Origin of the sequence: Paeniglutamicibacter selenitireducens, from assembly GCF_051550675.1 — a bacterium.
Lineage (GTDB): Bacteria > Actinomycetota > Actinomycetes > Actinomycetales > Micrococcaceae > Paeniglutamicibacter.
The window spans coordinates 1-191,227 of the sequence record NZ_JBPULF010000009.1; the positions used below are offsets into that span (position 1 = coordinate 1).

At 65.4% G+C, this 191,227-nt stretch carries 175 protein-coding genes, 3 tRNA genes, 2 pseudogenes and 3 riboswitches; of the genes and pseudogenes, 85 read left to right on the top strand and 95 right to left on the bottom strand.

The window, feature by feature from the left end; translation table 11 throughout:
- Window positions 1-257 precede the first annotated feature (257 nt).
- On the top strand, window positions 258-1,265 hold the full coding sequence (locus tag ACSYDW_RS14720; RefSeq protein WP_438339486.1) for an NAD(P)H-dependent flavin oxidoreductase: 1,008 nt from the start codon (window positions 258-260) through the stop codon (window positions 1,263-1,265).
- Window positions 1,266-1,292: 27 nt separating this feature from the next.
- On the opposite strand, the gene panC is transcribed toward ACSYDW_RS14720, so the two are convergent.
- The 14 genes from panC to dacB form a co-directional block, all read right to left on the bottom strand.
- Window positions 1,293-2,228, bottom strand: a complete 936-nt coding sequence (panC, locus tag ACSYDW_RS14725; RefSeq protein ID WP_438339487.1) for a pantoate--beta-alanine ligase — start codon at window positions 2,226-2,228, stop codon at window positions 1,293-1,295.
- Window positions 2,229-2,298: 70 nt separating this feature from the next.
- Window positions 2,299-3,192: a Rossmann-like and DUF2520 domain-containing protein gene (locus ACSYDW_RS14730; protein WP_438339488.1), complete on the bottom strand. Its 894-nt coding sequence runs from the start codon at window positions 3,190-3,192 to the stop codon at window positions 2,299-2,301.
- Complete coding sequence (locus ACSYDW_RS14735; RefSeq protein ID WP_438339489.1) at window positions 3,192-4,733, bottom strand: PH domain-containing protein; 1,542 nt, start codon at window positions 4,731-4,733, stop codon at window positions 3,192-3,194. Before ACSYDW_RS14735 ends, ACSYDW_RS14730 begins: the two co-directional genes overlap by 1 nt.
- The gene (locus tag ACSYDW_RS14740) at window positions 4,730-5,242 is read right to left on the bottom strand and encodes a PH domain-containing protein (RefSeq protein WP_438339490.1); all 513 of its coding nucleotides are present in this window, start codon (window positions 5,240-5,242) and stop codon (window positions 4,730-4,732) included. The genes ACSYDW_RS14735 and ACSYDW_RS14740 overlap by 4 nt, the downstream gene beginning before the upstream one ends.
- Window positions 5,223-5,723, bottom strand: a complete 501-nt coding sequence (locus ACSYDW_RS14745) for a DUF3180 domain-containing protein (RefSeq protein WP_438339491.1) — start codon at window positions 5,721-5,723, stop codon at window positions 5,223-5,225. The genes ACSYDW_RS14740 and ACSYDW_RS14745 overlap by 20 nt, the downstream gene beginning before the upstream one ends.
- Window positions 5,720-6,229 (bottom strand): 2-amino-4-hydroxy-6-hydroxymethyldihydropteridine diphosphokinase, encoded by a 510-nt coding sequence (gene folK, locus ACSYDW_RS14750; protein WP_438339492.1) that lies wholly within the window; start codon window positions 6,227-6,229, stop codon window positions 5,720-5,722. The genes ACSYDW_RS14745 and folK overlap by 4 nt, the downstream gene beginning before the upstream one ends.
- The gene (gene folB, locus ACSYDW_RS14755; protein WP_438339493.1) at window positions 6,226-6,594 is read right to left on the bottom strand and encodes a dihydroneopterin aldolase; all 369 of its coding nucleotides are present in this window, start codon (window positions 6,592-6,594) and stop codon (window positions 6,226-6,228) included. Before folB ends, folK begins: the two co-directional genes overlap by 4 nt.
- A gap of 11 nt (window positions 6,595-6,605) precedes the next feature.
- Window positions 6,606-7,523, bottom strand: coding sequence for a dihydropteroate synthase (gene folP / locus ACSYDW_RS14760; RefSeq protein WP_438339494.1), 918 nt, complete (start codon window positions 7,521-7,523; stop codon window positions 6,606-6,608).
- Window positions 7,524-7,531: 8 nt separating this feature from the next.
- Complete coding sequence (gene folE, locus ACSYDW_RS14765; RefSeq protein ID WP_438339495.1) at window positions 7,532-8,143, bottom strand: GTP cyclohydrolase I FolE; 612 nt, start codon at window positions 8,141-8,143, stop codon at window positions 7,532-7,534.
- Between the two features lie 32 nt (window positions 8,144-8,175).
- Window positions 8,176-10,131, bottom strand: a complete 1,956-nt coding sequence (gene ftsH, locus ACSYDW_RS14770) for an ATP-dependent zinc metalloprotease FtsH (RefSeq protein ID WP_438339496.1) — start codon at window positions 10,129-10,131, stop codon at window positions 8,176-8,178.
- Window positions 10,132-10,361: 230 nt separating this feature from the next.
- Window positions 10,362-10,913 carry a hypoxanthine phosphoribosyltransferase gene (hpt, locus tag ACSYDW_RS14775; RefSeq protein ID WP_387529707.1) on the bottom strand — a complete coding sequence of 184 codons (552 nt, stop codon included), beginning with the start codon at window positions 10,911-10,913 and terminating at the stop codon, window positions 10,362-10,364.
- A gap of 156 nt (window positions 10,914-11,069) precedes the next feature.
- Window positions 11,070-12,080, bottom strand: coding sequence for a tRNA lysidine(34) synthetase TilS (gene tilS, locus ACSYDW_RS14780; protein WP_438339497.1), 1,011 nt, complete (start codon window positions 12,078-12,080; stop codon window positions 11,070-11,072).
- Between the two features lie 7 nt (window positions 12,081-12,087).
- The gene (locus ACSYDW_RS14785; RefSeq protein WP_438339498.1) at window positions 12,088-13,218 is read right to left on the bottom strand and encodes a zinc-dependent metalloprotease; all 1,131 of its coding nucleotides are present in this window, start codon (window positions 13,216-13,218) and stop codon (window positions 12,088-12,090) included.
- A gap of 82 nt (window positions 13,219-13,300) precedes the next feature.
- The gene (gene dacB / locus ACSYDW_RS14790; protein ID WP_438339499.1) at window positions 13,301-14,755 is read right to left on the bottom strand and encodes a D-alanyl-D-alanine carboxypeptidase/D-alanyl-D-alanine endopeptidase; all 1,455 of its coding nucleotides are present in this window, start codon (window positions 14,753-14,755) and stop codon (window positions 13,301-13,303) included.
- A 103-nt stretch (window positions 14,756-14,858) separates the two neighbouring features.
- Between dacB and ACSYDW_RS14795 the strand changes: the two genes are divergently transcribed.
- Complete coding sequence (locus ACSYDW_RS14795) at window positions 14,859-15,344, top strand: inorganic diphosphatase (protein ID WP_438339500.1); 486 nt, start codon at window positions 14,859-14,861, stop codon at window positions 15,342-15,344.
- Window positions 15,345-15,468: 124 nt separating this feature from the next.
- Here ACSYDW_RS14795 and yczR read toward each other — a convergent pair whose 3' ends face one another.
- Window positions 15,469-16,881, bottom strand: a complete 1,413-nt coding sequence (gene yczR, locus ACSYDW_RS14800; protein ID WP_438339501.1) for a MocR-like transcription factor YczR — start codon at window positions 16,879-16,881, stop codon at window positions 15,469-15,471.
- 60 nt (window positions 16,882-16,941) lie between these two features.
- Here yczR and yczE point away from each other — a divergent pair, with 60 nt between their 5' ends.
- From yczE to ACSYDW_RS14815, 3 genes are all read left to right on the top strand, one after another.
- Window positions 16,942-17,631 (top strand): membrane protein YczE, encoded by a 690-nt coding sequence (yczE, locus tag ACSYDW_RS14805; protein WP_438339502.1) that lies wholly within the window; start codon window positions 16,942-16,944, stop codon window positions 17,629-17,631.
- A gap of 81 nt (window positions 17,632-17,712) precedes the next feature.
- Complete coding sequence (locus ACSYDW_RS14810; protein WP_438339503.1) at window positions 17,713-18,327, top strand: hypothetical protein; 615 nt, start codon at window positions 17,713-17,715, stop codon at window positions 18,325-18,327.
- Window positions 18,328-18,461: 134 nt separating this feature from the next.
- Entirely contained in the window at window positions 18,462-18,878 is a 417-nt protein-coding gene (locus tag ACSYDW_RS14815; RefSeq protein ID WP_438339504.1) for a DUF1761 domain-containing protein, read from the top strand.
- Between the two features lie 9 nt (window positions 18,879-18,887).
- Here ACSYDW_RS14815 and ACSYDW_RS14820 read toward each other — a convergent pair whose 3' ends face one another.
- The 3 genes from ACSYDW_RS14820 to serS form a co-directional block, all read right to left on the bottom strand.
- Window positions 18,888-19,319 carry a hypothetical protein gene (locus ACSYDW_RS14820; RefSeq protein WP_438339505.1) on the bottom strand — a complete coding sequence of 144 codons (432 nt, stop codon included), beginning with the start codon at window positions 19,317-19,319 and terminating at the stop codon, window positions 18,888-18,890.
- Between the two features lie 246 nt (window positions 19,320-19,565).
- Complete coding sequence (locus ACSYDW_RS14825; RefSeq protein WP_438339506.1) at window positions 19,566-20,417, bottom strand: HAD family hydrolase; 852 nt, start codon at window positions 20,415-20,417, stop codon at window positions 19,566-19,568.
- 194 nt (window positions 20,418-20,611) lie between these two features.
- The gene (gene serS / locus ACSYDW_RS14830) at window positions 20,612-21,898 is read right to left on the bottom strand and encodes a serine--tRNA ligase (RefSeq protein ID WP_438339507.1); all 1,287 of its coding nucleotides are present in this window, start codon (window positions 21,896-21,898) and stop codon (window positions 20,612-20,614) included.
- Between the two features lie 38 nt (window positions 21,899-21,936).
- Here serS and ACSYDW_RS14835 point away from each other — a divergent pair, with 38 nt between their 5' ends.
- Entirely contained in the window at window positions 21,937-22,980 is a 1,044-nt protein-coding gene (locus tag ACSYDW_RS14835; protein ID WP_438339508.1) for a diacylglycerol/lipid kinase family protein, read from the top strand.
- Here the strand turns inward: ACSYDW_RS14835 and pheA are convergent.
- Both pheA and ACSYDW_RS14845 read right to left on the bottom strand, forming a co-directional pair.
- On the bottom strand, window positions 22,977-23,906 hold the full coding sequence (pheA, locus tag ACSYDW_RS14840) for a prephenate dehydratase (RefSeq protein WP_438339509.1): 930 nt from the start codon (window positions 23,904-23,906) through the stop codon (window positions 22,977-22,979). The two genes, ACSYDW_RS14835 and pheA, sit on opposite strands and share 4 nt — an antisense overlap.
- Window positions 23,903-24,229 carry a rhodanese-like domain-containing protein gene (locus tag ACSYDW_RS14845; RefSeq protein ID WP_438339510.1) on the bottom strand — a complete coding sequence of 109 codons (327 nt, stop codon included), beginning with the start codon at window positions 24,227-24,229 and terminating at the stop codon, window positions 23,903-23,905. The genes pheA and ACSYDW_RS14845 overlap by 4 nt, the downstream gene beginning before the upstream one ends.
- A 202-nt stretch (window positions 24,230-24,431) precedes the next feature.
- On the opposite strand from ACSYDW_RS14845, the gene ACSYDW_RS14850 reads away from it, so the two are divergent.
- A complete protein-coding gene (locus ACSYDW_RS14850) occupies window positions 24,432-25,817 on the top strand; it encodes an amidase (RefSeq protein ID WP_438339511.1) in 1,386 nt (461 codons plus the stop codon).
- A gap of 51 nt (window positions 25,818-25,868) precedes the next feature.
- Window positions 25,869-27,326, top strand: coding sequence for a peptide MFS transporter (locus tag ACSYDW_RS14855; protein WP_438339512.1), 1,458 nt, complete (start codon window positions 25,869-25,871; stop codon window positions 27,324-27,326).
- Window positions 27,327-27,429: 103 nt separating this feature from the next.
- Here ACSYDW_RS14855 and ACSYDW_RS14860 read toward each other — a convergent pair whose 3' ends face one another.
- A complete protein-coding gene (locus ACSYDW_RS14860; protein ID WP_438339513.1) occupies window positions 27,430-27,984 on the bottom strand; it encodes a DUF4190 domain-containing protein in 555 nt (184 codons plus the stop codon).
- A 122-nt stretch (window positions 27,985-28,106) separates the two neighbouring features.
- Between ACSYDW_RS14860 and ACSYDW_RS14865 the strand changes: the two genes are divergently transcribed.
- From ACSYDW_RS14865 to pgm, 3 genes are read left to right on the top strand one after another with little or no spacing between them, the layout of a single operon-like run.
- Window positions 28,107-29,291 (top strand): M4 family metallopeptidase, encoded by a 1,185-nt coding sequence (locus ACSYDW_RS14865; protein ID WP_438339514.1) that lies wholly within the window; start codon window positions 28,107-28,109, stop codon window positions 29,289-29,291.
- Between the two features lie 4 nt (window positions 29,292-29,295).
- Entirely contained in the window at window positions 29,296-29,595 is a 300-nt protein-coding gene (locus ACSYDW_RS14870) for a protealysin inhibitor emfourin (RefSeq protein ID WP_438339515.1), read from the top strand.
- A gap of 38 nt (window positions 29,596-29,633) precedes the next feature.
- On the top strand, window positions 29,634-31,274 hold the full coding sequence (pgm, locus tag ACSYDW_RS14875) for a phosphoglucomutase (alpha-D-glucose-1,6-bisphosphate-dependent) (protein ID WP_438339516.1): 1,641 nt from the start codon (window positions 29,634-29,636) through the stop codon (window positions 31,272-31,274).
- Window positions 31,275-31,367: 93 nt separating this feature from the next.
- Here pgm and ACSYDW_RS14880 read toward each other — a convergent pair whose 3' ends face one another.
- Entirely contained in the window at window positions 31,368-32,831 is a 1,464-nt protein-coding gene (locus ACSYDW_RS14880; RefSeq protein WP_438339517.1) for an aldehyde dehydrogenase family protein, read from the bottom strand.
- A gap of 108 nt (window positions 32,832-32,939) precedes the next feature.
- Window positions 32,940-33,039, top strand: a riboswitch (TPP riboswitch).
- Between ACSYDW_RS14880 and thiM the strand changes: the two genes are divergently transcribed.
- From thiM to ACSYDW_RS14900, 4 genes are all read left to right on the top strand, one after another.
- Window positions 33,031-33,849, top strand: a complete 819-nt coding sequence (gene thiM, locus ACSYDW_RS14885) for a hydroxyethylthiazole kinase (RefSeq protein ID WP_438339518.1) — start codon at window positions 33,031-33,033, stop codon at window positions 33,847-33,849. It overlaps the preceding riboswitch by 9 nt.
- Complete coding sequence (gene thiE / locus ACSYDW_RS14890) at window positions 33,846-34,508, top strand: thiamine phosphate synthase (RefSeq protein WP_438339519.1); 663 nt, start codon at window positions 33,846-33,848, stop codon at window positions 34,506-34,508. The genes thiM and thiE overlap by 4 nt, the downstream gene beginning before the upstream one ends.
- Entirely contained in the window at window positions 34,505-36,001 is a 1,497-nt protein-coding gene (locus ACSYDW_RS14895; protein ID WP_438339520.1) for a bifunctional hydroxymethylpyrimidine kinase/phosphomethylpyrimidine kinase, read from the top strand. The genes thiE and ACSYDW_RS14895 overlap by 4 nt, the downstream gene beginning before the upstream one ends.
- Before the next feature lie 99 nt (window positions 36,002-36,100).
- On the top strand, window positions 36,101-37,423 hold the full coding sequence (locus tag ACSYDW_RS14900; protein WP_438339521.1) for a uracil-xanthine permease family protein: 1,323 nt from the start codon (window positions 36,101-36,103) through the stop codon (window positions 37,421-37,423).
- A gap of 78 nt (window positions 37,424-37,501) precedes the next feature.
- On the opposite strand, the gene ACSYDW_RS14905 is transcribed toward ACSYDW_RS14900, so the two are convergent.
- Entirely contained in the window at window positions 37,502-40,765 is a 3,264-nt protein-coding gene (locus ACSYDW_RS14905) for an HAD-IA family hydrolase (protein ID WP_438339522.1), read from the bottom strand.
- Window positions 40,766-41,180: 415 nt separating this feature from the next.
- On the opposite strand from ACSYDW_RS14905, the gene ACSYDW_RS14910 reads away from it, so the two are divergent.
- Window positions 41,181-42,032, top strand: a complete 852-nt coding sequence (locus ACSYDW_RS14910; RefSeq protein WP_438339523.1) for a hypothetical protein — start codon at window positions 41,181-41,183, stop codon at window positions 42,030-42,032.
- A 140-nt stretch (window positions 42,033-42,172) separates the two neighbouring features.
- Here the strand turns inward: ACSYDW_RS14910 and ACSYDW_RS14915 are convergent.
- The 4 genes and pseudogenes from ACSYDW_RS14915 to ACSYDW_RS14930 form a co-directional block, all read right to left on the bottom strand.
- Window positions 42,173-43,066 (bottom strand): annotated as a pseudogene (locus tag ACSYDW_RS14915) (IS982 family transposase).
- A 217-nt stretch (window positions 43,067-43,283) separates the two neighbouring features.
- Window positions 43,284-43,919, bottom strand: coding sequence for an ATP-binding cassette domain-containing protein (locus tag ACSYDW_RS14920; protein WP_438339524.1), 636 nt, complete (start codon window positions 43,917-43,919; stop codon window positions 43,284-43,286).
- Window positions 43,916-45,961, bottom strand: coding sequence for a bacteriocin-associated integral membrane family protein (locus ACSYDW_RS14925; protein ID WP_438339525.1), 2,046 nt, complete (start codon window positions 45,959-45,961; stop codon window positions 43,916-43,918). Before ACSYDW_RS14925 ends, ACSYDW_RS14920 begins: the two co-directional genes overlap by 4 nt.
- A 65-nt stretch (window positions 45,962-46,026) precedes the next feature.
- Window positions 46,027-46,350, bottom strand: coding sequence for a lactococcin 972 family bacteriocin (locus tag ACSYDW_RS14930; RefSeq protein WP_438339526.1), 324 nt, complete (start codon window positions 46,348-46,350; stop codon window positions 46,027-46,029).
- Between the two features lie 622 nt (window positions 46,351-46,972).
- Between ACSYDW_RS14930 and ACSYDW_RS14935 the strand changes: the two are divergent.
- Window positions 46,973-48,158, top strand: a pseudogene (locus ACSYDW_RS14935) (IS110 family RNA-guided transposase); the annotation flags it as partial.
- 686 nt (window positions 48,159-48,844) lie between these two features.
- Here ACSYDW_RS14935 and ACSYDW_RS14940 read toward each other — a convergent pair.
- The 6 genes from ACSYDW_RS14940 to ACSYDW_RS14965 all read right to left on the bottom strand — a co-directional run bounded on the left by ACSYDW_RS14940 (window position 48,845) and on the right by ACSYDW_RS14965 (window position 54,033).
- Window positions 48,845-49,663 carry a glycerophosphodiester phosphodiesterase family protein gene (locus ACSYDW_RS14940; protein ID WP_438339527.1) on the bottom strand — a complete coding sequence of 273 codons (819 nt, stop codon included), beginning with the start codon at window positions 49,661-49,663 and terminating at the stop codon, window positions 48,845-48,847.
- Between the two features lie 46 nt (window positions 49,664-49,709).
- Window positions 49,710-50,534 carry an HAD family hydrolase gene (locus ACSYDW_RS14945; RefSeq protein ID WP_438339528.1) on the bottom strand — a complete coding sequence of 275 codons (825 nt, stop codon included), beginning with the start codon at window positions 50,532-50,534 and terminating at the stop codon, window positions 49,710-49,712.
- A 20-nt stretch (window positions 50,535-50,554) separates the two neighbouring features.
- The gene (locus tag ACSYDW_RS14950) at window positions 50,555-51,466 is read right to left on the bottom strand and encodes a carbohydrate kinase family protein (protein WP_438339529.1); all 912 of its coding nucleotides are present in this window, start codon (window positions 51,464-51,466) and stop codon (window positions 50,555-50,557) included.
- 75 nt (window positions 51,467-51,541) lie between these two features.
- Window positions 51,542-52,267 carry an alpha/beta hydrolase family protein gene (locus ACSYDW_RS14955; RefSeq protein ID WP_438339530.1) on the bottom strand — a complete coding sequence of 242 codons (726 nt, stop codon included), beginning with the start codon at window positions 52,265-52,267 and terminating at the stop codon, window positions 51,542-51,544.
- Window positions 52,268-52,344: 77 nt separating this feature from the next.
- The gene (locus ACSYDW_RS14960; RefSeq protein WP_438339531.1) at window positions 52,345-53,154 is read right to left on the bottom strand and encodes an enoyl-CoA hydratase/isomerase family protein; all 810 of its coding nucleotides are present in this window, start codon (window positions 53,152-53,154) and stop codon (window positions 52,345-52,347) included.
- A gap of 114 nt (window positions 53,155-53,268) precedes the next feature.
- On the bottom strand, window positions 53,269-54,033 hold the full coding sequence (locus tag ACSYDW_RS14965) for a LysR family transcriptional regulator substrate-binding protein (protein WP_438339532.1): 765 nt from the start codon (window positions 54,031-54,033) through the stop codon (window positions 53,269-53,271).
- A gap of 29 nt (window positions 54,034-54,062) precedes the next feature.
- Between ACSYDW_RS14965 and ACSYDW_RS14970 the strand changes: the two genes are divergently transcribed.
- Window positions 54,063-54,449, top strand: coding sequence for a DUF5997 family protein (locus ACSYDW_RS14970; RefSeq protein WP_438339533.1), 387 nt, complete (start codon window positions 54,063-54,065; stop codon window positions 54,447-54,449).
- A 24-nt stretch (window positions 54,450-54,473) separates the two neighbouring features.
- Here ACSYDW_RS14970 and ACSYDW_RS14975 read toward each other — a convergent pair whose 3' ends face one another.
- Together ACSYDW_RS14975 and ACSYDW_RS14980 are read right to left on the bottom strand one after the other, a co-directional pair.
- On the bottom strand, window positions 54,474-54,905 hold the full coding sequence (locus ACSYDW_RS14975) for a universal stress protein (protein WP_438339534.1): 432 nt from the start codon (window positions 54,903-54,905) through the stop codon (window positions 54,474-54,476).
- Between the two features lie 64 nt (window positions 54,906-54,969).
- Window positions 54,970-55,668 carry a dienelactone hydrolase family protein gene (locus ACSYDW_RS14980; protein WP_438339535.1) on the bottom strand — a complete coding sequence of 233 codons (699 nt, stop codon included), beginning with the start codon at window positions 55,666-55,668 and terminating at the stop codon, window positions 54,970-54,972.
- Window positions 55,669-55,937: 269 nt separating this feature from the next.
- On the opposite strand from ACSYDW_RS14980, the gene aqpZ reads away from it, so the two are divergent.
- Window positions 55,938-56,690, top strand: coding sequence for an aquaporin Z (aqpZ, locus tag ACSYDW_RS14985; RefSeq protein WP_438339536.1), 753 nt, complete (start codon window positions 55,938-55,940; stop codon window positions 56,688-56,690).
- Window positions 56,691-56,895: 205 nt separating this feature from the next.
- Here the strand turns inward: aqpZ and ACSYDW_RS14990 are convergent.
- Window positions 56,896-56,979, bottom strand: a tRNA-Leu gene (locus tag ACSYDW_RS14990).
- A gap of 282 nt (window positions 56,980-57,261) precedes the next feature.
- On the opposite strand from ACSYDW_RS14990, the gene ACSYDW_RS14995 reads away from it, so the two are divergent.
- From ACSYDW_RS14995 to pknB, 7 genes are read left to right on the top strand one after another with little or no spacing between them, the layout of a single operon-like run.
- Window positions 57,262-58,008 (top strand): FHA domain-containing protein, encoded by a 747-nt coding sequence (locus ACSYDW_RS14995; protein WP_438339537.1) that lies wholly within the window; start codon window positions 57,262-57,264, stop codon window positions 58,006-58,008.
- Entirely contained in the window at window positions 58,005-58,487 is a 483-nt protein-coding gene (locus ACSYDW_RS15000; RefSeq protein ID WP_438339538.1) for an FHA domain-containing protein FhaB/FipA, read from the top strand. The genes ACSYDW_RS14995 and ACSYDW_RS15000 overlap by 4 nt, the downstream gene beginning before the upstream one ends.
- Window positions 58,488-58,489: 2 nt before the next feature.
- Window positions 58,490-59,908: a PP2C family protein-serine/threonine phosphatase gene (locus tag ACSYDW_RS15005; RefSeq protein WP_438339539.1), complete on the top strand. Its 1,419-nt coding sequence runs from the start codon at window positions 58,490-58,492 to the stop codon at window positions 59,906-59,908.
- The gene (locus tag ACSYDW_RS15010) at window positions 59,905-61,299 is read left to right on the top strand and encodes an FtsW/RodA/SpoVE family cell cycle protein (RefSeq protein WP_438339540.1); all 1,395 of its coding nucleotides are present in this window, start codon (window positions 59,905-59,907) and stop codon (window positions 61,297-61,299) included. Before ACSYDW_RS15005 ends, ACSYDW_RS15010 begins: the two co-directional genes overlap by 4 nt.
- Window positions 61,296-62,741 (top strand): penicillin-binding transpeptidase domain-containing protein, encoded by a 1,446-nt coding sequence (locus ACSYDW_RS15015; RefSeq protein WP_438339541.1) that lies wholly within the window; start codon window positions 61,296-61,298, stop codon window positions 62,739-62,741. Before ACSYDW_RS15010 ends, ACSYDW_RS15015 begins: the two co-directional genes overlap by 4 nt.
- Window positions 62,738-64,504 carry a protein kinase domain-containing protein gene (locus ACSYDW_RS15020; RefSeq protein WP_438339542.1) on the top strand — a complete coding sequence of 589 codons (1,767 nt, stop codon included), beginning with the start codon at window positions 62,738-62,740 and terminating at the stop codon, window positions 64,502-64,504. Before ACSYDW_RS15015 ends, ACSYDW_RS15020 begins: the two co-directional genes overlap by 4 nt.
- A 20-nt stretch (window positions 64,505-64,524) precedes the next feature.
- Window positions 64,525-66,477 carry a Stk1 family PASTA domain-containing Ser/Thr kinase gene (pknB, locus tag ACSYDW_RS15025; protein ID WP_438339543.1) on the top strand — a complete coding sequence of 651 codons (1,953 nt, stop codon included), beginning with the start codon at window positions 64,525-64,527 and terminating at the stop codon, window positions 66,475-66,477.
- A gap of 106 nt (window positions 66,478-66,583) precedes the next feature.
- On the opposite strand, the gene ACSYDW_RS15030 is transcribed toward pknB, so the two are convergent.
- Both ACSYDW_RS15030 and ACSYDW_RS15035 read right to left on the bottom strand, forming a co-directional pair.
- The gene (locus tag ACSYDW_RS15030; RefSeq protein ID WP_438339544.1) at window positions 66,584-67,234 is read right to left on the bottom strand and encodes an anthranilate synthase component II; all 651 of its coding nucleotides are present in this window, start codon (window positions 67,232-67,234) and stop codon (window positions 66,584-66,586) included.
- 182 nt (window positions 67,235-67,416) lie between these two features.
- Window positions 67,417-68,154, bottom strand: coding sequence for a class E sortase (locus tag ACSYDW_RS15035; protein WP_438339545.1), 738 nt, complete (start codon window positions 68,152-68,154; stop codon window positions 67,417-67,419).
- Window positions 68,155-68,327: 173 nt separating this feature from the next.
- Between ACSYDW_RS15035 and ACSYDW_RS15040 the strand changes: the two genes are divergently transcribed.
- Together ACSYDW_RS15040 and ACSYDW_RS15045 are read left to right on the top strand one after the other, a co-directional pair.
- The gene (locus ACSYDW_RS15040) at window positions 68,328-68,579 is read left to right on the top strand and encodes a cell division protein CrgA (RefSeq protein WP_438339546.1); all 252 of its coding nucleotides are present in this window, start codon (window positions 68,328-68,330) and stop codon (window positions 68,577-68,579) included.
- Between the two features lie 239 nt (window positions 68,580-68,818).
- A complete protein-coding gene (locus ACSYDW_RS15045) occupies window positions 68,819-69,442 on the top strand; it encodes a DUF3817 domain-containing protein (protein ID WP_438339547.1) in 624 nt (207 codons plus the stop codon).
- Between the two features lie 29 nt (window positions 69,443-69,471).
- On the opposite strand, the gene ACSYDW_RS15050 is transcribed toward ACSYDW_RS15045, so the two are convergent.
- Together ACSYDW_RS15050 and ACSYDW_RS15055 are read right to left on the bottom strand one after the other, a co-directional pair.
- Entirely contained in the window at window positions 69,472-70,005 is a 534-nt protein-coding gene (locus ACSYDW_RS15050) for a DUF4442 domain-containing protein (protein ID WP_438339548.1), read from the bottom strand.
- Window positions 70,006-70,047: 42 nt separating this feature from the next.
- Complete coding sequence (locus ACSYDW_RS15055; protein WP_438339549.1) at window positions 70,048-70,962, bottom strand: ArgP/LysG family DNA-binding transcriptional regulator; 915 nt, start codon at window positions 70,960-70,962, stop codon at window positions 70,048-70,050.
- Between the two features lie 77 nt (window positions 70,963-71,039).
- Here ACSYDW_RS15055 and ACSYDW_RS15060 point away from each other — a divergent pair, with 77 nt between their 5' ends.
- Window positions 71,040-71,651: a LysE/ArgO family amino acid transporter gene (locus tag ACSYDW_RS15060; protein WP_438339655.1), complete on the top strand. Its 612-nt coding sequence runs from the start codon at window positions 71,040-71,042 to the stop codon at window positions 71,649-71,651.
- On the opposite strand, the gene ACSYDW_RS15065 is transcribed toward ACSYDW_RS15060, so the two are convergent.
- From ACSYDW_RS15065 to ACSYDW_RS15075, 3 genes are all read right to left on the bottom strand, one after another.
- On the bottom strand, window positions 71,628-72,647 hold the full coding sequence (locus tag ACSYDW_RS15065) for a GNAT family N-acetyltransferase (RefSeq protein WP_438339550.1): 1,020 nt from the start codon (window positions 72,645-72,647) through the stop codon (window positions 71,628-71,630). The genes ACSYDW_RS15060 and ACSYDW_RS15065 overlap by 24 nt on opposite strands.
- 585 nt (window positions 72,648-73,232) lie before the next feature.
- Window positions 73,233-73,943, bottom strand: a complete 711-nt coding sequence (locus ACSYDW_RS15070) for a rhomboid family intramembrane serine protease (RefSeq protein ID WP_438339551.1) — start codon at window positions 73,941-73,943, stop codon at window positions 73,233-73,235.
- A gap of 386 nt (window positions 73,944-74,329) precedes the next feature.
- Window positions 74,330-74,875 carry a peptidylprolyl isomerase gene (locus ACSYDW_RS15075; protein WP_438339552.1) on the bottom strand — a complete coding sequence of 182 codons (546 nt, stop codon included), beginning with the start codon at window positions 74,873-74,875 and terminating at the stop codon, window positions 74,330-74,332.
- 162 nt (window positions 74,876-75,037) lie between these two features.
- Here ACSYDW_RS15075 and ACSYDW_RS15080 point away from each other — a divergent pair, with 162 nt between their 5' ends.
- Window positions 75,038-76,057, top strand: a complete 1,020-nt coding sequence (locus tag ACSYDW_RS15080) for a hypothetical protein (protein WP_438339553.1) — start codon at window positions 75,038-75,040, stop codon at window positions 76,055-76,057.
- Window positions 76,058-76,226: 169 nt separating this feature from the next.
- On the opposite strand, the gene ACSYDW_RS15085 is transcribed toward ACSYDW_RS15080, so the two are convergent.
- From ACSYDW_RS15085 to dnaA, 11 genes are all read right to left on the bottom strand, one after another.
- Window positions 76,227-77,132 carry a DMT family transporter gene (locus ACSYDW_RS15085; RefSeq protein ID WP_438339554.1) on the bottom strand — a complete coding sequence of 302 codons (906 nt, stop codon included), beginning with the start codon at window positions 77,130-77,132 and terminating at the stop codon, window positions 76,227-76,229.
- A gap of 107 nt (window positions 77,133-77,239) precedes the next feature.
- Window positions 77,240-77,312: transfer RNA gene (locus ACSYDW_RS15090), tRNA-Ala, on the bottom strand.
- Between the two features lie 8 nt (window positions 77,313-77,320).
- Window positions 77,321-77,437: a DLW-39 family protein gene (locus ACSYDW_RS15095; protein ID WP_438339555.1), complete on the bottom strand. Its 117-nt coding sequence runs from the start codon at window positions 77,435-77,437 to the stop codon at window positions 77,321-77,323.
- 41 nt (window positions 77,438-77,478) lie between these two features.
- Window positions 77,479-77,552 (bottom strand) — tRNA-Ile (locus ACSYDW_RS15100).
- A gap of 122 nt (window positions 77,553-77,674) precedes the next feature.
- Complete coding sequence (locus ACSYDW_RS15105) at window positions 77,675-78,283, bottom strand: DUF3566 domain-containing protein (protein WP_438339556.1); 609 nt, start codon at window positions 78,281-78,283, stop codon at window positions 77,675-77,677.
- Window positions 78,280-80,970, bottom strand: coding sequence for a DNA gyrase subunit A (gyrA, locus tag ACSYDW_RS15110; RefSeq protein ID WP_438339557.1), 2,691 nt, complete (start codon window positions 80,968-80,970; stop codon window positions 78,280-78,282). The genes ACSYDW_RS15105 and gyrA overlap by 4 nt, the downstream gene beginning before the upstream one ends.
- Window positions 80,971-81,027: 57 nt before the next feature.
- Complete coding sequence (gene gyrB / locus ACSYDW_RS15115; RefSeq protein WP_438339558.1) at window positions 81,028-83,121, bottom strand: DNA topoisomerase (ATP-hydrolyzing) subunit B; 2,094 nt, start codon at window positions 83,119-83,121, stop codon at window positions 81,028-81,030.
- Window positions 83,122-83,380: 259 nt separating this feature from the next.
- The gene (locus ACSYDW_RS15120) at window positions 83,381-83,929 is read right to left on the bottom strand and encodes a DciA family protein (protein WP_438339559.1); all 549 of its coding nucleotides are present in this window, start codon (window positions 83,927-83,929) and stop codon (window positions 83,381-83,383) included.
- Window positions 83,926-85,128, bottom strand: a complete 1,203-nt coding sequence (gene recF, locus ACSYDW_RS15125; RefSeq protein WP_438339560.1) for a DNA replication/repair protein RecF — start codon at window positions 85,126-85,128, stop codon at window positions 83,926-83,928. Before recF ends, ACSYDW_RS15120 begins: the two co-directional genes overlap by 4 nt.
- Window positions 85,129-85,283: 155 nt before the next feature.
- On the bottom strand, window positions 85,284-86,414 hold the full coding sequence (gene dnaN / locus ACSYDW_RS15130; RefSeq protein WP_438339561.1) for a DNA polymerase III subunit beta: 1,131 nt from the start codon (window positions 86,412-86,414) through the stop codon (window positions 85,284-85,286).
- A gap of 788 nt (window positions 86,415-87,202) precedes the next feature.
- Window positions 87,203-88,615 (bottom strand): chromosomal replication initiator protein DnaA, encoded by a 1,413-nt coding sequence (gene dnaA / locus ACSYDW_RS15135; protein WP_438339562.1) that lies wholly within the window; start codon window positions 88,613-88,615, stop codon window positions 87,203-87,205.
- 501 nt (window positions 88,616-89,116) lie between these two features.
- On the opposite strand from dnaA, the gene rpmH reads away from it, so the two are divergent.
- The 8 genes from rpmH (at window position 89,117) to ACSYDW_RS15175 (ending at window position 94,940) form a co-directional block, all read left to right on the top strand.
- Window positions 89,117-89,254: a 50S ribosomal protein L34 gene (rpmH, locus tag ACSYDW_RS15140; RefSeq protein ID WP_003800212.1), complete on the top strand. Its 138-nt coding sequence runs from the start codon at window positions 89,117-89,119 to the stop codon at window positions 89,252-89,254.
- A gap of 75 nt (window positions 89,255-89,329) precedes the next feature.
- On the top strand, window positions 89,330-89,698 hold the full coding sequence (gene rnpA, locus ACSYDW_RS15145) for a ribonuclease P protein component (protein ID WP_438339563.1): 369 nt from the start codon (window positions 89,330-89,332) through the stop codon (window positions 89,696-89,698).
- Window positions 89,682-90,041: a membrane protein insertion efficiency factor YidD gene (gene yidD, locus ACSYDW_RS15150; RefSeq protein WP_438339564.1), complete on the top strand. Its 360-nt coding sequence runs from the start codon at window positions 89,682-89,684 to the stop codon at window positions 90,039-90,041. Before rnpA ends, yidD begins: the two co-directional genes overlap by 17 nt.
- A 15-nt stretch (window positions 90,042-90,056) precedes the next feature.
- Entirely contained in the window at window positions 90,057-91,025 is a 969-nt protein-coding gene (gene yidC / locus ACSYDW_RS15155) for a membrane protein insertase YidC (protein ID WP_438339565.1), read from the top strand.
- 2 nt (window positions 91,026-91,027) lie between these two features.
- Window positions 91,028-91,573, top strand: coding sequence for a Jag family protein (locus tag ACSYDW_RS15160; RefSeq protein ID WP_438339566.1), 546 nt, complete (start codon window positions 91,028-91,030; stop codon window positions 91,571-91,573).
- Between the two features lie 25 nt (window positions 91,574-91,598).
- Entirely contained in the window at window positions 91,599-92,240 is a 642-nt protein-coding gene (gene rsmG, locus ACSYDW_RS15165; RefSeq protein ID WP_438339567.1) for a 16S rRNA (guanine(527)-N(7))-methyltransferase RsmG, read from the top strand.
- A 65-nt stretch (window positions 92,241-92,305) separates the two neighbouring features.
- Window positions 92,306-93,433 carry a ParA family protein gene (locus ACSYDW_RS15170; RefSeq protein ID WP_438339568.1) on the top strand — a complete coding sequence of 376 codons (1,128 nt, stop codon included), beginning with the start codon at window positions 92,306-92,308 and terminating at the stop codon, window positions 93,431-93,433.
- A gap of 286 nt (window positions 93,434-93,719) precedes the next feature.
- Window positions 93,720-94,940: a ParB/RepB/Spo0J family partition protein gene (locus ACSYDW_RS15175; RefSeq protein WP_438339569.1), complete on the top strand. Its 1,221-nt coding sequence runs from the start codon at window positions 93,720-93,722 to the stop codon at window positions 94,938-94,940.
- Between the two features lie 9,852 nt (window positions 94,941-104,792).
- Here the strand turns inward: ACSYDW_RS15175 and trxA are convergent.
- The 5 genes from trxA to ACSYDW_RS15200 form a co-directional block, all read right to left on the bottom strand.
- Entirely contained in the window at window positions 104,793-105,167 is a 375-nt protein-coding gene (trxA, locus tag ACSYDW_RS15180) for a thioredoxin (protein WP_497198340.1), read from the bottom strand.
- Window positions 105,167-106,150: a thioredoxin-disulfide reductase gene (gene trxB / locus ACSYDW_RS15185; protein WP_438339571.1), complete on the bottom strand. Its 984-nt coding sequence runs from the start codon at window positions 106,148-106,150 to the stop codon at window positions 105,167-105,169. Before trxB ends, trxA begins: the two co-directional genes overlap by 1 nt.
- 110 nt (window positions 106,151-106,260) lie before the next feature.
- A complete protein-coding gene (locus ACSYDW_RS15190; RefSeq protein WP_438339572.1) occupies window positions 106,261-107,757 on the bottom strand; it encodes a protein kinase family protein in 1,497 nt (498 codons plus the stop codon).
- A 130-nt stretch (window positions 107,758-107,887) separates the two neighbouring features.
- Complete coding sequence (gene murJ / locus ACSYDW_RS15195) at window positions 107,888-109,621, bottom strand: murein biosynthesis integral membrane protein MurJ (RefSeq protein WP_438339573.1); 1,734 nt, start codon at window positions 109,619-109,621, stop codon at window positions 107,888-107,890.
- Window positions 109,605-110,150: an NUDIX hydrolase gene (locus ACSYDW_RS15200; RefSeq protein ID WP_438339574.1), complete on the bottom strand. Its 546-nt coding sequence runs from the start codon at window positions 110,148-110,150 to the stop codon at window positions 109,605-109,607. The genes murJ and ACSYDW_RS15200 overlap by 17 nt, the downstream gene beginning before the upstream one ends.
- A gap of 168 nt (window positions 110,151-110,318) precedes the next feature.
- On the opposite strand from ACSYDW_RS15200, the gene ACSYDW_RS15205 reads away from it, so the two are divergent.
- The 3 genes from ACSYDW_RS15205 to ACSYDW_RS15215 all read left to right on the top strand — a co-directional run bounded on the left by ACSYDW_RS15205 (window position 110,319) and on the right by ACSYDW_RS15215 (window position 113,899).
- A complete protein-coding gene (locus ACSYDW_RS15205) occupies window positions 110,319-111,761 on the top strand; it encodes a CCA tRNA nucleotidyltransferase (RefSeq protein WP_438339575.1) in 1,443 nt (480 codons plus the stop codon).
- A 490-nt stretch (window positions 111,762-112,251) separates the two neighbouring features.
- A complete protein-coding gene (locus ACSYDW_RS15210; protein ID WP_438339576.1) occupies window positions 112,252-113,304 on the top strand; it encodes a hypothetical protein in 1,053 nt (350 codons plus the stop codon).
- Window positions 113,305-113,743: 439 nt separating this feature from the next.
- A complete protein-coding gene (locus tag ACSYDW_RS15215; RefSeq protein WP_438339577.1) occupies window positions 113,744-113,899 on the top strand; it encodes a hypothetical protein in 156 nt (51 codons plus the stop codon).
- A 270-nt stretch (window positions 113,900-114,169) separates the two neighbouring features.
- Here the strand turns inward: ACSYDW_RS15215 and ACSYDW_RS15220 are convergent, their stop codons facing one another.
- Entirely contained in the window at window positions 114,170-115,054 is an 885-nt protein-coding gene (locus ACSYDW_RS15220; RefSeq protein ID WP_438339578.1) for a Cof-type HAD-IIB family hydrolase, read from the bottom strand.
- A gap of 200 nt (window positions 115,055-115,254) precedes the next feature.
- Between ACSYDW_RS15220 and ACSYDW_RS15225 the strand changes: the two genes are divergently transcribed.
- Window positions 115,255-116,916: a formate--tetrahydrofolate ligase gene (locus ACSYDW_RS15225; protein ID WP_438339579.1), complete on the top strand. Its 1,662-nt coding sequence runs from the start codon at window positions 115,255-115,257 to the stop codon at window positions 116,914-116,916.
- Between the two features lie 87 nt (window positions 116,917-117,003).
- On the opposite strand, the gene ACSYDW_RS15230 is transcribed toward ACSYDW_RS15225, so the two are convergent.
- The 7 genes from ACSYDW_RS15230 to ACSYDW_RS15260 all read right to left on the bottom strand — a co-directional run bounded on the left by ACSYDW_RS15230 (window position 117,004) and on the right by ACSYDW_RS15260 (window position 125,172).
- Window positions 117,004-118,089: an inositol-3-phosphate synthase gene (locus ACSYDW_RS15230; RefSeq protein WP_438339580.1), complete on the bottom strand. Its 1,086-nt coding sequence runs from the start codon at window positions 118,087-118,089 to the stop codon at window positions 117,004-117,006.
- A 148-nt stretch (window positions 118,090-118,237) separates the two neighbouring features.
- Complete coding sequence (locus ACSYDW_RS15235) at window positions 118,238-119,467, bottom strand: DUF6716 putative glycosyltransferase (protein WP_438339581.1); 1,230 nt, start codon at window positions 119,465-119,467, stop codon at window positions 118,238-118,240.
- Window positions 119,464-120,480 (bottom strand): hypothetical protein, encoded by a 1,017-nt coding sequence (locus ACSYDW_RS15240; RefSeq protein ID WP_438339582.1) that lies wholly within the window; start codon window positions 120,478-120,480, stop codon window positions 119,464-119,466. The genes ACSYDW_RS15235 and ACSYDW_RS15240 overlap by 4 nt, the downstream gene beginning before the upstream one ends.
- Window positions 120,467-121,849, bottom strand: coding sequence for a polysialyltransferase family glycosyltransferase (locus tag ACSYDW_RS15245; RefSeq protein ID WP_438339583.1), 1,383 nt, complete (start codon window positions 121,847-121,849; stop codon window positions 120,467-120,469). The genes ACSYDW_RS15240 and ACSYDW_RS15245 overlap by 14 nt, the downstream gene beginning before the upstream one ends.
- Window positions 121,846-122,841, bottom strand: coding sequence for a glycosyltransferase family 2 protein (locus tag ACSYDW_RS15250; protein ID WP_438339584.1), 996 nt, complete (start codon window positions 122,839-122,841; stop codon window positions 121,846-121,848). The genes ACSYDW_RS15245 and ACSYDW_RS15250 overlap by 4 nt, the downstream gene beginning before the upstream one ends.
- A 122-nt stretch (window positions 122,842-122,963) precedes the next feature.
- Window positions 122,964-123,857 carry an N-acetylneuraminate synthase family protein gene (locus ACSYDW_RS15255; protein ID WP_438339585.1) on the bottom strand — a complete coding sequence of 298 codons (894 nt, stop codon included), beginning with the start codon at window positions 123,855-123,857 and terminating at the stop codon, window positions 122,964-122,966.
- Between the two features lie 97 nt (window positions 123,858-123,954).
- Window positions 123,955-125,172 carry a cytidylyltransferase domain-containing protein gene (locus tag ACSYDW_RS15260; protein ID WP_438339586.1) on the bottom strand — a complete coding sequence of 406 codons (1,218 nt, stop codon included), beginning with the start codon at window positions 125,170-125,172 and terminating at the stop codon, window positions 123,955-123,957.
- A 313-nt stretch (window positions 125,173-125,485) separates the two neighbouring features.
- Between ACSYDW_RS15260 and ACSYDW_RS15265 the strand changes: the two genes are divergently transcribed.
- The 4 genes from ACSYDW_RS15265 (at window position 125,486) to ACSYDW_RS15280 (ending at window position 127,924) form a co-directional block, all read left to right on the top strand.
- Complete coding sequence (locus ACSYDW_RS15265) at window positions 125,486-125,938, top strand: MarR family winged helix-turn-helix transcriptional regulator (protein WP_438339587.1); 453 nt, start codon at window positions 125,486-125,488, stop codon at window positions 125,936-125,938.
- Window positions 125,939-126,087: 149 nt separating this feature from the next.
- Window positions 126,088-126,333 carry a hypothetical protein gene (locus ACSYDW_RS15270; protein ID WP_438339588.1) on the top strand — a complete coding sequence of 82 codons (246 nt, stop codon included), beginning with the start codon at window positions 126,088-126,090 and terminating at the stop codon, window positions 126,331-126,333.
- 336 nt (window positions 126,334-126,669) lie between these two features.
- Complete coding sequence (locus tag ACSYDW_RS15275; protein WP_438339589.1) at window positions 126,670-126,969, top strand: DUF4193 family protein; 300 nt, start codon at window positions 126,670-126,672, stop codon at window positions 126,967-126,969.
- 295 nt (window positions 126,970-127,264) lie between these two features.
- On the top strand, window positions 127,265-127,924 hold the full coding sequence (locus tag ACSYDW_RS15280) for a 4a-hydroxytetrahydrobiopterin dehydratase (protein WP_438339590.1): 660 nt from the start codon (window positions 127,265-127,267) through the stop codon (window positions 127,922-127,924).
- A 27-nt stretch (window positions 127,925-127,951) separates the two neighbouring features.
- Here the strand turns inward: ACSYDW_RS15280 and ACSYDW_RS15285 are convergent, their stop codons facing one another.
- Window positions 127,952-128,224: a DNA gyrase subunit A gene (locus ACSYDW_RS15285; protein WP_438339591.1), complete on the bottom strand. Its 273-nt coding sequence runs from the start codon at window positions 128,222-128,224 to the stop codon at window positions 127,952-127,954.
- A 196-nt stretch (window positions 128,225-128,420) separates the two neighbouring features.
- Here ACSYDW_RS15285 and panD point away from each other — a divergent pair, with 196 nt between their 5' ends.
- Entirely contained in the window at window positions 128,421-128,846 is a 426-nt protein-coding gene (panD, locus tag ACSYDW_RS15290) for an aspartate 1-decarboxylase (protein WP_438339592.1), read from the top strand.
- An 80-nt stretch (window positions 128,847-128,926) separates the two neighbouring features.
- Window positions 128,927-130,615: a long-chain-fatty-acid--CoA ligase gene (locus ACSYDW_RS15295; RefSeq protein ID WP_438339593.1), complete on the top strand. Its 1,689-nt coding sequence runs from the start codon at window positions 128,927-128,929 to the stop codon at window positions 130,613-130,615.
- Window positions 130,616-130,639: 24 nt separating this feature from the next.
- Here ACSYDW_RS15295 and ACSYDW_RS15300 read toward each other — a convergent pair whose 3' ends face one another.
- On the bottom strand, window positions 130,640-131,470 hold the full coding sequence (locus tag ACSYDW_RS15300) for a MerR family transcriptional regulator (RefSeq protein ID WP_438339594.1): 831 nt from the start codon (window positions 131,468-131,470) through the stop codon (window positions 130,640-130,642).
- A 223-nt stretch (window positions 131,471-131,693) separates the two neighbouring features.
- Between ACSYDW_RS15300 and lhgD the strand changes: the two genes are divergently transcribed.
- A complete protein-coding gene (lhgD, locus tag ACSYDW_RS15305; RefSeq protein WP_438339595.1) occupies window positions 131,694-132,902 on the top strand; it encodes an L-2-hydroxyglutarate dehydrogenase in 1,209 nt (402 codons plus the stop codon).
- Window positions 132,903-132,973: 71 nt separating this feature from the next.
- A riboswitch (guanidine-III (ykkC-III) riboswitch) is annotated at window positions 132,974-133,038 on the top strand.
- A gap of 11 nt (window positions 133,039-133,049) precedes the next feature.
- Complete coding sequence (locus ACSYDW_RS15310) at window positions 133,050-133,364, top strand: DMT family transporter (protein ID WP_438339596.1); 315 nt, start codon at window positions 133,050-133,052, stop codon at window positions 133,362-133,364.
- Here ACSYDW_RS15310 and ACSYDW_RS15315 read toward each other — a convergent pair.
- Entirely contained in the window at window positions 133,361-134,014 is a 654-nt protein-coding gene (locus tag ACSYDW_RS15315; RefSeq protein ID WP_438339597.1) for a TetR/AcrR family transcriptional regulator C-terminal domain-containing protein, read from the bottom strand. The genes ACSYDW_RS15310 and ACSYDW_RS15315 overlap by 4 nt on opposite strands.
- Window positions 134,015-134,277: 263 nt before the next feature.
- On the opposite strand from ACSYDW_RS15315, the gene ACSYDW_RS15320 reads away from it, so the two are divergent.
- From ACSYDW_RS15320 to ACSYDW_RS15365, 10 genes are all read left to right on the top strand, one after another.
- Entirely contained in the window at window positions 134,278-135,582 is a 1,305-nt protein-coding gene (locus ACSYDW_RS15320; protein WP_438339598.1) for an MFS transporter, read from the top strand.
- 70 nt (window positions 135,583-135,652) lie between these two features.
- Window positions 135,653-137,305 (top strand): amidohydrolase, encoded by a 1,653-nt coding sequence (locus ACSYDW_RS15325; RefSeq protein ID WP_438339599.1) that lies wholly within the window; start codon window positions 135,653-135,655, stop codon window positions 137,303-137,305.
- A gap of 224 nt (window positions 137,306-137,529) precedes the next feature.
- Window positions 137,530-138,753, top strand: a complete 1,224-nt coding sequence (thiO, locus tag ACSYDW_RS15330; protein ID WP_438339600.1) for a glycine oxidase ThiO — start codon at window positions 137,530-137,532, stop codon at window positions 138,751-138,753.
- Window positions 138,750-138,989: a sulfur carrier protein ThiS gene (gene thiS, locus ACSYDW_RS15335; RefSeq protein WP_438339601.1), complete on the top strand. Its 240-nt coding sequence runs from the start codon at window positions 138,750-138,752 to the stop codon at window positions 138,987-138,989. The genes thiO and thiS overlap by 4 nt, the downstream gene beginning before the upstream one ends.
- Before the next feature lie 94 nt (window positions 138,990-139,083).
- Window positions 139,084-139,887, top strand: a complete 804-nt coding sequence (locus tag ACSYDW_RS15340; RefSeq protein WP_438339602.1) for a thiazole synthase — start codon at window positions 139,084-139,086, stop codon at window positions 139,885-139,887.
- 178 nt (window positions 139,888-140,065) lie between these two features.
- A complete protein-coding gene (gene moeB / locus ACSYDW_RS15345; protein WP_438339603.1) occupies window positions 140,066-141,262 on the top strand; it encodes a molybdopterin-synthase adenylyltransferase MoeB in 1,197 nt (398 codons plus the stop codon).
- 141 nt (window positions 141,263-141,403) lie between these two features.
- Window positions 141,404-142,012 (top strand): J domain-containing protein, encoded by a 609-nt coding sequence (locus tag ACSYDW_RS15350; RefSeq protein ID WP_438339604.1) that lies wholly within the window; start codon window positions 141,404-141,406, stop codon window positions 142,010-142,012.
- Between the two features lie 120 nt (window positions 142,013-142,132).
- The gene (locus ACSYDW_RS15355) at window positions 142,133-142,543 is read left to right on the top strand and encodes a DUF302 domain-containing protein (RefSeq protein ID WP_438339605.1); all 411 of its coding nucleotides are present in this window, start codon (window positions 142,133-142,135) and stop codon (window positions 142,541-142,543) included.
- Between the two features lie 75 nt (window positions 142,544-142,618).
- A complete protein-coding gene (locus ACSYDW_RS15360) occupies window positions 142,619-143,572 on the top strand; it encodes an acyl-CoA thioesterase (RefSeq protein WP_438339606.1) in 954 nt (317 codons plus the stop codon).
- 150 nt (window positions 143,573-143,722) lie between these two features.
- Window positions 143,723-144,454, top strand: coding sequence for a DUF6308 family protein (locus ACSYDW_RS15365; protein ID WP_438339607.1), 732 nt, complete (start codon window positions 143,723-143,725; stop codon window positions 144,452-144,454).
- Window positions 144,455-144,458: 4 nt separating this feature from the next.
- Here ACSYDW_RS15365 and ACSYDW_RS15370 read toward each other — a convergent pair whose 3' ends face one another.
- On the bottom strand, window positions 144,459-145,031 hold the full coding sequence (locus ACSYDW_RS15370; protein WP_438339608.1) for a hypothetical protein: 573 nt from the start codon (window positions 145,029-145,031) through the stop codon (window positions 144,459-144,461).
- A gap of 197 nt (window positions 145,032-145,228) precedes the next feature.
- On the opposite strand from ACSYDW_RS15370, the gene ACSYDW_RS15375 reads away from it, so the two are divergent.
- The 4 genes from ACSYDW_RS15375 to ACSYDW_RS15390 all read left to right on the top strand — a co-directional run bounded on the left by ACSYDW_RS15375 (window position 145,229) and on the right by ACSYDW_RS15390 (window position 150,079).
- Entirely contained in the window at window positions 145,229-146,668 is a 1,440-nt protein-coding gene (locus ACSYDW_RS15375; RefSeq protein ID WP_438339609.1) for a glycosyltransferase family 87 protein, read from the top strand.
- Complete coding sequence (locus tag ACSYDW_RS15380; RefSeq protein WP_438339610.1) at window positions 146,658-148,070, top strand: phytoene desaturase family protein; 1,413 nt, start codon at window positions 146,658-146,660, stop codon at window positions 148,068-148,070. Before ACSYDW_RS15375 ends, ACSYDW_RS15380 begins: the two co-directional genes overlap by 11 nt.
- A gap of 67 nt (window positions 148,071-148,137) precedes the next feature.
- On the top strand, window positions 148,138-149,451 hold the full coding sequence (locus ACSYDW_RS15385; protein ID WP_438339611.1) for a sensor histidine kinase: 1,314 nt from the start codon (window positions 148,138-148,140) through the stop codon (window positions 149,449-149,451).
- On the top strand, window positions 149,444-150,079 hold the full coding sequence (locus tag ACSYDW_RS15390) for a response regulator (RefSeq protein WP_438339612.1): 636 nt from the start codon (window positions 149,444-149,446) through the stop codon (window positions 150,077-150,079). The genes ACSYDW_RS15385 and ACSYDW_RS15390 overlap by 8 nt, the downstream gene beginning before the upstream one ends.
- Before the next feature lie 35 nt (window positions 150,080-150,114).
- On the opposite strand, the gene ACSYDW_RS15395 is transcribed toward ACSYDW_RS15390, so the two are convergent.
- From ACSYDW_RS15395 to ACSYDW_RS15405, 3 genes are all read right to left on the bottom strand, one after another.
- Window positions 150,115-150,804, bottom strand: coding sequence for an SGNH/GDSL hydrolase family protein (locus ACSYDW_RS15395; RefSeq protein ID WP_438339613.1), 690 nt, complete (start codon window positions 150,802-150,804; stop codon window positions 150,115-150,117).
- A 282-nt stretch (window positions 150,805-151,086) separates the two neighbouring features.
- Window positions 151,087-151,467 (bottom strand): hypothetical protein, encoded by a 381-nt coding sequence (locus ACSYDW_RS15400; RefSeq protein ID WP_438339614.1) that lies wholly within the window; start codon window positions 151,465-151,467, stop codon window positions 151,087-151,089.
- A gap of 304 nt (window positions 151,468-151,771) precedes the next feature.
- Window positions 151,772-152,800 (bottom strand): CPBP family intramembrane glutamic endopeptidase, encoded by a 1,029-nt coding sequence (locus ACSYDW_RS15405; RefSeq protein WP_438339615.1) that lies wholly within the window; start codon window positions 152,798-152,800, stop codon window positions 151,772-151,774.
- 132 nt (window positions 152,801-152,932) lie between these two features.
- Here ACSYDW_RS15405 and ACSYDW_RS15410 point away from each other — a divergent pair, with 132 nt between their 5' ends.
- From ACSYDW_RS15410 to ACSYDW_RS15475, 14 genes are all read left to right on the top strand, one after another.
- Complete coding sequence (locus tag ACSYDW_RS15410; protein ID WP_438339616.1) at window positions 152,933-154,162, top strand: sensor histidine kinase; 1,230 nt, start codon at window positions 152,933-152,935, stop codon at window positions 154,160-154,162.
- Window positions 154,150-154,818, top strand: coding sequence for a response regulator (locus ACSYDW_RS15415; protein WP_438339617.1), 669 nt, complete (start codon window positions 154,150-154,152; stop codon window positions 154,816-154,818). Before ACSYDW_RS15410 ends, ACSYDW_RS15415 begins: the two co-directional genes overlap by 13 nt.
- Window positions 154,819-154,935: 117 nt before the next feature.
- Window positions 154,936-155,886 (top strand): ABC transporter ATP-binding protein, encoded by a 951-nt coding sequence (locus ACSYDW_RS15420; RefSeq protein ID WP_438339618.1) that lies wholly within the window; start codon window positions 154,936-154,938, stop codon window positions 155,884-155,886.
- Window positions 155,883-156,743: an ABC transporter permease gene (locus tag ACSYDW_RS15425; RefSeq protein ID WP_438339619.1), complete on the top strand. Its 861-nt coding sequence runs from the start codon at window positions 155,883-155,885 to the stop codon at window positions 156,741-156,743. Before ACSYDW_RS15420 ends, ACSYDW_RS15425 begins: the two co-directional genes overlap by 4 nt.
- Before the next feature lie 31 nt (window positions 156,744-156,774).
- The gene (locus ACSYDW_RS15430) at window positions 156,775-158,136 is read left to right on the top strand and encodes a sensor histidine kinase (protein ID WP_438339620.1); all 1,362 of its coding nucleotides are present in this window, start codon (window positions 156,775-156,777) and stop codon (window positions 158,134-158,136) included.
- Window positions 158,133-158,849, top strand: coding sequence for a response regulator (locus ACSYDW_RS15435; RefSeq protein WP_438339621.1), 717 nt, complete (start codon window positions 158,133-158,135; stop codon window positions 158,847-158,849). Before ACSYDW_RS15430 ends, ACSYDW_RS15435 begins: the two co-directional genes overlap by 4 nt.
- A gap of 8 nt (window positions 158,850-158,857) precedes the next feature.
- Window positions 158,858-159,022 carry a hypothetical protein gene (locus ACSYDW_RS15440; RefSeq protein WP_438339622.1) on the top strand — a complete coding sequence of 55 codons (165 nt, stop codon included), beginning with the start codon at window positions 158,858-158,860 and terminating at the stop codon, window positions 159,020-159,022.
- An 84-nt stretch (window positions 159,023-159,106) separates the two neighbouring features.
- Complete coding sequence (locus ACSYDW_RS15445) at window positions 159,107-160,387, top strand: M18 family aminopeptidase (RefSeq protein ID WP_438339623.1); 1,281 nt, start codon at window positions 159,107-159,109, stop codon at window positions 160,385-160,387.
- A 61-nt stretch (window positions 160,388-160,448) separates the two neighbouring features.
- A complete protein-coding gene (locus tag ACSYDW_RS15450) occupies window positions 160,449-162,605 on the top strand; it encodes an acyltransferase family protein (RefSeq protein ID WP_438339624.1) in 2,157 nt (718 codons plus the stop codon).
- Window positions 162,606-162,765: 160 nt separating this feature from the next.
- On the top strand, window positions 162,766-163,071 hold the full coding sequence (gene rpsF / locus ACSYDW_RS15455; protein WP_210001023.1) for a 30S ribosomal protein S6: 306 nt from the start codon (window positions 162,766-162,768) through the stop codon (window positions 163,069-163,071).
- 46 nt (window positions 163,072-163,117) lie between these two features.
- A complete protein-coding gene (locus tag ACSYDW_RS15460) occupies window positions 163,118-163,708 on the top strand; it encodes a single-stranded DNA-binding protein (RefSeq protein WP_438339625.1) in 591 nt (196 codons plus the stop codon).
- Window positions 163,709-163,770: 62 nt separating this feature from the next.
- Complete coding sequence (gene rpsR, locus ACSYDW_RS15465) at window positions 163,771-164,010, top strand: 30S ribosomal protein S18 (RefSeq protein ID WP_007269381.1); 240 nt, start codon at window positions 163,771-163,773, stop codon at window positions 164,008-164,010.
- A 15-nt stretch (window positions 164,011-164,025) separates the two neighbouring features.
- On the top strand, window positions 164,026-164,481 hold the full coding sequence (rplI, locus tag ACSYDW_RS15470; RefSeq protein WP_438339626.1) for a 50S ribosomal protein L9: 456 nt from the start codon (window positions 164,026-164,028) through the stop codon (window positions 164,479-164,481).
- 261 nt (window positions 164,482-164,742) lie between these two features.
- Window positions 164,743-164,855, top strand: a riboswitch (SAM riboswitch).
- A gap of 72 nt (window positions 164,856-164,927) precedes the next feature.
- Window positions 164,928-165,437 (top strand): flavin reductase family protein, encoded by a 510-nt coding sequence (locus tag ACSYDW_RS15475; protein ID WP_438339627.1) that lies wholly within the window; start codon window positions 164,928-164,930, stop codon window positions 165,435-165,437.
- A gap of 110 nt (window positions 165,438-165,547) precedes the next feature.
- On the opposite strand, the gene ACSYDW_RS15480 is transcribed toward ACSYDW_RS15475, so the two are convergent.
- Window positions 165,548-165,973, bottom strand: a complete 426-nt coding sequence (locus ACSYDW_RS15480) for a DUF1801 domain-containing protein (protein ID WP_438339628.1) — start codon at window positions 165,971-165,973, stop codon at window positions 165,548-165,550.
- Window positions 165,974-166,486: 513 nt separating this feature from the next.
- Between ACSYDW_RS15480 and dnaB the strand changes: the two genes are divergently transcribed.
- Complete coding sequence (gene dnaB / locus ACSYDW_RS15485) at window positions 166,487-167,860, top strand: replicative DNA helicase (protein WP_438339629.1); 1,374 nt, start codon at window positions 166,487-166,489, stop codon at window positions 167,858-167,860.
- Between the two features lie 77 nt (window positions 167,861-167,937).
- On the opposite strand, the gene ACSYDW_RS15490 is transcribed toward dnaB, so the two are convergent.
- Window positions 167,938-168,375 (bottom strand): SRPBCC family protein, encoded by a 438-nt coding sequence (locus tag ACSYDW_RS15490; protein WP_438339630.1) that lies wholly within the window; start codon window positions 168,373-168,375, stop codon window positions 167,938-167,940.
- A gap of 123 nt (window positions 168,376-168,498) precedes the next feature.
- Here ACSYDW_RS15490 and ACSYDW_RS15495 point away from each other — a divergent pair, with 123 nt between their 5' ends.
- Together ACSYDW_RS15495 and ACSYDW_RS15500 are read left to right on the top strand one after the other, a co-directional pair.
- Complete coding sequence (locus ACSYDW_RS15495) at window positions 168,499-169,914, top strand: MFS transporter (RefSeq protein WP_438339631.1); 1,416 nt, start codon at window positions 168,499-168,501, stop codon at window positions 169,912-169,914.
- Window positions 169,901-170,092, top strand: a complete 192-nt coding sequence (locus tag ACSYDW_RS15500) for a helix-hairpin-helix domain-containing protein (protein ID WP_438339632.1) — start codon at window positions 169,901-169,903, stop codon at window positions 170,090-170,092. The genes ACSYDW_RS15495 and ACSYDW_RS15500 overlap by 14 nt, the downstream gene beginning before the upstream one ends.
- A gap of 36 nt (window positions 170,093-170,128) precedes the next feature.
- Here ACSYDW_RS15500 and ACSYDW_RS15505 read toward each other — a convergent pair whose 3' ends face one another.
- The 12 genes from ACSYDW_RS15505 to ACSYDW_RS15560 form a co-directional block, all read right to left on the bottom strand.
- A complete protein-coding gene (locus ACSYDW_RS15505) occupies window positions 170,129-170,461 on the bottom strand; it encodes a GNAT family N-acetyltransferase (protein ID WP_438339633.1) in 333 nt (110 codons plus the stop codon).
- A gap of 10 nt (window positions 170,462-170,471) precedes the next feature.
- Window positions 170,472-170,867, bottom strand: coding sequence for a ribonuclease E inhibitor RraB (locus ACSYDW_RS15510; protein ID WP_438339634.1), 396 nt, complete (start codon window positions 170,865-170,867; stop codon window positions 170,472-170,474).
- Window positions 170,868-170,918: 51 nt separating this feature from the next.
- On the bottom strand, window positions 170,919-171,926 hold the full coding sequence (locus ACSYDW_RS15515) for a pirin family protein (protein WP_438339635.1): 1,008 nt from the start codon (window positions 171,924-171,926) through the stop codon (window positions 170,919-170,921).
- Window positions 171,927-172,015: 89 nt separating this feature from the next.
- A complete protein-coding gene (locus tag ACSYDW_RS15520) occupies window positions 172,016-173,479 on the bottom strand; it encodes a rhamnulokinase (protein WP_438339636.1) in 1,464 nt (487 codons plus the stop codon).
- A gap of 7 nt (window positions 173,480-173,486) precedes the next feature.
- Window positions 173,487-175,523, bottom strand: coding sequence for a bifunctional aldolase/short-chain dehydrogenase (locus ACSYDW_RS15525; protein ID WP_438339637.1), 2,037 nt, complete (start codon window positions 175,521-175,523; stop codon window positions 173,487-173,489).
- Window positions 175,524-175,578: 55 nt separating this feature from the next.
- Complete coding sequence (gene rhaI / locus ACSYDW_RS15530) at window positions 175,579-176,751, bottom strand: L-rhamnose isomerase (RefSeq protein ID WP_438339638.1); 1,173 nt, start codon at window positions 176,749-176,751, stop codon at window positions 175,579-175,581.
- Window positions 176,748-177,113, bottom strand: a complete 366-nt coding sequence (locus ACSYDW_RS15535) for an L-rhamnose mutarotase (RefSeq protein ID WP_438339639.1) — start codon at window positions 177,111-177,113, stop codon at window positions 176,748-176,750. The genes rhaI and ACSYDW_RS15535 overlap by 4 nt, the downstream gene beginning before the upstream one ends.
- 4 nt (window positions 177,114-177,117) lie before the next feature.
- Window positions 177,118-178,563 carry an arabinose isomerase gene (locus ACSYDW_RS15540; RefSeq protein WP_438339640.1) on the bottom strand — a complete coding sequence of 482 codons (1,446 nt, stop codon included), beginning with the start codon at window positions 178,561-178,563 and terminating at the stop codon, window positions 177,118-177,120.
- A gap of 141 nt (window positions 178,564-178,704) precedes the next feature.
- Window positions 178,705-179,772, bottom strand: a complete 1,068-nt coding sequence (gene rhaS / locus ACSYDW_RS15545) for a rhamnose ABC transporter substrate-binding protein (protein WP_438339641.1) — start codon at window positions 179,770-179,772, stop codon at window positions 178,705-178,707.
- A 62-nt stretch (window positions 179,773-179,834) separates the two neighbouring features.
- Window positions 179,835-180,905: an ABC transporter permease gene (locus ACSYDW_RS15550; protein WP_438339642.1), complete on the bottom strand. Its 1,071-nt coding sequence runs from the start codon at window positions 180,903-180,905 to the stop codon at window positions 179,835-179,837.
- Entirely contained in the window at window positions 180,898-181,950 is a 1,053-nt protein-coding gene (locus ACSYDW_RS15555; RefSeq protein ID WP_438339643.1) for an ABC transporter permease, read from the bottom strand. Before ACSYDW_RS15555 ends, ACSYDW_RS15550 begins: the two co-directional genes overlap by 8 nt.
- On the bottom strand, window positions 181,947-183,470 hold the full coding sequence (locus ACSYDW_RS15560; RefSeq protein ID WP_438339644.1) for a sugar ABC transporter ATP-binding protein: 1,524 nt from the start codon (window positions 183,468-183,470) through the stop codon (window positions 181,947-181,949). Before ACSYDW_RS15560 ends, ACSYDW_RS15555 begins: the two co-directional genes overlap by 4 nt.
- A 192-nt stretch (window positions 183,471-183,662) precedes the next feature.
- Here ACSYDW_RS15560 and ACSYDW_RS15565 point away from each other — a divergent pair, with 192 nt between their 5' ends.
- Window positions 183,663-184,676 (top strand): LacI family DNA-binding transcriptional regulator, encoded by a 1,014-nt coding sequence (locus ACSYDW_RS15565; protein WP_438339645.1) that lies wholly within the window; start codon window positions 183,663-183,665, stop codon window positions 184,674-184,676.
- A gap of 24 nt (window positions 184,677-184,700) precedes the next feature.
- Here the strand turns inward: ACSYDW_RS15565 and ACSYDW_RS15570 are convergent, their stop codons facing one another.
- From ACSYDW_RS15570 to ACSYDW_RS15580, 3 genes are all read right to left on the bottom strand, one after another.
- On the bottom strand, window positions 184,701-184,988 hold the full coding sequence (locus ACSYDW_RS15570; protein ID WP_438339646.1) for a MoaD/ThiS family protein: 288 nt from the start codon (window positions 184,986-184,988) through the stop codon (window positions 184,701-184,703).
- A 2-nt stretch (window positions 184,989-184,990) separates the two neighbouring features.
- The gene (locus ACSYDW_RS15575; RefSeq protein WP_438339647.1) at window positions 184,991-186,094 is read right to left on the bottom strand and encodes a WD40/YVTN/BNR-like repeat-containing protein; all 1,104 of its coding nucleotides are present in this window, start codon (window positions 186,092-186,094) and stop codon (window positions 184,991-184,993) included.
- 65 nt (window positions 186,095-186,159) lie between these two features.
- Window positions 186,160-186,825 carry an HAD-IA family hydrolase gene (locus ACSYDW_RS15580; protein ID WP_438339648.1) on the bottom strand — a complete coding sequence of 222 codons (666 nt, stop codon included), beginning with the start codon at window positions 186,823-186,825 and terminating at the stop codon, window positions 186,160-186,162.
- Window positions 186,826-186,909: 84 nt separating this feature from the next.
- Here ACSYDW_RS15580 and ACSYDW_RS15585 point away from each other — a divergent pair, with 84 nt between their 5' ends.
- Window positions 186,910-187,338, top strand: coding sequence for a YybH family protein (locus tag ACSYDW_RS15585; protein WP_438339649.1), 429 nt, complete (start codon window positions 186,910-186,912; stop codon window positions 187,336-187,338).
- On the opposite strand, the gene ACSYDW_RS15590 is transcribed toward ACSYDW_RS15585, so the two are convergent.
- A complete protein-coding gene (locus tag ACSYDW_RS15590; protein ID WP_438339650.1) occupies window positions 187,335-187,670 on the bottom strand; it encodes a YnfA family protein in 336 nt (111 codons plus the stop codon). The genes ACSYDW_RS15585 and ACSYDW_RS15590 overlap by 4 nt on opposite strands.
- A gap of 84 nt (window positions 187,671-187,754) precedes the next feature.
- Between ACSYDW_RS15590 and ACSYDW_RS15595 the strand changes: the two genes are divergently transcribed.
- Window positions 187,755-188,204, top strand: coding sequence for an SRPBCC family protein (locus ACSYDW_RS15595; RefSeq protein WP_438339651.1), 450 nt, complete (start codon window positions 187,755-187,757; stop codon window positions 188,202-188,204).
- On the opposite strand, the gene ACSYDW_RS15600 is transcribed toward ACSYDW_RS15595, so the two are convergent.
- The 3 genes from ACSYDW_RS15600 to ACSYDW_RS15610 all read right to left on the bottom strand — a co-directional run bounded on the left by ACSYDW_RS15600 (window position 188,201) and on the right by ACSYDW_RS15610 (window position 190,800).
- Window positions 188,201-188,977: an SDR family oxidoreductase gene (locus ACSYDW_RS15600; RefSeq protein WP_438339652.1), complete on the bottom strand. Its 777-nt coding sequence runs from the start codon at window positions 188,975-188,977 to the stop codon at window positions 188,201-188,203. The genes ACSYDW_RS15595 and ACSYDW_RS15600 overlap by 4 nt on opposite strands.
- Before the next feature lie 173 nt (window positions 188,978-189,150).
- Window positions 189,151-189,645, bottom strand: a complete 495-nt coding sequence (locus ACSYDW_RS15605; protein WP_438339653.1) for an FBP domain-containing protein — start codon at window positions 189,643-189,645, stop codon at window positions 189,151-189,153.
- A 300-nt stretch (window positions 189,646-189,945) separates the two neighbouring features.
- Window positions 189,946-190,800, bottom strand: a complete 855-nt coding sequence (locus tag ACSYDW_RS15610; protein ID WP_438339654.1) for a formylglycine-generating enzyme family protein — start codon at window positions 190,798-190,800, stop codon at window positions 189,946-189,948.
- A 251-nt stretch (window positions 190,801-191,051) separates the two neighbouring features.
- Between ACSYDW_RS15610 and ACSYDW_RS18970 the strand changes: the two genes are divergently transcribed.
- Window positions 191,052-191,227: pyruvate dehydrogenase E1 component-related protein (locus ACSYDW_RS18970; RefSeq protein ID WP_497198341.1), on the top strand; the 176-nt coding region annotated here is incomplete at its 3' end.

Below are 191,227 nucleotides of genomic sequence, written 5' to 3' on the forward strand. Positions count from 1 at the left end.
GTCCCTCCGGAATCCTTCGCATCCATCCCCCGCCGCCACCCTTTCGGGCTGCGCTGCGGTGTCCGGCGCGAGAAACAACTCTACGCCCCTTTGCCCCGGAAGTCCAAACAGCCACCTCCCACGCAGCGACCATTCAAAATCCGCGTAAAGACGGGACTCTAGGGCTCCCCGATGGCGGCAAGGCCTCCATCCCCGCCATTTCGGCATGTGGGTTCTGCATCACAGTCGATCGGCTCCACCGGTCATAGACTCGTGGAATGGAAGGATCTTCGCCTCGGGACACTGGAACACGGCCGTCGGCAGACGCACTGCAACACCGCCTCGGGTACACCGAGCCCATCTTCAATGCGTCGATGGCCGGTGCTGCGGGCGGCGCCCTTGCTGCCGCAGTATCCGCAGCAGGAGGGTTTGGCATGCTGGGCATCGGCGGAAACGACGCCGGCGATTGGATCGACCGGCAGTCCCTGCTTGCGTCATCGGTTTCCCGCCCATGGGGTGCAGGCCTGATGGCATGGGTCCTTGAGAAGTCACTCGACCCCCTGCACCGGGTACTTGCACATGGGCCGTCCTTCATCTGCGTCAGTTTCGGCGACCCCGGCCCCCCTGCCGCCGCTGCGCATGCGGCAGGCGCATGGGTCGGAATGCAGGTGGGCAATGCGGCGGAACTGGAACGTGCGCTTCAGTCGGACATCGACGTGGTCATCTGCCGGGGCAGCGAAGGCGGCGGGCACGGACGCAACGAGGTTGCAACACTTCCCTTGCTGCAATTGGCTCTCACGAGCACGGACAAACCGGTCATTGCCGCCGGCGGCATCGCCACCGCCGAGGGTGTGGCGGCAGTTCTGGGTGCCGGGGCGGCGGCCGCGTGGATCGGAACCAGGTTCGCCACGGCCACCGAGTCCCTGAGCCATGCGAACACCAAGCGGGCGATCGGCAGTGCGGGCATCGACGACACCGTGTACACGAGGGCCTTCGACATCGCCCAACGCATTGCCTGGCCGGTCGAGTACGGCGGCCGGGCACTGCGCAACGACTTCAGCGATGCCTGGGCCGATGACATCGAAAGGCTCGGTGCCGAGGTGGGGCTGGACGACGGGATTACCCGTGCCCTCGAGGAGGCGCGGGCCGCAGGGGACACAAGCACCGCCCCGGTGTATGCCGGGCAGTCGGCGGGCCTGTCGAATGCCGGTGAGGACGCCGCCCGGATCATGGCGGACCTTGCCGGTTTCCGCGGGCTGCTTCGCCGGGCAGCGGACCGCTGGTAGTGCCGCGAGGCCGGCACCCGACAGCCGCTAGTAGCCCAGCGGCATGTTGTCGATCAAGCGCACCTGGCCGACCTTCGCCGCCACGAGCAGCAGGCCCTCGCCGGTGAAGGGGGTTTCCCGGCAGTTGAACGCGAGCTCCTGCAGGGTATTCGGGTCGACGAGTTCGAAGTAGTCGAGTTCCACCAGCGGTTCGGCATCGAAGAGCGCCACCGCGTCGTCCAGGAACAGCGGCTCGTGGCGGTCGGCGCGTGCCTTGATGGTGCTCATGGCCCGGAAGATGACGAGTGCGGCCTCGGCCTGCTCGGGGGTGAGGAACTGGTTGCGGCTGGAGAGCGCCAGTCCCTGCGCGGTGCGGATGATCGGCACCGACCGGACCTGGACCGGGTAGTTCAGGTCCTTGACCATCCGGTTGATCAGCACCAGCTGCTGGGCGTCCTTCTGCCCGAAGTAGGCGCGGTAGTCCACGGGAACGGGGCAGCTCGCCGGGGGCATGGCCAGGTGCAGCAGCTTCGCAACGACCGCGAGCATCCCGTCGAAGTGCCCGGGTCGGGATGCGCCCTCGAAGGTGGCGCCCAGCGCGCCGGAGTCCAGCTTCACCAGCGGGCGGCCGTCCGGGTAGATCTCGGCGGCCTCCGGCACGAACACGATGTCGGCCCCGGCGCGGGCCAGGATCTGCACGTCGGCATCCAGGGTGCGTGGATAGCGTTGGTAGTCCGCGGCGTCGTTGAACTGGAGTTCGTTGACGAAGATGCTGACCACCAACACGTCGTTCTGCGCGCGGGCCGCTGCCACCAGCGATTCGTGCCCCGAATGCAGGGCCCCCATGGTGGGGACAAGGCCCAGGCCCGCCCTGCCGCCGGTCGGCGCGGCAAGCGCCAGCCTTCCGGCGATGGCCTCGGACAGTTCCCGGGCCGTGCGGACCACCAGCGGTTCGTGGGTGTTTTTGCCAGCGTCGTTGCTCATCGTCCCAGTTTAACGCCGGGTGCACCGGTGTCCCGACGGCAGCTTGGACCCGGCCGGGCCCCGGGAATGATCAGTGCGCGGCGCCGTCGATCGCGGCCAACAGCGCCTCCAAGGTGTCCGCTCCGATCAGCCCGCGGGCGTGGGCACGCAGCGCTGTGGCGCGGCTCATGGCCAGGTAACCCTCGCGGGTGTCCCGGTCCACCCCGGGGGCCTCCAGGGCGGCCCGGTGCCCGGCGACGGTCTGCACGTCCCCGCGGGCGACGGGTCCGGTCAGCGCACCTTCCCCGGAGGCCAGGGCGTTCTCCAGGGAGGCGCGCATCAGCGGCGCGAGCACCCGTTCGGGGTGTTCGATGCCGATGCCGGCCAGCAGCCCGGCGGCCTGGCCGGCGATCGTGACAAGGTGGTTGGAGGCGTGGGCCAGCGCCGCGTGGTAGCGCACGCGGTCATCCTCCTCGATGGCCACGGGTTCCCCGCCCATCTCCACCACGAGTGCCTGGGCGATGGGCAGCACCATGTTCGGTGCCGTGACCCCGAAGGCGCAGTCGTTGAGGCGTTCCAGGTCCATGCTCATGCCGGTGAACGTCATGGCCGGGTGGATGGCCAGGGCGATGGCGCCGGCCCGGCTCGCCGGTGCCAGCACCCCGGTGCCGTAGCGGCCCGCGGTGTGCACCACCAGCTGCCCGGCCTGCCAGTGCCCGGCCTCGGCAAGCCCCGAGACAAGTCCGGCCAGCGCGTCGTCGGGTACCGCAAGCAGCACCAGCTCCGCACGCCGCAGGATTTCCGGGATCTCCAGCACCGGGACACCGGGCAGCAGCAGCTCGGCGCGTTCCCTCGAGGCGTCGGAGACGGCGTGCACGCCGACGACCTGGTGCCCGGCGGCACGCAGCGCGGCGCCGAGCACCGCACCGACCTTGCCCGCACCGATGATTCCGACGCCCAGGCGCCCGGGCCGCGATGCCTTCATCAGGCTTCCTCCAACCAGTGGTTCGTGTCTTTTTTCTTGCGCGCGACGGCCGCGCGGTCTGACTGGGCCAGGAAGAGCGCCCGCGCCTCGTCGAGGTCCATCTGGTGCACGACGGGTACCACCGGTCCGGCGATCGTGGCCAACCGCAGCTCCGCCACACCGAAATGCCTGGCCAGCGGGCCCTGGTGCAGGCGGATGCCCTGGGTGCGCTCGTGCGGGACGATGGCCGCGGTGCGGTGGAGGGCGCCGCCGCGGGCCACCAGTGCTGTGTCCGTGACGGCGTAGCCCTGCCGCCGGTGGGCCAGCGGGGACAGCGGGCGAACCCGCAGCGGGGACACGGTGAAACCCTGCCCCGTGCCGCTGCCGTTGATGGCCGCAGCGAAGAACTCGCGCGCTGCCGGGGTCCCGGGATCGGGAAGCACCACGGAGAGCACCGCCAGCACGTCCTCGTAGGTTCCCACGGGAAGCAGCACCGAGCGTTCCTCGGAGTCCTCGGCACCGGCGCCCCCGATGCCCGCCACGTTCACGGCGACCTTGTACCAGCCGAAGCGGCGCCAGAAGAACGGTGCGCTGACCTTGATGGCCTGCACGCGGCCCGGCGGCACCGTCTGGTGGCGGGTGTCCAACAGGCCGTAGCTCAGCCGCAACCCGTCGGCGCTGGTGGCGGCCTTGAAGTTGTACCCGGTGTTGATGTGGTTCCAGAGGACACCACCCAGGCCCAGGAATGCGGGGATCAGGTAGAAGGCCGTGAACCCGTCGATCGTCGACATGGCCACGGCCAGGCCGGCGGCACCGAGCACCAGCACCACGGTGGCCGGGCGCAGCAGCAAGGAGCCGACCAGGCGCCCCAGCGGGACGGTCGCCACGACGTGCTCGCTGGCTTCCTGCAGCGATCCGGCCGGGGTTGCCGGCGCCGGGGCGGCGGGCAAGCCGGCTCCGGCTTCGGGGGCGGGTGCCAGGCCCTGCCCGGTCCGGGTCGCGCCCGGGGGAAGGCCGGTTGCCGCCGGCGCCTCGGCGGCCTTCAGCCCGGCCGCGCGGGCCAGGATCTCGTTGCGCAGCTGCTGGGCCTCGGACAGCCTGATGTAGGCCAGGTTCATCGCCGCGGAGCCCGAGTCGGCGACGTCGAAGCGCAGTTCGGCGAGCCCGAAGATGCGGGCCACCAGGGGCTGGGCGATGTCGATCGACTGCACCCTGTCGATGCGGGCCTGGCGCTGCTGGCGGAAGACCATCCCGGAGTTCACGTTCACGTGGCGGTCGGTGACCTGGTACTTGGTGAACCACCAGGAGCCCAGGAAGCCCAGCAGGATCAGCACCAGGATGCCGGAGCCGATCAGGATGGGGACCAGCAGGGAGCCGCCGGCGACGAAATCCTCGCCCGGGTAGGCCTCTTCCTCGCCGAAGAACGACGAGAGCGTGTTTTGGCCGTAGACGAAGGCCACGGCAACCACGGCGAGCCAGCCGCGCACCAGCGGGGAGACTGGGTGGACGCGCTGCCACGGTGGGGGGCCGGGCTGCGCGGCCCCGCCGGCGGGCAGGCTCACAGCCCGGCCAATCGCGATTCGCCGCGGGCGGCCAGCTGTTCGCGCAGACGGGTCCCCTCGGCCATCGGGAGCCCTGGGATCTCGGCTGTGGCATCGGCTGCCGCGGTGTGCAGCTTGACCTTGCACAGCCCCAGCATCCTGTCGACCGGGCCGACGGCCACGTCGACGAACTGCATGCGCCCGTAGGGAACCACCAGGACCTTCTGGAACATCAGGCCGTGGCGCACCAGCAGGTCGTCGTCGCGTTCCGCGTACCCGATGGCCGCCACCTGGCGCGGGATCACGGCCAGCCGGATGAGCTCGGCTACCAGCACGAGCGCCGGCAGCCCGATGCCCAGCCACAGCGGGTAGCCCGGCCACAGGCCGGTCAGCTGCAGGACCAGGGGGACGCAGAGCACCGCGAGGGTGATCAGCACGGAGATTCCCCAACCGACCATGCGGACCTTCGCGTACTGCGGGGACACCCGCTTCCACTGGATCCCGGCCGGGTCAATTGGTTCCTGCGGCATAGCCTTCCTCGTCCTTGCCCTTGGTGCGACCCTCCGGGCTGGTGGGCTCCTCCGGGGGAAGTTTGCAGAACTGTTCCACAACCCATCCAACGATAGCCATCGCCAGCGCCCCGCCGATCATCAGCAAGGATGATTTCACCGCGTTGCTGCCCGTCCCGGAGGCGCCCAGCAGGCCGATCAGGATTCCGGCATGCCAGCCGGCGATCGCACTGCCGGCGTAGGTGCAGGCCTGCGCCAGCACCAGGGTGCGGGCCGCAGCGATCGGATTGATCGCCGACTTGGTCTTCCCGCCGGTGTACCGTTTCACGCGGATGCCCATGGCCAGGGCCAGCACCGTGGCGGCACCCATGGTCAGCAGCGAGGTCCAGTGCAGCACCGGGGCCGCATAGCCGTTGGAGGCCGCCAGGGACTGCATGATGTAGCCAGTCGCCGCGGCCACGGCCAGCACCGTCGCCACCCACAACGGACGCAGTGAATTCATGCCGACGGGGCCCCGTCCGCGTACCGGGCCACGTCGGGGCTGTCCGCGGCCGCGGCGGCCAGTGCGGCGACAGGGGTGCCGGCGAGCACCGCGTCGGGTTCCATCCACAGCCACGGCACCAGCACGAACCCGCGGATCCGGGCGCGCGGGTGCGGCAGGGTCAGCACCGGGTCGTCGCTGCTGGTTTCCCCGTAGGTGATCACGTCGACGTCGAGGGTGCGCGGGCCCCAGCGGACCTCGCGGGTGCGCAGGTGGGTCTGCTCGACGGCCTGGCAGGCGGCCAGCAGTTCCAGCGGGGCCAGGTCGGTCTCGACGCGCACCACGAGGTTCAGGAAGTCGGGTTGCCCTGCGGGGCCGCCCACCGGCTTTGTCACTGCCGTCGGGGAGACGGAGACCAGCTCGATCCCGTCGGTGGCCGCGATCTCGGCGACGGCCGCCTCGAGCGTTCCCGCGCGCTCGCCCAGGTTGGAGCCCAGGGCGAGGACGCAGGAGGCCGTCGGGGTCATGCGCGCTCCCTGTGGATGTGGATGCGCACATCGGTGAACGGGACGGGGATCGGCGCCTGGGGCTTGTGCACCGTGACCTCCACGGCGGAGACCACGGCGAACTCCTTGAGGATCGCCGCGGCGGTCTTCTCCGCGAGGGTCTCGATCAGGTCCCAGGGTCCGTCCTGGATCTGCGCGACAACGAGTTCGCCCAATTCCCCGTAGTGCGCGGTGTCGGCGACGTTGTCGCTGGCCGCAGCCGGGCGGATGTCGGTGTGCAGCACGACATCGAGCGTGAACGGCTGGCCGTCGCGCTTCTCGCTCTCGAACACACCGTGGTGCCCGATCGCCGTGATGCCGGTGAGTGTGATGGTGTCGGTGCGCATGCCCGTGCCCCCTACTTCGTCGTGACGGTGGCCGCGGACCAGGCGCGGGCCACCTTGACGGCGTCGAGGTTGGAGGCGACGTCGTGCACGCGCACGCCCCAGGCCCCGTGGGCCGCGGCGAGGGCGGTGGTCGCGGTGGTCGCGGCGTCGCGCTCGGCCGGGGCGGCGGGCTTGCCGTCCACCGTCAACAGCGAACCGAGGAAGCGCTTGCGGCTGGTGCCCACCAGGACGCGGTGGCCCAGCTCGGTGAAGCGGTCGAGGGAACGCAGCAGTTCCCAGTTGTGCTCGGCGTCCTTGGCGAAGCCGAGACCCGGGTCAAGGATCAGCTGCTCGGTCTTGACGCCGGCGGCCGTGAAGCGCTCGCGCAGGGCGGCGAGTTCCTCGATGACCTCCGTGACGACGTCGGCGTAGTTCGCCTCCGTCTCCATGGTGGCGGCGTCACCGCGGCGGTGCATGAGCACGTAGGGGGCACCGGTCTCGGCGATCAGCGCGGGCATGTCCGGCTCGTGGGTCAGGCCCGAGACGTCGTTGATGATGTGTGCGCCGGCGGCAAGCGCGGCGCGGGCGGTGGAGGTGTGCATGGTGTCGACTGAGATGATCGCGCCGGCCTTGGCCAGCGCCGTGATCACCGGGATGATGCGGGCCTGCTCGGTGGCCGGGTCCACCGGATCCGCGCCGGGGCGCGTGGATTCGCCCCCGATGTCGATGATGTCCGCCCCGCCGTAGTACATGCGCAGGCCGTGGGCGACGGCGTCGTCGAGCTTGGTGTACTTGCCGCCGTCGGAGAACGAGTCCTCGGTGATGTTCAGGATTCCCATGACCAGGGTGCGGTCGTCGGGCAGGTCCGCCAGGGTGCGGGCGGTGGTCTTGCGGATGACCGGCAGCGGGCTGGTGGCCGGGCCGGTTCCGGGGATCGCTCCAAGTGACAAGGTGACTCCTACTTTCCGAGGATGAGGCTCATGGCTTCCGCGCGGGTCGCCGACTCGCGCAACTGTCCGCGCACGGCACTGGTGACGGTCTTGGCCCCGGGCTTGCGGACCCCGCGCATCGACATGCACATGTGTTCGCATTCGACGACGACGATCGCGCCGCGCGGCTCGAGGTGTTCCATCAGGGCGTCGACGATCTGGGTGGTCAGGCGCTCCTGCACCTGGGGGCGGCGGGCAAAGACCTCAACGAGCCGGGCGAGCTTGCTCAGTCCGGTGACCTTGCCCTCCGGGCCCGGGATGTAGCCGATGTGCGCGCTGCCGTGGAAGGGGACCAGGTGGTGTTCGCAGGTCGAGTAGAAGGGGATGTCCTTGACCAGCACCAGTTCGTCGTGCTCGATGTCGAAGGTGGTGCCCAGGTGGTCCGCGGGGTCCTCGTGGAGGCCCGCGAAGAACTCCGTGTAGGCCTTGGCCACCCGCTTGGGGGTGTCCTTCAGCCCGTCGCGGTCCGGGTCCTCGCCGATGGCGTGCAGGATTTCCCGCACTGCCTTTTCGATGCGCACCACATCAACGGTGCCGGGATTCCCGACGTTGGCTTCTTCTAGCTGATCGATCTCGTTCACCTTCCCGATAATAGCCGAGCGCGCTGCGCGGGCTATTCCCCGGCCGTCTCGACGACGTCGGCACCCTGCTGGCGGCCGGCCATTTCCTGGGGGCTGAGCACCGGTCCCTCGGTGTGCACCGGGCGGGTGTCCTTGCTCAGCCAGACCTCGCGCTCGGGGCGCTTGACGAGGTCGTGGAAGACCTCCTCGATCTCCTTCTGGTTCAGCGTCTCGTGCTCCAGCAGGGCCAGGGCGAGGCGGTCCAGCACGTGGCGGTTCTCCGTCAGCGCGGCGTAGGCCTCGTCGTGGGCGGTGTCGATCAGCGAACGCACTTCCTCGTCGACAACGTTGGCCATGGCGTCGGAGTAGTCGCGGCTGGCGGGCTGGCCGTACATGGCGTCGCCGGAGGAGGAACCGAGCTTCACGGCGCCGATGCGCTCGGACATGCCGTAGTCGGTGACCATCTTGCGGGCCGTCGCCGTGGCCTTCTCAATGTCGTTGGAGGCACCGGTGGACGGGTCGTGGAAGACGATTTCCTCGGCCACGCGGCCGCCCATGGCGTAGGCCATCTGGTCGAGCAGTTCGTTGCGGGTGACCGAGTACTTGTCGTCGTCCGGGACAACCATGGTGTAGCCCAGCGCGCGGCCGCGCGGCAGGATCGTGACCTTGGTGACCGGTGCGGTCTGGCGCATGGCCGCGGCCACCAGGGCGTGGCCACCCTCGTGGTAGGCGGTGATCTTGCGTTCGTGTTCCTTCATCAGGCGGCTGCGCTTCTGCGGGCCGGCCATGACGCGGTCGATGGCCTCGTCCAGGGCGCGGTCGTCGATCAGCTGGGCGTTGGAACGCGCGGTGAGCAGCGCGGCCTCGTTGAGCACGTTGGCCAGGTCGGCGCCGGTGTAGCCCGGGGTCTTCTTGGCGACGGCCTTGAGGTCGACGTTGGTGGCCATCGGCTTGCCCTGGGCGTGGACCTTGAGGATCTGTTCGCGGCCGATCATGTCCGGTGCTTCCACCGGGATCTGGCGGTCGAAGCGGCCCGGGCGCAGCAGCGCCGGGTCAAGCACGTCCGGGCGGTTGGTGGCGGCGATGAGGATGACGTTGCTGGTGGCGTCGAAGCCGTCCATCTCGACGAGCAGCTGGTTGAGGGTCTGCTCGCGTTCGTCGTTGCCGCCGCCGATGCCGGCACCGCGGTGGCGTCCCACGGCGTCGATCTCGTCGACGAAGATGATGGCCGGGGAGTTCGCCTTGGCCTGCTCGAACAGGTCGCGGACGCGCGAGGCGCCCACGCCGACGAACATCTCGACGAAGTCGGAACCGGAAATGGAGTAGAAGGGGACCCCGGCCTCGCCGGCGACGGCCTTGGCCAGCAGGGTCTTGCCGGTGCCCGGAGGACCGTAGAGCAGGACGCCCTTGGGGATCTTCGCCCCGACGGCCTGGAACTTGCCCGGCTCGCGGAGGAATTCCTTGATCTCGTGGAGTTCCTCCACTGCCTCGTCGGCGCCGGCGACGTCGACGAAGGTCACCTGCGGCATGTCCTTGGTGATCAGCTTGGCACGGGACTTGCCGAACTGCATGACCTTGGAGCCGCCGCCCTGGGAACGGGCGAGGATGAACCAGAAGAGGCCCGCGATCAGGATGAAGGGGATCAGCACGCCCAGCATGGACAGGAACCAGTTGTTCTGGACCGGCTGGTCGGTGTAGCCGGTGAGGTTGGCGCCGTTGACGGCGTCGACGACCTGGGTTCCGCGGGGGTAGGAGTAGTAGAACGAGACGTTCTTGCCCTTGTCGACCCCTGCGACGGTCAGGTTTTCCTTCAGCGTCAGGTCAACGCGCTGCTCGCCGTCGAAGATCTTCGCCTCGGAGACCTTGTCGTCCTTGAGCAGCTGCATGCCCACACTCGTGTCGATGCGGCCGTTGCTGCCGCCCAGGAGCGTCGGAAGGAATATCAGCAGCACTGCGGCGCCCAGCAGTACCCAAACGATCCAGCTATTAAAGATCTTCTTCGCGTTCATTGATTGGGGGTCCCGCCCCATCCCTCCTGCTTTCGGACGCATGTTCGCCCGGGCGCCCGGGCGACGCCACTACCTTCTACACGTTAATAAGTAAACGCCCTATTGGGATTCTACGGATGGGCCGCGGGATAAGTTCCCCTTTGGGCGTAAGAAGACCCCTGGCCGTCCCCGCGCGGGCGGGAACGGCCAGGGGCCACATGCATATTCGGTTGCGGGTCCGGAACCCTGCGCTATGCGTAGACGTGCGGCGCCAGGGTGCCGATGAAGTCCAGGTTGCGGTACTTCTCGTCGAAGTCCAGGCCGTAGCCGACGACGAATTCGTTCGGGATCTCCATGCCGACGTACTTCACGTCGATCTCGACCTTTGCGGCTTCTGGCTTGCGCAGCAGGGTGCAGATCTCGACCGAGGCCGGGCCGCGGGATTCGAGGTTCGCCTGCAGCCAGGAAAGGGTCAGGCCGGAGTCGATGATGTCCTCGACGATCAGCACGTGCTTGCCCAGCAGGTCGGTGTCGAGGTCCTTGAGGATGCGCACGACGCCCGAGGACTGCGTGCCCGAACCGTAGGAGGAAACTGCCATCCAGTCCATGGTGACGTGCGAGTGCAGTGCACGCACGAGATCCGCCATGACCATGACCGCGCCCTTGAGGACGCCTACAACCAGGATGTCCCGGCCTTCGTAGTCGGCGTCGATCTGGGCTGCAAGCTCCTGGATCTTGGCCTGGATTTCTTCCTTGGTGTAGAGGACATGCGCGAGGTCGGCGCTGACGTCTTTCGAATCCACGAGGGCTCCTGGTTCTGGGGTCGGGGATGGACCGGTCGAAGGTTTTCTACTCAAGAACTAGAGTGCCACAGTCGACGGGCCGGTGGGGAGCACCGCCGGGCAATCTGCCGCTACTTGGCGGTAGCAAGCGTCCCAATGTGAGGCAATTCTCACTGCTTAGGCGGGCGCGGGCATCGTCCGGGTGAATTTCAGCGTGGCCCGGGACCTTCCGGCGGTTCGGTTTGCGGGGATCCTGAGGGCCTGGACGTACCCCTCCAGCTGCACCGGCCCCGGGGACCGCGAGTTGAAGACCAGCGCCCGCACCGCGGCAACCCGCTCGAAGTCCGGGGCCGGGGCCCCGAGTTCGCGGACCGCCAGGCGCAGCACCCGCGAACGCAGTGCCTCGGGCAGCGCGCGCAGCGCGGCCAGGTCCAGGTCCACGGTGCCGGGGTCCGAGGTTCCGCGCACCGCCGCGAGTTCCCTTTCCGCCAACGCCTCGAGGTACTCGGCGTCATGCCGGGCCAGGGACGCTGTGCGGGCCAGGGATTCGGGGATGCCCGGGCCGAGCACCTCGCCCAGCACCGGCATCAGCAGGTGCCTGACGCGGTTGCGCAGGTATTTCGGGTCGGCGTTCGTCGGGTCCACCCAAAAGTCCAGGGATTCGTGGGCGCAGATTTCCTCCATGGCCGCCCGGCCCATGCCCAGCAGCGGGCGCAGGAACGGTCCGCGCTCCGCCGGCATTCCGGCCAGCGACAGGGTCCCGGATCCGCGGCCGAGGCCCAGCAGCACCTGTTCGGCCTGGTCGTCGAGGGTGTGCCCCAGCAGGATCCGGGTGGCCCCGGTGGTTTCAAGTGCCTGCTCGTAGGCCGCATAGCGGGCCGCGCGGGCGGCCTGCTCACTGTCCCGGGCGACGTCGACAGGCACCACCAACACGGGGTCGAGGCCCAGGCCGCGACATTGCGCGGCCGCCCGGGCTGCCACGGCACCGCTGCCGGGCTGCATCCGGTGGTCCACCACCACGGCGCCTGCGCGCAGGTGCCCCTTGCGGTTAAGGAAGGCCGCGGCGGCGGCCAGCGCCAGGGAGTCGGCGCCTCCGCTGCAGGCGACAAGGACGAAGTCCCCGGGCGAGGTGGCGGTGCGGATGGCGGTGCGGGCCGCGGCCAGGGCCCGGGGAAGGTTTCCTCCCATGCCCGCCCTAGGCGGTGCCGGCGGCGCTGATCCGCGCGGCCCATTGCTCGGGGTTGTGGAGTTCGGTTTCCGTGGGTAGGTTCTCCGCGCGTTCCCAGACCTTGTTGAAGGTTTCCATGCCCAGCAGGGCAACGGCGCGGGTCACGAATCGCTGGCCGTCGGCGTATTGGCGCATCTTGGCGTCCATTCCCAGCAGCTTGCGGATCCACTTTTCGAGGGGGCTCCGGTCCTTGCCGCGCCCGCCGAAGCGCTGGCGGATGGTCTTGACGCTGGGGACGATGCTCGCATCGACGGCGTCCATCACCACGTTCGCATGTCCCTCAAGCAGCGACATCACTGCAGTGACATGGGACAGGATTTCCTTTTGCTCGCTGCTTTGGAGGGCCGAGAGCAGCCCGAGGGAGGACTCGCCGTCCGGCTGCCCGGGGACCGGGGGCCCGCCCTTCGTCCGGCCGCCGCCCAGGGACCCCGCGGCGGCCTTGATCCGCTCGCCGAGGGCCTCCGGTTCGGCCAGCATCGACTCGAGAAGCCGCGAAATCTTGCCGCGCAGGTGCTCGCGGAGCCAGGGGGCCGCCGCGAACTGCACGCGGTGCGTTTGTTCGTGCAGGGCCACCCAGAGCCTGAAGTCGTCGGTGTCGACCTTCAGCTCGCGTTCGACGGCAACGATGTTGGGGGCCACGAGCACCAGCCTTCCGCCCGGCGGGACATCGCGGCGCAGCATTCCTGCGAAGGGGTCGTACTGGCCAAGAACCTTCGAGGAGAGGAAGGCGAGGATCGCGCCCATTTCCACGCCGGTGGCAGTGGAAGACAGGACCTGGGTGGTTTCGCTGATCCTTGCACCGCGGCTTTTCGCCAGCGCACTCATGGCCGGGTCCAGCAGCGCCTCGAAGCTGTGCACATTGGCGCGGGCCCAGCCCGGACGGTCCACGATGAGGACCTGGGAATCACGCAGGTCGCGGGCAGCGTCGAGACCGGTGATCCGGTGGACATGGTCGACGGCGGCATCGGCCTTGAGCCGCAGGTCGGCGACTACCTCGTCGATTTCGGCACCGCTGAGCCTGGGCCCGGCACCGACAAGCGTTGCCGCGGTGTTGGCCGCGAGCTCCCAATTGATCAGCCGGAAGTCGGTGGTATCCATGCACCCCATCCCATCACGATTACCCGCGGCGGGGGCGGATTGCGCGTCAAGCAAAATATGCTGCCCGGGCCATGCCTTCGGTTCAGCGGCAGCCGCAGCCGGTCAGGTAGCTTGCAGCCGCGTCGAGGACGTCCTTGTGCGGGGCCAGTTCGCCGGTGTCCGAGTGGATCATGAAGGAAAAGGCCAACGCCCGTCCGCCCCGGGTGGTGGTGATGCCGGTGAGGCTCGAAACATCGACAAGCGAACCGGTCTTTGCCCTGACGATGCCCTTGGTGCCGGGGGCGCCCAACCTGGCTCCCAGCGTTCCCGTGGCCCCGGCGACGGGCAGTTGGTAGCTGAGCTGGCGCAGTGCCGCGTGCTCGGAGGTGGCGGCGAAGGCCAGGGCATCGGCCAGGGTCTTCGGGGAGACCCTGTTCCGATCGGACAGCCCCGAGGTGTCGACGAGTTCCAAGGCGTCGGCGTGGATGCCGAGGCTGCCGATGGCTTCCTGCACCGCCCGGGCCCCGTGCTGGTAGTCCCCCGGGTTTCCCTGCGCAACGGCGGTGAGCCGGCCGAGGCTCTCGGCGACGTAGTTGTCGGATTCCTCGAGCATGAAGCGGACCTGCTCGCCCAGCGGCGCCGAGGAGACACTCGCCAGTTCGGTGGCGCCGTCGCCGGCCGCGCCACGCTCGATGCCCTGCGCCAGGGTCGGCGCATCGTCTTCCTTGCCGAGGGCGGTGCGCAGAGACGTGGCGAAGGACGCTGCCGCGGCCATGGCCGGGTCCTCGACCCGAGGGGACTTCGCTCCGGCATCGGCGCGGGCCCCGTACATCGCCAGTGGTGCAACGGCGGAAATGTTGTTGGTGGTCACCAGCGACTTGTCCCAGTCCGGGTTGAGCGCCGGGCCGGTGAAGAGCGAGTCGTCGAGGACAAGTGTCAGCTCCTCGCCCGATCCACCTGCGGCTTGCGCCTTGAGGATTTCCCTGGCGGTTTCCTCGGCGAGGGTTTCCAGCCCGGCACGGCCGCTGACAGTTGCCGAGCCCTTGCCCGAGCCAAGCAGGACATCTCCCCCGCCGACCAGCACCAGGGTATGCGGGTCCTTCAGCAGCACCCGGGTGCTGAATTGGTGCTCCTCGCCCAGCACCTCGGTCGCCGCGATGGCCGTGAGAACCTTCAGGCTCGAAGCCGGGATCCCGGCCTGCGAGCCGGAACGAGAGTGGAGTTCCTCGCCCGTTGCGACATCGACGACGCTGGCCGTCACCGTGGCGTCGGGTTTGGCCGAGGAGAAGATCTTCTCGAGCCCGGAGTCCAGGACGCCGCTGTCCGGTTGCGGGGCCCCGGGCGAAAGCGGCGGCAGTGCCGTGGGAGTCGCCGCCGACACCATCGGCGGAACCGGCTGCGCCTCGACCTCGTCGGGTGCCCCGACGCCCACCGCCAGGGGAACGAGGAACAGTGCCACCAGCCCGAGGGCAACACCCAGTGCCGGCAGCAGTATCCAGGTGGCCCACCGCGGGCGTGCGCGCTTCAATGCAAAATCCCCGAAATCGTCGTAGTCCATGTGCGCCATATACCCTTAAGCGCAGCACCCATAAGACTAGACGGCAATCGGATGCGCCCGCGTCCGCACGTGCCCCTGGTCACGAGAGTCGAGGAGACTTTTAATGAGCCACGACGTCACCATCGAGATCCCTGCCGGATCCCGCGTGAAGTACGAGATCGACCACGAGACCCACCGCCTGCGTCTGGATCGCGTGCTCTTCACCTCCATGCAGTACCCGACCCACTACGGCTACTTCGATGACACCCTGGGCGAAGACGGCGATCCGCTGGACGCACTGGTCTTCATCCCGGGCGTGGACCTGTTCCCGGGCGTTGTCGTCGAATCTCGCCCGATCGCCGTGTTCAACATGACCGACGACGGTGGCGGAGATGCCAAGCTCGTGTGTGTTCCGGCCGACAAGCGCTTCGACCACATCCAGGAGTTCGAGGACCTCGACGAGTGGCTCGTCAAGGAAATCGAGCACTTCTTCACCCGCTACAAGGACCTGGAGCCGGGCAAGTGGGTCAAGGCCGAGGGCTGGCTGGGCCGCGCCGAGGCCGAGGCCGAGCTCGAGCGCTCGATCGAGCGTTTCAAGGCCCAGGCCTAAGGAACTTCCGGCGGTGCGCCGCCGTTGGGACGGGGTTGGTTTCCTCTCGCACATGCGAGAGGAAACCAACCCCGTTTGTCTTTCTCCCGCACTATCCGCCCCGGTTGCGCAACGGTCCGCGCGGCTAGGCCACGGCGGCCCAGGCACCGGCCAGCAGCGGGAGCGCCACCTCGAGTTCGGTGCGGTCCAACGCATACGGCACGCGCAACCAGCGGTCCAGGCCGTGGTCGTCCACGGCAAAGACCGACCCGGGGGTCAACGCCAAGCCGGATTTCCGGGCTTCTGCCGCAAGCGCCATGGAGCGCGGTGCCGGCAGGTTGCACCAGAGCGACATGCCCCCGGGCTGCTTCCGGATTTTCCATTCGGGCATCCGCTCGGCCAGGGCCGCGTGCAGCCAATCGCGGTTCCCGCGCAGCCTGGTGCGCGTCGCTTCATCGATTCCCGCCCGTTCGGTGATGAGCAGGCTGAGCACGATTTGTTCGAGGACCGGCGCGCCGAGGTCCATGGTGGCACGGCCCTGGTGGATCGCGCCCACCAGTGCGTGCGGTGCCCTGATCCAGCCAAGGCGCAGCCCTCCCCAGTAGGTCTTGCTCGCACTTCCCACGGTGATGATGTTGTTCGAGTACTTGGCCATGGGCGCGACATCGGGCCGGGAATCAAGCCACAACTCGGCGTTAGTTTCATCAACGATGCCGTGCGCGCCGCTGCGGTCAAGCGCCCGGGACCAGCGTTCCCTGCCCTCGTCCCCGAGCAGCGTCCCGGTGGGGTTGTGGAAGTCCGGCAGACACAGCATGGCACTGAATCCGCCCCGCCCGAGGGCCGCTTCGATGCCCGGAATGTCGCTTCCCTCGGGGCCGATGGGCAGCACTGTCATTCTGGCGCCGTGCTGCCGCAGCGACGACACCGAATTGGGGTAGCTGGGGCTTTCGGCAAGCACCCTCGCCCCGGGCGCAAGGACGGAACGGGCGATGCTTGCCACGCCCGAGAGCGCGCCTGCCGTGACGATGATTTGGTCGGGGCTGGTGGGCAGCCCCCGGCGCTCGTAGTCCTGGGCAATCGCCTCGCGCAGCACGGGCAGACCCAGGGGGTAGTAGCCCATGCCCCCGATGTAGCCAGGGAGCTGGTCGAGGGCACGCTCGAAATAGCCGGCAAGGCCGGTGGGCGCCGTTGGCGCGCCGCAGGTCAGGTCGATGCCGTTCGGCGCGGCCAGCTCCACGGAACCGGCCGTGAGCGGTTCTGAACCGCCCCCGACGTTGCCGCCGGGGATCGTGACCTGTGTTCCGGAACCCCGGCGGGCCTCTGCGAAGCCGCGTTCGCGCAGTTCCTGGTAGGCGCGCGTGACAGTGGTTCGGCTCAGGCCAAGGGCCCCCACCAGCTCGCGTTCACTGGGCAGCATCGTTCCGTGCAGCACCCGCCCGTTGGTGACCAGCTGGCGGATTCCCTCAGCCAGCCACGAGTAGGCGGGTTGCTCGCCGATCCTCTCGCCCAGCATGTTGCTGAGTCGGCGTGCCGGCAATTGGCGCTGGGTCATGCTCATGGGTCCAGTTTCCATCAATTGGCACTTTTTTCCAAGGCCACTTTATCGGAAACTTGATACATGACAAAACGCAACACCCCAGAACTCGCCAGGCTGGCCCCCCTTGAACAACTCCGTGCGGGGCGCCTGCCGTACCGCATCGTCCAACTCTTCGTCGGACTCACGCTCTTCGGCTTGGCCATGGCCGGATTCGTCCGCGCGGGGCTGGGGTTGGCCCCGTGGGACGTCCTGCACTATGGAGTCACGCTGCACACCGGATTGAGCCTGGGCACCGTGGTCATCATCTTTGGTTTCATCGTCCTGCTGCTATGGATTCCGTTGAAGCAGATGCCCGGGCTGGGAACCATCGCCAACGTGCTGTGGCTCGGCATCGCCGCTGACATCGGCCTCGCGGTCATCCCCCAAGCCGAAGGCCTGGCCTCGCAGCTGGCCCTTTTCGCAGGCTCGCTGCTGGTCAACGGGCTGGGCGGCGGACTCTACATCGGCAGCCAGCTGGGCCCGGGCCCGCGCGACGGTTTGATGACCGGCCTACATGCCCGGACGGGAATAAGCCTGCGGCTGGCTCGCACGGGGGTCGAGGTCCTGGTGCTTGTCATCGGCTGGTTCCTCGGCGGAATCGTTGGGTTCGGAACGATCCTCTATGCGGTGTCGATCGGACCTGTGACGCAGTTCTTCCTGCGTTACTGCATCATCGACCTTCCACGAAAGGCGCCGGCCGAAGCTGTACAGGCCGAATCCCCCTTGGGCTAGCGACAATGTCCCTGCGAACCGCATCCGACCTCGTCGGGCGCGGTTCGCAGGGGTGCACGCTGTTCCCTGCATAATTGGGGTGTGTACGTAGTGACCTTAAGACAACGTGATCGCCGCGAGAACGGGGACCTCGGCGGCGAATTGCTCCAGGCGCTGTCCGGCGTTCCCTCCGCGACGCCGTTCCAGCGTTCAGGACCAACGCTCATCGTGGGCTCACCCGAAACCGCCGAGGACGCCGTGGACTCGGTTCTTCGAGCCCTGCGCCTACGCAATTGGGCGGTGGGACTGGGGGTGGGCAGCCTCTACGAGCCGGTTCCCCGCGAGGCGGAGTACCTGCAGGGCTCCGCGCTGGGCCACGCGCAAACCGCTGTCGAAAAAGCCGAACACACCGGCGACCGCGTCCCGCTGGGTGTTGTCGGCCCCGATATGCAGCTGGCCGGGGAAACCGAGGCGGTGTTGCGCCTGCTGGGCCGGATCGTTTCCACCCGCAGCAGCGCCGAGTGGGCCGTGCTGGACCTGCTGACACCCGGGATGCGCGGCCAGCAGAAGCTTGTTGCCGCGGAACTGGGCATCAGCGCGCAGGCCGTCTCGAGGGCCGTCGTGAGATCGGCCTGGGTCGAGGAATGGGCAGCCCGGCCTGCGGCGGCCCGACTCCTGAGATGGATCGACGCGCCCGGAGCCACTCCGGGGGTCTAGGATGCCCCCTGCACCACTCTCTGCGTGTTGACCTGTGGTCTTTCAGACGTAGGATCGACATACCCACATCACGAAAGGCCCGGGAGGGGACGGACGGTCCTCGCATCTCCGGGTCATTGCCCCAGGAGCGCACCATGGTCCCCGACATCAATTGGCTTGCAGTTGTCGCAGCCACCGTTTCCACCATGGTGGTCGGATCGATTTGGTACACCCCGAAGGTTTTCGGGAACTACTGGATGCGGGTGGCCAAGGTAACACCGGGCGAGGCCAAGAGCGCGGTGCTACCCATCCTGGTGACCCTCGTGGTGAGCTTCATCAGCGCCTGGGTGCTGGCCGGCGCGACGTACTTGTCCTTCTCGTTTTACGGCGGATCGTTCCTGGCCAACGCGTTGCTCACGGCCTTGATCCTCTGGGGTGGCTTCACCGCCGCGCGTTTCATCACCCATGACGCGTTCGAGGGGCGGCCGGTGGGCCTGACAATCCTCAACTGCCTGCACGAGCTGGTGACCTTCATGGTGATGGCACTGATCATCGGGCTCTTCGGGATCTAGCCCGGCCCGCTATCCCGCGGAGGTCTGGGCCGGCAGGGGTTCCTGAACGAACTCAAGCCACCCGACCGTGTACTTCCCCCCGCGTTCGAAGACGTCGAAGGCCCTCCCCTCGGGATGGCTCGGGGTTTCCAGCATTAGTTGGGACCATCCGCCGAGGCTCGAATCAGGCACGGGTTTCACCGTGTACCCATCGGCTACGCCGAGGTCGATGAACTCCTGGGAAAGCCGCGGGAACTGGGCACCAACGGTGTCGGTTCCCCCCGTCGTGGTGACGCGGCAGACTTCGATCTGGTCACCCGCAATCGTCGCGTCGATGAGGTGGTCCATCGCCTGCTCGGCGCTTGGCTGTCCGGTGTTGCAGACGATGTCGGGGGAAGCACATCCGGTCAGCAGCGCTCCCGCTCCAAGCAGGGACAGGGCGAGTATTCCGGCACGTTTCATGGGTTTAAGCATAGCCATTGAATGCCCCAACGGTTTTCCGCGCATCGTTCCGGGAACGGCTCTTGCCCAGCGAAGAGCACCCGGCAGGATACCGGGACTTCGGAGGATTTCGGGTGAACCACAGTGGTATCGTCATCGAATCGATTTAAAATAGGGCGCCCTTTGGCTATGCGCGGCTCCGCGCACACGCAGTGCGCCCGCCGCGTCAAAATCCCATGGCGGACGCACTGGCCTCGGAAGCGGAGTCTAGTCCCCCGAGCGTTCCAGGATGTTTCGGAGGACAACTGCCAGACCGTCGTCGTCCACGCCGGCCGTGATCTCGTCGGCAGATTCCTTCACCTCGTCGGGGGCCTGGCCCATGGCCACCCCGCGGAAGGCCCAGCCGAGCATCTCGATGTCGTTGCGGCCATCTCCCACGGCGACGGTCTGTTCGATGTCGTAGCCGAGGCGCTCGCGCAGGACCTCGAGGCCGCTGGCCTTCGTGACGCCCTCGGCGGCGATGTCCAGCCACGCCGTCCAGCCCACCGAGTAGGTGACGCCGGCGAGGCCCATCACGCTGACCGCCTCGCCGAACTCCTCGGCGGTGGCGTCGGTCGAGAAAACGACAAGGCGCACCGCGGTGGCCTCGAGCATTTCGTCAATTGTCACGGGGTTCGCGACGACGCCGAAGCTGGCATCCTGGAAACGCTCGGTGGAGAGGAACCTGCCCTGGTCGTCTTCCAGCGCGTACTTGGCGGTGGGCAGCGATTCGCGCAGCGCGTGCAGCGCGGGGGCCGGGTCGAAGGTCTTGCGCTCGATGACCTCGTAGCCTTCCTCGAGGCCAGCATCGAGGCGGACCGTCACCCCGCCGTTGCAACACACTGCGTAACCGTTCTCGATGCCGAGCATGCGGATCACCGGCAGCGTGGCCCCGAGGGAGCGGCCGGTGGAAATCACGACCTCGTGCCCCGCAGCAACGACGGCCCTCGCGGAATCCTTCACGGCCCGGCTCATCGCTCCGTCGTGGTTCACCAGGGTGCCATCCACGTCGAGGCAGATCATGTACTTTTCGTTTGCTTGCGACCGGTCTTCGATGCCGGTTCTTGTCATAACTGTCATTCATCCAGTGAAGCACCAATGACGGATTTTCGTCATGAGCTGGGGCACACGGCCGGTGAAATCCTCATGAACCCGCGGTTAAAGGCGCAGGGCACCGCATTCCCGGTCGCCGGTTCGCACCCCCTCCGGGGGCGGAACCGAATGTGCGGACCGTTCTGCGGCGCCCTGCGGACACCCGTGGAGTCGGCTGCGGCCTAGACCAGCGGCATGACTTCCATGCCGCCCAGGTACGGACGCAGCGCCGCAGGCACGTTCACGGTGCCGTCGGCGTTCTGGTGGTGCTCGAGGATCGCGACGATCCAGCGCGTGGTGGCCAGGGTGCCGTTGAGCGTAGCCACCGAGCGGGTCTTGCCCGGCTTGCCGTCAGCACCGATTTCGCGTTCGCGGATGTTCAGGCGGCGGGCCTGGAAGGTGGTGCAGTTGGAGGTGGAGGTCAGTTCGCGGTACGCGTCCTGGGTCGGGACCCAGGCTTCGCAGTCGAACTTGCGCGCAGCGCTCATGCCCAGGTCGCCCGCAGCGGTGTCGATGACGCGGTAGGGCAGCTCGACCTTGGCCAGCATTTCCTCTTCCCAGGCCAGCAACTTGGCGTGTTCGGCGGCAGCGTCCTCGGGGGAGCAGTAGACGAACATTTCCAGCTTGTTGAACTGGTGCACGCGGATGATGCCGCGGGTGTCCTTGCCCGCGGATCCGGCCTCACGGCGGTAGCAGGAGGACCAGCCGGCGTAGCGGGTCGGTCCGTCGCTCAGGTCGAGGATCTCGTTGGCGTGGTAGCCGGCGAGGGCGACCTCCGAGGTGCCGACCAGGTACATGTCGTCGCGCTCGAGCTTGTAGATCTCGTCGTCGTGCTCGACGTCGAAGCCGGTGCCCTGCATGGTCTCCGGGCGCACCAGGGTGGGGGTGATCATCGGGATGAACCCGTTCTGCACCGCCTGGTCCAGGGCCATGTTCATGAGGGCGATTTCAAGGCGTGCGCCGATCCCCTTGAGGAAGTAAAAGCGCGATCCCGAGACCTTTGCACCGCGTTCCATGTCGATGGCACCGAGCAGTTCGCCCAGTTCGAGGTGGTCGCGGGGCTCGAAGCCGTCGGCGGAGAAGTCGCGCGGGGTTCCCACGTGCTTGACGACCGTGAAGTCGTCCTCGCCGCCGGCCGGGACGCCGTCCTGGATGAGGTTCGGGATGGAACGCTGCAGCGCGGTGTAGGCTGCCGTCGCCTCGTCCGAAGCGGCCTGGGCTGCCTTGACGTTCTGGGACAATTCCTTGACCTCGGCGAGCAGGGCCTGCTTTTCCTCGCCCTTGGCGGCACCGACCTTCTTGCTGAAGGCATTCTGTTGGGCCCGGAGCGCCTCAAAGGATGCGATCGACTCGCGGCGCCGGGTGTCGGCGTCCAAAATCGCATCAATCAGGGACTCATCCGCCCCACGGGCGCGCTGCGAGGCGCGGAAGGTATCTGGATTTTCACTGAGTAGTTTTACGTCGATCACGACCTAAGCCTAGCAATCCCGGTTAGGCTGAGTGGACTATGCAACGCAATCGACTTTTTGTCCTGGCTGCAGCCGGCGCCGCGGGCGCCGCTGCGACGTTGAGCTGGCTCTCCGTGCGTAGGCTCGCGGACCGCAACAAACCGCAGGCGCTGGCGCCGAAGGTCGGCGTCACCACCTCCGCCCGCAAGATTGCGCTGGTCCTCAATCCCACGAAGGCCGGCACCTCGGAAGCAGTCGCGGCCGTCGAGCATGTGTGCGCCGAAGCGGGTCTCGCCGCACCCCTGGTCTTCGAATCCGAACCCGACGACCCCGGACAGGGGGCGGCCCGGCGGGCGCTGGATGCCGGATGCGACGTCGTCATCGCTGCCGGCGGCGACGGGACCGTGCGCGCCGTCGCCGAGGTCCTCCGGGACACCGAGGCCTGCCTGGGGCTCATTCCGCTGGGCACGGGAAACCTGCTGGCCAGGAACGTGGAGGTTCCTCTCGACGACATTGCCACCGCGGCCTTCGGGGCGGTTCGCGGCCCCATGCGCACCATCGACACCGGCAGCATCAGGCTCGAGCACGTCGACGGCACCGAAAGCGAACATGCGTTCCTGGTGATCGCCGGGGTCGGCAGCGACGCGGACGTCATGGACGACACCAACGAGGAACTCAAGGCGAAGGTGGGCTGGCTCGCGTACTCGGAGGCCGGATTCCGGCACCTGCCGGGCAAGCGCAAGAAGATCACCGTTGCCCTCGACGGCGGCTCCGAGCAGACACGCAGCGTCCGTTCGGTCCTCTTCGCCAACTGCGGCAAGCTGCAGGGCCTGGACCTGGTGCCCGAGGCAAAGATCGACGACGGCGTCCTTGACGTAGTCGTCCTCAGCCCGCGCAGCGCCGCAGGTTGGGGCTGGATCTTCCTGAAGACTGCGTTCCGGACCCGCGGCGCGATCCCGGTCATGGGCTTCTACCCGACAGCGTCCCTGTCGCTTCGCTGCCACGAACCGATGAACACGCAGATCGACGGGGACGCCACGGGCCTGGTGAACGGGCTCCACGTCGACGTGAAGCCCGCTTCACTCAAGATCCGCCTGGTCTAGCGCAGCAAGCGCGCCTTCAGTCCCCCGACCCAGCTTTGGGCGCGGTCGAAGGCCTCGTCGGAGTTGTGGGCGTCCACGGAGGAGGAAAGCCCCGCGGCGGCCGGGTACGACCCGAGGAAACGCAGGTCCGGGCACACCCGGTGCAGGCCTGTCAGCGCATCGGCGACCCGCGCCTGGGCCACGTGGCCGTCCACATCCACCGAGAAGAAGTAGCGACCCATGCCCTCGCCCGTGGGGCGGGATTCGATGCGGCTGAGGTTCACGCCGCGGACCACGAACTGCTCGAGGATCTCCATCAGTGCGCCGGGCCGGTCCTCGGCCAACGGCAGGATCACCGTGCTCTTGTCGATGCCGGAGGGCGCCGGGATCGGGCCCGGGCGGGTGACAAGGATGAAACGGGTGACGGCACCCTTGTAGTCCTCGATTTCCTCGCGCAGCACCTTCAGCCCGCGCTCCTGCGCCACCAGGGGCGAACAGATGGCGGCGTCGTGGCCCGATTCCCCGTCAAGCAATGCCACGGCTCCGGCCGCGGTCGACGAGGCGGGAATGAATTCCGCCTGTGGAATATTCGTTTCGACCCAGCCGCGGCACTGGGCCCAGGCATGCCCGTGGGTCGAAATGGTGCGGATCTGCTCCAGCGAGTCGATGTTCCCGCGCACGGCCAGCACAAAGGTGATCGGGACAAGCGCCTCGGCGACGATCTGCAGCGCCTCGCCCTTGGCAATGGCGTCAAGGGTCGTTGAGACCCCGCCCTCCACCGAGTTCTCGATGGGGACCATTGCCGCATCAGCCGAGCCGGAACGGACCTTGTCCAATGCCGCGTTGACGTTCGCCGCGGGGATGCGCTCGGAGGTCCGTGCGTCGGGAACCTGCAGCAGCGCAGCCTCGGTGAAGGTCCCTGCCGGACCCAGGTAGGTATAGATCATCGGACCGTTGGCTCCTGGCCGTTCTCGCTCTGCATCGGCAATCCGGCTTCGAGCCAGTCGCCCATGCCCCCGGCGACGAACAGGGCCGAATAGCCCTGGGACACCAGCCATCCGGTGGCCTGCACCGCGCGGCCGCCGGTCCGGCACACCACGTAGGTGTCGACGTCGGGGTCGAGTTCCTCGAAGCGGCCCGGCAACTCCCCCAACGGAATATGCATGGCGCCCGCCGCGTGGCCCTCGTTCCACTCGTAGTCCTCGCGCACGTCAAGGACCAGGGCACCGTCCGGAACCTGCTTGACGGAAACCGTTTCAAAATCACTCATGCTTCTCCTTGCACAGGCGGCCTACCACTTCTGCGATCCAGCCTATCGCTCCCCCGTCCACGGTTCCCTTTTGCGTCGCGCCTGCGGCACCGGCGACGTGCCGCTTCGGGCGACTCGTACTAATGTCGAGATACCGGTGCCGCTGCCGTCTGCGGCCTCCCGGCACGCATTCAGCACCCGTCCCCGACCGGAGGAAACCACCATGAGCGAGATTTCTGGATTCACGGCACTGGAACTCCGTGATGCGCTCGCGGCCGGGGAGGTTTCCGCACGCGAGGCGGGAGAACATTTCCTGGGCCGCATCGAGGCTCTCAACCCATCGCTGGGCTCCTTCGTCACGGTGACCGCTGAACGGGCCATGGACGCAGCGTGGCGTGCCGACGAGGAATTCGCCGCACGTCGGGAACCACTGCGTCCGCTGCACGGCATGCCGCTGGCCTACAAGGACCTCCTGGATGTCGCGGGCGTTCCCACGACCTACGGCACCGCGGCGCTTCCGGCTGTGGACGCGGCCCAGGACAACGCCCTGGTGGCCACGCTCTCGAAGGCCGGCACGATCTCCCTCGGGAAGACCCAGGTCCCGGAATTCGGCCTGAGCTGCCACTCGGAAAACGACATTGCTCCGCCGGCCCGGAATCCCCTGAACCCTGCCTTGTCCGCCGGCGGTTCCAGCGGCGGCGAGGCAGCGGCGGTGGCCGCCGGCATGCTTCCCTTCGGCCCGGGCAACGACGGCGGCGGGTCGGTGCGCATTCCCGCCTCGGCCTGCGGGCTGGTCGGCCTGAAGCCGGGGCTCGGAACCATCCCGAGCGACGTGCTGGATGGAACGACCGACGCCTTCGGTGCACCGCGGTTGACGGTGTCCGGCCCCCTGGCGAGGACTGCCCTTGACGCGGCCCTGCTCATGGACGCCATGGTCGACCCTGGGCAGGGCACGATCCTGGAGTTGCTGCGATCCGGCGGCATCGATTCCCTGCGCGGGCTGCGCATCGGCGTCAGCACCGACAGCCCGTTCGCCTCGGCCTACCGGATTGCGCTGTCCCCCGAATCGCACGCGGCCCTGAACCTGGCCATCGAGACCCTGAACCGGCATGAACACCACATCGAGGAGGCGGAAATCTACTACGACGCCCGCTATCCCGAGACGTTCTCCACCGTGTGGACCTCGGGCCTGGCCTCCGCGCCGTTGCCTCCGGGCAGCGAGTCGAAGCTGGGGACGCTGGCGCGCTCCTTCCGCGAGCGGGCCACCAAGCGGGAGGCCGCGGTCTCATGGGCCGCTGCCGCAACGCTGGTGGAGATCGCCGCCGACTTCCGCACGCAGTGGGGTCGTTACGACGTGGTGCTGACCCCGGCGATGGCCCACACTCCCCCGGAAATCGGCTACTACACCTCGCAGGACGCCGACACCGACTACATGCGCCAGTGCCAGTACACGCCCTTCACCTCCATGGTGAATGTCTCCGGATTGCCGGCCATCACGGTTCCCACGCTGACAACCGCCGACGGGTTGTCCATGGGAGTGCAGCTCATCGGGCGGGCCGGCTCCGAGGTACAGCTGCTGGCCCTCGCGGCGCAACTTTCCGGAATGTGAGATTGGTCAACAAAGTAGGCATGACGCGCCTCACAGGAGAAAAATTGAACCATGTCTACAACCACCCTGCCTAAGGATCAGTCCTCGACTGGTTTCTTCGGCCACCCCCGCACGCTGGCGAACCTCTTCAGCATCGAGATGTGGGAACGCTTCTCCTTCTACGGCATGCAAGCGATCCTCGCGTACTACATGTACTTCTCGGTTTCCGAAGGCGGACTCGGACTCCCCAAGGAACTGGCGCTCTCGCTGGTCGGCGCCTACGGCGGCGCCGTCTACCTGAGCACCATCCTCGGCGCCTGGGTCGCCGACCGCCTCCTCGGATCCGAAAAGGTCCTTCTGTACGCGGCCTTCATGATCATGGCCGGCCACATCGGCCTCGCCGTCATCCCCGGCGCCGCAGGCCTGGCCGTCGGCCTGGTCCTCGTGGCCATCGGCTCCGGCGGCCTGAAGGCCAACGCGACGGCACTGGTGGGCTCCCTGTACTCCAAGGAAGACACGCGCCGCGATGCCGGCTTCTCCATCTTCTACATGGGCGTGAACATCGGCGGCTTCCTCGGCCCGATCCTGACCGGTTTCCTGCAGAAGTCCTGGGGCTTCCACGTGGGCTTCGCCGCCGCGGCCATCGGCATGGCCGTCGGCGTCGTCATCTACATGATGGGCCGCAAGAACCTGCCCGCATCCGTCCAGCAGGTCATCAACCCGCTGCCGGCCAAGGACCGCAAGAAGTACCTCGGGATCCTGGCCGGGTTCGTCGTCCTGGTCGTGGCGCTCTTCGCGCTGAAGATCGTCACCGTTGAAACCCTGGCCGTGACCATCGCCTACGCGGTCATCATCGCCTCGGTCGTCTACTTCACGATCATGCTGCGCTCCAAGCGCATCACGAGCACCGAACGCAAGCACGTGCTGGCCTTCATCCCGCTGTACATCGCCTCGGCCGCGTTCTGGGCGCTGTTCCAGCAGCAGTTCACGTTCATTGCCGTGTACTCGCAGGAACGCCTGGACCGCTCGCTGTTCGGCTGGGAAGTCCCGGCCTCCTGGGTCCAGTCGATCAACCCGGTCTTCATCATCATCCTGGCGGCAGCCTTCGCCGCCATGTGGACCAAGATGGGCACCCGCCAGCCGGGCACCGTGGTCAAGTTCTCGCTCTCGCTGTTCATCGTGGGCCTGGCCTTCCTGGCCTTCATCCCGCTTGAGTCCTTCGAGAAGACCCCGCTGCTGGCCCTGGCGGGCATCCTGCTGCTCTGCACCGTGGCCGAGCTGCTGCTGAGCCCGATCGGCCAGTCCGTGACCACCAAGCTGGCCCCGGCCGTGTTCGGCACGCAGATGATCGCGCTGTTCTTCCTGTCCATTTCGCTGGGCACCACCCTCGCCGGCATCCTCGCCGGCTTCTACACCGAGGGCAACGAGATCGCCTACTTCCTCTCCCTCGGCGGAACCGCGATCGTCCTGGGCCTCGCCCTGGCCATCGGCGCACGTCCGCTGAAGAAGCTGATGGGCGACGTCCGCTAAGGCGCACGCCGACCCGACGCAAAACGGTGGTTCCGCAGAAGCGGAACCACCGTTTTTTGTTCCTGCGGACGGGTTCGCGGGATTCCCCGCGGCTTACGCCCGCCTAGGCTCCGAGGGTTGCAACTCCCGCAAACGCCGCGGCGAGGCCCGCGATGGCCAGGAACCCGATGGCGAGGCCGACGTAGCCCGTGACGAGGCCGGCAATGGCAAAACCGCGGTGCGGCCGCTCGCGGCGCAACGACAGGTGCCCGCACACCACGGCCGCCAGCTGCGGCAGGAACAGCATGCCGCTTGTGACAAGCCCGAGGATGCCGGCCACCATCGACACAATGCCCAGCACGTTCGAAACGCCCGTGGCCTGCGGCTGGTGCATGGGTGGCTGGTGCAGGGGCGGCTGGTACATCGGCTGCGGCTGGTGCCCTGCCTGCGGGTTTCCCTGCGGCGGGTAGGGAGGCTGGTTCACGTACGGGTTCTGCGGGGTGCCGGGCGGGGCGTACAACGGCTGGTCCCCGTAGGGGTTCCCGACGGGACCCGGCAGGCTGCCCGGCTGGCTTCCGGGTGCGGGAGCCGGCGTGGCGCCCTGCGACCACCTCGGGTCATGCGGGTCGGAAAAGGACGGCCCGTTCCCGTCGTTGTTCGCGTCCTTCGCGTCGTTCATGGCCAGCTCCCAACGGCAACCGCGGGCGGCCTTCGCGCGCGGTTTCACCCTCCACTGTATCCATCCGGCCACCACAGCGGGTTCACACCGGCCACTCAGGATCCGGTGGAAGAGTTGGCTCCATGGCCAACTCAACCATGATGGGATCCCCGAACGACCACAGCCAACACCGGGCGGTGCCGCCGTACCTGCTCGCATCGCTGGCGGCCTGCGACGGGGCCTGGGAAGCACCGGCATCGGTGCGCGAATTCATCGCCCGTCCGCCCGCCGGCGAGGAAACGGACCCCGTCGGGCCCCGGATGCGCACCCGCATCGCCGCCCGCGCCCGGCAGACGCTGCTGCTCGACCAGGCCCTGCGCCACGAACGCCAGATGGGGGAAGCCCCCGGCCGTGCGATCCTCTTCGACCCCTCCGGGCGCCTGGAACGCACGATCAGCGATGCGCAGGGCATCGAGGTGACCCCCGGCGTCCCGGCCCGTTCCGAGGGCGAGCCGCCCGTCGGGGACGCGGACGTCAACCGGGCCTACGACGGGCTCGGTGCGGTCCACGCGTTCCTCGCCGAACAGTTCAGGCGCTCCAGCCTGGACGGGGCGGGCCTGGCCCTGCGCGGCACCGTGCACTACGGGAACGAGTACGACAACGCGTTCTGGGACGGCACGCAGATGGTCATGGGCGACGGGGACGGGGAGATCTTCAATTCCTTCACTTCCTCGCTCAGCGTGATCGCCCACGAGCTGGGCCACGGGTTGCTCCAATACACGACAAACCTGAAGTACCGGGGCCAGTCCGGGGCCCTTAACGAATCCATCGCCGACGTCCTGGGGGCGCTCGTGGAGCAGTTCGTCGCCGGCCAGGACGCCGCCGATGCCAGCTGGCTCATCGGCGAGGGGCTGTTCCACCCGCGGGTCAATGCCAAGGGACTGAGGTCGATGGCCGCGCCGGGCACCGCCTACGACGACCCCATCATGGGGCGCGACCCGCAGCCCGCCCACATGGACGGCTACATCCACACCGGCGAGGACTCCGGCGGCGTGCACCTGAACTCCGGCATCCCCAACCACGCGTTCTACCTCTTCGCCACGGCACTCGGCGGTCGAGCCTGGGAACGGGCGGGATCCGTGTGGTTCAACGTGATAGCTTCCGGCTCGCTCCCGGAGGACGCCGACTTCGCGGCCTTCGCCGGGCACACCCTCCAGCAGGCCCGCCGGGGGCACGGCGCCGGCTCGGTGGAGGAGAAGGCGCTGGCCGCGGCCTGGGCCGGGGTGGGGGTCGTTCCCCTGGCCCTCGACGAACGGGAAGCCGCGTAGGGCCATGAACGAGCTGTTCATCGTGCAGGTGCGGCGCAGCGGCGGGGTGGCGGGCCTTTCCCGCACCGGCGTCCTGGAACTCCACGTCCACGACTCCCCGCCGGAGGACGAACCCTGGGTGCGCCTGGCGCGCGGGGCCCTGGAACAGCTCCGCGGCCTCGACGCCGAGGCCGATCCCGGGCCGGTCCGAGACGCATTCACCTGGTTCCTGTCCATCGACGGCGAGGGCCACCGGGTCCCGGACACCCTGCTGACCGGGCCCGCCCGCCAACTGGCCGAGCACGTCATCAAGACGGCCCGGTGAACCGCGGCCGCCGGGGGGCCGCATGAGAACATGGGTTCATGTCCCATCCCCGAGCCGGCACCCCGGCAACGCCAGCTGACCTGATCGACCTTTCCGCGGTTCGCGACGCCTACTTCTCCATCCACCCGGACCCGGCGGACCCCGCCCAGCAGGTGGCCTTCGGGACCTCCGGGCACCGCGGCAGCTCGCTGAACGGTTCCTTCAACGAGGACCACATCGCCGCCATCACCCAGGCCATCGTGGAGTACCGCGCCGGCCAGGGGATCGCCGGGCCGCTCTTCGTGGGCAAGGACACCCACGCGCTCTCGGACCCCGCCCAGGACACCGTGCTGGAGGTCCTGGCCGGGAACGGCGTGGCGATCCGGACCGACGCGCGCAACGGCTGGACCCCCACCCCGGCGCTCAGCCACGCGGTTCTCGTGCACAACGGGGACCCCTCGGCGGCCCGCGCGGACGGCATCCTCATCACCCCCTCGCACAACCCGCCGGCCGACGGCGGCCTGAAGTACAACCCGCCGCACGGCGGCCCCGCGGACACCGACGCCACCTCGTGGATCGCCGGCCGCGCCAACGAGCTGCTCGCCGCCGGGCTGCGCGGGGTGAAGCGCACCCCGCTGGGTGCCGCCCGGCTGGCCGGGGCCATCGGCTCCTTCGACTTCATGTCCGCCTACGTCAACGACCTGCCCTCGGTGCTTGACCTGGACGCGATCCGCAACGCGGGCGTGCGCATCGGCGCCGACCCGATGGGCGGGGCCTCCGTGGACTACTGGGCGGCGATCGCCGACACCCACGGGCTCGACCTCACGGTGGTGAACCCGGAGGTGGACCCGCGCTTCTCGTTCATGACGCTGGATACCGACGGCAAGATCCGCATGGACTGCTCCTCGCCCGCCGCCATGGCCTCGCTGATCGCCCGCCGCGGCTCCTTCGACATCGCCACGGGCAACGACGCCGATGCCGACCGCCACGGCATCGTCACCCCGGATGCCGGGCTGATGAACCCGAACCACTTCCTGGCCGTCGCCATCGACTACCTCTACGCCAACCGCACCGGGTGGCGCGCCGACGCCTCGATCGGCAAGACCCTTGTCTCCTCCTCGATGATCGACCGAGTCGCCGCGGGCCTCGGTCGCAGGCTCGTGGAGGTCCCGGTGGGCTTCAAGTGGTTCGTGCCGGGCCTGCTGGACGGCTCCGGCGCCTTCGGCGGCGAGGAATCCGCCGGCGCCTCCTTCCTGCGCAAGGACGGCACGGCGTGGACCACCGACAAGGACGGCATCATCATGGCCCTGCTGGCCAGCGAGATCACCGCAACCACCGGCTCCACCCCGTCCGCGCACTACGCACGCCTTGTCGAGGCCCACGGCGCGCCCAGCTACGCGCGCATCGATGCCCCCGCAACCCGCGAGCAGAAGGCGCGGCTCGGCAGCCTTTCGGCAAGCGACGTTTCGGCGGATGTGCTGGCCGGCGAGCCGATCACGGCGCGCCTGACCGAGGCCCCGGGCAACGGGGCGCGGATCGGCGGCCTGAAGGTCACCACGCAGAACGCCTGGTTTGCCGCGCGCCCCTCGGGCACCGAGGACGTGTACAAGATCTATGCCGAGTCCTTCCTCGGCGACGGGCACCTGGCCCGGGTGCAGGCCGAGGCGAAGACGATCGTCGACTCGGTCCTCGGCGCCTAGCCAAGCATCCCGGAAGCCACACATGAGGGCGGCCGGCGGGAACCACGTCGGTTCGCGCCGGCCGCCCTCGTCGTTGCACGGATTCCCGCGCTGCTACAGCAGCTTGTCGATGATCTTGGACTTCGCCCAGGTGTACGGCGGGTAGATGGCCTTGAGCGTGTCGGCGACCGCGGTCTTGACCATGACCGGGCGCATCTGCGAGAGCCGCTCGAAGCCGTGGCGGCCGTGGTAGGAACCCATGCCGGAGGCCCCGACGCCGCCGAAGGGCAGCGCTGGGACTGCAAGGTGCAGGTTCGGGGCGTTGTGCACTATCGCCCCGGCGCGTACCTGGTCGCCGAACGAGGACTGCAGCCGCGGGTTCTCGCTGAACAGGTAGGCCGCCAGCGGGTTGGGGCGGGAGTTGATGAAGCGCACCGCCGCGTCGAAGCTGTCCACCTTGAGGATCGGCAGGATCGGCCCGAAGATCTCCTCCTGCATGAGCGGGGAATCCGGGTCGACGTTGACCATCACCGTGGGCTCGATCTTCAGCGCCGCCTCGTCGTAGCCGCCGCCGAACACCACCTCCCCCTGGCCCAGGTAGGAGACCAGCCGGTCGAAGTGCGCCCGGTTCACGATCCGCCCGTAGTCGCGGCTCTGCAGCGGGGACTTGCCGTAGAACCCCGTGATGGCCTTGGCCAGCTGCTTCTCCAGGGCCTCTGCAGCGTTCCCGACGGCCAGCACGTAGTCCGGCGCCACGCATGTCTGCCCGGCGTTCATGAACTTCCCATAGGCCAGGCGCCGGGCCACCGCCGCGTGGGAGCCGTCCATCACCACAGCCGGGGACTTCCCGCCGAGTTCCAGGGTGACAGGCGTGAGGTGTTCGGCCGCGGCGCGCGCCACCACCTTTCCGACCTTTTCCCCGCCGGTGAAGAAGATATGGTCGAACTGCTGCTCGAGGAGCACCTTGCTGGTGCCGGCGCCGCCCTGGACCACGGCGTAGGCACGCTGGTCGAGGAACTGCGGGATCAGCTTGCCCAGGGCGATCGAGGTGGCGGGGGCCAGCTCGGAGGGCTTGAGCACCGCCGTGTTGCCGGCGGCGATGGCGGCCACCAGCGGGGCGAGCATCAGCTGCAGCGGGTAGTTCCACGGGCCGATGACCAGCACCACGCCGAGCGGCTGCGGCTCGATCTTTGCCGCGGCCGGGTGCAGCGCCAGCGGGATCTTCACGGCCTTGGATTCCATCCACTCCGAGAGGTGCAGCTGGGCGTGGTCGATCTCCGCGCGCACCATGTCGATCTCGGTCAGCTTCGCCTCGACGGCACTCTTGCCCAGGTCGTCGGCCAGCGCATCGAGGAAGTCCTGCTGGTGCGCATCGAGCATGCGCTCCAGGGCCTTGAGCTGCGAGGCCCTGAAGCGCCGCGGGTGCGCCAGGCGCGTGGAGACCACGTCGTGCATGGCCTCCACGATCTCGACGATGCGGGCCGGGTCCTCCGCAACGACCCGGGGAAGCTCAAGCTCGTTCGAGGCCGCGCTCCCCAGGGGAGCCACGGGTTCGGAAGTGTAAGGAAAAATGCCCATACCCAGAGCCTACGGCGCACCGGGCCGCGGTGGACAGTCTGCCGCGCCCGGGGGTGCGGCCCGGCGACACGCATTGCGCCGGGGCCCGGGCCGTGGGATAGGCTCGCGCATAGTGACACGGGGTGTCCGGCGCCTGCGCCGCACTGAGATAAGACCCGTCGCACCTGATCTAGTTCGTACTAGCGGAGGGATGTTGCTAATGGAATCCATTGCGCCTTCATTTGTTCTAAGCCCCGGCGGGCTGGCCGACTGTGTGTCGGCCCTGCGCGCCTCGACCCCCTTGGTCCAGTGCATCACCAACACCGTGGTCGCCAACTTCACGGCGAACGTGCTGCTGGCCTCCGGCGCCTCGCCGGCCATGGTGGACCTGCCCGGGGAGGCCGGCGATTTCGCCGCGCTCGCCTCTGGCACCCTGGTCAACCTGGGCACCCCGTACGCCGAGCAGCGTGCCGGGGCCCTTGAGGCCGTCGCCGCCGCCAACGCCGCGGGCACCCCGTGGGTGCTTGACCCGGTGGCCGTCGGCGCCCTGGGCATCCGCACCAAGCTGGCCTTCGAGCTGGCCGGGATGTCCCCCGGCCTCATCCGCGGCAACGCCTCGGAAATCATGGTGCTTGCCGAGTCCGGCAGCGGCGGGCGCGGCGTCGAATCCACGGATTCGGTGGAATCCGCGGCCGACCATGCCCGCGCACTGGCCCTGCGCACCGGGGCCGTGGTTGCGGTCTCCGGACCGAGCGACCTGGTGACCGACGGGGTGCGGACCGTGCTGGTGCACGGCGGCAGCGCCCTGCTGACGCGCGTGACGGGCGGCGGGTGCGCCCTCGGGGCCATCTGTGCCGCGTTCCTGGCGGTGCACGACGACGCGCTGGTGGCGACCGTCGCCGCCCACGCGTTCTACTCGGCAGCCGCCGAACGCGCCGAGGCCCTCGCCCAGGGGCCCGGATCCTTCGCGGCACACTTCCTGGACGCGCTCTCGCTGGTCGGCCCGCAGGACGTCTCGGGAAAGGCGGTGCAGGCATGATGCGCGATCCCGGTGTCTACCTGGTGGCCGATTCGGCCTCGACAGCAGGCCGCCCGCTGGAGGAGGTCGTCGCCGCTGCCGTCGCCGGCGGCGTGCGGGTGATCCAGCTGCGCTGCAAGGACATGCCCGCCGCCCGGTTCCTGGAGGTGGTCCGCAAGTGCGCGGTGCACACCGAGGGTCGGGCCGACCTGCTGGTCAACGACCGGGTCGACGTGTTCCTGGCCGCCCGCGCCGCGGGCGCCAGCGTGCAGGGTGTGCACATCGGCCAGTCCGACCTCCCCGCGGACCTGGTCCGCCAACTCATCGGCCCCGACGCGGTACTGGGCCTGAGCGCTTCCAAGGACGCGCAGATCGCCGCGGCCAACGAGCTTGAGGCCCGCTCCCCCGGAACCATCGACTACCTGGGTGTCGGCGCCGTGCACGCCACCCCCACCAAGAAGGACCACCCGGAGCCGATCGGCCACGCGGGACTGGCCCGTGCCGTCGGCCTGAGCCGGCTGCCCGTCGTGGCCATCGGCGGCCTTGGCCTCTCCGATGTCCGGGGCATCGCCGTCGGCGGTGCCGCAGGCATGGCAGTGGTCCGCGCGATCTGCGCGGCCCCCGACCCGCAGGCGGCCGGCGCCGAACTGCTCGGCGCCTGGACGGAGGCAACCCGATGAGCCGCGCAACACGGGAAGGCACCCGGGACACCGTCCGGAACATCCTCTCCGTCGCGGGTTCCGACCCCTCCGGCGGGGCCGGCATCCAGGCGGACCTGAAGTCGATAGCCGCCTGCGGCGGCTACGGGATGGCCGTCGTCAGTGCGCTCACGGCGCAGAACACCCACGGGGTGCGTTCGGTACACGTGCCTCCGGCGCGCTTCCTGGACGAGCAGCTGCGTGCGGTCTCCGATGACATAGCGATCGACGCCGTCAAGATCGGCATGCTGGCCAACACCGAGGTCATCGACACCCTCACCGCCTGGCTGGCCGACCTGCGCCGCACCGGCCCGGTGCCGGTGGTCCTGGACCCGGTGATGGTCGCCACCAGCGGCGACCGGCTGCTTGACGCCGAGGCCGAGGATTCCCTGCGCCGGCTCATGGAACACGCCGACGTGCTGACCCCGAACATCCCCGAGCTCGCGGTTCTTGCCCGCGCACCGCTGGCCACCACCTGGGAGGAGGTCATCGCCCAGGCCCGCGGGGTGGCGGCCGAGTATTCGGTGCTGGTGCTGGCCAAGGGCGGGCACCTGGAAGGCGCCGAGTGCCCCGATGCGCTCATCGACGCCGCGGGCCTGCTGCACGAGGTCGTTTCCCCGCGCCTTGACACAGCGAACACGCACGGAACCGGGTGCTCCTTCTCCTCGGCGCTTGCAACGTTCCACGCGCGGACCGGGGACTGGACGGCCTCGCTGATCGCCGCCAAGCGCTGGCTGACCTCGGCGATCGCCGGGGCGGACGACCTCCGGGTGGGCAGCGGGCACGGCCCGGTGAACCACCTGGGGCCGCTCTGGGCCGGGCAGAAGCCGGCCTCCGCCGAGGACTCCATGTGGCTGTGGTGGGAGGCCATCGAGCCGATCCGCACCGGCATCGACGAGCTGGCCTTCATCCGCGGGCTCAAGGACGGCACGCTGGGGCGCGCCGACTTCGAGGACTACCTGGGCCAGGACGCCCTGTATCTGCGCACCTACGCGCGGGTCATGTCCCGGGCCTCGGAGCTGGCCCCGGAGACCGTCGACCAGCGGTTCTGGGCGGCGAACGCCAGCGGCTGCCTGGAGGAGGAACTCGCGCTGCACCGCGGGCGGCTTGACGAGCGGGTTCCGGCGCCCAGCGGCACCACCACCGCCTACCTGAACCACCTGCTCTCCTGCTCCGACGACTACCCGGTGCTGGTAGCGGCCCTGCTGCCGTGCTTCTGGATCTACCAGGACGTCGGGGCGCGGCTTGCCGCGGCGAACCACGCCGCGCACCCGTACAACGACTGGCTCTCCACCTACGCCTCCCCCGGGTTCGACGAGTCGACGGCCCGGGCCATCGAGGTGTGCCGGAGGCTTTTCGATGCCGCCGACGAGCGGACCCGGCGGAACATGTGGATTGCGTTCGAGGCCTCGAGCGCGCACGAGCTGCACTTCTTCGCGCAGACCGCCGCCGACCTCCAGGGTGCCGATCGCTGAACCGGTGGGTAAAATGCCAAACGGGTTTCGCGTTGCTTCGTTCCACGTGAAACCCGTTCGGCACCCCCCGCCCTGAACTCTCGCGCCCGGAAGGCACCCATGAGCAACCGATTCGGCTTCGGCTGGAAACTGCACGGCAACGGCAAGACCATCACCCCCGGGACGGTGGTTGCCCCCGACGAGCGGCTGGCCTGGCCGCAGACCATCTCCATCGGCGTGCAGCACGTCATGGCGATGTTCGGTTCCACCGTGCTGGTCCCGGCCATCACCGGTTTCCCGGCCACCACCACGCTCTTCTTCTCCGGCGTCGGCACCCTGCTCTTCCTGGTGATCACCGCCGGGAAGGTGCCCAGCTACCTGGGCTCCTCCTTCGCCTTCCTGGCCCCGGTGTCCGCCGCCATGGCCTCCGGCTACGGCATGGCAGGTGCGTTGGGCGGCATCGTTGTCTCCGGCGCCGCGCTGTTCATCGTCGGCCTGGTCGTCCAGAAATCCGGCACCGGCTGGATCCACGCGCTGATGCCGCCGGTGGTCATGGGCACCATCGTGGCACTGATCGGCCTGAACCTTGCCTCGGCGACGCTCAAGCCGATGCAGGAGTTCCCGCTGACCACCTTCGCCACGGTGCTGGCCATCGCGGTGTCGGCGGTGCTGTTCAAGGGCCTGCTGGGCCGCCTCTCCATCCTCGTCGGGCTCGTCGTCGGCTACCTGGTGGCGCTGGCCCAGGGCCAGGTCGACTTCCAGCCGATCGCCGAGGCTGCGGTCTTCGGCCTTCCGGCGTTCACCGCCCCGACCTTCCACCTGGACACCCTGCTGGTCTTCCTGCCGGTGGTGTTCGTGCTGATCGCCGAGAACATCGGCCATGTGAAGACCGTTGCCCTGATGACGGGCCGCGACCTCGACGCCGTCAACGGGCGCGCACTGATGGCCGACGGCGCGGCGACGATGCTCGCCGGCTTCGGCGGCGGCTCCGGCACCACCACCTACGCGGAGAACATCGGCGTCATGGCCTCCTCCCGCGTGTACTCGACGGCCGCCTACTGGGTGGCCGGTTGCGTGGCGATGGCCCTGGCGTTCTTCCCGAAGTTCGGCGCCGTCATCAACACCATCCCGGCCGGCGTTTCCGGCGGTGCGGGCATCGTGCTCTACGGCATGATCGGCATCATCGGCGCGCGCCTCTGGGTGCAGAACAAGGTCGACTTCTCCAACCCGATCAACCTGATGACCGCCGGAACCGGCCTGATCATCGCCATCGCCGTCACGCAGAGCCTGCAGTTCGGTTCGCTGCAGCTCGGCGGCATCGCCCTGGGCACCATCGCGACGCTCGTGGTCTTCCACCTGATGCGCACCATCGCCCGCGCCCGCGGCACCGAGCCCACCGACACCGAGGAACTCGGCGGGGCCACCCACTCGAAGATCGGCTGACCTGCCGCAACGCCAAAGCCCGGCGGGGGGTCCCTGGGGATCCCCCGCCGGGCTTCTGCGTACCCGGGGCAGTTGAGCTCAGTTGACGACGATCGGTGGCTCCGCCCGCAGCTCCTCCTCGTGCGTGAGCTTCTTGATGCTGGAGGTCAGCGGCGAGCCGTCCTCGCGCTGCATGGCGAACACCGCGTCGATGCTGGGGGCGCCCTCCAGCACGGGGCCCTGGCCTTGCAGCGGGATGTCCAGGCGGGGGGTTTCCCGATCCAGACGGTGCTCGGTGCCGCGCACGAAGAAGACCACGGGCAATTCGCCCTCGGTCGTCCCCGCCGCGAGCTCCGCGGTGAACACGTCGGGTTCCACGCGGATCCGGACGGTGTTCTCGCGCCAGCGCAGGGGGAACTCCAGGGAGTTCCAGCCGATCGGCAGCCGCGGGTCGAAGCGCAGCTCACCGGTGTCGTCGCGCAGGCCCGCGAACCCGTGGACCAGCGCGGCCCAGACGCCGCCGGTGGAGGCCACGTGCACGCCGTCGGCGGTGTTCCCGTGCAGGTTTTGCAGGTCGACGTTCAATGCGTGCTCGAAGTACTCGTAGGCCAGCTCACGGTAGCCGACCTCGGCGGCAAGGATCGACTGCACCGTTGCCGAAAGCGTCGAGTCGCCGGTGGTCAGCGGATCGTAGTAGTCGAAGTCGGCCCGCTTTTCCTCGTCGCTGAAGTCCGAGGAGCGCAGCCACAGCGCCATCACGGTGTCCGCCTGCTTGAGCACCTGGAATCGGTAGATCACCAGCGGGTGGTAGTGCAGCAGCAGCGGCCGGTGGCTGGCCGGGGTCCCCGCCACGTCCCACACTTCGCGGTTGAGGAAGCCCGCATCCTGGGGGTGGATTCCCACGGATTCGGAGAACGGGATGTGCATGGCGTCGGCGGCCCGCTGCCACTGGATGACCTCCTCTGGAGTCAGCGAAAGCTCGCCGGCGATGCGCTCGTGGTCCGCCGGGAACTCCGCGGCCAGGTACCCCATGAGCCGCACCGCGTAGTGCAGGTTGAAGCGGGCCATGACGTTGGTGAAGGTGTTGTCGTTGACCACCGCTGTGTACTCGTCGGGACCCGTCACCCCATGGATGTGGAAGCTCGGGCCCTGCGCGCTGTCGCGCCAGAAGCCCAGGGAGCTCCACATCCGTGCGGTCTCAACGACGATTTCCGCGCCGCCGTTGAGCATCAGGCCGGAGTCTCCGCTGGCCCTCACGTACCTGGCCAGCGAATACACCACGTCCGCGTTGATGTGGTACTGGGCGGTTCCCGCCGGGTAGTAGGCGCTGGCTTCCTCCCCGTTGATGGTGCGCCAGGGGAAGAGGATGCCGTGCTCATTGAGTGTCGCCGCCCGCCGGCGCGCGGCAGGGATCATGCTCACGCGGGCCCGCAGGGCGTTTCGGGCCCACTGCGGGTTGGTGTAGGTCAGGAACGGAAGCACGTAGATTTCCGTGTCCCAGAAGTAGTGCCCGCTGTACCCGTCCCCGGACACGCCCTTGGCGGAGATCCCCATGCCGTCGGCGCGCGCCGAGGCCTGGGCCAGCTGGTAGAGGTTCCAGCGGATGGACCGCTGCAGCAGCGGGTCGGCATCCACCACCACGTCCGCGTGGTCCCAGAACTCGCCCAGGAACTCGCGCTGCTTCCAGAAGAGTTCGTCGGCCCCGCGCGGGACAAGGTGCTTCAGCGCCCTGACGCCCCGAGTCGTCATTTCCTCCGTGGTGTGGCGGCGCGAGCTGTGGTACGTGGCGAACTTGTCCATGTGCAGCGCCTGGTCGCGGTCCAGGTAGACCGAAACGTTGCAGTCGGCCCTGGCATCCGTGAGGACGTGGGCCTTCTCGATCTCCGGTTCGCCGCCGGCAACCCTGACGACGTGTTGCACGGCCGCCGCCACGGACATGTTCGACCCCTTGACGTAGTAGCTCAGGGCCGCGATCCCTCCGTCCGCGTACGTCCCGCCCGGCTGGAGGCTTTCGGCCCCGCTGTCCTCGCGTTTCCGCGGGTCGAAGGCCGGTTCCCCGGCGTCCGCCTCGGCCGGGGTGATCACCGGCGACCCGGTGGCCTGCCCGACCAGCGAGGACTGCACGAACACGTGCCCGGGGGCGTCGAGCAGCCTGACGCTGATGCGGAACAGGGCAAGGTGCCGCTCGGAGAAGGACACCATGCTGCGGGTCCGGACCGAGACCCGGTGGCCCTCCGCCGTGCGCCACAGCGTGTCGGAGATGAGCGTTCCGTCCTTGAAATCGAGCCGGAGGTCGTCCTTAAGGATTTCCGTCCGGCCGATCTCCAGGGCCTCGTCGTTGATGTAAACGCGAACGGTCCTGGCGTCGGGAGCGGCGACCATCGTCTGCCCGGTTTCGGCCAGCCCGAAGGCGGACTCGGCATGGCGGATCTTCCACGTCTCGTGAAGTCCGTTGATGAACATCCCCTTGACGCAATCACCGGTTCCCAGCGAGTTCCCGCGCATGCCCAGGAAGCCGTTGCCCAGCGAGTACACAGTTTGCTCGACTGAGGAATCCGTTGGCCTCGGATGTTCCCGGCCGTAGGACCAGGAATCCCGGTTCCAGGCGTCCCGCGCCTTCTTGCCGACGAGCTCGCCGAGGTCCCCAACCACCACGTCGGCCCCGGCCTCGCGCAGTGCCTGAGGCGACTGGTCGCGGGCGACGCCGACCACCAACCCGAAGCCGCCCGAGGCCCCTGCCTGGACACCGGAAATGGCGTCCTCGATCACCACGCATTCGTTGACGGACCACCCTAGGTCATGGGCTGCCGCCTTGAAGGTGTCCGGGGCCGGCTTTCCCGGCAGGCCGCGTTTGGAAGCCTGCAGCCCGCCGAGGACGACGCTGAATTCGCCGCGCAACCCGGCTGCCTCCAGGACGTCTTCCGCGTTCCGGGACGACGACACCACGGCGACATCCACGCCGGCCTCCTGGACTTGCCGCAGGTAGTCCAGCGATCCCGGGTACGGGGAGATGCCTTGTTCGTCCAGGATGGCCCGGAAGACGTCGTTCTTGCGGTTGCCCAGGGAACACACCGATGTTGTTCCCGGGGCATCGTTCTCGTGCCCCCACGGCAGGTCGATGCCGCGGTCCTGGAGCACTGCAGCAACGCCCTCGTAGCGCGGCCGGCCGTCCACGAGGCGGAAGTAGTCCTCCTCGGTATAGGCCCGCGGTTCGCCCCGCGCGGCGAAGAAGTCGCTGAAGAGCTGCCTCCAGGCTTCACGGTGGACCTCGGCCGTAGGTGTCAGGACCCCATCCAAGTCAAAAAGCACTGCCTTGAAGTCCCGATGCCGATAAGGCACGGCGGGGGCGAAGGGTTCACGCATATTGGCATCATCCATTCCGTGTCGATCGAAGCACCTCGACCGCCGGGAATGCGCGATCAGCGAGTCAAGGAATTCCCTGTGGTCCTCGATTCGGAGGTAGGCCAAGCCTAACCACCCTCGCTGGCGGTAAACACAAAATTACTGCAATGGACCTTAAAGTTCGATGAAAGTTTGGCCGTGGCGCATCCAGGTCGCACCACTCGATCCACTCACCGGCCGTGCCCCGCGGGAGACCTCACAGAAAAGTCGATGGTTCTCTGGATACCATGTACGGGTGGCTGAGTGGATGAAGACATGGGCGGACGAAGAGTGGCGGTTCGATGTTGAGGCGTGGATCGACATGGCCTGCGAGACATATGCAATAAACCGCATATCGCCTATTCAGGTAGGTATTCCATCTATTCGTTCCATCCATGTGAATGTTGAGACAGATGCAGGACAGCTTTTCTTCAAGGCACTCGCGCCCGGCCAGCTGTTTGAGGCGCGCCTGACTGCCGCAGCCGCGAGCCTGGCGCCGGAACATTTGGTCATGCCCATGGCCATAGACCCCGAGCGGGGCTGGATGCTCAGCCCCGACTACGGCTCAACCCTCGATGAGCTGGCTCCGACGCCGGAGCTCTGGGCTCGCGCGCTGGGTTCCCTGGGCCGCCTGCAGAACAGTCTCGTGGACTACGAGGAACCCCTTTTCGATGCCGGGCTACAGGTCATGGACCCGCAGTGGCTGCCCGAGGAATTCAACAACGCCCTGATGCTGCATGCCTCGCTGCCGGCGGAGCACCCGCTGGGGATTCCGGCCCGCGATGCCGACCACGCGTTCGAGGTTTTCGGTGAGATCGAGGAGGCCTGCCGGAAGCTTGGAGCCGGGCCCATCCCGCTGAGCCTGGAATACGGTTCCTTCGACCTGCGCAGGGCGTTCGTACCCACCGATGAAGTCGCAGCGCCGCGCCTGTTGAACCTGTCCGATGCCCACTGGGCGCATCCCTTTGCGTCGTTGGGCCGGGCCATCGATCGCATGCGCATCGATTTCCGGACGGACGCCGACGATCCGCGCATCATGCAGGCCATCGGGGCGTACCTTTCCGAGTGGCACGCCTACGGAACGCCCGACGAGCTCTACGAGCTTGTGGCGCCGGCGGTGAGAATCGCGCCCCTGCACGTCCACGAGACATGGCTGAGGCTGTTGGCCGAAGCTGGAACGGCCGAAATGCGCCGCTGGGCCCCGCGCGCGCTGGAACCGCTGGCCGTCCTGGCCGTGCCGAGCCCGTAGCAAGGCGCTGGCGCCCCAGCTTTTAGCCTTCGTGGGCGTTTTGCGGCCAGTTTCTGATGATCCCTCCGTCATGTGGAGAACGGACGATTCGGAATAGACGACATGGAGAACGGCCACTAGATGATTAATTCCCATTGGTTTCAGTGGTCGTGGGCGGTCAGGGAGCGTTTGCGAGGTGCGTTGGTTTTCCAGTTGTGCCGGATTCCTGCAGCGAAAGCCAGTAACTTCGATGCGACGCGTGCGCAGAGGCCTTCGAGGGTCCTGGCGCCGTGGTGTTCGAGGCCGAGTTGGCCTTTGAGGGTGTCGAAGATGGACTCGATCCATTGGCGGATGCCGCCAAACTTCCCGAAGCGGGGCTTTTCGTCTTCGCGGTCAGCTCGTAGGAGGAGAGCGCCGAGGTCCTCGGTGATGAACCGTGCAAAATCACGGCCGGCAAAGCCTTTGTCGGCGAGGATTACTTGCCTATTGCGTACCAAGTGGTGGTCGTGACGCAATACGGCCTCAGTGACTTCGCGTTACCCGAGTTTTGGGTTTGCCAAACCCCAAATGCCCGGCATCCCGTCGGGGGTGCCGACCAGGTAGAGGCGTGCCCCCCAGAAGTAGCGGGAATGCGAGGCGCAGTATCCGTAGCCTTCGTCACCTGCAAGGTCGGAGCGTTTGACCGTTTCACGGCTGGTGCCGCACGGAACCGGGGTCGAATCCAGCAGTCGGAGGGTTTCGTGCCTAGAAGCTACGTCTTTGGCCAGGGCGGTGATCACCACACCGATCAGTGCTCCGGCGGCACGCACTCGTTTGTAGTATCCCGATTGCTGCGGGATTCCGGGGACAACATCGCCTAGGTGGGTGCGGGCATAACGGACCCAGCATGATTCTGGGGAATGGCCATGCAGCAGATGCTGGGCCACGACCAGGCAGAGGAGCTCGTCATCGCTCAAGACTGCTTTTCGGCTGGGTTTGCTCGATTTGTCATATCCCAAATCCAGCAGAACACGATCGGTGAGTAGGACGTAGGGTGTGGTCAGGAGGGTGTTCAGCTTTTGGGTTTACATACGAGGCCTAGTACTCTCCGCTAGCGAAGGACAGGGCCAGGGAACATGTTCCCTGGCCCTGTATTGACCTAAACATCGATTAGGGCTACATCATCTAGGGCGTCGCGGCGTTTCGAATGTGCCCGATCAAGTTTGCGCCCGGTGGGCTTTGAGGTATCCAGGCAAGGGATCTAGACTAGTTCAGCGATTCGCGTCTTGACGATTAGCTCAGCGATACAACCTCGGAACATGCGTTAATGACGTCCCGGGAATGCGTGGCGATAATGATGGCAGTACCTTCACCGGCGATCCTTGCCAGTTCGCGCAGGACCATTTCGGAGTTCGCCGCGTCTAGTGCCCCTGTCGGCTCGTCAGCAAGAATCACGGCAGGCTTCTTGACCAGGAGCCGGGCAAGGGCCACGCGCTGCTGCTCGCCCCCTGAGAGTCTAAAGACGGTTTCCTTTCCTCTGCCTTCGAGACCGACCCGGGCCAAGGCATCTTCGAAATCCGCTGTCCTCCGTGCGGCGCGCCCGCGCGCTGCGATCGCCACCTCGAGGTTTTCATCGACAGTGGAGTTTTCGATCAGTGCGTAGTTCTGGAAGATGTAGCCCAGCGAATCGCGCCTGAACTTCCGTCTTCCTTCCGGGCCCAAACGGGATATTTCCCGGCTGCCCACCATGATGGACCCCTCGTTCAAGGTTTCCAACAGTCCAATGCAGTTGAGGATTGTCGACTTCCCTGCACCAGATCGCCCAGTCAATGCTGTCATCTGGCCGGACGGAACATGGAACGAGAGGTCTTCGAAAAGGACCCTGCCCCCGAAGGCCTTGGTTGCCCCGGTAACGACGATGTTGCTCATGCGGTCTCCTCGGATTGTGTGCGAATCATCAGGCGAGTGCGAACATGTACGAGGCCAAACAAGAGGCCGAAATTCAGAAAGGCAACAAGTAACACGGCCCATGGTTGCCATGTGTAAATTGCCAGATCGGTGCCCCTCGCGATCCCGGGGCCGGCCCCGGATCGGTAGAGGGCAAGAATAGAGGTAACTCGTGCCGTTGCCCAGCATGCGACGACGGCTAGAAGGATCGATTCGGCTGCGAACAGCCATCGGTGTGTCGACAGGAAAGTCCATCCGTGAAGGTGCCTGACCAGGATCGACTGCGCGTTTCCGCGAACGTGGATCTGTGCCAGGCCAACTGCGGTGGCCAGCAGGACACACAGGGCAACGACCATGCTGGTCGCCTTGACCCGCAGTTCCGTCATCTGTGTGGCGTATTCGTCTGCGGCGGATTGGGCCACCGGGATATATGCCGAAATCCACGGCCCCAGAAACCTAGTTGGAGTGTTCCGGACGGCCTCATGGGAATCGGTCATCAGGACCCGTCCCTGGCTGGCGTATGCCATGTAGTCGTCGTCGCGGATCAGTCCTGTCTTCGGGTCGACCACGACGAGCACGATGTTGCTCACCCACGCCGGCCTTTGGTGGGCATCCGGTCGAGGCTCATAGAGGAAGTGCGACTGGCCTGCTTGGATCGGATCGACGTCGAGCGCTTCGATAGTCAGAGGTTCCCCAGTTGAGGTATCTCCCAGGAATGTGAGGACGTCATCGGTCGTTCTGGAGGACCCCTCAGGGAGCAGTATCTTGAGCTTGCCAGGAGCTGGTGCCAGGACCCGATTGCCAGCGTGATCGACTACCACATTCGACGCGAGGTAGGTTTTATTCACCAAGAGCACATCGGGCGGAGCGTCCGTCGCGTTTGGGTCCAGTGACATGGGCAATGCAAGGATGGTGCGGCCGGCTTCGTCTTCCTTTTTCAGCCAGGCACCGGAATCGAAGGCAAGTCTGTCCATCTCGTCCGGGGGCACATTGGACTCGAACCTGATACTTGCAGCTTCCCCTGCGGCAGCAAGATCTTCCCGCGCCTGGCCCGCCTCCGTCGCGCTTCCCGCCGCGGCGAATGTAGCGGCCAGAAGCGACACAGCAAGAACCAGGCCAGGTACGCGGATGAGGTATGCCACGGGAACCGCAACCCGGAACCCGAGCCGTCCCTTGATCCCATCAACAAGCCGGGATCCCCAAACCAGCCGCACTGCTGTGGCATGGACGCCGAGAGCGAGGGACAGGCACACGAGGAAGACGACCGTTGAGACTGTAACTAGGCCTCCGAGCTGATTGAGCCCGTTGTAGAACCACAATCCGGTCAGGCCGCACCCAACAACGGCCAAGATAGACAGCAGTCCCGCAGGTGAAGCCTGTCGAAAATCTCGCAGAACGGCCGTGTGCTTTTGGACGCCATGGAGCCGTTGGATCGCGTATGATTTGACTCCCGCAAAGACGGAAAGCCCCACAAGGAGCGCGATCAGAAGCATCACAACCTGGGTTGGTGAAGCAAACGGTCCGCCGACAAACCAGCTGATTGCCTGCACGTCCGACACTGTATCCAGCTCCGTGGCGTAGCCCAATTCCGCAAAGGCTGCCGAGACGACTGCGGCTGCACTGGGTGACCCCAAGACGTAGTAGCGCCCTCGTGGGTCGATACTGTCCAAGTCCGTTACCGGGTGCACGACCGTCTTCATTGTCGCGCCGAACGACGGGTAACCATCCGCCAGCCATCGGGCTTCTGGTTGGCTGGGATGGCCGGCTGCGACATACAGGTGCCGAACATTCGAACTGTGAAGGTCCCGTACTTCACGGATGACAGCAGCGTCGGTGGTCTCGGCGAGGCCTTGGACCAGTCGTGGAAGACCTTGACCGCCTGTGGTGACCGTTTGGCCCGTAACGAGGACCGGCGTTGCTCCGGGGAGCGTCGATTCGTCTGCCATTTTGGTGAATGTAAATCCAGCCAGCGCCGCGTAGATTGCTGCGACTGCGATTGCCAAGCTAAGCCCGGTATTCTTCATCGATGCTCCTCCTTATCGGGCCGGTGGGGCCACGGCCGTGTGCCCCACCAGCAATGTACCGATGCCTAGCAGGTGCGGTAGTACGCGTGCTTCGAACCGCCCCAAATCGAGTAGACCGATTCGGCGTATGCGCGCTGTCCCGGCTGCACGCACGCCGAACGCTTGAGGCCGCCGACATCGCCTTGAGCACTTGATCCATGCTTCTTGGTGTAGTGCTCGTACCGTGACCAGACGTATCCCTGTGTGAACGACTTGGGCGATGTTCCATGGTTAAAACTGGGAGCCAGGGGCGGCGTTGCAGCCATCGCGGCTGCAGCAGGGACGATTAGTGTTAGTCCTATCGCAGCAATGGCGATCTTGCTGGCGCTACGTTTTAGGATGTTGGACATATTAATCTCCTCTGTCTGAAAAATCTGCCCGGTGGGGCATCGACATGAAAGATTACTATACCGAGAGAACTAAATACAAAATCTTCACAATTGGCAATCACTACCTGGCACACATTTGGCCCCGCGGAGACCTCCAACGAAAGTCGATCAGTATCTTTACAAAGGAAGCGAACGTTCTCAGTCGTGGCAAAATACATTTATCGATTTGTTATAATTCAATGATGGATTGCTTCTACCGGCGGCCGTGCTTTGGCGAACAAATCCCCTTTGCGGTTTATGTGGCCACTGTGCTCGCCTGAACCGCTCATCCTGCACATAGCCAAACGTTGCCCTAAGTTGCCTCCGTCACCCTTTTTGGTGATCCCGAAATCGAACACCGTGCGAGAGGATGGGATCGCTGGCCTGTCGGTCCCGGCATGATTCAGCCCCCAGCCAGCCATGGTCCGGGGTGCTGTCACCGGGATTCGATAGGCACCAGGGATATCGCGAGTAGGGGCCGGAGCAGAACAGGGAACCAGGGTTCAGGTCGGTCGTAACGTGGATGCCCGGGCTTTGGCGCCGCAGGGACAAGCCAGCATTCGTTTCATCCGTGAGCACGTGGCCAGTTTTCGGAGGGTGCATATTGATCCAAGACGATGAGTCCATCGACGTCTTCATCGGCGTCGATGTCGGCAAGACCAACCACCACGCGGTGGCCCTGAACCGGGCCGGGAAGAAGCTCCTGGACAAGGCCCTGCCGCAGGACGAATCCAAGCTTCGGGACATCATCCAGTCGCTGGCCCGGCACGGGCGGTTGCTGTTCGTGGTGGACCAGCCGGCGACCATCGGCGCCCTGCCGGTCGCCGTCGCCCAGTCCGAGGGAATCCCGGTCGGGTACCTGCCGGGGCTGGCCATGCGCCGGGTTGCCGACCTGCACCCGGGTGAGGCGAAGACCGATGCCCGCGACGCCTTCATCATCGCCAACGCTGCCCGCCCCCTCCCGCAGACCCTGCGCTCGGTACAGGTGGCCGACGAGCAGGTCGCCGAACTGTCGATGCTCTGCGGCTTCGACGACGACCTAGCCAAGCAGGCCACCGCAACCTCCAACCGGATCCGCGGGTTTCACCTGCGATCCACCCGGCCCTGGAACGGGCCATCGGCCCGCACCTGGACCACCAGGCCATGCCCGAACTGCTGGCCAAATACCCGACCCCGGCCGCCCTGCGGAAGGCCGGCAAGGCCCGGGTGGAAACGCTCATGCGCAAGCACGCGCCCCGGGTGGGGAAACGCTGGACCGCGGAGATCTTCACGGCCCTGGACGAGCAAACCGTGGTGGTCTCGAAGGACCTCGGCGGCCGGGATCGTGCTGCCGCAACTGGCACTCGCCCTGGCCCAAACGAGGGCCGCCCGCGCCGAGGTGCTGGCCCAGGTAAAGAAACTCGTGGAGGCCCACCCTCTTCACCAGCTCCTGACATCCATGCCAGCGGTCGGTGTCAGGACCGAAGCGAAGCATCCTCACCGAGGTCGTCGGCAATGATTTCAAGACCGCAGGACACCTGGGATCCTACGCAGGGCTGGCCCCTGTCACGTGGCGCTCCGGGACCTCCATCCGGGGTGACCATTCCTCGAGGAAGGCCACCTGGGTCCTCAATCGCGCTTTGTTCCTGTCGGCGTTGGCGGCACTCAAATGCAAGGACCGAAGTTCCCGGGCCTACTATGACCGCAAGCGGGCCGAAGGCACGAAGCACAACCAAGCCGTCATCGCCCTGGCCCGTCGCCGCTGCAACGTCCTGTTCGCGATGCTGCGCTACGGGGCGCTCTACGACCCAACCGAAACACAGCCAGCCTGTACAAGCCCGCCCAACGACAAGGGGTCCGGTTCAACATGCGAACCGGACCACTCAGCAACGCCTTCTGGAACACCAAGGAATTCTGCTCAAACCCGGGAAAGCCCATGACGAACCAGATAGCCCCTAGTGCACACACCTTGAACGAGCAGGTACACCGAGGAAGAATCTTAGCCGGCGGCGAGAACCGCACGAATCGTACCGCTCTTCAGAGCCAACGCAGAGATAGTTCCACAGAGGGTCAACCAGGCTTCTATTGCAGAACCGGTGTACCCGTATGCTCGAGGGCAGTGTAGATCGGTCTCAGCAATTCCAATCATGCGGCTCAGATCCTTCGTACGGTTATCGCGCCTATCCCCGAGTATTAAGTCAGTCGAGGACTTCTGCGAGCTTTGCGTCGTCGGACAGCCATCGAATCGCTGAACCAGGCTGAGCACGTACCCCGGAGACCACAAAACCCGCCGCGGGTACACGAGACTTAGCACATCCAAACCCGGCGACACCCTAGAGATGTACACCACGTCGCAGATTCCAGACCGTCCGTTCTCCGCAAGACGGCAGGGGTGTTACGAACTTGGCAACAAAAGAGTTCTTCCCGCCAACCAGTCATGTACGTACGAAATCTACGAAGTCACTATTGGTGCTAAAGCGCGAAGATTCTCACGGCCCTATGAGTTCAACACACTATTTTGCGGCCAGTGTCCCCGCTCGCGCATGACCGATGCCAAGACGTCGGCGCGGTCGCTCATGATGCCGTCGACACCCAGATCCAGCAGCCGGTGCATCCGGGGGGCGTCGTTGACGACCCAGACATGGACCTGGATGCCCGCCTCGTGCGCGTGGCGCACAAATGACTTCGTCACCACCTGGAACGTCCCATGGGATTCAGGGACCTGCAGGGCGGCAAATGCGCCAAGCCCGCGGCTCGGCAGCCGAACCAGCTTGCCCAGAACGGCTGCCGCCCCGACTCCAATCACGCCCGGACTCGTCGCCACCGGGCGGCTCAGGAAGCGCTCCGCCGCGGCCCGGCGCCGCCCGAGGAAGGAGGCGACAAGGACCCTGTCGTGGGCACCATGCCGCTCGATGGCCGCGGCAAGCAGCCTGGCGCTGGGCCCGTCCTTCACATCGACGTTGAAATGCGCCTCCGGGAACTCCAGCAGCAGTTCCTCGAAAGTGGGCACCGGCTCCCCCGATACGCGAAGCCCGCGAATCTCGGCGGCGCTGAGGTCAGCGATGTTTCCGGTGGTTCCGGTCAACCGCTCCAGGGCTTCGTCGTGGAAAACCACCAGCACACCATCACGGCTGGTGTGCACGTCCGTTTCGAGATAGCGGAACCCCAAGTCGTAGGCCGCGCGGAATGCCTTGAGCGTGTTTTCCTCGCCGTCGGGTGCGAACCCGCGGTGCGAGAAGGCCAGCGGCTGCCCCTGGAGAGCCCGGTTCGGGGTGTTCAGCAAGTAGGGTGCCGAGCCAACGCGGGATGTTTTCATGAACCTGCCTTTGGTCTGGTGCGGGCTTGGTCGGAAGCGGCTTGGGCTATTTCCGGGGCGGTTCGGCGGATTCCAGGATTGCCTCAATGACCTGGGCCACGCCGTCATCCTCGACACCAGGGGCCGTGAAGGTGGCAGCGTCAAGGGCGGTCTGGTGTCCGGAAGCCATGGCGTAGCCGTAGCCGGCCCAGGCGAGCATTTCGCGGTCGTTGGGCATGTCCCCGAAGGCCGCTACCTCGCTGGAATCGATTCCCAGTTCGCTGGCGTAGTTCGCGAGAGCCACTGACTTGTTGATCTGTGCATGCGCCATTTCCAGGAGTGAAACGTTGTGCGCCGAATGCGTCACCGTGACGAGCGAAGCAAGGTCCTCTGCCACTGCGGCCAGGAAATCGTCGGAGTTCCGAGTCCGAGACTTGGCGAGGAACTTCACCACTCCCTGTTCGTTGAGCAGTGTTGAGCGCAGGTCAAGCAGCTCGTGGCGCGAAATGATTTCCAGCTCGTGGGGCTCTGCGAACCCCACCTCAAGGTGGAGTCCGCCGGTGGTCTCGGCGGCAAAGGTGGCCGTCGGTTCGGCCTTCGTGATGATCTCGCGGGTCCGTTGGAGGATCTCGACGTCGATGGTCTGGGCCCAGATCAGCTTCTCCTGCTCAAGGTCGTAGAGTACGGCCCCGTTTGAACAGATGACGGTGCCCAGATGCCCAAAGGCCTCCCGAACCGGCGCCAGCCAACGGAATGGGCGACCTGTGACGAACACGATGCTGATACCGCGCTCACGGGCCCGCCGGAAAGCATCTATGGTGCGTACCGAGATACTTCCGTCTTCACGGATGATGGTTCCGTCCAGGTCGCTGGCGATCAAACGCACATTCACGGCAGGTAGTGCCCTTTCCGCTAGCGGATTTCGTCCCGGAACGGCGGGTTCGCCCCGGCCCGGGAAACGGTGATCGCGGCGGCCCGTGCCGCATAGTCGAGAATTTCTGCCAGCGTGCCGGTGTCCAGCTTGTGGAGCCTCCCCCGCTGCCCGCTGCCGAGCAATCCTCGGTCGGCCAGTGCTGAGATCATTGCCGAAATGAATGAATCCCCGGCACCCACGGTGTCTGCGACGTCTACCAACGGGGCATCCGCCCGCGCCGTGCCGGACGCGACGAGTCCCCAAGGGCCGCGTGAGCCGTAGGTTGCCACGACCATCGCCGGGCCAAGGTCGAGCCAGGCTGCCGCAGTGTCCTCGACGCTGCGCTGCGGGTAGAGCCATTCCAAGTCGGAATCGGATGCCCGGACAACATCCGCGAGGGCGACGAACTGTTCGACCTTGGCCACGGCGTCTGAATGGTCGGTGATCAGCGATGGCCTGATGTTCGGGTCGTACGAGATCGTGGCGTGGGGCCGGGCCCGTTCGATGAGCCGGAGCACCTTTTGCGCGCCGGGCTCGACCATGGTGGCCAACGATCCCGTGTGGACGACCTCTGCATCGGCCAATGCCGGCGTATCCGGCGAAATCTGCGGGAGGTCCCAGAGGAGGTCAAAGCTGTAGGCCGCGGCCCCGACGGGGTCGAGGATGCCCCGCGCGGTGGACGTAGGGTACCCGTCCTCGCCGCAGACGTGCTGCACGCTGTTGGATGCCAGCTGCTCCTGGATCATCCTGCCGTATTCGTCCGCCCCCCAACGACCGATGAACGTCACGGGGTGGCCCAAACGCGCCAGGCCGACGGCAACGTTCAGCGGGCTGCCCCCGACGAAGGAACGCGGTGCGCTGATGCCGCCCGAGAGCACATCGACCAAGGCCTCGCCAATGACGGTTAGCACATCCGACTCCTCACCGATTTGTCATGAGTCTTCAATATACCGTTCAGATGACCGCGGGCAGGGGTTACGCCGGGGCTACGCGCCGCTGTAACTGCCCGTCTCGAATGCGATGAGCCCCTCGACACACATTTCCCAGGCCCTGTCCCCCGGGGTGATGAGCCCGTAGTGGTCACCCTCGAATTCAAGGTATTCGACGACTTCCCCGGCGGCCGCGGCACGCGCGGCAACGGACCTGGCCAGCGCCACCGGAACATCCTCGTCCGAGGTTCCGTGAAGCATGAGAAGCGGTATTCCAGGCGGGATGCGCTTGGCCGGATCCGCCCACTCCCACCGCACCGGGTCTTCCTCCGGGGTGCAGCCCATCAGGACACTCGCCGCGTTGTCGCTCAGGGCCAGTGATTCCGCCAGGGCAAGATCAAGCACTCCTGCCTGGGAAATCACCCCGTCAAGGCAATGCATGGATTCCGGGAGGGCACCGGGGGCGTCGTCCGGCAGCAGATGCCGTCCCGCGAGCCACAATGCCAGATGGCCCCCGGCGGAATGACCGATGCCAATCCGAAGCCCGGGCTCGAGTTGCGCTTCCTCAAGCGCGGATCCCAAGCCGTCCATTCCAGCGGCCACGTCGAGGAACGTCTCCGGCCAGCCACCGTCGCCACCGGCGGTGCGCCGGTACTCCAGGTTCCACACCACGTGGCCGCGCTCGCGCAGGTCACGAGCCAGCGGGCGGCCGTATTCCGCGCCATAGGCCTGTCGCCAGAATCCACCGTGGATGATCACAGCGATTGCAGTGTGTGACCGCACGTCGGGAACCCACAGTTCAGCGTACTGGCTTGGGTGTTCCCCGTAATCGAAGCGCTGAGGCGCGTAGGAGGGTTCCACTAGCGCCCCGGGAACTCCGGTGCGCGCTTCGCGACGAATGCGGCGCGTCCCTCGACCGAGTCGGCGGTCTCGAACGCCTTCATGAAGGACCGGACCTCGGCCTCCAGGCCGTCGACAATGTTCAGGCCGGCAATCTCGTTGATCGCGTCCTTTGCGTTGGACACTGCGGTGGGCGCCTTGGCCGCGATCTCCTCGATGGTGCTGCGCGCACCGGCCAGAAGCGATTCGACGTCATCGAAGACCTGGTTGACAAGGCCGATGCGCAAAGCCTCGGCGGCCTTGATGCGGCGGCCCGTGAAGATCAGTTCCCGGGCCATGCCGATTCCAACACGCTGTTGCAGCCGTACCGACCCGCCAAAACCGGGAACCAGACCGAGGTTCACTTCGGGCTGTCCGAAACTTGCGTTTGCCGAGGCGTAAAGGAAGTCGCAGGCCATCGCCAGTTCGCAACCTCCACCGAGGGCAAATCCGTTGACCGCGGCGATGACAGGCACGGGCAGTGCCTCAAGTCGCAGGGTCACTTCATGCATTCGGCGCCCGTAGGCTGCCGCTGCGGCAGCATCCATGGAGTTCATTTCCACGATGTTCGCACCGGCCACGAACGATTTCTCACCGGACCCGGTGATGATCACTCCACGCACAGGCCACTGGGCGTCGCGCCCGATTCCTCCCAGCACTCCCGTCAGCGCGTGCAGGTCTTCGACGACTGCCGACGCCAAGGCGTTGAGTGACTCTGGCTGGTTGATGCTCACCAGCAGCGCATTGCCCTGCTTTTCAACGAGCAGCGTCCGATAGGTTCCGAAGTCCACGTACACTCCCTTGTGATTGGTATCTCACCCCAGCGTCTCACGAGTGACGCACACGCGCAGATTCCACTCCGGCGTGTTAGCCGGGGTTAACTGCGTGTTGATGGAGCCGGAGATCTACCGTTTGCCGCCGCGGCCGGCAGGTTTTCCGCCACGCTTCGGGCCGGGCTTTCGCCCGGTGCGGGCAGCGGATTTCTTCTTGGCTTCCGCCTTTTTTGCGGCTTTTGCCTGCTCGGACTGCGCGGACTGGCGGCGCTTCCGTGCAACCTCCGCATCTTCCTGCTGTTTCTGCGCGACCGAGGCCTGGCGTGAGGAGTTCTCTCCGCGACCACGGACAACGCCAATGAATTCAGCAATCGTCGGGTCTTCCGGTTCGTCCCCCACCGGGGCGACCCACGCGATACCGATGCTTGTTGTCGGAACATCGGAAAGTTCCTTGTGGATCACGTCTTTGCGGTGGTGCAGGCGGGCGACACTGAGCGGCAACACGAGCAGGCCTGCTCCGGAAGAACAGACCTCCATGGCCATCGCCGTCCCACCGACCTCTTCGGGGTAATCGGCAAGGTCGAGAAAGTTCTGGTCGGACAAGTCCGCCAGAGCAACGGGCTCATCGTAGAGCTCCAGGTCGTGGTCCTTGGCAGCGCACACCACCGGCTGCTCCTCGTAAAGAGGAATCACATGGATCTGGGGCGTCTTCGGGGACTCCCCCGTCTTGAACCTGACAAAGACTGCATCTGATTCTTGGCTTGCGAGCCTCCCCATGATGTCTTTCCCGTCGTAGCGGAGTGCCGTCAGGGGGGTTTGGGGATATCGTTCGTTCCAGCGCGTCAGCCACTTGCCAGGGGTGACCCCCGGTACATAGGCGATTTTTAGTCCTACCACCACCCCAGCGTACCGGTACGCTTGGGGATATGAGTGAGAAAACCCCACAGAGCATGAAGCCGGCAACTGCCGCAAAGAAATTGGGCATCTACCTGCCAGCAGCTCCGGCCGAGTTCCAAGAGGGCTCAGTCACGAGGGCTCAGTACAACGAGCTTCTGTCCAATCCCCCGGCCTGGCTGGAGGACTTGCGCGCCAACGGACCGCATCCCCGCCCGGTTGTAGCCCACAAGCTCAACGTATCGATCGCCGGTCTGGCCCGAGCCGAAATCACCGAAGCGCTGACCACGGCCCAGATCGAGGCCCTGCTGGCGGACCGTCCGGACTGGCTCCAGCAGGAGCGCGCCTCTCTGGCCGCAGTTCGGGCCGAAGAGAAGCGCGTGCGCGATGCTGCGGCCGCCAAGGGCGACCGCAGCTAACTGCGCGTCATTCGAGGTCGGTGTCTACTTCACGGTCTTGACGATGTAGACATCGCACGGGGCTGCGTGTGCCACGGAAGTGGCCACGGAGCCAAGCACACGGCCGAGGCCTTTCATGCCCACGTTTCCAACGACGATCAATGTGGCATCAAGGCGCTCCGCCTCGGCAACCAGGACTTCCTGCGGCTTGCCGTGCGCGGCCGTGGCGCTGACCCTGGCCGTCGGTTCGGTCAGGCGCAGGCTTGCCGCGCACTGCTCGGCAAGCTTCTCCGCCTGCTCGGCGTCATCCAAGATCCAGGTGTCGGTGCCGATCTTGACAACTTCGGTGTTGTCCGAGGCATGCGCGGTCACTACGACCAATTCTGCATCCATGTTGACCGCGATCCGGGCCGCACGTTCGGCCGCACGCTGCGCTGTGTCGCTGCCGTCTACGCCGACGATGATTGTTTCTGCCATGTTCTAACGCTCCTTGGGGTTCTTGCCGCTTGTGGCGGCGGGTGTTTGTTGTGGGTAAATCTGACTACACGATGTTCCGCTTAAGGAAATCCACGGCCCGACCCCAGGCCAAACGCGCCTGTTCCGGACGGTAGTTTCCAACCGGATTCTCATCGTTGTGGAATGCATGCGGTGCGTCGTAGTAGTAAAACGTGACATCGGCACCCGACTCTTCACGGATTCGTTGCTCCTGGGCCCGTGCTGCGTCGACCGGATAGAAGTCATCAGCCTCGGCGTAGTGACCCTGGATCTTGGCACGGACACCTGAATATACCTGGGGCACGGCCTGGCCGACCCCATAGAACGGAACAGCCGCCGCGATTTTCTCGCCTTGCTGCGCCGCCAGTGACAAAACGAATCCACCACCCATGCAGAAGCCGATGGCCCCGACCTTTTCGCTGGTTACGGCCTCAAGCGACAGCAAGTAGTCGACAGCTCCTGCGAGCAGTTCGGCTCCGACTTCCGCCGGGAGCTCGCTCATCATTTGTGCGGCTTCCTCACCGTCGTGGGTGATCCAACCGCCCATGAGATCCGGCGCGAGGGCGACGAATCCCTCTGCCGCCAATCTATCCGCAACGTCGCGGATGTGGTCGGTCAAGCCCCACCATTCCTGGATGACAATGACTCCGGGTCCACGGCCCCCATCCGGCATCGCAAGGTATCCATGCGAGGTCTGGCCTCGGGACGGAAACGATACATTCTGATGTGGTGTCTTAGACGCCATGGTCTGCGGCCCCTGTCATTTTCATTCGCTCTGACGTTTGAATGCTTGAACACCTCCCAGTCTATGCACCAAGAAAGTCAGCTCACATTCCAAATCGCCGGGCTCCGTCCCGTAACTTTCATGTCGCAGCCCGGCGGCGAACCATCCAATGAATATTGGGGAAATGCCCGTGTTCCGTCCGCCTGAATGGACGCTGGTGGCAATAGCGTGGAAATCGTTAGTACCGCGCACTGTTTCTCTACACACCGGAGCTACTTATGTCTCAAACAATGTCGTCCCGTCTTGCAGCCGAGTTTCTCGGCACCGGAGTCTTGGTCTTCGGCGGCTGTGGTGCCGCAATATTCTCTGCCAAGGTTGTCCAATCCAACTCCATCAACATGGGCATTGGGTTCCTCGGCGTAGCACTGGCCTTCGGCCTAACCGTCTTGGTCATGGTTTACGCCGTTGGCCACATCTCCGGCGGCCACTTTAATCCTGCCGTGACGTTTGGTGCGGCACTGGCAGGACGTATCGAATGGAAGGCAGTACCTGCCTACATGGCCACTCAGGTCATCGGGGCCTCGGTTGCAGCTTTGGCGCTCTTTGCCATCGCAAACGGCAAGGACGGTTTCGATCCGGTGGCCTCGGGATTCGCCTCCAACGGGTATGCCGAGCGCTCACCTGATGGATACAGCATGCTTGCGGCCCTGCTGGCCGAGATTATCCTGACAGCGGTCTTCCTGTTCGTCATCCTTGGATCCACCGACAAGCGCGCTCCCAAGGGGTTCGCGGGCATCTCGATTGGTCTCTCATTGACCCTGATCCACCTGGTTTCAATTCCCATCACCAACACCTCCGTCAATCCCGCGCGTTCCCTCGGAGTGGCATGGTTCGCAGGGCCGGAGGCACTTGGCCAGGTTTGGCTGTTTGTTGTCGCCCCGCTTGTCGGCGCGGCGATCGCAGGGTTGAGCTACCCCTTGCTCTTTGCCTCCACAGCAGTGGATGCAGCGCGGGAGGAAGAGGTCGTGGATTCCACAAAGTAGCGAACCGCATTTCTGCCGAAGCTACTCGCGAGGGCGCACCATTTCCTGCATGGGGCAGGGGCGGTGCGCCCTCACGCGTTGCTGGCGCTAAGGCACGGGCAACCTGCAGCCTTGAGAACCCTCATAACGCAGGACAGTGCCGCCCCAAGAACACCGGGCAAACGGAAAGGCCCCCGGTTCAAAACCGGGGGCCTTTCCTCATATGTGCGCGAAGGGGGACTTGAACCCCCACGCCCTTGCGAGCACTGGCACCTGAAGCCAGCGCGTCTACCAATTCCGCCATTCGCGCATATCTCATTCCGCTTCGGCCATTGACCTCTGCAGCGAGATCAATCATATACACCTATTGACGGAAAGTGCTAATCGAGAACGCGTTTGTGATCAGAGGCACATTTTGGCAACCTTCGCGCCTCGTGGTTCGTTGCTATGCAGGGGGCAATTTTGACCACATTTCATCCCACACAAAGGCAAGACCAGTAGTATCAAAGGTGGTGTAGAGCATCCATGCCCTGCGCACAGTCGCCAGAAATGGCGAAACAATGCGAGTAGAACCAAGGAAGGGAGCGAAGCGATGGGTCTGATCGACAATGTTGAACGCGGACTAGAGAAGCTTGTCACTAGCGTCTTCCGTGGCACCAGCGGCTCGGAAGTAAAGCCGGTTGAAATTGCTTCCCGGTTGCGGAATTCCATGGACGCGAAGTCCATGACGATCTCCCAGGGCCGCACCCTGGCACCCAACCACTTCACGGTGCGTCTGTCCGATACCGATTTCGCGAAGGCCCGCGAATGGGGCGCGCCCCTCGCCCAGGAGCTTTGTTCCATTGCCATGGAGCACGCCAAGAGCCAGGGCTACACCCTCCACGGAGGCATCGAGGTCAATTTTCGAAAAGACCTTGATCTCAAGGACGGAATCTTTGAAATCGACGCAATTGCCACCGAATCGAGCCGGCAAGAGTCCCGTCAGGCACCAACGGCTCCCCCCGCACCGCCGGAACCGCCTCGAGGTCCTGCCCAGATGCAGCGAGTTTTGGACATCGCCGGGCAGCGCTATGCGCTGAACCATGCAAGCATCGTCCTGGGCCGATCTGCCGAAACGGACATCCCGATTGACGATCCAGGCGTCTCTCGCAGGCACCTGAAGATTGAACAACGCGGCAACACCACGTGGGCCGTAGACATGGGTTCGACCAACGGAAGCTTCGTTAACGGCCAGCGCATCGCCGGAGAAACCGAACTTTTCGACGGGTCGAACATCTCCATGGGACAGACTCGCATTACCTTTAGACTCCTACCCCAAGCACAAGGAGGCCGCGCGTGAACGATCTCGTATTCACCGTCCTGCGGCTCGGATTCCTCATTCTTCTGTGGCTCTTGATCCTCAGCGTCATGGGTGCCCTGCGCCGAGACCTTGCCATTGGCGGCAAGGCCCGCACCGGCGCGCCCACTGCGCGTGAAATTCGGAAGAATCCGGCCCTTTCCCCTGCACCCGAGGCACCTGCCAAGCAGCAGGCAAACACGTTGGTGATTCTGGAAGGGCCGCTCACCGGCTTGGAGCACCAGCTCACAGCAAGTCCCATCCTGTTGGGGCGCGCCCAGGAAGCAACGATTGTCCTTGAGGACGACTACGCCTCGGGACGCCATGCACGGCTGTTCCCCCAGGGAACCCGCTGGTTCATCGAGGACCTGGGCTCGACCAACGGCACCTTCCTGGGCGATGCGCAACTTACCCGGGCCCAACCCGTTGAGCTTGGCCAAAAGATCCGAATCGGTAAAACGGTTATGGAGCTGAGGCCCTAACCATGGCGTTGATGCTGAAATTTGCGGCGCGGTCGGATGTTGGCAAGGTCCGCTCCAAGAATGACGACTCCGCCTATGTCGGCCGATACCTAGCCGTCGTTGCCGATGGCATGGGCGGCCACGTCGGTGGCGACGTTGCCAGCGCATCGACGGTGCTGGATCTCGTGCATCTTGATGTCCCTGACACGCCGGATGCCGAAACAGTGCTGCCCGACGAGATCCAGGCCGCAAACCTGGTGCTCAACGAGCTGGTGAATGCCAACCCGAAGCTTTCGGGCATGGGAACCACCGTCACAGCCATGCTGCTGACCGGGGACGTCCTCCAGTTCGCACACATTGGAGACTCACGCGCCTACAGGCTCAAGAACGGTGTCTTTGAACAGGTTAGCCGCGACCACACGTTCGTCCAGAGGCTTGTCGACGAGGGTCGTTTGCGGCCGGAGGAAGCCGAGATGCACCCGCACAAGAATGTCTTGCTGCGTGTTCTCGGCGATTCCGATGCCAGCCCGGAACTTGATATCGATCAGTATCCGGTGGAAGCCGGCGAACGGTGGATGCTGTGTTCCGACGGACTCAACGCCGTTGTTCCGGACTCCATCACCGAGCGGATCATGCGCGGAACGGCCTCCCTTGAGGAGACCGCAAACGACCTGGTGGAAACCACGCTGGCCCATGGTTCACCTGACAACGTCACGATTGTGGTCTTTGAAGTGGTCGAAGCCGATCCGGACACCGGCCCGCCGCCCGAGGAAACCGCTGTCTCGAACACCGAACCGGCGCCGGATACAGGACAGCTCACCATTGCCGCAGAGGGCGGTCTCGAAGCCGGTGCTGCCCTGATCCGCCATGAAATGTCAAAGCGCCCCCACCTGCTGGTGGGAGCCGCCCAACTGGCCACCGAAACAGGGAAAATCCCTGTTGTGACCCAGCGCTCGGGCGAAAAGCGTGCTGCGGCAATCCTCACCCACAAGGCGCCCGGGGGCCCCGCTGAAATCCCCGAAGATTCCGAGCCAGGCGAGCGCCGTCAAAAGCGCTGGTTGGTTCCCGCGTTCCTGGCCCTCATGGGCCTGATCCTTGCTGCAGTGTGCCTCTGGGGCTATCTATGGACCCAGACTCAGTATTTCGTGGGAAACCACGACGGAAATGTCGCGATCTTCAAGGGCGTGTCCCAGGATCTCGGCCCCCTCAAGCTTTCCCATGTGGATGCGGTGACGGAAATCCCCCTGGATGCACTGCCCGAGTACACCCGCCAGCGCATCGAATCCTCACTACCTGCCCGGGACCTCGCCCACGCACAGATGATCGTCAATGAGCTGACAGTGACGGTGAGGCAGAACTGCCCCGTGGTAGTACCCGAGAACCCCGGATCACCCGCGGTGACGACTCCGCTGCCCCCTTACTGTCAGGAGACCAGACCGTGAGCGAGCTAGAGACTGCACCGGTTCCACGCCGCAACTTGGAACTATTGCTCCTGCTTCTTGCCCTAACCGTTGCCATGGCCGCCTACTACCTGGTGGGCATCAACAGCGATGACGGACTGAGCGAGGAGTTCATCACCCAGGGACTCTTCCTGGCTGGCCTTGCACTCGTTTTCCACGTGGTTCTGCGCATCTGGGCAAAGTATGCCGATCCGATCATTCTTCCTGTTACCGTTGCTCTCAACGGCATCGGGCTCGCCATGATCCACAGAATCGACCTTGCCCGGAATGACAACCAGGCCTTCCGCCAGATCTTGTGGACCGGCGTTGCCATGGTGGTTGCCATGGTCGTCCTGTGGGCGATCCGCGACCACCGCGTCTTAAGGCGATTTACCTACACGGCCTTGGCCGCATCCATTATCTTGCTGCTACTGCCAATGCTGCCGGGAAACGTTCCGATCAACGGGGCCCGGATCTGGGTAAGAATAGGCAACAGCCTGACATTCCAGCCGGGTGAGCTCGCAAAGATCACCCTGGCCATATTCTTTGCCGGGTATCTTTCATCGAACCGCGAGCTGATCCTGTTGGCGGGCAAAAAGATCGGTCCGCTGCAGTTGCCTCGCCTGCGCGATCTAGGTCCCATGGTGGTGGCCTGGCTCCTGAGCATAGGTGTGCTGGTAATCCAGCGCGACCTCGGATCCTCGATCCTCCTCTTTGGCCTGTTCATGGTCATGATCTACGTTGCAACGGCCCGCGTGAGCTGGATCGTGATCGGCATGCTCATGCTTGCCGCTGGCGGTATCTTCGCGTACCTGACGATGGGCCACGTGACACGACGGATCGACGGCTGGCTGAATGCCTTCGATCCCGAGATCTACTACGCCGTAGGTGGAAGCAGGCAGATCGTCGAGGGCCTCTTCGGCATGGGTGACGGTGGACTGCTTGGAACAGGTCTGGGCAACGGCAGCCCGTACATGGTTCCGCTGGCCAACAGCGACATGATCGTTGCCGCGTTGGGCGAAGAGCTCGGTCTCATCGGACTGTCGGCCATCGTGTTGATGTACCTGATCCTGATCAGCCGTGGCATGCGCGCAGCCCTGGGTTCCCGCGATGCCTTCGGCAAACTGCTTGCCACCGGTTTGTCCTTCACTTTGGGCCTCCAGTGCTTCGTGGTCATCGGTGGCGTGACCCGGCTTATTCCGCTGACCGGCCTCACGACGCCGTTCATGGCGGCCGGCGGCTCGTCCCTGCTAGCCAACTGGATCATCGTCGCTCTCTTGCTGTTGATTTCCCACAACTCACGCCGCCCCATGCAAGCCGGGCTTTCCGCAACCGCCGAGGTGGCCACGGAGGCACCCCGGCGACAGAAAACTACCAAGGAGGCGAAGCGATGAATCAAGCAATCCGAAACACCTGGATCGCTGTGGCGATGCTCTTCGTCCTTTGCCTAGGCGCCCTGAGCTATGTGCAGTTCTTCGCCGCAGAGGACCTGAACAACAACGCCCTGAATAAGCGCCAGCTTTTCCGTGAATTCGATTTGCCACGCGGAGCCATACTTGTCGACGGAAAGCCGATCGCCGAGTCGAAGCCGTCCGAGGGCCAGTTCAAATACCAGCGTGTCTACACGGACCCCGAGCTCTACGCATTCCTGACGGGGTTCTACTCGCTGACCAACGGTTCCACCCAACTCGAGTCCGTGATGAACGACGAACTCACCGGGCAAAGCCAGGACCAGTTCTTCGACAGGATGATCAACCTCTTCTCAGGGCAGGCAAACGAGGGGGCATCCGTCGAGCTGACCATCGACGGCAAGCTGCAGGAGTACGTGTACAGCTTGATCCCGGACGGAACCCGGGGAACCATCATCGTTTCGGAACCCAAGACCGGAAACATCTTGGCCATGGCTTCCAAACCGAGCTACGACACCAACCTCCTGGCGGTTCAAAGCTCAAAAGAAGCCGCTGCAAACATGAAGAAGCTGCTGAAGGTTCCCGGGCTGAGCCCGTACGTGAATCCCGCATTGGGAAACCTGGCGGCTCCGGGTTCAACGTTCAAGGTCCTGGATCTGGTTGCGGCGATTGAGTCCGGAAAGTACGACGCGGACACCGTGATGAAGAACCCTGCGCGGGTGACACTGCCCGGTAGCTCGGCCACGCTGGGAAACTTCTACGCTGGAATCTGTTCAGCTAAGTCGGAGGCAACTTTGTCCTTCATCGTGGCCCAAAGTTGCAACACCCCATTCGTGGAAATCAGCAAGGAACTTGGTGCCGAGGCGTTTGAAAAGGTCACCACGAACTTCGGCTTCGGCCAGGAGTTGAAGATACCGTTGCGGGTTGTCCCCAGCGTCTTCCCACCGGACCTCGATCCGGCGGCCCTGGCCCAATCCGTGATCGGCCAGCGGGACGTCAAGGCAACCGCAATGCAGATGAACATGGTTGCCATGGGCATCGCCAACGACGGCAAGATCATGCAGCCGAACCTGATCAAGCAGGTGATCGCCCCGGACTTGAAGGTACTCTCGGAGACCAAACCCAAGGAATTCTCCACCGCCACCAGCAAGGACGTTGCAGACCAGGTCACCGACCTGATGCGTGAGCCGGTCAAGAGCGGGACCGCCATGAGGGCTCAGGTTCCTGGCCTGGATATTGCGGCCAAGACCGGAACCGCGCAAATCGGGGGATCCGATTTGGTGAATTCCTGGATCACCGGCTTTGCTCCGGCGAACGATCCTGAAGTGGCTGTGACAATTCTGTTTGAGAAAATTGATTACAAGACTGGTTCCTCGTTGACCAGTCCCAACCTGAAGAAGATCCTAGAGGCGGTGTTCAACCAGTGAGGCCAATTTCCGGTATCACCCTGGGCGGTCGATACAAGCTGACCGACCGTATTGCCATTGGCGGCATGGGTGAGGTATGGAGGGCCCGGGACCAGGTCCTCGGCCGCCTGGTGGCTATCAAGATCCTCAAGGAGGAATACACCGGCGATCCGGGCTTCCTCCAGAGGTTCCGTGTTGAGGCCCGGCACACTGCGCTGCTCAACCACAACGGCATCGCCAGCGTCTTCGACTACGGGGAAGAAGAGGGATCTGCCTACCTGGTCATGGAACTCGTTCCCGGCCAACCACTTTCCACAATCATCGAACGTGAACGCGTGCTGTCTTCTGACCGTACCCTCTCGATCATTTCCCAGACGGCGAAGGCCCTTGCGGCTGCCCATGTCCAGGGTCTTGTCCACCGCGACGTGAAACCGGGAAACATCCTGATGCTGCCAGACGGCCGCGTAAAGATCACCGACTTCGGCATCGCGCGCATTGCCGACCAGGTTCCCTTGACCGCAACCGGACAGGTCATGGGCACTGCCCAGTACCTGGCACCCGAACAGGCCACCGGCCAGCAGGCTACCGGCAGCTCCGACATCTACGCGCTCGGCGTCATCGGCTACGAGCTGTTGGCCGGCCGTCGTCCGTTCACTGGCGAGTCGCAGATTGCCATTGCGCTGGCACAGGTCAATGACACCCCTCCGCCGCTGCCCGAGTCCATTCCGGTGCCGGTTCGCTCATTGATCATGTCAATGCTCGCCAAGGACCCTGCGGACCGGCCGGCCGACGCCGAGGCATTGGCGGTTGCGGCAGACGCGATTCGCGCAGGAAACCCGGAGACGGCCACCATGGCCGTACCCGGGATGCTGCTCTTCTCCGGTTCGGACCTGGCGACCCAGGCCCTGGGCCAGGCTCCGATTACGCAGGGTAACGAGACGGTTGCCCTCGAGCCGGTGGACGGTGCGGTTTCCGCTGCCGCCCCGGCCACCAACGCGATGCCGCAGGTTCACACGCCAAGTTCGGCCCAGGATGCACCCGAGAACTTTGATTCACTTCTTGGCGCCACCCAGCCCTGGGAGCCGGAGGGGGAGCCTGCCTACGAGCAGGCCGACAGCGTTACTCCGGTCAAGAAGCGACGCAGCCCTTGGACCACGCCCCTGATTGCGCTGATCGTTTTGATCGCCTTTGCCGTGATCGGCGCCTTGCTGCTACCGATGCTCACCGGGGGGAACAAGCCGGTCGAAACTTCCGCGACAACGAGCGCAACCACAACTGAAGCGACAGAGAGCAGCGAACCGACGACCGAACCCACGACCGAATCACCTTCCAGCTCGCCGACGGAATCGGCGACCGAGTCGGCGACGGCCCAGAAGGTCGGTACACCGAGGCTCTCCGGGCTGACTGTCGATGAAGCCGAAACAAAGCTCAAGGATCTCGGTCTGGTGCCTAAGTCGCTGGACCCGGTGAACGACCGACGTCCGTTCGGCACCGTCATCGAGCAGTTCCCGGCCGCTGGCGTCAAGGTCGAACCGGGAACGCAGGTTTCCTACCGGTGGTCCTTGGGCCCTGCCCAGACGGTGGAACCGGAACCGAGCGAAACGGAAGCAACCCAGTCAACGGAGGAATCTGCGACGACTGATCCAACGGAGGAATCCACGGGGGAGCCCACCGACGAGGCCCCGACCACCGGTTCCGCCGCGTCCGAGTCGCCCAAGGCCAAGGGAGCCGGTGCCGGGACCCCCGGCAAGGACAAGAACCCACCGGATCCGGTGACAGACTAGATGATTGTGGTGAATAACCGGTGACCGCAGAACGCATCCTGAACGGTCGCTACATCGTAGGGGAACTGATCGGCCGCGGCGGAATGGCAGATGTCCACTTGGGAACCGACAAGGTTCTGGGCAGGAAGGTCGCCATCAAGCTCTTGCGACCCGAAATGTCACGTGAACCGATGGTCCAGGCTCGATTCCGGCGTGAAGCAAAGGCCGTTGCCGGCCTGAACCACCCGAATATCGTCTCCGTGTACGACACGGGCGAAGAGAACCGCGAAATCAATGGCTCCGCCGTCGACCTGCCCTTCATCGTCATGGAATACGTCTCTGGCCGCACGTTGCGCGACCTGCACAAATCCGGCGAGATTACCGTCGAACTTGCGGTCGAGTATGTCCTGGGCGTCCTTGAGGCGTTGGAGCACTCGCACGCCATGGGGATCGTTCACCGCGACATCAAGCCCGCAAACATCATGGTGACCAGCCAGGGCGCACTCAAGGTCATGGACTTCGGCATTGCCCGGGCGATGGCAGATTCCTCGAGCACCATGACTCAGACGCAAACCGTGGTGGGCACCGCCCAGTACCTGTCCCCGGAGCAAGCGCGGGGGGAAATGGTCGATGCCCGAACAGACCTCTATTCCACCGGTTGCCTCCTGTACGAACTGCTGACCGGCCGCCCCCCGTTTACGGGGGATTCTCCGGTGTCTGTTGCCTACCAGCACGTGGGGGAGCATGCCCCCGCGCCCAGCACGCTTCGGAGCACGCTGCCCCCCATCTACGACGATGTGGTGCTCAAGGCGCTGGCAAAGGACCGCGAGGACCGCTACACGGACGCGCACGCCTTCGCAGTTGCGTTGCGCGATGCCCGCAACGGGAAGCCGCTGCCGGCGGACGAGCTGACGGCCGTCCTGCCGCAGGGGAGCGTTCCCGCGACCGTGAGCGCCTTTGCCGCGATTGCGGAGGAACCCGATCAGACCTTCCACACGGGATACCTCCAACCGGTGGCAGCCGAACAGCAGTGGGCCGAGGAACCGGTGTGGGAACAGGGACGTTCGGAGCCGGTCGACGACTACCGGGCCAAGTCCAAGAAGGCGTGGACAGTGGTGCTCTCGATCTTCATGGTCCTGGCCCTTGCCGTCGGAGGCTTGTTCTTCTACAACTGGATGCAAGCCGAGGCGGCGCGGAACGCGCTGGTGACGGTACCTTCCCTCGTCAACATGACCCAAGCGGAAGCAGAATCCGCACTTACCCGGTTGGAGCTGAAGGCGGTTCCGGAACCGGTCTTTGACGACATCGTGAAATCCGGCTCCGTCGTCTCCAGCAACCCCGGTGCCCAGCAGCAGCTCGTCAAGGGAAGCGCTGTGACGCTCTTGGTCTCCAAGGGTCCAGAAAGCCTGAAGATCCCGGACTCACTTGAAGGATCGACCGAGGTGACAGCGCGGGAGACCTTGAAGGACCTGGGGTTCACCGTCGGCTCCGTGACAAGGCAGAACCATCCGACGATTCCCGCTGGTTCCGTGGTGCAAACCGAGCCGTCACTGGGCAGCCAGGTGAAGTCGGGAAGCAAGATCGACTTGATCCTGTCCACGGGCCTTGTCGTTGTTCCCCAGCTGCTCAACCTCACGGAAGACGAGGCCAGGGATCTGCTCTCCGACCCCAAGCTTGGGCTGAGCTTGAAGGTTGTCGTGGAGGAACACCCGGTGGCCGAGCCGGGGACCATCACGGGGCAGGATCCGAATAGTGGGTTGACTTCGCCACAGGGTGGCACAGTGACAGTCACTATTGCCAAGGAACCGGCGGAGGAAACCACAACCCCCACCGACGATTCCTCCGATCCGGCGACCGATGACCCGGAATTCCTGGAGGACCCGACCGGAGCCGATGCAGATCCAGGGTTCTTCGACGAATCCTCCAACAGGAGTTTCAACGACGAAGAAATCCAGGACAGTTGGAGCCGCGGGAACGGCTTTTCGGACGAATAACACCCCTGGCGGCGGTACACCTGACCATGCCGCCCCGATTAAGTAGAACCCGCCCGGATTGCCAATCCGGGCGGGTTCTACTGCGATGCTGGGGAGCCGGGTGCTGCTAGTGTCCGGTCTCCCGGATCAGCGGGCTGAGCGTTGCCGCGTGCGCCGCTGCTCCAGCATGGCCGAGGGATTCCAGCCAGTTACCGAGCATCAGGTAGCCGCCTTCGGTCAGGACGGATTCCGGGTGGAACTGCACCCCCCAGAGCGGTGCTGTGCGGTGAGCCAGGCCCATGACGACCCCGTGCTCGGTCTCCGCCGTGATCTCCAGGCATTCGGGGATGCTCGAGCGCACGGCTGCCAGCGAGTGGTACCTGGTAGCGGTGAACGGGCTCGGGATCCCGGCGAAGATCGGGTGTTCCGTGTGGAACACGGGTGAAGTCTTGCCGTGCATCAGTTCCTCGGCGTGCGTGACAACTCCGCCATAGGCCTCTGCCAGGGACTGGTGTCCCAGGCAGACGCCGAGCATTGGCTTGAGCGCAGTGCCGCACCACTTGATCATCTCGATGCAGACGCCGGCCTCGGCCGGGTTGCCGGGTCCGGGGGAAACCAGCACGCCGTCGCGGGCCTCGGCCAGTTCGATGACTTCCGCCAGGGAAAGGTCGTCGTTGCGAACTACGGTGGTTTCTGCGCCCAGCTCCTGAAGGTAGCCCACCAAGGTGTACACGAAGCTGTCATAGTTGTCGATCACAAGGATCTTGGGTGCGCTCACAGCAGCATCAAGCCAATCGTCGATTCGGTCCACGGGCTGTATTGGCTCAGCCACGGGAAAACATAGTTCATCAGCAATAGTACGACTGCGACGAGCAGAGCCGTTGCCTGGATGACCCGAAACCACAGCGGACCCGGGAGATGTGTGAATATCCACGCATACATTCTCTGGTGCTCCCTTTGTTAGTTCTTCATCGTCTGGTGGACAACATCGGCGATTTCCTTCGGGGGACCCGCCTCGGAAGGCCGCCATGAGGTGAGTTCCGCGTACGCGATGATTCGCATCCGAGTCGTGAACGGCGGATGGCAGCTGGTCATCGTGAGGATAGAGGCCGTTGGGTCCTGGTCCGGTTCGTGCGGTACGGGAAGCAGCACCTCGCCCTGGGACGGATGGACGATCTCGGTGTTCCGCCACTCATAGGTGTAGAAGCCCTCACGCGTCTGCAGGTAGATCTTGTCGCCGGTTTCAAACTTGTCGATATCCCAGAACACCTGCCCGTGCGTCTGCCGGTGGCCCGCAACCGCAAAGTTCCCGAGCTCTCCGGGCGCCTGGGTGTCCGGGTAGTGGCCGATGCCCACGGAGTTCAGAACCTCGGGACCGACCCCGTTGGTCACCGGGTGGGCGTAGTCTTTGCCGAAACGGGGGATATAGAAGATGCCGAAGGTTTCCCCGTCGGGGATCTTGGCAACGGGTGCGGTTCCGAAGTCGTCGCCTCCGGTGTCCCCGACCGCGAGTTCCTGGGCAAACTGTGAGGTTGCCTGGTTCTGGGCGCGGTTCGCGTCGATGTTCGTCCACCACAATTCCCAAGCAACAAAGAGGAGGGCGATGATGCCGAGGGTAATGAGAATTTCCCCGAACACGCCAAGCAGACGCTGACCGACGGATGCTTTGGTCCGCAGCCGAGTCTCGGATCCTGTCATGGGGGCTCCCTCGTGCTTTCGCGGGGCGACCGAGAACCCGGAAACCTCCAGCTTGAGCAGATAGTATTAGCAGTGGGTGGCACGGGAATTGCTTTCCATACCGCCTCTCTAGCCTACCGTTCGGACAACCATCCATTGGAGCCGTCCGAATACTGAAGACTCAAGGAGATGCAGTGCCAGAATCCAAGACCCGTCGGAAGAACCGCAAGCCGCAGGGCACCGGCGGGGCTCGCACCTATGACAAGCCACTGCCCAAGTGGTACAAGCCGGTGATGTTCGGCCTGATGATCCTGGGGTTGGTGTGGATTATGGTCTACTACATTTCCCTGACGCTATTCCCGATCCCCACGATCGGCGGATGGAACATCGTGATCGGGTTTGGCATTGCCATGGTTGGGTTCTTCATGACGACTGGATGGCGGTAGCCACCCACCCCGTGGGCCAGGGGCGGACCCTCGGGCCCTCGGGCCCTCTGCGAGGAGAGCGTCCTAGGTGGGTGCCCTGCCCACTGCCGTACGCGACGGGAAAGTCGCTGGATCCAGGCGCCGCGTCGTCGGCTTCTTCAAGGGAAAAAATTCCGTATTTCATGCCAAGTGAATCGTTCGACTGTCGGTTCATTTGGTATTGAAAGGTCCCGAGGAGACCGTCAGATCCGGCCCAGTACATGGTTCAGGCACACCTGTCCGGATTCGGCTACCTCCCAATCCAGTACTGCAATTGCAGTTCGCTGGTCAATACGGCCCCGAAAAACTTCTTGAAAGGCAGCAGCTACATGGTTCGCCCCGAGCCCTCGGTAGATTCATCCTCCGTCGTCCAGCCAGCACCGTCAAAGCTTTCGCCAAAGCGTCTCTATGGATTCCTTGCGGCCGCCGAGATGGTGACCTGGGCACTTTTGATCTTTGCGATGATCATGAAGTATGGCGCCGGCCGGCCGGAGTTCGTCAGCGTTTTCGGCATGATGCATGGCGTCGTCTTCATCGGTTACGGCTTGGTGACTCTCTTTGTTTGGGCCAACGAAAGATGGAGCGTCTCCCGGGGAGTCTTGGGATTGGCGACCGCCATCATCCCGTTCGCTACCTTGCCGTTCGAACGTTCGGTCTTGCGTCGCGGGTTGCTCAGCGACATCTGGCGCTTGGCCCCAGGAGGCGATGTGCCACAGGGTTTTGTCGAGAAGATCCAAGCCACCGCATTGCGCCGCCCCTGGATTGCTGCCGCCGTTGGCGTCGTCTTGGTCGCAGGGATCACCACGATCCTGTTGATCATCGGACCCCCGGGCGGAAGCAAGTAGCAACCGCCACGACCCGGCCACCTGGACGCCTAGTGCGATTCCAAGGCCGGGTTTTTCTTGCGTACGTACACTTCCTTGCGCACCGTTGCCACCGCGTCTCCGACTTCGTCAAGGATCTCGACGTCAAACCATGCTGTCGCTTTGCCGCAATTTGCAACCTCGCTCCGCAGTTCGCCAAGACGCCCCTCGTCCAGCTCGAAGCGACAAGTCAGCGTGCCGTGACCAGGTTTTCGAAACCGTATTTCAGCAGCCTTGTCCCAAACGATATGCCCGGATCCCACATTGTGAAGCACCATCATCATCCAAAACGGATCCGTCATCGAAAAGAGCGAACCGCCGAAGTGTGTGCCAACGTAGTTCATGTTCCACGGCCGCTGGCGCATCTTCACGGTTACGGTCCGCCAGTCTGCTGATATTTCCTGTACCTTGATGCCGGCACCCCAGAATGGCGGCCAGAGGGACATGCCGTGTTTGACGACCTGCGGATGGCCGGCAATTTTGGGGATGGATCGTCGAAGGCCATCGAGAATCGATGCCTTGGGATTCCGGCGGATGTCTTCCATGGATCCACCCTAAGCCCACTTGTTACTAATTAGTAGCTTTGTTCATCGGTTCTTGGGCCCACCCAACCCGGCGTACGCCGCAGCCTCGACGACCAGGTCCGTCAGCATGTCTAGCGCGCGGGACGGAATCTTCCAACGTTGCCAGTACAACTGCACCCGGCTTTCCCACTCGGGACATATCGGAAGTAGCGACCCGTCCTTGGGATCCTGGATCTCCGGGATCATGCCCCATCCCAGCGAAGCGGCCACCGCGGCAACGTATTGCCGCGAATCCGGAACGAAGTGCACCACCGGGGCACCATGAAGTTCATTTCCCGCCAGCCTCCTGCGCATTGAAAGCTGAAGACCGTCACTCCTGTCGAAACTGACCATGGGCGCGGCTGCCAGTTCGCCAACAGGATCGACCCCCGGGAGCCATCGCCCGACAAAGTCCGCAGACGCCATGGCCCGGTATGACATTGTCCCAAGCGGGACGGACATACACCCCTGCACCGGGCTGCTATTTGTCGTCACGGCTCCCATCACCTGCCCAGAGCGCAAAAGCTCAGTGGAATGTGCTTCGTCGTGCCGCAGGATCTCACAGGCCACAAGGTCCTGCCGCGCCAGCCCATGAAGCACCGGGGTGAACCAGCTGGCCAGGGAATCCGAGTTCACGGCAATACTGACCTTGGAAGGCGGCAAGGACAAGGATTCATCCTGGGACATCCTCAATTGCCGACGTGCCTCGGTAGACAGAAGCTCGGTTTCACGCGCCAAACGCAGCAGCACGTCGCCGCTGGGCGTGGACTGGATGGGCCTCGACCGAATGAACAGGACACTTCCGACCTGCTTTTCCAGGCCTTTCAGACGCTGACTCACGGCCGATGCAGTGATGTTGAGTTCACGCGCCGCGCGTTCCAGCGTGCCGGCCTCAAGAACCGCTTTGAAGGTGTGCAGTTGTTCCGTCGAGAAGTCCATGCTTAGAGATTCTAATCAAGGATAAGAATAATTAGTTCGACATCCGCTAGAGGCTCCCATAAATTCGATGGGTGACTATATTTCCTCTGCTGACCGGTCTTGCCACAGGACTCTCCCTGATTGTGGCCATTGGTTCACAAAATGCCTTCGTCCTGCGACAAGGCATTCGGCGTGAACATGTGGGCGCCACAGTGCTTATCTGCATGCTCTCCGATATCGCGCTTATCTTTGCCGGCATTGCCGGGCTCGGGGCCCTCCTCGGCGTAGCTCCGTGGTTCATCACCGCTGCAAGGCTTGGGGGAGCCGGATTCCTGGGTGCCTATGCATTTTTCGCTGCCCGGCGGGCACTCAATCCACAAGCACTGACCCCGGTCAATGACGAGTCCGGCAGCACCCTGCGCTCCGTCGTTCTTACAACACTTGCACTCACGTGGCTGAATCCCCATGTCTATCTCGACACCGTGGTGTTGCTGGGATCCATCGCCGCAGCCCAAGGCCCTTCGGGTCAATGGTTGTTCGGCGCGGGAGCGGCTCTTGGAAGTATCTTGTGGTTCAGCGCGCTTGGGTTCGGAGCCCGTTACCTAAGAGGGTTCTTTGCCAGCCCCTTGTCCTGGCGCGTCCTGGACGGGATCATTGCCATCATCATGTTCATCCTGGCACTGACTTTACTTCTCCCGCTCATCGCATAGTCCCACGCCCGGACGGGATGCTTCGGAACCCTGCAGGATGGTCTTCCTGTACATGGTCCCTGTGCGCGTGATGGTGAACCCCAACCTCTCGTACAAACCAACTGCCCCGGTGGGGCTTTGTGCATCGACGCTCAATCCAACTTCGACAAAGCCATCGGCCAGCGCCGCGGCAATGACCTCAGACATCATGGCACCGGCATACCCGTTCCCGCGCGCATGGCGCGCCGTCCCGACGCGTGCTATATACAACTCGTTTGGAACCCATTCAGAGCTAAGAACGTAGGCCAACGCCGTTGGCCCGCAGCCCCCTGGCTGGTCCTCTGCCAGGATCCTGGACCGTTCTGCCCGGAAGGTCCGGGCAGATGTCATCGCATCCCATTCTTCCGCGGACTTTGGGGTGGATCCCCAGTGGTCCGCGAACGCCTCGTTGTCGAGCCGGCGGATCTCTTCCGCCCACTCATCCGAGTAGGGAAACACGGAGAGGGATCCACTTTTGCCAAGATCTGTGACTGATTCTTGGAAGCGTTCCACCGTGACCGACATGTCCTGAAAATACCGGGCCGGGGCATATCCCCGGGACTCGGCCAAGACGCCGGCGCTATGCCCCGGCGCATTCCCCCACATGTCTGCTGCCACAGGGGCACCCGGATGCAACTGTTCCGACTTTTCCATGGCACGGGACTCCATGATGTCCATCATTTTCGTTCCGACGCCTCGACCACGGTAGTCGATATGGACACCACCGGTGATCGATGCCCGGGAAAGGCCTTCACGAAGTTGCTGCCCGACTCTCAATTGGCAGAATCCCACAAGCCGGCTGCCGTCCCATACGGCCACAGTATCGCGCTCAGGTTCCATTCCCGGCTCGTTGAGTTCTTCGAGCAGGTCTTCTGGCTCGTAAAGCTCATCGGTGCGATCAACAACGGCCAGGTGGTTGGTTAGCTCAGACCATGCTTGGACATTTTCGCTTCGTATCCGGCCATAGAGCAGGTTCAACGCCAACACCCTTTCCTCAATCACCGACCACGGGCATACCCCTTGAGTCGATTCAAACTACCGCACCTTTGGCTCCAGTCAAAGGAATAGATTCGCTATTGCCCAAAGAACAACCTTCGTGGCCGCCGCATAGCAGGGCACACTGTGCACACAAGTTATCCACAGCTGGGGAAAAGGCTGTGGGTTGCGTCGCAAGAGCCGTGATTTTCACCGAGACCGCGCACATCTGCCTCCAATCCGAGCATTGGTGGCAAGTTATTAACACTGTGGACAAGGTGTGTGGAAAACGGCTTTTCCCGAGCTCGAAAATGGCCATGTTCCGCTAATTCTCGCGGACTAGATCATACTTTCGAAAACTTCACCTCCAAGGCCCGTGCATTCGGATCATGGATAGATACACAGGTTGTGCACTAAGTTATCCACAGCTGTGGATTGAACTGTGCATATTAGGAGTAGGTTCTCAGTAAATCCTTCAAATCGGCGTTTTCGCGGCTCCAAATGCCCTTGCCGGACGAGCGAATTACACGGGTGTGAGTTATTAACAGTGTGGATAACGGCTGTGGATAGATCTTTGAACCTGCTCGGCTATCTAAGCGGAAGTCGAACGTTGGCCGCCCCCCAGAACGTCAGGGCAACCAGAAGCAGCACCACCAGTGCCAGCCCAGCCCATTGCATCGTTGAACGACGTGGTCCCTTGGGTGCATAGGCAAAGATCCCTGCACACGCCGCGCCAAGAACCAGTCCGCCTATGTGCGCTTCCCACGCGATCCCCGGTATAACGAACCCGATCGCCAGGTTTATCGCAACCAGAACCGCAATCTGAACCACCGGTACCCCGCGTGACCTCAGCAGCACGAACATGGCTGCGAATAGGCCAAAGACTGCACCCGAGGCCCCGACGACGGAAGACAACGGATCGGCAATCAACAAGACAGCGACCGATCCGCCCAAAGCGGATATCAGGTAGAGCGCAAGGAACCTCAAGCGCCCCAACATCGGCTCGAGCACGCGCCCGCAGATGTACAAGGCATACATGTTGAACGCAATGTGGCCGATGAAATTGGGGGAGTGGGCGAATGCCGAAGTCAGCATGCGCCATGGCTCGGATGGCCCGTAGGGGCTCGTGAAGATACCGGCGTACATGAGTTCAGAGGTCAAGCCCGAGATCAGTAGTTGCAGGCCGAACACCACGACGTTGATGCCGATCAGGACGTAGGTCACCAGAGGGCGGCCGTCGGTGGCCTTGCCGCCGAACACGGTCCGGGTTGTCGGAATGTTGCGGTTCGCTTCTCTCACGCAATCAATGCACTGCGTCCCTACTGCGGCGGTCACCTGGCATTCAGGACAAACAGGACGTCCACATCGCTGGCACGTGACGTAGGAGATGCGATCGGTATGCCGTGGGCATACCGGCGGCGAAAAGGCCGGGTCTTGGTTGGAAAGTCCGTACGACATGGAATAACGCTCCTGCTTGGTTTAGCTCATCAGACTTGGAAGAATCTATGACCATCTTGCCCCATGAGGCCCGGGGTTCCTGCGCTGCCGGGAGCACCCCGCAGCGCCATTTCCGATCCATGGGAGATGAAACGAAAACGGCTCCGCATGCCAACCGCCGAAGCAATGTTGGTATGCGGAGCCGCCGGGATTCCTGACGCAGAAATCTCTACGCCATCATTGAATTCCTAGAGCTCGACGATGTCGATGCTGGAAATGACAACGTCCTCCAGCGGCTTGTCACGGCCATCGGTGGCGGTGGCGTTGAGCGCATCGACGACCTTGCGCGAGCCGGCATCGGTGACATCACCGAAGATGGTGTGCTTGCCCTGCAGCCAGGTGGTCGGGACCGAGGTGATGAAGAACTGGGAACCGTTGGTGCCCTTGCCCATCTGGATTCCGGCGTTGGCCATGGCCAGCTTGTACGGCTCGCGGAAGTCGAGGTCTGGGTTGATCTCGTCATCGAAGCGGTAGCCCGGGCCGCCGATGCCCTGGCCCAGCGGGTCGCCACCCTGGATCATGAAGTCGGCAATGATGCGGTGGAAGATCGTGCCGTTGTACAGCGGGGTGTTGACCTTTTCCTCGCCGCTCTGCGGGTCGCTCCAGGTCTGCTCGCCGGTGGAGAGCCCGATGAAGTTCTTGACAGTCTTCGGGGCGTGGTTGCCGAAGAGGTTGACGACGATGTCGCCCAAGTTGGTGTGGATGGTCGCGGTGTGCGTAGGGATTGCAGTCATGCAATTTATTCTTCCACGAGCCCCGCAAGGCCGTAAACGAATGGCTACGCGTTCAGTGAACACGGGTGACTGCCACCGATGTATGCCCGGGTGGTAATGGCTGGATGCCTTCGCACGTCGTAGGCTAGGACGAAGCTACCGAAACGATCAAAGGGGTTCACTATGAAGTCGGAACGTATTGCTCGAGACTTTGGTGAAAGCGTTGCAACAGGCGCGGAACAGGCACTGGACTGGGCGGCACCCAAGATAGACACCGCCGTCAAGTGGGCCGTTCCACGCATCGAAAAGGGCATAGAGACAGCTTCCCCAAAGATCCAGGAGGGCCTCAGCTGGGCCGCTCAGGAGCTTTCGGATACCGTCGCAAAAGTAACCCCGCTGTTGCAGGAATCCCTTGAACGAGTGGGGCCCAAGATCAGTGCGGCAATCGATGAGGCGACGCCTCGGGTGCAGAAGGCTGTGGACAGGGCAACCCCTGCCCTGACCGAAGCCATGGACAAGGCTGCCCCGGCCTTGGCTCACGCCCGCGAAACGGTCATGAACGAGTACATTCCCGTGGCAAACGAGAAGATCAGCCAGGCTGCCCAGTTCACCGCCCGCAAGATTGAAGAGGCGCAGATTCCCGCTGCCCTGAACAGCTTTGCGGAGTCGCTGACCCCTGAGCCGGAAACGATCGAACGAGTGCAGCAGGCAGCAACCGCTGCCGTAGAGACGACAGCCAAGGAGCTAGAAAACGTGCAGAAACCAGCCAAGAAGAAAAAACCAGCCAAGAAGAAAAAGGGCCTGCTGATCTTTGCAATCATCGCCGCGGCCGGAACCGCTGCAGTTGCCGCATGGCGGGCTTCCAAGCCCATCGACGACCCGTGGAAGACCCCTGCTCCGGTGGAGCCGACTACCGTTCGGGCGAACTCTGCAAAGGAATCGTCGGCCACAGTCAGCGAAGTCCGCGAGAGCGTTGCAAAGTCCGCTGCAGAAGCCAAGGAGAAGGCCGAATCGGCTTTCAAGGAGGCAAAGGACGAAGCAAAGGAAGCCCTCGACTCGGTCAAGGAGGAACTGAGCGAGGCCGCCACCAAGGCAAAGCACAAGGCCGATGAAGCCCTTTCCTCGGTTGAGGACAAGTTCGACGAAGTGGTTTCCGGCATCAAGTCCGAGATCCCCAAGCCCTCCCCGCGGCCCAAGAAGTAGGCCTCAAGGGAAAACCTGAAGGAGGGCGGCGTGTTTGTCGGGATTCATTGAAATCCGCCAAACACGCCGTCCTTCTTCGTTCGTCGGGTCCACCGCGGGACAGCCAAACCGGACCCCTCGTTGGCACCCCGCCCTGCAGAACGGGCGACAGACGGCTTCAGCGAGTCGTTCAGTGCCCCTTGGAGACACTCTGGGGTTTTATGCCAGGGCTCTTGGGCAGCCCCCTGCCTTGGCCGCGCACAACGAGCACCAGGCCCGCGAGGATGATGCCCAAGCCAAGCGCTGTTCCGGCCGGCAGGTTCTGTCCAAGGAAAACGGCCGCCAGCAACGCAGCACCCGGGATTTCCAGCAAGATGAGTGTGGATACGGTCAGGGGGCCAAGGCTGGAAACCAGATGGTTGAATGCCGAATGCCCCAACACCTGCGACACCAAGGCCAACGCAAGGATCCCAAGCCACCCACGGGCATCAAACCCCCATACCGGGACTCCGAACGCCAGACAGATGGCCAGAAGAACAATCGAGGTCATGCCGTAGCAAAGCGTCGTGTACGTGCTCGTCGTCATCGTGGCACGGGCCTTCGCCCCGGCCAAGGTGTAGGCCGCGGCAAGCATGCCTCCGGCAAGGGCCAGTAGATCGCCGATCAACGCGGTGCTGCCCGAACCGATGTCGAATCCTGTCATGACCAACACCCCGGCGAAGGCAAGCAAAATACCAAGGCCTACCCGCCAGCCGTACTTCGTGCCTCTCAGGAACTGGAACAGGGCGATCCAGGCGGCCTGCAAGCAGACCAGTGCCGTTGCTGCAGCAACGGTGGTCAGGCGGATGGAGATCATGAAGCACACGAAGTGCAGGGCCAGGGAGAGCGCGGCAACCGCGCTCCAGCCCCATTCCCTGCGCCGCAGGCGCCCGAAGGACCGGGGATCGGACACCACGGCGGGAACCGCCATGACGGCGGTGCCAATGGCATTGCGCCACAGGGCCATGGAGAGCGCCGGTACGGCCGGGAAGGCGGCAATGATCGGCCCCGAAGCGGACACCCCGAGGACACCGATGATTGCAAGAAGTATGTTCACGATTCCGCTCCTTGGATCCGGTGTGCCCCCCCTGAACGCGGGTCCGGGCGATTTGGCCTGGGACATGCAAAAGGCCCGGAACATTCGTTCCGGGCCTTTTGTTTCGGTGGAGACTAGGGGGGTCGAACCCCTGACCTGAAGCTTGCAAAGCTACCGCTCTACCAACTGAGCTAAGTCCCCTTATGAATTCATACTACCTTATCGGTACCATGACTCCAGCCGGCCTTGTGGGCCGAGGCTTCCTTCAACTTGCGATAGCCTACTATGCCTGCGGCAATTGCCACCAGCACCAGAAGTTTCCGCATGGGATACTTCCTTTCACCTACCGTTCGGATGAGGGAATCCGTGGGCGTACCAGGACTTGAACCTGGGACCTCTTCGTTATCAGCGAAGCGCTCTAACCGCCTGAGCTATACGCCCTCTTTGTTCCCGCCGGGAACGAGATAAAACTTTACATGAGAAACGGCCAAAGAAACAAATCGGCCCCCGGGGCGGACTTGCACAAGCCGCCCCAGGGGCCGAAAATCGCGTGATTCCGGCGATTAATCGTCCGTCAACGTCACGCCAATTCCACCGACAAGGGTCGATGAGAGGTTGTAAAGCACTGCTGCCAGCATCGAAAGCACTGTGAGTAGCACCACATTCACTACGGCGATGATCGTTGCGAAGGATGCAACCTGGCCCAGCGACGCGATCTTCGTGAGGTCGAAGTCCGATTCGGTCCCGATGATCTCACGCAGCAAGCCGTTGATGCTGTTGAAGATACCGGTCAGATCCAGGATGGACCAGAAGACGACCGATGCGACGACGGTAACGATGCCGAGTGCCACGGAGAGGAGGAACGCCATCTTCAGGACCGACCACGGGTCGACCTTGGAGATCAGCAGACGGGCCTTGCGGACCTTGGCCTTCGGCGCGGGGCGAACCAGCTGCTGTGGCTGCGGGCGGGCACCGGACGCACCCGCCGGGCGCTGGCCCGCGGGGCGCGGCGCGGAGCCGGCCGGGCGCGGGGCGCCGGCAGGGCGCTGTGCCGTTCCGGGGCGCGGTGCTCCGCCTGCCGGACGGGGTGCGCCTACTGGGGTCTGTCGCGGCGCTGCGGGACGGGCGCCACCAGTGCCGCCCGCCGGGCGGGGGGTATTCGGGGTGCTCACGCGTTACCTCCGTCGTTGGTGGCCTCGTCGTTTTGCTCAAGGTTTTCCTGAGTTTCCGCCGGGTTTTCGTCGCCCGCTGGAGCCTCGGAGGCCGTTTCGTGTGTCTTTTCCGCGTTCAACGGTACTGCATCTTCCTCGGTGTTCTCTCCGAGTCCGCGTTCGGTGTTCTTCGCCACCGCGATGATGCGGTCCTTCTTTTCCGGCTTGGCGAAGATGACTCCCATGGTGTCGCGGCCCTTGGCCGGAACCTGGTTCACGTCTGAACGGACAACCTTGCCGCCCTCCATGACGACGAGGACTTCGTCCTCGTCGTGCACGATCAGCGCGCCGACCAGATCTCCGCGCTCCTCGGCCAGCTTGGCCACCTTGATGCCGATGCCGCCGCGCGACTGCACCCGGTATTCCTCGACCGAGGTGCGCTTGGCGTAGCCGCCCTCTGTGACGACAAACACGTAGGAATCCTCGGTGACGACGTCGGCCGCCAGCAATTCGTCCTCGTCGCGGAACTTCATGCCGGTGACGCCGGACGTGGCGCGGCCCATCGGGCGCAGCGCGTCGTCGGTGGCGGTGAAGCGCACCGATTGGCCCTTGCGGGAAACCAGCATGAGGTCGTCGGTCTCGGAGATCAGCTGTGCGGAGACGAGCTCGTCGCCCTCGCGCAGGTTGATGGCGATGACGCCGGCCGAGCGGTTGGTGTCGTAGTCCGCCAGACGGGTCTTCTTCACCAGGCCGTTGCGGGTGGCCAGCACCAGGTACGGCGCCTGCTCGTAGTCGCGCAGGTCAAGCACCTGGGCGATGTGCTCGTCCGGCTGGAAGGCCATCACGTTTGCCACGTGCTGGCCCTTGGCGTCGCGGCCGGCCTCGGCGAGCTCGTAGCACTTGGTGCGGTACACGCGGCCGTGGTTGGTGAAGAACAGCAGCCAGTTGTGCGTGGTGGTGACGAAGAAGTGCTCGACGACGTCGTCCCCGCGCAGCTGGGCGCCCTTGATGCCCTTGCCGCCGCGGTGCTGCGAACGGTAGTTGTCCGAGCGGGTGCGCTTGACGTAGCCGCCGCGGGTGATGGTGACGACCATTTCCTCCTCGGGGATCAGGTCCTCGACGCTCATGTCCCCGTCGTAGCCCATGAGCACCTTGGTGCGGCGGTCGTCGCCGTGCTTCTCGACGATCTCGGCGAGTTCCTCGGAGATGATGGTGCGCTGGCGCTGCGGGTCGGCGATGATCGTCTTGAATTCGGCGATCATGCCCTCGAGCTCGGCGTGGCGGTCCTGGAGCTTCTGGCGTTCCAGGGCGGCCAGGCGGCGCAGCTGCATGTCGAGGATGGCTCGGGCCTGGTCGGCATCGATATCCAGCAGTTCCATCAGCCCGTCGCGTGCCGCGTCGGTGGTGGGGGAGCGGCGGATCAGCGCGATGACCTCGTCGAGCGCATCCAGGGCCTTGAGCAGGCCGCGCAGGATGTGTGCCTCCTCCTCCGCCCTGCGCAGGCGGAACTGCGTGCGGCGGATGATGACTTCCATCTGGTGGGTCACCCAGTGGCGGATGAACGCATCGAGCGAGAGCGTGCGCGGCACGCCGTCGACGATCGCGAGCATGTTCGCGGAGAAGTTGTCCTGCAGCTGCGTGTGCTTGTACAGGTTGTTCAGCACGACCTTGGCCACGGCGTCGCGCTTGAGCACTATCACCAGGCGCTGGCCGGTGCGGCCGGAGGTCTCGTCGCGCAGGTCGGCGATGCCGGTGATCTTTCCGTCCTTGACCAGCTCGGCGATCTTCACCGCGAGGTTGTCCGGGTTGGCCTGGTAGGGCAGCTCGGTGACCACCAGGCAGGTGCGGCCCTGGAGTTCCTCGACGGAGACCACGGCGCGCATGGTGATGGAGCCGCGGCCGGTGCGGTAGGCGTCGGCGATGCCCTTGGTGCCCAGGATCATGGCGCCGGTGGGGAAGTCCGGGCCCTTGATGCGCAGCATCAGTTCCTCGAGCAGTTCCTCGCGGCCGGCATCCGGGTTCTCCAGGTACCACTGCACGCCGGAGGCGACCTCGCGCAGGTTGTGCGGCGGGATGTTGGTGGCCATGCCGACGGCGATGCCGGAGGAGCCATTGACCAGGAGGTTCGGGAAACGCGCCGGCAGGATCGTCGGTTCCTGGTTCTTGCCGTCGTAGTTGTCCTGGAAGTCGACGGTGTCCTCGTTGATGTCGCGGACCATTTCCATGGCCAGCTGCGACATCTTGGTTTCCGTGTAACGCGGGGCGGCAGCGCCGTCGTTGCCGGGGGAGCCGAAGTTGCCCTGGCCCAGCGCCAGCGGGTAGCGCATGGTCCAGTCCTGGATCAGGCGCACCAGGGCGTCGTAGATCGCGGTGTCGCCGTGCGGGTGGTACTGGCCCATGACCTCGCCGACCACGCGGGCGCACTTGTTGTAGGAGCGCTCCGGGCGGTAGCCGCCGTCGTACATCGCGTAGATCACGCGGCGGTGCACGGGCTTCAGGCCGTCGCGCACGTCCGGCAGCGCGCGGCCCACGATGACCGCCATGGCGTAGTCAAGGTAGGACCGCTGCATTTCGGTCTGCAGGTCGATCTGGTCGATCTTGTCGTTGCCGGCCGGGACCGCTACGGCGTCGTCGATCACCGCGCCCTCAACGATTTCCTCGTTGGCGCCGGCGCCGTCCTGCGGGTTTTCGGGAGTCTGATCGCTCATCGATTGCTTCCTCTGGTCAAAGTCTGTGTGTGAACGTTTCGGCGGCGGGATTCCGGACTAGATGTCCAGGAAGCGCACGTCCTTGGCGTTCTGCTGGATGAAGTTTCGACGCGATTCGACGTCCTCGCCCATCAGCACGGAGAAGATCTGGTCCGCGGCGGCGGCGTCGTCCACGGTGATCTGGCGCAGCGTGCGGTGCTCCGGGTCCATGGTGGTGTCCCAGAGTTCCGAGTAGTCCATCTCGCCCAGGCCCTTGTAGCGCTGGATGCCGTTGTCCTTGGGCAGGCGCTTGTTCTTCGCCGCACCGGCGGTCAGCGCCGCATCGCGTTCCTTGTCCGAGTACACGTACTCGTGCGGGGAGTTTGACCACTTGATGCGGTACAGCGGAGGCATGGCCAGGTAGACGTAGCCGTTCTCGATCAGCGGGCGCATGAAGCGGAAGAGCAGGGTCAGCAGCAGCGTGGTGATGTGCTGGCCGTCGACGTCGGCATCGGCCATCAGCACGATCTTGTGGTAGCGCAGCTTGGCCATGTCGAATTCCTCGCCGATGCCCGTGCCGAACGCGGTGATCATCGACTGGACCTCGCTGTTGCCCAGTGCGCGGTCAAGGCGTGCCCGCTCCACGTTCAGGATCTTGCCGCGCAGCGGCAGGATGGCCTGGGTGTGCGGGTTGCGTCCGCGCTTGGCCGAGCCGCCGGCGGAGTCGCCCTCCACGATGAAGACCTCGCACTCGGAGGGGTTCTTCGAGGAGCAGTCCGAGAGCTTGCCGGGCATGCCGAAGGATTCCAGCGGGGACTTGCGGCGGGCGTTGTCACGGGCCTTGCGTGCGGCAAGGCGCGCCTGCGAGGCGAGCTGGGCCTTGCGGATGATGTCGCGCGCGGTGTTCGGGTTGCGCTCGAGCCAGTCGCCGAGTTCCTCGTTGACGACGCCCTGGACGAAGCCCTTGGCCACGGAGTTGCCCAGCTTGGTCTTGGTCTGGCCCTCGAACTGCGGCTCGGAGAGCTTCACGGAGATGACAGCGGTCAGGCCCTCGCGGATGTCGTCGCCGGTGAGGTTCTCGTCCTTCTCGCGCAGGATGGTCTTCTCGCGGGCGTAGCGGTTGATCAGCGAGGTCATCGCGGCGCGGAAGCCCTCTTCGTGGGTGCCGCCCTCGTGGGTGTTGATGGTGTTCGCGTAGGTGTGCACCGACTCCGAGTAGGCGTTGGTCCACTGCATGGCGATCTCGACGCTGATGCCCTTGGAGGAGTCCTCGGACTCGAAGGCGATGACGTCCTCGTGGACAAGTTCGACCTTCTTGGAGGAGTTCAGGTGCTTGACGTAGTCGAGCAGTCCGTCCTTGTAGAGGTAGTCGACGACGCGGTGCTTCGGGGTGGCGTCGCCGGACTCGTCGTCCTCGGTGGCGATCTCGTCGGCATCGACCTCGAGGGTGCGCTCGTCGGTGAGCGTGATGCGCAGGCCCTTGTTCAGGAAGGCCATCTGCTGGAAGCGGGCGCGCAGCGTCTCGAAGTCGAACTCAACGGTCTCGAAGATGGAGGCATCGGGGTAGAACGTCTGCATGGTGCCCGTGGCTTCGGTGTCCTCGCCCTTGACGAGGGTGCCCTGGGGCTTGCCGCCGTCGGCGAAGGACATCCGCCAGACGCTGCCCTGGCGCCGGATTTCGGTGTCGACGCGGGAGGAGAGGGCGTTCACGACGGAGATGCCCACACCGTGCAGGCCGCCGGAAACCGCGTAGCCGCCGCCGCCGAACTTGCCGCCGGCATGCAGGATGGTCATGACGACCTCGACCGTCGGCTTGCCCTCGGTGGGGTGGATGTCCACGGGGATGCCGCGGCCGTTGTCCTCGACGCGGACGCCCCCGTCGGCCTGCATGGTGACCTTGATGGTGTCGCAGTAGCCGGCCAGGGCCTCGTCGACAGAGTTGTCGACGACCTCGTAGACCAGGTGGTGGAGCCCGCGCGGGCCGGTGGAACCGATGTACATGCCCGGGCGCTTGCGCACTGCCTCGAGCCCCTCGAGGACCGTGATGTCCTGGGCGCCGTAGGTGTGTTCCACCTTTCCGTTGACGCTGTCTTCAGGTTGCCCGGCCGCGGGTGTTGCGCTGCCTTCGACGGAATCGATTGGTTCCTGGGGTGTGGTGTTATCGGTAGACACAGGTGCTACAGACTCCTCAAACAGTGGAAGGCCGAACACCGGAGGTGCCCGAGCGTGAACCGGCATCTCCCCGCGCAGGGGAAACGCCCTGCCTCCGATTCTACCGTGCAGCACCAAATTTTCCGGGCATTGACCACCCCCAACATGCTGTAAATGGCCACCAAATGCACTCAGGAGCGACCAGTCCATCCTCAAACGGGTGGGTATGTGCCATGCGGCCCCCCGGAGCGCCAGTGAGCCAGCTACGCGCTTGGGATTTTCACCCGTAGGTGTCCCGCGGGCCACGGCCCTTGACGCTGCGTCCCCCGTGCCGCCAGCTCGGCGCGGCGGGCCCGAGGACGCGGATGACGGTGATCACGCCCTGGCCGAGTTCCTTGTCGAAGTGCTTGAGAAGCTCGTGGGAGAGCAGGCGCATCTGTGTGGCCCAGGTCGTCGAGTCGCAGCGCACCACGACCGTGGAATCCTCGAAGGACTCCGGGGTGCAGTGTGCGGCGATTTGCGGCCCGACGAGTTCGGCCCAGCGCGAGAGCACCGACCCGACGGCGACCGGCTCGCTCCACCCGCGGTCGCGCACGATCTTGCCGAAGAGGTTCCCGATCTCCTGCGGATCCCGGCCGTCCGAGTACTTGGCGGGGGCGCTGCTGGCCTTGCGGCGCTGCTTGCGCACCGCGGCGTTCTCCTCGAACCGTGCCGCCTTGGCCGCATCGATCCGCGCTTCGCCGCGGCTCTGCGCCGCCTCGCGCATCCTGTTGAGGATGGCACGCGATGCGTCGAGGGCCTCCGGCTTGTGCGGATCGTTCTCGCTCACGAGTGGACCCGGCCCGGGCTGACCTTCAGGAATGTCCCGCCCAGTTCCTCGGGAACGTCGCTGGCCACCGCGGCCGTGACGATGACCTGTTCGGCGCCGGCCACGATCGAGGCGAGGCGCGTGCGGCGTGTGGCGTCAAGTTCGGCAAAGACGTCGTCGAGGATCAGGATCGGCCCTGCGCCCGGGCGCGGATCGTCCTGGCCAAACACCTTGTAGGCGGCCAGCCGCAGGGCCAGACAGAGCGACCAGGTTTCGCCGTGGGAGGCATAGCCTTTCGCCGGGGCAGTACCCAAGCGCCACAGGACGTCGTCGCGGTGCGGCCCGACCAAGGTGATTCCGCGTTCAAGTTCCTTGCCGCGCTTCTTGAGCAACGCTGCGACGAACATCTCCTCGAGCTCCGGCACCGTGGCATCGAGCAATGCCGCGGGGGCCACGAGGGTGGGGTCAGATTCCGCAACGGAGCCGGGGTCCTGCGTGGAATCCTCGTCGAAGTCCTCGACGATTGTCGATTGGTAGAAGGCGGAGGCGGTCTTGTTGGCGTCGGCCAGCGACGCATAGGCAGCGGCCATGTAGGGGGAGACCATCTCCAGCATGTCCAGGCGCCCGCGCAAAAGCCGCGCCCCGGTCTGTGCCAGGTGGGTGTCCCACACATCGAGGGTTGATTCGTGAGCGGTGGAGAGCTTTCCGCCGGCGCGGGCCGACTTCAGCAAGGCGTTGCGCTGCTTCAGGACCCGCTCGTAATCGCCACGGGTCGCGGCCTCGCCCGGGCGCAGCGCTACGAGCAGTTCGTCAAGGAACCTGCGGCGGTTGGAGGGATCCCCCTTGACCAGCGCCAGGTCTTCCGGGGCGAACAAGACGGTCCGGACGATGCCGAGGATTTCGCGCGCACGGACCGGATTCGCACGATTGATGCGAGCCCTGTTGGTCTTGCCCGCAGTGATCTCCACCTCAAGCGTGGTGACCTGTTTTGCCCGATGGATTCGTGCGCGGACCAGGGCCCTTTCGGTGCCGAAGCGCAACAGGGGGCCGTCGTTGGTGACCCTGTGGGAGGACAACGACGCCAGGTAGCCGATGGCCTCGACGATGTTGGTTTTCCCGACGCCGTTGGAACCGACAAGCACGTTGGTGCCTGGCCCCAGCTCTACATCGGCTTGCGCATACGAGCGAAAGTCGGTGAGAGAGACATGTGAGATGTACACCTGGACGTCCTGCTATGAGATCGCACACCCCGGCAGGGGCGGCCTGATGGTGAATCGTGAATTGTCACTGAAGGGTGTGTTCGACCGCCCCGGTTGGAGCGATCGTGGGGCGGCCGAACACGTGACCACGCGGCGGAAAATTCCCGCGGGGTGATCTAGTTGGGCAAGTTTGGAAGGCGAACCGGCATGACCAGGTAGCGGTATTCGTCGCTGTCGGAACCGTCGAGGGAAGACTGCGCGGTCATCATTGCCGGCTTCGGAGCGCTGGTGAACGAGAACCGGACGAACTCGCTGTTGAAGGCGTTGAGGCCCTCGCTCAAGTATGCCGGATTGAACGCCACGGTGATTTCTTCGCCGTCGATCTGCGCCTCGATGGCTTCCTCCGCCTGGGCGTCTTCGCCGGTTCCTGCGTCCAGGGACAGCTGCCCACCGGTGAAGGAAAGCCTGACGGGGGTGTTCCGTTCCGCAACCACGGCCACGCGCCGGACAGCTTCGATCAAGTCGGAAGTGCGCACGGTAGCGTGGATCGGCGTGTTTTCGGGGAAGAGGGAGCGGATTTTCGGGTAGTCGCCATCGACCAGCAGCGAGGTAGTACGGCGGTTCCCGCTTTCGAACCCGATCAATTCATTGCCTTCGCCCAAAGCGATCTTCAGTTCGCCGGCTGAACCCAAGGTCTTGGCGACTTCGTTCAAGGTCTTGGCCTTGACGAGCGCTGACGTGGAAATGCCTGCCTGTGCCGGCTTCCAACGGACCTCGCGCATGGCCAGGCGGTAGCGGTCGGTGGCCAGGAAGGTGATCAAATCATCTTCGATTTCCATCTTCACGCCGGTGAGGATCGGAAGGGTGTCGTCCTTCGACGCCGCGACGATGACCTGGTTGATGGCCTGGGCGAATGCCTCGCCATCGACAACGCCAGTGACCTCTGGGAGCACCGGAAGTTCCGGGTACTCGGCAACCGGCATGGTTGCCAGGTGGAAGCGGCTTCGACCACAGGTAAGAGTTACCTTGGTGCCATCGGTTTCAAGGGTTGCCGTTGACTGGGGCAGGCTACGGCAAATCTCAGCCAGTAGCTTTCCCGATACGAGGATGGTTCCCTCTTCTGCAACGTCTGCCGCAATCTCAAGGTGCGCAGAGATTTCGTAGTCGAAACCTGCCAAGGACACGATGCCGTTTGCAGCCGTGATCAAGATTCCGGAAAGTACCGGAGAAGGCGGGCGCTGGGAGAGTGAACGGGCGGTCCAGGATACGGCTTCGGCCAATACATCCTTTTCAACGCTGAACTTCACGAAGTGGTCCGCCTTTCACGACGAAGTCGACAGTACTTGAAAGCAAGCTTAGCGGTTCCCTGTAGGACGGGAAGAACGCTCGGCGGAGCTCTCAAGGTGGTGGGGTCTTGGGTTGTCTTGCGTATTCGGGCATTGAATCTTTGTGCCCCGGCAACAACATGGAGTCTGAGCTTACCGGCTTTTGGCGCTGGATGCTTTTGATCTGCTAATTCGACTCTCGTGAGGAACATTCTCCAGGATGCGAGCAGAAATGGCTGCATGTTGGGTTCACTCGAAACCAGGAGTGCTTTTCGCTCAAGCGAACATCTTGGATGTCGACGGTGGTCGTGATTGAGCGGGCCAAGGCATAAACAGTGGCTCGTGATCCCACGCGAAGGCATGGCAAAGATCTGTCGCCTGATGCTGCGAAATTGCTTTGGCGGAAACACGTGGGGCCCGGTCCATCGAAACCAATGGGCTTCGTTCAAAAACACCGATTTCGTCGATTCGCGCCGGATGAGGGCAAAACAGGACTTGTTATTTGGATGAAGTAGAAATTTGGGATTAGTAGTGTTAATAACCCCTGTGGATACTGTGGATAAGCCCGCACACCCGTGAAGGTACGCCGATTATGCATGTGCACAACATGTGATTGGCCGTGGAACTGAGTGTCACGGTGTCGTGGACAACTTTCCGCGTGATTTAAGGGATCCACAGCAATGTGGGTACTTATCCGCAGGGACTACGGTGTAGTCCACTTAACCGTCCACAGCTTTATCCACACCTGTGGTTAACGAATTTCGGCGCGCTTAGCCTTCGCGCTGCCTCTGCTTGATGCGGTTGGTCAATTCAGTCACCTGGTTGAAGATGGCGCGGCGTTCAGCCATGAGTTCACGGATCTTTCGATCGGCATGGATCACCGTTGTGTGGTCGCGCCCACCTAGTTCCTGGCCGATCTTCGGCAAAGACATATCGGTAAGTTCACGAAGCAGGTACATGGCAATTTGCCGGGCGGTCACCAGCGTGCGTGTCCGGGATTTGCTGTTGAGTTCTTCGATGGTGAGGTTGAAGTACTCGGCCGTCTGAGCAACGATCGTTGCCGGGGTGATTTCTTGGGCGCCCTCATCCGTGATCAAGTCCTTGAGAACCGTTTCAGCCAGGCTCATGTCGACCGACTGGTTGTTCAGCGAAGCAAAAGCCGTGACGCGAATCAGAGCGCCCTCAAGTTCACGGATATTGGTGGAAATCTTCGACGCGATGTATTCCATGACTTCGTCTGGAGCCGAGAGGTTCTCCGCGTTGGCCTTCTTGCGGAGAATGGCTATGCGGGTTTCCAGCTCGGGGGGCTGAATATCGGTCAGCAATCCCCACTCGAAACGAGACCTCATGCGGTCTTCGAAGCCGGCCAATTGCTTGGGAGGAAGGTCGGACGTAATCACAACCTGCTTGTTGTGGTTATGCAACGCATTGAACGTGTGGAAGAACTCTTCCTGGGTGGCATCTTTGTTGGCCAAGAACTGGATGTCGTCGATAAGCAAGATATCGACGTTGCGGTATGTCTGCTTGAAGCTGGCACCTTCATCGTCACGGATGGAGTTGATGAAGTCGTTGGTGAACTCCTCGGAATTTACGTAGCGGACGCGAATTCCGTTGTAGAGGTGTCGAGCGTAGTGGCCGATTGCATGCAGCAGGTGCGTCTTCCCGAGCCCTGAATCACCATAGATGAACAGCGGGTTGTAGGCCTTTGCCGGAGCTTCTGCCACAGCAACGGCTGCTGCATGGGCGAAGCGGTTTGAAGAACCGATGACGAAGGTGTCAAAAATGTACTTGGGGTTTAGCCGGCCGAATTCTTGTGAATTCGAGGGCGGAGCCGGCTGCGGCAGCGCATCGCTGATGCGGGCTTTGGGCACCGGCGGCTGTTCAACCGGCGCAGCGACAACTTCCTCTGGGATCAGATCCGAATCGATGCTGAACGCACACCGAATATCGGCTTGGAAGACCAGCTTGAGAGATTCTTCCAAGGGCTCCTTGAGCTGGGTTTGGAGAACGTCGCGGGTCAATTCGTTGGGAACCGCCAGCAAAAGGGTGGAACCAATGAGCCCCTGTGGCTGGGCCAGAGCGGCGAAGGCGCGCTGCATAGGCGTGACGCGATCATCTTGTTCGATGTGGCGTACTACCTGGCGCCAGGAACTGCCGACGCTGTTCGACTCGTCCGTGCTCATTTTTGGGCCCCTTCGATCAAATTCGGCGACCACATGGCCGACGAATGGGGACTATAACTACGGAACCCCAACGGATAGATTCTAACGGTCATCCACAGCGTTATGCACAGTCGGTGGATAACTTGTGGTGGATAACGCATCGGGGCTTGCAAATCTGCGGTTCCATAAGTAAATATTGACTTCTAGGATGCGCGTGTCAGGGCCGCCTTTGATCCCGAAGCGGCGATTATCAACTGCAGTATCCACAATTGAGACCACAATGTGCACAGGGTGCGCCAGGGCCGTCGTTGGCCCCAATTTGACGTACCTTCTCCAGCTCCCCTATCGTTGTGTAGTCCTATGTGTGCACTTTTGGCACTGTTGGCGACTTCGAAATTCGTACCGAATCCCGAAAGTCCCCGGCAATCCAAGAGGCGCCACCGAATACGAGCGTCGGCCTGTTCTTCCCTTTTTAGTAGCAACGGGTAAGGCGCATCACATGATCGTCTTGGAGTTACTACCGTGAGCAAGCGGACTTTTCAGCCGAATAACCGTCGTCGTGCCAAGAAGCACGGTTTCCGACTTCGTATGCGTACCCGTGCAGGCCGCGCCATCCTGGCAGCCCGCCGTGGCAAGGGCCGTACCGAACTTTCTGCATAACCATTAAGCACTACTGTCCTGAGATAGCGCAGGTTTTCGTGGGTTCTTTGTTTATCAGACACGACGCGTGACGTCGTGTTGCCAAAGAACCAACGACTGCGCCTCTCGCAGGACTTTACAGCCACTGTACGTTCCGGCGCCCGCACTGGGCGCCGGAACGTAGTGCTATATGCACGGGTTCGTACTGACGAACCCCAGGGCGATAACCGTTTTGGTTTCATCGTTTCCAAGGCCGTTGGCAATGCCGTGCACCGCAACCTCGTCAAGCGACGGATGCGAGCATTGGCCGCGCAGATACCTGCGAAAGCCAACGGTCTCGATTTCGTGTTCCGGGCCTTGCCCGGATCCTCCGATATCGAATGGAATGAACTTAGCCAACAGGTCTCTTCCGGACTTGAATCGGTTGTCCGCAAGGCAGGTGCCAAGCATGAAAAAGGACTCTAAACCCCGGACCGGGATTGTTTGGTTCCTGATTGATATACCCAGGAACCTTCTCATTGGGTTCCTCATGGCTTATCGAAAGATCATTTCGCCCGTTTACGGCGATGTTTGTCGATACTTTCCCAGCTGCTCGGCCTATGGTCTCGAAGCAGTGACGGCACATGGCGCTATCAAAGGCATCGGGTTAACCTCCTGGCGTGTCTTAAGATGTAATCCGTTTAGTCATGGCGGGATCGACTACGTTCCCGAAGGCAAACGGATTTGGCCAGAAGGCAAGACCCCCAAGATCATGGTGTTGAATCATCCTCCGATTCCCGCCGACGAAGACGCCGCAGACGCGGCCTGAGGAGCATGACCGGTAATGACTAACTTCTTTGACATGATACTGAGCCCGTTTCGGTACGTAGTCTCGTGGATCCTGTGGGCCTTCCATGAACTGTTCACCATGATCGGCCTTGATCCGAACTCTGGTTGGACGTGGACGCTGTCCATCATCTTCCTGGTCCTCCTGATCCGTACCGCTCTGATACCTGTCTTCGTCAAGCAGATCAAGGCACAGCGTGCGATGCAGGCACTGCAGCCTGATCTGCGCAAGCTTCAGGCCAAATACAAGGGCAAGAAGGACCAGCTCTCCCAACAGGCCATGATCGCCGAACAGCGTGCGCTGTTCAAGAAGCACAAGACCAACCCGCTGTCTTCGTGCCTTCCGATGCTGATCCAGATGCCGTTCTTCTTCGCGTTGTTCACGGTCTTGAACAACGCAGCCAAGGCCAGCAGCTCCAACGAGGGCATCGGGGCCCTGACTGCGGATCACATCAAGAGCTTCGACCAGTCTTCGATTTTCGGTGCCCGGCTTTCCGACACCTTCCTGAACACCATTAACTCCGGTTCGCCAAGCGCCGCTGTGATCATCGTTGCCCTCGTCATGATTCTGGCCATGACTGCTTCCCAGTTCATCACCCAGAAGCAGATCATGTCGAAGAACATGACCAAGGAAGCCCTCGAAGGCCCCTTCATGCAGCAGCAGAAGATCATGCTGTACATCCTTCCCCTCGTCTTCGGCATTGGCGGCATCAACTTCCCGATCGGCGTGCTGATCTACTGGACCGCAACCAACCTGTGGACCTTGGGTCAGCAGTTCTACGTCATTCGAAACAACCCGACCCCGGGGTCCCAGGCCGAACGCGAACTCAACGAACGCCGTGCCTCGAAGGGCCTTCCGCCGCTCGGCCAGAAGAAGACCGATGCAGCTGCAGCAGCAGCCGTCGTCGTTGAGGAACCCAAGGCCCAGCGCGTACAGCCACAGCGTAAGAACAGGAAGAAGAAGTAGCCATGAGCGATGTTGATCAGAGCGTAGTTTCCGACCCTGCAGATACCGACGTCGAGGAGCCAAGCAACACAACCAGCAGTATCGAAGAGGAAGGCGACATTGCCGCCGACTACCTCGAAGAGCTGCTTGATATTGCTGACCTTGACGGCGACATCGACATCGAAGTTCGCGGCGGTCGGACCTACATCTCGATCGTCGGCGAAGCAGAGGACGAAAAAGCCCTCCAGCGCCTTGTGGGAGCCAACGGAGAGATCCTGGATTCCCTTCAGGAGTTGACCCGGTTGGCCGTACTGACTGCCACTGGCAACCGTTCGCGCCTGGTGCTGGACATTACCGGCTACCGTCAGGGCCGCACCGGTGAACTCGAGCGCATTGCCGAAGCAGCAGTCCAGAAGGTTCGCGAGACCGGCGAAGAAGTCCCCCTGGAGCCGATGAGCGCCTACGAGCGCAAGTTGGTGCACGACTTCGTTGCGTCGCTCGGAATGCACAGTGAGTCCGATGGCGAAGGAAGCCGCCGCCACATCGTCGTATCAAACGACGACGCCTAAGCACACAATCAAGGAACTCCCTTTTATGAGCAACGAAGTTGAACTGACAGCTGAGGAACGCGAGGCGGCCAATACCGTCTTCGGTGACCGACTGAGCCTTGCTGAGCGCTACGTGCAGCATCTGGCGACCTCGGGCATGGAACGCGGCCTGCTGGGCCCGCGTGAAGTCCCACGGCTGTGGTCCCGCCACGTCTTGAACTGCGCGGTCGTTGCAAACCTGATCGACGAAGGTTCCCATGTTGCGGACGTGGGAAGCGGGGCCGGCCTGCCGGGGCTCACTTTTGCCCTGGCGCGGGCCGACCTCGAGTTGACCCTCATCGAACCGCTTGAGCGTCGCTGCATCTGGCTGCACGAGGTCGTAGAGGATCTTGGCCTCGACAACGTCACGATCATGCGCGGGCGGGCCGAACAGGTCGTTGAGCACGTGAACGCCGATTTCGCCACCGCCCGCGCAGTCTCCGCACTGACAAACCTGGCCGGCCTTACGATCCCCCTGCTTCATGGCAAGGGTACTGTGCTGGCGATCAAGGGTCGCTCGGCGGGTGAAGAAGTGGAGAAGGCCTCGAAGGTGATTCGCCGCCTCGGAGGCAAAAGCACTGAAGTCGTCACCGTTGGCGAAGAGATCCTCGCTGAACCGACCACCGTGGTACGCATCCACGTCGCCTAGAGCTTTAGCGATAGGCTGTATCAGGTGGCATAGCGCCACCTACTGGGTTAGTAGAAAGAACCGTTTTGAAGCGAAGCGTCAACAAGATTCCACCGTTTGCAGCCCTTTTCGCTTCATTCAGTTCACCCGACAACAAAGAACAACCTGAAGAGATTGTTTTGCCACAGGCAAAGCATGTTTCACGTGAAACAATCTTCTCAGCGCATCTGGAACTGGATGCGGATGAAGCGGTTGAACTGACCGATTCCGATGGAGAGGACATAGTGGTGACGAGGGAACCTGCGCCAGCACCAAACGTTTTCGATACGACTGACGACAGCTCACCGCTTGCTAGCCAGCTGGCCAGTGAACACAAGCGTCGCGAACGCTTGAGCAGCCGCAAGCTGCCCAAGCCGCCGACGACTCGGTACATGACTGTCAGCAACCAAAAGGGTGGCGTGGGTAAGACCACGACGACCGTCAATATCGCTGCCGCATTGGCCATTGCCGGGCTCAACGTCCTGGTGATCGACATCGATCCGCAGGGCAACGCTTCGACGGCGCTCGGTGTCGAGCACCATGCAGATGTGGACAGCATCTACGATGTCTTGATCAACGACCTTCCGCTTTCGGAAGTGGTCGCACCTTGCCCGGATATCGAGCACTTGACGGTCGCGCCGGCGACCATCCACTTGGCTGGAGCCGAGATCGAACTCGTCTCTCTCGTGGCCCGCGAGCAGCGCCTCCGGAGGGCCTTGGACCAGTACGCAAAGTACCGCGAGTCCAATGGCATGGAGCGCCTGGACTACGTCTTCATTGACTGCCCCCCGAGCCTTGGGCTTCTAACCGTCAACGCCTTCGTGGCCGCGCGTGAGGTCTTGATTCCGATCCAATGTGAGTACTACGCGTTGGAGGGCCTGAGCCAGCTCCTTAAGAATATTGAGATGATTCAGAAACACCTGAATGCAGATCTCACGGTATCCACGATCTTGCTGACGATGTATGACGGGCGCACCAACCTGGCAGCACAAGTTGCCAGCGAAGTTCGCGAGCACTTCCCGAACCAGGTCCTCCAGGCATTGATTCCAAGGAGCGTCAGGATCTCGGAAGCTCCTAGCTACCAGCAGACTGTCATTACCTATGACTCCAGCTCAACCGGCGCGCTTTCCTATCTGGAAGCGGCAGCAGAGATTGCAGAACGTACCAATCACTAGCTGTTTTCGAGGTCGTGCCGTCAATCATATTGACCGCGCGGCCTCGAGTCCGGTGCTTCTGACGAGGGTTCGCTAAAGCATGCAATTAGAGTTGATCTGGTCTTTAATCTGAAATTTGTTGATCCTAAGCTCGCATGATGATTGTCCCTACCCCGGGTAGGGGCAATAGTGGTCTTGGAAGGGTCAAAGGCCACACCCAAGAGCCGCGTCCGAAACAATCTAACGCTTACAAGTAGAATTGCCTTGAGTTCAAGGTAGCAATGGTGTCGAAAGGGAGATGCATCCAATGTCGGAGAAACGACGTGGTTTAGGACGAGGTCTTGGTGCGTTGATTTCCAGCAGCCCTGCCGCCGACACTGAGGAGGAAACTCCTCAGAATGTTTCACGTGAAACATCGAAGACGGCGGTTGTGAGCACACCCGCTACCCCTGGACCAGCAGCCCCGAAACGAAAGACCTCCAGCGGAACCGCGGCGGCCAAGAAGGTTCGGCCGGTAGACATGTTCTTCGTCCCGGGTAAGACCGAGGAGGAAGCTGCGGCCGAGAAGAATACGGCCTCTACGAGTGCCTCGACTCCGTCGGCGAATGCGAAGAAGCGTCGCGCTCAGATGCCTGGCCTCATTGCAGCTTCGGGTGGCCGTGCGGGGGAGAGCCTCACTGAGCCAGATCCGAGCGAGCTCGTTGCAGTTCCTGGGGCTACGTTCGCGGAGCTTTCCGTTAATCAGATTCACCCGAACCGCAAGCAGCCCCGTTCCTACTTCGACGAAGAACACATGGACGAACTCGTCCACTCGATTCGCGAAGTCGGCCTCCTTCAACCGATCGTCGTTCGTCCGTCGCGTGAAGACGACAAGGAACCGTACGAAATTGTCATGGGTGAGCGCCGATGGCGTGCAACTCAGGCAGCCGGCCTTACAACGATCCCTGCGATTGTTCGCGAGACCCACGACGTCGACCTGTTGCGCGACGCTTTGCTGGAAAACCTGCATCGTTCGCAGCTGAACCCGCTCGAAGAGGCAGCTGCCTACCAGCAGTTGCTGAGCGAGTTTGATTGCACACAAGAAGTGCTGTCCGAAAGGATCGGGCGGTCTCGCTCGCAGATCTCGAACACAATCCGGCTCATGAAATTGCCTGCGCTGGTCCAGCGTCGGGTGGCCGCCGGCGTCATTTCCGCGGGCCATGCTCGAGCACTTCTTGGCTTGGCCGATGCCATCGCAATTGAGCAGCTCGCCCAGCGCATCGTGAACGAAGGCATGTCGGTCCGGGCCACAGAGGAAGCGGTGGCGCTCAGTGCGGGCCAGGAGAAGGCCAGCAAGACGGCGGAACCGAAGCAAAGCCCCCGTCACGAACGACTCGACTTCTTGGCCAACTCGCTCTCTGATCGACTGGACACGAATGTGAAAATCACGCTTGGTGCCCGCAAGGGCAAGGTCAGCATCGAGTTCGCGAGCGTTGATGACCTTAACCGAATCATGAGTGTTCTGACACCTGAAGGCACGGATAAGTAGGTCCAGCTCTACGCAAATGGTGCGAGTGTTTCACGTGAAACACTCGCACCATTTGCGTATGTCCCTTCGTCCAAACCGGAGAAAGATGATTGCGGTCCCGCGACGACTTTCCGTGTGGCCCACTGAAGAAGGGGAAGCCTCGCACCGAAACGACCCCTGATGACTCGCGGGTGGAGGCGGGTCCATATCCGGATGTTCGTGGCACGGGCGATGACCTGCTGCGCCGTTGGAGAGCAGTCCCATCCGACTCGAACCGTGGGCATTGCAAGGAATCCGCTGCTTAGTGCTTGCGAACCTATCAGGGGAGCGCGGCGCCTCTGCAGCTCGTTCAGGTGAGAAACCGTGAAGAGCGCGGGCTTATCCGGAGCCTCAGCCAACGAGCGCCAAGCCGAACTCCATCCGCTGTTTGATGCGCTCAACGTTCCAGGGCGCCGTCGCCGGGCACGGCCCAAGGACGCCTTGGGGATCGTATGGAATCCGGACATGGTTCCCTCACTGTCGACTCCACCGTGATGGTTCCGGATCACATCGCCCACGGAGCTATTCACGGGAAGCCGAAGACATCGGGGAAGGCGGGGGATAGGGGGTCCTTCCGACCAGTACGGTGCATGCACTCAATCGCGCATGGGCCGCCCCACGCGACAGGTGATTGCGTGAGTCGGCCTGCTAATGAAAGGGAAACCCTTCGGAGCACCGTGTCGAGACAGACCTGCTCTCCACGGTGTTTCACGTGAAACATGAGTATTCGACGACAAGGCACCACGCAACAGTGCGCTTGGAAGCTACCCCTGTGCAAGGCAAGCGGCACGTGAACGGGCCGCCATATGACCCAAGCTGCCCCACGTGTGTTGAACGGCCGCAAGAAGCTCTGCCGGTCCGCCATGTCCAGCCTCGATCTGGGAGGTATTGCGGATGGTTTCTGTCCGTGACAGGGCCACGGTATACGCAGGGTCCGATTCGCCTGTGCAGGATCGCCCTGAGGCGCTGGGCAGGAAGTCTAGGAAATATCGATGTCGAGCCTGTGCTTGAGCGGCAATCTGAACCATTTTTCGATGGCAGCGTCCTCCAGCGATCACTCCGCGCCCAAACGAACGTGACCGATGGTGGTGGGCGGTGTTGATGATCCATCACGCAGGCCTTTCTGCCCCGAGGGAATGGAACCGTGAGACGCAGAAGCCGGAGGGTGAAGTGACGCCAGACCAGCTCTTCGGAGCGCATTGTGTGGGGGACGGTCTCACTGGCAGCTCCCGACGTGGTCCGCCGCATCGCGATTCTCACCTCTTCCGGGAGTAGCGAAATGCATCTTGGCTTGTAGTCGACTAACGGTCAGCATCCGGACACGTTGGCGCACAGTGTGGGAATGCCGCTTGCCGACAACCTCGTGACTCGGAACAGTTGCCTTGAATGCTCTCCCGAGGAGAGGTTCGCATTCCAAAAAGTATGGTCGCTATTCGAGAACTCGTGTCGCTCCCGGCGGCGAATCCTTATCGCGCGGACAAGTTGCCACCTGCTCCTTCGCGAGCCCCCCAATGCTGTGGTGGAGGTTCATCCGGGAAGGTCTGGACCCACTCCCGGAGGATCAGCCGAAGGATTCCCGGCATCTGTCTTGTCTGGCCGCTCGTTCGGGTCTCAGCGCATTCTCGAACAACCCGGGGACACTTTGGGTCAATGGCCGGGAGATTTCGTCGGATACCGTGAAATTCTTGATCGACGCAGGCGTCTGCCCCGCCTGCGTCGAACTAGCGTATGCCGGTGTAGGGCACTGGGAGCTTCGTTCGCACGATGTGAACTGCAGGAAATGGGAAGCGCTTTGAGAGTCTGACGATGGTGATTGGTCCACAGCTTCCCCGGCAAGAGCGGGGTCAGCAGCTCGGCTCCGGGGACCATACCTGTAGACGTGACCGTCGACTGCGGGCTCTCACAGCCGACGGCTTCGAATGCGGATGACTCAACAAGAGCGATGGGTTGGGGCACTTCCGCGAATGTTTGATCCGGTAGAGTTCGGTGTTCGCATCCGGCCCGTTGCTGACCGCAGTCTCCGACCGGAGCTTGCGGGAGCTCGTAGACAGCGATTGCTCAAGTACACGAGGGAAACGGATGTACCCACACCGTGTACTGCGTGGACGTTGCGGAGTGCCCTCGGTCAACGAAGAACGGTGAATCGTGCCGACGATAGACGCAGCCGCCGTCATTCAGCCCAACCGAGCACGAATGCTGGAGGCGCGTGGCCATTGTTCAGTGGTTTCAACCTGGATGGGCCCATCCCAAGCCGTTCCCCTTGGGCATGAACATTGTTGCCATGTTGTTCATAGCGCACGCCGGCAGAATATCAGCAGCATTCCGCCCAGATATGTTCGCCTGCTCATTCCGAGTGGTCCGTCAACGAGGTTTGCTATGGGGGCGGAGCTAGAGACGTCCTCGAAGGCCATGCGAACGCCGAAGGGTGATAGTCAGGCAATGCCGGAGCAGACGGATAGGTCGATTGCCTTCCGCTTCGTGGCAGCGCATGCGTCCAGACGATCAAGCAGAAGACTACCGGGCCGCGCTGTATCGATGCACCGTATCCATCACTCATCTCCCATGAGCGGGCAGGTCGGATGGGGCGGGCAAACCACTACCGGGGAGCGAGACAGTGCGCGAATGTACAAGAGGCAACGATGTCCGGCCCGGACGCTAGCGCGCGTCGGGTAGAGCGCCGACGACCCGCCCGCCGAGTCGCACTGGAATGAACGTAGCCTAGCCATCGACGTTCTGAATGCCCAGCTTCTTCCAGCTTTCCACCTCCTGTACCCTGCGGAGCATTTGAAGGCCCCTCAGGGGCGCGTGAGGTGCAAGGAATGACAAGAGAGCCCAGAATTGACCATGCACCGCCCAGAGAGGCCTTCAATGCCCGCGGAGTCGCGAGTTCTGGCCGTCGGATGTCTACCGGACGAGAATGTGCTGCCTGAAGCGTGAACGGATTGCCCCAAGACAGCACAGCAGCCAAGTACCTTGTCGATTCGGATTGCGGGTGGGCCAGAGAGAGGCACTGTGGGCTAGCGGCCACGACATGATTGATCAATCTAGAAACTACGGACAGGCAGGATAGTGAACGACATGGGTTTCCAAAATCCCGTGCCGGAGGATTGATGTGCCTGGATCCTTCCGGCCTCCTCAGGACTAACAGCAACCAGGCCGGCGGCAGGATTCGGAAGAAGGACGAACCGCACTGGTTCAACGAAACGTCGTCGTTCATTAAGCGATGGACCGAAAAGATCCCGATACAGAGTCATGGACACGTGGCCAGGGACTCGGCGGGCTTGCCTGGCATCCGCAACAGTCCATGCCACGGAAGGCGAGCGGAGCGGAGACAACGGCAGGTGTCCCATGAATCTCGAAAACAGGCGCGGCGGAACCATGCTCTCCATTGGGTCCGGGCATTCAACCAGGAGTGACAAGCAATGAATCGGCGCCCGAAGGGATATCCACGGGGGTCTCATTTGCGTCTAGCCGCACTTTCGATGAAAGAGGCGATGCAGCGCTTTCCCCATAGTCGTGCGGCTTTCAACCGTCGACTGAGGGTTCTCGATGGGTGGGCCCGCGCGACGAGAAGGCCAAGACCACTGGGGGGGGACTTCGCGATAGGGAATACTCGCTGTCATGGGAAATCATCCGCAAGTGGTGGTCGATGCCATGGATATTTCCATCGAGGATCTCCAGCGGCTTGATGGGGGAATAGTATCCCAAGTATCTGATCAGGCCGATGGTTCCCGCTCTTCGTGCACATGTGTCGGCTTCAGCTCTCGCTCTCGGCGAGATGGTGGACCCTCCAGATTCAGACAGCAGACAAGGACGCGTCCATCGTCGGCAGGATAGAAAACTCCGCCTTTCGATCTCGCGTTGGTGCGAGCAGAGGCCCGTCTTGGACATTCGTTGGGCCCGTGGCCGCGCAGTGGCATTGCGCGGAGCAGTTCGTCCGGCAGGCGCAAAGCGGTTCCTCGCACGACCCCTGTTCATGACCGCGAGACAACTCGCGCTTCCCACTGCGGACCCAACGCATACCATCGATGGCAACACAAGTTGAATACCGCTTGCTCGTGCCGCTTCCCGCTTTCAGCGACAGCAGGAAGCCCACCTTTGAACAAGTACGGACGGAACACGAATCCCGGACTTCCCATACAGCAGGGCTAGGGCGGCGAAATTGAGCAATACTGCTGGCACGAATAGTTCTGGCCAGGATCAAGTGGGGGAGGACGGTGCTTGCCCTACGTTGGTGGGCGGGGGGTGCTGCCGGACAACGCCACCTGGTACCGCCGCGTTTGCCTGTCTGCGGCCAGCCGGCACGGGCCTGGCCCAGAACCCGGAGACAACAGACCGAGGGTTTCCACTTCGTCGAGCCGGCTGCTAGATGAGGGCATCAGCCACCAACGACGTTCATGCCTCGGCCTTCCAGTCGGAGCGGTGTTCATGTGGATGACAGTGTGTCCGGCATGCCCGCTGCTAGGTCGTCTAATACTTCCTCTTGTGGGGAGCCCTCGATACTCCTGTGGCGGCCCCTTGGAGAAGATGTGCATGTTCTCCTGGGGTACCCCAATTGCATTGCTGGATGCTGCTGTCGCGAACATGCGGCCGACCACGTAGCGAGCTGGTACTGCCCAGAGACGGGCCGATTGCCCAGTAGGAGGCAATGGGCACGGTGAAGTCCCGGAAGGACCAAACAGCCTCCATCCTGCCGGAGGCAGGGGTCGTTGTCGGATCGCACTACCGGGCGGTGGCTCTGCAGACACCTTGACTCCCATGGAACGTCGCAGCGGCTGAGCGGTGCTCTTGACGCAGTAGCGCAGAACGACCGGTACCAGCGGTTCGGCTCGCACGTCTGCTCCTACGCGGTCTTGGACAGTATCATCCACAACGCCATCCCGATTGATATCGGGGGCAACAACATGAGAGAGAAGATCGGCGCCGTTCAGGAATAGATGGAAGCGTTGGAGGCGGGCAGCCCCAACGCCGGGCGGTACTGGTTCCCGCCGGCACTACCGGTGGCACCCAAAGTGAATTGTGGGTGGTCCCCAAAGCGTCGAATAGTGAGACGTCGTAGGTCGTCCTTCAGGTGATGTTCGGGAACATTCCTGAGGGTCAGCAGACAATGCTCGCTCGCTTTGTGTGAGTCTGATGCTCGGGAGCGAGTGGCAGCTCGCCATGCCGATATCTTCAAACGGCGAGTGGTTCCACAGGACCATGGCTTGGCGACAGCCTCGCGGATCGGACAGCTTATGCGTATCGAAGCCGGATGCCCGTCGCGTTGCCGTGTGAGATGTCAGGCGATGGATCCCCGATGCCGCGATTAATTTCCAATACGAGTGGGCTGCTCCCGGTGCATCAGTTCCGGCACGCGATGTTTCTGCAAACAACTTAGATGTACCGAGTTCTTGGATCGTGGGAATGGCGTCCAGTGTTGCCGGATGTACGAGCGTCCTTCGCACCTGGTGCCGTCGAAGCGGGGGCATCCCCGAACGGAGACATGATCTTCGCATTTGATTCCGGCAAGGAAGGAAAGTCAGGGGGAGCATCGGGCGGTTCCCTGATCAAAGCAAGCTGTCGCAAAGACCTGTTTGTGTTCTCTGACAAGTTGATGAAGTCGCATGGTTTTGCCCGGGGTCAACAATGTATGGGCTCTGCCGGGAGTCGAGCGTCCGCGTGTGGGGCGCCAATGGAACAGGCGCGGCCTGGATTGGTCATTGGATCGGCCAACACATTCGTTGCCATCTCCTCGGGATATCTTCGTATGCCCTAAAGGAACGGCCGATGAAGATAGCAAGGGCGGTCGTGCCTGGGATACTGCTAGGTTCAAGGACTCGCCCCTGCTTTCCCTATTCCATTCCATGTTTCAGCTGCCGTGAAATCGCAGGGTGATGCTCAGGGAAGAGCCGGTTCCAAGTTTGAACAGGGATGGTCACTGATCTGCGATCCGAAAGTGGAAGCCCTCGAGCACAGTTCTCCATCGGTAGGACCACGCAATGCACCTTGCCGAAACGACTGCGGCAACGTGCCGGAATGGTCGTTGCGCCTCATCGCCGTGACAGCTGCCGTCACGTTCCAGATCTACCGACGACCCTGCCACCGGTCGGTCCCCGGGATACAAGGCAAGATCGATCCCGTGCCGGACGAGGCAGCAAGGATTAACTGGAGCGGGGGACACAGGTCAGATGCAACGGCGGCCCACGCAGCTGTCCGGTTTCGGCCCTGTTTCTGGCACACCTCGGGCACTGGATGTGCAGGGCATCCTTGCATGTAGCACTCGTGTAGGAGGGTTATCCCGCGGGATCCGAAAACCGTCACCGGGGGTCAGTGAATCCAGCGCCAGAGGGATATCGGGCTGCGTCCATGCGGCTGCCACCGCGCATTGTCTGGGTGATGGGGAATTGACGGGATGGGCGTGGCGAGGGTGACCCCTTCGATCCCGCATCGGCACTCGAACCTGTGGCCCATGCATTCGGGAAGACGGGGACGGTCGAAATCGGTCGAGCTGGATGACTGGCGCACAACAGAAACATCGACGTCGTGGTCACCGGTACCGGGGTCGAACCGTGTGGGAGACACCGTCGAGACCGCCCTCTTATGGCAGTCTGGACGAATTGGAGTGAGGTCGGGCAATCACTTTCGGATCATGTTTCACGTGAAACAACCTTGTAAGTGAGGCCGAGTAAACACCCGCTGCAACTTTGGACGCATTGAATTTGTACGTTTCACGTGAAACATGGCCGGTCCGATGTCGTCGCGAACCACGCCCACGACTTCCAATCAAGACACCCGGGACTGCTTCGGCACGACGCCCCAAGGCGGCCGGCATGGAATCGCAGCGGGTGGAGATAGCCGCGAAGACCACATGCAATGCCCTCACATACCCTGCCTCGAGGCAGGGCACTGGGTCCTTTTTGGTGGGGATACTCGGCGCGCAGACGTTCCGGCGATCATGACTTAAGTCTTTCGAAGATGTGGTGACCACGTGGCGCCAGGCGGGACATCGGCGCGGATCTCACAGGGCAGCCCCCACCCTTCATTTCGAGACACCGAGCCCACCGTGGAACACCGTTCTCGCTCTTGACCCAGGGGTTTCTGGAGTGAGGCCCAGCGCAGGCCGTGGAGCGGGTTCTGGCAGCTGCAATTGCGGGCTCTCCGCGGGAGGGGGGAAGTGTTGATAAAGCGAGTGCTGACGGCCTGGATGCATATGCCCAGAAATTGCCAGTGCCGATTCATGCCAGCCACCAACGTACGTGAGGGATGCTGAGCCAAGCACCCACGGACACTGTGGTCGACATAGTGTCGTACTGGACCATGCAGTGCGCTTTCGGATTCTAGACTGCCCGTGGAGAGTAGCTGCGGACGGGCATCCTGAACCCTTGCAACCCACTCGTGCGGAGAATTCGTGGCCGGTCAAGTATGCCTGCGGTCTCGCGTCAGCGGCGCCCGTGACGCGTCGATGCGGAAGGTGAAAGGCATCAAGCCATTGCAACGCATAGAAGCTCCTCGCCCAACCGCGGAGTCTCAGGAATCTGTGGTTACTTGAATGAACTCGGTGGCGTCCGGCTATCGGGTAAAAGGGCGGACCACTGCCAGTGTCCAGAAGACTCGAGCGCTTGTCGAGGAACCCATTTGTCGTCGGGGAATTGGAGCCCTCGGATTCCCGAGGCCGCGCGATGCCGGACCGAACAATAGGTGGAGGTCGCACGTCGGGGAGGGGCTAACAGTTGCTACCATCCCGCGACCCACTCGAGATGCTGAGCCCGCTCACATGACGGGAAGAGCCCTAGTGGCAGCAATCATGAAAGAGCGCCAGCTGAAGGCAAGTCCCATTTGCCACTGGCACACAACGCCGTTGCCATTGGGCGGCCACAGTGCTGGCATGGTGGGACGGACAAGTGCCTGCATGCGGTGTTTACCCCTCGATATGCCGGTGTTGAAGGCCTCCTCCCGAACCTGCCCGGGGCAGTTGGTTCGTTGTAGCGAATCGGAATTCGGCCCGTTTGAAGGGTCTTGGAAAACATGGATCCTCTTGATGCTTCCGATCCGCGCAGGGCGGTTCAAGCTTCCGAGGACCCCGTCACCCGTGTGGTGGCCTCCGAGCTGGAACCGCCCGCGATCGACTAAAGAATGGCGAATTCCCGGGACGGGTATTTGCAGACGTGGCTCCCTGGGATCCGGCACACCGGGGTAGCGGCTGGTCGACACGCTTCACCTGACAATCGCCGAGTCCGATGTGGCGGCATTCAGTGCCTGCAGAGGGCAGCTCCAAGTCATGTGGGCGTCAGGGCGTGGCGGATGGATCCAGCACGTCGTCATCCGTTGAGCGACCGTCTTGGACAAGGTCAATCCGGTTCTATTCGTGGCATGGCTTGCCTGACTGCGGTTGAGCGTTGCCCCGGTCTTGCAGGAGCATTGGCAGCGCCGGAAAGCACGTACCGGATCCTAGGCCAACACCGCCCCTCGCGCCGGACGTCAACGTAGAAGCCGAAGCGTCCTCCGTTCCCTGCGGAGTCACGGCGTTGGCCAGGAAACCGGTGTGCTCAGCACCCACGCTCAGGATCGAGCACGAGGGAGTTGCTGCCTCTCGCGCGTGCTTGCGCGATCAGGAGCGCATTGGTTCGACTAACCAAGACCTCTTGGCCGGCAGCGGGCGTAGCTAAGAACCGATGCCGTCGAGGCGAGCCGTCCGTCGTGAACCAGGGGAGTGGTAGTCGGGACCCTATGGGAGGGCGTGTTGGGTGTCGGTGGGAACCATTCACGGCTGTCCGTGTCTCTGGATCCATGGCACCAGCGATTCCCGCGCAGCAGTCTCTGATCGGCCCAGGGATCAGGAGGGCAAGCTCCCGAATACGAGCTGCAAGGAGTAGGCGGCCCTTGGAGCAGCGTGCCGGGACAAATACAGACAGGACGCCGCATACGGCCGCCTAAGGCAGTTAGAGGGGTTGCGTGCGTTATGTTCTCCCTCTATCCAGTTGAGCGGCTGAGAGGAACGGTGCCGCCGCCGCTAACCATGCAGGTCGGGGTCGTCGAGAAGGAAACTTGCTTGGGGCGGGGTTTGTGGCACGCTGGTTCCTTGGCGCTCTTGCACGCCTGTGAGGAGATGGCCCAGGTCGGCGCCGATTCGCGACAACTCCGACCACCGTTCGTTCTCTGGGAGAACGCCCCGAAGCCGGTCCCACTGGCAGCAACTGTAGCCCGGCGGCACGGATCAGCTGCGCGCGCCCAATTTCCCGGAGGTCGCCGCAAGAATCTCCGGGGGCGGAACGGAGCGATGTGAAAGACGGGCCAAACGTGGACGGCAAACTGCGCGCGCCCCACAGCATCCGGTTTCACCAAGCAGACCAGAAACGTGGGACGGAGGGTCATCGTGGACGCCGACCCGGTGAGACCGAGTACCACCCGGGCGGGCGTGAGGTGGAAACTCGGTCTCATGCATCCAGTCGGAGGAGAGCTTCGAAGGTGAAATTCAGTTCCGTGAAGAAGCCGTGACCGGATGCGCCGGGCTTCTGCGGGAAGCGGGAATCTTATTGAAATCGAAGACACGCTTGAGTCGGGGTCGAGACCCTCCACCCATGGCAGGTGGCCGGGCAGCTCCTGGAAATGACCTCCCGGCTTGTCGTTGTGAATGAATGCATCGATTGATGCGAGCTATGAGGAAGAAGTCGAGTCGACAAGGACGAAATCCTGATCATTTTGAAAAACAACAGATTTCATATGTTTACGCACATCTGTTCCTGCAGACCCCTTGTGCCAAGGGAACCGACTGCCGTGGGGTCGTATAGGGACAAAAAAGTGCGGGCTGCTTCCGAATTGGGAGCAGCCCGCACTTTCTGAAGGTGTTACGGGAGCTTAGAGGTAAGCTGCGAATTCCTTTTCCAGAACCGGCTTGGGCTTGGCACCGATGGAAGTTGCAACGTGTTCGCCGTCCTTGAAGACGTAGACGGCAGGAATGCTCGTGATGCCGAACTTTGCCGCGATGGCCGGGTTGTCGTCGACGTTGATCTTGACGACGTCAACCTTCTCTGCGTGCTCGGCAGCGATCTGCTCAAGGATCGGAGTCAGCTGGCGGCAAGGACCGCACCACTCTGCCCAGAAGTCTACGATGACCGGCTTGGAAGCCTCGAGGACGTCGGCCTGGAAAGTAGCGTCAGTTACATCTTTGGTCTGGCTCATGGCCTGCACCTTTCGTTGTGAGTGCTTTCCTCCGGAGAGGAGAAGTGAAATTAGTTGGAAACAGCGAGGGGTTCCGTGGAAGCAGCTGCTTCCACGTCAGCCAGGAAATGCTCAACATCGATGGCTGCGGCACAGCCCGACCCGGCGGCCGTGATGGCCTGGCGGTAGGAGGCATCGATGACGTCGCCGGCGGCAAACACACCCGGCAGGCTGGTCTTCGACGTGCGGCCCTCGACCGCAATGGTGCCCTCTGCGGTCAATTCAAGCTGGCCCTTCACCAGATCGATGCGGGGGTCGTTGCCGATGGCGACGAAGATGCCCGTGACGGCTACGACCTGCTCCTCGGAAGTCTTCAGGTTGCGCAGGCGCATGCCGGTGACCTTGGCTTCACCGTCGATGCCTACTACCTCGGAATCCCAGATGAATTCGATCTTCGGGTGTGCCAAAGCGCGATCAGCCATGATCTTCGAGGCACGCAGGGAATCGCGGCGGTGAACGACAGTGACCTTCGAAGCGAACTTGGTTAGGAACAGCGCCTCTTCCATGGCGGAGTCGCCGCCACCGATGACCGCGATTTCCTGGTCACGGAAGAAGAAGCCATCGCACGTGGCACACCAGGAAACGCCGTGGCCCGAAAGTCGCTTTTCGTCCTCGAGACCCAGTTCGCGGTATGCGGAACCGGTGGAAACGATGACCGCGTGTGAACGGTAGGTTGTGCCGTCGCCGAGGGTGACCACCTTGATATCGCCGTTCAGGTCCACGGCAGTGACGTCGTCGAAAAGGATCTCGGCGCCAAAACGCTCGGCCTGCTGCTGCATGTTGTCCATCAGGTCCGGGCCCATGATGCCCTGCGGGAAGCCGGGGAAGTTCTCCACGTCGGTGGTGTTCATGAGTTCACCGCCGGCGGTGACCGAACCTGCGATGACCAGCGGCTGCAGGTTGGCACGGGCAGTGTAGATCGCAGAGGTGTAGCCCGAAGGACCCGAACCGATGATGATGACGTTGCGGACGACGTCGTTTACTTCTGTGGCCACGAGGAAGCGAACCTTTCGTATATGCGGGCTCGATTTCCAAGACCGCGTGTATGTGGGATCTATGTGGCATAACAGCCGATCCAATGGGAGTATTCCCTGGCGGGCAACCGCTAGGAAACGCGGAATTCACCGACCTGCAGGCCGTATGGACGTGATCCGTTGGCGCCGGAAGCCCGGCGTGGAAGCTCAGTGACGTTCAGGAACACGTATTGCCCCCTGAGGGCTTCACCGTCTTCTCCGCTTACTGGAACGGTAACGGTTGGCCCGGTAAATGATCCATTGCTGAGAACTTTTGCGTCATCCAGGTCATCGGTGTCGCCGACGCGAATTTCAAATGCGCCGCCGCTTCCGTTCAATCCGTCGAGCTGGATTTCCGAGATGTCGGAAGGCTCCTTCAGTTCGACGACAAGCACCATGTTCGATGCCAGCCCGCCGAATTGAGGGGAGGAGTACGAGTACGACTTGTACAAGCTGGCCGGGTTTCCGTCGATGGCCTTGGACAAGGTGCTATCGGTTTCGGCGTTCAATGAAGGGCTGTCCGGAACCACTCGCGAAATATCGGCAATCTTTGGCTTGACCAGTTCAACGGTGGGCGATTCCGTGCCGCCTTCCGTTGCCGACTCGCTGGACTGTGTCGAAGATGTCGATGCCACGGGTGCGGTGGGCCCGCCACCGAGTGCGTTGTAGGCAAAGACCACCGCAGCAACGAGAATCGCGCAGAGGACCGCACCGACCAGCAGTCGCGTGGTCTTCTTGCCGTTTTCCTGGGGTTCTTCTTCCTCGTAGTCGTCGTAGGAAGGTTCCGTATAGGTCTGGGCGGCGGCCGGGAAGCTTGAGGCTGCGCGCTGTCCGTTGTTGTCCACGGTGACACCGCGGGATCTCTGGGCAGCAGCCAAGGCCGCTGCGGAGGTTACTGCCGGTTCAGCGGATGATTCGGCAGGCGCCGGGCGGGTGGTCTGCGAGGTCTGAGCGGCTGCGGCCGCGGCAGCAGCCGGAGCGATGGGCGACACCGCAGGTGCCTGCTCCGTGGTCGAACCCACGGTTGCCGGAGGCATGGCGGGAGCGGCAGGGGTGGATGCGGACTTTGAGCGGCCAAAACGGTCCTTCAGTCCGGAGAACTTGTCGCCGAGGTTGATCTCGGGAAGCTTGCCCAGCACGGCTGGGCGATTCTCTTCCTGGGCCCGCAGGTCATCGTAGTACTCGGCGTCGTCATCGTAGGTGACAGGTTCCTTGGAACGGGAAACCCCGAAGATCTCGGTACCCAGCGTGTCGGTGTAGAACGGCTCGATGTAAGGGGCATCCGACTGGATCACGAGGTCCAAGAGGTCTGCCGATTCGGCCAGGTTTGTCACAAGGTAGGAGCGGCCCTCGGTGATGCCCAGGTCGAGCACCTGCACGGCCGCGTAGCGTTCGCCAGTGGCAATTTCCCGTGCGCTCATGGACAGCTGCTCTGAATTGGCCGGCGACCCAACAAGGACGCTTACCGGTCGGTTGAGAACCTGGTCGATGCCCTGGAGGACCTCGTCCCCATCGGCGGAGGTCATCACCAAATCAGTGACCTGGTAGCGGCCGCCAATAACGGCTCCAGCTTCGATGGGCTGCGACACGGTTCCCTCCCGGGATTGCTTTGTGATGCTGGCACCCTCATGGATGCCCCGTTCCATCGTACCGGGGCATGGGAAGTTTTATTGAGAAGCACCTTCGGCGCGGGAGCCTGTCAACGGCCCCGGACGCGCGTTAGCGACGCAGTTTTGGGATGCGTCGGGCCAATGGACCCAGGAAATTGTCCAGTTCCTCCGAGCGGATCAGGCGAAGCAGCACGATGTATGTCACGGCCATGACGCTTCCCACCACGACGATGGTGGTGACTGCGCCGACGATGGAATTCCAAGCGAATCCCCAGCTGTATCCGCCCATGAGCCAGAGAACTGCGGCACCCACCCCGCCGGACAGCACTGCCATGACACCGATGCGGATGTATGTGTCGATGACCTTGGCGCTTCCGTAGTCGCCGTATCGGCGAACCACCAGGAAGTGGGCAACCACTGCGGAAACGATGTTCGAGAGCCCGTAGATCAACGCGACAGCACGGGCGATCTCCGTGGCCGGGAGCGCCTGTACCGCTCCGAACGTCAGGGCGACCGTCATGACGGCCATCGTCGACTGGATGAGCATGGGTGTCCGGGTATCTTCCTCGGCGAAGAAAACCCGAATCATGAAGAAGTTGGCGGACTTGAAGGGCAGGCCCAGCGTGGTCAGCAGCAGGAGCTGGCCGATCGCCGCACCTTGCAGCATCGCCGTGGACGAGCTGCCGGCGAAGAGGCGACCCAACGGGCCCGCCAGGACGATGAAGGCAACCGAGGCGAAGACGATCGGAACGGCTGTGGTGCGCAGGCCGCGGGAGAGCAAAGGGCCGATGGCGTCGGGGCGTTTCTCGTGGAACGCCTTGGTGAACTCGTTGAACAGCATCGTTGCCAGGGTGAGGGCGAAGATCGAGTGCGGCAGCACGGTGATGAGCTGCGAGGTGTTCAACGCATACTCGCCCGGGATGTTGGCCCCGCCGAAGGGCATCCCCTCACGCGCTTTTGTCGCTGCGGAGACGAACTTGGAGTTCATCAGCGAGGTGATGTTGCCGACCATCATGGATGCCAGTGTCCAGGCGGCAAGCTTGCCCACGTGGCGCAAGCCCATGCCGCGCCACGCGAAGTCGGGGCGCAGGTTGAGCCCGAGCTTGTGCAGCGGCCAGAACAGGACAACTGCCTGGATCACGATGCCCAGGGTCGAACCGCCGGCCAGCAGCACGGTCTGCGCATTGGTCCATGTCGCAAGTTGGTCGCTGCCGCTCCGGTAGGAGCCGAAGAGCCCGATGTAGGTTCCGATGACCAGGATCTGCACCACGTTGTTGGCGACCGGCGCCCACATGTAGGCGGCGAATCGGCCGTGGGCGTTGAGGACCTGCCCGAAGACCGCGTAGACGCCGTAGAAGAAGACCTGGGGCAGGCACCAGTATGCGAACGCCGTTCCCATGGCCAGCATGGGCTCGCTCCAGTTGAGCGTCAGCGCCTTGATCAGCGGCCCGGCCAACATGGTCAGCAACACCGTGGCCAGGCCCATCACCACCACGGTGAGGGTCACCAGCTTGGAGGTGTATGCGGATCCGCGGTCCGAGGCTTTGGAGGCCTTGATCAGCTGGGGGACCAGCACGACGTTGAAGATGCCGCCGGCCAGGAGCATGAAGATGATCGTCGGGATGACGTTCGCCTTCTCGAAGATGTCGCCCATCGTGGTGGACGAGCCGATGGCGACGGCCAACAACGCCGTGCGGATGAACCCGAGCACCCTGGAAACCATGGTTCCGGAGGCCATGAGGGCGTATGCCTTTGACTGGCCACGCGGCTGCTGCCCGCTTGGCAATGGCGGCACCTTTGGAGGGCTGCTGGGCTTGGCGGGGTGTTTAGATACCTGGGACATAATTCGGGAGCACTTCGCGCGCTAGATCGGCGATGCGCCGTTCATTGGGGAAGGACAGGCGCTTGCCCAGATCAAGAAGGGGTACCCAGGCCACATCGACGGCCTCGTGATCTGGATCGTTTTCGATGGTGAGTTCGCCGCCGGTGGAGCGGAGCAGGAAGTGGTGGACGGTCTTGTGCACCCGGTAGTTGGTGACGGTGAACCAGTAGTCGACCGAACCCAGCGGGGCAAGGATCCGCCCGGCGATGCCGGTCTCTTCCTCGATCTCGCGCATTGCCGCTTCTTCGTTGGTTTCGGCGCCTTCGGGGTGTCCCTTGGGCAGGCACCATTCCAGGCGGCCGCCACGGTTGTACCTGGCGATGATGGCAACAGGCAACGACGGGAGGGACGTATCGATGACCACGCCCCCGGCCGAAACTTCCTCCACGGTGGGCAGCGGATGATGGCCGGAACCCGGTTGCGCCTGCGCATGCGCCATTGACGCGGTCAACGGCGTGCGCTTCGGGGCGCTGGGAACTGGATGGGCCATGGAAACCACTCTATCTATCTTTTGGCAACCATAGTGGCTTGCCCCGCCCGTTGAGGACACCCGAGTCGCACATATCGCACCTATTTATGGAGCGTGTCGGAGCTAACGACAGATGTGTGCGACTTCGAACGTGGCACTATCAGGAAAATCTGGCACCCTTAAAGGACTATGCAGCAGCTTCCCACTCGCCAGGTCCTGTCCGAGATTTTGCCCCCCGTCGTCTTTGAACTGGGGCAGCGTTTTGTCGACGCCGGATTCGAGCTCTCCCTGGTCGGAGGGCCGGTGCGCGACCTCTTCCTGGGAAGGGTCTCACCGGACCTCGACTTCACCACGAGCGCCAGCCCGGACGAGACCCTCGCCGCCGTTGCCGGTTGGGCCGATGCCACCTGGGAAGTGGGACGCGACTTCGGCACCATTGCGTTGCGCAAGGGCGAACACACCATCGAGGTGACAACCTACCGTGCCGACGCCTACGATCCTTCCTCGCGCAAGCCGGTCGTTGCCTTCGGCGACAAGCTCGAGGACGACCTGTACCGCCGGGACTTCACCATGAACGCCATGGCCCTGCGCCTGCCGAGCCTTGACCTCGTGGATCCGTACAACGGGGCACGGGACCTCGAAGAAGGGGAGATCCGTACCCCGGGTGCGCCGTCGATGTCCTTCTCGGACGACCCGTTGCGCATGATGCGCGCCGCCCGCTTCGCCTCCCAGCTGGGCATCACCGTGGCCAAGGACGTCCTGGAGGCCATGACGGAGATGTCGGGGCGCATCGAGATCATTTCGGCCGAACGCGTGCGCGACGAACTGGTCAAGTTGATCAACGGCGTCGACCCGCGTGCCGGGATCGACCTGCTGGTGGAAACCGGACTTGCAGACCTGGTGCTGCCCGAAGTCTCGGCGCTGCGGCTGGAAATCGACGAGCATCACCGCCACAAGGACGTCTACCAGCACTCGCTGACGGTCCTGGAACAGGCCATGGGACACGAAACCGGCGCCGACGGACCGGTCCCCGGGCCGGACTTCGTGCTGCGTTTCGCGGCGCTGATGCACGACATCGGCAAGCCCGCCACCAGGAAGTTCGAACCCAGCGGCGCGGTGAGCTTCAGGCACCACGACGTGGTCGGCTCCAAACAGGTCAAGGCACGCATGCGCGCCCTGCGCTTCGACAACGACACCATCAAGGCCGTCGCCCGACTGGTGGAGCTGCATATGCGCTTCTACGGGTACGGCGATGCCGGCTGGAGCGATTCGGCCGTGCGCCGCTACGTCCACGACGCAGGCGACCTGCTGGAGCGCTTGCACAGGCTCACCCGGTCGGATGTCACAACGCGCAACCGCAAGAAGGCGGACAGGCTGTCCTTCGCTTACGACGACCTCGAGGCGCGGATCAAGGAGATCAGCGAAAAAGAGGAAATGGCTGCGGTGCGTCCGGATCTCAATGGCCAGCAGATCATGGAGCTTCTGGGCCTGAAGCCCGGTCCCGTGGTCGGCCGCGCCTACAACTTCATGCTCGAACGGCGCCTCGACGAGGGGCCGACGGAGCCGGAAGCTGCCATCGAGGCACTTCGCCGGTGGTGGGCGGAGCAGCCGGAGTCCGCCGAACAGGACTAGCCGGCTTCCTGGCGCTTCCCCCGAGGGTTTGGCATGCCCCCAAATACTTCCACGCCAAACCCCCGGGGCCATCCGCAGCACGGCCCGCTCACGGAACTCATTTAAGTCCCCGCCTGCCGCGGTTGTTCCCCAACAACCGCGGGCAATTCGAGATGCGCACCGTAGCCATGCCCCGAAGGGAATGGATGCGTGTACTGCGCACCCGCGGACCTGATGCAGGGCCGCGCCACTTCGGGCTGCCGCAAGGCGGGCTTGCCCCCGCGGGACCCGCGAGCCGTTCCTCGCAGGCCCCACCTACGACGCTAGGCCGTGCGCCTGCGCGAAACGACGAAATTTCCGTGTCCCGAACAACCCCGAACGGGTTCGACCGCCCCCGGGTAGCCACCGCGAAACACTCCTCATGGCCAATCCGGCTGGCTATAATCTGGAGGGTTCGGCATGTCGCCGAGGTGTGTTCCTGACGGAACTTGTCTGCTGGAAGAGGTTGGCGATGTCGGAGCAAATGCAGGACCCCGCCCACGGGATTGAGACCTACGACGCCATAGCCACCGACTTGCAGCGGCTTCGGTTTGACGCCGGAGATATTCCCTATGCGGAAATTGTCCGCCGGATCACGGAGCACCGTCTGCAGAACGGCGTTCCGGCCGCTGCCTCGCGCCCGGCCCGAACGACCGTCTATGACGCATTCCGCCTGGGCCGCAGTCGCGTCAACCCGACCCTCGTCGGGGAAATCGTCCGCGCCCTCAATGTTTCCGAGGACGACGTCGAAAAGTGGGAGATCCGCTGCTTGCGGGCCCGCAGGCAGCTGGATCCCGAGGTCGCCGCGGGGACGCCGGTTCCCGATGCGAAACCGGAGGATACAGGGACGAGGGCGAGGCGTCCCGCGCTGCGGGCTTCGGTAGTGCTCATGGCGGCGTGCGTCGGGATCAATGTCGTCGGATTCTCCATCGTTCCCTGGCTCTCGCTGCCCCTCTACCTGGACATGGTGGGTACGGCGATCTCGGCGCTGGTCCTGGGACCGTGGCATGGAGTTGCCGTGGGGCTTGCGACGAACGTGATTGGGCTGTCAATCACCGATTCCTCGTCGATCTGGTTCGGGCTGGTCAACGTCGTCGGTGCCTTGATCTGGGGTTACGGTGCCCGCCGGTTTCGGATGTGCCAGTCGTTTTCCCGCTACGTAATGCTCAACGCGATAGTCGCCGTTGCATGCACCCTGGTTGCCACAACGCTGCTTGTGCTGCTCTTCAATGGCGCCACGGGGCATGCTGCGGAGGACACCACCGACGCCTTGGTGCAGATGGGGGAGCCCCTCACCCTGGCCGTGTTCACCTCGAACCTTGTGCATTCGCTGACGGACAAGGGGCTGGCGGCATTTGCTGCGCTGGGAGCCATGGGGTTCATTGGGCGTTGGTTCGAGGTGCCGTTCCGGGTGTCCTTGGTGGAAACAAGGCCCCATGGCCTGCTGAGGATGGCGAACAGGTTTGCCGTCCGTGGGTCCCGGGGTTCCGCCGCCGGTTCCCCGGCCGTGGGGGACACGCACTAGCCGGGCAGGATCCCACGCTCGTACGCTCGCCTCATTGGCCCCGACCGCCGGCCGGGGCCACTTTTCTGCCGCCTGTGCGGAGGTGCGGAGGGGTTTGATTCGATGAAATTAAGAATTCTTCGGGAAAAGCTAGCGCATCCGCTGGTGGGTGTGTATCGTGGAACCTGTGATTGAGAAGTCTCAATGAGACGTCGAGATCGACAAGACAATATTGGCGCCGGATTCGTCTGGCAAGTTCTTCCAGAAAAGGAGGTGGGAATGATGAATATTTCAATGAATATCGCGGGCTACTTCGTGCCCCGTCACGGCTTCGGCGGCACTACCGTCCGAGCAACTTCCCCAGCCTCCGGAATGGCGCCCTGCTAGCTAACACCTGGCGATACAAAGTTCCCGAGGCTGATGAGTCACTAATCGACCAAATCCTTGAGGAACTTTCATCATGTCTACCCAGATCGCCTCGATCACCCTCCCGGCTGTACGCTCCGCCGAATTCATCTTCGCCGGACCGGAAGTGTTGCACGCTCGCACCCCAAAGGCCGCGGACAAGGCCTCTTTCCGCACCCCGAAGAAGGCTGAAGGGAGGGAAACGCCGTGAACGCAAAAAACCGCAAGCCACAGAGCCAGCTCTGGCTTCAGACGCAGTTCAACCCCGCCCCGCGGGATCGAGAACTTCGCCACCACCTACCCATGGACATGCAATTCCGCATCCGATGAGTGAATTAGGCCCACGCCGCTGATACGGCGGGTCCGGAATTCAGATCACTCACCGAACTTGGAGTTGCAACGTGATACACATCGATCCCCACTGTGCAAAGCCCGCCGGCTTCACCGGCGGGCTTTGCCGCTTAAGCGGGGGCCACGGTGGCTAACCCAGGAGGGAGCGCCAGTGGCGAAGGAAGGCGAGCCCCGCGTGGTCGTGGATGACGTCGCTTCCGAGCCCCAGCGACCTCGCCGTGAGGACCGGATACGGTTTGCCGGTCGGGATCCCGTCGCCCGGGCGCACGTCCACATGGCTTACCGGGTGCCCGTTGCCTGCCAGCCAGTCAGCCATCGCGTAATCGGTGCGCGAGTCCCCGACGGTGAACCACGACGCGGGTTCGATGCCGTCGGCGGCGAGGAGTTCAATGGTGCGCCGGGCACCCAGGTCCTTGCCGAGTTCGACCGATTCGATGTCCGTGGAGATGATGGTCGGGTCCACGCGGTAGTCCACGGCGTCGCCGCTGTCCGGTTGGCGGACCTCAAGGCGCTCCACCCCGAGGTCGTGGCGGCCCATGGCCCGCATGGCGGCGGCGTCGAAGTGCTGCTGCGCGGCGCGGTATTCGCCGTTGTCGGCATCGATGTGTTGCTCGACTGAGACCATGGCCCGCTTCGTCTCGTCAAAGAACATGTGCCCGTCGAAGTCCGACTCCACCAGCCCGCGGATCTCGTCGGCATAGCGGGAGGGGACGGCCAGCCCGTGGTCCACGTGGACGTCGCCGGCGCCGTGGGCATCGAAGGTGAACCAGGTGGCACCCTTTTCACAGATCGCGTGGATCTTCAGGTCCGAAGGCATGCCCGCCGCAATCATCGGCTCCATCACCTGTAGTTTGATGAACTCGTCCGAGCGCCCGGTGTTGAAGACCACCGGGATCCCGGCGGCGGCGAGCTCCACCAGGAGGGAGATGATTTCCGGGGCCACGTCGCGGGTCTCCGGGGACGCGATGGGTCCGTCGACGTCGAGCAGCAGGGCAAAAGCGGGGTGTGTGGGCATGGTTCCCATTCTCCCACCGGCCGGTCCGTGGCACGGAATCCGCGGGGCACGCGGGGGCACCCGCGGGTCTGACACGGCGTGCCTGCGGTGGTAGCTTGAAGGGAGTACGGCCGTGCCGCAAACATCGGCCCGGCCCCGCTCCAGAACACCGGGATTCCAGACAGGGGACACCTAGTATGACGACGACGTCAGCAGCCGACATGAGCGATCTTGCCATTGCCTCGCGAGCCGTGCTCGAACCCATTGCGGCAATCGCCCGCCGCGCAGGGATCCCGGAGGAAGCGCTCGAGCCCTACGGCAGGTTCAAGGCGAAGATCGACACCTCCCTGCTGCCCGCCACCGGGACGCAGCCCGGGAAGGTCGTTCTGGTCAGCGCCATGTCGCCGACGCCGGCGGGGGAAGGCAAGTCGACGCTCACGGTGGGCCTGGGCGATGCCATCGCTGCGACAGGCACCAGGACCATGATCGCGCTGCGCGAACCGTCGCTGGGCCCGATCTTCGGGATGAAGGGCGGGGCCACCGGCGGCGGGTACTCGCAGGTGCTGCCCATGGACGAGATCAACATGCACTTCACCGGCGACTTCCACGCGATCACCAGCGCCAACAACCTGCTGATGGCCCTCGTGGACAACCACCTGCACCAGGGCAACGCGCTGGGCCTCGACCCGCGCCGGATCACCTTCCGGCGCGTCATCGACATGAACGACCGCGCGCTGCGCAACATCGTGGTCGGGCTGGGCGGCCCGACCGAGGGGGTTCCGCGCGAGACCGGGTTCGACATCACCGTCGCCTCCGAGGTCATGGCGGTGTTCTGCCTGGCCACGGGGATCGCCGACCTGCGGGCGCGGCTTGCCGCGATGACCATCGGGTACACCTACGACAAGGTCCCCGTCACGGTGGGGGACCTGGGTGCCGAGGGTGCCATGACGATGCTGCTCAAGGACGCGATGAAGCCCAACCTGGTGCAGACCATGGCGGGCACCCCGGCGCTGATCCACGGCGGCCCGTTCGCGAACATCGCCCACGGGTGCAACTCCGTCATCGCCACGAACACGGCCCGCGCCCTGGCGGACGTGGTGGTCACCGAGGCCGGGTTCGGCGCCGACCTGGGTGCGGAGAAGTTCATGGACATCAAGGCGCGCTACTCCGGGGCCAACCCCGACGCCGTGGTACTGGTGGCCACGGTCCGCGCGCTGAAGATGCACGGCGGGGTCGCGAAGGACGCACTGAAGGCGGAGAACGTGCCGGCCGTCCGCGAGGGCCTGGCCAACCTGGCCCGCCATGCGCGCAACATCGGGAAATTCGGGATCAAGCCCGTGATCGCGATCAACAGGTTCACCCTCGACACCGACGCCGAGCTGGCCGTGGTGACCTCGTGGGCCGCCGCCCACGGGATCGAGTGCGCCGTGGCGGACGTCTGGGGGCAGGGCGCTGCCGGCGGGGCGGAGCTGGCCCGTGCGGTGCTGCGGGCCATCGAGGAGCCGTCGGACTTCGCCCCGCTCTACGACCTGGAAGTGGGCATCGAGGGAAAGATCCTGACGGTGGTCCGCGAGATCTACGGCGGCGCGGACGTGGAGTACTCCGCCGCGGCCAAGCGCATGCTCAAGCAGATCCACGCCAACGGCTGGGGCAACCTGCCGGTGTGCATGGCCAAGACGCAGTACTCGTTCTCCGACGACCCGACGCTGCTCGGGGCCCCGGAGGGCTTCACGCTGCAGGTTCGCGACCTGATCCCCAAGACCGGGGCCGGGTTCATCGTGGCGGTGACCGGCGCGATCATGACCATGCCGGGACTGCCGAAGGTGCCGGCGGCGATGCGCATGGACGTCGACGAAAACGGCCAGGCCGTCGGGCTCTTCTAGCCCCGGGGGCTTAACGCACCGTGGCTGCCGTTCCCCGCGCGGGGAACGGCAGCCACAGGTGCACGGTGCGGTGCGGGCGCTCCGGGTTTAGCGCTCCACGTCGCCGCGGATGAAGGCCTCGACCTTTTCCTTGGCGATGTCGTCGTTGTACTGCTCCGGCGGGGACTTCATGAAGTAGGAGGAGGCCGAGAGGATCGGCCCGCCCACGCCGCGGTCCAGGGCGATCTTCGCGGCGCGCACGGCGTCGATGATCACGCCGGCGGAGTTCGGGGAGTCCCAGACCTCCAGCTTGTATTCCAGCGAGACCGGGGCGTCGCCGAAGTTGCGGCCCTCGAGGCGCACGAAGGCCCACTTGCGGTCGTCGAGCCAGGCGACGTAGTCGCTCGGGCCGATGTGCACGTCGTCCTCGGCCAGCTCGGCGGAGGTGTTGGAGGTGACGGCCTGGGTCTTGGAGATCTTCTTGGACTCCAGGCGGTCGCGCTCAAGCATGTTCTTGAAGTCCATGTTGCCGCCGACGTTCAGCTGGTAGGTGCGGTCCAGGGTCACGCCGCGGTCCTCGAAGAGCTTGGCCATCACGCGGTGCGTGATGGTGGCGCCGATCTGGGACTTGATGTCGTCGCCGACGATCGGGACGCCGGCGGCGGTGAACTTGTCCGCCCATTCCTTGGTGCCGGCGATGAAGACCGGCAGGGCGTTGACGAAGGCGACGCCGGCGTCGATGCAGGCCTGGGCGTAGAACTTGGCGGCGGCGTCGGAGCCGACCGGCAGGTAGCAGACCAGGACGTCGACCTGTGCGGCCTTGAGCGCCGCGACCATGTCCACAGGCTCGGCGGCGGACTCGGTGATGGTCTGGCGGTAGTACTTGCCCAGGCCATCGAGGGTGTGGCCGCGCTGCACGGTGACGCCGGTCGCCGGGACGTCGGCGATCTTGATGGTGTTGTTCTCGGAGGCGAGGATGGCGTCGGCCAGGTCCAGCCCGACCTTCTTGTCGTCGACGTCGAAGGCGGCAACGAATTCCACGTCGTTGACGTGGTACTTGCCGAACTGCACGTGCATCAGACCGGGAATGGTGGCCTGGGGGTCTGCATCACGGTAGTACTCGACACCCTGAACCAACGACGTGGCGCAGTTTCCCACGCCGACGATTGCAACCCGAATCGGATTTTCCGACACCTTGTCTCCTCAAACTGTTAACTTCTGGGCAGGGGAAGACCCACCGTCCAGTTCTTTAACAATGCTAAGTGAGAATGCCGCCCGGTTATTCCCCGGCGGTGCGCGCCGGTGGCGCACGGCACGCGCCGCCGCCCGCCGCCCGCGGGGCTCAGAGGCTGGCCAGGCGCCGCCGGACCTTGCGCAGCGCGGCAAGCACGGGACGCGGCAGCCGGGTCCGCAGACGCGAGCGCAGGCGCTTGCGCAGCGCCGGCTCGCGCACCAGGGCCAGCTGCGCCTCGCTTGTCGCAAGCTGCCCGCGACGGGCCTTCAACGCGTAGCTTTCCAGTGCCGAGGCGAACTCCGGCCCGCGGCGGTGGAAGTAGTTCTCGCGCAGCCACGCCCGGTTGGGCGGGGAGAACTGCAGCCCCTGGGCGTCCTCGAGGGTGCCCAGCAGTCCCGAGCCGCGGAACACGGTGTTGAGCATCGCCTCGTTGAGGCCGAAGTCGGTGAGCACCAGCACCGGCAGCCCGCGGTCGATGGCCTCCAGTGCCGCGGTGGAGGAGACGGTCAGCAGCGCGGCGCCCGGGACCAACACGGCATCCATGGGCCCCGTGGCGAATTCCACGTGGTGCGCGCCCACCGCCCCGCGCGCGGCGAGGTCCCCCCAGAGGGTGTCGAAGGGGAAGGCCTCCGCGTGGGTCTGCGGTTCCCCGGCCCGCGCGCGCAGCTTGACCACGACGCGGACCTGCGGGTTCAGCCGGGCCGTGGCGTCCAGCGCCAGCAGGATCGCCTCGCGCTCGGCGCGCTCCACCGGGACCTTGGCCTGCGCGGCGAACACCACCGAGGTGACGGGTCCCTCCTGCGGCTGCGGGAAACCGGCGGTGCGCAGGAAGGGCAGCTTCGAGACCATGACCTCGGGGCGGTGCTCGGCCTCGCGTTGCGCCAGCTGGTCGAACTCTCGGGCCTCGGCGTGGGAGTGCACGATGAAGGCATCGCCCATGCGCCGGAACCGCCACCCCTTGGCCGTCGCCGGGTAGGCGACGCCGGGAAGCGCGGAGACCAGTGCTGCGGGGCGCGGCTTGCTGCCCCGGGTGCGCAGCAGCTTGCCGAAGACCTCCTTGACCACGGGCCCGGTGGCCGCGGCAAAGACGACGTCGGCCTCCAGGGCGGCGGGATCGAGTGCGGAGAGCGGCAGCACCTCGATGCCGTCGCGGGTGAAGGGCGTGCCGAGGATTGCGGCGTCGACCTGCTCGTCGGTGGGCACCAGCGGGGTGCGCAGGATGACGACGCGGCGGTCCCAGCCGGGGCCTAGCGCGTCGAGCGTGGTGCAGGCGAGCTTCAGGTAGGAGTCGGAGTCGGCGACGGCGAGGATGCGGGGGCGGAATTCCGTGGTGGTCATGGGGTGTGCAGCTCCAGGGACGAGGAAAGGTGGGCGCGCAGGTGGGCGGAGGCGGAGGGCTTCCACCAGTGCTCCGGGACGTCGTGGCCGAGGACGCGTACGCCGTTGGCACCCAGCAGCAGGCGCAGGGAGGGAAGCGCCGTGGACGGGAGGGCGCGGACGACCTGCCCGCGGCGCAGCGAGCGCAGGCGCATCTCCACGGGGATGGTGTGGGCGTGGACCGTGGTGCGGCCCTGCGCGGCGAGCCGGGAGAGGAAGGCGCCCGATTCGCGCCGGTGCGGGAAGTAGGCCAGGGGCCCTTCCTCGGCCAGCGCGCGCAGCCAGTGGAAGTACTGCTCGGCGTCGATCAGCCCGTCCGCGGCAAGCGCCGAGCCCACCACCACCGTGGGTTCGGCGATGCGTTCGGTGGCCGGCTGGGTGTTGAGCCACTCGAAGCCGTGGTGCTCGAGGTGCCCGCCGAGCGCACGGAACCTGCGCGCGGTGTCCTCTGGCACCGGCAGGCCGGTGAAGACCAACAGCCGGCCGGCCCGGGCCAGGGCGCGGAGCCTGAACCAGCAGGCGGTACCGAGCGCCCGGCGGGCCGCGCCGGGGGTCGAGCGCGGACGCACCAGCGCCGTGGGCTCCTCGCTGACCAGGGCCGCGAGGAGCCCGAGCGTTGCCATGCCGTCGTCGATGACGACGACCTCGCGCACCCCGATGTAGCCGAGCAGGGCCCGCTGCACGCGGCCCGAGTATGCATCCCCGGTGGCCCAGCGCCGGGCGCCGGTGGATCCGGGTGAGGGCGGGGCGGCTCCGGGGGCGGCGAACTCCACGCCCTCGGGGGCCTGTGCCATGAGGGCGTGCAGCGTGGCGTCAAGGGCAGTGGTGCCCCCGCGCGGGTGGATGCGGCTGGTGCTGCCCAGCAGCCCGGCCCCGTGGGCCTCCACCGCCGAGAGCATCTGCAGGGGCGATTCCACCCACACCTCGGCATGGCCGAAGCGCGGCCTGGCCACCGCCGAGTCAACCGGAAACACGTCGGGAGGCTTCCTCGAGGGTGCGGGCCAGCCGGGAGAGCGAGCCCGCGCCCGCGGCCACGGCCCGGCTCCGGATGCGCCGTGCCCAGTGTGTTTGTTCCCGGGTGCGCTGCGGCGGGTGGGCCCACCGTGGAGGCAGGTCCAGCGCCGCCAGGCGCTTGCGCTTGAAGTGCGCGCTGTAGCGCGGGTAGTGCCGCTCCAGGAACTCGGCGGCCCCGGCGCGGAGCCCCGGCAGGTTCTCGTGCTGCATGCAGTAGGCCACGGCCCGCAGCAGGCCGCCGAGCTCGTCGTCGCCTGCCCCTGCCTCGGCCAGGGCCAGCGCCGGCGGCTCAAGTCCGGAGACCAGCAGGGCGTCGACGATGGACAGCGGGATACGGTTGCTGTTCTGGTAGGGGCTCAGGTCCTGGAGCAGCTCGGTGGTGCCCACCGCCAGGACCGGCACTCCGAGCATGTACCTGGCGCTGAGCAGCGCCGTGGAGAAGCAGGAGATGACAACGCGCGGGCGTGCCAGTTCGATGACCGTCTCGGCCAGCAGCGGAGTCTCGAGGATCCGGAAATCCAGGCCCAGGTCATGCGCCTTGGCATGCAGCAGCCGTGCCGCCGTGGGTCCGGCGCTGGGGTGCGGCTTGAAGACCACGGTTTCGGCGCCGGCGTCACGCGCGGCCAGCAACATCCCGGTGTGCAGCTCGAGCTCCCGGGCCGTGTCAAGGATGCCGAGGGACCCGAGGTACTGGCCCAGCACCAGCGCCGCGCCAGCGGGCACCTCGAGCTGCCCGGGCGGCAAGCTGAGCGCCAGCTCGGCGAAGATCGCTGCCAGCTGCTCCAGGTGCAGGGCGCGGCGTTCGACCGGGGCCTCGAGCAGCAGCAGCGGCTCCAACCCCGGGACCAGGTCGATGTGGATGGCCATCTGCAGGCGCTGGAGCATGTGCAGGGGCAGCGTGCTGCGGGTGGGGCCGTAGGACATGAGCCCGTCCGAATGCACGGCGATCGGCGCATCGAAGAAGATCCGTGCCAGCGCCCGTGCGGGGTTGACCTGGATGGACTCGAGGACCAGGCCCACCGGTCCGTCGCCGAGGCCCCAGCGGTGGCGCAGCAGCGACTCGAAGAGCGGCAGTTCCTCGTTGCGCGGGTTGAACTGCTGGCACCTGCGTGGCCAGAGCAGCTCCGCGAGGTCCACGACGTCGTCGAAGCGCGCGGCGAGCAGCTCGAAGCCGGGGCTTTCACGCAGCGGCAGGGTGATCTCCGGAACCTGGCTTCCGCCGGCGAGCACCAGCACCCGCCGGTCCGCCGGTGGCAGCAGCCCGGAATCGACCATGGCGGCGAGCGTGGCGAGCTGGAAGTAAGTGGATGCCTGGACAAGCTGGATCATGCGGCAACCTTCCGGGTCCCGGCATCGGGATGCAGCCCGGCAAGCATCTCGCGGCGTGCGGGATCGAGCTGTTCCAGCGAGACCTCCAGCAATGCCGGGGGCAGCGCGGCGAGCTGCTGTCCGATGCCCTCGCGCAGTTGCGCGCGCAGTTCCGGCGTGCCGTCGACCGAGCGCTTGAGGTGGTGGCAGGCGATCGCGAGGAACTGGCGCAGCGCCTTGGCGCGGTGCGGCGCGTGGCCCTCGTCGCCGAGCACCAGACCGATGATGCCTGCATAGGCGGGGAGGAAGTCCAGCTGGCGTTCGTCGAAGACCTGGGTGAGCGAACCGGGCAGCCCGCGCCGGTAGAAGACCCCGGGGGCGTTGAGCACCGCGTAGCTGGAGGTGCGAAGCGCCAGCTGCCAGAGCCAATGGCGGTCTTCGCAGGTGCGCAGGTCCTCGTCGAAGGCCGGCGCTGCCTGGGCCAGGGCCGAGGCCCGGTACATTCCCGCCCAGACGAAGGCGTAGTCGATCATGGTGTCCATGTCCACGGGCGAGATGGCGTCGCGCGGGTCAAGTGCGGTGTTGCGCAGGGCCTGCGGGGCCCGGTGCAATACCCTGTTGCCTCCGGTGACCCGGACGTGGTCGCAGCGCACGAAGTCCACCTCCAGCCGCTCGAGCCCCTCGGCCAGCGTGGCCAGGTGGGTGGAGGACATCCAGTCGTCGGGGTCGAGGAACACGATGAACTCCCCGGTGGCGTGGGCCAGGCCGGTGTTGCGTGCGGCGGAGACCCCGCGGTTGCGCCCGTGTTCGATGACGCGCAGGCCGGGCAGCCGGTCGGCGAACTCCCGGGCCAGCTCGGGGGTGGCGTCGGTGGAGGCATCGTCGATGACCAGTACCTCGAGCTCGCGGTGGCCGAGCTCCTGGCGGGCCAGGGACTCCAGGGCGTCGCAGATGTACTCCTGCTGGTCCATGGCGGGGATGATGACGGAGATGCGCGGTGTGGGTGGCGACATGCGGATGGTGGCGATCCTTGGAGTCGGGGTGTCGGGTGAAGAACGGTGGCCAAACGGGTACGGGGGCCGGGGAACCGAGGAACGGTTCACCGGCCCCCGCACCCGTCGACGGTGCCTGTGGGCTAGGCGTCCACGCGGCGCAGGCGGCTCAGCGGTGCCAGCTCGCCCGGGAAGACGCGCTTCACGCCGTCGCCCATGGCCGACTCGAGGATGCGGATGTCGCGGATCAGTGCCTCGAAGCCCTTCGGCTCCAGCGAGGAGGCCTGGTCCGAGCCCCACATGGTGCGGTCAAGGGTGATGTGGCGTTCGACGGTCACGGCGCCCAGGGCGACGGCCGCGAGCGAGATCTGCAGGCCGCGTTCGTGGCCCGAGTAGCCGACCGGAACCTGGTAGCGCTCCTGCAGCGTGGTGATGGTGCGCAGGTTCGCCTCTTCCGGGGGCAGCGGGTAGGTGGAGGTGGCGTGCATCAGGACCAGGTTGTTGGTGCCCAGGGTCTCCACGGCCTTGTCGATCTGCTCGATCGTGGACATGCCGGTGGAGAGGATGATCGGCTTGCCGGTCTCGGCCAGGGCCTTCAGCAGCTCGATGTCGGTGACGGAGGCGGAGGCGACCTTGTGGGTCACGGCGCCCTGCTCCTCCATGAAGTGCACGGACGGGACGTCCCACGGGGAGGCGAAGGCGTGAAGGCCCAGCGAGGCGGCGTAGCGGATCAGTTCCTTGTACTGGGCTGCGTCGAACTCGACCTTGTAGCGGTAGTCGAGGTACGTCATCTCGCCCCACGGGGTGGAGCGGATCTTGTCGCGCATGTCCATCGGGGTGGAGATGTCCGGGGTGCGCTTCTGGAACTTCACGGCGTTGGCGCCGGCCGCGGCAGCGACGTCGATCAGCTGCTTGGCGATCTGCATGTCGCCGTTGTGGTTGATGCCGATCTCGCCGATCACGTAGACGGACTGGCCGGTGCCCAGCAGCTGGTCTCCGATGGCGACGGGTGCGGTTTCCAGGGTGGTGATGCTCATGGTTTCTTGCCTTTCGGAGGTTTCCCGGACCGGTGTTGGTGTTTGGCTTGTGGTCTCGGGTGGTGGGTATGGAAAATCGTGGGTTGGGTGCCGGCGGCTAGTTGGCCCAGGCGGGGACGGCGTCCCGGTGGAGGGAAGCCTCGGGGCTGCCGGTTTCGATGCGTCCGGCGAGGATGAGGTCGGCGGCTTCCCGCACGGCCCCGTGGCCGCCGGGTGATGCGAGCCGGTGCCGGGCCGCCGCATGGACTTCCTCCCGGGCATCGGCGACGGTCAGCGGCCACCCGACAAGGTTCATGGGGTCGAGGTCGTTGACGTCGTTGCCCAAGTAGGCGACGCGGTCGGGATCCAGGCCGCGCTCGGCCATCCAGCGCTTGAGCACGCCGGCCTTGTCGCCCACTCCCTGTGCCACGTCGATGCCGAGCTTTGTCGCGCGGGCCGTGACAACGGGGTTGGTTTCGCTGGAAAGGATCATGAGGTGGATTCCCGCCTTCTTCAGCAGGGAGATGCCCATGCCGTCGGAACGGGAAACCCGCACGGACTCCATGCCGTCCTGACCCAGGTAGGCGGTGTCGGCGGTGTGGACGCCGTCGAAGTCCGTGACGAGGGCGTCGACGTCCAGGCCGTGGGCGGGGGCGGTCCTGGCCAGGCGCCATTGCGCCAGTTCGAGGTCCGCCATGGTGTCGATGTCGATTCCGTGTTCCTCCGGGACCAGCGCCAGGGCGAGGGAACCGAAGAACCTGTGCCCGGCCTCGAGGAACCCGGCGGTGTCCATCACGTAGAAGGCGCCGGTTTCCCTGAAACGCGGTTCGCGGTCCTGACGGCGCGGGCGACGGGTCTCGTCGTGGCCGCTCGGATGGGCCGAACCGGTTTCATCGCAGGTCCAGTGGAACCCGTGGTCGGGAACCACCGAGAAGCTGACATCCGCTGCGCCGCTGGCGACAGTGGTGATGGCTGCCTGCAGGTCTGCGGGGTCGATCACCGGGGACGTGCACTGGACGAAGATGGTGATTTGTGGGAGTACGTCCAGGGTGCCCAGGGCGTGCAACAACACCGATTCGCTGCTTGCTGTGTCACCGGCGATCTCTGCCGGGCGGTCGATGACTGTTGCACCGCGGGACAGGGCTTCGGCCTTGATGTCCGGGTGGTCCGTGCTCACCACGACGTCGATAACTGACGGAGTGGCAAATGCGGATTCAATGGCCCGGGCCAGCAAGGTCTGGCCGCCGATCCTGCGCATGTTCTTTAGCGGGATTCCCTTGGAACCACCCCGTGCAGGGATGATGACCAGGGTTTTCGCTTCACTGTTCGTGCTCACATCAAGGACGCTATCGAGGCAATTCAACGCCCTGCCGGCATTTAGGTTAACGGCAGAAGACGAGTGGGAAACCAATGGAAACCTCTCCGAAAGGACCCCTGGCCGCACCCGTTCGAGGCCGGCGCCCTTGGTTCTGGAATCCGCTGCGAGCAACAAATGGACGCGAAGTGACCCCTGCCCAGGAGGAAGGAACCTTGGTGCGGGAGCCGTCGGGACGGGTCGCACGCGTGGCTGGCATGTGGGGTCCGTGGCAGGTGAAGCGGGGCGGTACCTATGATGGAAGGGACGAGCCATCCACCAAAGCAGGGAAAAAGTGAGCGAAGAACCTCTGGCAGACCCGCTGGCACTGGAGAACCAGGTCTGTTTTGCCCTTTCCCTTGCATCACGCAGCGTCATTGCCGCCTATAAGCCCGTTCTTGAGCCCTTGGGCCTGACGCACCCCCAGTACCTCGTGATGCTGACGCTCTGGGAACACGAACCGTTGTCCATCAAGGAATTGAGTGGCCTTCTCCACCTGGATCCGGGAACTCTTTCACCCTTGGTCAAGCGCATCGAGTCGCTGGGATACGTGCAACGCAGCCGCAGCGCATCGGATGAGCGCACCCTTGAAATCATCCTGACCCAGAAGGGCAAGGATGCCCGCGCGATTGCCCTGGAGGTCCCCAAGGAAATGATGCGACGCCTTGACATGGATGCCCATGAACTCGCGGGGCTTCACGCAAGCATGAAGAAGGTCATTGCGGCGGCGCTGCGCGCACCAAACTAACCACTGGCCCGCAGGGCGTGCTTGATTGCCCTCACATTTTTAGTTGGTGCACCAATCGTTGGTCTACAATTTAAATATGACACCGGGCTTCCCGGGGGCGTTCGGCCAGCAAATGCCGGCTGATTCTTCACAGAAGAGACTGGAAAATCATGAGCGACAAGCGACTTCCCATCATTGAAGACATCACCGGGCTGAGCCGGGGCTATCGCCTGCGGTGGCGTCTGCAGTTCCTGGGATTCTCCATCTTTGGCCCGGCCGACCAGCTTCCGAGTCGCGACCCGCGCGAGCGCCTGAAGATCGACAGGGCTCGCAGGGTCCTTCGTGCCCACGAGGCCCAGGGAACCACGGCCCCCGCAGAGGTCGTGGCGACGGCCAGGGTCAACTCCGTTAAATAGGTCCCACCCGACGTGCCGGGACCCGCGCGGGATCACGTCGGCCCCATTGGCCGGTGCGATCCGGTGGGCAAACGGCTTGCCCCGACACGGCGGTACCCCGGGCCGGGGCCGCGCCGAACACCGACTACGCCGGTGGCATAACGGGTGGAACGGCAGCCGAATCCGCCTGTTTTGGCGCTTTTTTGGGTGACATTGCTCATCCGGGAACGAAATTTTGCCCCTTATACCCGATTCAGGGCATCAAATCACACACCGCGCGGACAATCGTTTAGGTTTCTCCCGGATTCCTCGCCTATGATTACTCTCGATTCCAGCAGCACGAGCAAAGGTATGGACATGGCCCAGGACTATGACGAAGTACGACCAGACGTAGCCGAGGCGTCCGAAAAGACCCTGCAGCAGGTCCAGAGCATGGATGCACCGACCGCCAAGAGCGTGCAGTCCGACCTCGAGGAAGTCGACCACTCCGAAGGGCAGGAACTGCCCGGCGCCATCGTTCTCGATGAGCTCGTTGTAGAGGTCATCCCGCAGGCAGAAGACGAATTCACCTGTGGCTCCTGCTTCCTGGTTCGCCACCGCAGCCAGATCGCCCTTGAAAAGGACGGCGTGAAGTACTGCCGCGAATGCGAAGGCTAGGTCTTAGGGATTCAACGCCTCGGGGCACCGGAACCGGAAACGGCCAGGAAGCACCGATAGATTGACGTTACGAGGTTGGCACCGCGGGATTTCCCCGGGTGCCAACCTTTTCCTGTATCTGGATGCTTGCTGCGGTGCTTGATCCATCCGAGTCCTGGGAACCCTTGGGGCGGGAACATGTTGGTGGGAGACTTGCGGCATAGGCGGGTCTACCTCCGGGTTCACGCATGGCTGCGTGCCACATGCTGTTTTGTGGGGGCCCGTAGGCGAAGGCCGGAACCCCAAGGAGCGCATCATGCCCGCGACAGATGTCCTGAACACCGAACAGATCCATGCAAACCTGGTGCAGCTGCCCCTGTGGCGCTACGGGCTCGGGGCGCTGCGCACCGCCTTGAAATGCGAATCCTCGGCTGCGGCGCTCGCGCTGTTTGCGGCCATCGGGGGCCTGGCCCAGGACGCCAACCACCATCCCGATGTCGACTGGCGGTATGACACCCTCTTCGTCACGCTGACGTCTCACGATGCAGGGGGAAGGGTGACCGCCCGCGACGCCGCCTTGGCGCGGTCGATTTCCAGCCAGGCCGCCGCGCACGGTGCCGTGGCACGGCCGGAACTCCTGCGCACCGTGGAAATCGCCCTCGACACGGACAACCCGGAAGCCATCTCCGGCACCTGGAAAACCGCTTTGGGCTACCGGGCCCGCAAGGACGGCAGCCTCGTCGATCCGTTGGGGCGCGGCCCGGCGCTGTGGTTCCAGGAGACGGAAACGCCCAACGCGAACAGGTTCCACGTTGATGTCATGATTCCGTTTGCCGAAAGTGCCGCCGTTCTTGAGGCCTTGAGCGCCGACGGCGTGGATCTCGACTACGGGAATGCCCCGATGTGGGTCGTGGCCACGGATGCCCAAGGCAACCGTTTCTGCATCTCCACGGAGGCGGGGCGGGACCTGGGGTAGGGAACCCGCCGGTTTGGGGCATCGGGGCTAAGGTGCCGCAAGCTCCCCTCGAAGCACTTCGATGTGCGTGGCGATCCTGCGGCGTTCATGGGCCGTCCATCGTCGGATCTGCATGTCCAGGACCGCGTGGGCACCGAATTCACCGACACCCAGGATCTTCCCGACGGCGCGCACCGACTCTTCGTGGGTCTCGGCGGTTTCGATGGCTTGGAAGATCTCCTCGCGATGGTCCAGGGCGCACAGCAGGACCTCGAGCAGCTCCAGCGATGCACGCGTGTTCTCGCGTTTGTTGGCGTCCATGGGGGCCATCCTGCCACGGCCGACCGAAGAACCAGGTCAAGGCGCCTTCGGCGCGGTGCATCCAACGCGTGCCGTCCCCGGCCACGGGACTCCGGGGCGGGCGGGGTACCGGAAAGCCGCATAATGGAAGCACGACGTTCGGAACGCCCCGGACCGGTGCCATCAGGCACCGCCCTCGATACATCCAGGAACCACCATGCAGCGCACCATGTTCAAGTCCAAGATCCACCGTGCAACCGTCACCCACGCCGACCTGCACTACGTCGGATCCGTCACCGTCGATTCGGATCTCCTGGACGCGGCAAACATCCTCCCCGGCGAGCTGGTGTCCATCGTCGACATCACCAACGGTGCCCGCCTGGAGACCTACACGATTGCCGGGGAACGCGGCTCGGGCGTCATCGGCATCAACGGGGCGGCGGCCCACCTTGTCAACGTGGGCGACCTCGTCATCCTCATCACCTATGCGGCAATGGACGATGCCGAGGCACGCGCCTTCGAACCGGCCGTGGTGCACGTCGATGCCAAGAACCGCATGGTCCTGCTGGGCTCGGAGCCTGCCGAGGCCGTCGTCGACGGCATGTACACCCCGCCGTTTGCACTCTTCGCCGACGCACACTAACGGGGCGGCAGGACCGGACGTGGCCAAGGACAAGCCGCTTCCTCCCGGCGCACGGCACGGGTTCGCGGCATGATGGTTCCATGGACAACACCGCACCACAGCCCTGGGTCAAGAACTACCAGCCGGGGGTCCCGGCCGAGATCGAGTTGCCGACCGAATCGCTGAGCGCCATGTTCGAGCGTTCCGTCGAGGAAGCGGGCGAGAGCCCGGCCACCGAGTTCTTCGGCCGTCGCACCAGCTACCGCGAACTCGGCGAACAGGTGGCCCGCGCGGCCGAGGGCCTGCGAAGACTCGGCGTGAAGGCGGGGGACAGGGTTGCCCTGATCCTGCCGAACTGCCCGCAACACGTGGTGGCGTTCTATGCGGTGCTGCGCCTGGGTGCAGTGGTCGTCGAACACAACCCCCTATACACCTCGCGCGAGTTGCGCCACCAGTTCGAGGACCACCAGGCACGCATCGTCATTGCCTGGGACAAGGCAGCCGCGGCCGTGCGCGAATTCCCCCGCGACGTGCAGCTTGACCACGTCATCTCGGTGAACCTGCTCGAGGCCTTCCCGGCCCCCAAACGCCTGGCGCTGGGCCTGCCCGTGAAGAAGCTCCGCGAAACCCGGGCCTCGCTGACGGCCCCGGCCCCGGGCACCATGGCCTGGAAGGAGCTGCTGAAGTCCGCTCCGCTCGACCCGGAACACCCGCTGCCCGGCGTGCAGGACCTGGCCGTCATCCAGTACACCTCCGGCACCACCGGCGCGCCCAAGGGCGCCATGCTGACCCACTACAACCTGTATGCCAATGCGCTGCAGGGCGAGGCATGGATGGCCGGGGCCCGGGAACGCGAGGAGATCCTCTATGCGATCCTTCCCATGTTCCACGCCTTCGGGATGACGCTGTACCTGACGTTCGGGATCTTGAAGCAGGGCCTGCTGGTGCTCTTCCCGAAGTTCGACCCGGACCTGGTCCTGGCGGCCATGAAGAAGTCGCCGGCCACCGTGTACTGCGCGGTGCCGCCGATCTACGAGCGCACCGCCATGGCGGCCAAGGAAAAGGGTGTTTCGCTGCGCTCGGCCAAGTACTGCATTTCCGGCGCCATGAACCTCCCGGACCACGTGGTGGAACTCTGGGAGTCGGTCTCCGGAGGCCTGCTCGTCGAGGGCTACGGGATGACGGAATCCTCGCCCGTTGCCCTGGGCAACCCGTTCCACCCGACACGCCGTGCCGGCACCATCGGCGTGCCGTTCCCCTCGACGCTGATGAAGGTCGTCGACGTGGAGAACCCCGAACTCGAGGTCGAACAGGGGGAGCCCGGCGAGCTGCTGCTCAAGGGCCCGCAGGTGTTCCAGGGGTACTGGAACAACCCGGAGGAAACCGCCAAGACGCTGACCCCGGACGGCTGGCTGCGCACCGGCGACGTGGTGAGGGTCGATGCCGACGGCTTCACCAGGATCGTTGACCGGGCCAAGGAACTGATCATCACCGGCGGCTTCAACGTTGCCCCGAGCGAGGTCGAATCCGTGCTGCGGCTGCACCCGGCGGTCAGGGACGCCGCGGTGTTCGGCAAGCCGCTGGAACGCGGCGGGGAAATGGTTGTCGCGGCCGTCGAGCTGGAACCGGGGGAGGAACTCGACGAGGAGGCGCTGCGCGGGCACTGCCGCGGCCTGCTGGCCGGCTACAAGGTGCCGAAGCGGATCGTGGCCGTCGAGGACCTGCCCCGCTCGATGCTCGGCAAGATCCTGCGCAAGCAGGTCCGTGAACAGGTGGTGCCGGGCCTGTAGGTGCCCGGCGCCACCCGGGCAGGCTCAGGCGAACGGCCAGGCGATGGTCATTTCCGTGGGTTCCGCATCCCATGGAAGCACGTGCCAGATTTCGTGGGGCGGACCGACCCGGCTGCCGCCCGAGGCCTCGATCCACCCGCACACCCGGTCGTAGGCGGCGAGGATCGCGGGGAAGTCGGTGTCCTGCCCGCGGACCGTCGCCTGGGCGTAGCGTCCGCCGGCCAGCCGGTAGCTGCGCACCGGATCCGCTCCGGGCTCCGCCGCGGTTTCGAGGAGTGAATCGACGGGCAGGCAGACCTCCAGCGGCCCGTCCGAGTCCTCGGTGATCTCCCGGTGGAAGATCCCGAAGGGCGGGCCGGCCACGGCCAGTCCGCCCGCCCGCGCCGCGGCGTGAAGCCGTTCAAGCCGGTTTTCGATGCCGTCGTCCAGGTCGCGGACGGTGCAGCGAAGCATGACGGAGAGCAGGTGTCGTTCGGGTTCAAGCACGGAGACGACGTTGTCCATGGGGTTTCCCTTCAGGTGGGCCCGCACCTGGGCGAGCAGCGTGGAGATGGATTCGGTGTTGCTGCGAACAGCGGCCTCGTGTCCGCGCAGCTGTTCCAGGGCGGCGTCGGGAGCCTCGGCCAGGTTCCCGAGGAACACGCCGATGGAATCCAACGACATGCCCGCGGCGCGCAGCATGGAGATGATCCTCCCGCGGCTTGATTGCTCCGGGGCGTAGTAGCGATACCCGCTGAACGTGTCGACAACCGCCGGCACCAGCAGCCCCCGTTCGTCGTAGAGGCGCAGGGCCTTGGGCGACAGCATTGTCGATTCGGCAAAGGCGCCGATGTTCATCAGGTTTTCGCGGTTCATGGCTCCAGCCTGAACGTTGCCCCCGGGGGAATGTCAACTATCCGGTTTTGAGCCTGACCTGTGCGTTGCCGAAAAGTCCGGGGCCGCACCGCGTTCACTTTCCGTCGCCGGCGAGGTGCCGGGCCCTTCACACCCGGCCCCGGGTGCACCTATCGTTTCCCTGACACCGCCGGTGCCTTCGGGCCCCGGCGGACCCGGGCACGGCGACGAGGGAAGGCACGCGATGGAACAGCGCATAGCAGTCATTGGCGGGGGCATCGTCGGGGTCGCCGTGGCACGGGCCCTTGCCCAGCGGGAGGCCGGCGAGGTCACCCTTTTCGAGAAGGAGGACAGGCTGGCCCGGCACCAAACGGGCCACAACTCGGGGGTTGTGCACGCGGGCCTCTACTACGCCGAAGGCTCCCTCAAGGCCCGGCTGTGCGCCGAGGGTCGCATTGCCACCCGGGAATTCTGCGCGGAAAAGTCCCTTCCCTACCGCGAGCTCGGAAAGCTGGTGGTGGCCGTCGACGACACCGAGCGTGCCGCGCTGGCCGGAATCGAGAAGCGCTCCCGCGCGAACGGTGTCCCGGGGCTGGTCCGGATCGAGGACCCGGCCAGGCTGCGAGAGATCGAACCCCATGTGGCGGGCGTGGCGGCGCTCCATTCGCCGCACACCGCGGTGGTCGACTACGCGGCGATCACCGAGGCCATGGCGCAGGACGTGCGCACTGCAGGCGGAACCATCCTGCTGGGCCGGGAGGTGACGGACCTGGTCGTCGAACGGGGGCGGGTGAGGGTCGCCACCCCCGTGTCCACCGGGGTTTTCGACAGGGTCATTGCGTGCGCCGGGTTGCAGTCCGACCTGGTGGCGCGCATGGTCGGCGGCGATCCCTCGCCCAGGATCCTGCCGTTCCGCGGGGAGTACTGGCACCTGTCGGGGTCCGCGAACCACCTGGTCAAGGGCATGGTCTACCCGGTGCCTGACCCGCGCTTCCCCTTCCTGGGCGTGCACTTCACCCGCGGGGTCTACGACGAGGTGCATATGGGCCCCAACGCCGTTCCGGCGCTGGCGCGCGAGGGCTACGGGTGGTCCACCATTTCGCTCCGGGACACCATCGGGTCGCTGCGCTGGCCCGGTGCCCTCCCGCTGGCGCGGAAGCACTGGCGCATGGGGATCGAGGAGATCGGCGGCTGGCTGCTCAAGTCGGTGTCCTTCCGGAAGGCCCAACGGTTCATCCCCGAACTGAAGCCCGCGGACCTCGCGTCGAAGGCCCGGGCCGGGGTCCGGGCGCAGGCCTGGGGCAGGGACGGCTCGCTGGTCGACGACTTCGCCGTGGACCGGGTGGGGCCCGTGACGCTGCTGCGCAACGCGCCGTCGCCCGCCGCGACCTCGAGCCTTGCCATTGCCCGGTACGTCCTGGAGCACTACCTGCAGGCCGGTGCCCGGCCCTAGCCGAACCCGCCGGCGTCGCGTCCGGCCGAGGCGCGAAGTTGCCATCGAACCGGGGGTGTGCGACCTTAGAAGCAGACCCCATGACAGGGGCCCGGACGATGGGTGCCGTACCCGGTGTGCGACAAGACGGCCCAGGAGGAATCTGTCATGTCTTGGATCGTGCTGATCATTTCCGGCGTTCTTGAAGCCGTCTGGGCCACCGCCCTGGGTAAATCCGAAGGCTTCACGCGCGTTGTCCCGTCCATCGTCTTCGTGGTGGGCCTTGTCGCAAGCATGTTGGGCCTTGCCTACGCCATGCGGGAGCTTCCGCTGGGCACCGCCTACGCGGTATGGGTGGGAATCGGTGCTACGTTGACCGTCGTCTACGCCATGGCCACGGGCGGTGAATCCGTGTCGCTGCTGAAGGTGCTCTTCCTGGTCATGATCGTCGGCGGCGTGGTGGGCCTCAAGTCCCTGCACTAGGGCCGGCTTTCCCCGCTGCGGGTGGCGTTCACTGCCCCCCGCAGGTGCTCCTCGAGACGGGCCCGCACGGAGGCCAGCAGCATCGCCAGCCCCAGGTCGAAGGCCCTGTTGCTGCGCACCTTGCCGCGCGGCTCCAGTTCCAGCAGGCGCCCCAGGTTGCGGGTTTCGCCCCCGGGTCGCCAGACGGCGTCGGGCGCCGCGTAGTCAAGCCCCGACCCGAGCGCGAAAGCGTCGAACAGCTGGACGAGCACCAGCACCTCGTCGTCCGGGAATCCGGCCTCGACAAGTGAGGACGCGATGGTGTCGTAGGCGTGGATGGCCTGCTGGTCGGTCACGGTGCTGGTGGCGATCAGCGGCACGATGTGGGGGTGCGAGGTGTACATCAGGCGCTCGGCGCGGATGATCGACTCGATGGTCCTGTCCCAGGGCGCGCCCACGGGAACCTCCGTCATGTACCTCTCGGCCAGCCGGCCGCGCACCAGTTCGATGAGCGCCTCGAGGCCCTGGACGTGGTTGTACAGCGAGGGCGGCTTGACGCCCAGGGCGCGGGCCAGGGCGCTGAGCCCGAACGGCTGCCCCGAATCGATGAGGTCTATGGCTGCGTCGGCGATGATGTCCGCCGTGAGCGCGGGACGTTGCGGTCGGGCCATGGGGCTGCATCCTGGGGTCGGCGGGAAATCGGTTGTTGGCCTGCGGTGACCCGCGGGCTCCACTCAAGCCTAGGACACGGCTTCCGTGGTGCGGCGGCATGCCGCGGGGAACAGATTCCGCAAAGGGGTCTTCCCAAATGGTGTGACTGCGGTCATAATCGTTAAAACTAATACCGTTAGTTTACGTGGATGCCGCCCCGTGGGCGCATTTGCCGCCCGCCGTTGCCACATCCCCGTGGCTGAACCCCGGAGAGACTCCCGCCATGTCCCATGCCCCACATTCCGGCCGCATTCCGCTGCGGCTGCCCAGCGCCTCGGCCACCTTCGCCATCGCCATTGCCGGCTACCTGGGCGTGAACCTGTCGCCGTACATGATCACCGCCCTGGAGGTGTCCATCGGGGTCGACTTCATCACCGCCGGGTGGATCGTCACCGGAGTGCTGCTGGCCACCGCCGTGGTGGGGCTGTCCGTCGCACCGCTGTGTGCCGGCCGCTCCAGGCTCGCCGTGGCCCGGGCCGGGCTGCTCCTGGGGCTCGTGGCCTTCGGGGCCGCCGCACTGGTGCCCACCCCGGCCGTGGTCATCGCCGGCCTGCTGCTCGGCGGCGCCGGTGCGGGCGGCGCCGTGGCTGCCTCCGGCGCCGCGTTCGCCGCCTTCACCAACCCGGACCGCGTCGCAGGCCTCAACGGGCTGGCCAACCGCGGGGTCATCACCGTGGTGCTTGCCGTGCTGCCGGTGCTCGGGCTCGCCCCGCTCAACGTGTTCGGCGCGCTGGCGCTGTTCAGCCTGATCGGCCTGGTGCTCAGTGCCTGGCTGCCGCAGGTGCCTGTCGAGAACCCGCAGGCGGCATCCGCCATCGCCGAGGCGGTGCCGCTGCCCGGCAGCAGCACCTCGGCGAAGCCCGGCGACCGCCGGGTGACGGTCGCCGGTTTCACCCTGCTGGCGGTCTTCGCGCTGTGGGCCGTGACGGAGGATTCGCTCTGGGCCATGGGCGGGGTGCTCGGCGAGTCGCAGGCGGGGGTGACCCCGGAAGGGCTGGGCCTGGCGCTCAGCGGCGCCACGGCCGGCGGGCTCATCGGCTCGGTGCTGCTGATGGTCATCGGAGACAGGCTCGGCCGCGCCGTGCCCCTGGCCGTCCTGCTGGTGCTCGGCAGCGCCCTGAAGACCGCCACGGGTTTTGCCACGGACCCCACCGCGTTCATCGTCCTGTTCATCGCCTGGAACACCATCTACGCCATCGCCTTCATGTACTTCGTGGCGGTGTCCGCGGCGCTCTCCGCCGACGGCCGCTGGTCCGGGCCGCTGCTTGCCGTCTACCTTGTCGGATCCAGCCTGACCCCGGTGATCGGCGCCGGGCTGCTGGCAGGGCTGGGCAACCAGGGCTTCACGATCGCCCTGGGCCTGGCCGGCCTGGTGCTGACCGTCCCCGCCGTCGCCGTGGCGCTGCTCTCCACACGGCTTAACAGCGTTCCTGAGGCCGCCCACCCGGAACCGGAACAGGCATCGGGCACGGGATCCGGCCCGGTGCCGGAACCCGCGGTTCTGCCGGCCGGCCACACCACGCCCTAACCCCCCCCAACCACCGCCGGGCACACCACAGCCCGGCCCACTCGATCCGCTGCTTCAGGAGAATCCCCGCATGAACACCACGCTGTACACCAACGCCCGCATCTTCACCGCCGACACCGACCCGGACTCGGCCTGGGCCGAGGCCCTCGTCGTCGAACACGGGACCATCGCCTTCGCCGGTACCGCGGCCAAGGCGCGGGCCGTCGCCGGGCCGGGGGCCGCCGAGGTCGACCTCGAGGGCCGCCTGGTGGTCCCGGGCTTCGTCGATTCCCACACGCACCTGCTGATGACCGGCGAGGCGCTGGCCAAGGTGGAACTGACCTCCGCCCGCACGTTGGGGGAGATCCAGTCCCGGCTCTCCGCGGCCAAGGCGGAAGACCCGGCCGCGGCCCGCGTGCTGGGCCGCGGCTGGCTCTTCGATTCGGTTCCCGAGGGCCGCCCGACGGCGGCCATGCTCGACGCCGCGGTCCCCGACGTGCCCGTCTACCTGGACAACAACGACTACCACTCCTGCTGGGTGAACTCCGCCGCGCTGGCCGAACTGGGCATCACCCGCGAGACCCCGGACCCGATCGGCGGGCGGATCGTGCGCGACGAGGGCGGCGAGGCCACGGGCCTGCTGCTGGAGACCGCGGCACAGCAGTTCGTGTGGCCGCACCTGGCCTCGGTGACGAGTGACGACGAACGCGACGCGGGCCTGGAGCGCGTCTTCGAGGCGTACCTGGCGGCCGGGGTCACCGGCGCCGTGGACATGGCCTTCGACGAGCTCGGCCTGGCCACCGTGGAGCGCGCGCTGCGGCGCCACGGGGGCCGCCTGCCCATGCGGCTTGCCGCGCACTGGTTCGTCGCAAACACCGGGGACGAGGCCGCGAACCTCGCCCAGGTCGGCCGCGCCACGGAGCTGGCGGCCACCGACTTCGGCCCGGACTTCCGGGTGGTCGGCGTGAAGTTCGTGTCCGACGGGGTCATCGACGCCTGCACCGCCGCCATGCACGAACCCTACGTCGACGGCAGCAACGAGGGGCCGATCTGGCCGCTGGAACAGCTCAAGCCGGTGCTGGCCGCTGCCGATGCGGCGGGGCTGCAGGCCGCCGTGCACGCGATTGGCGACGCGGCCAGCGGCATCGCCCTCGACGCGATCGAACACGCCATGGAAACCAATGGCCCGCGCACCCGCCGCCACCGGATCGAGCACCTGGAGTACGCTGCACCGGGCACCGCCGAGCGGATGGCCCGCCTGGGGGTCACCGCCTCCATGCAGCCGGTGCACACCGACTCCGCGGTGCGCGGGAACTGGGACGCAATGCTCGGGGACGAGCGCACCGAGCGCGGCTTCGCCTGGCCGGAATACGAGGCAGCCGGTGCACTGCTGGCCTTTTCCTCCGACGCCCCGACGGCCCCCTATGCGGCACTGCCGAACCTGTACGTCGCCACGACCCGGCGTTCGGCGCTGGACCCGGAGCTTGGCGCCGTGGAGCCGGAGCTGGCCCTGCCGCTGGCCAGCGCACTCATCCACGCCACCCGCGACTCCGCGCACTCGGTGGGCGACGGCGCCACCCACGGGCGGCTGGCCGCCGGGTACGCCGCCGACTTCGCGGTGCTCGACGAGAACCCGTTCGAGGAGGGCAACGAGGTGCTGCTGAGCGCGCGCGTGCTGCGCACCGTGGTGGCGGGGAGGGACGCCTACCTGGCGGTGCGCCCCGGCTCGCAGGCGGCGGTGTAGCACCGCGGGGCAGCTTCCCGCAGGGGGCGTCCGGGGCTGCCCGGACGCCCCCTGCGTCATGTTGGCGGTGATCCGGCGCACATCCCCTACACTGGTTTTCGTACCGCGGGAGCCAGTGTTGCTGGCTGAGAGGGCGCCGCAAGCGCCGACCGACAGGCGCCTTCCGGTTGAGGAACGGCGCGGAACCTGATCCGGGTCATGCCGGCGTAGGGAAGGAGCCCTCCATGTCGTGCACCCTGCCCGATATCCCCACCACCGATCTTGCCGTTGTCGGCGGCGGCATCGTGGGCCTCGGCATTGCCTGGGAGGCCCGCCGTGCGGGCCTCCGGGTGGCGCTCATCGACCCCGCCCCCGGAACCGGCGCGACCTTCGCCGCCGCCGGGATGCTGGCCCCGGTCAGCGAGCTGCACCACCAGGAAGAGGACCTGCTGGAGTTGACGCTCGCCTCGGCCGCACGCTGGCCCGACTTCGCCGCCTCGCTGCCGCAGGGCCCCGGCACCGGCAGCCACCTGCAGGCCACCCCGACGCTGGTGCTCGGTGCCGACCCGGCGGACCGCCAGGCACTCGCCGACCTGTGCGAGGCCCAGCACCGCCACGGCCTGGAGGTCGCCCGGCTGGGCCTGCGTGAGGCCCGGTCCTTCGAGCCGCTGCTGGCCCCGAACCTTGCCGCCGCCTACCTGGTACCGCGCGACCACCAGGTCGATCCGCGCGCCGTCGCCCGGGCCATCCTCGAGGGCCTGGGAACCGATGCTGGCGATGCAACGCCCGCCGCGCTGCTGGTTGACGCCGCGGCCGCCTGCCTGCTGCACGAGGATCCCGAGGACACGCATTCGCCGGTGACGGGGGTGCTGCTCGCCGACGGCCGCGAGGTCCGCGCCCGCGAGGTCGTCGTGGCCAACGGCCTCGGCGCCGCCCGGCTGGGGGGACTGCCCGAGCGCCTGCGCCTGCCGCTGCGCCCCGTGCACGGGGACATCCTGCGGCTGCGCGTACCCGAGGCGCTGCAACCGCTGACCACCGCAACGCTGCGCGGCCTGGTCCGCGGGCTCCCGGTCTACGTGGTGCCGCGCCCCGACGGCACCGTGGTCATCGGCGCGACCTCTCGAGAGGACGGCGCCGCCGGGGTGAGCGCCGGCGGGGTCCACCAGCTGCTGCGCGATGCCCAGGTGCTGCTGCCGGCTGTGGCCGAGCTCGAGCTGCTGGAAACCACCGCGCGGGCCAGGCCCGGCACGCCGGACAACGCGCCCCTGCTGGGCCGGGTGGCCGATGCCCGCGGCGCGGACATCCCCGGGCTGATCCTGGCCACCGGATTCTTCAGGCACGGTGTGCTGCTGACACCGATCGCCGCGCACATCGCCACGGAGCTGCTGCACGGCAGGCACGACCCCGCCTGGGACCGCTTCCGCCCCGACCGTTTCTCACCAGCCCTTCACCTCCAGGAGATCCCATGAGCACCATCCACCTCAACGGCGCCAGCCACCCCCTCGCCGAGGGGAGCACCCTGTCGGACCTTGTCGCCGCGCTGACGGGACGCGAGCTGCTGCCCACCGGACACCCCGCCGACGGTGGCCGGCTGGGCATGGCCGTCGCGCTGAACGCGGGCATCGTCCCGCGCAGCCAGTGGTTCTCCACCGGCCTGTGCGCCAACGACCAGGTGGAGGTCGTCACCGCGGTGCAGGGCGGCTGACGCACCGCCCGCACGCCCCGCGCTCCCGCGAACCCGTATCCGCCGGCCGAAGAGGCCGCCCCTCGCATCGTTCCCCCGAAGAAAGCAGCCAACCATGAACCACGCATCCATCCACACCGACCCGCTGGTCATCGACGGCATCCCCCTGGGATCCCGCCTGATCATGGGCACCGGCGGCGCCCCGAGCCTTGAGGGTCTTGGCGCCGCGCTCCTGGCCTCCGGCACCGAACTCACCACCGTGGCCATGCGCCGGTACAGCGCCCCGGATGCCGCGACGGCCGGCGGAAGCAACCTCTTCGACCTCCTTTTGGAGAACAACATCCGAGTGCTGCCCAACACCGCGGGGTGCTTCACCGCCCGCGAGGCCTTGATGACCGCGGAACTGGGGCGCGAGGCGCTGGAAACCGACTGGGTGAAGCTGGAGGTCATTGCCGACGAACACACGCTGCTGCCCGACGCCGTGGAACTGGTGGAAGCCACCGAGCAATTGGTGAACCGAGGGTTCAAGGTCTTTGCCTACACCAACGACGACCCGGTGCTGGCCCTGCGCCTGGAGCAGCTCGGGGTCGCCGCTGTCATGCCGCTGGGCGCTCCCATCGGCACGGGGCTGGGGATCCTGAACCCGCACAACATCGAGCTGATCGTCTCGCGCGCTGGGGTCCCCGTTATCCTCGACGCGGGGATCGGGACCGCCTCCGATGCGGCGCTTGCCATGGAGCTGGGTTGCGACGCGGTCCTGCTGGCCTCAGCCGTGACCCGCGCGCAGGACCCCGTGCGCATGGCCGAGGCTTTCAAGCATGCGGTTGCCGGCGGCCGGCTCGCGGCCCAGGCGGGCCGCATTCCCCGTCGTGAACACGCCTTGGCGTCCTCCGCCATGGCGGGTCGCGTGAGCGTGTAGCTTTTTTCACGCTTTTTTGCGCAGTGTGCGAATATGGCATTACAGTGTGACTATTAATGCAATTAATTCGACGATTGCCAGCAAATCGACCTCCATATCTGACGTAACAATTGATCGATAGCACGTTGAAATCAAACACTATTCAAGTTCGTAACAATCTCAAGAGGATCTAGAGTAAATGGATAATCGTTCCGTCGATAATGCCATTCATGAGTTGCCGCCGCTGGTGGAACCCGGGCCGGAACTATCCGCGGAGGAACGGGAACGCTACTCCCGGCATGCGCTGATTCCACAGATCGGCCTCGAGGGACAACGCCGGCTGCGCAAGGCCCGCGTGCTGGTCATCGGGGCCGGCGGACTGGGGTCCCCGGCACTGCTCTACCTGGCGGCCGCCGGCGTGGGAACCCTCGGGATCGTCGACGACGACTCGGTGGAACTGAGCAACCTGCAACGCCAGGTCATCCACGGGATGGGCGACATCGGACGCAGCAAGCTGGACTCGGCCAGGGACTCCATCGCCGACCTCAATCCAGGTGTCGAGGTCAGGTTGCACGGGGTCCGCCTGGACGGGGGCAACGCGCTGGAGATCTTCCGGGACTACGACGTCATCCTGGACGGCACGGACAACTTCGCGACGCGGTACCTGGTCAACGACGCCGCAGCCCTGCTGGGCAAGCCGTACGTCTGGGGATCGATCCTCCGCTTTGACGGCCAGGTCAGTGTCTTCTGGGACAGGTTCGGGCCCAACCTGCGCGACCTGTACCCGGAACCGCCGGCCCCGGACTCCGTGCCGTCATGCGCCGAGGGCGGGGTCTTCGGGATGCTGTGCGCATCCATCGGGGCCATGATGGTCACCGAGGCCGTCAAGCTCATCACGGGAGTCGGCGAGACGCTGTTGGGCAGGTTGCTGGTCTTCGATGCGCTGTCCTCCCGCTGGCGAGAGCTGGGCATTGCCAAGGACCCTGAATCCCAGCCGATCACCGAACTCGCGGACTACGAGGCCTTCTGCGGGATCGCAGGAACGCCGGACGGCGCTGCAGCAGACGGGGCGTTGATTGGCGTCGAGGCGCTTGCCGCGCGGCTGGCCCGGCGGGAAGCGGGGGAGGGGGAGTTCGTGCTTGTCGATGTGCGCGAACCCGTGGAGTTCGAGATCACCCGCATCCCCGGTTCCGTGCTGGTGCCGTTGGGAGGAATCCTGGACGGGACGGCGCTGGGACAGCTCCCGCATGGTGTGCCGATGGTCCTGCACTGCAAGGCCGGGGTGCGTTCGGGCCAAGCCCTCGCCGCGCTGGCGGCAGCCGGCTATGGCGACGTCCTTCATCTCGAGGGCGGGATCGACGCCTGGAAGCGCGGCTTCCCGGCCGCCGAACTATAGGTCGCCGCCCGCCGCCCGTGTGAGCGGAACCAGTCCTCCCGCACGGTTCCGGGGATTATTGCCCCGCAGTTCCTCTTGCGCATGGCACCGGGATGGGCAACTCTGGGAGGGTTGATGGCCGTTTTCCCTGGGGGAGAATCAGTGGATCATTATCAGTACCTGGGGGTTGGGCGTTCCGCATCCCCCAACCAGATCGAGGCAGCTGCGCGGCTGGCCCTGCTGCGCCACGGAGCCGACGCGGAACTGACGGATCGGATCATGGATGCCTGGTACGTCGTGGGGGATCCGGACCGGCGGTTCGAGTACGATTTCTGGCTGCTGACCCACCCGTCGTCGACGGGTGCCCTCGCGTCCGTGGGCGACGGTGCCGCGCCCGCACGTATCCCGGAACCGGACCTGCCCCGGTTGCCGGGGAAGCGACGCCCGCCGGGGACGCTGCCCCCTGCCGGAAGCATTCCGTCCACGCTCCTCGGGATTCCCGACGGAACGGCCGCTGCCGTCCCCGCCGAGACGCCGTCCTGGCGCGCAGAGGCTCCCGGACGTGTTGAAGGATTCCGTGCGGGACTCGGCCGGCACCGCCGGGCGTTTTTCCTCTGCCTCGTCGCCGTGACCTTGGGCCTGGTGGTTGTCCTGGTGACCTCGGCGCCGTCGCCCGGAATGCTGCTGGTCAACGGACTGTGCTGGGTTGGCCTGGTTCTGGTCGGACGCCTGTGGCCACGCGAAAAGGTACAGCTGTCCCGCGACAGGTGAACCCGGATCTCCACGGCCCGTGCGGAACCGGGGCAGACAGTGCGGCGCAACGGGACTAGGCTGGGCCGCAACACCGGCAACCCGACCAGCAACGACCCGCCCGGCGAGAGGACCACGGCCATGGGCTACACCCACAGCATCACCGTTCCACTGGAGTGGGAGGAAGCGGTGGCCCGCACCAAGGAAGCGCTCGGACGCCAGGGCTTGGGGGTGCTCACCGAAATCGATGTCGGCGCGGCCCTGGGCGCTGAGATCAGCCCGGAGTCTGCCAACAGGATCGGGAACTACCTGATCCTTGGCACGTGGAACCCGCACCTGGCCAACCGCGGACTGCTCACCGAGCGCGGGTTCGGCACGCTGCTGCCGTGCAATGTGGTTCTCCGCCGGGCCGTGGGGGCGACCGAAACGACGATCGAGGCCATCGACGCACTCGCCCTGGCGGGGATCAGCGGCAACCCGGCCATCCGCGAGGTCGCCGACGACGTGGACACCCGGTTGAAGGCGGCGCTGGAACGCCTGTTGCACGGCTGATCCGCCCCGCTGGATCCGCGCGGACCCCCGTGCAACATTCCGCGCCGCGGCCCGCCCCGCGGCTAGGATTGCCCCATGAACGACGTCATGAAACTGCGGTTCCTCGCGGCACCGACAGATGTCTCCGAGGACGGTGTCACGGTCCAGGCCGGGCGGGTCCTCGAATGGATCGACAAGGCCGGCTACGCCTGCGCCGTCGGCTACAGCGGAGGGTACTGCGTCACCGCATACGTCGGAAACGTCCACTTCACCAGGCCCATCGAGAACGGCGACCTGATCGAGGTCACGGCGCGGATCGTCCACACCGGGCGCAGCAGCATGCAGGTCGTCGTCACGGTGGACGCCGCCGACGTGCGCGAACGCATCTTCCGCCCGGCCATGGACTGCATTCTGGTCTTTGTCGCCATGGACGAGGACCGAAAACCGAAGCAGATTCCGCGCTTCGATCCGTCCGATGCGAAAACGGCGCAGCTGGCCGTCGGCGCCTCCGAACGCATCGCCGGGCGCGCGGAGATCCGCGATGCCATGTTCGCGCAGGCCTACACGGATGCGGGCACCACGCCACGGGAAACCTTCAGGTTCCTGGCCTCCCCGACGGACGTGAACTGGGGCGGGAATGCGCATGGCGGGATCGTCATGCGCTGGATCGACGAGGTGGCCCGCGCCTGCGCCATGAACTGGTGCGGGACCGATGCGGTGGCGGTCTACTCCGGCGGCATCCACTTCCTGAGCCCGATCCACATCGGCGACATCGTCGAGCTCGAGGCCCGACTGATCCACACCGGCCCGCATTCCATGCACATCGTTGTCCACGTGCGTGCGAAGGACCCTCGCGGTTCACAGTGGCGCGACACCACGCAGTGCATGACCATCTTCGTCACCCGCGACGCCGCGGGGCACGCCTCCGCGGTTCCGCAGCTGGAACTGCACAGCGACGAGGACCGCCGGCTCGACGAACACGCGCGGGACCTGGTCCGCCGGAGGGCGAGCCTGGCACCGCTGCAGTTTGCCGAGGAACGAAAGTACTGAGCGGTTCCAGTTTCAGCAGACGCCTTGCGTTGGTCCCGCCGGAAACTGCGGGACAGAGCCCGGGGCGTTGCAGTGTCGCTCGGCATTGGATGTGCCGGATCCGCATAGGGTAATCGAAAGACATCCACCTGAGACGGGAAAGAAGCCGACATGCCATACGAGACGATCAAGAAAATTACTGATCAACATGCGGCAGAGCACCTCGTAAAGTACTTTGCGTTGCGATCCAACGGCCGACCTAGGTACACCGGCTCCCGCTTCGAAACCTTCATGGTTGATGGCGGCGTGGACGAGGCAAACAAGATAACGTCGAACGATCTGGTTGCCGTTTCGATGCTTTCGGTGCACATCGGCGGAGAAGCCGCGCTCGGGTTGGTCGAGGATCTTGCCGGCGAAGCTTCCAAGCTCCTCGAAGAAATCCCGGTTGGCTTGAAGTTTGAAGAACTGGACGACGACGGCCACGAGCTCCACTTCGGACGTGACAGCGCTGCACTGAAACTCTGGAATTTGCTGCGCCAGAACGGTGGGGATCGTTGGGGAATCGGGCCGACAACAGCGAGCAAGATCATGGCCCGCAAACGCCCGCACCTTGTCCCAATCTATGATTCCGTCGTTGCAGAAATCACCGGAATGACAAGTAAAACCAATCAGTGGGACATGTGGCGCGCTGCCTTCAGCGCTGAAGACTCGCCCGGTTCGAAGCTGCAGGATCGTCTGGAAACCATTCGCGAGCTGGGCGGCCAACCTCATCTTTCATTGCTGCGCGTCTTGGACATTGTTCTGTGGATGGAAGGCCTGGGGTCGGCGAAGTTACCTGAAGCCGATGAAGCCCCGGAGCAGTCAGCGGCGATGGCTTGGGCCACGCGTGAATCGTCGCTTTAGACCCTTACAGGTGCCCATTTCGGTCGATTGCCGGCGAGATATTGATCGAAGGTTTGCCGTTACCTGGGAGATTATTGCCGAGGCGTATGGCTACTCTCTTGCGCCGGAAGCTTCTTGACAGGCATGGCCCGAGCACTTCTTGATTTCCCGGGTCGAGATCGATCGTGAGGCAAGGGGACTTGCTTTGGACATCCGAGTTTTTGCCAGTTCGAAACACAAGGCACGCCTTCTTGGCAAAGAAGTCAGGTTCGGCGTTGTTCCTATGAAGGAACTCGGCATCTGCATGCTGCACGGGGGAATCAGAATAGCGAAGATGGAAGATGGCCGAAGACTCGGATTGCTGACTTATTCGGCCGTGATTTTCGAGCACAGGATAATGGCGAGTTAGGCCGGTGACTTTGATTTTCGTGAAGGCTCGAGCGACGTCGGAAACTAAGTCCGGCGCCGCATGAGCGCAGGTTTGAGTATGGTGCTTGGGCCCCAAACTTATCTGTGCATCCTGACTAGCCATCCGGTGCGCAAGAAAATCGACAGCGAAAGAAATCGCGAACAAGCGAACCACGACGATGCTGCCCACAGGCGAAAATTCTTTACAGGGAGCCCGAAGAAACCCTGCATTTCCCGACATGATGAGGTTCGCGCGGCAATGGTTCAATGCGGAAGCAGCCTTGGCACCATGACATTGGGCGGCAGCAACCTCCGACGTGGGGTATCACCACAGTCTGTCCGGGTCGGGTCGGGTCAATGACCCGCCAAGCTACTAGGCTGAAATCCATGAGCCACACCCCTGCCCCAGGCCCCCCGAAGCCGCGCGTCGGTCCGGTGCGCATCACCGTGCCGAGCCGCAGCGACGCGTTCCTGCGGAAATTCACCGAGGTCATCGGCGGGCCGCTGGGCAGGCACTCGAGCCCGGGGCGGATCAGCCCCGGATTCTTCACCGTCGAGCGCGTGCTGGTCATCCTCACGGTCATCGCCGCGCTGCTGGCCGTGGCCTCCAAGAACGCCTGCCGCATGAACGGCTGGGGAGGAACCAACGCCTACGAATGGGCCTGCTACTCGGACTGGACCTCGCTGTTCCACGCCCGGGGATTCGCGGAGAACCCCTTTGCCCCGTTCGCCGCGGGCGCCGAATTCGAATACCCCGTGCTGATGTCCGTCGTCGCGTCGCTGACCGCGGCGCTGGTTCCCGCGGGGGAGTTCAACCGGGCGCTGGCCTTCTACGACCTGAACTTCTTCCTGATGGTCGGCCTGTGGATGGTGGTGGTCATCGCCACGGCACGCACCGCGGGGCGCCGGCCCTGGGACGCGGCCATGGTGGCGCTGGGGCCGGGGATCATCCTGGCCGGGAGCATCAACTGGGACATGTGGGCCGTGGCCTTCCTGGCCCTGGCCATGCTGGCGTGGTCGCGCCAAAACACCTTCCTGGCGGGGGTGCTGATCGGGCTGGGCACCGCCATGAAGCTCTTCCCCATACTCTTCTTCGGCGCCGTGATAGTACTGGCCATCCGCACCGGGCGCTACAAGCCGCTGTGGGTCTCGCTGGGCGGCGCGGCCCTGTCCTGGACGGCCGTGAACCTTCCCTACGCCGTGGCCAACTTCGATGCCTGGAAGCACTTCTTCACCTTCACCGAGGACCGCGGCGCCGGGCTCTCGTCGTTCTGGCACATCTGGAACGTCACGGCGGCCGAGGTCCCGGGCATGCCCACGCTCGAAGCCAATGCCATCAACGTGCTGGCGATGGCCCTGTTCGTGGCCAGCTGCGCGGGGATCCTGTACCTGGGCCTGCGCGCCCCGGTGGCCCCGCGCTTCAGCCAGCTCGTGTTCCTGATCGTTGCCTCGTTCATCATGTTCAACAAGGTCTACTCCCCGCAGTTCGTGGTGTGGCTGATCCCGCTGGCGGCCCTGGCCTGGCCCCAGTGGAAAGACTTCCTCGTCTGGCAGCTCTTCGAGGTGCTGCACTTCTGGGCCATCTGGATGTACCTCTACGCCTCCACCGCGGACATCAAGGCGTCAAACACGTTCCCGACCTCCTTCTACGTCCTGGCCGTGCTGGCACACATGGTGGCCACCGGCTACCTGATGTACCGGGTGAGTGAATCCATGTTCAGGCCCGAACTTGACCCGGTGCGCCGGGTGGGGCAGCTGGACCCGCAGGCCGGCCCCTTCGCGGGGGCGCCGGACAGGTTCGTCCTGGGGGCCCGGCGTGGCGGCTGACGCGGCGGTCATCGGCGCTGGCCCCAACGGGTTGGCCGCGGCGCTGACGCTGGCCCAAGCCGGGCTGGATGTCAGGCTCATCGAGCGGAACCCGGTTGTCGGAGGGGCGGCCCGCACCGGGGAGCTCGGCTACCCCGGCGCCGTGCACGATCTCGGTTCGGCGGTGCACCCGATGTCCCTGCTCTCCCCGTACTTCACGGCCATCGGCCTGCGCGACCACGTGGAATTCATCGTCCCGGAGGTCTCCTTCGCGCACCCGCTGGCCGACGGCCGTGCCGGCATCGCCTGGCGCGACCTGGGGCGGACCGTTGCGGGCCTGGGCAGCGACGGCCCCGGCTACCGGCGGCTGCTGGGTCCGGTCGTCGAGCGCATCGACGCCACGGCCGACACCCTGCTGCACCCGCTGCTGCGCATGCCCCGGCACCCCGGCGCGCTGGCGGCCTTCGGGGTTCGCGCGGCCCAACTCATGGTCCCGGGGCTCGGCACGGGGGAACTTGCCGCGGCGATGCTCGCCGGTTGCAGCGCCCACACCGCCGGCGGCGGTCGCGGGCCTTCGGCAACCGGTGCCGGGCTCTTCCTGGCGGCAGGCGCGCATTCGGCAGGCTGGCCGATCCCGCGCGGCGGCTCGCAGGCGATCTCCGACGCGCTCGCCGACCTGTTCACCCGGGCCGGCGGCCGGATCGAGCTGGACACCGAGGTCACCGACCTGGCGCAGCTTGCCGAGAAAACCGTCCTCTTCGACACCTCCCCGGAGGCCATGGCGGCCATCGCCGGCAAGCGGCTGCCGGAAAAGTACGCCAGGCGGCTCAAGGGCACGCGCCGCCCACCTGGCTCCTGCGTTGTCCACTACGTGCTCAATGCCCCCGTCCCCTGGCGCAACGCCGAGCTCGCCGGGGCCGGCACCGTGCACCTGGGCGGCACCGCCGCGCAGATCGGACGCGCCGAGCGCCTGGCCAACACGGAGGCATCCGCCGCCCCCTACGTGATCGTCTCGCAGCCGAGCAGCTTCGATGCGAGCCGCGCCCCGGCGGGCAAGCACGTGCTCTGGGCCTACTGCCACGTCCCGAACGGGGACCCCGGCGACATGGGCGCTGCTATCACCCGGCAGCTGGAGGCCGTCGCCCCCGGGTTCGGAGACACCGTCGAATTCTCGCAGGCCGTCACGGCCCCGGGGCTGCAGGCGCAAAACCCCAACCTCGTCGGCGGGGACATCTCCGGCGGCATGACGGACATGCTCGGCATGCTGGCGCGGCCCGTGCTGTCCACGGACCCGTGGGCCACCCCGGCCCGCGGGATCTACCTGGCCTCGAGTTCCACGCCGCCGGGCCCGGCCGTGCACGGCATGAACGGCCATCTTGCCGCGCTCAGCGCGCTGCGCCGCGACTTCGGGATCTCCGGGTAGCCGGGCGCGACCGGGGTCAACCAAACGGTTGAGCCGCAACACTTGCGGACCCAACTACGCTGGAGCTGTGAAGACCAGCGAGCCCGATGACCCCACACTCCGCGGCGCTGCCCCGGAGGACAACGGCCAGCTGCCGGCCTCGGCCGGGGAAGTCGTCCTGCGGGTCCTGCGCGTGGGGTTGCACGTGTCCTTTGCGGCGCTGCTCGCCGTCGGCCTGGTCCGCACGCTGCTGACCGAGGAATCGCGGCCCGTGCGGCTGCTGGCCATCGCGCTCACCGGGCTGCTTGCGGCCCTCTACCTGGCCGGAACCATCGCCGAAAAGCGCCACTTCGGCGGCCGGGCGCCAAGCACCGTGCAATGGGCCAAGTGGTGGCTCGGCGGGGTGGTGGCGCTCTGGCTGGTGCTGATGTACCTCAACGCCGACTACTCCTGGCTGGCGTTCCCGCTCTTCTTCCTGCACCAGCACATCCTGGGCCAACGCCATGCACTGTTCGCCGTGACGCTGCTGACCGCCGCCGTGATCGGAGCCGGCGCCTTCCACGCGGGGACCCCGAGCGCGCCCCAGGTGATCGGCCCGGTGGTCGGTGCGATATTCGCCGTGGTCATGGGCATGGCCTACCGGGCGCTGTACACCGAGGGCGTGAACCAGCGCCGCGCGCTCATCGAACTGCAGGCCACCCGGGCGGCGCTCGCCGAGGAACAGCACCGTGCCGGGACCCTGGCCGAACGCGCCAGGTTGGCCCGCGAAATCCACGACACCCTGGCCCAGGGCTTCTCCAGCATCGTCCTGGTGTCCCGTTCGGCCAGCGCCGCGCTCTCCGCCGGGGACACCGCGGCCGCCGCCGAACGCCTGGAGACCATCGGCGCCACGGCCGCGGAAAACCTCGCCGAGGCCCGCGACTTCGTGCGGGACCTCTCCGGGGAGGACGCCGGGGGCCAGGGCCTGGCCGGGCGCCTGCGCAGGCTGTGCTCCGGCATCGAACGCACAGCGGCCGCCGCGGGCCGCGGCTTCGAGGTCGTCTTCACGCAGGACGGGACGGCCGTGCCGCTTCCGGCCCCGGTCTCCGCCGCGTTGTTGCGCGCCGCCCAGAGCGGGCTGGCCAACGTCGCCTCCCACGCGCGGGCCTCCCGTGCGGTGCTCAGTCTGGGCTACCTGCCCGATGCCGTCACCCTCGACGTGTTCGACGACGGGAAGGGCATGGACCTGGACGAGCTTCCCCGCGAGCCCCGGGCCGACGGCACCGGGTTCGGCCTGGCCGGCCTGCGCCGCCGGCTCGAGCTGCTCGGCGGCACCCTTGACATCGAATCGGCTCCCGGCGAGGGCACGGTGCTGGCCGTGCGCATCCCCCGGGACGGAACGGAAAGTGAGAACGATGCCTGAGCTGAAGATCCTGCTGGTCGACGACCACCCCGTGGTGCGCGCCGGGTTGCGCGCGGTGCTCACCGAACAGGGCGGGCTCACCGTGCTGGCGGAGGCCTCCGACGGCGCCTCCGCGCTGGCCCAGCTGGCACGCCTGCAAACGCTCGGCCAGCACGTCGACGTGGTGCTGATGGACCTGCAGATGGACGGCATGGACGGGGTCACCGCCACCGCGCGGATCCGCGCGCAGGACGGGCCGCCGGTGCTGATCCTCACCACTTACGACTCGGACGCGGACATCCGTGCGGCGCTGGACGCGGGGGCCGCCGGCTACCTGCTCAAGGACGCCCCGCTGGCCGACGTGCTGGCCGCCGTCGAGTCGGCGGCCAAGGGGGAGCAGGTGCTTTCCGCCGGGATCGCCGCCCGCATCGCCCCGGAGGCGCGCGCCAACACCACCGACCTGAGCCCGCGCGAACTCGAGCTGCTGCAGCTGCTGGCCCGCGGGCAGAGCAACAAGGAGATCGCCCAGGAGCTGTTCATCTCCCAGTCGACGGTCAAGACGCACCTGATCCACATCTACGACAAGCTCGGGGTGGACAACCGCACCGCGGCCATCGACAGGGCCCGGGCCAACCGGCTGATCCGCTAGCGGCGCTCCATTCCGGGTCCTTCCCGAGCCCCCGGCTACCCGGTCGCTATGGCTGGGTCCCGCGGCAGTGCCTCGTTGATGAGCGGTTCCATCTTGTCCCTCAGGTCCTGCTGCCCGGCCACGGAGGGATGCACCCCGTCGGGTCCCACCAGGCCGTCAAGGTCGTTCACGATCCAGCCCAGGGCAATGGGGTCGACGAACGTTGCCCCGGAGGCCCCTGCGGCATCCCGCACGGCGTCACGGACGGCCAGCCGGTTGGCCTCCGGCTTGTCCGAGTACGCGGGAGGCCCGACCACCAGCACCGCCGCATGCGGTGATTTTTCCCTGGCCGCGGCGTAGGTTTCGGCCATGGCGGAGGAAAGCCGCGGGGGATCGAAGCCCCTGTCGTTTTCCGAGCCGAAGAACACCACCAGGTCGGTGTCCGCGGTGACGGCCTGCTGCACCTGCGACCCAAACGTCGAATCGTTCCAGCCCACGCGCAGGTAGCCGCTGCCGTTTTGCGCGACGTTGACGACGTCCAGGGAGCCCTCGCCTGCCGCCGGATCGGTGTCGATGAGGTTCGGCCAGGCGTCCCGGGCCGTCGTGCCAAAGCCGGTGCTCAGGGAATCGCCGATGACGACGACACGGTGCGGGGAAGGTTGCATCGCCCCGGCCGTGGGAACGGGTGCTGCCTGGCAGCCGGCCAGCGCCACCGAGGCCGCCGTCGCCACGAAGCCGAGGACCAAGGGGCGGGGATCCCGCCGGCGGGACTGGCCCGGCTTGCGGGTATGTCGACTTTGCCATGGACCGGGCAGTGGTTCAGCTGGGGTCACGCATTTCACCTATCTAGCGGGCCGGTTTGCGGCGCGGGGGCAGGAGGCGCCCGAACCGGAAAGCATCAACCAGCGTAGGGTTGCCACCTTGGCGTTTGCTTGGCGGGAGAAGCCGCCTGCACCGGCAGGGAGTCCAATCGCCACCCAGCGCGATCGCCGGTTGCGGGCCTCGCGGCAGGGGAATGGCCAGCCTGACTAGTCTGCGCAGTAGAGCTTCCTGGCTTCGGAAGCCAGGGGTCCCAGCTCGTCCGGCTTGTGCACCAAGTCGCAGTCCAGGATCCCGGTCTCGTTCACCGTCCAGGTATTGACGGTTCCCGCTGCGCTGAGTGTTTCGCCGCATGCCGCGGAAAAGGACACGGACTGCAAGATGACGGCCTCGTAGCCGACGAATGTCCCGTTCCCGGTGTTGGCCGACAGGGCGACCCCGACGTTGGCAAAGTCTCCTACGGTCCCGGAGACAGGCAGTCCCGTTGTTTCGGCGACCAAGTCGTTGACCCTTGCGGAACCTGGATCCGTGGGATCCCAGTGGATGGACGCCGTGAACGGGTCATCGACAAAGTCGCGGGTTTCCGCCATGCCAGGGCTTCGCCTTTCCTGCCTCACCGCAACGAAGTGTGTTCCCGCGTCCCGGGGATCCCCCGCGCTGACGGTGGGGTTCGGGCAGTTCTCCCAAGTGGGTTCCTGCGCGGGTTCCGTCGTGGCATGGGTCGGCGCGGAGGTCGCGGGGGTTGGGAGGGGAGCATCCAGGGGAACGCAGGCGCCCAGCAGGAGTGCGGCGGCCGCGGCGGGCAGCGCGAGGACGGCCCTTCCCGGTGGCCGTCGGTGCTGGAACTTCACGCGGCAACCTCCCCGAATGACACGGGAACTGACCGGCCCGTATTCATCGTGCCTGCGGCGCCGGCAGGATGCCCGTGCTCAACCTGTCGATCTTCCGCCTGTCGGCGAGCTTCACGACCACGAACACGAACAGGCCCATGGTGGCTGCCGAGAACAGCAGGCTGGCCAGGTTTCCCTCGGTGGCATTCACGTCGACCAGGCCGAAGGCGCCCAGGGCGAAGATGACCGAATTGTTGATGACGTGCAAGGCGATGGAGGCCTCGAGGCCTCCGGTCCGCCACGCCAGCCAACCGGCAGCGAGAGCAAACAGGGCCACGTCGAGCTGCCCGTAGATGTCGTATTCGTGCCCCACGACGAAGAGCGGGATGGGCAGCAGGATCGCGAAGGCGGGATGCTTGAGCCATCCGCCGATGAGCTGCATCAGGTAGCCGCGGAAGACATACTCCTCGGCCGTTGCCTGGAACGGCACCAACAGGACGGTGAGCAGCAGGAGCGTCCACGTGTCCGGCCCGACGGGGCCCGGAGCAAGGCCGGCCTCGAACGGTACTCCCAGCACCAGGTCCAGCACGGTGGAAATGCCGAAGCTCAGCAGCAGCAGCCCGGCGGCGACGGCCATGCAGGTTCCGAGCCATCCCCAGCGCATGGTGCCGCGCACGGAGGTCAGCATCCCGACCTTCTGGAAGTTCATCATGCGGGTGGCCAGAAGGAGCGCGGGAATCATGAGGATGAGCGAGACCATGGTGAACGCGAAGGTCATCGGATCGCGCATGTCGATCTCGATGGTTTCCATCGACACCATGGACTCGTCCAAGGTGCCACCCATCCCGGGGTCCGCCATGGTGGTGAAGACGAAGACCAGCATGGCCATGAACATCATGCCGAGGTACAGGCCCAACGCGATCAGGCCGACCATGACCGGCTTCCACCAGCGGTAGACCGGGTAGGTCCGGGCCAGGCGGTGGTAGGGCAGCGGTGCGGCCGGAGGCGGTTCGACCGGCGCGTACACGGGCTGCATGTTGCCGGGGTGCGGCACTCCGCCGGGAGGAACCGGGAATTGTGGGTAGCTGCTCATGGAACCATTCTTTACCAGCTGCCAGGGATATCCGTGGACCCAAAGGACGATCTTGCCTCCCGCCCGGCACGGGCACGGTGTGGTCCTTCCGGCCGATGCCGCCGGCAGCGTGCCATCTGTAGCATTAAACAAATGACACACGACCCCGCCGCCGAACCACGAGCCTCGAGGCTTCACGCCATCTGGGGGCATTCGTGGCGACTGCTGCTCGGCATCGCCATCGGCATCGGGGCCTTCGCCTTCATCTACGGCTTCGACGTGCCCGAGGCGCCGGCGGCGGACATCGACGACTCGATGCTCGTCCTGGACATCCTTTGCGCCGTGGCGACGTTCATCCTCTATCCGCTGCGACGCCGTTTCCCCGTGCCGGTCGTCGTCGCCATCGTGATCCTGACCTCGTTCTCCGTCCTGTCCGTGGGCGTCAGCTCCATGGCAGTGGTGTCGCTGGCCACGCGGCGCAAGCCGCTGGAGATCATCGGGGTCGCCCTGCTCTTCATTGTCTCCTCGGTGGTCATCGAGGGGGCCCTTCCCGATGCCGGCCCCGGCCCCTGGTGGGAAATGGCGATCTTCTCGACGCTTTTCGTCGGCATCCTGATGCTGACCGGCATCAACATCGGCGGCCGCCGCCAGCTCGTCGACAGCCTGCGCGAACAGGCGAGCAGCGTGGAACGGGAAAAGCACGCGAACATCCAGTCGGCCCGCTCCAGTGAGCGGACCCGGATCGCCCGGGAAATGCACGACGTCCTGGCGCACAGGCTCTCGCTGGTGGCCCTGCACGCCGGGGCCCTGGAGTACCGGACCGACCTCTCGGCCGAGACCACCCGGGAAACGGCGACGGTGATCAGGGACAACGCGCACAAGGCCCTGAGCGAGCTGCGCGAGGTCCTGGGCATGCTGCGCGACCCCAACACGCTTTTCGCCAACGAGGACGCCAGGCCGCAGCCGACGCTGGGGCAGCTCGAGGAGCTGCTGGAACAGAGCCGCGAGGTGGGCACCGAGGTCGACCTGGTGGTGGCCCCCGGCCTCGGGGAGCGCCTGGACGGCTTGCCGGAATCCACGGGGCGGCACCTGTACCGGGTGATCCAGGAGGGCCTCACGAACGCGCGGCGGCACGCCCCGGGGACACGTGTGGAGCTGTGCCTGGAGGGGCGCCCCGGGAAACGGATCCAGGTCCAGCTCAGCAACCCCCTGCTCCCCGAGGGCGGATCCGCGACGGGGAGCCCCGCCGGCGGCCTGCCGCATTCGGGCCTCGGGCTGAACGGGCTGCGCGAACGGGTGCACCTGGCCGGGGGCGACATGGTCGCTACGGCCCGCGAGGACGGAACATTTATCCTGAAAGCATGGTTGCCATGGCAGAAGTGAAGCAGCGCATCAGGGTCCTGCTCGTCGACGACGAGAACCTCGTGAGGGCGGGCCTGCGCATGATCCTGGAGGGCGACCCCGGGATCGAGATCGTGGGGGAGTGCTCCGACGGGTTCGAATCCCTGGCAGCCGTCGCCCGGCTGGACCCGGACCTGGTGCTCATGGACATCCGCATGCCGAAGATGGACGGGATCACCGCCAGCCGCCGGCTGCTGGAGGAGCGGCCGGAGCGGAAGATCCTGGTGCTCACCACCTTCGACGTCGATGAAATGGTGTTCACCGCGCTCAAGATGGGGGTCAGCGGGTTCCTGCTCAAGGACACGGTTCCCGCCGAACTCGTCAGTGCGATCCATGCCGTGGCCGGCGGGCGGACCATGCTTTCCGAGTCCGTGACCCGCACGCTGATCGAAGCCGCAGGCACGACTACGCCGAACGCCAGGCGCCTGGGAGCGCTGGAAAAACTGGGGCAGCTCACCGAGCGCGAACGCGAGATCGCCACCGCGATGGCCCGCGGCCTGTCGAACCCGGAGATTGCCGAGCAGCTCTTCATCAGCCTCTCCACCGTCAAGACCCACATCGGCCGGGTCCTGGAGAAGCTGGGGGCGGAGAACCGGGTTCAGGTGGCGATCTGCATCTACGAGTCGGAGACCCCGTAGCCGGACCCCGGGGACGACTCGGGGTTCACCCGTACGCCGAAAGACTGATGGGCGCCGCGCCCAAGATCATCCGCTGGGGCGGTGACCGGGCACCGGATTGTCCGTAGCGTTGAAGCCATGATCAGAGCTGAAGCATTGGCGAAAGCCTACGGCACCAAACAAGCGGTCGGCGGCGTTTCCTTCACCGTCCAGCCCGGCAAGGTCACGGGCTTCCTGGGCCCGAACGGCGCCGGAAAATCCACCACGATGCGCATGATCGTCGGCCTTGACCGGCCGACGTCCGGGACCGTCACGGTCAACGGGCGCAAGTACGCGGAGCATGCGGCACCGCTGCGCGAGGTCGGGGCCCTCCTCGAGGCCAAGTCCGTGCACAAGTCCCGCAGCGCCCGCACCCACCTGCGTGCCCTGGCCGCAACGCACTCGATCCCCAACCGCCGCGTCGACGAGGTCATCGAACTCACCGGCCTGGGCGCCGTCGCCAAGAAGAAGGTCGGCGGTTTCTCGCTGGGCATGGGGCAACGCCTGGGCATCGCCGTCGCGCTGCTGGGCGACCCGCAGACGCTGATCCTCGACGAACCCGTCAACGGCCTGGACCCGGAGGGCGTGCTGTGGGTGCGCAACCTGGCCCGGCACCTCGCCTCGCAGGGCAAGACCGTCTTCATCTCGTCCCACCTGATGAGCGAAATGGCGCTGACCGCCGACCACCTGATAGTGATCGGCCGCGGCCGCATCATCGCCGACGCCCCGATCGAACAGATCATCGAGGGCCGCGGGCTGCCCACCAGCAGGGTCAAGACAGACCACGTCGAATCCCTCATGAACGCACTGGCCGCCGAGCACGTGCAGCTGACCCGCGTCGACGCCGAGACCGTGCAGGTCGTGGGGCTCGAATCCCGGGTGATCGCCCGCCGGGCGCTGGACCACCAGATCTTGCTCCACGAATTGACCCCGGTCCAGCAGTCGCTGGAGGACGCCTACATGTCACTGACCCAGGACGATGTCGAATACCACTCCCACCTGGGAACCGAGCTTGCTGCAAGCTCCAACGGAAAGCAGGGCCCCCGATGAGCGCCGAAGCCATGACCCGACCCCGCGCCGCCGCCCCCGGCGCCGCCGGAAACGGAAAGTTGACCTTCGCCGGCGTGCTGCGCGGCGAGTTCATCAAGTTCATTTCCCTGCCCTCCACCCTGGTGCTGGTCCTGTGCACCCTCGCCGTCATGGTGGGGTTCGCCGCCCTGAGCACCTGGTTGTTCGGGCAGGCCGCCGGCTTGCTGGACTCTCCCGAGATGGCCGGCCAGGTCGGCACCCCCAACGACGTGACCGCGGGGCTGCCCGCCAGTGGCATCTCCTTCGCGCAGCTGATCATCGGGTCGTTGGCCGTCATGGTGATGAGCTCCGAGTTCGCCACGGGCTCCGCCCGCTCGACCTTCGTCGCGGTTCCCAAGCGCCAGGCAGTGTTCTGGGCCAAGGTCCTGATGGTCACCATCGTCTCCGGGCTCGTGGCGCTGGCCTCGATCCTCCTGGGCTACGCCGTGGCCAAGCCCATCGCCGCGCACTACAACATGCCGCTGGAATTCGCCTCCGCCGCATTCCAGCGCAACCTGTGGTTCGGGATGCTTTACGTCATCATGGTGTCCCTGATCGGCCTCGCGCTGGGCAGCCTGCTGCGCAACTCGGCGGGTGCGATCGTGGTGCTTGCCGCCATCTTCTTCGTCCTCTCGGGCGTTGTCTCAGGGTTCAGCATGATGGTCGAGTGGCTGGGCGACGCCATGCGCTTCCTGCCCGACCACGCTGCGGGTGCTCTCATGCAGGCCCCGGGCGGCGAGGGCGCGCTGGAAACCTGGCAGTCCGGCCTGGTGGTCGCCGCCTGGATCGCCATCCCGTTGGCCGCCGCCGCGCTGGTGCTTCAGCGCCGGGATATCTAGTTTCGGGGCAAGCACTGGATAGGCTCGAGGCATGAGCGAATACCCGTCGAAGGAGGCCGCCGGAACCCCGGAGGTCTCCTTCGACGAGCTCTCGGCCCAGCGCGTGGGGCGCGTGCGTTCCCTGATGCGCCGGCGCCCGCGCTGCGTGGACGCGGTGGTGGTGCTCCTGTACTTCCTGCTGTCCCTGCCGAGCATCATCGAGGCGGCCGTCGCCGGGCGGTGGCCGACCGTGGCGCTGCTGGTGGCGACGGGGTTCGTCCTGTACTTCAGGCGCCGCTGGCCCATGGCCATCCTGATCCTCGTCTCCGCCACCGACAGCGCCGCGACGCTTTTCGATTCCTCCTACTTCGGCAGCAGCACCGGGCTGTGGATCGCCCTCTTCACTGCCGCCACGCAGTATGCGGCCCGCCGCATGTTCCTCCTCACGATCCTGATGAGCGCCCTGCAGGGGCTGATCTTCGTGGTGGTTGGCGTCCCGGGCATGTTCACCGATTCCCCCGAGGACCAGCAGGTGCTAGCCGACTTCGGCGGGCGGACCGTGCTGACGCTCATCGGCATCGTGTTCCTGGCCGGCTCCAACATCTTCTTCGCCGCGGCCGGCTCGGCCGTGCGCAACCACCGCCTGCACGAGGCCGAGCTGGCCAACTGGGCGGCCCGCGTTCAGACGCTCGCCCAGGTGCGCGAACGCAACAGGATCGCCCGCGAGATGCACGACGTCGTCGCCCACTCGCTCTCCGTGATGATCGCCCTGTCCGACGGCGCCTCCGTGGTGCTCAAGCGCGACCCGCAGCGCGCCGGCGAGGTGCTCTCCGAGCTCTCCGCGACGGGCCGGCACGCGCTCGCCGACATGCGCCGGGTCATCGGGGTGCTGCGCACCGGGGACGGCGCCCCGCTGGAACCCCAGCCCGCCGGGGACTCCATGGAAAAGATGCTCGAGGGCTTCACCGTGGCCGGCCTGCCGCTGCGCTTCACCCAGTCCGGCCCGCCGCTGCCCAAGGACGCGACCTTCCAGCTGACCGTCTACCGGATCATCCAGGAGTCGCTCACCAACGTGCTGCGCTACGGCCGCAACGTCACCCGCGTCGCCGTGCTGGTGGAACGCTCGGGCGACGAGGTCGTCATCCGGGTCAGCGACGACGGGACCCAGCAGGGCGGGCGGCGCGAGGGCGTTGGCTCGGCCCAGGGCATCCGCGGCATGGGCGAGCGCGCGGCCCTGTTCGACGGCACGCTGAGCGCCGGCCCCGCCCCGGGTGGTGGCTGGAACGTCGTCGCCACGCTGAGGGTCCCGCAACCGGCCGGCGGCGCCAAGCCCGCCGCCGCAACCACCCCGGACGCCACGGGGCCCCGGACCACCCAGACCCACCCGCGAACCCAGACCAGGATCGAACCATGAACCCCGAAGACACAGGACCCAGCCCCCGGATCGGCGTGCTGCTGGTCGACGACCAGCCGCTGCTGCGCATGGGGTTCCGGCTCATCCTCGAGGGCGAGGCAGACCTTGAGGTCCTCGGCGAGGCCTCCGACGGGGCCGAGGGCGTGCGGCTTGCCACAACGCTGCAGCCCGACGTGGTGCTCATGGACGTGCGCATGCCCACCATGGACGGGATCGAGGCGACGAAGCGCATCGCCGAAGCGCTGCCGGGCACCAAGGTCATCATCCTGACCACGTTCGACCTCGACGAATACGCGTTCTCCGGGCTGCAGGCCGGTGCCTCCGCGTTCCTGCTCAAGGACGTCGCCCCGGAGGAACTCGTCAACGCCGTGCGCCTGGTGGCCAGCGGGGACGCCGTGGTGGCGCCCCGGGTGACGGCCCGGCTGCTGGAAACCTACGTGCGCACTGCAGCCCCGGCCCGCGGGGCGGCCGCCGCGCCCGAACGCGACCCGCTGCTCGAGGACCTGACCCCGCGCGAGCTGGAGGTCCTCGGGGCCATGTCGGAAGGGCTCTCCAACGCGGAGATCGCCCACCGCTTCTTCCTCTCGGAGGCCACCGTCAAGACGCACGTGCGGCGGATCCTCACCAAGCTGCACCTGCGCGACAGGGTCCAGGCCGTCGTCTACGCCTACGAGACGGGCCTTGTCATCCCCAGCCAGGGACTGGACTACTAGGGGCGGGAATGAACAGCGAATTCCTGCGCAGCCCGTGGCTGCTGCTCTCCGTGGTCCTGCTGGTGGCCGGCACCTTCCTGCTCTCGGTGTTCGGCTGGCCGGTCGCCGGGTGGGCTAGCATCGTCATTGGAGTGTTTTCACTGGTGACAGCGGTTCTCCGCACCCGCTTCTAGCGGCAGGCCACTGTTCCCGGCGGCTCCGTGAAACCTCAAGCAGGCGGCCCTACAGGGCCCCGTGACACAAGGGAACGCACCCCCATGCCCAGCGCAGCAGCACTCGAGAACGTCAAAGACCTCGCCTCCTTCGTGGCGGCCTCGCCCTCCAGCTTCCACGCGGCGGCCGAGACGGCCCGCCGCCTGGAGGAAGCGGGCTTCACCGGGCTCGACGAACGCGCCGCCTGGGAGCCGGGCGCCGGGAAGTACTTCGTTCTCCGCGACGGCGCAATCATCGCCTGGGTGCAGCCGGAATTCGCGACAGCGACGACCGGTTTCCACATCCTCGGGTCCCACACCGACTCGCCCTCCTTCAAGCTCAAGCCCAAGCCGACCACCGGCGCGCACGGCTGGCTGCAGGCCGGCGTGGAGGTCTACGGCGGCCCGCTGCTGAACTCCTGGCTGGACCGCGAACTGCTGCTCGCCGGTCGCCTGGCGATGCTCGACGGGAGCACGGTGCTGGCCCGCACCGCCCCGATGCTGCGCTTCCCGCAGCTGGCCATCCACCTGGACCGCGGCGTCAACGACGGGCTGACGCTGGACAAGCAGGTGCACATGAACCCGGTCTGGGGCATCGGCACCCCGGAGGAGGCCGACGTGCTCGCGGTGCTTGCCGCATCCGCGGGCGTCGACCCGGCGCAGGTCGGCGGCTACGACGTGGTCATTGCCGACGCGCAGCGCGGCGAGGTCTTCGGCGGCGACAACGAGTTCTTCGCCAGCGGCCGGTTGGACAACCTGTCCTCCGTGCACGCCTCGCTGGCGGCACTGATCGGGCACGCGGCCACCGGCGGCGGGGAGCACATTGCGGTCATGGCGGCCTTCGACCACGAGGAGATCGGATCCGAGTCCCGGTCGGGCGCCTGCGGCCCGTTCCTGCAGGACGTGCTCGAGCGCATCGGCCACGGGCTGGGTGCCACCACCGAGGACCGCAACCGCGCGTACGCGGACTCCTTCTGCCTGTCGGCCGACGCCGGGCACTCGGTGCACCCCAACTACGCGGGCCGCCACGACCCGGCCAACCGCCCGCTGCTGGGTGCCGGCCCGCTGCTGAAGATCAACGCGAACCAGCGCTACGCCACCGACGCCGTGGGCGCCGCGCTCTTCGCTACCCTGTGCAACGACGCGGGAGTCCCGTACCAGGAGTTCGTCTCCAACAACCAGATGCCGTGTGGTTCAACGATCGGCCCGCTCACCGCCACCCGCCTGGGCATCCGCACCGTCGACGTGGGAATCCCGCTGCTGTCCATGCACTCGGCCCGCGAGCTGTGCGGCGTGGAGGACCCGTGGCGCCTGGCCAAGGTCGCCGAGGGCTTCTTCGCCGCCTGAGCGGCCGGGCCGGGCCCGTCCGCTTAACCCGGCGTTCACCGGGGCGTGCTTTGCTCGCGGTATGAGCGCCGAACCCAAGCCGCAGCGCAGGATCCTGCCCGAAGTCCAGGCCCTGCGTGCCGTGGCGGTGCTGCTGGTGCTGGCCTACCACCTGGCGCCGCATGCGGTGCCCGGCGGGTTCATCGGGGTGGACGTGTTTTTCGCGATCTCCGGGTTCCTGATCACCGGGCACCTGCTGCGCGAGGTGCGGCGGACCGGCCGGATCGACCTGCCGGGGTTTTGGGCCGCGCGGATGCGCAGGATCCTTCCGGCGGCCATCGTGGTGGTCCTCGCGGTGCTGGCTGCCACGCTGGCCTTCCTGCCCTCCACCCAGTGGAAAACCACGGGGGTGGCGGCCCTGGCCTCGGTCCTGTCGGTGGAGAACTGGGTGCTGGCCGCGGACTCCGTGGACTACCTCGCGGCGGATTCCGCGCCCACGGCACTGAACCACTTCTGGTCCCTGGGGGTGGAGGAACAGTTCTACCTGGCCTGGCCGCTGCTGGTGCTGCTGGCGGTGTGGCTGGGCGGGTTGCGCAGAGGTCCCGCGGTTCGGGGCGGCGCGGTTCCCGCCCCAGGGTTCCCGCGCACCGCGCTGCTGCTGGTCTTCGGCGCCGTCGTTGCCGCCTCGCTGTCCCAGGCGATGGTGCTGGTGGGATCCGGGAACCCCGCCGCCTACTTCGTCACCCCGGCCCGGGTCTGGGAGCTTGCGGCCGGCGGACTGCTGGCACTGCTGATGCACGGGCCAGTGCGGGAGCCCGGGCCTGGGCAGCCTGAGGGCCGTTGGTTCCGGGCCGTCGGCGACCGAAACACGCCGGCCCGGACCGTGCTGGCCTGGGCCGGACTCGCCGCCATCGGCGTGGCTGCGCTGGGTTACGGAGCCTCCACGCCCTTCCCCGGCCTGTCCGCCGCGCTTCCGGTGGCCGGCACCCTCGCGGTGATCCTGGCCGGCAAGACCCGTGGTGCCGCGGCCCCGCGGCGGGTCCTCGAGCTGCCCCCGGTGCAGTGGGTGGGCGACGTGTCCTATTCGCTGTACCTGTGGCACTGGCCGGTACTCATCTTCTTCGTGAACCTTGCCGGCGGCGAGCCGAACCCGCTCCAGGGTGCCGGGCTTCTGGTGCTTTCCCTGCTGCTTGCCGCGGCCAGCCACCGGTGGGTCGAAACCCCGCTGCGTTCGCTGCCCGCACTTGCCTCCTCGCGGTGGCGGACCCTGGGTGCCGGGGCAGCCGTCGTCGTGCTGGCGGGTTCCTTCTCGTTCGTCCCGGGGGCCCTGGCCCAGCGCGAGACGCTGCAGAAGGAGGAAGCGGCAGCCACCCTGCTGGCGGCACCGCCCTCCGAGCTCGGTGCCGCCTCGATCCCCGAGGGGGCACCGCCCTACCTGCCGGGCAGGCAACAGATCGTCCCGGTCCCCGCGGAAGCGGAGCGCGACAGGCCGCATCTGGGGGACTGCGTCCAGAAACCCGACTCGACGGTCACCCGCGAATGCGCCATGGGCACACCGGATGGAACCCTGACGGTTGCGCTGGTGGGCGATTCCCACGCGACCCACTGGTTCAAGGCCCTGGAAGCCACGGCGCGGGAGCGCGGGTGGACGTTGCTGACCTACCTGAAGAACTCGTGCCCCTTCACCGCCACCGAGCGCGTTGCGGAGCGCCGGGGCGGCCTCTCGTGCCACGGGGCCAACGAGCAGACCCTGGACCGGATCATCTCCCGCGGCGACGTGGACGCGGTGGTGACAAGCCACTGGGCCGGGGCCATCCTTGAGCGGGGTGCGGCGCAGGGCTTCGCCGACTACTGGGGCCGGTTGGAGGACGCCGGGATCAAGGTCTACCCGATCATCGACACCCCGCGTCCCGGGACCAAGCTCCTGGCACGCGATTGCGTGGTGCAGCATCCGAGGGACCTTGAGGTTTGCGGCACCCCGGAGGCAGGCGCGTTCGAGCCCGACGACTTCACCCGCGAGGCGGCAGCCCTCGAACCGCGGGTCGGTGTGCTGGACCTCTCGGACCAGTTCTGCCTCGACGGGTTCTGCCCGGTCGTGATCGGCAATGTGCTGGTCTACCGCGACAAGCACCACGTGTCCGACACCTACATGCGCACCCTTGCCCCGGTCTTCGGCGCCCGGCTGGGGGAGAAACTGCGCGCCGACGGGCTCGGGGAGCGCCCGCGGCGATCCCCGTGACGCACCGCACGCAGGTTCGTCCGGGCGGAGGGCAATTTTCCGCTAGACTGGATGAGGCTGTTTCTGTCGTGCCTGGCAATCTGGTGCGACGACAGCAAATGCAAAGAACCTCCTGTTGCGGAAATGCCGTGACCGTTTAGCCCAAAGGAGGTGGGTTCACATGCGTGCTTATGAATTGATGGTGCTGATCGACCCCGAGGTCGACGAGCGAACCGTTGAACCGACCCTCGGTAAGTTCCTGGACGTTGTACGTAACGATGGTGGAACCATCGAGAACGTTGACATCTGGGGCCGTCGCCGCCTGGCCTACGACATCCAGAAGAAGTCGGAAGCCATCTACGCGGTAGTTAACTTCACCGCCACCCCCGCTACTTCCGCGGAACTTGATCGCCAGCTGAGCCTCAATGAGACCATCATGCGCACCAAGATCACCCGCCCGGAAGAGGCAAAGGTCGTCGCAGAGTAATTCTGCTTTTCGATCCTCGTAGAACAACACCCTTAGGAAGGTTCCAATGGCAGGCGAGACCGTCATTACGGTAATCGGCAACTTGACCGGTGACCCAGAACTTCGTTTCACCCCGTCAGGGTCGGCAGTCGCGAACTTCACGATTGCTTCGACCCCGCGAACCTTCGATCGCCAGTCCAATGAGTGGAAGGACGGCGACACGCTGTTCCTCCGCGCATCGGTGTGGCGTGAGGCTGCCGAAAACGTCGCTGAGACGTTGACCAAGGGCACTCGTGTCATTGCTCAGGGCCGCCTCAAGTCGCGTTCTTACGAAACCAAGGAAGGCGAAAAGCGCAACGTCACCGAGCTCGAGGTCGATGAAATCGGCCCGTCGCTGCGTTACGCTTCCGCAAAGGTCACCCGCACCCAGCGCTCCGGCAATGGTGGCAATGGTGGCTTTGGCGGTCAGAATGCCGGCGGCAACGGCGGCGGATTCGGCGGCGGCAACGCCGGCGGCCAGGGTGGTTTCGGTGGCGGCAACGCCGGCGGAAACAACGGTGGCGGCTGGAATGCACCGGCAGCCGATCCATGGGGTGCTCCTGCCGGAGGAAACAACGGCGGATGGGGCAACCCGGGTTCTGACGAACCGCCTTTCTAAACAAATTTATTCACCATCCCGCAGAAAATTCTGCGGGCTCCACCTGATAAAGGAGCTCCACGATGGCTAAGGCTGAACTCCGTAAGCCCAAACCAAAGTCCAACCCCTTGAAGGCCGCTGACATCACCGTCATCGACTACAAGGACGTAGCATTGCTGCGCAAGTTCATTTCGGATCGCGGAAAGATCCGTGCCCGTCGCGTTACCGGCGTTTCCGTTCAGGAACAGCGCAAGATCGCACAGGCCATCAAGAACGCGCGTGAAGTAGCCTTGCTGCCTTACTCCGGCGCTGGCCGCGGCTAAGGAAGGTATACAAACATGGCAAAGCTCATTCTGACCCACGAAGTTACCGGCCTCGGTGCCGCAGGCGACATCGTTGAGGTGAAGAACGGTTACGCACGTAACTACCTTCTCCCGCGTTCGTTCGCCATCACCTGGACCCCGGGCGGTGAAAAGCAGGTGGAGTCGATCAAGGCTGCACGTGCCGCTCGCGCCGTTGCGTCCCTGGAAGAAGCACAGGCTCTCGCCGCCGCTATCTCCGCCAAGCCGGTCAAGCTGTCCGTCAAGGCTGGCGCTACCGGTCGCCTCTTCGGCACCGTCAAGACCGACGACATCGCCAAGGCTGTTGCAGCCGCCGGCGTTGGCGCGATCGACAAGCGCAACATCGAGATCAACGACCACATCAAGTCGACGGGTAACTACTCGGCGACCGTGCGCCTGCACACCGATGTGTCCGCGACCATCTCGCTGGTAGTCGTAGCCGCAAAGAAGTAATTCGCTGCGGATCCACCGCTCTTCGGGGCTGTGGGCACTGGGGACCCCACCTTCGGGTGGGGTCCCCAGTGCTTTAACGGGCCAGGTCGCTGCGGTTCCGGGGGAGTGGACGCCCAAGCGGGAACTTTTGCGGCAGACTATCGATACCCGGGCACGGAAAGCGAGATATTGTCGCAGATTCTTCGATTCTTACCCTCCGTTAACCAATGTGTCGAAACAATCTTTGACTGGAGCTAAACCTTTCTCCTAACGTTAGTCATGAATCAAGAGTGTCAACGGAAAAGCCCTGGCTTGTTGACCGGCAACCCTCTCACGGTAGTGGGGTGCTCCAGGTGACGATTCGGCCCGCGGGACCCCGGGGGCAAGTACCGCACACCCAGGAACAGGCTGCTGCGCATCGGGCGCATGCGTGATCCGAGGTGCGCACGACGCCGAAGGACCGATCCATGACGCTTGCCACAGACCTCACCCCCAACACCTTGCGCAACGTATTCGCCCAGCATCCCTCGGGCGTTGCGGCTTTGTGCGCCATCATCGACGGAGAGCCGCAGGGCATCGTCGCTTCTTCGTTCACCGTGGGCGTCTCGATGGATCCACCCCTGGTGATGTTCGCCGTGCAGAACACCTCGCGCACCTGGCCGGTGATCCGCTCCAGCGCCCGTATCGGGGTGTCGGTGCTCAGCGAGAAGAACGAGGGCGTGTGCCGTCAGATCGCGTCCAAGACCGGCGACCGCTTTGCGGGGCTTCGCCTTGATTCGACCGACGAGGGCGCGCTGCTGCTCCACGATGCCAGCCTGTGGCTGGATTGCTCGGTGGAGCAGGAGATTCCCGCTGGCGACCACCACGTCGTGCTGCTGCGGGTCCACGGCCACCAGACGAGCGACGCGTCGGAGTCCCCGCTGGTCTTCCACGGATCCGCATTCCGCCGCCTGGAAACCGGGCAGCTCGTCTCCTGAGACGTTCCCCGCGCAGTGCACGAGCCTGCCGGGCCCTTGTCCGACCAAACTGGTTAGGCCGTGGCCCGGCGGGCTCGTGCCGCATGCGGCGGCAGGATTCGCTGTCGGCCTCAGGACGGGTCGTGGACGGTGTCCACCATGTGGCGGTAGCCACGCCGCGCAAGTTCCGCGAGTACCGCGAGGTCGACGTCGCCGAGCTTGTTGACGTACAGGCAGGAGGCGCCTCGCTTGTGCTTTCCCAGCGCGGCCAGGAGGTCCTCGGACTCGGGGGCGATGGTCAGGCCGTAGAGGGCCAGGTTCGTGGAGCGTGGCGAGAAGCCGATTGCCGCGGCGTCGCCCTCTCGTCCCGAATCGTACTTGTAGTGGTAGGAGCCGAACCCGACGATGGTTGGCCCCCACATGGTCGCGGGCTGCCCGGATACTTCTTCCATCATTTCCAGCAGAGCTTGTGCATCGGAGCGCCGGACAGGATGTTCGACGGAGGCGATGAACTCGTGCGGATCAACCGGAGTGGGTGCGGTTTTGTTGACGGCCATGCGAGCCAGTATTGCAGCGGTTCCGAGGCGCATCAACCTCAGTCATCCCCAGATTTCCGTGACCCATGTGGATAGCTGTGGATAGTTTGTGGGTAACGGGAGAAAGCCGCGGGGATTAACCCCGGAATCTCGGGGTTCTTGTGTGAATAACCAGGGTTTTCACTCTGCCAATCTGTGGATAACTATTTTCTGTCCACAGCCCGCTTATCAAATAAGGCCTAGTCAGATGCCACTTATTGCAAATCTACAGTGGTAATCCACAGAGTTCTCCCCAGACTGTGCACACAACACGCCGAAAGGTTCACAGGTTATGCACAACCCCTGTGGATAACCGTGTTGGGTTTGAGGCAATTGGGGTCTAAGGTGACAGTGTTCCCCACCTATTTCCACAGGCTCGCGGTGTCTCTTCACACACGTGAGATTGGACGTACCAAAAGGTCGGCCGACCCTGCGACACTGAAGTAGGTATTGACGCGGAAACCTGGGAACCCGCGAAGCTTGAAGGGAAGACCCGTGTCGCTAGCGAACATCGAAACCAATCCTGAATCAGCCGATTCAGCCTACGGCCGCACGCCGCCGCAGGACCTCGTGGCCGAACAAAGCGTGCTCGGCGGCATGATGCTTTCCAAGGACGCCATCGCGGACTGCGTGGAGGTCCTGCGCGGACTCGACTTCTACCGGCCGGCGCACGAAGCCATCTACGAAGCGATCATCGACCTCTATGGCCGCGGGGAACCCGCCGACGCAGTGACCGTTTCCGACCTCCTGACCAAGCGCGGGGAAATCACGCGCATCGGGGGCCCCGCCTACCTGCACACGCTGATCCAGTCCGTTCCGACCGCCGCCAACGCCGGCTTCTACGCCGAGATCGTTCGCGAGCGCGCAGTGTTGCGCCGCCTGGTTGATGCAGGAACCAAGATCGTGCAGCTTGGCTACTCGCAGGACGGCGAGGTGGACGCGATCGTCAACGAGGCCCAAGCCGAGGTCTACAAAGTTGCCGAACGCCGCACCGCAGAGGACTACGTGCCCCTGCGCGACATCATCGAGGGAACCGTCGATGAAATCGAATCGGCAGGCTCCCGCGGAGAGGGCATGATCGGCGTGCCGACGGGATTCTACGAGCTCGACGAGTTGACCCAGGGGCTGCACGGCGGCCAGATGATCGTCATCGCGGCCCGCCCGGCTGTGGGCAAAAGTACGTTCGCACTGGATTTTGCCAGGTCAGCTGCCATCAAGAACAACATGACCGCAGTCTTCTTCTCCCTGGAAATGGGGCGAAACGAAATCGCAATGCGACTCCTGTCCGCCGAGGCGAGCATCGCGCTGCAGAACCTTCGCAAGGGCACCATTAAGGACGAGGAATGGTCCAAGATCGCCACCACCATGGGCCGCCTCAACGACGCGCCCCTGTTCATTGACGATTCGCCGAACATGTCGCTGATGGAGATCCGGGCCAAGTGCCGGCGCCTGAAGCAGAAGCACGACCTCAAGCTCGTGGTTCTGGACTACCTGCAGCTGATGAGTTCCGGCAAGCGCGTCGAGTCGCGCCAGCAGGAAGTCTCCGAGTTCTCGCGTGCACTGAAGCTGCTCGCCAAGGAACTTGATGTACCGGTCATCGCGCTCTCGCAGCTGAACCGTGGTTCCGAACAACGCACGGACAAGAAGCCGATGGTCTCGGACCTTCGCGAATCCGGTTCCATCGAGCAGGACGCCGACATGGTCATCCTGCTCCACCGCGAGGACATCTACGACAAGGAGTCGGCACGTGCCGGCGAAGCCGACGTGATCGTGGCAAAGCACCGTAACGGCCCGACCAAGACGATGGTTGTCGCCTTCCAGGGCCACTACTCGCGCTTCAACAACATGGCGCAAGAGAGCGGGATGTAGTTTCTCGCCCAACCGACGGTGCGGCCGTTCCTCCCGGGGAACGGCCGCACCGCTGCGTTGGATGCCGGGCGCCCCGGCTAGCCCCGTGACTCGGCAAACGCCTTGAACGCATTCATCGTCTTCAGGTTCTGCTTCGGGAACATCGAGGCGAACACGAACCCGAAGACCTTCATGGCCCCGGAGAACTCGAAGGTGTTGTGGGCGACCCAGCGGGTGGCGGTACCGCCTACGTCGTGGAACCCGTTCCGGCACACGTTGTGCACGCCCTTGGCGTCGTACGTGCCGTCGAAGGCGTCGGGCAGCTCGCGCCGGGTGACTGTCTCAAGCATTTCCATGGTGCCCCTGCCCTGCTTGTAGAGCAGCCGCGAGGTGGCGCCGGGTTCCCCCGGGGTGCCGGAGACCGCCTCGAACGACAAGAGCCCAGGCTGCCAAAGCTTGAGGTTTTCCGGGTCGTCGAAGAGTTCGACGAACCTGCTGCGCGGGAGGTTGACGGTGACTTCGTTGGTGAACTCCATGCCCGCAAGACTACCGGCGCGGACCCGCTGTTGGGCAGTGCGCGGGGCCGGGAAAACCCCTGTTGGCAAGTCCTCCCGCAGGTGGATGCCACCCGGGAAAAGGACAGGCTTTAAGCTCTAACCATGACCTTGCCTTCTCCCGGTTCCGGCGCGAGCGCGTCGCTGGGCCTTTTCGCTCCCCAGTACCGTTGGGTCACCGTGGGAATGTTCTCCCTGGTGTTCCTTGTCGCCTTCGAATCCCTGGCCGTCACCACGGTCATGCCGCTGGTCAGCAGGGAGCTGGACGGCGCCTCAATGTATGCGCTGGCGTTCGCCGCGCCCATGGCCAGCGGCGTCATCGGCATGGTGGCGGCCGGCGGGTGGTCGGACCGGAAGGGGCCGACGGGTCCGCTCTACGTGTCCACCATCGTGTTCATGGTCGGGCTGCTGCTCTGCGGCCTGGCGCCGAGCATGCAGGCCCTGGTGGTGGGTCGGCTGGTGCAGGGCCTCGGCGGCGGGGCCATCACCGTGGCGCTGTACGTGGTGGTGGCGCGGGTCTACGTTCCGCGGCTGCATCCGAAGATCTTTGCGGCGTTTGCCGCGGCTTGGGTCATTCCCTCGCTTGTCGGTCCGTTCGCGGCGGGGCTTGCCGCGCAGACCGTCGGCTGGCGCTGGGTGTTCCTGGGTGTTGTCGGGCTGGTGGTCCTGGCCATGGCCGCCGTGGTGCCGTCCCTGCGCGGGCTCGGCGGCGGGGAAAACCCGCAGGGCGGCATCGCCTGGGCCCCGCTGGGCTGGGCGGGCCTGGCCGCGGCAGCGGTGCTGGCCATGAACCTGCTGGCCGACATCCCTGCCGTGGGGACCTGGCTGATGCTGCTCTCCCTGGCCGTGGTGCTGGTGGCGGTGCGCCCCCTGTTCCCGCGCACGACCCTGCGCGCCGGGCGGGGCCTGCCCACCACCATCCTGGTCCGCGCGCTGGCAGCCGCCGCGTTCTTCGGCACCGAGGTGTACCTGCCCTACTTGCTGATGGACCGCTACGAGCTTTCGCCCGCGGTGGCGGGACTGGCGTTGACAGGTGCCGCGATCTTCTGGTCGCTGGGGTCCGCGGTCCAGGGCCGCCTGGGCGAGAGCATGGGCAACGAACGGGCCATGTTCATCGGCTCGGTGCTGGGCGTGGCGGCGATCCTGATGGTGCTTGCCACGGCGGCCTGGCACTGGCCGGCCGCCGTGGCGATCGCCGCCTGGGCGCTCGGAGGCGCCGGCATGGGGCTGGTGTACCCGCGGCAGAACGTGCACATGATCAAGCTCTCGACCAGCGCGAACCAGGGCTTCAACTCCTCGGCACTGGCCATCGCCGACTCCATGGGTTCGGCGCTGGCGCTGGCTGCGGGCGGGCTGATCTTCGCCGCCTTCACCGGCAACGACTCGTTCGTCGCGGTGTTCGCCTTCACCGGGTTGATCGGGCTGGCGCTGGTCATCCTGACCCCGCGGACCCGCACCGCCGAACGGGCCGGGGCGACGGGGGAGGGCGTCCCCGTACACTCTGAGCATGAGCGAGCATGAACTGCCGAAGACCAGCGCCCCCGCCAGTCGGGCGCTGAAGGCACACGGGATCACCACCCTTGAGCAGGCCGCGGCGCGGGGTGAGAAGGCGCTGCTGGCCATGCACGGCGTGGGCCCCAAGGCAGTGGGGATCCTGCGCGAGGCCTTGGCGGAGCTCGGCGCGGAACTGGCGGACTAAGGCCCGGCCCGTCCCGCCCCGGCCGGTGTGCCGCGGCTACGCTGCCGGCAGGATCTCCCGGTGTTGGGAGCCGGGTGCGACGAGGTAGGCGTCGTACTCGTGGTGCTTGGTGGTGTAGGCCTTGATGTAGGGGCAGATCGCCACGATCTTGTGCCCCTGCGCAATGGTGTCCTCCAGGGCGAACACCGCAAGCTTCGCGGCGAGGCCCTGCCCGGCGTAGGCCTCGTCGACCACCGTGTGGAAGAAGACTCGTTCGATGCCGTGCTCGGTGGACAGGTCCCGGTAGTGGGCGGCACCGATGGACTTCCCGCCGTCGAGGAGGGAGTAGCGCTGCCGTTCGGCGCGGTGTTCGAGATGAATATCGCTCATGCGTCCCACCCTATCCGTCGGCCGGGTGCCGCCCGAACAGGCGGCGGAAGAACCCCGGCGGCTCGCTGCCCTCGGCCAGCACCGCCACGGCGCCGAAGCCGTCGTAGTAGCCCCGGTGTTGCTCGTTGATGGCGTAGACGGCCCGGATGGAGCGCTCGGCGTGCTCGGCATCAAGGGCCTGCCGCCGGTACACGCGCACGGGGAACAACCCGTTGGCGTCCTGCGACTCGGAGCGGTCCACCGACCAGCCGGCGCTTTCGAAGTGTGCGCAGGCTTCCTCGGCGTGCTGCTCGGCGGCGTACGACACGAAGTGCTCGACCTCGCGCTTGGCGTCGAGCAGGTCGCCGTTCGCCGCCCGCTCGCTGAGCGAACGCCGCATCCTTTCGAGTTCCAACTCCAGGCTCATGGCTTCCTTACTACCCCGCAGTCCCGCGGGATGAATCGGGCCGGCGGCGTCCTAGTCCCGCGGGCGCAGGCGGACGGTGGGCAGCACCGGGGCGGGCAGCGGCCCGGGCTCCCCGGCGGGGAAGTCGCCGAAGCGCCTGGCCGAGGCGTCCCCAGGCTCCGCACCGATCTCCGCCTGCCACTGCTCGCGGTACTTCACGACCTCCTCGTGGGTGCGTCCCACGAAGTTCCACCACATGAGGATCTGCTCGTGGAGCGGCTCTCCGCCGATCAGCAGCGCACGCACCGGCTTGCTGCCGGCGCTCAGCGTCACGGACTGGAACCCGGCGGGCAGGAACGCGAGGTGGTCGACGGGCACGTCGTCCACCTCGACCTTCAGCGACCCCGAATCGAGCAGGATGCCGTGTTCGTGGTGCGCCTTGAGGGCCACCTTGATCCGGGCGCCCGGTTCCATCAGGATCTCGGCGCCCACCAGCTCGGTGTGCGTGTGGACGGGGGAAGCCGAATAGTGCTCGGCACCGCGTTCGCCGGAGACGCTCAGCGATCCCAGGAACACGCGGACCGTCCAGTCCTCGGTGCCCATGGGCTCCGGCCGGTGGTGCACGAAGGTCGGTGCGGTGTGCCGGGCCCGGTCCGGAAGAGCGATCCACAGCTGGGCGCCGTGCAGCACGCGGGTGTCCGGGGTGGAGAACTCGGAGTGGCTGATGCCGCGGCCGGCGGTCATCAGGTTGACCTCGCCGGGGCGGACCATGGCGTGGTGCCCGGCTGAGTCGCGGTGCTCGATCTCGCCGGTGAAGAGCCAGGAGACGGTCTGCAGCCCGGTGTGCGGGTGGCGCGGGACGCGCATGCCCCCGGAGTCCGCCACGGGGTCCGGGCCGTAGTGGTCCAGGAAGCACCAGGCGCCGATCAGGCTGCGCTGCTTCTGCGGCAGGGTCCTGCGCACGTCCATGGCCCGCGGCCCGCCCAGGGGGACATCGCGCGGGGCCAGCAGCTCGATGCCCGCGCAGGCGCGGTGGTCGTTGCACACAAGTTCTTCCGGTGCGGTCTCCAGGTTGCTCATGACCATAGCGTAGTGCGGGCCGCCGGATCCGGCGAGTGGGCCCGCGGGCAGGGGTTCGATGGCACCACCTGCGCGCGGGCCCGCCCGGATCAGTCGGTGCCGGCGGGCTCGTAGCGGACCAAATCCCCGGAGGCCAGCACCACGTCGCGCATGGCGTGAAGGCCGCCGGCCACGGCGCCCGCCGCCCGGGCCTGAACCAGCAGGTTGCCCAGGGCCGTGGCCTCCACCGGCCCGGCGAGGACCGGCAACCCCGTTGCCTCGGCCGTCAGCCGGCACAGCAGGGCGTTCTGCGAGCCCCCGCCCACGATGTGCAGCACCGTGGGGGCCAACCCGGTGAGTTCCGTGGCCGTGCGCAGCGTGCGCGCGTAGGCGCTGGCCAGGGAATCGAGGATGCAGCGCACGATCCGTACGGGATCGGCCCCCGGATCGCGGTGCACCCACGCGCCGTCCGGGCCGTGCCGTCCGGCCGCTGCACGGATCCGCTCCGGCATGCGGCCAGGGGCCAGGAACTCGGCGGAATCGGCGTCGACCTGCGGACCTCCGCGGTCCAGCTCCGCGGCAAGGGCCAGCAACCCGGGAAGCGGCGGGAGCCCGGCCCCTTCGGCGTCCCACTGGCGCAGGCACTCCTGCAGCAGCCACAGGCCGCCCACGTTGCGCAGGAACCTGACGGTTGAATCGACCCCGCGCTCATTGGTGAAGTTCGCCTCCCGCGCGGCGTCGGCAAGCACCGGTGCGTCGAGTTCGAAGCCCACCAGCGACCACGTGCCCGAGGACACGTAGGCGGTGACGGGGGAGTGTCCGTCCGCCGGGACGGCCGCCACGGCGGAGGCCGTGTCGTGTGAACCCACGGCCACCACCGGGGTGCCCTCGGGCAGCCCGGTGCGCACGGCAAGGTCCCCGCCGAGCACCCCGTACGCCTCGCCCGGGGAGATCAGCGGCGGGAAAAGGTCCGCGGGGATGCCGAGCGCGGCGAGGAGCCCGGGCGAGAATTCCCCCGATCGCGCGTCGAGCAGCCCGGTGGTGCTGGCGTTGGTTTCCTCGGTGCGCATCTCCCCGGTGAGCCGGTAGGCCAGCAGGTCGGGGATCAACAGGGCCCGCAGCCCCTCAAGCGACGGTTCGCTGGCCAGCTGGTAGATCGTGTTGAAGGGCAGGAACTGGAGCCCGTTCCCGGCATAGAGTTCCTCCGGGCCCACCGCGGCATGCACCCTGTCGATCACCGTTGCGGTGCGGTCGTCGCGGTAGGCGCGGGGCGCCTCCAGGAGCACGCCGTCGCGATGCAGCCCGTAGTCGACGGCCCAGGTGTCGATGCCGATGCTTGCCACCTGCCAGCCGCGTTCGCGGGCGCGCAGGCCCAGCAGCCGCAGCCCGTCGAGCACCTCGGCATGGAGGCGCTCCAGGTCCCAGCGCAGCGCACCATCGTTCTGGTGCACCCCGTTGGGGAAGCGGTGCACCACCTCGACGTCCATGCGCCCGACGTGCATGCGGCCCAGGATGACGCGCCCCGAGGACGCCCCGATGTCGACGGCGGCGAAGGCAACGGCGGGATGTTCCATGCCGGCCCTACCGCACGAACGCCGCGGCGACCCCGGCGTCGACCGGGATGTGCAGGCCCGTGGTGTGCGAAAGGTCCGCGGAACACAGCGCGAACACCGCGTTCGCCACGTTCTCGGGGAGCACCTCGCGCTTGAGCAGGGTGCGCTGGGCGTAGAACTTGCCGAGGTCGTCCTCCTGGACCCCGTAGACGGCCGCGCGCTTGGCGCCCCAGCCGCCGGCGAAGATCCCGGAGCCGCGCACCACCCCGTCCGGGTTGATGCCGTTGACCTTGACCCCGTGTTCACCCAGTTCGGCGGCCAACAGGCGCACCTGGTGGGCCTGGTCGGCCTTGGTGGCCGAGTAAGCGATGTTGTTGGGGCCGGCGAACACCGAGTTCTTTGAGGAGATGTAGATGATGTCCCCGCCGAGCTTCTGCTCCATGAGCACCCTGGCCGCGGCGCGTGAAACCAGGAAGGACCCCTTGGCCATGACGTCGTGCTGCAGGTCCCAGTCCTTCACGGTTGTCTCCAGCAACGACTTGGACAGCGAGAGCCCGGCGTTGTTGACCACCAGGTCCAGGCCGCCGAAGGCCAGCAGCGCCGCCTCGACCCCTGCAGCCACCTCGTCCTCGCTTGTGACATCCACCCGGACCCCGATCGCGACGTCGATGGACCCGATCCCGGCGGCCACGGCCCTAGCCTTCTCCGCGTCCAGGTCCGCAATGACCACGCAGGCGCCCTCGGCGGCCAGGCGTTCGGCGATGGCCTTGCCGATGCCCGAGGCTGCACCTGTCACCAGCGCGATGCGGGTGGCCAGCGGCTTGGGCCGGGGCATCCGGGCCAGCTTGGCCTCCTCGAGCGCCCAGTACTCGATCCGGAACTTCTCCGCCTCGTCGATGGGCGAGTAGCTGGAGAGCGCCTCGGCCCCGCGCATCACGTTGATGGCGTTAACGTAGAACTCGCCGGCGACCCGGGCCGTCTGCTTGTCCTTGCCGTAGCTGAACATCCCGACGCCGGGGACCAGCACGATCGCCGGGTCCGCCCCGCGCATGGCAGGGGACCCGGGTGTTGCGTGGCGCTCGTAGTAGGCGCTGTAGTCCGCGCGGTAGGCGGCGTGGAGTTCGGCAAGCCGGGCGGCGGATTCCTCGATTCCGGCATCCGCGTCAAGGTCCAGCACCAGGGGCTTGACCTTGGTGCGCAGGAAGTGGTCCGGGCAGCTGGTGCCCAGGGCGGCAAGTTCCCCCAGCCGGGCGGAGGCAAGGAACTCGAGCACCTCCGGGGTGTCGGTGAAATGGCCGACCATGGGCTTGTCCTCGCTCGCGATGGAACGCACCACCGGGGCGAGCGCCGCGGCCTTGGCCCGGCGTGCCTCGGGGTCCAACGCGGCGCGCCCCGCCACCGGTGCACCGAAGGGTTCCGCGCGCCCGTGCTCGATGATGTACTTTTCCGCCGTGTGGATGATCCACAGCGAGTTCGCCTGTGCCTCGTCGCTGGTTGCGCCCCAGGCGGTGATTCCGTGCCCGCCGAGGATGCAGCCGACGGCCTGCGGGTTGGCTTCCTTGATCGCCGCGATGTCCAGGCCCAGCTGGAATCCGGGTCGCCGCCACGGCACCCAGGCGACCTTGCCGCCGAAGATGCGGGCCGTCAGTTCCGGCCCGTCCGCCGCGGTGGCGATGGCAATGCCGGAGTCCGGGTGCAGGTGGTCGACGTGTGCCGCATCCACCAGCCCGTGCATGGCGGTGTCGATGCTGGGGGCGGCGCCCCCCTTGCCGTGCAGCGTGTAGTCGAAGGCCGCAACCATCTCATCCTCGCGCTCCGGGCCCGGGTACACCCCGGCCAGGGCCCGCAACCTGTCCAGCCGCAGCACGGCAAGGCCCTCGGGCCGGAGCGTGCCCAGGTCGCCGCCGGAGCCCTTGACCCACATCAACTCGGTTTCCTCCCCGGTGACGGGGTCGCGGTCGGTGCCCTTGGCGGAGGTGTTGCCACCTGCGTAGTTGGTGTTGCGCGGGTCTGCGCCCAGGGCATTGGACCTGGCAATCAGTGCTGCGACGGTGGGGTGGGTCATGGGATTGTCTCTCATCGGTTGGGGGTGCATGCGGGGAAGGGGGAGCCCGGGCGGGCTAGGCGCCCCAGCTGGCCTGGGTGCCGCCGACGCGGTCGTCGCTGATCTTCTTCTGGTAGCCCGAGGCCAGGTACTCGGCCATGGGGTCGGCCGGCAGTCCGCGGCCTTCGCGCCAGGCTGCCAGGGCGGGACGGACGTCGGTGTAGAACGCATCCATGAGGACCGCGTTGGCACCCAACACGTCGCCCGCCCGCTGTGCACCCTGCAGGGCGTCGCGGTCGACGAGCAGGGCGCGCGCCGTCATCTCCTGCACGTTGAGCACGCTGCGCATCTGGCCCGGGATCTTTTCCTCGACGTTGTGGCACTGGTCGAGCATGAAGACCACGCCGTTGGCCGGGTCCAGGCCGCCGCCGCGGACCACCTCGTGCATGATCCTGAAGAGCTGGAACGGGTCGGCCGCCCCGACGATCAGGTCGTCGTCGGCGTAGAAGCGCGAATTGAAGTCGAAGGAGCCGAGCTTGCCCAGCCGCAGCAGCTGGGCGACGATGAACTCGATGTTGGTTCCCGGGGCGTGGTGCCCGGTGTCCAGGCAGACGCTGGCCTTCTCGCCCAGCGCCATGGTCTGCGCGTAGGAGGTTCCCCAGTCCGGCACATCGGTGTGGTAGAAAGCCGGCTCGAAGAACTTGTACTCCAGCACCATGCGCTGGTCGTCGCCGAGCTGCGCGTAGATCTCCGCGAGGGACTCCGCCAGCCAGTCCTGGCGCGAGCGGATGTCCCCCTGTCCGGGGTAGTTGGTGCCGTCCGCCAGCCAGATCTTCAGGTCCCGGGAACCCGTCTGGTGCATGATCTCGAGGCAGCGCAGGTGGTGCTCGACGGCCCGGCGGCGGATGGCCGGATCGCTGTGGGTCAGCGAACCGAACTTGTAGGCGTCGTCCTGGAAGGTGTTCGAGTTGATGGTTCCCAGTCCCACGCCCAGGTCCTCGGCGTAGGAGCGCAAGGCGCCGAAGTCCTCGACCAGGTCCCAGGGGATGTGCAGGGAAACCTTGGGTGCCAGCCCCGTGTACTTGTGGACCTGTGCGGCGTCGGCGATCTTTTCCTCGGGGGTGCGGGGCGTCCCGGGGGTGCTGAACACCTTGAAGCGGGTGCCGGAGTTGCCGTAGGCCCAGGACGGGACCTCGATCTCCTGGGCCGCGAGCTGGTCCTGCACATGTTGTGGAAGGGCGGTTGTCATGGTGTTTCTCCTGTTGCATCCGGTGCCGTCAGGGCGGTGAGTTGGTCCTCGAGGTTGAACACCTCGGTCAGTTGGAGGAAGCCCGCGTCCGGCGCGACGTCCAGGTCCGTGAAGAACCCGCCCATCTGCGCCTGCCAGCGGGCGTTGACATCCGTGGCGTTCATGGCGGCCTGCGCGGCGGCGAGGTCATGGGTTTCGAAGTAGCCGACCAGCAGGCCGTCCCCGCGCAGGAACAGCGAGTAGTTGTGCCAACCGGCGGCCTTCAGCGCCGTGAGCATCTCCGGCCACACTGCAGCGTGGCGCTGGGTGTATTCGTCGATGCGGTCGGGCTTGACCTGGAGCTGGAAGCAGACTCGTTGCATCGGCCTACCGCCCCACGTGCTTGTGCGGCACACCCAGCAGCGAGGCGGCCGCTGCGAGGTCCTTGGCGCGGTGCCCGACACACAGGGCCCAGTGGTGGCCGATCCCGGTGGCGGACCATTCGTCGACCCATTCGCCGGGGTCGGTGCCGAAATCCACCCGGGACGTGGTGTTTCCGATGGCCAGCAGCGGACCGTCCGTGACGGTTCCCTCCGAGGTGATGAAGACGTAGCTGCCGTCGCGTTCCTCGCCCAGGCCGAAGACCGTGACGGGGCCGTGCTGGACGTCGAATTCGACGGAGACGCCCCAACCGCGCTTGCCGTGGTAGACGCCAAGCCCGCGCAGCAGCGGTTCCCGGGCGGAAACCTGCAGGTGGGCGGGACCGTCGTGGCCCATTTCCACCACGTTGTCGGTGAAGTTCAGCGCCTGGATCTCGGTGAAGGAGCCGCCGGCGCCGATGGTGTTTGCCGCGAGCATCGCGATGGAGGTGCGCAGCTCGTACTCGCCAGCCATCGGGATCCCGCGGGCGGTGAGCAGCGAGGCGCCCAGGATCATGCCGGCGCCGAGGCGTTCGTGGAGTTCCCCGGCCAGCCCGCGGTGGTAGTAGGCGAGGGAGTCGAGGTCGAAGTCCTCGACGAGACGGTCCAGGCCCACGGAGACCTTCGCCCCCCAGGCCAGGTCCTCGGCGTTGACGGAGGCATCGAGGGTGAAGAGCTCCGTGGCCAGCTGCACGCGGTCGGCGACCTGGGCGTCGGTGACCTCGTTGACGCGCTCGCGCAGGTCGTCGAATTCGAGGATTTCAACGTGGGAGCCGAACTGTGCGCTGACGTTCATCGGGCCTGTGGAGACGTCGAGCATGCCGGGGTAGAGGTGGCCCATGAGCCCGTGGCGGGCGGTGCGCAGCCTGCCGCGGACTGCCGCGGCGTGCACCCAGCGGTTGATGCGTTCCCACGCGGCCTCCTGGCGCAGATGGCCGGAGACGGAGCGGAACTCGATGCCGGCCCGGCGGAAGACGTTGGCGATCTCGGGCACCGGGCACTGGCCGCAGTAGGCGAGCCACTCGCCGGTGTCGGTGTTCGCGTGGTCCATGGATTCGGTGGGCTGCAGGTCGATGACCAGCACCGGGGCGCCGGCGCGCTGGGCGATGGGAAGCACCATGGAGGCGGTGAGGTAGGTGGCGGCGAACATGACGATCAGGTCGCAGTCGGCGCGGCGCAGCTTCTCCGCCGCGCAGGCGCCCTCGGGGGCATCGGAGATGAACCCCGCGTCGATGACCTCCGCATCCATGGTCCGGAACCGGGAGATGACGTAGTCCGCCGACTCCCTGAGCCGGGGGAGCAGGCCGGGGAACTGTTCCCAGTAGGCGCCGAGGCCGCCGGAGACCAATCCGATGCGGGTGTTGCGGCGGCGGTGCTGCGGCAAGGGCGTGCCGGGCTGGCTGGTTTCGGGCATGGCTGACTCCTTCGTCGTCGATGGTGCGGGGTCGCAGGCGTGCGCTCGGTGAGCGGAAGTTCAGGGGGTGTCGGGGGGCGGTGCCGGACGGCGTCCCGGGGACTGCCGTCCGGCACCGGGGTTTCGCGAGTGCGGCCCGGGTTAGAAGTCGTACTCGTCGATGTTGTCCTTGTTGAAGACCGTCGGCGGGCCGACGATCACCAGGCCGCCGTCCTCGACGGTGCGCTCGCCGAGGGCGCCTGCGGTGAACTTGTCCCCGGCCTTGCCGGTGATGGTGCCGTCCACCAGGGCCTTGGCCGCGTAGGCGGAAACCTCACCGAGCTGTGCCGGGTCCCAGAGTGCGAATTCGGTGACGGTGCCGTCCTTGACGAAGGAACGCATCTCGTTCGGCAGGCCGAGCCCGGTCAGTGCGACCTTGCCCTTGTACTCGGAGGTGGAGAGGTAGCGTGCGGTGGCCGCGATGCCCACGGTGGTCGGGGAAATGATGCCCTTGAGGTTCGGGTGGGCCTGCATCAGGCCCTGGGCCTCCTGGAAGGACTTGGCATCGTCGTCATCCCCGTAGACCTTGGCGACAAGCTTGATGTCCTTGTATTCGGGGTTGGATGCCAGCTCCTCCTCCATGAACTTGATCCACTCGTTCTGGTTGGTGGCGTTGGCGGTGGCCGAAAGGATCGCGATTTCGCCCTTGCCGCCGATCTGCTCGGAGATCAGCTTGGTCTGGATCAGTGCCACGTCCTTGGCCACCACCTGGGAGATGAAGACGTCGCGGCAGTCCGGGTTGGTGTCCGAGTCGAAGGCGACGATCTTGGCGCCGGCGGTGCGCGCCTCGCCGAGCGCCGAGCACACGGCATCCGGGTCGTTGGCCGCGATCACGATGGCGTTGGTGCCGGCCTGCGTTTCGGCGTTGACGAAGGTGACCTGGCTGGAAGCCGAGGCCTCAAGCGGACCGACCACGTTGGACGAGGCGAAGCCCGCGGCCTGGGCGCCCTCCTTGCCGCCGCCGAGCACCACGTCGGTGTAGGGGTTGTTCAGCTGCTTGGGGATGAAGGTGATGGTGGCGTCGGTCTTCGCGGCTCCGCCGGATTCGCCGGTGGCGCCGGGTTCCGCGGTGCCACCGCCCGCGCAGGCGGTCAATGCCAGGGCCGCGATGGCCATGGACGCGGTGAACGTGCCGATTCTGCGGGTGTTTGAAACTCGCTGGGTGAACATCCTTGTTTCCTTCCTCGGTGGCGGGGGTCCGCCGGGTTGCGTGTGTGGTGCGGAACGGATTGCTAGTTGACCGTGGGTGCGGTCGCTTCGCCGGTGATCTGCCGACGTAGTTTTCGGTCGTGCCGCCAGGTGGATATGGCGGACGAGATGCTCGGTGCAATGACCGAGGCAATGAGCAGGAGCCCCGTGACGGTCACCAGGACCACGTCGGAGACCCTGCCCAGGCGCAGTGCGTAGTTCAGCGAGCCGATGAGCAGCACGCCCGCGAGCACTCCGGGGATCGATCCCTTGCCGCCGAAGATCGAGACCCCGCCCAGCAGCACCGCGGCGATCACGGTGAGCTCGAGGCCCGAGGCGTTGTCGCTGCGGGCGCTGGTGTAGCGCAGGGTCCAGAAGATGCCGGCGGAGGCGGAGACGACACCGGAGGCGACATAGAGCCAGAACTTCGATTTGCCGACGTCGATGCCCACGAAGTGCGCGGCGTCCTTGGAGTAGCCCATGGCGTACAGCCCGCGGCCGAAGGCCGTCTTGTGTAGCAGCAGCCCGAAGAAGAGCACCACCACGAGGACGGGGACGACCATGACGGGGATTCCCGTGGTGCCGATCTTGGAGGAGGCGAAGGCGGTGATGTCCTTGGGGAAGTTCGCCACCGCGTTGTCCCCGATGGTCACCAGGGCCAGGCCCCGGAAGAGGGCCAGCGTGCCGATGGTGACGGCCAGCGAGGGCAGCCCGACGAAGGCGATGAGCACCCCGTTGAAGACGCCCGCGAGCAGGCCGACCAGCAGTGCAATGCCCATGGAGATCCAGATGTCCGCCCCTCCGGCCCACATGACGCCCATGACCGCCGAGGAGAGCCCCGCGATGCTGGCCACCGAGAGGTCGATCTCGCCCGTGATGATGATCAGGGTCATGGGCATGGCGATCAGCAGCGTCGGGATCACGTCCAGGAGCAGGAACCCCGTGGTGACGGGGGAGGCGAAGCGCGGGATGGAGACCATCGCATAGAGCAGGAACGCCACGAGGATGTAGGCCATGATGGCATCGCGGCCGGTGTACCAGCGGGGTCCGCGGCTCTCTGCGGTTCCGGGGAGGGCCTGGCTGGTGTCGACTGTTGCGGTCGCTGACTCAGACATTGCGACCCTCCTTTTCTCGCAGGTTCTTGGCGTGGCGCAGGGACGCCAGGCGGTCGATGAGGATGGCGGTGATGATCAGGATGCCGACGATGGCCTGCTGCCAGAACTTGTCCACGCGCAGCGCCGTCAGCGAGCTGGTGATGGTGTTGAGCAGGATAGCGCCGATCGCCGCGCCGATGACGGTCCCGCTGCCGCCGAAGATCGCGACGCCGCCGACCACTGCGGCCGCGACCACGTCCAGTTCCAGGCCGCTGCCCGTGGTGGCCCCGACGGCGTTGAAGCGGCTTGCGTAGAGCACCCCGGCCAGGCCGGCCAAGGAACCGTTGATGAGGAACGCCGTGAACACGCGGCGCGAGACGTTGATGCCGAAGAGCTTTGCCGCCTCGGGATCGGACCCGATGGCGTACAGGTCGCGTCCCGGCCGGGTTCCTGACATGAAGACCGCCAGGACGACGACAACGATGACGGCCAGCAGGGTGATGATCGGCATTCCCAGCACGGTGTCCACGGAGAGGTTTCCGAAGGCTTCCGGGCGGTCGCCGGCGAAGTGCTGTTTGGGGCCGGCCCACGCGTTGTTCAGGCCGCGGAACACGTAGAGCGTGCCCAGCGTGATCACCAGCGAGGGGACCTTGGCCCAGACCGTCAGCAGGCCGTTGAAGGCGCCCAGTGCCGCGCCGAAGGCTATGCCGATGAGCAGGACCAACGGGATGGGCATGTTGGGTGCCGAGGAGAAGATGGTGCCGGTGCCGAAGGCGACGAGTCCCAGGATCGAGCCGACTGACAGGTCGATGTTTCGGGTCACGATCACCATGGTTTGGCCTGCTGCAAGAAGCATCATGATTGTCGCGTTGAGCATCAGGTCCTTCATGCCCTGCGGGGAGAGGAAGAGCGGGTTGATGACGGTGGTGATGATGACCAGCGCGACAAGCGCCACGGTGACGGGGAACTCGCGCAGCTTGAGCAGCGAACCCAGTCCGAAAGTGCGCGGGCCGGGGCCCTGCAGGTGCGGGGCATCGTTGCCGGTGCTGAGGGACGGGGCGCTCATGAGTGGTTCTCCTTGGAAGCGGTGGCCGCGTGCATGACCGATTCGGGGGTGGCTTCGGATCGATCGAGGTGGGCGGTGACAAGGCCCTCGTGCATGACCAGGACCCGGTCCGCCATGCCCAGCACCTCCGGAAGTTCGGAGGAGATCATCAGGATCGCCATGCCGTGCCCCGCCAACTCGTTGATCAGCCGGTGCACCTCGGACTTGGTTCCCACGTCGATGCCGCGGGTGGGTTCGTCGATGATCAGCACCTTGGGTTCGGTGGCCAGCCATTTGGCCAGCACGACCTTCTGCTGGTTTCCCCCGGAGAGCGTGGATACCGGCTGGTCCATGGAGGACGTCTTGACCTGCAACTTGCGGCTCCAGGTGGCGGCGGTCCGTTTTTCGGCGCGTCCGTCGATGAGCCCGAACCGGCTGAACCTGTGGCGCAGTGTGAGTGCCGCGTTCCGCGCCACCGAAAGATCCATGACAAGGCCCTGCTTGCGGCGGTCCTCGGGGACGAATCCGATGCCGGAGGCGATCGCCGTCTGCGGGTTTCCCGAGGGCAGCGCCTTGCCGGCGACGGTAACCGTTCCCGCATCCCGCTTGTCGATGCCGAAGATCGCCCTGGCCACTTCGGTCCGTCCGGCGCCGACCAGCCCGGCCAGGGCCACGATCTCGCCGGCCCGGACCTCGAAGCTGATGTCGCTGAAGACGCCCCTTCGCCCGAGCCCCTCCACGGACAGGACCGTGTCGCCCAGGGTTGACTCGGTCTTCGGGAACAAGGTGTCGACGTCGCGGCCGACCATGTCGCGCACGATGCGTTCCACGGTGACCTCGGCGGTGAGGTGCGTATCGATGTAGCGCCCGTCGCGCATGACGGTGATGCGGTCGGAAAGGTCCATGACCTCGTCGAAGCGGTGCGAAATGAAGAGGATTGCCGCCCCGCCGTCCCTCAGGGACCGGGCGACCTTGAAGAGCCGGTCGACTTCCGTGCCGCTGAGCGCGGCCGTCGGTTCGTCCATCACCAGGACCTTGGCGTCCAGGGAAATGGCCTTGGCGATTTCAATGAGCTGCTGGTCGGCGATGGACAGGCCCTCGGCGCGGCGGGCGGGGTCCATGGGTACCCCGAGGCGTTCAAACAGTGCGGATGCGTTCTTGCGCATGCGCGAGTGGTCGATGAGTCCGAGGCGGTTCTTCGGTTGGCGGCCGATGAAGATGTTCTCGGCCACGGAAAGATCGGGAAACAGGGTGGGCTCCTGGTAGATCACCGAGATGCCCATGGCCTTGCTGTCGGCCACCGACTTGAACGCGCAGTGCTGGCCCGACACCGTGAACTCGCCCGTGTCGGGTGCGTGGACTCCGGCAAGGATCTTGACCAGGGTGGACTTTCCTGCCCCGTTTTCCCCGCACAGGGCCACGATCTCTCCGGCGCGAAGTTCGATGGTTCCGTCTGCGAGGGCGACAACCGGCCCGAACGTTTTCATGGCTCCGTGAAGCGACAGGGTCGGGGCGATGTCACCGACCGTGGAATGTTGCATGGGATGCGCGCCTTTGCGGGTTGATGAACGGGAGAGTCTAAAATGAATCGTTTCAATTGAACTGTGGCCTAGATCATAAGCAGGAGGTTTTGGACGCGTCAACCATTGGGGGCGAAATTGCCGGAAGAATTTTGATTCGTTTCAATTGTGCAGCTATGGTGAGTCCAACAACCTCTCAAGGCAGGAGCACTCGTGGTTTCCGTAAGCGTCAAGGACGTTGCCCATCTGGCCGGTGTATCGGTCGGCACTGTTTCAAACGTGCTCAACCACCCGAACCGTGTCTCCCCGGCAACGGTGGAGCGCGTCAACGCGGCCATCGCCAAGCTGGGCTTTGTCCGAAACGCCGCAGCCAGCCAGCTCCGGGCGGGCATGAGCCGCAGCGTCGGGCTGGTCGTCCTGGATTCCGCCAACCCGTTCTTTGCCGAACTGGCGCGGGGCGCGGAGGACCTTGCCGCAACGCGAGGGGTCAGCGTCCTGGTCGGCAACAGCGGAGAGGACCCGGGCCGCGAGGAAACCTACCTGGACCTCTTTGAGGAACAGCGGGTACGGGGAATCTTGCTCTCACCCGTCGGGGACATCACCCCGCGCTTGGAACGACTGCGGTCCCGCGGGATCGCCACGGTGCTGGTCGACCGGCACACCCAGAACACCTCGTTCTCCTCCGTTGCCGTCGACGACATCGCGGGGGGATTCATGGCGGCGGAACACCTGGTCCGGATGGGCCGCAAGCGGGTCGCGTTCGTGGGCGGCCCCATGCACATCCGCCAGGCGGCGGACCGCCTCGAAGGCGCACGGAGGGCGCTGATGGCCGCAGGGTTGCCGGAACCCGAGGTCCTGGAGGTCCCGTCGATGTCGTTGACAGCCGGCCGGGACATGGGGCAACGCCTTGCCGCGCGGAACCCGCGTGATCTGCCCGACGCGGTGTTCGCCGCGAACGACATGCTGGGCTTGGGCGTGATGCAGGGACTGCTGGTCAACACGACACTGCGTGTCCCCGAAGACATTGCCCTGATCGGCTACGACGACATCGCCTTCGCCGAGTCTGCGTTGGTTCCGATGAGTTCCATCCGGCAGCACGCGGCCGACCTGGGCCGCCAGGCGATGGAGCTGTTGCTCGAGGAATCGATGGCGACGGCTGGCTACACCCATCGCCAGGTGGTGACCTCCCCGTCGCTGGTGGTCAGGGCCTCAACGCAGAAGCGCTAGCCGGGGCACGCGTGCCTCGCGTTGTCAGCCCCCGGCCACCGATTGCATGATCATGACCGTGGCGCCGGCGGGCAGCACGGAGTCCAGCCCCTGAAGCGAGCGGATGTTGTCCGGCCCGATGAAGACGTTCACGTAGCGGCGCACCTGCCCGCGTTCATCCCTGACCCGGCGGGCAAAGAGCGGGTAGGCCTCGTCGAGCTCATCGAGCAGCGTGCGGATGCTCGAGCCTGCCGGAAGGCGGGCCTCGAGCCGCCGGTTGCCGCCCAGCGCGGTGGCAAGCACCGAGGGAACCTCCACCTGGATCGTCTGCATGCTCAGGCGCCCACGACCACTGCCGCGCGCACGCTCAGCACGTCGGGAAGCCGTTGGGCGACGGTGTTGAAATGCGCCCCCTCGTCCGGGCTGGCGAAGACCTCGCCGCCGCGGGTCCCGAAGTACACGCCGACGGACCCGGGGTTGTCATCCACGGCCGCCGCGTCGCGCAGCACCGCGTTGAAGTCGGGTTCCGGAAGCCCGGCATGCTGTTCCTCCCAGGTGTCCCCGGCGTCGGTGGAGCGGTACGCGGAGAGCCGCCCGCCCACGGGGTTGCGCTCCTCTGCGCCCTTCAACGGGATGGTCCAGACGGTGCCGGGGGTGCGCGGATGGGAGAGGAACACGAACCCGAAGTCCGCAGGAAGCCCCTGCGCGATGCTTGTCCACTCGTCGCCGGAGTTGTCGGTGCGGTAGACCCCGCCGTGGTTCTGCGCGTAGAGCCTCTCCGGGTTCCCCGCATCCGCGGTGATGTGGTGGACGCACTGGCCAAACTCGGGCCACGGGTCCGGGAAGAAATCGGCCTTGATGCCCTTGTTCCGCGGCTCCCAGGAGGCGCCGCCGTCGGTGCTGCGGTACACCCCGCCGGTGCTCATCGCTGCGTGGACGACGTTCGGGTCTACGGCATTGGGCACGATGCTATGCACCGCGGCCCCGCCGAAGCCGGCACCCCATTCGCTGCGGTGCGGGTGGTCCCAGAGCCCGCGGTTGAGCTCGAAGTTCTCCCCGTCGTCGGTGGACTTGAACACGGAAATGGGTTCGCAGCCCGCCCAGACGACTCCCGGGCGCTCGGCGGTGTCCGGGCGGATGTGCCAGACGCGGGCCAGCGCCGTGTCGGTGTCCTCGGGGAACTTCACGGCGCCCTGCTCGGTCTCGGACCAGGTGGCACCGAGGTCGTCGCTGTGCACCACGGTGGGGCCCCAATGCCAGTCGTTGACCCCCGCGAAGATCCGGGTGCGTCCGCCGCGGGTGTCGATGGCGACGGAGGGGACCTCAAGGGTGGTGAAATGCGGTCCGGTGAGCGTCCAGTCCTGCCGGTCCGGGCTCGTGGCCAACCAGAGGCCCTTCTTGGTTCCGATGGCGAGCACGGTGTTTTGGTCGTTGTCCATGGGAAACAGTGCAACACCGCCCGGTGCCGAATTCAAGGGCGCGGCGGCCGGCAGGCACGATGTCCTCAACGGGCTTCGGCGGACCTGATGAACCCGTCCTCGAAGCGCAAGCCGGTGTAGTCGTTGATGCGCGAAAGGCGTTTGGTCAGCGGGGATTCGTGGGTTCCCACGACGACGGTGGTGGCCCCCGAATTGACGGCGGCCTGCAGCCCGGCCGGCGCGTCCTCGAAGGCAACGCACCCGGAAATGTCCACGCCCAGCTCCGCGGCGGCCCGCAGGTAGCCCTCCGGCGAAGGCTTGCCCGCGATGACGTCCTCCGCGGCAACCAGCACCTCGGGGACGGGCAGGCCGGCGGCCCGCAAGCGGGTTTCGGCAAGCCTTCGCCCGGCGGAGGTGACGACGGCGTGCGGTGTGTGTCCCAGCCGCGCCAGGAACGCCCCGGCGCCGGGGACCTCCCGGATTCCCTCCACCCGTGTCACCTCCCGGGCCTCGAGCCCGGCGGCAATTCCGGCCAGCTCGCCGGTGGAACCGGGCAGGAACCGGCGCAGCGTGTCCAGGGTCTGGCGCCCGTGAGAGAACGCGAGCAGTTCGGCGATGTCGATCCCGTGCTGCCCGGCGAAGTCCTTCCACAGGTCCTCCACGGCCGCCGTGGAATCCACGAGGGTGCCGTCCATGTCGAAGAGCAGGGCGCGGGCCTTCAGCGCGGGGAACGGCGGGGCTTCCGGAACCATGCGGCAAGCCTAACCGGTGGGCCCGGGGTGTAGCATCGCCTGCAGGCGGCAGGGCTGCCGCACCCGGCAGAAAGGACTTCCCTCATGAGTGTTGTCGTGGACCCCGTGGGCGGGTTCCTTGAGGCGTACGCCGCGGCGGTGTGGGACAGGGACGCCGAGCGGTTCCTGCGCCTCTACGCGGACGAGGTGGTGGTGTTCGACGCGTGGGACCAGGCCGAGTACCGCGGCCGCGATCAATGGGCGCCGGTGGTCGGGCAGTGGTTCTCGTCGTTGAACGGGGAAAGGGTCGAGGTCTCCTTCGGCGAGGTGCGGGCCGTGGACGGCGGCGACGCCGCGTTCGCCTCGGCCCGGGTGACCTATGCCGGGATCTCGCCGGAGGGCGAGAGGCTGCGCTCCGTCACGAACCGCTTCACCGTTGCGCTGAAGCTGTCGCAGGGCCGGTGGGAAGTCGCCCACGAGCATTCCTCCCTGCCCGTCGACGCGGAGACCGGCAAGGCTGTTTTCGGTTCCTAGGCGCTGCGCGGGCCGTACATGATCAGGGCCACGCCGCCCAGGGCGACGGCGGCACCGGCGATGTCCCAGCGATCGGGCCTGAAACCGTCGACCAGCACGCCCCAAAGCAGCGAGCCCGCAACGAAAACCCCGCCGTAGGCGGCCAGGATGCGCCCGAAATTCGCGTCAGGCTGCAGCGTGGCAACGAATCCGTAGAGCCCCAATGCGATTGCCCCGGCCCCGATCCACAGCCATCCGCGGTTCTCCCGGATGCCCTGCCAAATCATCCAGGCGCCGCCGATTTCCAGCAACGCCGCAACCCCGAAGAGCAGTACCGATTTCAGTATGGTCATGCGTTCCATCATTTCACCCGTACGGGGTCCGGACGGGGGACCCGGCATTCGGTTCGGCAGCGGATTAGCGGTAACCTCGTGCGCATGGATATGGGACAACTCGTACTTGAACATGAATTCTCCGTGCCGCGCCCCGCACTGTGGGCGGCCTTTATCGAACCCGAGATCCTGGCCGAGTGGTTCGGCCCCGAGGGCTGGGGTGTGCACCTCGACACCGTTACCATCGACCCGCGCGTCGGCGGCGTGCAGGAATTCGTCATGCACTCGCTCGAGGACCCGACCCAGACCTCCCCGGTCCAGGCGAAGTTCACCGAGGTGCGCGAGCACGAGCTGCTCGTGGGCGAGGACGGGCCGCACGAGATGACACTGAACCTGGTCATCGAGCTGAAGGTGGAGCTTTTTGACCGCCCCAACGGTTCCCTGCTGAAGATTACCCAGGGCCCGCTGCCCGAGGAAGTTCTTGCGCCGGCGCGTGCCGGGTGGGAGTCCTCCTTCACCAAGCTGGAGCGCTTGTTCGCGGAGTTTATGTCCTAGCCCCTGCCGATGAACGGCATGCCGGCGGCAGTGATCGTGACCTGGTTCAACGAGGTGTTGGCGGGGGCGCCGGCGATGAACTCGACGGTCGCCGCGGCCTGGTCCAGGTCGAAAGTCGGTTCCACCCGTCGACTCCCGTCGGCCTGAAGCGCCCCGGAGGTTGCCCCGACGTCCTGCATCATCTCGGAGGCGGCGTTGCCGATGTCGATCTGGGAGCAGGTGATGCCGTGGGCACGACCGTCCAGCTCGATGGACTTCGTCAGGCCCGTGATGGCGTGCTTGGTGACGGCATAGGCGACCGTTGCCGGGCGCGGAACCTGGGCGCTGATCGATCCGTTGTTGATGATCCGCCCGCCGCCGGTGCCCTGCATGTGCCGGAAGGCCGCGCCTGCGCAGTACATGGCACCGCTGAGGTTCACGGCGCAGACCTCCTGCCATTGGGCCGGGGTGAGTTCGCCAATGTTTGCCGCAGGCCCGAAGACCCCGGCGTTGTTGAACAGCACGTCGATGCGCCCGAATCGCTCGATGCCCGAGGCGAAGAGGGCCTCCACGGCCTCCGGGTCCGTGACATCGGCGCAGACCGCCAGGGCACGTGGATGCCCTGCGGCGGTCTCCAGCAGCGGCTGCTCCCGTCGGCCGGCCAACACCACGTTCCACCCCGCCGCAAGCATCCGGCGCGTCACGGCCCGGCCGATGCCCGAGCCTGCGCCGGTGACAAGGATGGTCCGGGAAACAGCGTGTGCGGCTGGTTCCTGGGTGGATGAATCGAACATGCGGGAACGTCCTTGAGGGTCGGTGCCGGTGGGTTTCCCCGATCCTACTGTTCGAAATATCGTGGGCGCATGTAGGTTACGGACGTGAAATGTGTACTGGTTTTCCGGTCCGCCCCCGTCTCCTGATGAGAGGGGTGCTTGGCGCGGCCGAGCATGGCCGCGCCAAGGCTCTTCTACTTTTCGCCGTCGCGAACGCGCTGGGCGAAGTTCTGCACGTGGTCCTGCAACACCTTGATCCGGTGCGCGATGGCCGCCTCGCGGTCAAAGCCGATGTAGGGCAGGGATTGAGGTGTGCGGACATTGGCCGAACATTCGAACTTTTCACACACCAGCGTGCTGATGGTGTCGCCATTGCGTCCTGCAGGGCCCGCTTGCTTGGCGTTGAAGAACGTCACGTCGTTGGGCAGGTTCACGTCCTCGCACCATGAGCATTGCGGTCGGTTTCGGTTCTTGCCTTCGGCCTTGCGGAACATGATGCCAACCGGTTCGTCGGCAAGGAACGTCACCACGTAGCCCACGAGCGGGAGTTTTTCATCGCGCCAGCCGAGGAAATCCATGTTCGCCCAGTCCAGTTCATCGAAATTTTCCGGAAGGGTGAGGGACTTGCGCTCGCGCAGGGATGCGTTGATGAAGGAATTGCGGATTTGCTGTTCGGTGATCGGAAGCATGGAAAAGGTGCCTGTCTGTCGTGTGTGCTTCACAGCCGCGGCTGGGTACGAAGCAGTGATGTCATGCGGGTGGGATAGGAACCGTCGGGTTGCCGGTGCTTGGGTCGAGACCGATCGACGGAACGTAGCGCGCCGGAGCGCACGGGAAATTCATCCGGGGACGACAGTGCTATCTCGAGCCGGCGGTAAAGACGCCGGCTACCTCCAAACGCCCGGAGGGCACGTCGGATGGGATAAGCGATGACATGGGAAAAACTATACGCCCGCCCGGGGTGCAGAGGCATGCGGGGGAGGTGCGTCTCACGTGTGGTCAGGGTCCGGGCTGCGATGGAGGAGGCTGCGCAATGGCGTCCACCCGATGGGCAGGGGGCCGCGGATATCCGCGCGCTGCCGGTCGACCTCGGCCGACCACCCCTGGGCGGCGGTAGCACCGGGCCTGCCGACCGAGCCGCGGGCTACTCGGAACCCCACGTCTTCCAATACCGCATCGGGCGCGCTGCCCCGGCGTACCGACGCGCGGCAGCTCCACGCCTTGTCCGCCCACCCGCCGCCGCGAAGGCTGCGGTAGTCGCCGTACCGTGACGTATCGGCGTAGTCCCAGCACCATTCCCAGACATTGCCGATCGTGTCGTGGAGGCCGAAGCCGTTGGGTTGCTTCAGCGCGACGGCTTGCGGTTCGTGGACATGGTCGGCGGCGGTCCAGGCGATGTCCGCAAGGTCGCCGTATGTTGCTCCGGTGGTACGCGCTCGACAGGCCCATTCCCATTCGGCCTCCGTGGGCAGCCGGTATCCGTCGGCTCCGGGATCCCAGGCCACATTCCGGCCATGCAAGGTGTAGGCCGGAGTCAGTCCTTCGGCCGTTGATGCGTTGTTGCACCAGCGGACCGCATCGAACCATGTCACTGCGTGTGCGGGAATTGTGCCCGATGGTCCGGCCTGGTGTTCCGTTCCCGACCACTGGTTGAGCGTGATCTGGGTGGTTCCGATGTCAAAGGCCCGAAGGGTGACGGAACGGGTCTCTTTGGTTCGTGCGTCCCGCATCGTCAGGGTTCCCGCCGGGATGGCCGCGAGTTGGACTTCCACGGGCAGCGCATGGGGCGGGGGCTTCGGGAAGACCGCGCGGAAGGCGGCACCGTCGCCCGGGGTTCGGGTCATGGAGGCAAGTCTTCCGTGCCGGCGGGTCGATGCCAAGCTGCCGCCACAAACCGGAAGCGGACCGACCAATTTCACGGATCGGATGCGGGAGAAACCCTATGGTCAATTCATGACGTGCCATTGACTTCTTCGCTTGTGAGACGGTTCACTTAATCTTACTATACGAGAGACAAATATCGCCTAGCGAAATTCGCGAAGCTAGGGTGTGCGTGAAGATCCGCCACACCCATCCCACATCGAAGGGCGTCCAATTGACCATCATTGATGACTTCCAACTAGCATCGACCCGCGATCCGGAGGAGACCGCCGAATGGCTTGAGTCCTTCGATGCCATGCTGCGGGTACGCGGCACCGAAGCGGCCCAGGGCATCATGACCTCGCTCATGGGTCGTGCGGGACAGTCCAGTGTGAACCTGCCGCTGGTCCA

Bases quoted from the DNA above. Each gene is read 5' to 3' on its own strand.
- ACSYDW_RS14720 (WP_438339486.1), top strand. From the start codon at position 258: ATGGAAGGATCTTCGCCTCGGGACACTGGAACACGGCCGTCGGCAGAC.
- panC (WP_438339487.1), bottom strand. From the start codon at position 2,228: ATGAGCAACGACGCTGGCAAAAACACCCACGAACCGCTGGTGGTCCGC.
- ACSYDW_RS14730 (WP_438339488.1), bottom strand. From the start codon at position 3,192: ATGAAGGCATCGCGGCCCGGGCGCCTGGGCGTCGGAATCATCGGTGCG.
- ACSYDW_RS14740 (WP_438339490.1), bottom strand. From the start codon at position 5,242: ATGCCGCAGGAACCAATTGACCCGGCCGGGATCCAGTGGAAGCGGGTG.
- ACSYDW_RS14745 (WP_438339491.1), bottom strand. From the start codon at position 5,723: ATGAATTCACTGCGTCCGTTGTGGGTGGCGACGGTGCTGGCCGTGGCC.
- folK (WP_438339492.1), bottom strand. From the start codon at position 6,229: ATGACCCCGACGGCCTCCTGCGTCCTCGCCCTGGGCTCCAACCTGGGC.
- folB (WP_438339493.1), bottom strand. From the start codon at position 6,594: ATGCGCACCGACACCATCACACTCACCGGCATCACGGCGATCGGGCAC.
- ftsH (WP_438339496.1), bottom strand. From the start codon at position 10,131: ATGAACGCGAAGAAGATCTTTAATAGCTGGATCGTTTGGGTACTGCTG.
- tilS (WP_438339497.1), bottom strand. From the start codon at position 12,080: ATGGGAGGAAACCTTCCCCGGGCCCTGGCCGCGGCCCGCACCGCCATC.
- ACSYDW_RS14785 (WP_438339498.1), bottom strand. From the start codon at position 13,218: ATGGATACCACCGACTTCCGGCTGATCAATTGGGAGCTCGCGGCCAAC.
- dacB (WP_438339499.1), bottom strand. From the start codon at position 14,755: ATGGACTACGACGATTTCGGGGATTTTGCATTGAAGCGCGCACGCCCG.
- ACSYDW_RS14795 (WP_438339500.1), top strand. From the start codon at position 14,859: ATGAGCCACGACGTCACCATCGAGATCCCTGCCGGATCCCGCGTGAAG.
- yczR (WP_438339501.1), bottom strand. From the start codon at position 16,881: ATGAGCATGACCCAGCGCCAATTGCCGGCACGCCGACTCAGCAACATG.
- yczE (WP_438339502.1), top strand. From the start codon at position 16,942: ATGACAAAACGCAACACCCCAGAACTCGCCAGGCTGGCCCCCCTTGAA.
- ACSYDW_RS14815 (WP_438339504.1), top strand. From the start codon at position 18,462: ATGGTCCCCGACATCAATTGGCTTGCAGTTGTCGCAGCCACCGTTTCC.
- ACSYDW_RS14820 (WP_438339505.1), bottom strand. From the start codon at position 19,319: ATGAAACGTGCCGGAATACTCGCCCTGTCCCTGCTTGGAGCGGGAGCG.
- ACSYDW_RS14825 (WP_438339506.1), bottom strand. From the start codon at position 20,417: ATGACAGTTATGACAAGAACCGGCATCGAAGACCGGTCGCAAGCAAAC.
- ACSYDW_RS14835 (WP_438339508.1), top strand. From the start codon at position 21,937: ATGCAACGCAATCGACTTTTTGTCCTGGCTGCAGCCGGCGCCGCGGGC.
- pheA (WP_438339509.1), bottom strand. From the start codon at position 23,906: ATGATCTATACCTACCTGGGTCCGGCAGGGACCTTCACCGAGGCTGCG.
- ACSYDW_RS14845 (WP_438339510.1), bottom strand. From the start codon at position 24,229: ATGAGTGATTTTGAAACGGTTTCCGTCAAGCAGGTTCCGGACGGTGCC.
- ACSYDW_RS14850 (WP_438339511.1), top strand. From the start codon at position 24,432: ATGAGCGAGATTTCTGGATTCACGGCACTGGAACTCCGTGATGCGCTC.
- ACSYDW_RS14855 (WP_438339512.1), top strand. From the start codon at position 25,869: ATGTCTACAACCACCCTGCCTAAGGATCAGTCCTCGACTGGTTTCTTC.
- ACSYDW_RS14860 (WP_438339513.1), bottom strand. From the start codon at position 27,984: ATGAACGACGCGAAGGACGCGAACAACGACGGGAACGGGCCGTCCTTT.
- ACSYDW_RS14865 (WP_438339514.1), top strand. From the start codon at position 28,107: ATGGCCAACTCAACCATGATGGGATCCCCGAACGACCACAGCCAACAC.
- ACSYDW_RS14870 (WP_438339515.1), top strand. From the start codon at position 29,296: ATGAACGAGCTGTTCATCGTGCAGGTGCGGCGCAGCGGCGGGGTGGCG.
- pgm (WP_438339516.1), top strand. From the start codon at position 29,634: ATGTCCCATCCCCGAGCCGGCACCCCGGCAACGCCAGCTGACCTGATC.
- ACSYDW_RS14880 (WP_438339517.1), bottom strand. From the start codon at position 32,831: ATGGGCATTTTTCCTTACACTTCCGAACCCGTGGCTCCCCTGGGGAGC.
- thiM (WP_438339518.1), top strand. From the start codon at position 33,031: ATGGAATCCATTGCGCCTTCATTTGTTCTAAGCCCCGGCGGGCTGGCC.
- thiE (WP_438339519.1), top strand. From the start codon at position 33,846: ATGATGCGCGATCCCGGTGTCTACCTGGTGGCCGATTCGGCCTCGACA.
- ACSYDW_RS14895 (WP_438339520.1), top strand. From the start codon at position 34,505: ATGAGCCGCGCAACACGGGAAGGCACCCGGGACACCGTCCGGAACATC.
- ACSYDW_RS14900 (WP_438339521.1), top strand. From the start codon at position 36,101: ATGAGCAACCGATTCGGCTTCGGCTGGAAACTGCACGGCAACGGCAAG.
- ACSYDW_RS14905 (WP_438339522.1), bottom strand. From the start codon at position 40,765: ATGCGTGAACCCTTCGCCCCCGCCGTGCCTTATCGGCATCGGGACTTC.
- ACSYDW_RS14920 (WP_438339524.1), bottom strand. From the start codon at position 43,919: ATGAGCAACATCGTCGTTACCGGGGCAACCAAGGCCTTCGGGGGCAGG.
- ACSYDW_RS14925 (WP_438339525.1), bottom strand. From the start codon at position 45,961: ATGAAGAATACCGGGCTTAGCTTGGCAATCGCAGTCGCAGCAATCTAC.
- ACSYDW_RS14930 (WP_438339526.1), bottom strand. From the start codon at position 46,350: ATGTCCAACATCCTAAAACGTAGCGCCAGCAAGATCGCCATTGCTGCG.
- ACSYDW_RS14940 (WP_438339527.1), bottom strand. From the start codon at position 49,663: ATGAAAACATCCCGCGTTGGCTCGGCACCCTACTTGCTGAACACCCCG.
- ACSYDW_RS14970 (WP_438339533.1), top strand. From the start codon at position 54,063: ATGAGTGAGAAAACCCCACAGAGCATGAAGCCGGCAACTGCCGCAAAG.
- ACSYDW_RS14975 (WP_438339534.1), bottom strand. From the start codon at position 54,905: ATGGCAGAAACAATCATCGTCGGCGTAGACGGCAGCGACACAGCGCAG.
- ACSYDW_RS14980 (WP_438339535.1), bottom strand. From the start codon at position 55,668: ATGGCGTCTAAGACACCACATCAGAATGTATCGTTTCCGTCCCGAGGC.
- aqpZ (WP_438339536.1), top strand. From the start codon at position 55,938: ATGTCGTCCCGTCTTGCAGCCGAGTTTCTCGGCACCGGAGTCTTGGTC.
- ACSYDW_RS14995 (WP_438339537.1), top strand. From the start codon at position 57,262: ATGGGTCTGATCGACAATGTTGAACGCGGACTAGAGAAGCTTGTCACT.
- ACSYDW_RS15005 (WP_438339539.1), top strand. From the start codon at position 58,490: ATGGCGTTGATGCTGAAATTTGCGGCGCGGTCGGATGTTGGCAAGGTC.
- ACSYDW_RS15015 (WP_438339541.1), top strand. From the start codon at position 61,296: ATGAATCAAGCAATCCGAAACACCTGGATCGCTGTGGCGATGCTCTTC.
- ACSYDW_RS15035 (WP_438339545.1), bottom strand. From the start codon at position 68,154: ATGACAGGATCCGAGACTCGGCTGCGGACCAAAGCATCCGTCGGTCAG.
- ACSYDW_RS15045 (WP_438339547.1), top strand. From the start codon at position 68,819: ATGGTTCAGGCACACCTGTCCGGATTCGGCTACCTCCCAATCCAGTAC.
- ACSYDW_RS15050 (WP_438339548.1), bottom strand. From the start codon at position 70,005: ATGGAAGACATCCGCCGGAATCCCAAGGCATCGATTCTCGATGGCCTT.
- ACSYDW_RS15055 (WP_438339549.1), bottom strand. From the start codon at position 70,962: ATGGACTTCTCGACGGAACAACTGCACACCTTCAAAGCGGTTCTTGAG.
- ACSYDW_RS15075 (WP_438339552.1), bottom strand. From the start codon at position 74,875: ATGACTGCAATCCCTACGCACACCGCGACCATCCACACCAACTTGGGC.
- ACSYDW_RS15080 (WP_438339553.1), top strand. From the start codon at position 75,038: ATGAAGTCGGAACGTATTGCTCGAGACTTTGGTGAAAGCGTTGCAACA.
- ACSYDW_RS15095 (WP_438339555.1), bottom strand. From the start codon at position 77,437: ATGCGGAAACTTCTGGTGCTGGTGGCAATTGCCGCAGGCATAGTAGGC.
- gyrA (WP_438339557.1), bottom strand. From the start codon at position 80,970: ATGAGCGATCAGACTCCCGAAAACCCGCAGGACGGCGCCGGCGCCAAC.
- dnaA (WP_438339562.1), bottom strand. From the start codon at position 88,615: ATGAGCACGGACGAGTCGAACAGCGTCGGCAGTTCCTGGCGCCAGGTA.
- yidD (WP_438339564.1), top strand. From the start codon at position 89,682: ATGAAAAAGGACTCTAAACCCCGGACCGGGATTGTTTGGTTCCTGATT.
- yidC (WP_438339565.1), top strand. From the start codon at position 90,057: ATGACTAACTTCTTTGACATGATACTGAGCCCGTTTCGGTACGTAGTC.
- ACSYDW_RS15160 (WP_438339566.1), top strand. From the start codon at position 91,028: ATGAGCGATGTTGATCAGAGCGTAGTTTCCGACCCTGCAGATACCGAC.
- rsmG (WP_438339567.1), top strand. From the start codon at position 91,599: ATGAGCAACGAAGTTGAACTGACAGCTGAGGAACGCGAGGCGGCCAAT.
- ACSYDW_RS15175 (WP_438339569.1), top strand. From the start codon at position 93,720: ATGTCGGAGAAACGACGTGGTTTAGGACGAGGTCTTGGTGCGTTGATT.
- murJ (WP_438339573.1), bottom strand. From the start codon at position 109,621: ATGTCCCAGGTATCTAAACACCCCGCCAAGCCCAGCAGCCCTCCAAAG.
- ACSYDW_RS15200 (WP_438339574.1), bottom strand. From the start codon at position 110,150: ATGGCCCATCCAGTTCCCAGCGCCCCGAAGCGCACGCCGTTGACCGCG.
- ACSYDW_RS15205 (WP_438339575.1), top strand. From the start codon at position 110,319: ATGCAGCAGCTTCCCACTCGCCAGGTCCTGTCCGAGATTTTGCCCCCC.
- ACSYDW_RS15210 (WP_438339576.1), top strand. From the start codon at position 112,252: ATGTCGGAGCAAATGCAGGACCCCGCCCACGGGATTGAGACCTACGAC.
- ACSYDW_RS15215 (WP_438339577.1), top strand. From the start codon at position 113,744: ATGTCTACCCAGATCGCCTCGATCACCCTCCCGGCTGTACGCTCCGCC.
- ACSYDW_RS15220 (WP_438339578.1), bottom strand. From the start codon at position 115,054: ATGCCCACACACCCCGCTTTTGCCCTGCTGCTCGACGTCGACGGACCC.
- ACSYDW_RS15225 (WP_438339579.1), top strand. From the start codon at position 115,255: ATGAGCGATCTTGCCATTGCCTCGCGAGCCGTGCTCGAACCCATTGCG.
- ACSYDW_RS15235 (WP_438339581.1), bottom strand. From the start codon at position 119,467: ATGACCACCACGGAATTCCGCCCCCGCATCCTCGCCGTCGCCGACTCC.
- ACSYDW_RS15245 (WP_438339583.1), bottom strand. From the start codon at position 121,849: ATGATCCAGCTTGTCCAGGCATCCACTTACTTCCAGCTCGCCACGCTC.
- ACSYDW_RS15250 (WP_438339584.1), bottom strand. From the start codon at position 122,841: ATGTCGCCACCCACACCGCGCATCTCCGTCATCATCCCCGCCATGGAC.
- ACSYDW_RS15255 (WP_438339585.1), bottom strand. From the start codon at position 123,857: ATGAGCATCACCACCCTGGAAACCGCACCCGTCGCCATCGGAGACCAG.
- ACSYDW_RS15270 (WP_438339588.1), top strand. From the start codon at position 126,088: ATGAGCGACAAGCGACTTCCCATCATTGAAGACATCACCGGGCTGAGC.
- ACSYDW_RS15275 (WP_438339589.1), top strand. From the start codon at position 126,670: ATGGCCCAGGACTATGACGAAGTACGACCAGACGTAGCCGAGGCGTCC.
- ACSYDW_RS15280 (WP_438339590.1), top strand. From the start codon at position 127,265: ATGCCCGCGACAGATGTCCTGAACACCGAACAGATCCATGCAAACCTG.
- ACSYDW_RS15285 (WP_438339591.1), bottom strand. From the start codon at position 128,224: ATGGACGCCAACAAACGCGAGAACACGCGTGCATCGCTGGAGCTGCTC.
- panD (WP_438339592.1), top strand. From the start codon at position 128,421: ATGCAGCGCACCATGTTCAAGTCCAAGATCCACCGTGCAACCGTCACC.
- ACSYDW_RS15295 (WP_438339593.1), top strand. From the start codon at position 128,927: ATGGACAACACCGCACCACAGCCCTGGGTCAAGAACTACCAGCCGGGG.
- ACSYDW_RS15300 (WP_438339594.1), bottom strand. From the start codon at position 131,470: ATGAACCGCGAAAACCTGATGAACATCGGCGCCTTTGCCGAATCGACA.
- lhgD (WP_438339595.1), top strand. From the start codon at position 131,694: ATGGAACAGCGCATAGCAGTCATTGGCGGGGGCATCGTCGGGGTCGCC.
- ACSYDW_RS15310 (WP_438339596.1), top strand. From the start codon at position 133,050: ATGTCTTGGATCGTGCTGATCATTTCCGGCGTTCTTGAAGCCGTCTGG.
- ACSYDW_RS15315 (WP_438339597.1), bottom strand. From the start codon at position 134,014: ATGGCCCGACCGCAACGTCCCGCGCTCACGGCGGACATCATCGCCGAC.
- ACSYDW_RS15320 (WP_438339598.1), top strand. From the start codon at position 134,278: ATGTCCCATGCCCCACATTCCGGCCGCATTCCGCTGCGGCTGCCCAGC.
- ACSYDW_RS15325 (WP_438339599.1), top strand. From the start codon at position 135,653: ATGAACACCACGCTGTACACCAACGCCCGCATCTTCACCGCCGACACC.
- thiO (WP_438339600.1), top strand. From the start codon at position 137,530: ATGTCGTGCACCCTGCCCGATATCCCCACCACCGATCTTGCCGTTGTC.
- thiS (WP_438339601.1), top strand. From the start codon at position 138,750: ATGAGCACCATCCACCTCAACGGCGCCAGCCACCCCCTCGCCGAGGGG.
- ACSYDW_RS15340 (WP_438339602.1), top strand. From the start codon at position 139,084: ATGAACCACGCATCCATCCACACCGACCCGCTGGTCATCGACGGCATC.
- moeB (WP_438339603.1), top strand. From the start codon at position 140,066: ATGGATAATCGTTCCGTCGATAATGCCATTCATGAGTTGCCGCCGCTG.
- ACSYDW_RS15355 (WP_438339605.1), top strand. From the start codon at position 142,133: ATGGGCTACACCCACAGCATCACCGTTCCACTGGAGTGGGAGGAAGCG.
- ACSYDW_RS15360 (WP_438339606.1), top strand. From the start codon at position 142,619: ATGAACGACGTCATGAAACTGCGGTTCCTCGCGGCACCGACAGATGTC.
- ACSYDW_RS15365 (WP_438339607.1), top strand. From the start codon at position 143,723: ATGCCATACGAGACGATCAAGAAAATTACTGATCAACATGCGGCAGAG.
- ACSYDW_RS15375 (WP_438339609.1), top strand. From the start codon at position 145,229: ATGAGCCACACCCCTGCCCCAGGCCCCCCGAAGCCGCGCGTCGGTCCG.
- ACSYDW_RS15390 (WP_438339612.1), top strand. From the start codon at position 149,444: ATGCCTGAGCTGAAGATCCTGCTGGTCGACGACCACCCCGTGGTGCGC.
- ACSYDW_RS15400 (WP_438339614.1), bottom strand. From the start codon at position 151,467: ATGGCGGAAACCCGCGACTTTGTCGATGACCCGTTCACGGCGTCCATC.
- ACSYDW_RS15405 (WP_438339615.1), bottom strand. From the start codon at position 152,800: ATGAGCAGCTACCCACAATTCCCGGTTCCTCCCGGCGGAGTGCCGCAC.
- ACSYDW_RS15410 (WP_438339616.1), top strand. From the start codon at position 152,933: ATGACACACGACCCCGCCGCCGAACCACGAGCCTCGAGGCTTCACGCC.
- ACSYDW_RS15415 (WP_438339617.1), top strand. From the start codon at position 154,150: ATGGCAGAAGTGAAGCAGCGCATCAGGGTCCTGCTCGTCGACGACGAG.
- ACSYDW_RS15420 (WP_438339618.1), top strand. From the start codon at position 154,936: ATGATCAGAGCTGAAGCATTGGCGAAAGCCTACGGCACCAAACAAGCG.
- ACSYDW_RS15425 (WP_438339619.1), top strand. From the start codon at position 155,883: ATGAGCGCCGAAGCCATGACCCGACCCCGCGCCGCCGCCCCCGGCGCC.
- ACSYDW_RS15430 (WP_438339620.1), top strand. From the start codon at position 156,775: ATGAGCGAATACCCGTCGAAGGAGGCCGCCGGAACCCCGGAGGTCTCC.
- ACSYDW_RS15435 (WP_438339621.1), top strand. From the start codon at position 158,133: ATGAACCCCGAAGACACAGGACCCAGCCCCCGGATCGGCGTGCTGCTG.
- ACSYDW_RS15440 (WP_438339622.1), top strand. From the start codon at position 158,858: ATGAACAGCGAATTCCTGCGCAGCCCGTGGCTGCTGCTCTCCGTGGTC.
- ACSYDW_RS15445 (WP_438339623.1), top strand. From the start codon at position 159,107: ATGCCCAGCGCAGCAGCACTCGAGAACGTCAAAGACCTCGCCTCCTTC.
- ACSYDW_RS15450 (WP_438339624.1), top strand. From the start codon at position 160,449: ATGAGCGCCGAACCCAAGCCGCAGCGCAGGATCCTGCCCGAAGTCCAG.
- rpsF (WP_210001023.1), top strand. From the start codon at position 162,766: ATGCGTGCTTATGAATTGATGGTGCTGATCGACCCCGAGGTCGACGAG.
- ACSYDW_RS15460 (WP_438339625.1), top strand. From the start codon at position 163,118: ATGGCAGGCGAGACCGTCATTACGGTAATCGGCAACTTGACCGGTGAC.
- rpsR (WP_007269381.1), top strand. From the start codon at position 163,771: ATGGCTAAGGCTGAACTCCGTAAGCCCAAACCAAAGTCCAACCCCTTG.
- rplI (WP_438339626.1), top strand. From the start codon at position 164,026: ATGGCAAAGCTCATTCTGACCCACGAAGTTACCGGCCTCGGTGCCGCA.
- ACSYDW_RS15475 (WP_438339627.1), top strand. From the start codon at position 164,928: ATGACGCTTGCCACAGACCTCACCCCCAACACCTTGCGCAACGTATTC.
- ACSYDW_RS15480 (WP_438339628.1), bottom strand. From the start codon at position 165,973: ATGGCCGTCAACAAAACCGCACCCACTCCGGTTGATCCGCACGAGTTC.
- ACSYDW_RS15490 (WP_438339630.1), bottom strand. From the start codon at position 168,375: ATGGAGTTCACCAACGAAGTCACCGTCAACCTCCCGCGCAGCAGGTTC.
- ACSYDW_RS15495 (WP_438339631.1), top strand. From the start codon at position 168,499: ATGACCTTGCCTTCTCCCGGTTCCGGCGCGAGCGCGTCGCTGGGCCTT.
- ACSYDW_RS15500 (WP_438339632.1), top strand. From the start codon at position 169,901: ATGAGCGAGCATGAACTGCCGAAGACCAGCGCCCCCGCCAGTCGGGCG.
- ACSYDW_RS15505 (WP_438339633.1), bottom strand. From the start codon at position 170,461: ATGAGCGATATTCATCTCGAACACCGCGCCGAACGGCAGCGCTACTCC.
- ACSYDW_RS15510 (WP_438339634.1), bottom strand. From the start codon at position 170,867: ATGAGCCTGGAGTTGGAACTCGAAAGGATGCGGCGTTCGCTCAGCGAG.
- ACSYDW_RS15515 (WP_438339635.1), bottom strand. From the start codon at position 171,926: ATGAGCAACCTGGAGACCGCACCGGAAGAACTTGTGTGCAACGACCAC.
- ACSYDW_RS15520 (WP_438339636.1), bottom strand. From the start codon at position 173,479: ATGGAACATCCCGCCGTTGCCTTCGCCGCCGTCGACATCGGGGCGTCC.
- ACSYDW_RS15525 (WP_438339637.1), bottom strand. From the start codon at position 175,523: ATGACCCACCCCACCGTCGCAGCACTGATTGCCAGGTCCAATGCCCTG.
- rhaI (WP_438339638.1), bottom strand. From the start codon at position 176,751: ATGACAACCGCCCTTCCACAACATGTGCAGGACCAGCTCGCGGCCCAG.
- ACSYDW_RS15535 (WP_438339639.1), bottom strand. From the start codon at position 177,113: ATGCAACGAGTCTGCTTCCAGCTCCAGGTCAAGCCCGACCGCATCGAC.
- ACSYDW_RS15540 (WP_438339640.1), bottom strand. From the start codon at position 178,563: ATGCCCGAAACCAGCCAGCCCGGCACGCCCTTGCCGCAGCACCGCCGC.
- rhaS (WP_438339641.1), bottom strand. From the start codon at position 179,772: ATGTTCACCCAGCGAGTTTCAAACACCCGCAGAATCGGCACGTTCACC.
- ACSYDW_RS15550 (WP_438339642.1), bottom strand. From the start codon at position 180,905: ATGTCTGAGTCAGCGACCGCAACAGTCGACACCAGCCAGGCCCTCCCC.
- ACSYDW_RS15555 (WP_438339643.1), bottom strand. From the start codon at position 181,950: ATGAGCGCCCCGTCCCTCAGCACCGGCAACGATGCCCCGCACCTGCAG.
- ACSYDW_RS15560 (WP_438339644.1), bottom strand. From the start codon at position 183,470: ATGCAACATTCCACGGTCGGTGACATCGCCCCGACCCTGTCGCTTCAC.
- ACSYDW_RS15570 (WP_438339646.1), bottom strand. From the start codon at position 184,988: ATGCAGACGATCCAGGTGGAGGTTCCCTCGGTGCTTGCCACCGCGCTG.
- ACSYDW_RS15575 (WP_438339647.1), bottom strand. From the start codon at position 186,094: ATGGACAACGACCAAAACACCGTGCTCGCCATCGGAACCAAGAAGGGC.
- ACSYDW_RS15580 (WP_438339648.1), bottom strand. From the start codon at position 186,825: ATGGTTCCGGAAGCCCCGCCGTTCCCCGCGCTGAAGGCCCGCGCCCTG.
- ACSYDW_RS15585 (WP_438339649.1), top strand. From the start codon at position 186,910: ATGAGTGTTGTCGTGGACCCCGTGGGCGGGTTCCTTGAGGCGTACGCC.
- ACSYDW_RS15590 (WP_438339650.1), bottom strand. From the start codon at position 187,670: ATGACCATACTGAAATCGGTACTGCTCTTCGGGGTTGCGGCGTTGCTG.
- ACSYDW_RS15595 (WP_438339651.1), top strand. From the start codon at position 187,755: ATGGATATGGGACAACTCGTACTTGAACATGAATTCTCCGTGCCGCGC.
- ACSYDW_RS15600 (WP_438339652.1), bottom strand. From the start codon at position 188,977: ATGTTCGATTCATCCACCCAGGAACCAGCCGCACACGCTGTTTCCCGG.
- ACSYDW_RS15605 (WP_438339653.1), bottom strand. From the start codon at position 189,645: ATGCTTCCGATCACCGAACAGCAAATCCGCAATTCCTTCATCAACGCA.
- ACSYDW_RS15610 (WP_438339654.1), bottom strand. From the start codon at position 190,800: ATGACCCGAACCCCGGGCGACGGTGCCGCCTTCCGCGCGGTCTTCCCG.